The sequence below is a fragment of the Bacillus sp. DJP31 genome (assembly GCF_049310945.1).
GTDB lineage: Bacteria > Bacillota > Bacilli > Bacillales > SA4 > Bacillus_BS.
Map to the genome: position 1 here is coordinate 1 of NZ_JBMERO010000007.1, position 163,420 is coordinate 163,420.

The 163,420-nt window shown below is 37.8% G+C and carries 150 protein-coding genes, 16 tRNA genes, 3 pseudogenes, 1 riboswitch and 2 other annotated features; of the genes and pseudogenes, 124 read left to right on the forward strand and 45 right to left on the reverse strand.

All coding sequences use genetic code 11. The features are described 5' to 3' along the window. The first annotated feature begins 14 nt into the window (after positions 1-14). The 21 genes from ACOI1C_RS08385 to cspD all read left to right on the forward strand — a co-directional run bounded on the left by ACOI1C_RS08385 (position 15) and on the right by cspD (position 10,800). Positions 15-90, forward strand: a tRNA-Ala gene (locus ACOI1C_RS08385). A 93-nt stretch (positions 91-183) separates the two neighbouring features. Next, positions 184-257, forward strand: a tRNA-Met gene (locus ACOI1C_RS08390). A 50-nt stretch (positions 258-307) separates the two neighbouring features. Continuing rightward, positions 308-384: transfer RNA gene (locus ACOI1C_RS08395), tRNA-Ile, on the forward strand. 12 nt (positions 385-396) lie between these two features. Continuing rightward, positions 397-489: transfer RNA gene (locus ACOI1C_RS08400), tRNA-Ser, on the forward strand. Positions 490-561: 72 nt separating this feature from the next. Then, positions 562-638, forward strand: a tRNA-Met gene (locus ACOI1C_RS08405). 6 nt (positions 639-644) lie between these two features. Then, positions 645-720: transfer RNA gene (locus tag ACOI1C_RS08410), tRNA-Asp, on the forward strand. Positions 721-854: 134 nt separating this feature from the next. Next, positions 855-930: transfer RNA gene (locus ACOI1C_RS08415), tRNA-Phe, on the forward strand. Between the two features lie 23 nt (positions 931-953). Continuing rightward, a tRNA-Thr gene (locus ACOI1C_RS08420) sits at positions 954-1,029 on the forward strand. Between the two features lie 10 nt (positions 1,030-1,039). Continuing rightward, positions 1,040-1,123 (forward strand) — tRNA-Tyr (locus ACOI1C_RS08425). A gap of 72 nt (positions 1,124-1,195) precedes the next feature. Next, positions 1,196-1,271: transfer RNA gene (locus ACOI1C_RS08430), tRNA-His, on the forward strand. Positions 1,272-1,298: 27 nt separating this feature from the next. Next, positions 1,299-1,373, forward strand: a tRNA-Gln gene (locus ACOI1C_RS08435). 3 nt (positions 1,374-1,376) lie between these two features. Beyond that, a tRNA-Gly gene (locus ACOI1C_RS08440) sits at positions 1,377-1,447 on the forward strand. A 24-nt stretch (positions 1,448-1,471) separates the two neighbouring features. Further along, a tRNA-Ile gene (locus ACOI1C_RS08445) sits at positions 1,472-1,545 on the forward strand. Positions 1,546-1,678: 133 nt separating this feature from the next. Further along, a tRNA-Asn gene (locus ACOI1C_RS08450) sits at positions 1,679-1,753 on the forward strand. A gap of 5 nt (positions 1,754-1,758) precedes the next feature. Next, positions 1,759-1,849, forward strand: a tRNA-Ser gene (locus tag ACOI1C_RS08455). A 15-nt stretch (positions 1,850-1,864) separates the two neighbouring features. Next, a tRNA-Glu gene (locus ACOI1C_RS08460) sits at positions 1,865-1,936 on the forward strand. 2,230 nt (positions 1,937-4,166) lie between these two features. Beyond that, positions 4,167-5,330, forward strand: coding sequence for a glucose-1-phosphate adenylyltransferase (locus ACOI1C_RS08465; RefSeq protein ID WP_422509867.1), 1,164 nt, complete (start codon positions 4,167-4,169; stop codon positions 5,328-5,330). 13 nt (positions 5,331-5,343) lie between these two features. Beyond that, positions 5,344-6,375 carry a sugar phosphate nucleotidyltransferase gene (locus ACOI1C_RS08470; protein WP_422509869.1) on the forward strand — a complete coding sequence of 344 codons (1,032 nt, stop codon included), beginning with the start codon at positions 5,344-5,346 and terminating at the stop codon, positions 6,373-6,375. Further along, positions 6,372-7,847 (forward strand): glycogen synthase GlgA, encoded by a 1,476-nt coding sequence (gene glgA, locus ACOI1C_RS08475; RefSeq protein ID WP_422509871.1) that lies wholly within the window; start codon positions 6,372-6,374, stop codon positions 7,845-7,847. The genes ACOI1C_RS08470 and glgA overlap by 4 nt, the downstream gene beginning before the upstream one ends. Continuing rightward, positions 7,822-10,224: a glycogen/starch/alpha-glucan phosphorylase gene (locus ACOI1C_RS08480; RefSeq protein ID WP_422509873.1), complete on the forward strand. Its 2,403-nt coding sequence runs from the start codon at positions 7,822-7,824 to the stop codon at positions 10,222-10,224. Before glgA ends, ACOI1C_RS08480 begins: the two co-directional genes overlap by 26 nt. 375 nt (positions 10,225-10,599) lie before the next feature. Continuing rightward, positions 10,600-10,800 (forward strand): cold-shock protein CspD, encoded by a 201-nt coding sequence (cspD, locus tag ACOI1C_RS08485; protein WP_422509875.1) that lies wholly within the window; start codon positions 10,600-10,602, stop codon positions 10,798-10,800. Between the two features lie 56 nt (positions 10,801-10,856). Here cspD and ACOI1C_RS08490 read toward each other — a convergent pair whose 3' ends face one another. Together ACOI1C_RS08490 and ACOI1C_RS08495 are read right to left on the reverse strand one after the other, a co-directional pair. Beyond that, positions 10,857-11,612 (reverse strand): TraR/DksA C4-type zinc finger protein, encoded by a 756-nt coding sequence (locus ACOI1C_RS08490; RefSeq protein ID WP_422509877.1) that lies wholly within the window; start codon positions 11,610-11,612, stop codon positions 10,857-10,859. A gap of 114 nt (positions 11,613-11,726) precedes the next feature. Continuing rightward, entirely contained in the window at positions 11,727-12,662 is a 936-nt protein-coding gene (locus tag ACOI1C_RS08495; protein ID WP_422509879.1) for a 1,4-dihydroxy-2-naphthoate polyprenyltransferase, read from the reverse strand. 261 nt (positions 12,663-12,923) lie between these two features. Between ACOI1C_RS08495 and ACOI1C_RS08500 the strand changes: the two genes are divergently transcribed. The 5 genes from ACOI1C_RS08500 to ACOI1C_RS08520 all read left to right on the forward strand — a co-directional run bounded on the left by ACOI1C_RS08500 (position 12,924) and on the right by ACOI1C_RS08520 (position 19,456). Further along, entirely contained in the window at positions 12,924-14,339 is a 1,416-nt protein-coding gene (locus ACOI1C_RS08500; RefSeq protein WP_422509881.1) for an isochorismate synthase, read from the forward strand. Then, entirely contained in the window at positions 14,332-16,059 is a 1,728-nt protein-coding gene (menD, locus tag ACOI1C_RS08505) for a 2-succinyl-5-enolpyruvyl-6-hydroxy-3-cyclohexene-1-carboxylic-acid synthase (protein WP_422509883.1), read from the forward strand. Before ACOI1C_RS08500 ends, menD begins: the two co-directional genes overlap by 8 nt. A gap of 11 nt (positions 16,060-16,070) precedes the next feature. After that, a complete protein-coding gene (gene menH, locus ACOI1C_RS08510; protein WP_422509884.1) occupies positions 16,071-16,895 on the forward strand; it encodes a 2-succinyl-6-hydroxy-2,4-cyclohexadiene-1-carboxylate synthase in 825 nt (274 codons plus the stop codon). A 4-nt stretch (positions 16,896-16,899) separates the two neighbouring features. After that, on the forward strand, positions 16,900-17,724 hold the full coding sequence (menB, locus tag ACOI1C_RS08515) for a 1,4-dihydroxy-2-naphthoyl-CoA synthase (protein ID WP_422509886.1): 825 nt from the start codon (positions 16,900-16,902) through the stop codon (positions 17,722-17,724). A gap of 244 nt (positions 17,725-17,968) precedes the next feature. Beyond that, positions 17,969-19,456 carry an o-succinylbenzoate--CoA ligase gene (locus ACOI1C_RS08520; RefSeq protein WP_422509888.1) on the forward strand — a complete coding sequence of 496 codons (1,488 nt, stop codon included), beginning with the start codon at positions 17,969-17,971 and terminating at the stop codon, positions 19,454-19,456. Between the two features lie 153 nt (positions 19,457-19,609). Here the strand turns inward: ACOI1C_RS08520 and ACOI1C_RS08525 are convergent. Continuing rightward, positions 19,610-21,036: pseudogene (locus tag ACOI1C_RS08525) on the reverse strand (cytochrome P450). A 445-nt stretch (positions 21,037-21,481) separates the two neighbouring features. On the opposite strand from ACOI1C_RS08525, the gene ACOI1C_RS08530 reads away from it, so the two are divergent. From ACOI1C_RS08530 to ACOI1C_RS08570, 9 genes and pseudogenes are all read left to right on the forward strand, one after another. Continuing rightward, complete coding sequence (locus ACOI1C_RS08530) at positions 21,482-22,414, forward strand: metal ABC transporter solute-binding protein, Zn/Mn family (protein ID WP_422510141.1); 933 nt, start codon at positions 21,482-21,484, stop codon at positions 22,412-22,414. 98 nt (positions 22,415-22,512) lie between these two features. Continuing rightward, positions 22,513-23,238, forward strand: a complete 726-nt coding sequence (locus ACOI1C_RS08535) for a metal ABC transporter ATP-binding protein (RefSeq protein ID WP_422510143.1) — start codon at positions 22,513-22,515, stop codon at positions 23,236-23,238. A gap of 11 nt (positions 23,239-23,249) precedes the next feature. Beyond that, positions 23,250-24,617: a metal ABC transporter permease gene (locus tag ACOI1C_RS08540; protein ID WP_422509890.1), complete on the forward strand. Its 1,368-nt coding sequence runs from the start codon at positions 23,250-23,252 to the stop codon at positions 24,615-24,617. Further along, positions 24,607-25,503: a metal ABC transporter permease gene (locus ACOI1C_RS08545; RefSeq protein ID WP_422509892.1), complete on the forward strand. Its 897-nt coding sequence runs from the start codon at positions 24,607-24,609 to the stop codon at positions 25,501-25,503. Before ACOI1C_RS08540 ends, ACOI1C_RS08545 begins: the two co-directional genes overlap by 11 nt. Positions 25,504-26,248: 745 nt before the next feature. Further along, positions 26,249-26,374 (forward strand): annotated as a pseudogene (locus ACOI1C_RS08550) (metallothiol transferase FosB); the annotation flags it as partial. A gap of 127 nt (positions 26,375-26,501) precedes the next feature. Continuing rightward, positions 26,502-26,774, forward strand: coding sequence for an AbrB/MazE/SpoVT family DNA-binding domain-containing protein (locus ACOI1C_RS08555; protein ID WP_422509894.1), 273 nt, complete (start codon positions 26,502-26,504; stop codon positions 26,772-26,774). A 1-nt stretch (position 26,775) separates the two neighbouring features. After that, the gene (locus tag ACOI1C_RS08560) at positions 26,776-27,201 is read left to right on the forward strand and encodes a PIN domain-containing protein (RefSeq protein ID WP_422509896.1); all 426 of its coding nucleotides are present in this window, start codon (positions 26,776-26,778) and stop codon (positions 27,199-27,201) included. 557 nt (positions 27,202-27,758) lie between these two features. After that, positions 27,759-28,067: a hypothetical protein gene (locus ACOI1C_RS08565; RefSeq protein WP_422509898.1), complete on the forward strand. Its 309-nt coding sequence runs from the start codon at positions 27,759-27,761 to the stop codon at positions 28,065-28,067. Between the two features lie 50 nt (positions 28,068-28,117). Continuing rightward, positions 28,118-29,560, forward strand: a complete 1,443-nt coding sequence (locus ACOI1C_RS08570) for a YcdB/YcdC domain-containing protein (RefSeq protein ID WP_422509900.1) — start codon at positions 28,118-28,120, stop codon at positions 29,558-29,560. A gap of 488 nt (positions 29,561-30,048) precedes the next feature. Here the strand turns inward: ACOI1C_RS08570 and ACOI1C_RS08575 are convergent, their stop codons facing one another. Further along, positions 30,049-30,201 (reverse strand): hypothetical protein, encoded by a 153-nt coding sequence (locus tag ACOI1C_RS08575; RefSeq protein ID WP_422509902.1) that lies wholly within the window; start codon positions 30,199-30,201, stop codon positions 30,049-30,051. A 179-nt stretch (positions 30,202-30,380) separates the two neighbouring features. Between ACOI1C_RS08575 and ACOI1C_RS08580 the strand changes: the two genes are divergently transcribed. Both ACOI1C_RS08580 and ACOI1C_RS08585 read left to right on the forward strand, forming a co-directional pair. After that, positions 30,381-30,671 carry a DUF2325 domain-containing protein gene (locus ACOI1C_RS08580; RefSeq protein ID WP_422509904.1) on the forward strand — a complete coding sequence of 97 codons (291 nt, stop codon included), beginning with the start codon at positions 30,381-30,383 and terminating at the stop codon, positions 30,669-30,671. Between the two features lie 22 nt (positions 30,672-30,693). Further along, positions 30,694-31,296, forward strand: coding sequence for a hypothetical protein (locus ACOI1C_RS08585; protein WP_422509905.1), 603 nt, complete (start codon positions 30,694-30,696; stop codon positions 31,294-31,296). A 22-nt stretch (positions 31,297-31,318) separates the two neighbouring features. Here the strand turns inward: ACOI1C_RS08585 and ACOI1C_RS08590 are convergent, their stop codons facing one another. Beyond that, a complete protein-coding gene (locus ACOI1C_RS08590; protein WP_422509907.1) occupies positions 31,319-32,359 on the reverse strand; it encodes a cytochrome d ubiquinol oxidase subunit II in 1,041 nt (346 codons plus the stop codon). A 20-nt stretch (positions 32,360-32,379) separates the two neighbouring features. Further along, positions 32,380-33,702: a cytochrome ubiquinol oxidase subunit I gene (locus ACOI1C_RS08595; RefSeq protein WP_422510145.1), complete on the reverse strand. Its 1,323-nt coding sequence runs from the start codon at positions 33,700-33,702 to the stop codon at positions 32,380-32,382. A gap of 212 nt (positions 33,703-33,914) precedes the next feature. Between ACOI1C_RS08595 and ACOI1C_RS08600 the strand changes: the two genes are divergently transcribed. After that, a complete protein-coding gene (locus ACOI1C_RS08600; RefSeq protein WP_422509909.1) occupies positions 33,915-34,919 on the forward strand; it encodes a CobW family GTP-binding protein in 1,005 nt (334 codons plus the stop codon). Between the two features lie 89 nt (positions 34,920-35,008). After that, the gene (locus ACOI1C_RS08605) at positions 35,009-35,167 is read left to right on the forward strand and encodes a DUF1540 domain-containing protein (protein WP_422509910.1); all 159 of its coding nucleotides are present in this window, start codon (positions 35,009-35,011) and stop codon (positions 35,165-35,167) included. A 145-nt stretch (positions 35,168-35,312) separates the two neighbouring features. On the opposite strand, the gene ACOI1C_RS08610 is transcribed toward ACOI1C_RS08605, so the two are convergent. Beyond that, entirely contained in the window at positions 35,313-36,362 is a 1,050-nt protein-coding gene (locus ACOI1C_RS08610) for a metal ABC transporter solute-binding protein, Zn/Mn family (protein ID WP_422509912.1), read from the reverse strand. 107 nt (positions 36,363-36,469) lie between these two features. Further along, on the reverse strand, positions 36,470-37,642 hold the full coding sequence (locus ACOI1C_RS08615) for a GTP-binding protein (RefSeq protein ID WP_422509914.1): 1,173 nt from the start codon (positions 37,640-37,642) through the stop codon (positions 36,470-36,472). Positions 37,643-37,793: 151 nt separating this feature from the next. Here ACOI1C_RS08615 and ACOI1C_RS08620 point away from each other — a divergent pair, with 151 nt between their 5' ends. Beyond that, on the forward strand, positions 37,794-38,123 hold the full coding sequence (locus ACOI1C_RS08620; RefSeq protein WP_422509916.1) for an SCP2 sterol-binding domain-containing protein: 330 nt from the start codon (positions 37,794-37,796) through the stop codon (positions 38,121-38,123). 1 nt (position 38,124) lies between these two features. Here the strand turns inward: ACOI1C_RS08620 and yidD are convergent, their stop codons facing one another. Continuing rightward, positions 38,125-38,346 carry a membrane protein insertion efficiency factor YidD gene (gene yidD, locus ACOI1C_RS08625; protein ID WP_422509918.1) on the reverse strand — a complete coding sequence of 74 codons (222 nt, stop codon included), beginning with the start codon at positions 38,344-38,346 and terminating at the stop codon, positions 38,125-38,127. A gap of 109 nt (positions 38,347-38,455) precedes the next feature. Here yidD and ACOI1C_RS08630 point away from each other — a divergent pair, with 109 nt between their 5' ends. After that, positions 38,456-38,929 (forward strand): S-ribosylhomocysteine lyase, encoded by a 474-nt coding sequence (locus ACOI1C_RS08630; RefSeq protein ID WP_422509920.1) that lies wholly within the window; start codon positions 38,456-38,458, stop codon positions 38,927-38,929. 110 nt (positions 38,930-39,039) lie between these two features. On the opposite strand, the gene folE2 is transcribed toward ACOI1C_RS08630, so the two are convergent. Both folE2 and ACOI1C_RS08640 read right to left on the reverse strand, forming a co-directional pair. After that, positions 39,040-39,942: a GTP cyclohydrolase FolE2 gene (gene folE2 / locus ACOI1C_RS08635; protein ID WP_422509922.1), complete on the reverse strand. Its 903-nt coding sequence runs from the start codon at positions 39,940-39,942 to the stop codon at positions 39,040-39,042. Positions 39,943-40,142: 200 nt separating this feature from the next. Further along, positions 40,143-41,321 (reverse strand): FAD-dependent oxidoreductase, encoded by a 1,179-nt coding sequence (locus ACOI1C_RS08640; protein ID WP_422509924.1) that lies wholly within the window; start codon positions 41,319-41,321, stop codon positions 40,143-40,145. Between the two features lie 1,158 nt (positions 41,322-42,479). Between ACOI1C_RS08640 and ACOI1C_RS08645 the strand changes: the two genes are divergently transcribed. The 10 genes from ACOI1C_RS08645 to ACOI1C_RS08690 all read left to right on the forward strand — a co-directional run bounded on the left by ACOI1C_RS08645 (position 42,480) and on the right by ACOI1C_RS08690 (position 50,152). Continuing rightward, on the forward strand, positions 42,480-42,836 hold the full coding sequence (locus tag ACOI1C_RS08645) for a hypothetical protein (RefSeq protein ID WP_422509926.1): 357 nt from the start codon (positions 42,480-42,482) through the stop codon (positions 42,834-42,836). 21 nt (positions 42,837-42,857) lie between these two features. After that, the gene (locus ACOI1C_RS08650) at positions 42,858-43,598 is read left to right on the forward strand and encodes a class I SAM-dependent methyltransferase (protein WP_422509928.1); all 741 of its coding nucleotides are present in this window, start codon (positions 42,858-42,860) and stop codon (positions 43,596-43,598) included. Between the two features lie 254 nt (positions 43,599-43,852). Then, positions 43,853-44,122 (forward strand): 30S ribosomal protein S14, encoded by a 270-nt coding sequence (gene rpsN / locus ACOI1C_RS08655; RefSeq protein ID WP_422509930.1) that lies wholly within the window; start codon positions 43,853-43,855, stop codon positions 44,120-44,122. Between the two features lie 26 nt (positions 44,123-44,148). Further along, entirely contained in the window at positions 44,149-45,147 is a 999-nt protein-coding gene (locus ACOI1C_RS08660; RefSeq protein ID WP_422509932.1) for a CobW family GTP-binding protein, read from the forward strand. After that, positions 45,147-45,401 carry a type B 50S ribosomal protein L31 gene (locus tag ACOI1C_RS08665; protein ID WP_422509934.1) on the forward strand — a complete coding sequence of 85 codons (255 nt, stop codon included), beginning with the start codon at positions 45,147-45,149 and terminating at the stop codon, positions 45,399-45,401. The genes ACOI1C_RS08660 and ACOI1C_RS08665 overlap by 1 nt, the downstream gene beginning before the upstream one ends. A 119-nt stretch (positions 45,402-45,520) precedes the next feature. Continuing rightward, entirely contained in the window at positions 45,521-46,252 is a 732-nt protein-coding gene (locus tag ACOI1C_RS08670; RefSeq protein ID WP_422509936.1) for a metal ABC transporter ATP-binding protein, read from the forward strand. Between the two features lie 15 nt (positions 46,253-46,267). Further along, positions 46,268-47,158, forward strand: coding sequence for a metal ABC transporter permease (locus ACOI1C_RS08675; protein WP_422509938.1), 891 nt, complete (start codon positions 46,268-46,270; stop codon positions 47,156-47,158). Between the two features lie 32 nt (positions 47,159-47,190). Continuing rightward, the gene (locus tag ACOI1C_RS08680) at positions 47,191-47,577 is read left to right on the forward strand and encodes a (2Fe-2S) ferredoxin domain-containing protein (RefSeq protein WP_422509940.1); all 387 of its coding nucleotides are present in this window, start codon (positions 47,191-47,193) and stop codon (positions 47,575-47,577) included. Positions 47,578-47,924: 347 nt separating this feature from the next. Next, the gene (locus ACOI1C_RS08685; RefSeq protein ID WP_422509942.1) at positions 47,925-48,482 is read left to right on the forward strand and encodes a tyrosine-type recombinase/integrase; all 558 of its coding nucleotides are present in this window, start codon (positions 47,925-47,927) and stop codon (positions 48,480-48,482) included. Between the two features lie 179 nt (positions 48,483-48,661). Beyond that, positions 48,662-50,152, forward strand: coding sequence for a potassium/proton antiporter (locus ACOI1C_RS08690; protein WP_422509944.1), 1,491 nt, complete (start codon positions 48,662-48,664; stop codon positions 50,150-50,152). A gap of 257 nt (positions 50,153-50,409) precedes the next feature. Here the strand turns inward: ACOI1C_RS08690 and ACOI1C_RS08695 are convergent, their stop codons facing one another. Beyond that, positions 50,410-50,994 (reverse strand): Uma2 family endonuclease, encoded by a 585-nt coding sequence (locus ACOI1C_RS08695; protein WP_422509946.1) that lies wholly within the window; start codon positions 50,992-50,994, stop codon positions 50,410-50,412. A 180-nt stretch (positions 50,995-51,174) separates the two neighbouring features. On the opposite strand from ACOI1C_RS08695, the gene ACOI1C_RS08700 reads away from it, so the two are divergent. Beyond that, a complete protein-coding gene (locus ACOI1C_RS08700; protein WP_422509948.1) occupies positions 51,175-52,188 on the forward strand; it encodes a permease in 1,014 nt (337 codons plus the stop codon). Positions 52,189-52,201: 13 nt separating this feature from the next. Further along, positions 52,202-53,155, forward strand: a complete 954-nt coding sequence (locus tag ACOI1C_RS08705) for a TIGR03943 family putative permease subunit (RefSeq protein ID WP_422509950.1) — start codon at positions 52,202-52,204, stop codon at positions 53,153-53,155. A gap of 70 nt (positions 53,156-53,225) precedes the next feature. Here the strand turns inward: ACOI1C_RS08705 and ACOI1C_RS08710 are convergent, their stop codons facing one another. From ACOI1C_RS08710 to ytzI, 4 genes are all read right to left on the reverse strand, one after another. After that, positions 53,226-55,568, reverse strand: coding sequence for a putative bifunctional diguanylate cyclase/phosphodiesterase (locus tag ACOI1C_RS08710; protein WP_422509952.1), 2,343 nt, complete (start codon positions 55,566-55,568; stop codon positions 53,226-53,228). A 26-nt stretch (positions 55,569-55,594) separates the two neighbouring features. Next, positions 55,595-56,140, reverse strand: coding sequence for a hypothetical protein (locus tag ACOI1C_RS08715; protein WP_422509954.1), 546 nt, complete (start codon positions 56,138-56,140; stop codon positions 55,595-55,597). A gap of 254 nt (positions 56,141-56,394) precedes the next feature. Then, complete coding sequence (locus ACOI1C_RS08720) at positions 56,395-57,864, reverse strand: amidase family protein (RefSeq protein WP_422509956.1); 1,470 nt, start codon at positions 57,862-57,864, stop codon at positions 56,395-56,397. After that, on the reverse strand, positions 57,851-58,045 hold the full coding sequence (ytzI, locus tag ACOI1C_RS08725) for a YtzI protein (protein ID WP_422509958.1): 195 nt from the start codon (positions 58,043-58,045) through the stop codon (positions 57,851-57,853). Before ytzI ends, ACOI1C_RS08720 begins: the two co-directional genes overlap by 14 nt. 137 nt (positions 58,046-58,182) lie before the next feature. Here ytzI and ACOI1C_RS08730 point away from each other — a divergent pair, with 137 nt between their 5' ends. Both ACOI1C_RS08730 and ltaE read left to right on the forward strand, forming a co-directional pair. Continuing rightward, complete coding sequence (locus ACOI1C_RS08730) at positions 58,183-58,623, forward strand: Dps family protein (protein ID WP_422509960.1); 441 nt, start codon at positions 58,183-58,185, stop codon at positions 58,621-58,623. A gap of 115 nt (positions 58,624-58,738) precedes the next feature. Next, positions 58,739-59,764: a low-specificity L-threonine aldolase gene (gene ltaE / locus ACOI1C_RS08735; protein WP_422510147.1), complete on the forward strand. Its 1,026-nt coding sequence runs from the start codon at positions 58,739-58,741 to the stop codon at positions 59,762-59,764. Between the two features lie 18 nt (positions 59,765-59,782). Here ltaE and ACOI1C_RS08740 read toward each other — a convergent pair whose 3' ends face one another. Next, complete coding sequence (locus ACOI1C_RS08740) at positions 59,783-60,040, reverse strand: DUF6154 family protein (RefSeq protein WP_422509962.1); 258 nt, start codon at positions 60,038-60,040, stop codon at positions 59,783-59,785. A 184-nt stretch (positions 60,041-60,224) separates the two neighbouring features. Here ACOI1C_RS08740 and ACOI1C_RS08745 point away from each other — a divergent pair, with 184 nt between their 5' ends. The 3 genes from ACOI1C_RS08745 to ytkD all read left to right on the forward strand — a co-directional run bounded on the left by ACOI1C_RS08745 (position 60,225) and on the right by ytkD (position 61,861). After that, the gene (locus ACOI1C_RS08745) at positions 60,225-60,626 is read left to right on the forward strand and encodes a phage holin family protein (RefSeq protein WP_422509964.1); all 402 of its coding nucleotides are present in this window, start codon (positions 60,225-60,227) and stop codon (positions 60,624-60,626) included. A 67-nt stretch (positions 60,627-60,693) separates the two neighbouring features. After that, positions 60,694-61,008, forward strand: a complete 315-nt coding sequence (locus ACOI1C_RS08750) for a hydrolase (RefSeq protein WP_422509966.1) — start codon at positions 60,694-60,696, stop codon at positions 61,006-61,008. A 370-nt stretch (positions 61,009-61,378) separates the two neighbouring features. Beyond that, on the forward strand, positions 61,379-61,861 hold the full coding sequence (gene ytkD / locus ACOI1C_RS08755; protein ID WP_422509968.1) for an RNA deprotection pyrophosphohydrolase: 483 nt from the start codon (positions 61,379-61,381) through the stop codon (positions 61,859-61,861). Between the two features lie 56 nt (positions 61,862-61,917). Here the strand turns inward: ytkD and ACOI1C_RS08760 are convergent, their stop codons facing one another. The 3 genes from ACOI1C_RS08760 to ACOI1C_RS08770 are packed head-to-tail and all read right to left on the reverse strand — an operon-like array spanning position 61,918 to position 64,494. Further along, the gene (locus ACOI1C_RS08760) at positions 61,918-62,727 is read right to left on the reverse strand and encodes an ABC transporter permease (RefSeq protein WP_422509970.1); all 810 of its coding nucleotides are present in this window, start codon (positions 62,725-62,727) and stop codon (positions 61,918-61,920) included. Further along, entirely contained in the window at positions 62,711-63,484 is a 774-nt protein-coding gene (locus ACOI1C_RS08765; RefSeq protein WP_422509972.1) for an ABC transporter ATP-binding protein, read from the reverse strand. Before ACOI1C_RS08765 ends, ACOI1C_RS08760 begins: the two co-directional genes overlap by 17 nt. Before the next feature lie 14 nt (positions 63,485-63,498). Next, entirely contained in the window at positions 63,499-64,494 is a 996-nt protein-coding gene (locus ACOI1C_RS08770; protein ID WP_422509974.1) for an ABC transporter substrate-binding protein, read from the reverse strand. A 628-nt stretch (positions 64,495-65,122) separates the two neighbouring features. On the opposite strand from ACOI1C_RS08770, the gene ACOI1C_RS08775 reads away from it, so the two are divergent. Further along, complete coding sequence (locus tag ACOI1C_RS08775; protein ID WP_422509976.1) at positions 65,123-65,905, forward strand: alpha/beta hydrolase family protein; 783 nt, start codon at positions 65,123-65,125, stop codon at positions 65,903-65,905. A 25-nt stretch (positions 65,906-65,930) separates the two neighbouring features. Beyond that, entirely contained in the window at positions 65,931-66,173 is a 243-nt protein-coding gene (locus tag ACOI1C_RS08780; protein ID WP_422509978.1) for a DUF2584 domain-containing protein, read from the forward strand. Positions 66,174-66,313: 140 nt separating this feature from the next. Here the strand turns inward: ACOI1C_RS08780 and pckA are convergent, their stop codons facing one another. Beyond that, the gene (gene pckA, locus ACOI1C_RS08785) at positions 66,314-67,900 is read right to left on the reverse strand and encodes a phosphoenolpyruvate carboxykinase (ATP) (RefSeq protein ID WP_422509980.1); all 1,587 of its coding nucleotides are present in this window, start codon (positions 67,898-67,900) and stop codon (positions 66,314-66,316) included. Between the two features lie 390 nt (positions 67,901-68,290). Further along, a riboswitch (SAM riboswitch) is annotated at positions 68,291-68,400 on the forward strand. Positions 68,401-68,631: 231 nt separating this feature from the next. Between pckA and metK the strand changes: the two genes are divergently transcribed. Continuing rightward, on the forward strand, positions 68,632-69,831 hold the full coding sequence (metK, locus tag ACOI1C_RS08790; RefSeq protein WP_422509982.1) for a methionine adenosyltransferase: 1,200 nt from the start codon (positions 68,632-68,634) through the stop codon (positions 69,829-69,831). 44 nt (positions 69,832-69,875) lie between these two features. Here the strand turns inward: metK and ACOI1C_RS08795 are convergent, their stop codons facing one another. From ACOI1C_RS08795 to ACOI1C_RS08805, 3 genes are all read right to left on the reverse strand, one after another. Further along, positions 69,876-71,030, reverse strand: coding sequence for a glycosyltransferase family 4 protein (locus ACOI1C_RS08795; protein WP_422509984.1), 1,155 nt, complete (start codon positions 71,028-71,030; stop codon positions 69,876-69,878). Between the two features lie 17 nt (positions 71,031-71,047). Next, on the reverse strand, positions 71,048-71,602 hold the full coding sequence (locus tag ACOI1C_RS08800; protein ID WP_422510149.1) for a phosphatase PAP2 family protein: 555 nt from the start codon (positions 71,600-71,602) through the stop codon (positions 71,048-71,050). A 286-nt stretch (positions 71,603-71,888) separates the two neighbouring features. Continuing rightward, a complete protein-coding gene (locus tag ACOI1C_RS08805) occupies positions 71,889-72,401 on the reverse strand; it encodes a gamma carbonic anhydrase family protein (protein ID WP_422509986.1) in 513 nt (170 codons plus the stop codon). A gap of 241 nt (positions 72,402-72,642) precedes the next feature. On the opposite strand from ACOI1C_RS08805, the gene ACOI1C_RS08810 reads away from it, so the two are divergent. Both ACOI1C_RS08810 and ACOI1C_RS08815 read left to right on the forward strand, forming a co-directional pair. After that, entirely contained in the window at positions 72,643-73,443 is an 801-nt protein-coding gene (locus ACOI1C_RS08810; RefSeq protein WP_422509988.1) for an alpha/beta hydrolase, read from the forward strand. 33 nt (positions 73,444-73,476) lie between these two features. Continuing rightward, on the forward strand, positions 73,477-74,571 hold the full coding sequence (locus ACOI1C_RS08815; RefSeq protein ID WP_422509990.1) for a tetraprenyl-beta-curcumene synthase family protein: 1,095 nt from the start codon (positions 73,477-73,479) through the stop codon (positions 74,569-74,571). On the opposite strand, the gene ACOI1C_RS08820 is transcribed toward ACOI1C_RS08815, so the two are convergent. Both ACOI1C_RS08820 and ACOI1C_RS08825 read right to left on the reverse strand, forming a co-directional pair. Further along, a complete protein-coding gene (locus tag ACOI1C_RS08820) occupies positions 74,568-75,137 on the reverse strand; it encodes a class I SAM-dependent methyltransferase (protein WP_422509992.1) in 570 nt (189 codons plus the stop codon). The genes ACOI1C_RS08815 and ACOI1C_RS08820 overlap by 4 nt on opposite strands. Continuing rightward, the gene (locus ACOI1C_RS08825) at positions 75,134-76,096 is read right to left on the reverse strand and encodes a TIGR01212 family radical SAM protein (RefSeq protein ID WP_422509994.1); all 963 of its coding nucleotides are present in this window, start codon (positions 76,094-76,096) and stop codon (positions 75,134-75,136) included. Before ACOI1C_RS08825 ends, ACOI1C_RS08820 begins: the two co-directional genes overlap by 4 nt. A gap of 292 nt (positions 76,097-76,388) precedes the next feature. Here ACOI1C_RS08825 and ACOI1C_RS08830 point away from each other — a divergent pair, with 292 nt between their 5' ends. From ACOI1C_RS08830 to ACOI1C_RS08855, 6 genes are all read left to right on the forward strand, one after another. Continuing rightward, positions 76,389-76,655 (forward strand): YtzC family protein, encoded by a 267-nt coding sequence (locus ACOI1C_RS08830; protein WP_422509996.1) that lies wholly within the window; start codon positions 76,389-76,391, stop codon positions 76,653-76,655. Positions 76,656-76,675: 20 nt separating this feature from the next. After that, positions 76,676-76,828, forward strand: a complete 153-nt coding sequence (locus tag ACOI1C_RS08835; protein ID WP_422509998.1) for a glycogen biosynthesis protein GlgD — start codon at positions 76,676-76,678, stop codon at positions 76,826-76,828. Between the two features lie 408 nt (positions 76,829-77,236). Continuing rightward, positions 77,237-78,427 carry an MDR family MFS transporter gene (locus tag ACOI1C_RS08840; RefSeq protein WP_422510000.1) on the forward strand — a complete coding sequence of 397 codons (1,191 nt, stop codon included), beginning with the start codon at positions 77,237-77,239 and terminating at the stop codon, positions 78,425-78,427. Between the two features lie 83 nt (positions 78,428-78,510). Then, positions 78,511-78,739 (forward strand) — a binding site (T-box leader). An 84-nt stretch (positions 78,740-78,823) separates the two neighbouring features. Beyond that, positions 78,824-81,238, forward strand: coding sequence for a leucine--tRNA ligase (gene leuS / locus ACOI1C_RS08845; RefSeq protein ID WP_422510002.1), 2,415 nt, complete (start codon positions 78,824-78,826; stop codon positions 81,236-81,238). 63 nt (positions 81,239-81,301) lie between these two features. Continuing rightward, positions 81,302-81,661 (forward strand): rhodanese-like domain-containing protein, encoded by a 360-nt coding sequence (locus tag ACOI1C_RS08850; RefSeq protein ID WP_422510004.1) that lies wholly within the window; start codon positions 81,302-81,304, stop codon positions 81,659-81,661. A 91-nt stretch (positions 81,662-81,752) separates the two neighbouring features. Further along, on the forward strand, positions 81,753-82,067 hold the full coding sequence (locus ACOI1C_RS08855; RefSeq protein ID WP_422510006.1) for a hypothetical protein: 315 nt from the start codon (positions 81,753-81,755) through the stop codon (positions 82,065-82,067). 403 nt (positions 82,068-82,470) lie between these two features. Here the strand turns inward: ACOI1C_RS08855 and ACOI1C_RS08860 are convergent, their stop codons facing one another. Then, complete coding sequence (locus ACOI1C_RS08860; RefSeq protein WP_422510008.1) at positions 82,471-83,748, reverse strand: NAD(P)/FAD-dependent oxidoreductase; 1,278 nt, start codon at positions 83,746-83,748, stop codon at positions 82,471-82,473. A gap of 122 nt (positions 83,749-83,870) precedes the next feature. Between ACOI1C_RS08860 and ACOI1C_RS08865 the strand changes: the two genes are divergently transcribed. Together ACOI1C_RS08865 and ACOI1C_RS08870 are read left to right on the forward strand one after the other, a co-directional pair. Further along, positions 83,871-84,251 carry a hypothetical protein gene (locus ACOI1C_RS08865; RefSeq protein ID WP_422510010.1) on the forward strand — a complete coding sequence of 127 codons (381 nt, stop codon included), beginning with the start codon at positions 83,871-83,873 and terminating at the stop codon, positions 84,249-84,251. Between the two features lie 72 nt (positions 84,252-84,323). Beyond that, positions 84,324-85,946 carry a putative polysaccharide biosynthesis protein gene (locus ACOI1C_RS08870; RefSeq protein WP_422510012.1) on the forward strand — a complete coding sequence of 541 codons (1,623 nt, stop codon included), beginning with the start codon at positions 84,324-84,326 and terminating at the stop codon, positions 85,944-85,946. Positions 85,947-85,970: 24 nt separating this feature from the next. On the opposite strand, the gene ACOI1C_RS08875 is transcribed toward ACOI1C_RS08870, so the two are convergent. Then, positions 85,971-86,198, reverse strand: a complete 228-nt coding sequence (locus tag ACOI1C_RS08875) for a hypothetical protein (protein ID WP_422510014.1) — start codon at positions 86,196-86,198, stop codon at positions 85,971-85,973. A 109-nt stretch (positions 86,199-86,307) separates the two neighbouring features. Between ACOI1C_RS08875 and ACOI1C_RS08880 the strand changes: the two genes are divergently transcribed. Beyond that, positions 86,308-87,027 carry a pseudouridine synthase gene (locus ACOI1C_RS08880; RefSeq protein ID WP_422510016.1) on the forward strand — a complete coding sequence of 240 codons (720 nt, stop codon included), beginning with the start codon at positions 86,308-86,310 and terminating at the stop codon, positions 87,025-87,027. 73 nt (positions 87,028-87,100) lie between these two features. Here the strand turns inward: ACOI1C_RS08880 and ACOI1C_RS08885 are convergent, their stop codons facing one another. Next, positions 87,101-87,322 carry a DeoR family transcriptional regulator gene (locus ACOI1C_RS08885; RefSeq protein ID WP_422510018.1) on the reverse strand — a complete coding sequence of 74 codons (222 nt, stop codon included), beginning with the start codon at positions 87,320-87,322 and terminating at the stop codon, positions 87,101-87,103. A gap of 842 nt (positions 87,323-88,164) precedes the next feature. Between ACOI1C_RS08885 and pepV the strand changes: the two genes are divergently transcribed. Together pepV and ACOI1C_RS08895 are read left to right on the forward strand one after the other, a co-directional pair. Continuing rightward, a complete protein-coding gene (pepV, locus tag ACOI1C_RS08890) occupies positions 88,165-89,571 on the forward strand; it encodes a dipeptidase PepV (protein ID WP_422510020.1) in 1,407 nt (468 codons plus the stop codon). A gap of 180 nt (positions 89,572-89,751) precedes the next feature. Beyond that, positions 89,752-90,945, forward strand: a complete 1,194-nt coding sequence (locus ACOI1C_RS08895; RefSeq protein WP_422510022.1) for an MFS transporter — start codon at positions 89,752-89,754, stop codon at positions 90,943-90,945. Between the two features lie 401 nt (positions 90,946-91,346). On the opposite strand, the gene cysK is transcribed toward ACOI1C_RS08895, so the two are convergent. Further along, positions 91,347-92,276 (reverse strand): cysteine synthase A, encoded by a 930-nt coding sequence (gene cysK, locus ACOI1C_RS08900; RefSeq protein WP_422510024.1) that lies wholly within the window; start codon positions 92,274-92,276, stop codon positions 91,347-91,349. 138 nt (positions 92,277-92,414) lie between these two features. On the opposite strand from cysK, the gene thpR reads away from it, so the two are divergent. The 4 genes from thpR (at position 92,415) to ACOI1C_RS08920 (ending at position 97,599) form a co-directional block, all read left to right on the forward strand. Continuing rightward, positions 92,415-92,981 carry an RNA 2',3'-cyclic phosphodiesterase gene (thpR, locus tag ACOI1C_RS08905; RefSeq protein WP_422510026.1) on the forward strand — a complete coding sequence of 189 codons (567 nt, stop codon included), beginning with the start codon at positions 92,415-92,417 and terminating at the stop codon, positions 92,979-92,981. An 86-nt stretch (positions 92,982-93,067) separates the two neighbouring features. After that, positions 93,068-94,045, forward strand: a complete 978-nt coding sequence (locus ACOI1C_RS08910; protein ID WP_422510028.1) for a nuclease-related domain-containing protein — start codon at positions 93,068-93,070, stop codon at positions 94,043-94,045. A 102-nt stretch (positions 94,046-94,147) separates the two neighbouring features. Next, a complete protein-coding gene (pulA, locus tag ACOI1C_RS08915) occupies positions 94,148-96,307 on the forward strand; it encodes a type I pullulanase (RefSeq protein WP_422510030.1) in 2,160 nt (719 codons plus the stop codon). Between the two features lie 509 nt (positions 96,308-96,816). Beyond that, positions 96,817-97,599: a phosphotransferase gene (locus ACOI1C_RS08920; RefSeq protein WP_422510032.1), complete on the forward strand. Its 783-nt coding sequence runs from the start codon at positions 96,817-96,819 to the stop codon at positions 97,597-97,599. On the opposite strand, the gene ACOI1C_RS08925 is transcribed toward ACOI1C_RS08920, so the two are convergent. Continuing rightward, the gene (locus ACOI1C_RS08925) at positions 97,596-97,874 is read right to left on the reverse strand and encodes a YtzH-like family protein (protein WP_422510034.1); all 279 of its coding nucleotides are present in this window, start codon (positions 97,872-97,874) and stop codon (positions 97,596-97,598) included. The two genes, ACOI1C_RS08920 and ACOI1C_RS08925, sit on opposite strands and share 4 nt — an antisense overlap. Before the next feature lie 690 nt (positions 97,875-98,564). Between ACOI1C_RS08925 and trmB the strand changes: the two genes are divergently transcribed. Together trmB and ACOI1C_RS08935 are read left to right on the forward strand one after the other, a co-directional pair. Continuing rightward, on the forward strand, positions 98,565-99,206 hold the full coding sequence (gene trmB, locus ACOI1C_RS08930) for a tRNA (guanosine(46)-N7)-methyltransferase TrmB (protein WP_422510036.1): 642 nt from the start codon (positions 98,565-98,567) through the stop codon (positions 99,204-99,206). 64 nt (positions 99,207-99,270) lie between these two features. Continuing rightward, positions 99,271-100,113: a YtnP family quorum-quenching lactonase gene (locus tag ACOI1C_RS08935; RefSeq protein ID WP_422510038.1), complete on the forward strand. Its 843-nt coding sequence runs from the start codon at positions 99,271-99,273 to the stop codon at positions 100,111-100,113. 21 nt (positions 100,114-100,134) lie between these two features. Here ACOI1C_RS08935 and ACOI1C_RS08940 read toward each other — a convergent pair whose 3' ends face one another. Next, on the reverse strand, positions 100,135-100,449 hold the full coding sequence (locus tag ACOI1C_RS08940) for a PepSY domain-containing protein (protein WP_422510040.1): 315 nt from the start codon (positions 100,447-100,449) through the stop codon (positions 100,135-100,137). A gap of 174 nt (positions 100,450-100,623) precedes the next feature. On the opposite strand from ACOI1C_RS08940, the gene ACOI1C_RS08945 reads away from it, so the two are divergent. From ACOI1C_RS08945 to murC, 11 genes are all read left to right on the forward strand, one after another. Next, entirely contained in the window at positions 100,624-101,697 is a 1,074-nt protein-coding gene (locus ACOI1C_RS08945) for a M42 family metallopeptidase (protein ID WP_422510042.1), read from the forward strand. Between the two features lie 445 nt (positions 101,698-102,142). After that, positions 102,143-102,643 carry a DUF84 family protein gene (locus tag ACOI1C_RS08950; protein WP_422510044.1) on the forward strand — a complete coding sequence of 167 codons (501 nt, stop codon included), beginning with the start codon at positions 102,143-102,145 and terminating at the stop codon, positions 102,641-102,643. Positions 102,644-102,824: 181 nt separating this feature from the next. Continuing rightward, on the forward strand, positions 102,825-103,328 hold the full coding sequence (locus ACOI1C_RS08955; RefSeq protein WP_422510046.1) for a hypothetical protein: 504 nt from the start codon (positions 102,825-102,827) through the stop codon (positions 103,326-103,328). Between the two features lie 106 nt (positions 103,329-103,434). Continuing rightward, on the forward strand, positions 103,435-103,743 hold the full coding sequence (locus ACOI1C_RS08960) for a thioredoxin family protein (RefSeq protein WP_422510048.1): 309 nt from the start codon (positions 103,435-103,437) through the stop codon (positions 103,741-103,743). Between the two features lie 305 nt (positions 103,744-104,048). Beyond that, positions 104,049-104,855, forward strand: a complete 807-nt coding sequence (locus tag ACOI1C_RS08965) for a DUF1444 domain-containing protein (protein WP_422510050.1) — start codon at positions 104,049-104,051, stop codon at positions 104,853-104,855. A 6-nt stretch (positions 104,856-104,861) separates the two neighbouring features. Then, positions 104,862-105,467: a YtpR family tRNA-binding protein gene (gene ytpR / locus ACOI1C_RS08970; protein WP_422510052.1), complete on the forward strand. Its 606-nt coding sequence runs from the start codon at positions 104,862-104,864 to the stop codon at positions 105,465-105,467. Between the two features lie 142 nt (positions 105,468-105,609). After that, positions 105,610-107,943 carry a DNA translocase FtsK gene (locus ACOI1C_RS08975; protein ID WP_422510054.1) on the forward strand — a complete coding sequence of 778 codons (2,334 nt, stop codon included), beginning with the start codon at positions 105,610-105,612 and terminating at the stop codon, positions 107,941-107,943. Between the two features lie 115 nt (positions 107,944-108,058). Beyond that, positions 108,059-109,156, forward strand: a complete 1,098-nt coding sequence (locus tag ACOI1C_RS08980) for a nicotinate phosphoribosyltransferase (protein WP_422510056.1) — start codon at positions 108,059-108,061, stop codon at positions 109,154-109,156. A 140-nt stretch (positions 109,157-109,296) separates the two neighbouring features. Next, on the forward strand, positions 109,297-109,632 hold the full coding sequence (locus ACOI1C_RS08985; protein WP_422510057.1) for a cupin domain-containing protein: 336 nt from the start codon (positions 109,297-109,299) through the stop codon (positions 109,630-109,632). A gap of 173 nt (positions 109,633-109,805) precedes the next feature. Then, on the forward strand, positions 109,806-111,350 hold the full coding sequence (locus tag ACOI1C_RS08990; protein ID WP_422510059.1) for a hypothetical protein: 1,545 nt from the start codon (positions 109,806-109,808) through the stop codon (positions 111,348-111,350). A gap of 326 nt (positions 111,351-111,676) precedes the next feature. Then, positions 111,677-112,975 (forward strand): UDP-N-acetylmuramate--L-alanine ligase, encoded by a 1,299-nt coding sequence (gene murC / locus ACOI1C_RS08995; protein ID WP_422510061.1) that lies wholly within the window; start codon positions 111,677-111,679, stop codon positions 112,973-112,975. Between the two features lie 206 nt (positions 112,976-113,181). On the opposite strand, the gene ACOI1C_RS09000 is transcribed toward murC, so the two are convergent. Beyond that, positions 113,182-114,297, reverse strand: a complete 1,116-nt coding sequence (locus tag ACOI1C_RS09000) for an aminopeptidase (protein WP_422510062.1) — start codon at positions 114,295-114,297, stop codon at positions 113,182-113,184. 256 nt (positions 114,298-114,553) lie between these two features. Between ACOI1C_RS09000 and ACOI1C_RS09005 the strand changes: the two genes are divergently transcribed. From ACOI1C_RS09005 to ytxJ, 3 genes are all read left to right on the forward strand, one after another. Beyond that, positions 114,554-115,021 carry a DUF948 domain-containing protein gene (locus tag ACOI1C_RS09005; RefSeq protein WP_422510064.1) on the forward strand — a complete coding sequence of 156 codons (468 nt, stop codon included), beginning with the start codon at positions 114,554-114,556 and terminating at the stop codon, positions 115,019-115,021. 2 nt (positions 115,022-115,023) lie between these two features. After that, positions 115,024-115,467 carry a YtxH domain-containing protein gene (locus ACOI1C_RS09010; RefSeq protein ID WP_422510065.1) on the forward strand — a complete coding sequence of 148 codons (444 nt, stop codon included), beginning with the start codon at positions 115,024-115,026 and terminating at the stop codon, positions 115,465-115,467. A 79-nt stretch (positions 115,468-115,546) separates the two neighbouring features. Then, the gene (gene ytxJ, locus ACOI1C_RS09015; RefSeq protein WP_422510067.1) at positions 115,547-115,873 is read left to right on the forward strand and encodes a bacillithiol system redox-active protein YtxJ; all 327 of its coding nucleotides are present in this window, start codon (positions 115,547-115,549) and stop codon (positions 115,871-115,873) included. Between the two features lie 391 nt (positions 115,874-116,264). Here ytxJ and ACOI1C_RS09020 read toward each other — a convergent pair whose 3' ends face one another. The 3 genes from ACOI1C_RS09020 to pilM all read right to left on the reverse strand — a co-directional run bounded on the left by ACOI1C_RS09020 (position 116,265) and on the right by pilM (position 120,535). Then, the gene (locus ACOI1C_RS09020; RefSeq protein WP_422510069.1) at positions 116,265-116,729 is read right to left on the reverse strand and encodes a hypothetical protein; all 465 of its coding nucleotides are present in this window, start codon (positions 116,727-116,729) and stop codon (positions 116,265-116,267) included. 47 nt (positions 116,730-116,776) lie between these two features. Further along, positions 116,777-117,226, reverse strand: a complete 450-nt coding sequence (locus ACOI1C_RS09025) for a hypothetical protein (protein WP_422510070.1) — start codon at positions 117,224-117,226, stop codon at positions 116,777-116,779. 1,164 nt (positions 117,227-118,390) lie between these two features. Further along, entirely contained in the window at positions 118,391-120,535 is a 2,145-nt protein-coding gene (gene pilM / locus ACOI1C_RS09030; RefSeq protein ID WP_422510072.1) for a pilus assembly protein PilM, read from the reverse strand. 174 nt (positions 120,536-120,709) lie between these two features. Here pilM and ACOI1C_RS09035 point away from each other — a divergent pair, with 174 nt between their 5' ends. Then, positions 120,710-121,792 carry a bifunctional 3-deoxy-7-phosphoheptulonate synthase/chorismate mutase gene (locus ACOI1C_RS09035; RefSeq protein WP_422510074.1) on the forward strand — a complete coding sequence of 361 codons (1,083 nt, stop codon included), beginning with the start codon at positions 120,710-120,712 and terminating at the stop codon, positions 121,790-121,792. Positions 121,793-122,002: 210 nt separating this feature from the next. Beyond that, entirely contained in the window at positions 122,003-123,004 is a 1,002-nt protein-coding gene (gene ccpA / locus ACOI1C_RS09040) for a catabolite control protein A (RefSeq protein WP_422510151.1), read from the forward strand. Between the two features lie 364 nt (positions 123,005-123,368). Here the strand turns inward: ccpA and ACOI1C_RS09045 are convergent, their stop codons facing one another. The 3 genes from ACOI1C_RS09045 to ACOI1C_RS09055 are packed head-to-tail and all read right to left on the reverse strand — an operon-like array spanning position 123,369 to position 125,834. Beyond that, positions 123,369-124,526 (reverse strand): acetoin utilization protein AcuC, encoded by a 1,158-nt coding sequence (locus ACOI1C_RS09045; RefSeq protein ID WP_422510076.1) that lies wholly within the window; start codon positions 124,524-124,526, stop codon positions 123,369-123,371. Further along, on the reverse strand, positions 124,516-125,148 hold the full coding sequence (locus ACOI1C_RS09050; protein ID WP_422510078.1) for an acetoin utilization AcuB family protein: 633 nt from the start codon (positions 125,146-125,148) through the stop codon (positions 124,516-124,518). The genes ACOI1C_RS09045 and ACOI1C_RS09050 overlap by 11 nt, the downstream gene beginning before the upstream one ends. Positions 125,149-125,201: 53 nt before the next feature. After that, positions 125,202-125,834, reverse strand: a complete 633-nt coding sequence (locus ACOI1C_RS09055) for a GNAT family N-acetyltransferase (protein WP_422510080.1) — start codon at positions 125,832-125,834, stop codon at positions 125,202-125,204. A gap of 182 nt (positions 125,835-126,016) precedes the next feature. Between ACOI1C_RS09055 and acsA the strand changes: the two genes are divergently transcribed. Then, positions 126,017-127,735, forward strand: a complete 1,719-nt coding sequence (acsA, locus tag ACOI1C_RS09060; RefSeq protein ID WP_422510082.1) for an acetate--CoA ligase — start codon at positions 126,017-126,019, stop codon at positions 127,733-127,735. A 400-nt stretch (positions 127,736-128,135) separates the two neighbouring features. Here the strand turns inward: acsA and ACOI1C_RS09065 are convergent, their stop codons facing one another. After that, positions 128,136-128,543 (reverse strand): SET domain-containing protein, encoded by a 408-nt coding sequence (locus ACOI1C_RS09065; protein WP_422510084.1) that lies wholly within the window; start codon positions 128,541-128,543, stop codon positions 128,136-128,138. A gap of 103 nt (positions 128,544-128,646) precedes the next feature. Then, complete coding sequence (locus ACOI1C_RS09070; RefSeq protein ID WP_422510086.1) at positions 128,647-131,550, reverse strand: transglycosylase domain-containing protein; 2,904 nt, start codon at positions 131,548-131,550, stop codon at positions 128,647-128,649. Between the two features lie 176 nt (positions 131,551-131,726). After that, positions 131,727-131,942, forward strand: a binding site (T-box leader). A gap of 54 nt (positions 131,943-131,996) precedes the next feature. On the opposite strand from ACOI1C_RS09070, the gene tyrS reads away from it, so the two are divergent. After that, positions 131,997-133,259, forward strand: coding sequence for a tyrosine--tRNA ligase (gene tyrS / locus ACOI1C_RS09075; RefSeq protein WP_422510088.1), 1,263 nt, complete (start codon positions 131,997-131,999; stop codon positions 133,257-133,259). Positions 133,260-133,367: 108 nt separating this feature from the next. Further along, positions 133,368-133,541, forward strand: a complete 174-nt coding sequence (locus ACOI1C_RS09080; RefSeq protein WP_422510090.1) for an NlpC/P60 family protein — start codon at positions 133,368-133,370, stop codon at positions 133,539-133,541. Positions 133,542-133,864: 323 nt separating this feature from the next. Here ACOI1C_RS09080 and rpsD read toward each other — a convergent pair whose 3' ends face one another. Then, positions 133,865-134,467: a 30S ribosomal protein S4 gene (gene rpsD / locus ACOI1C_RS09085; RefSeq protein ID WP_422510092.1), complete on the reverse strand. Its 603-nt coding sequence runs from the start codon at positions 134,465-134,467 to the stop codon at positions 133,865-133,867. Between the two features lie 414 nt (positions 134,468-134,881). Between rpsD and ACOI1C_RS09090 the strand changes: the two genes are divergently transcribed. Further along, positions 134,882-136,732 (forward strand): diguanylate cyclase domain-containing protein, encoded by a 1,851-nt coding sequence (locus ACOI1C_RS09090; protein ID WP_422510094.1) that lies wholly within the window; start codon positions 134,882-134,884, stop codon positions 136,730-136,732. Between the two features lie 108 nt (positions 136,733-136,840). Continuing rightward, positions 136,841-138,022, forward strand: coding sequence for a methionine gamma-lyase (megL, locus tag ACOI1C_RS09095; protein ID WP_422510096.1), 1,182 nt, complete (start codon positions 136,841-136,843; stop codon positions 138,020-138,022). A gap of 60 nt (positions 138,023-138,082) precedes the next feature. Here megL and ACOI1C_RS09100 read toward each other — a convergent pair whose 3' ends face one another. After that, positions 138,083-138,562: a GAF domain-containing protein gene (locus tag ACOI1C_RS09100; protein ID WP_422510098.1), complete on the reverse strand. Its 480-nt coding sequence runs from the start codon at positions 138,560-138,562 to the stop codon at positions 138,083-138,085. A 149-nt stretch (positions 138,563-138,711) separates the two neighbouring features. Between ACOI1C_RS09100 and refZ the strand changes: the two genes are divergently transcribed. Next, the gene (gene refZ / locus ACOI1C_RS09105) at positions 138,712-139,344 is read left to right on the forward strand and encodes a forespore capture DNA-binding protein RefZ (RefSeq protein ID WP_422510100.1); all 633 of its coding nucleotides are present in this window, start codon (positions 138,712-138,714) and stop codon (positions 139,342-139,344) included. Here the strand turns inward: refZ and hisJ are convergent. Continuing rightward, a complete protein-coding gene (gene hisJ / locus ACOI1C_RS09110) occupies positions 139,341-140,159 on the reverse strand; it encodes a histidinol-phosphatase HisJ (protein WP_422510102.1) in 819 nt (272 codons plus the stop codon). The two genes, refZ and hisJ, sit on opposite strands and share 4 nt — an antisense overlap. Before the next feature lie 250 nt (positions 140,160-140,409). On the opposite strand from hisJ, the gene ezrA reads away from it, so the two are divergent. The 10 genes and pseudogenes from ezrA to ACOI1C_RS09160 all read left to right on the forward strand — a co-directional run bounded on the left by ezrA (position 140,410) and on the right by ACOI1C_RS09160 (position 152,563). Further along, complete coding sequence (gene ezrA / locus ACOI1C_RS09115; RefSeq protein ID WP_422510104.1) at positions 140,410-142,098, forward strand: septation ring formation regulator EzrA; 1,689 nt, start codon at positions 140,410-140,412, stop codon at positions 142,096-142,098. A gap of 247 nt (positions 142,099-142,345) precedes the next feature. Then, positions 142,346-143,488 carry a cysteine desulfurase family protein gene (locus ACOI1C_RS09120; RefSeq protein ID WP_422510106.1) on the forward strand — a complete coding sequence of 381 codons (1,143 nt, stop codon included), beginning with the start codon at positions 142,346-142,348 and terminating at the stop codon, positions 143,486-143,488. Between the two features lie 6 nt (positions 143,489-143,494). Next, a complete protein-coding gene (gene thiI / locus ACOI1C_RS09125; RefSeq protein ID WP_422510108.1) occupies positions 143,495-144,703 on the forward strand; it encodes a tRNA uracil 4-sulfurtransferase ThiI in 1,209 nt (402 codons plus the stop codon). 103 nt (positions 144,704-144,806) lie between these two features. Beyond that, positions 144,807-145,013 (forward strand): small, acid-soluble spore protein, alpha/beta type, encoded by a 207-nt coding sequence (locus tag ACOI1C_RS09130; protein ID WP_422510110.1) that lies wholly within the window; start codon positions 144,807-144,809, stop codon positions 145,011-145,013. Between the two features lie 939 nt (positions 145,014-145,952). Further along, positions 145,953-147,536 (forward strand): annotated as a pseudogene (gene mbcS / locus ACOI1C_RS09135) (acyl-CoA synthetase MbcS). 62 nt (positions 147,537-147,598) lie between these two features. After that, a complete protein-coding gene (locus ACOI1C_RS09140; protein WP_422510112.1) occupies positions 147,599-149,200 on the forward strand; it encodes an amidohydrolase in 1,602 nt (533 codons plus the stop codon). Positions 149,201-149,587: 387 nt separating this feature from the next. After that, positions 149,588-150,073 (forward strand): sigma-70 family RNA polymerase sigma factor, encoded by a 486-nt coding sequence (locus ACOI1C_RS09145; protein WP_422510114.1) that lies wholly within the window; start codon positions 149,588-149,590, stop codon positions 150,071-150,073. Continuing rightward, entirely contained in the window at positions 150,073-150,510 is a 438-nt protein-coding gene (locus tag ACOI1C_RS09150; RefSeq protein ID WP_422510153.1) for a zf-HC2 domain-containing protein, read from the forward strand. The genes ACOI1C_RS09145 and ACOI1C_RS09150 overlap by 1 nt, the downstream gene beginning before the upstream one ends. Beyond that, positions 150,510-151,601, forward strand: a complete 1,092-nt coding sequence (locus ACOI1C_RS09155; protein ID WP_422510116.1) for a hypothetical protein — start codon at positions 150,510-150,512, stop codon at positions 151,599-151,601. The genes ACOI1C_RS09150 and ACOI1C_RS09155 overlap by 1 nt, the downstream gene beginning before the upstream one ends. Beyond that, on the forward strand, positions 151,601-152,563 hold the full coding sequence (locus tag ACOI1C_RS09160) for a LiaF transmembrane domain-containing protein (RefSeq protein ID WP_422510118.1): 963 nt from the start codon (positions 151,601-151,603) through the stop codon (positions 152,561-152,563). The genes ACOI1C_RS09155 and ACOI1C_RS09160 overlap by 1 nt, the downstream gene beginning before the upstream one ends. A 314-nt stretch (positions 152,564-152,877) precedes the next feature. Here ACOI1C_RS09160 and ACOI1C_RS09165 read toward each other — a convergent pair whose 3' ends face one another. Next, positions 152,878-153,678: an NAD kinase gene (locus ACOI1C_RS09165; protein WP_422510120.1), complete on the reverse strand. Its 801-nt coding sequence runs from the start codon at positions 153,676-153,678 to the stop codon at positions 152,878-152,880. Positions 153,679-153,803: 125 nt separating this feature from the next. Between ACOI1C_RS09165 and sppA the strand changes: the two genes are divergently transcribed. The 12 genes from sppA to ACOI1C_RS09225 all read left to right on the forward strand — a co-directional run. Further along, positions 153,804-154,805, forward strand: a complete 1,002-nt coding sequence (sppA, locus tag ACOI1C_RS09170) for a signal peptide peptidase SppA (protein ID WP_422510122.1) — start codon at positions 153,804-153,806, stop codon at positions 154,803-154,805. 12 nt (positions 154,806-154,817) lie between these two features. Further along, positions 154,818-155,306, forward strand: a complete 489-nt coding sequence (locus ACOI1C_RS09175; protein ID WP_422510124.1) for an RDD family protein — start codon at positions 154,818-154,820, stop codon at positions 155,304-155,306. A gap of 91 nt (positions 155,307-155,397) precedes the next feature. Beyond that, positions 155,398-156,087 (forward strand): DUF2953 domain-containing protein, encoded by a 690-nt coding sequence (locus ACOI1C_RS09180; RefSeq protein WP_422510126.1) that lies wholly within the window; start codon positions 155,398-155,400, stop codon positions 156,085-156,087. 15 nt (positions 156,088-156,102) lie between these two features. Beyond that, entirely contained in the window at positions 156,103-156,555 is a 453-nt protein-coding gene (ytfJ, locus tag ACOI1C_RS09185; protein WP_422510128.1) for a GerW family sporulation protein, read from the forward strand. 406 nt (positions 156,556-156,961) lie between these two features. Beyond that, positions 156,962-157,462 carry a thiol peroxidase gene (gene tpx, locus ACOI1C_RS09190; RefSeq protein WP_422510130.1) on the forward strand — a complete coding sequence of 167 codons (501 nt, stop codon included), beginning with the start codon at positions 156,962-156,964 and terminating at the stop codon, positions 157,460-157,462. Positions 157,463-157,542: 80 nt separating this feature from the next. Beyond that, entirely contained in the window at positions 157,543-158,532 is a 990-nt protein-coding gene (locus tag ACOI1C_RS09195) for a class I SAM-dependent methyltransferase (protein ID WP_422510155.1), read from the forward strand. 145 nt (positions 158,533-158,677) lie between these two features. Then, positions 158,678-159,883: an acetate kinase gene (locus tag ACOI1C_RS09200; protein WP_422510132.1), complete on the forward strand. Its 1,206-nt coding sequence runs from the start codon at positions 158,678-158,680 to the stop codon at positions 159,881-159,883. Between the two features lie 138 nt (positions 159,884-160,021). Continuing rightward, positions 160,022-161,035, forward strand: coding sequence for an N-acetylglucosamine-6-phosphate deacetylase (nagA, locus tag ACOI1C_RS09205; RefSeq protein WP_422510134.1), 1,014 nt, complete (start codon positions 160,022-160,024; stop codon positions 161,033-161,035). Positions 161,036-161,106: 71 nt separating this feature from the next. Further along, the gene (locus tag ACOI1C_RS09210) at positions 161,107-162,480 is read left to right on the forward strand and encodes a bifunctional metallophosphatase/5'-nucleotidase (protein ID WP_422510136.1); all 1,374 of its coding nucleotides are present in this window, start codon (positions 161,107-161,109) and stop codon (positions 162,478-162,480) included. Between the two features lie 35 nt (positions 162,481-162,515). Further along, a complete protein-coding gene (locus ACOI1C_RS09215; protein ID WP_422510138.1) occupies positions 162,516-162,809 on the forward strand; it encodes a hypothetical protein in 294 nt (97 codons plus the stop codon). Between the two features lie 12 nt (positions 162,810-162,821). Further along, positions 162,822-163,172 carry a hypothetical protein gene (locus ACOI1C_RS09220; RefSeq protein WP_422510139.1) on the forward strand — a complete coding sequence of 117 codons (351 nt, stop codon included), beginning with the start codon at positions 162,822-162,824 and terminating at the stop codon, positions 163,170-163,172. Positions 163,173-163,255: 83 nt separating this feature from the next. Then, positions 163,256-163,420 (forward strand): zinc ribbon domain-containing protein (locus tag ACOI1C_RS09225; RefSeq protein WP_422510157.1); only part of this gene is annotated, 165 nt, incomplete at its 3' end.

The window sequence follows — 163,420 nt, forward strand, 5'->3', positions numbered from 1 at the left end:
TTATATTACGCAATGGGGCCTTAGCTCAGCTGGGAGAGCGCCTGCCTTGCACGCAGGAGGTCAGCGGTTCGATCCCGCTAGGCTCCACCAATGATTTTTGCGTCAGCAAAATATCTTTCAATTCTCTTTATTAACAAAGTGAAACCTAGGATATTATGCCATAGTGAAATGAGATTCTAATATGGCGGTGTAGCTCAGCTGGCTAGAGCGTACGGTTCATACCCGTGAGGTCGTGGGTTCGACTCCCTCCGCCGCTATATACCTTTACTACTAAATTGCGATTAATTATATTTGCACATTTAGTCTAGGACCTTTAGCTCAGCTGGTTAGAGCAGACGGCTCATAACCGTCCGGTCGTAGGTTCGAGTCCTACAAGGTCCACCATGAATTTTTTTCGGAGGAATACCCAAGTTCGGCTGAAGGGATCGGTCTTGAAAACCGACAGGGGTGTCAAAACCCGCGGGGGTTCGAATCCCTCTTCCTCCTCCATTTTTGATTAAGTGTACTCTTTGTAATTGGAACGATATTTTGTTTGAAGAATATACTTAGTGATATTATTATCGCGGGGTGGAGCAGTCTGGTAGCTCGTCGGGCTCATAACCCGAAGGTCGTAGGTTCAAATCCTGCCCCCGCAACCAAATAATGGTCCCGTGGTGTAGCGGTTAACATGCCTGCCTGTCACGCAGGAGATCGCGGGTTCGATTCCCGTCGGGACCGCCATTTTTTAAAAACTATAAGAAAAGCAAAGGTTTAAGTAAGCAAGTAAGTGAACACCTCAACGTATAATAATACGTTATGATGTGAGTGAGCAAAGCTGACAAATAAATCTGAAGCTTAACACTAGCCATAACTAAGGCTCGGTAGCTCAGTCGGTAGAGCAAAGGACTGAAAATCCTTGTGTCGGCGGTTCGATTCCGTCCCGAGCCACCATTTTTTTTATTTGTAGTTTTTTAGCCGGCTTAGCTCAGTTGGTAGAGCAACTGACTTGTAATCAGTAGGTCGAGGGTTCAAATCCTTTAGCCGGCACCATCAATATTTCGGAGGGGTAGCGAAGTGGCTAAACGCGGCGGACTGTAAATCCGCTCCTTAGGGTTCGGCGGTTCGAATCCGCCCCCCTCCACCAAGGTTTTTCGTGTCAGCAAAAAACTTTCCTTAACATAGTTAAAGTTAGATTAACCTTCCTTATTCAATTATGGCGGTCGTGGCGAAGTGGTTAACGCATCGGATTGTGATTCCGACATTCGGGGGTTCAATTCCCCTCGATCGCCCCATTTCATTTTTATGAAAAATTATAATTTTGGGCTATGGCCAAGCGGTAAGGCAACGGACTTTGACTCCGTCATGCGTTGGTTCGAATCCAGCTAGCCCAGCCATTTGCGGGTGTAGTTTAATGGTAAAACCTCAGCCTTCCAAGCTGATGTCGTGAGTTCGATTCTCATCACCCGCTTTCAACTATGTATTTCCTTTTTTGGGGCCTATAGCTCAGCTGGTTAGAGCGCACGCCTGATAAGCGTGAGGTCGATGGTTCGAGTCCATTTAGGCCCACTTATGATATTATTAACCATATTTTTGTTAATAGAGTAGAATAATAACATCATTAGATTCTGGAAGGAAACCCTAAAGGGAAGACAAGCATTCGTTGGTAGCACAAGGCAAAACGTAAAATATATAATGTCATTCCACCATAGCTCAGCGGTAGAGCATTCGGCTGTTAACCGAAGGGTCGTAGGTTCGAATCCTACTGGTGGAGCCATATATGGGGAAGTACTCAAGTGGCTGAAGAGGCGCCCCTGCTAAGGGTGTAGGTCGTTAACGCGGCGCGAGGGTTCAAATCCCTCCTTCTCCGCCATATATACTCTATTTAGGCCCATTGGTCAAGCGGTTAAGACACCGCCCTTTCACGGCGGTATCACGGGTTCGAATCCCGTATGGGTCATCAAACAGCAAAAAGCACTGCAAAAAATTGCAGTGTTTTTTGCTGTTTAATTTCCTTTTTTAAAACACATTTCTCCTTTTTATTAGGAGATTGATAATATTTCTGAAACGGTAAATTTAGTATTACTGGACTAATGAATAATCCCACCTAATTTTCTAACGAATATTTGTAGAGTTGGTTTCTAATGTATCCTTGCTTAGCTTAAAATGAAAAATTAAAACAACGAGTATTAGTAGTTTTAGTTGTAGTAGACTTGATTGACACTGTGGTGTGCTATCCCCCTCTATCGCATTGTTTATACCTCCTGAGACTTCGTGTCTTGCAAAAACAATCTGATGGTCCACCCTCTGTCCTGAATAGCTCTTATTCGGGACAGCCATCCATCCAAACTGCTACCCTCTGTCCTGAATAGCTCTTATTCGAGACAGACCTCCATCCAAACTGCTACCCTCTGTCCTGAATAGCTCTTATTCGGGACAGCCCCCCATCCAAACTGCCACCCTGTGTCCTGAATAGCTCTTATTTGGGACAGCCCCCCATCCAAACTGCTACCCTCTGTCCTGAATAGCTCTTATTCGGGACAGCCGTCCATCCAAACTGCCACCGTGTGTCCTGAATAGCTCTTATTTGGAACAGCATCCCATCCAAACTGCCACCGCTCTGTCCTGAATAGCTCTTATTTGGGACAGCCCTCCATCCAAACTGCCACCCTCTGTCCTGAATAGCTCTTATTCGGGACAGCCCCCCATCCAAACTGGCACCCCTGTGTCCTGAATAGCTCTTATTTGGGACAGCCCCCCATCCAAACTGCCACCCTAGTGTCCTGAATAGCTCTTATTCGGGACAGCCCCCCATCCAAACTGCTACCCTCTGTCCTGAATAGCTCTTATTTGGGACAGCCCCCCATCCAAACTGCCACCGTGTGTCCTGAATAGCTCTTATTCGGGACAGCCCTCCATCCAAACTGCCACCCTAGTGTCCTGAATAGCTCTTATTCGGGACAGACCCCATCCAAACTGCCACCGTGTGTCCTGAATAGCTCTTATTCGGGACAGCCCTCCATCCAAACTGCTACCCTCTGTCCTGAATAGCTCTTATTTGGGACAGCCCTCCATCCAAACTGCTACCCTCTGTCCTGAATAGCTCTTATTCGGGACAGCCCTCCATCCAAACTGCTACCCTCTGTCCTGAATAGCTCTTATTCGGGACAGCCCCCCATCCAAACTGCTACCCTCTGTCCTGAATAGCTCTTATTCGGGACAGAACCCCATCCAAACTGCTACCCTCTGTCCTGAATAGCTCTTATTTGGGAGAGCCCCCCATCCAAACTGCCACCGTGTGTCCTGAATAGCTCTTATTCGGGACAGCCTTTCATCCAAACTGCCACCCTGTGTCCTGAATAGCTCTTATTCGGGACAGCCCTCCATCCAAACTGCCACCCTGTGTCCTGAATAGCTCTTATTCGGGACAGCCCCCCATCCAAACTGCTACCCTGTGTCCTGAATAGCTCTTATTCGGGACAGCCGTCCATCCAAACTGCTACCTTCTGTCCTGAATAGCTCTTATTCGGGACAGCCTTTCATCCAAACTGCCACCCTAGTGTCCTGAATAGCTCTTATTCGGGACAGACCCCCATCCAAACTGCTACCCTAGTGTCCTGAATAGCTCTTATTCGGGACAGTAATCGCCAATCTCTGTCCTGAATAGCTCTTATTCGGGACAGCATCCCATCTAATCGCCAATCTCTGTCCTGAATAGCTCTTACTTAGGGACAGACCCCCATCCAAACTGCAACCCCTTTGTCCTAAATAGCTCATATTCGGGACAAGCCCCCCATCTAAATCGCCAGCGAATCAGTCTCTCGAATAACTCGTGTTGAGATATCAAGTCAATTTGGTCAACCATCGGTCACCGGGAATTTCCCCATCCATATCCACCCAACATCATACCAACTCCTCTCTCTCTTTCTACATATTTCGTGTTCATTCTTCTTAAAGCGTTAAAATTCTTTGTTGATTGTAATATGCTGTCATACGAAATTGTGTATAAACAAAAAATAGTGCAAGGAATTTGGAATCAAAACTTGAATAGTAAGTTTGAAGGTAATGATACATTTACGCTAATGTTTCTTTCTAAAAATTGCGTCTTTATTCTTTGTGTCATCTATGCATCTCTCTATGCATATTTAATAAAATTACTAGCTTTTAAGTCCGAGAGGGGAGATTTTGAAATGGGTCAAGGAAATTGTGTTGCTATGTTATTAGCTGGAGGTCAAGGAAGTAGATTACTTACACTAACACAGAATTTAGCTAAACCTGCGGTACCTTTTGGAGGGAAATACCGGATTATCGATTTTTCACTAAGTAACTGTACAAATTCAGGAATTGATACAGTAGGTGTCTTAACACAATATATGCCACTTGTACTAAATTCTTATATCGGAATAGGTAGTGCTTGGGACTTGGACCGTAAGCATGGCGGTGTAACTGTTTTGCCACCTTATGTAGAGTCGAATGGGATGAGATGGTACACGGGTACGGCCAGTGCCATTTACCAAAATATGAATTATATTAATCAATTTGAACCTGAGTATGTATTGATATTATCTGGGGATCACATCTATAAGATGGATTATGCAGAAATGCTTTCTTACCATATTGCTAAGGCTGCCGATGTGACGATCTCAGTAATTGAAGTTCCTTGGGATGAAGCAAATAGATTTGGAATTATGAATACAAATGAGCAGATGGAAGTTGTAGAATTTGATGAAAAACCAGATTCACCTAAGAATAATTTAGCATCAATGGGTATTTATATCTTTTCTTACTCTGTTTTAAAAGAGTATTTAGAGATGGACGATCAGAATCCTGAATCTAGTCATGATTTTGGGAAGGACGTCATACCTTTGTTACTTAACGATAAAAAGAAGTTAATGGCTTTTCCATTTAAAGGATATTGGAAAGATGTTGGAACAGTTAAAAGCTTATGGGAAGCAAATATGGATCTATTACAAGAAAAACCGGAGTTAAATCTATATGACCATACATGGCGCATCTATTCAGTTAATCCAAACCAACCGCCACAGTACCTTTCATCTGAAGCAGCTGTCAGTCAATCTTTGATTAATGAGGGTTGTGTTATACATGGAGATATTGAACATTCCGTTTTGTTCCAAGGTGTACGCGTGGGTAAAGGATCAATCATTAAGGATTCCGTGATTATGCCTGATGCAATAATAGGTGAAAATGTCTATATTGAACGTGCAATTGTTCCTTCCGACATTATTATTGAAGATGGTACGATTATTCGCCCTGAGGAAGGTTCAGTTGAAATTATATTAGTGACTGAAGATATGCTTGCTCCTTCTCCAGCAGTTGAAACAGAGTCTAATTAATGGGGGTACAACAATGAAAGATACAATGATGGGCTTAATAGATGCTTCAACCGTTAGTGATTCCTTGCGTTCTCTAACTGTAAAACGTTCACAATCAGCCATTCCGTTTGGTGGGCGTTATCGTCTTATAGATTTTACATTGTCAAATATGGTGAATTCCGGAATGAAAAGTATTGCCATCTTTCCCAAGCATCAGTATCGTTCATTAATGGACCATCTCGGCTCCGGGAAGCAATGGGACTTAAATCGAAAGAGAGATGGTTTATTCATCTTTCCACCAACAGAGAGTGAGGGTATTCAATCAAACGAGTTTGGCTCTTTTTCTCACATGGAGGCAAATATTGATTACTTCTTAAGAAGTACACAAGAGTATGTGGTGATTGCTAATTGCCAAGTCGTTTCGAATATCGACTTTCGAAAGGTGCTTAACCGTCATAAGGAATCAGGAGCAGATATAACATGTGTACGAAAGAATGGTCGACCATTACATATGTATTTGCTGAAAAAGGACTTTTTAATGGAATTATTTAGTCAGCACAAGGAAACTGGTTATACTCAATTCTCAGATGTTCTTTTTGATCATCGATTGATGTATCGTATCCATAGCTATGAATACGAGGGCTATGTGGCCTTTATAGATTCAATTGAATCATACTATTTTCATAGTTTAGAAATGCTGAATCATGATGTATGGCAGCGACTGTTCAGTAAGGAAAGACCTATTTATACAAAGGTAAAGGATGAACCACCAACACGCTATTTGAAAGGGGCTACTGTTAAGAATTCAATTATTGCAAATGGTTGTATCATTGAAGGTCATGTAGAGAATAGTATCCTTTTTCGTGCAGTTAAGGTTGGCAAAGGAACAGTCATTAAGAATAGTATTGTGATGCAAAAGAGTCAAATTCAAGAGGACTGCCTCTTGGATGGAGTGATCCTAGATAAAGATGTTCGTGTTGAATCGGGACTCAAGCTTCATGGCGAATCAAATCGTCCTCTCGTTCTAGAGAAGGGAACTATTCAAGGAGCGCTGATGAACTCGTGAATGTATTGTTTGCCGTATCTGAATGTGTACCGTTTGTCAAAACTGGGGGATTAGCCGATGTTGCTGGTTCCCTTCCGCTTGAGTTACAACTTCTTGGAACAAATGTAGCTGTAGTGATGCCATTGTACGGCTCGATTGAAAAAAAGTACAAGGACAAAATGGAATTTATAACTTCATTTACAACTGAAGTAGGTTGGCGTCAGCAGTATGTGGGAATTAAGCAGATGCAGCTAAATGAGATCACCTATTATTTTATTGATAACGAGTACTACTTTGATAGGGATACCCTTTATGGACATTTTGATGACGGGGAGCGATTTTCTTTTTTTAATAAAGCAGTTCTTGAATCAATTCCACATCTTTCATTCGTACCTGCTCTTATTCATTGTCATGATTGGCATACAGGAATGATTCCATTTCTATTAAAAGTGAAATACCGAAAGAATCATGCTACCTATGAAAATATGAAAACCATTTTCACCATTCATAATCTGCACTTCCAAGGTCTGTTTCCAAGAGAAATCTTACATGAGTTATTAAATGTTGAAGACTACTACTTCACAAAGGATTATGTAGAATTTAATGGAAATGTTAGCTTCATGAAGGCAGCAATTAATTGTGCGGATTTTATAACAACAGTAAGTCCTACGTATTGTCAGGAAATTCAAACATCATATTTTGGTGAAGGCTTAGATGGGCTGCTTCGGGAGCGAAGAGATCAGCTTGTTGGGATTTTAAATGGAATTGATGACACATCCTATAACCCAGGAACAGATCTATATATAACGAATCCATATGATATGGACTCGCTTGAAGGAAAAATAGTTAATAAACTAGAGCTTCAGCAATATTTTGATTTAAATGAAAGCCCGTCCACTCCCTTGATTGTGATGATTACTCGATTGACGAAGCAAAAAGGCTTAGATTTAGTTAAGCATATTTTTCATGACTTAATGAGAGAAGATGTTCAATTTATTGTACTCGGAACTGGTGAGCCTACAATTGAGCATTTTTTTCAGGAGATGTCATACACATATCCTGAAAAGGTAAGGGCTTATATTGGGTTTGATGAGCAGCTTGCACACAAGGTATATGCTGGAGCAGATTTATTTTTAATGCCATCTCAGTTTGAACCATGCGGGTTAGGTCAACTAATTGCAATGAAGTATGGAACTATACCAGTTGTTAGAGAAACGGGTGGACTGAATGACACTGTGCAATCCTATAACGAGGATGAGAAAAGTGGAAATGGTTTTAGCTTCTCTCACTTTAATGCTGATGATATGTTATTTACAATAAAGAGGGCATTGAACTTCTATAACGATCAGAAAGAATGGGCTACCTTAGCAAGTAATGCCATGGGTCAAGATTATAGCTGGAGTCAATCTGCGTTTATATACAATCAACTGTATTCCAAATTAAGCTCACCTGTGAGGAGTGAAATGTTTGTTCTCAAACAAAGACCAGTTTAAGCAAGCGTACTTACAAAAGCTTGAAATGATGTATGGTAAACGTTTTGAGGATACGACAATTAGTGAGCAGTATCATGCTTTAGGCAAATTAGTGAGAGAAACAATTAGTTCTAGATGGATTGAAACAAATGAACTACACCGAACGATGAAACAGAAGCAGGTTTATTATTTGTCCATTGAATTTCTATTAGGACGTTTATTAGGGAACAATCTATTGAACCTAGGTGTTCGCCAATTATGTGAGGAAGCCCTAAATGAGCTTGGTATTCAACTGAATGATATAGAGCAATGTGAGATAGATGCAGGTCTTGGAAATGGAGGGTTAGGTAGGCTTGCTGCATGCTTCCTTGATTCTCTAGCTTCCTTGAACCTACCTGGTCATGGTTATGGAATACGTTATAAGCACGGATTATTTGATCAGAAGATTGTTGATGGATATCAGGTAGAACTGCCAGAGCAGTGGCTTAGACACGGTAATGTATGGGAAGTTAGAAGAGCAGATAGTGCAGTTGCCGTTAATTTTTGGGGAGAGATTGAATCCTATTTAGAAAAAGGTAGGATGAAGTTTAGACATGTTGGCGCAGAGACTATATCTGCTGTACCGTATGACATGCCTGTGATCGGTTATAAGACTAGTACAGTAAATACTCTAAGATTGTGGAATGCAGAGCCTGCACCTTATCCAATCCATCAAGATGCGCTAACTTATAAACGTGAAACGGAAGCGGTATCTGAATTTTTATATCCAGATGATACGAATGATGATGGGAAAATACTTCGCCTAAAGCAGCAGTATTTTTTAGTGGCTGCTAGCTTAAAAAGCATCATTACATCTTACCGAAAGCAGCATGGAAATTTAGTGGACCTTCACCAGCATGTGGCGATCCATATAAATGATACTCATCCCGTTTTAGCCATTCCTGAATTAATGCGTATTTTAGTGGACGAGGAAGAACTCTCTTGGGACGTTGCATGGGCAATTTCAGCTCAAACCATTTCTTATACGAATCATACAACTTTGTCAGAGGCTCTTGAAAAATGGCCAGTGCATATTTTTAAGCCACTTTTGCCAAGAATTTATATGATTGTTCAAGAAATAAATGAGAGGTTTTGTAATCAGCTTTGGGAGCTATATCCTGGTGACTGGGATCGAATTGAAAGAATGGCCATCATTTCACATGGACTGGTTAAGATGGCTCATTTGGCCATTGTTGGTTCACATTCTGTAAATGGTGTGGCTAAAATTCATTCTGAGATTTTAAAGCATCGTGAAATGAAGGACTTCTATGAGGTGTACCCGAGCCGTTTTAATAATAAGACGAATGGTATTACGCATCGTCGCTGGTTATTGAAAGCAAATCCACAACTCTCAGGGCTAGTAACCGAAGCAATTGGAGATAAATGGATTGATTCACCTATTGAGCTTGATCAATTAGAAAGATATGCAAAAGATGCTTCTTTTAAGGAAGAACTACAAAAGGTAAAACAAGCTAGAAAACAAATTTTAGCTAAGAAGATTAAAGAGCGAACGGGTATCATCTTGAATGAAGATTCAATTTTTGATGTCCATGTTAAACGGTTACATGGCTATAAGCGTCAATTGATGAACGCGCTTCACATTATGTATTTATATAATCAAATTAAGGAAGATTCAAGCTTTAAAATTCATCCTAGAACCTTTATATTTGGAGCAAAAGCTTCTCCAGGTTATTTGTTTGCCAAAAAGGTAATTAAACTCATTAACTGTGTTGCTGAAAAGGTAAATAATGACCCAAAGGTAAGTCAATACATGAAAGTTATTTTTATTGAGAACTACCGTGTTTCCTTGGCAGAGGAAATCATTCCTGCCACAGATATTAGTGAACAAATCTCAACAGCCAGTAAGGAAGCTTCAGGTACAGGGAATATGAAGTTTATGATGAATGGTGCTCTTACGATCGGGACACTTGATGGAGCAAACATTGAAATTGGTGAAGAAGTAGGTCCGGATAATATCTTCACATTTGGACTTACTTCTGAGGAAGTTCTTAATTATTACCAAAATGGTGGGTACAGGTCTTTAGACTATTACCATCATAATCAACATATTCAAAAAGTTGTAGAGCAGCTTGTTAATGGATTTTTCGCGAATACAGGTTTTGACTTTGAAATCATCCATGATTCATTGTTAGTACAAAATGATGAGTTTTTTGTACTAAAAGACTTCTCATCTTATATGAAAGCACAAGAACGAGTGGGAATGGACTTTATCAATAAGAATATCTGGTATGAAAAAAGTGTAATTAATATTGCCAAATCCGGAAAATTTTCGAGTGATCGGACTATTCAGGAATACGCGGATGAGATTTGGGGCTTAAATAAAGTGGCTGCTCGATAACCCAAGAAACTGCTCTCGAACTTCGGGGGCAGTTTTCAAATTTTAATAAAACTTTTAACGTAGCTTGGCAATAAGGTTGAAATTGTCGCTCTATTCATCACTAGTTTACTCACCAAAAGTAGCTGTGTCTATGTTGGGTAAGAGGCAGGATCTGTTGACGGTACTTTGGTCTTGTGATATAGTTTAAGTACTACCTGAGCAAGTTTCGAATAGTTATAGAAAGTAAGAATGTCATACCTTCATGAATGTGTGTGGTAAGTATTTTCTTTCAACCACATTTAATGAGGGTTTTTGTTTTTTCTTTTTTTAGTCTTTCCATCTTCTCGGGAGTTAATTTATAGGTACCAAAGTGTGCCAGGTTTAGGAGGCAATATTATGCAAAACGGTAAAGTTAAATGGTTCAATGGTGAAAAAGGTTTCGGTTTTATTGAAGTTGAAGGTGGAGAAGACGTATTCGTACATTTCTCAGCTATTCAAGGAGAAGGCTTTAAGTCTTTAGATGAAGGTCAATCAGTTAGCTTCGAAATCGTCGATGGTAACCGCGGACCACAAGCTGCTAACGTAGTTAAGTTATAATTCATATAAGTAAAAGCAGCCCAGAAATGGGCTGCTTTTTAGCTTGTTAATGTTCATTATTCTTTTTGATGCTTGGTGTAAGGCTCTATTTCACTCGGTGGTAAATCTCCAAAGATGGTCATGGTACCTTCTTCATCTAATATATCTTCATAAGACTTATGCTGGTGATTTGGGTAAACCGTAGCATTTTTCCCCTCGATATCTGTTCCAACGAAATTTTCATAATCCTCAACATAGCCCATCGGGTCATCTGATTCAACATAGGCATCGCTATATCGTTCGACTTCCATATCGATATCAGAAGGTGTTTCTGAGGTACCATAGCGGGCAACCTCTTGCCATGAATCCTCAGCATCAAAGGCTACGCCTTCTGACTCGTCGTACTCGAACCTTCCAAATGCAGGCATTAATACCTTTTCTTCGACAGGTCGATCGTGGGACTCATGTTGATCGGGTGAGTGCTCCTTGCAATAAAGAGCAGTTGGCAATGCGTCAAGACGCTCTTCTTGTATATCTTTTCCACATTCCTTACATTTCCCATATGTGCCTGCTTCTATAGCTTGTAAAGCATCATTAATATCGAAAAGTTCTTTTTCGGTGTGTTCATTTAAGGCAATGTCTTTTTCACGTTCATATAACTCCGTTGCATCGTCTGCAGGGTGGTTATCGTAGCTTGACAACTCTCCAGTGGATTCGTGGAAAGCTCCTTTTTCTAAATCATAGTGACCATGTTCGTCAAATCGGTCTTCAATAGCCTTTTTATCGGCTATGAGTTGATGCTGCAGCTTCTCAAGATGGAGAGCAGAAAGCATTCGGTTCCCTCCTTTTTAGGAAGTTTGTAGGTACTTCAATTTTAGTATGTACTATGTTGAGTAAAACATGGCATAAAATAAAACGAAAAAAACAGCCTACATAAAGTAGACTGTTTAAATGAAGTAAGCGAGCACTAAACCGATTGAAAGCAATAATCCAAAAAGTGTATTCGTTTGGGCAGTTGCCTTCATCGCCGGCATCATCTGAAGTGGAATTGTTTTTCCAATAAATCCTTTAGTTGCTTGAATTGGTTTTGGTATACTCAGCAAGACCAATAACAACCAAGGAGATGCCATGTTTAAAAGGATTAATACGATAATCCATAAATAGGAAACAAAAAACATGAAAGCAAGTACTTGTATCGCCTTTTTACGGCCGACTATTATAGCCAGTGTATTTCTGCCGTTTTCTTTGTCACCGTCTAAATCCCGGATATTGTTAGCAAGTAAAATCGCTCCAACTAAAATTGAAATTGGCATGGAAACGAGTACACTTTCTAAAGTAACGGCATTGGTCTGTACAAAGTACGATAATAAAATAATGATGTTACCCATGAACAATCCGGCGACTACTTCACCAAATGGAGTGTAAGCGATGGGTACAGGACCGCCTGTATAAAAGTAACCAGCTGCCATACAAATTGTGCCAATTACTGCTAACCACCAGCTTGAATGGATACATATATATATTCCAATCAAGGCAGCAATTCCAAATAAAACAAAGGCAAGGTTTAATACCGTTTTAGGTTTAACCCCTTCACGTACAATCGCTCCACCAATCCCAACGGAGCCTTCGTGATCTAAACCTCTTTTAAAATCATAATACTCATTAATCATATTTGTTGCAGCTTGAATAATTAAGCAAGCGAGCAACATCATAATAAACAAGATTACATTTATGTTTGTATATGGTAGTGCTAAGGCTGTTCCAATAAATACAGGGACAAAGGCTGCTGTTAAAGTATGCGGCCTTGTTAAAGTCCACCATACACGCCAATTGTGATGTCTTTTTGGTAAGATGTTTGAACTGTGGTTTACTTCTGGCTGCATAGACGTTTCACCTCTCTACGTTCTATATCACACTTTAGTTTAGGAGAAGTACGTAATTGTGTCAACGATAATGTATAGGAATATTCATCATGATTTTACAACATATGAAACGTTTTCCTTTATGGATAAGGTCAAACAATATACAATAGAATAAAATAGGTGTTATTAAACGTGAACCATTGACAGCATAGGCGCTCAGGTGTATTTTTATATAGTTATTTGAACGATAGACATAGATGATAAAGGTTTAGGGGGATTTGCATGGTAACCATACAACAAAGTTCAATAAAGGATGATATCGTAGATGGAATTAATAAGGCGAAACAACAAGGACAGCCCATTCTTATTAGTTCAACGATTCGTATCGATCCCATTGACCCTATCCTATTCTATACGGCAGGTAAGGAATTATTTTTTGGTGAACGTTTTTTTTGGAAGGAACCACACCAGCATATAACGTATGTCGGATTAGGCGCAGCACAAATTATCGAGACCATGGATTCCAATGAAGGCCGTTTTGATCAAGTGAAGAAAAAGTGGGATTCATTGTTACAATCTTCCATAAGAAACAAAAATAGTAGAAGAACTAAGATCGGTCCGTTATTATTCGGTGGATTTTCCTTTGACCCGACAAAAAAACGAACAGATCTGTGGAGAAGCTTCCCTGAGTCTAAATTCTATTTGCCTAAATATATGCTTACCATTGAAAATGACCAAACTTGGTTTACGATGAATGTCCTCGTAACCTCTTTTGACCTGCCTGAAAAGGTGTACCAGAAGCTTGAAAAGAGAAGAAAAGAACTTTTAGGTAAGGGAAATACTGAGCTAAGTCTTTCCATGCAGCATACCTTTACAGAACAAGAAGTAGAAGTGGACGAGTGGATGAAGTCTGTAGAAACTGTAATTTCTCAAATCAATCAAGGAAAATTTGAAAAAGCCGTGTTAGCTAGAGAGATCAGGCTATATTCAGACGAAGATTTTAATGTAGCATCCATCTTGCTTAACCTCGTGCAAAATCAACCGAGTAGTTATGTATTTGCCATTGAAAGCGATTCGGCTACCTTTATTGGATCTACACCAGAACGATTAATTAAAAAAGAAGAGGATCGGTTATTTTCTACCTGTTTGGCTGGCTCGATTAAAAGAGGGAAAACAGAAAAGGAAGATAAGGATTTAGAACGCACATTGCTAGCCGATTCCAAAAACCTAGAAGAACATCAATTTGTTGTCCAAATGATCACAGAAGAGCTTAGTCAAGTTTGTAGTAGTGTGACTAAACCAATTCGTCCATCCATCTTTAAAGCCAAGAACATTCAGCACTTGTATACACCGATTGTCGGAAAGGCCCATAATGGGCTGCATTTGCTTTCCATTGTGAAACGGCTACACCCTACTCCAGCATTAGGTGGATTTCCTCAAGATAAAGCTATGGTTGCAATTAGAGAGCATGAGTTACTCGATAGAGGTTGGTATGCGGGTCCAATAGGATGGATTGACTCAGAAGGTAATGGAGAATTTGCCGTTGCCATTCGTTCAGGCCTTATTCAGAAAAATGAAGCAGCCCTTTTTGCTGGTTGTGGAATTGTTGGAAAATCAGAGCCAGAAAAGGAATACGAAGAAACACAAATTAAGTTAAAACCCATGCTTACAGCTATTGGAGGCAAGGCATATGAATGATAATTTAGCCCTTACTCACTATTTAGCAAACTTTATTGGGGAGATGGTTCAAGCAGGTGTGGAGGATGTAGTAATCAGTCCTGGTTCAAGGTCGACACCACTGGCTTTGTTAATGGCTGAGCATCCGACCTTAAAGACTTGGATTACTATTGATGAGCGTTCAGCGGCATTTTTTGCTTTAGGAATTGCAAAGGCTTCTTTTAATCCTGTCGCTTTATTATGTACGTCTGGAACGGCTGCCGCTAATTATTATCCGGCCATTGTCGAAGCTACTCACTCTCGCATCCCATTAATCGTACTGACAGCTGACCGTCCCCACGAGCTCCGGGATGTGGGGGCTCCACAAGCCATAAATCAAATTGATCTTTTTGGGAAATATAGCAAGTGGTTCGTTGAGATGGGGATTCCAGAGGATACACCTATTATGCTTAACTACGCGAAAACGGTGGCAAGTAGGGCTGTTTCAACTTCTTTGTCAGCACCTGCTGGGGTCGTACATCTGAACTTCCCATTACGTGAGCCGCTTGTCCCAAACTTTCAAGCAATCAAGTGGGAGACATTTAAAGAAGGAAAAACAGTTTATACGAGCGGAAAACATTCACTACATGAGAGCTTGATACCTATTTTCACTAAGCTTAAAGGTTTTGAAAAAGGAATCATTATTTGTGGGCCACATGATCAGTTTGGATTCCCAGAAGCGGTTGCAGCACTAGCCAAAAAGATTGGATATCCAATTCTAGCTGATCCACTTTCACAGGTAAGAAGTGGTGTCCATTCAAAAGAGATGGTGATTGATTGCTACGATACCATATTAAAAAGCGCGAAAATGTTTGAAAGTTTAAAACCAGATGTGATCATACGCTTTGGAGCAATGCCCGTTTCTAAATTGTTGGGTCAATTGATTTCACAATCCAAAGCCACTTATCATCTAGTTGTTGACGAAGCGGAAGGCTTTAGAGACCCTACACTTTTAGCAACCCATTTTATACATATGAATGAACTTAATTTTTGCATGGAGACCGCTGCCCTTTTTGAGTTTGATCAACCTAGCGAGTATTCTGCTAAATGGAAAAAGGCAAATGAGGTTGTTAAGCCAACATTGCTTTCAAAGCTTACGGATTTTTATTTTGAAGGGGATGTTGTTAGACATTTAGTGCCATTGCTTCAAAATGGAATGAGTTTATTTGTGGGAAATAGCATGCCCATTCGTGATGTAGACTCGTTCTTTTTTGTAAATGAAAAAGGCAATCGAATTTTTGCCAACAGAGGGGCAAATGGTATCGATGGCACAATATCAACTGCACTTGGAGTTAACACGAAAGAAAAAAGGCTTGTCCTACTAGTAGGGGACCTCACTTTCTTTCATGACTTAAATGGTTTACTAGCAAGCAAACTTTATTCTTTGCCTATTACCATTATTATTGTGAATAATAATGGCGGAGGGATTTTTTCTTTCCTTCCACAAGCCCAGGAAGAAAAGCACTTTGAACTTTTATTCGGGACTCCTATTGATTTAGATTACGGAAAAGTAGTGGAGATGTATGGTGGGAGTTTTGCCAGAGTTCAATCATGGGATGAATTTGAAACCGAGGTTACGGGCAGTTTTCAATCAGGGACATTATCGGTGATTGAGGTACCAACAGCCAATCGAAATGATAATGTAGTCCTTCATCGTAAGCTCTGGGAAAAAGCAGTTGAGGCTCTTGATGCTTTATTGTAAAGGGATTGATTATGGACATTGAATTGAATGGTGTCACCTATTCCTATATGATGAGGGGACAAGGCCCTGCTCTAGTGCTCCTCCATGGATTTACTGGCTGTAAAGAAAATTGGGGATTTTTGTTGGAAAAGCTTGCTCATCAGTTTACAGTTATCACTGTGGACCTAATTGGACATGGACAGACAGAGTCACCAGAAAGTCCAGAGCGATATATAGTTGAGCATGCATGTAGAGATTTGAATTCGTTGCTTACGCTACTCGAAATTAACGCTGCTTATTTCCTCGGCTATTCAATGGGAGGTAGAGTGGCACTTGCGTTCGCAGTTCTGTATCCATCTCGAGTAAGATCCCTTATTTTAGAAAGTAGTTCTCCAGGATTACTGTCTGAACGATCAAGACAAGAGAGAGTTGCCGCTGATGAGTTGCTAGCGGTGGAAATTTTGCATGATGGAGTTGGGGCTTTCGTTGACCGATGGGAAAGAATATCCCTGTTTCATTCTCAGAAAAAATTGCCACTCGAAGTTCAAGAAGGAATTCGGACACAGAGGCTTCGAAATTCGCCGATTGGTTTAGCTAACAGCCTTCGAGGAATGGGAACAGGCAGCCAGTTATCCTATTGGAACAAGCTGTCGTCTATTCAAATACCCGTTCTTCTACTTTGTGGTGAACTTGATTCAAAATTTTGTATGATTGCAGAGGATATGGAAAAATGCTTACTGCATTCGACAAAATATCGAGTTTTTGATGCAGGACATGCAATACATGTGGAACAACCTGATTTTTTTGGTAAAATAGTAATGGAGTTTCTTCATAACGTAATCAATAAGGAGGATTAATTTTATGACAGCCGATGTTGAATGGATTGCTGAAAGAAAATACGAAGATATTTTATATGAAACTTTTAATGGTATCGCAAAAATATCAATTAACCGCCCAGAAGTACGAAATGCGTTTCGTCCTAAAACCGTATCGGAGTTAATTGACGCGTTTGCTTTTGCACGCGAGGATTCTAAAATAGGAGTCATTGTGTTAGCGGGTGTTGGTGATGATGCGTTCTGTTCGGGTGGAGATCAGAAGGTTCGTGGACATGGTGGCTATGTTGGAGAAGACCAAATACCTCGTCTAAATGTGTTAGATCTTCAGCGTTTAATTCGTGTGATTCCTAAGCCAGTTATTGCTATGGTATCAGGCTATGCAATTGGTGGCGGACATGTTTTACATATTGTATGTGACTTAACGATCGCAGCAGATAATGCTGTTTTTGGACAAACGGGTCCTACTGTGGGAAGCTTTGATGCTGGATACGGATCTGGCTACTTAGCTCGTATCGTTGGTCATAAGAAGGCAAGAGAGATTTGGTTCCTATGCCGTCAATACAATGCGCAAGAAGCATTAGATATGGGGCTAGTTAACACGGTTGTGCCTCTTGCCAAGCTTGAGGCAGAAACCATTCAATGGTGTAATGAAATGCTTGAGAAGAGCCCAACAGCCCTACGTTTCATTAAAGCTGCTATGAATGCCGATACGGATGGTTTAGCAGGCTTGCAGCAATTTGCAGGAGATGCGACACTTCTTTACTACACAACCGATGAAGCAAAAGAAGGCCGTGACGCATTCAAAGAAAAGCGCAAGCCAGATTTCGGACAGTTCCCTCGTTTTCCATAAGTGTAAGTTAAAAAGTCTGATGGTTTCCATCAGGCTTTTTTATTTAGTACAATGGGAGAAGCGAATATGAGAAAAGTTGGTGTATAACTGGATTAGCTGCTGATCTCCCTACTAACCTTCTGCAACTAATATAGAAACAGTGAATTCTCGTAATTAATCGAATAATTAGCCTAAATAAATCATAGAAACATTGGATTAAAAAGAATAAATCCACGTAGAAAATCGTCGGAGGTACATATTCAGTATGACATTCAATCAAGCTGTGCCGAATTGGTTAATGCAAAGAGCCTATTTAACACCAGAGCGAGTAGCAATAAAGATAAATCAACGAGAAATAACCTTTCAAGAATTACATAATCAAGTTCTTCTAACCGCAGCAAAACTACAAGAACTCGGTGTGAAAAAGGGCTCCAAAATTGGACTGCTATCACACAATAGTGTTGAAATGGTTGAGGTACTTCATGCTTTAAAATATATTGGAGCCATTACAGTCATGTTAAACACAAGACTCACCAAGAGTGAGCTACTCTGGCAGCTAAAGGATGCAGAATCAGAATGTGTTTTTGTAGGTTCAGGGGTAATAGATATCATCAAAGCGGAAGCACCCATACCAGTCGTCTCATTTCAAACCCTATTCAATGCAAATGCTACTTCCAAAAATCTTATTATCCAAGAGGAGTTTCACTTACAAGATCTTGATACCATCATGTATACCTCTGGCACAACGGGTAATCCAAAGGGAGTCGTCCATACGTATGGTAACCATTACTGGAGTGCCATTGGATCTGCACTAAATCTTGGCATACACCAAGATGATTGCTGGCTTGCCTGTGTTCCCTTTTTTCATGTGAGTGGTCTATCCATTTTAATGAAAAGTGTCATTTATGGAATGAAAGTAGTCCTACAAGACCCGTTCGATCCTAAACAAATCAACAAAGCCATAATCGAAGAAAAAGTGACAATCATCTCTGTTGTAGGAATTATGCTTCAGCAAATGATCAGGAAACATGAAGAGATGAAAACACGATATCCAGAAAGTTTACGGTGTGTGTTATTAGGTGGAGGCCCAGCCTCTAAAGAATTGCTAGAAAGAAGTAGGGATCTCTCCATTCCGGTTTATCAAACATATGGCATGACAGAAACAGCCTCACAAATTGTGTCACTATCACCTGAGTACAGCTTGAGCAAGCTTGGGTCAGCGGGGAAGCCTCTTTTTCATTCTCAGGCAAAAATTATTCGCGATGGAAAAGAACAGCCACCTATGGAGGTAGGTGAAATTGTTGTAAAAGGACCTACGGTTACAAGCGGCTATTATAATCAGACGGATGCAACTTCCACTGCGATAAAAAAAGGATGGCTTTCAACAGGAGACATGGGATACCTTGATCAAGAAGGTTTTTTATTTGTGTTGGATCGTCGTAAGGACCTGATTATTTCAGGAGGGGAGAATGTGTACCCTGCAGAAATTGAAGGTGTATTGATATCGCATCCAAAGATTCAGGATGCAGGGGTTATTGGGATAGAGGATGAAAAGTGGGGTCAAGTTCCAGTTGCCTTTATTGTGAGTGAGGATCTTACGACCGAAGAGCTTCAGTCGTTTTGCAGGGAAAAGCTAGCAAAGTACAAAGTGCCCAAGTCCGTGTATTTCCTTGATGAACTACCTCGAAATGCAACGAAAAAACTTCAACGTCATAAGCTATTTGAATTTCTAGGGAAAAGGGAAAGCAACTAATGATGTAGTAGGAAGAACCCGAGACTATTACGAAGAACTTTAAGGTTTGGTATTGTAAAAATATTGTTCGAAGAGTGGATGGACTTCCAATAAATAGAGAAAGAGCTTGTCTTGATCAAGTTATCTCAAAACAGACTCTTTTTATATGCTGCATTAATGTTTATTATTTTTACGTCTAATATTACTTATCACAAACCCACTCTCTGGTAATGAGGGCATCCTTGCCAGATTGTAACTAAAGTCTTGATTGGGTATTTCAAACTCAATGCTGTTTACAAGAAAATCAACACTTGCTTTTATCACCTGCACAGTAATACGTTCACCTGGGCAACGATGACCATGGGCAGGTTCACCACCGCCTTGAGGGATAAAGTCGAATAAATTCTCTTTCCGATCTATAAAGCGATTAGGTTGAAACTTCTCCGGACTTTCCCAAAGGTGTGGGTCATGATTGGTGCCAAATAAGTCTAGGACAACAAGCATCCCTTCTTTAAATTGACAGTTGTTCCAAATAAAATCCTTCCTTGCCCTAGCCCCAATAAATGGAGCCAAAGGATAGTAACGTCTTACCTCCTCCGAAAACCTTTCAAGGGAAGCTGTATCACCCGATTTAAGCTTTGGTGAACAATGAGGATTCTCATGAAGAGCTAGAGCTGAAAATGTAATAAAAAATGAAACGGCGACAATAGATTTTACTATCGAAATGATGTCTCCTGCTGCCATTTGATTACTTAAGTGTTGACCATTTATGTCTTTGTAAGAAGCAACTTTATAAAGAGGGTGTTCAAAAAGTCCGGCAAAAATAGCTTCAAATTTCTTCGTCAGCTCGTCTCTCCGCTCCTCACGTATACAAAACATACGCTCCGGTGCTCAAGACTTCGCTTCCTCGAACTTCTTTGCTCTTTTTGTCCTCCTTTTTGAACAGACTCATAAAGTATGGAATCCTCTTTTACTTTTAATTGACCAGACCTGACCTCTGCAATCATGTTTCTAAGCCAATCCTCAGATCTCTGTCTAGCTCTTCTACCCTTCCAATGTCTTGGTCCAATTGCTCCGAATGAATCAACCATTGAGATAAAATCTTCTGCTCGCTCTTTTACCTCTGACTCTTTTAAGGGCACTCCAGCCCAATCGCATGCAACGCGGCATAACAGTTCTCTAGATTCCTCAAAAAGAATGATCGATTGTTTTTGTTCCCATTGCCTAATGGAGACTTGCCATTGTTCTTTGACCATATCTCCAAGTTGCAAATCGTGTGATGGAGTCATGAATGACATAAACAGTTGCTTACGATCTAAATGAGTTTGACCATCCATTGATTGAATGCTGTCGACTCCTATAAAAGACTTCTGAATCCGTTTGGGTATGGATCCACGTCGCTGAAATTTTTCTGGATCGTAAAATACCTTTGCGGCCTCTTCTCCACTCATACAAATTACTCGTTGTCCAAAGAACCTGGCTTCGAATAGTACAGATTGAAAACGGTCAACTCTGTTTTTAATAAACATGTAGCCCTCTTGCATTAAGTCTAGACTATTATCTAGGCTTTTATCATGGGGAATATCCTTGTTTAAAGCCATAAATATCTTCTCCTTTTGCGACTTATTGTCCAAAACTTCGCTCTAAAGTGATTTGTTCAGTCTAGTATGCAAAGGCTTGGTGATTTTTAGTCGATTTTTCCAACTTAAATTTGTTGAAGAAAAGTCAAAATCTAAACAAGATGTGAATCCTAGAACAATTAATGAAAAGGTTAATTGGAAAGGCATACTGAAATTGGACAAGCGACTGAAATTTGCCGAATAGTTTGTGATTGACAAAAGTTTGTTTAAGGTTTATATTTTTGTAGTAAGGAAACTTTTTGTCGGTCATACACAAACTGTTCGTTCGGTAAAATTATTAAGCACACCAAAGGATTTTTTTGCATAGCTTAGTTGCAGATGTTTGGTTGCTTTTTTTTGAAGAAAAAGTTGCGTTAGGGAAAAACTTATAGCTTGAACAAAAAATGGAGGTGCAGTACAAATGAAAATGAAGAAATCGTTCTTATCTTTGTTCCTTGTTGGTGGATTAGTGGTAGGGGCTATCTCGGGTTGTTCGACAGGAGAAACTACAAACGGTGATTCAGATGTAATTAAAGTAACGACAACAATCGGGCAAATTAAGGATGCAGTAGAAAACGTTGGAGGAGAGTATGTTGAAGTGAATTCTCTAATGGGCCCAGGAGTAGACCCACATCTATATAAAGCTTCTCAAGGAGATATTCAGAAGCTGTCAGATGCTGATATTATTTTCTACAATGGCCTACATCTTGAAGGGAAGATGGGCGAGATATTTGAGAAGATGGATGACGATAAGCCAACCGTTGCTGTAGGTGAAAATGTACCAGAAGAAAATCTACTCACGGATGAAGCGAATCCAGAGTACCATGATCCTCATGTATGGTTTGACATTGATAGCTGGATTTATGCCGTTCAAGCTATAGAAGTGGAGTTATCAGAGCTAGACCCTGAACATAAAGATGAATATAAGAAGAATGCAGAGAGCTATATTGCCGAATTAAAGGAACTAAAAACGTATGCAACAGAACAAATAGCAACGATACCAGAAGAGAGTCGCATTCTCGTAACAGCTCATGATGCATTCCGGTACTTCGGTAAAGCTTATGGAATAGAGGTTAGAGGCTTGCAAGGACTTAGTACAGATTCTGAATACGGACTAAAGGACGTTCAAGACTTAGTCGACCTTCTAGTTGAAAAGGAAATTAAAGCAGTATTTATCGAAACCAGTATTTCTGACAGGTCCATCAATGCCATCGTTGAAGGAGCAGAGAGTAAAGGCCATTCAGTTTCAGTAGGTGGTTCATTATTTAGTGATGCAATGGGTGAAGATGGGACGGAAGAAGGCACTTATCTAGGCATGTATAAGCATAATGTTGACACCATTGTATCGGCTTTGAAATAAAGTAAGAATGTATTTTCAAAATAGAGTGGTTGAAATGATCACTCTATTTTGACTAGTAGAAGGAGGAATGAGGATTGGAACCGATAAAAGTGGAAAATATGACCGTAGCTTATCGTAAAAAACCAGTTCTTCAAGAGGTTAGCTTTACCGTTCCTGAAGGTAAACTCATTGGAATTGTAGGACCAAATGGTGCAGGAAAATCAACTCTTATAAAAGCAATTCTAGGTTTGGTACCCATGGCATCCGGAGAAGTTTCCATTTATGATAAACCATATAAGTCACAACGAAAGCTTGTCGGATATGTTCCACAAAGAGGATCTGTGGATTGGGATTTTCCAACCAATGCTTTGGATGTTGTATTAATGGGAAGGTACGGACATATTGGTTGGTTTAAACGACCAGCAAAAAAGGATATTGAATTCGCCTTAGATTGCCTAGATAAAGTGGGGATGAAGGAGTTTGCTTCTAGACAAATCAGTCAATTGTCTGGTGGACAACAGCAACGTGTATTTTTAGCTAGAGCATTAGCGCAGGATGCAACGGTTTATTTTATGGATGAACCTTTTGTTGGAGTAGATGCAGCAACAGAAAAGGCGATCATTATCCTTTTAAATGAACTAAAAGCACAAGGGAAGACTGTATTGGTTGTTCATCATGACCTCCAGACTGTAAAAGAATACTTTGACTGGGTACTCTTATTAAACATCCGGAAGATCGCGATTGGTCCAACTGAAGAAGTCTTTACCCTTGATAATCTTCAAAAAACATATGGCGGAAGACTTGCTTTTCTCGATCAAGGAAATCTAGTAGTCGAAAATAAATAGGAGTGATGATCATGGTAGATACCTTGATTCGCTTATTGCAGGATAGTAATACTCAATGGGTACTAATGGGAACATTATTACTAGGATTAGCAAGTGGTGTCCTTGGTAGCTTTGCATTATTGAAAAAGCAGAGCTTGATTGGAGATGCCATGGCACACGCTGCCCTTCCAGGAATTTGTCTAGTGTTTTTAATCACGGGTGAGAAGTCCATTCTTGCGTTTATGATAGGTGCTGCAGTTCTAGGACTTCTAGCAAGCTATTTCATTCATAGCATTTCAACCCATTCACGGATAAAGGAAGATACAGCAATAGGATTAGTTCTTTCAGTGTTTTTTGGAGTTGGTATTGTTTTATTAACTTATATTGCTCAGTTGAATAATGGAAATCAAACAGGCTTGGATCATTTTATCTTTGGGCAAGCCGCCTCAATGGTTGGGGACGATGTCAAAATGATGGTGACGATTTCATCCGTATTATTAGTTATTACGTTTCTACTTTTTAAAGAATTAAAGTTATTAACCTTTGATATTCAATTCGCAAAGGGAATTGGGTTGCCTACAGGGTTATTAAACGGATTGCTGATGGTCTTAATTGTTGGAGCAGTCGTGATTGGCTTACAGGCAGTAGGGGTTGTACTCATGTCTGCTATGCTTATTACACCTGCCATTGCAGCTCGATATTGGACGGAACGGCTCGATTATATGGTGATCATTGCAGGTGGAATCGGAGCTCTTTCAGGAGTGTTAGGTACTCTTTTAAGCACGATAGCCAACAGAATGCCAACGGGGCCACTTATTATTGTAGCAGCAACCATCATATTCTTAATCTCGTTAATATTCTCGCCAAAACGCGGGTTACTTACAAAAGTCATTCGCTATTATAGACTTCGTAAGACAACTGAAAGACAACAAGCCCTTCAATTAATCTATCAAGCTTGTGAAAGAAATATAGATAAAAAAGAGTTTACGGGTGTCATTAGCATGGCAGAGCTTTCTCAAAGACAAAAGCTTATGTCTTCAAATAGATTTAAAGCGTTGGTGTATAAATTTGTTAAAGAGAATGTGATGGAAGACATAAATGGCCATTCTATTCGAATGACAAAGACTGGACTAGATGAAGCATATGATATTGTCATGAACAATCGACTTATGGAAGTGTATCTAATGAATGAAATGAGATATGCCCATTTGAATTTAAACAGTGAAGCACCATTATCATTTATTAAGATACCGGAGAAAGAAAAGTCAGAGCTACTTGATCTTTTAAAAGGACTAGGCCGCACACCTTTGTTTTTACCAGCATCTTTAGGTCAAATTAAGAAGGCTACTACTGATCTTCCTAGGACAAAAGAACAAAGGGGGGCTAGTCATGAGCTATGATGCCTGGATTATATTAACGGGTTCTCTTGTAGGAATTTCATGTGGAATGATCGGTTGTTTCCTTATTTTAAGAAGAATGGCCATGCTTGCTGACGCGATTAGCCATACTGTTTTGTTAGGTATTGTTGGTGCCTATATTGTGAGCAATGCCATATCGGGAATTAATATGCTAATTGGTGCTCTGATTGTGGGGTTGCTAACCGCTTATTTTGTTCAACTGCTTGATTCAAGCGGTGTTCAAACAGATGCTGCTATAGGCGTTGTTTTTACTTCCCTGTTTGCAATTGGTGTTATTTTAATATCTGTTTTCGCAGATAGAGTTCATATTGATGCTCAGCATGCTTTAATGGGAGAAATTGCTTTTGTTCCATGGGATTTGATCACCATATTCGGAATAGAAGGTCCTCGGGCAGTCTATTTATTAGGGGCAGTGCTGGTCATTGTCATCATCCTAATTGGACTATTCTATAAAGAAATAAAGGTTTGTTCGTTTGACCCACAAATGGCCGTTGCACTCGGAATTCCGATTATGTTTATTCACTATTTATTAATGGGAATGGTCTCGATCTCAACGGTTGCAGCCTTTGATGCAGTCGGAGCCATACTAGTGGTCGCGATGCTCATAGGTCCAGGCGCTACCGCCTATTTGCTAACCGATCGACTGAGTGTCATGCTCCTCATCAGTGCTATTGTAGGTGTTGTTTCTGCTGTAGCAGGTTATTATGTGGCCGTATTATTGAACGTATCCATTGCTGGATCCATGGCTATGGTGGTCGGGATTATCTTCGCCTTAGTCTTTGTCTTCTCACCAACACATGGGCTGATGTCCAAATGGATTGGGCGGTTTCAGAGTAGGAAAGAGGCTGGAGTGGAACAGGGGTTATAGTAAGCAAGAAAACACTACTCAAGGAAAGAGTGGTGTTTTCTATGTAGTTACTATCCTTTACAAATGTTTTTCTTTAAGAGGGTGTTCAAAAAGTCCGGCAAAAATAGCTTCAAATTTCTTCGTCAGCTCGTCTCTCCGCTCCTCACGTATACAAAACATACGCTCCGGTGCTCAAGACTTCGCTTCCTCGAACTTCTTTGCTCTTTTTGTCCTCCTTTTTGAACAGACTCTTTAAGTGAAATGCTTAGTTTTGCTAGAATGTGTTAAAAGAGCACTGATTTATAGAAAATTCGCCTAAAAAGTAATGGATTACTCATGTGAATATGAATGAATCCAAGCTTATCAGCGATTCTTGAAATATATCGTCGATTACTTTAGATTTATCAGCGATTTTTCAGATATATCGGCGATTATCAGAATATATCAGCCTTGAGGTGTGGCCTCCTCCCAAAATAGATCAAGAATATTTAAAACACTCTTATGAGAAATTTTTCAAGTAAGTCCTTCAATGCTGGTCGTTCATTTCCATCAAGTCCAACAATATGTGTGGCGGTAATCAATGAGTTAAGTACCGCTTCTTCGGTTGCCTCTCCAATGCTACTTATACTCCTGATGTTTCTAAAGAATGGGAATATACTTCTAGTGAAGCGAAAATATATGGATCCGATCTAATAACGTTTTCTACGACTATGTTATCTGCTGCAATAGCTTATTTCATTTTGCAGAAGATGTTTAGAGCTTAAAAAAGGACAAGAAATCTATATATTTTACTAATCCAGATGGGCAATAAATTTGAATTTCATACAGGACCTTACATGACAGATTGGATGATTATAGACATGAAAAAGAACATATGGAGATTTATGATTGAAGATTTACTAGGAAATCATCTTTATAGAAATCTCAAAGGGTGGTGGATGCATTACTTTTGAGTTGGTAGTATTATATAATATAGTAAGGAGAAATATTAAAGTAAGCGAAAAGGGTGTGTATTTGAGATGAAGAAGGGATTATATAGTACTGTTACTGAAAAAGGCCAAGTCACGATTCCATCTAAGATTCGAATGGAATATAACATTAATCCTGGTGATAAATTGACTTATATCACAGATGAAATTGATAATATAAAAATTAAAGTTATTAAACAAACATCAATTGATGAGGTATTTGGGATCTTCAAAGTGGAGAATGTATTACCTTTTGATCAGGAGCGTCTGAAAGCCCAAGAATATATCGCTAAAAGACATATCGATAAACTAAGGGAACAGTAAGATGAACCAACGTATGATGGTAGATGCGAATATCCTGTTGAGAATTGCAACTGGACAGCCGGAGGATATGGCAAATGAAGCAAAAACACTTTTTGTTCATATCGGGAGCCAAGATATAAAATTGATTGTACCAACAATGGTCGCAGCTGAGTGTTGTTGGGTGTTAAAAAGCGTTTATAAGTTTGATCGTTATCATATTAGAGATGGACTAACTAAACTATTTAGTTTACCTTTCATTGAGCTAGAAGATGAAAATGTATTAAAAGCATTGGACGATTATGCTGATCAGAATGTAGACTTTATTGATGCTTATTTAGCAATTTTGTCGAATAATACCCCGATTTTGACATGGAATGTAAAGCATTTTAAACGATTATCCTGCGAATTTTATACCCCTTTGGAAATTCTGGCTTCTAAGAGTGACTAATCCTAAGATTTTTTCAGCTCTAGCTTCAGGTTTTAAATTATACCGAGTTAATGAAGGAATGAAAATATAATATGATAAATCGCTAACAGGAGTTTTACTTTGAAAGAAAGTCCATTCCCTTATGATAAGTCTTTTTCCTCCTCCTGGGAGAATCCAACTTCTATCCATTTTGGTGGATTACTAGGATCAATATTTGTTGTTAATTTGCTCTTTTTTATAATCTATTTAACCGGACTAAGGAAGAGATAGGTTTTCTAATGATTTTATTGAAAGGCTGTTAAAGCTTACCTACAACCTCGTTCCATACCTCTTTATAGTTTTCACATAATTCCTCTTCATCTAAAAGCCCCCATTTAAAGGAATCTAAATGGGGCAATTTGGGTGTTTCGTTGGTCTCGATTTTTCTATTTATGTAAGCATTTTGTAAAAAAACTAAATAGTTTAGAGAATAAGGTGCTAAGCGTCTAAAGAGCGTTATACCACTAGTATTAAATCTAATACTGCTTATTCTTTTAATATTCCAGCCTCTCAATCCAATCCTTCAAAAGGCAGAGTTTTTGATAAAGCTTAATGCTCGCACAGATATTGTTGGGTTATATTACAAGGGTGAACTTAAGGTAACGGATGAGCAAGGAGATCTTTTTGAAATTCCTTCTTCTTATAAACCATTATGGATATCTGATGGGAACGAGATTTTAATAGCGAGGGATAAGCTACTCTTTTTCACTACAAGAAGTATTCTCGATAATTTTGACGGATATGTGTATTCACCGAATGGTTCTCCACCAACGAATAAAGATATAGGGGCAGACATTCTTGAAATGAGAAAAATGGACGACCATTGGTATTTTGTTTCATGCACGTAAATGAAAAATGTTGTGATTAAGGTCTATTAAACTGAGAAAAGGTGAATTGAATGGGTCATTTGAATATGGACGAATTGAGAAAGAAGGCCATACATATTGGAAATGTGACGGAAGAATATGTTGTTGAGATTGAGGACATTACGTCGGAAGAGGGAGTGGCTCTGTTTAGTTGGACGCACAGAGAAGACGAGGAACTGGGTATATGGATTGAGCTTGCTGCAGATGGACGGTTGATTCGTTTAAGTAAAGATATAAATTCTTCTAATCATGGCAGCTCAATTTACCATGAAAAGGAATTAAAAGATAAAGCATTAGATTTTGTTGAAAAACATTATCCGCGTGTAAATGAGATTTTCACATTAGAAGAATGGGGTAATAACGGTCAGGAAACTTACAAACTTGTCTATGTCCAAATAGAACTAGATCTACCACTTCCCCTCACTGGGTTTTCTATTACTATTGCGCTATCCGGTGAGATCACGTATTTCCGTTATGATGGTACAGCTGAGAATATAGATATCCCTGAAAGTATTTTAAGCAAGGAAGAAATTAGGATTGAATGTATAAATGGTCTTGAAATGAAGCTTTTGATTAGTGAAATCAGCAAAAACCTTTACGTTGAAGGTGATGATCAACTACATCTTGTATATGAGCCGACACTTCCTTTTTATTCTTATTCAGTAGATGGAATAAAAGATGAGTTTGAGTACGAGGAAGAAGAGGAGCCTAGAGAATATATAGAAACGATCGTTCGTCCTTCATTTAGGGAACAAAAGACAATCAATGAACTGATAGGCTTTGATGAAAATGAATTTGAACAAATTCGGGAGCTTGACTTAGGCAACGTAACAGGAAGTGTGTGGCGCATCAAAAATAATAAGGTACAAGTTCAAGAGGACAAGACTATAGAAGGTTATTTTAACAAAAGGAATGATAATACCCTTAAAATCCAGCGGGACAATGAAACGGGGAAGATTCTAGGAGTGTTTTCATTTCTTGAAAGAGAAGGAGAGTTGGGGCTCACTAAAGAGGAAAGTAAAGAGGTAGCACTTCAATTGTTATTTATCCTTTATCCCTCTGCAGATTTATACTTCCGCTACGTGGTGATAGAGGAAGAAGATGAAGAAGATACAGAGGAGGAGAGTAAAAACTTCCGCTTCGAATTCCGTATCTTTCATGAAGGGATTGACAACCGACTAGCTTCTGCAAGAGTCAGTGTAAACCGAACGACTGGATTTGTTGATCATTATCTGGCCCCAGATGTAGATCCTGAAGCTCTAAAAAATATCAATACAATTCCAGCCGTTACAGCAGAAGAAGCAAGCAATATCTTCAAAAATGAACTTAGCTTAGAACTTAAGTGGAATAAAGAATACAAAGACAATCAAGAATCCTATTATGCACTGAGCTATGTGATTTCGTTTCCAAAATTGCGAGGAAGAATAGATTTTATCAATGCTCAAACGGGAGAGAAGATTGTAAATAAGTTATAGATTAGTTCTATTCATACTTTCATTATTGGAAGTGATACATTTGAAATACACACCATATACTTAATTAGATGTAAGTTTACTAAGGGAAGTTATACAGAGATGCAGCGGATAAAATTTATGATTAAACAGTCCTAAACGAGCCTTTGTGGTTTAAAATTCTAATCTCTCTAACTTTACTTATTACTTTTGTTTTTAGCAGTTCATCTTTTTCTTCAAATGCTTATTTTTAAAGCAGTTCGAAATTTGATGCTGCAATCTTTTTTTGCGCTTATGGTTTTAAAATGAGAAGGAATGTTAGAATTTCTGCCATCTTATTTACTTCAGCAGTTATATGCATTTTTCTATCCATCTCAGCCATATATTAGCGAAATTAAATCTTCTTAGAAAAAAATCCAGCTTGATAATCAAGCTGGATTTTTTTCATTCAGGAAGTGCTTTGGATACCTAACCGCTTTAATCGTACTTCATTTTTAATTACTCGATTTTTCTCAATAAAACGAAGTAACTCCATCCGCAAACTCATCAAATAAGTAGCCTTCTTGTAATTCAAATAAATCGATATCATTGAATCGATTCTCTGGTGAAAGTTCGTGATGCCATATATTCGCTAGAGAATCTGTGTAGATAGGATTTCTTTCCACTAACTATTCACCTCCCCATATCGCAACCATTTATATATTGTGTTCAACTACTGTGCTAGTTATTTACGAAATGAATAAAAAGAATTCAAAGTGAGAATGATAATATTTATCAATTGTATTGACATAGATAATCATTCTCATTTAAGATAGAATTAATAAGGTTATTAGGAGGAAGTTAGATGATATCGTTAATGGTGGTGGGTGCAGATCATTTAGGTACTATTACTGGAAAGCTTTTAAATACAGGTTTTGGTGAGGTACTTCATATTGATGGAAGAAAAGTAAATTCGGTGAAAAAGGGAATTCCGGAGAGCATTGATATGGTTTTTGTCCTGACTGATTATGTGAACCATAATTTAGCCAAGGTTATTAAACAAAAGGCTAAGGAACAGTCTAAACCTATCTACTTCGTCAAGCGTTCATGGAGTTCGATTTATCCTGTGATCCAAGAATTGAAATTTGGAAGCTAAACTAGAAAATCAGGTGATAAAAATGAACTTTAGCTCCATACATACCTTAAATAAACCGGCACATCTTTCCCTACTTTCTCAAGAAGATCTCTTTATTCAATTATCTATTGATCAAATTATTAAAGGCTATTACTCAGAACCTGTTCACCTCCAAAATAACGTGAAGTTACTTGCGCATATTCATCAATCAACAAGGCGAAAAGTGTTTCTCGAGAGTCCGTCCTTGTTAGCAATCCTAACGAACCATTTACTTTCCTATATAACGAAGGAAGCACAGAATCTTTCTTTTACTATGGCTCCTTCAAAAGCAATCTTTATCCCAGAATTAAAAGGGTTTTTATCTGTTCAATTTGAAGTAGGAGAATGGACAAACGAGACATTTAAGCTCAAAAAATATATTTGGAAAGAAACGAACCTTCAATTACTCGTGGATATAGTCACGATCTATGCTAATAACGCTTATATTTCCATGCCAGAAGCATTTGATGTCTTTGATATGCAAATAGGCAAAAAAATAGACTTTAAACTAGCAGAAGTATCCTCAGCTTTAGCAAGAGTGAAATTAGTGATAAGTCAATCCAAGAATAAAATCTTACAAGGAACTTTTTATAGCTTCCATCTGTAAAAAGAATCATAACCAATGAAGGTTATGATTCTTTCTGCTTTAGATATCTTTTGTCTTTCATAAATAACTTCCAGAAGTAAATAAACCCTGGGATTAAAATAGCAAAGCTAATTATGTAGACGATAAACATTGCCCGAAATGTATTTGGATCGGTAAATGATGATTCAATCGTAACATTCGGATAGACGATATAAGGTAGGTGTGCACGACCATACGCATAGCTTGCCGCTAAGTACTGAAGAATAATGGCCACAACGGCCAGCCGTGGTCTTCCTTTTAATGCTTTACCTTGAGTCGAAGACATAAATAATGCACTATATCCAAGAGCAAATAAGGCAACAGAAGCAATAAGCCAAGGAACGTGCTCAAGAAGGTTGTTATACATCCAAGTCGCTTCAAATTGCATCGTTTGTACAATGAAAAATGCCATTAGTAGTGTGACTGGACCAAGGATAATAGCATCCTTCCGGTAGATATAATACGTTTCCTCCGCGTCAGAAGCATTTGAATAATCAGCAAGAAGAAGTGAAGAAAGAAATAGTGTGCTGCTAACGGCAAACCCAATAAATGCATAGGCATGTGGGCTTGAAAGAAGCTTACCAAGTTGAAGCTGCTCTACACCAGCTATAATTTCTATAAAGCCTCCTTGAGAAATGGGAAGAGTTAAGATGAGTAGCGCCGGTATAAGAAATCCAGATATACCTGAGACATACGAGAGCATTCTCTGATAATCCTTGACTGCATGAGAAAAAACAAGAAAGGCACTTCTTAATGCAAGTAACAATACGATGAAGCTTGCAGGCAATAATAGAACCGTTCCTAGTGAAAAGGCTGCACCTGGAAAAAGAGTAACTAAAGCTACAACGATTAACACGATAAATACGTTTGTAATCTTCCATGAAGGTGATAAATATCTGTTTGCAATATTGGTCGCCTTTGTTTTCTTTTGACGATTAATGTAAAACATGGACCAAAATCCAGCACCAAAATCAATGGTTGCAGCAACTGCATAAATAAAGATAAAGCTCCATAATAGTGTGATAGCAAGCAATACATCAGTCATTAAATCAATCCTTTTCTAAATCATACTTCTAATACATTTGAAATGGGATGACGTTTAAAGTAGCTTCGCAATACTAAAACTGTAGCGATTCCTAAAATGATGTAGACGATGAGAAAAAGAGTAAACAACAACGCTAGGTTGGTGGATCCCGTTACAGCATCTTTTGTCAGCATCATATGATAGATTACCCAAGGTTGCCTGCCTGTACATGCGAAGATCCATCCGAATTCTATGGCTATTATTGAAAGTGGTCCAGCTGTAATAAAGGCCAACATAAAGAGCTTCGGAAAGGTTTTTTTCTTTAATATTTTATTCCAGGCGAATCCTGCAAGGGAGAGCATAATTAAGTATCCACCGATAAACACCATGGAATTGAATAACGTATGAACAAATAGTGGAGGCCAGTATTCTTCTGGAAAATCATTTAATCCGACCACCACAGTGTCAAAGCTATTTCCTGCTAAAAAGCTTAGGGCCCATGGAATTTCTATTCCATATTCGACTTCTCTTGTTTCTCTGTTTGTAAATCCTGCAATGGCTAAAGGGGCATGAGATTGTGTTTCAAATAATCCTTCTGCTGCAGCTAATTTTTCTGGTTGGTACTCATGAAGCTGTTGAGCACCAGTATGCCCATTGATGGCAGTTAAAAATGAGAAGATTCCACCTATGACTAATCCAAGCATTAATCCTTTTTTGTGGTAGCGATAGCTACTTGAGTCTTTAGGAGTGCGAAGCATTTTATAAGCGGCAACAGATGCTATTACAAATGCCCCAGTCATAAAGGCAGATACGGCAACATGACCAGATGTAACAAGAAAGCTTGGGTTCCAAAAAGCTGCCCAAGGATCCACATTCACAATCTCTCCATTTACGATATCAAATCCAGCGGGAGTACCCTCGAATGCATGCACATTCGTAATAAGGACGGCTGACAATGTAGCCCCAAGTGCAACAAAAAACACGCTTAATATTCGCATCCATGGTGATAAACGATCGGCTGCATAAACATAAATCGACATAAATAGAGCCTCTAAAAAGAAGGCAAAAATCTCAATTTGAAAAGGGAGTGCGATGACCTTACCAACAACCTCCATAAAACCAGGCCATAATAAGGCTAGTTGAACACCGGCAATAGTTCCTGTAGGAATGGCAACTCCAAGAAGAACGGCAAAGGCCTTGGTCCATCTATTTGCCATAACTGCATAATCTCGATCTTTTGTTTTTTGAAAAAGCAATTCTGCAAATAGGATCATTAATGGGATCCCCACGCCGAGTGTTGCAAATATAATATGAAAACCCATTGTCATTCCAAATAAGGAGCGGGCTATGACAATATCATCCATGATAAACAATCCCTTCCACCTAAAATGATTACTCCCTTATTGTCCACGAATTACCAAAATGTATGCGAGGAATTTTATGTTTTAGAGAGTTAAAGCACATTGGAACATTGGAGTAATATTTTAATGAGTAGTATAATAAATATAGAAAAGTATAAACAGTAAAACGTAATGATTTTGATTTATATATATACCAATATACGGAGGGATTCATTTTGAATACAAGCACAAAAATTCCTGTCTACGTTCTAAACGGATTTTTAGGTAGTGGAAAAACGACTGTATTAATTAACATACTCTCTTACTGTAAGGAGAAAGAATTAAAAGCTGGAGTCATCTTAAATGAGCTAGGGGAAACAAATGTTGAAGGTCACTTACTCGGAAGTGAGCAAATTGTCGAATTACTCAATGGTTGTATTTGCTGCACCATTCAGGAGGATTTAAAGTCCACGTTGGATGATTTTATAAGGAACCAGAAAGAATCCCCAGTTGATTTACTAATCATAGAAGGAACAGGGGTTGCAAATCCATTGGAGCTTATTGAAGCGCTTACAGATCAAATCTATGTAAATAGCTTTGAACTGCAATCCATAATTGGGATGGTGGATGCTAGTCAGTATTTAGACTATCAAAGTATTTTTACAAGCTCAAAAGAAGTCCGAAAGCTCCTGCAGGATCAAATTCAATATTCGACATTGCTGTTAGTAAATAAAACAGATCTGTTATCAACATCTAAGCTTGAGAAAGTCGAAAAGCAAATTCGAAAATCCATTACCAATGATATTCCTATTATTCATACTGCATTTGCTAAGGTCGATCGTGAAGAACTCTTTAAGAAGCGATTTTTTATGATTGATCAAGGTCATAAGCATTGCGATCATAACCATGAGCACGGAGAAAGTTGTGATCATCATCACCACCATAACCATGCGATGATAAAAGCAATTAAATTAGATCAGCTTCCTGTATTAGACCGGATTTCCCTAGAGAAATGGTATAAAAACTTGCCTAAAGAAATTATTAGGAGCAAGGGAATTGTGCAGTTGGAGGGAACGTCTGGTTTCTTTGACTTCCAATTTGCGTCTAGACGATTAACGCTGACCCAACTAGCTGAAAGTCCGAAAGTGGATCCAAGCATTGTGATTATTGGAGCCGATTTTGATGAAGAAAAAATCATGGACTCCTTTTCAAAAACTTTTTTACAGGTAACTAGAATATAGAATCAAAAAATCAGTGACAATAGGGTCACTGTTTTTTGTATAGGCAATGACGGAATTGTAAATCCTAAAAATAAAGGAGGTGTTTCATAATGGCACTAGATGTATTATGTGAAGTAAACAGCTGTGTACACAATATGCATGGCGAAAAGTGTGGGGCTACCCAAATTTTTGTAGTGAATCACAAAAGCAAAGATGCTGAAAATAGCGCAGAAACTGACTGTAAAACGTTTGAACCAGCAGGTCTGTAAATCTCTCGAAGAGGCAGCCAAGTCCGTGGTTGTCTCTTTCTCTTTTTATTATTGAAAATAATTCTCATTATTATTCACGATTACTAAATTTTTCACATAGTAAAAAGGCATAAGCCCATACAAGTGGGACTTATGCCTTAAAACTTTAGTTCAGAGCAGTTTTTAATGTTTCAAGATTTCGTCTCATAATGCTAAAGTAATCCTCATTCTTTTTAGAGTCTTCTTCTGTGAGCGCTTCAAGATTGTGAAGAGTTAAGGCTTCTGCTTTAATTTCATTCTTAACAATTTCTGCAATTTTTGTTGAAACGTTTTGTTCAAAAATGACATACTGAATGTTATGCTCTTTTGCTGTCTCAATTATTTTCGTTAATTCTTGTTGTGAAGGCTCATTCGTTGGAGATAAGCCAGAAACGCTTATTTGTTTTATGCCATAACGTGATTCCCAATATCCATAGGCTGCATGGGAAACCAAAATTTCCTTGTTCGAAGCTTGATCAATAACTTGTTTAAATTCTCCGTCAAGTTTCTCTAGCTCTAGCTTTAATTCATTAAAATTCTTCTCAAACTCTTCTTTTGCTTCAGGCTTTAATTTTTCTAGCGTATGCAGAATATTTTCAGCCAACTGAGTAGCTAAAATTGGATCTAGCCAAACATGTGGATCGTGATCCCCGTCATTATGCTCGTCTTCACCTGCGTGTTCAGCATGTTCGGCTTCAGTTTCGCCCTCATGCTCGTCTTCACCTGCGTGTTCAGCATGTTCGGCTTCAGTTTCGCCTTCATGTTCGTCTTCACCTGCGTGATCTACCTCTGCGAATTCTATTCCGTCAGCTGCTTTGACAATCATAATATCTTCTTTTTGTAAGACCTCAATGGCAGCATCTACGAAACCTTCAAGACCAGCCCCTGAATAAATGAATGCATCAGATTCAGAGATGTCTACCATAGTTTTGGCCGTTGGTTCAAATGTATGTGCGTCTACACCTGGAGGATAAACACTAATAACCTCAACATGCTCTCCGCCAATTTTTTTTGTGAAGTCTTCTAATGGAAAAATCGTTGTGTATACTTTCAATTTCTCTACTGTAGCTGAACCATTCTCTGTTTTTTCTTGTAACTTCTCTTCCTTAGGAGTACAACCAAAAAGGAAGGAGCTTAATAAAAGAAGAAGTGCAAGTAAAAGGTAATTTGTTTTCATTATTTTATCCCCTCAATCAAAATGATTTCGATTTATAATATCCTCTGTCATTATATCGTAATTATTACGATTTTAAAACCAAAAAAAATTTCACCTTTGAAAACTTCTTAAAATGAAGGTAGTGGATCTTTAATAAGTGTCCAATCTTGAATCATTTCTTCCTTCGTTAAAAGACATGCATTTAATGAGGACTCAATTTCTTCTCGGTCCATATCAATACCAATTAGAACTAACTCCGTCATCCGGTCGCCAAAATCAATGTCCCATCTTTCTAGGAGCTCTGGTTCTTCTTGAATCATTTCTTCTTGTTCATTTTTAGATAGGGCCGCAATCCATTCACCTGCAGGCTGAAACATAATGGAGGTTCCTGCTTGTGATAGTAAAATTGAAGTATTATTTCTCGAGGCGACCCAAATGAAGCCTTTTGCTCTTACAATATCTTCTGGCCAGTCTTCTAACCAATTAAATAGTCTTTCCGGATGGAAAGGAAGTCTTCTTTTGTAGACGAATGAAGTGATACCGTACTCTTGGGTTTCTGGCGTATGTTCTTCATTTAATTCCTTGAGCCAGCCAGCCGCTTGACTTGCCTGTTCAAAATCAAACATTTTTGTATCAAGTATTGAAGATAATTCGATCTGACCAAAAGTAGATTGAATAATATGAGCTTCAGGATTTAGTTTCTTTATGACTGCTTGCAATTCATTCGCAACCTCTAGGGAGATTAGATCTAATTTATTTAGTATAATTACATTGGCAAATTCAATCTGATCAATTAATAAATCAACAACTTCTCTCGTATCATGCTCGTCAGTTCCCTGTTTACGGTCTAGGAGACTTTCACCACTTGCAAAATCATGCCAAAATCTGTTGGCATCGACAACTGTAACCATCGTATCAAGCGTACAGATTTTTGTTAAATCCATCCCTGTCTCCTCGTCAATGTAAGAAAAGGTTTGGGCGACTGGGACAGGCTCACTTATACCGGAAGACTCAATTAGAATATAATCAATATCACCATTTTGAACGAGTTTCTCAACCTCTTTCATTAAATCCTCACGTAATGTACAGCATATACACCCGTTCTGCATTTCAACCAATTTTTCTTCTGTTCTAGAAAAACCACCTTGCTTAACTAGTGCAGCATCTACATTTACTTCACTCATATCATTGACAATGACAGCAACTCTTAAGCCCTCACGGTTATGTAAAACATGATTCAGTAAAGTTGTCTTTCCCGATCCCAGGTAACCACTTAATACAGTAACAGGTATTTTTTCCATTTATTCATCTCTCCTTTTCTTTAATCGTAACAATTACGATTTAACTTTTATTATCATACAAGACTAAAAATAGAATTACAAGAAAAATGTTAAAGGAAAAATCCGCCTGATAGAGAATTAGGAGTGAGTGTATAACATTTAGGAGGAGTTTATGATGACAGTAAAAGCTGAATTATTTGCATTAGTAGAGAAAATGAATTCAACTAATGAACACATTCGGAATGAAAAAGATAGAGTGTTTCAAGTGAATTTAAATGAAACGGAGTCATTACAAATCGTTATTAAAGACGGTCTAGTTGAAGTAGTGGAAGGATCGTCGAATGAAGCAGAGGTGACGTTAATACTTTCGGAGAGTAATTTTTCCAAGCTACTAAAGGATGATTTGAACACAACAATGGCCTTTATGACTGGGGGGGTAAAGGTAGAAGGTAAGGTCGGTTTAGCTTTAAAGCTACAGGAAATTGTGAAGAACTACCAATAGATTATTTTTTTTCTGGAACTGGATCTACTCCGCCAGGATGGAATGGATGACATTTGCAAATTCTTTTAGTCGTTAACCAACCACCTTTAACAATGCCGAACCGACTGATTGCTTCTATTCCGTAATGAGAGCAAGTGGGATAAAAACGGCATGAGGGTGGTTTTAATGGTGACAGGAATCTTTGATAAAATCGTATCATAAGTATAAAAGGTCTTTTAAACATATTCATCCTCCAGTCAAAATGGTAATTCATAGTATTCCAATCAAAATTAGTGTAAAAAGTTTCGTTTCACGTTATGATAAGTATAGAAGATTTTAAAGGAGTGATAAAGATGCCTTCAGTAGAAAGTTTTGATTTAGATCATGATGCAGTCGTTGCACCTTATGTAAGACATTGTGGTGTTCATCATGTAGGTAGCGATGGCGTAGTTAATAAATTTGATATTCGTTTTTGTCAGCCGAACAAACAAGCAATGAAACCCGATGCGATTCATACGTTAGAGCATTTGTTAGCATTCAATATCCGTACCCACTCAGAAAAGTATGACCACTTTGATATTATTGACATTTCTCCAATGGGTTGTCAAACAGGATTTTATCTAGTTGTAAGTGGCGATCCGACTGTTACAGAGATTATCGACCTTATGGAAGATACGTTAAAAGATGCTGTAGAAATCGTTGAAATTCCAGCAGCAAACGAAAAGCAATGTGGTCAAGCAAAGCTACATGACTTAGAGGGTGCTAAGCGTTTAATGAACTTCTGGTTACAGCAAACGAAGGAAGACCTTCATAAAGTTTTTGGATAATTGGGATTGACACCTTGCAAGTGAGCAGGGTGTTTTTTCATGTTTAAACAGAAAGATTCGTCATTCAACAACAAGCCCCTCATCCAAATTAGATAAGGGGTCACACAAAATTATTTCCGAAAAGCTACCGAAGCAATGGCATCGTGTAAGTGAATAGACTCCTCATTTCTACATTCCACCTCAAATGCAGAAAAAAAGTCCAATTCATATAAGTCAGCAGCTACAAGTCTCACCATGTCCTCGACAAATCTCGGGTTCTCATACGCTGACTCCGTGACCATTTTTTCATCAGGGCGTTTTAATACAGGATGAATCATGGCGCTTGCGTTGGATTCAGCCGCATGTAATAAGGCTTCCTTCCAATCTTCTTCTTGAACAAAGCGGTCATCTAACTCTGCTCGCATTTTTATGTATCCACGTTGATTGTGAGCACTATATTCACTTATTTCCTTGGAACAGGGGCATAAGGTGGTAACCGTACATGTCAGTCCAACCTCAGTTTTATAGCCACCTTTAACATCGAATTCAACCTTCATGTAGGCTTCAGAGTGATTTAACCCTGAAATTCCAGATGCCGGACCTTTCCTTTCATAAAACCAAGGAAACGTGACTTCCAACACGGCATTTTCTTGCTCAAGTCTAGTTGCAAGCTCTCGAAGAAAATCATGTAGAGTGCTAATAGATAGGTTAAAGCCTTGATTGTAGTATAGTTGAAGCTGCTCTGTGAAACGGCTCATATTGGTCCCTTTTTGATTAACTGGAATTTTCGATGTGAAAGAAAATGTAGCAATAGTTGTCTGCTCATTTGGTAAAAGGGTAGAGGTCACTTTTACAGGGTGCTTCACATTACTAATTCCTACAGAATTTATTTGAAATAAAAAATCTTTACGCACATTTTGCAGATCCGGCATCCCTTTTTTTTCTGTAGGCTTTGATTTAGCTCCTGGAACAACTGAACCAAATAGTTTATGTCGCTCTTCCTTCGAAGGTAAAATTAGTTTTTCATTGTTCATAAAAGTCCCCTCTCATATGCCAATCTCTCTTCAGCTATAAGGAGTATACAAATGATCCATTGAAACATCAAAAGATATGACTTAATTGATGTGCTAGGTAGTAAAGCCTCCTAATAGGAGGGGTATCGTTTATTCTTAGTAAAAGACTCTATTACTGAAGGAGACGCTAAGAAAACGGTGGAGAAATTTGTTGATAATGACTATAAACTAGAAACAATCGCTTCAGCAGCCTTTCTTGCTCCTGAGATATTTCTCGCAGAAGGTCCAATTTCTAGCTCGGCTAATGCACCAGCCACATATAGATTATTGCTCCACTTTAAGCTTTGGTCCACAATGGGGTACCCGCAAGTTGCACATTTTAACTGCTGACTCTCAATTAATGGTTCAAGCAATGCTTTCCCAGGAAGCGATTGCTCAAAGCCGGTAGTTAGAATAATGGTTCTTGTGTTGAAAGTTTCAGTGGACTCCTTAAAAGAAATACTGATGTCATTGGAACCATAATTAAAATCAGTATGTGCAATGTCTTCATCTACTATCTTTAGTTTGTTATCACGACTGGCTCTAACTAATTTCAAATAAAGCTCTCGTGTAATAGAGCCTTTATTTCTAGCGCCTACTATCATTTGTCTTCTCTGCCCTAGATCATTTGTACTTTTAAATCCATTCATATACTTAGAACCTAGCCATCCAGGATCACTGTCAAAAGCATGTATTTTAAACGGATGTCTTTTTAGTAAGGTTACGTTGCCAGGGAAGATGTCAGCTAAATGAAGGGCCGTGTGAGCAGCAGTAATACCACCACCAACAACGGTTACAGGTGGTTCCACATCATGAAGAGTCGCTAAAGTCCCGTCAAAAATATGAAAAACATGTGAATGTGCTTGTTCATATAGGCTAGATGCCCAATCTGGCCACCTAGGTTGTTCATTTAGGCCAAGTGCAAGAATAACATTAGTACCTTGTATATGATAGGAATGGTTGACTTCTACTTGCCAATGAACAGCTTCCTTGCTTAGCTTCGTTACATACCCCTTGTGCCAACTTTCCATCATCCCGTTAGAATGGATAACACGATCACAATGTTCATTGAAAACGTCCAGAGAAGGGCGTTTATATGGACCGTAAAAGGCAGTGTCCTCGCTTCTTCTATCCCGAACATACCGTTGCAAACTGAAAGGTTCAATATCGATATGATGAATGAACGGAGAACGTAAGAAAGGCATTGCAATTTTTTCTGTACAATTTTTCCAGTTCATTAGTGGTTCATCGTGTGGATCAATAATTAGAAGCTGATCTGATCGAACCTTCTTTGATCCTAATAAATACGAAGCAACAGTTGTCCCTTGTATTCCTCCACCAATAATAACCCATTCAAACATGATGTAGGCCCCCTTGGTTCTATATATATAAAACGAAACCATTTCGTTTTGATAATCATATAGAATCCCTCCACTAATCGCAAGTTAAAAGATATTTTTGACCTGCATAGGAGAGGAAGAATTGGCTGTGATCCCTACAAGAGAATAAATAATCAGCTTTGAGGATGCCGACTCCAGCTAGATTTTTTTTTCTGATGTGTCCCAGTCCAGGGAAGGGATAATGACATACAAATAGTAATGCTGACTTATCAAATGCGTCCTGAAGTAAGCTTTGACGAGTAGTTAAACCTTCTTTAGGTGACATCTCCGCACGAATATGTGAAGAAAGATGCTGTAATGTTGAGGGGGCGTTAAGTATACCTGATGCTTTTAACCAGGCCTACCTGCTATTGGTAGATGTGTTTCTCGGAGCCCTGCATCCACTAGAATATAATGTTTACCAGCTTCAATAAGTAAAAAGTTAAGTGGAGCATTAAACTCAGAGGGGATATGCTGAGTAATTTTCTCAGGAGTATCCGCGAAAATGAAGTCCTTAGGACAGGGAAGACCCCATCGGAAATGACCCTTATTCGGAATCTTCCAAATTAAAAAGTGTGTAGTTCAGAGTCCATAAATCTTCCTTAAGAGTAGTTGTAAAATGTGATGTTTGACATTATAAAAGATAACATGATATGTTATGGTAAATCGGAATGATGTTGATTTGTAATTATGTTTTATCCCATATTCTATTTCAGTTACATATTCTTTATAAGTTTCTTTATTTGAACCAGAATTATCTAGTTAAGAGGTATATATTTTTCATTAACAACTTGCAAGGAGTAGTAATATTTTAAAAATCATAATAGAGGGTGTTCAAAAAGTCCGGCAAAAATAGCTTCAAATTTCTTCGTCAGCTCGTCTCTCCGCTCCTCACGTATACAAAACATACGCTCCGGTGCTCAAGACTTCGCTTCCTCGAACTTCTTTGCTCTTTTTGTCCTCCTTTTTGAACAGACTCTAATAGTTACATTTTGCTAGGTGACATGAATAATGAATGGGCGAATACCTAAAATTAGGGTTCGGCTTTCTAAAATGATTTGAACTTTACTTTTCTTGGAAATGTATATATTATAAATCGTAATTATTATGATTTAGAAATTACAAACTGAGGTGTTGGTTATGAATGAAAAACTAATGGAGATTTTTGCCCGAGAAATTATTGCCTCTCTCCCTAAAGAGAAAAGAAGAATATATCAGTTTATTGAGAGTGAAGAAGATAAATTGGCTCAAAGAAGTAAAACGAAGGATCAGTTCTTAACTCTACTTAAAGAGCATTCTCCCTACAAACTAGCAGCCAATTGTTTCCAAGTAACTATTGGGGAAATCTATAGTTTAATGCATGAGATAGAAAATGAAATAAACAGTAGGTTAGATACTAGAATACAGAAGAAAAAATGGATTGACTATACAGAAATGATGGGAGTACAAAAGGAGGGGAATGCTCCAGAAAAGTTGTTTTTTTTATTTTTATCATAGGTGAATTAGGAGAGGAATTAAATGAAGGCTTGGTATGAGGAACATTTTCAAGAAGATTATCTCAAGATCTATCAGCATAGGCACAATGAGGCAGAAAGCGAATTAAAAGACTTGCTTCAACTATTACCCTTTAAGAGTGGACAATCTGTTCTTGATTTATGCTGTGGGTACGGTAGGCACTCACGATATCTGGCTCAGCGAGGATATAGAGTTACAGGTGTAGATCTTTCAGCCCCACTTCTTCAGGAAGCCATTTGGTTATCTTTAAACGTCCCTATTCAGTATATGAGATGTGATATGAGGAATCTTCCTTTCCATGAAGAGTTTGATCTTGTCATAAACATGTTTACAAGTTTTGGTTATTTTGAAAGTGATAGCGATAATGAAAAAGTAATACAAGGAGTAAGTCATTCTTTAAAAACAGGTGGGTATTTCCTTATTGATTATTTAAACCCCACCTTCATAGAAAACAACTTAATTCCATATTCAAGAGAGAAGCTTGAATCAGCTGAAATACTCCAGTATAGAATGATTAAAGATGGCAAGGTTTATAAAAAAATTGTTGTAAAATCAGAAAAAGGTGAAAATCAATACGAAGAGAAAATTAAATTGTATTCTTTAGAGAGCATGATTTCAATGCTAACTGCACATGGGCTTAATGTAGAAACCATTATTGGTAACTATGACTCTAGTGCTTACCATACACAGCAATCACCAAGAATGATAATTGTGTGTAAGAAAAATAAACAGGAACCGACTTGAACTTCAACTCCAAAGGCACAACTTTATTAGAAGTGATAGAAGATAAAGACAAGTCTATGATCAAAAAATTATACAAAATAGATTCCACAGTAAGTAATGCAAATAGAACAAAATGGTCCCTTTTTAAAAAAACTGAAGAAATATATGTACTACTAAGATTGGAGATAAGGTCTTAAGCCTGAATTTGACTTTCGATTGCTAAATCTTTATATTTAAATCGTAATGATTACGTTTTATTTTGAAAGGAGCTTACAATGGCAAAGAAATCAAAAGTTGCAAAAGAGAGGCAAAGGCGAGCAATGGTGGAGAAATATGCTGAGCTTAGAAGGGAATTAAAGGTGAAGGGAGACTATGTAGCATTAAATAAGCTTCCGAAAGATTCCTCTGCGACTAGGCTTAGGAATCGTTGTGCGGTAACTGGCCGTCCTAGAGGAAATCTGCGTAAGTTCGGTCTATCACGTATTGTCTTTAGAGAGCTCGCACATAAAGGACAAGTACCGGGAGTTAAAAAGGCAAGTTGGTAAACCAAACAAAAAAAGGAGTGTAAGGTGTGAAAATCGTAGACGATCGTATTCCCGTAACCATCCTGACAGGTTTTCTAGGTGCAGGAAAAACAACTTTATTGAACCGTATCTTAACAGAACAGCATGGCTTAAAGATAGCAGTTATTGTCAATGAATTTGGTGAGGTTGGAATTGATAATCAATTAGTTGTACATGCAGATGAAGAAATATTTGAGATGAATAACGGTTGCATTTGTTGCAATGTAAGAGGTGACCTAGTTCGGATTCTCCAAGATCTGTATCAGGCAAAAGAAGAGAACAAAGCTCAATTTGACCAAGTAATTATTGAAACAACTGGACTTGCAGATCCTGCGCCGGTTATTCAGACATTCCTAGTAGACCCTAGTATTGAGAATGAATTTAAAATAGATGCGGTCGTTACAGTAGTGGATGCCTATCATATTTCAAGCCAATTAAAACACAGTCATGAAGCCCAAGAACAAATTGCTTTCGCAGATATTCTTTTACTAAATAAGATGGATCTAATTACACCGGAAGAACTCTTACAAACTCAGCAGCACATTAGAAAATTAAATCCAACAGCAAAAATTCTTCATTCAAAAAACAGCAATGTCAGTATAGAAGATGTACTTGGAGTGTATTCTTTTGACCTTGACCAAAAGCTCGAAATAGAGCCTCAACTTCTTGATGAAGAGAATCATCACCATCATCATGATGATCATGTAAAATCCTTTGTACTGCAGTCTGAATTACCCTTAAATCTTGAGAGACTCAATAAGTGGATGACAACGGTTGTTCAAGAGCTTGGCGAGGATCTTTTCCGTTATAAAGGTATTTTATCTATACGAGATCAAAATGAGAGGGTTATTTTCCAAGGAGTTCATATGCTATTTGGTGCCACAACCGATCGGTCTTGGAGAGAAGACGAAAATCGTAAAAATGAACTTGTATTTATTGGAAGAAATTTAAACAAACAATGGTTTGAAGAGCAATTTCAGCATTGTTTAGAAAAGGAGTTAGCATAATGAGACCAGGAATTCACCCGTTTTATCAAAAGGTCGTATATATGGACACGAATAGTGGATTTAAGTTCCTAAGTGGATCTACAGTAGGATCTAAAGAAACAATCCAATGGGAGGATGGAAATACCTATCCTCTTATTAAGATAGAGGTAAGCTCAGATACACATCCTTTCTACACGGGTAGACAAAAGTTTGCTGACAAAGGCGGTCGAGCAGAACGATTTCTTCAGAAATATAATATGAAGAAAGAAGAGTAACAATTACTTAAAAACTGTTTGATCTTAATCAAGCAGTTTTTAGTTTGTCTTTGCAAGGATGGGGGAGTATTATATATTTAAATCGTAATAATTACGATTTAAAAGGAGGTAAGAGTACAATGATTCAATTTAAAGACGTATCCTTTACATTTGGTGAAGACATCATCTTAGAAAAAGTAAATTTAAACCTAGAAGAGAATAACTTTACAGTTGTCTTAGGTCCAAATGGGGCAGGAAAGTCAACATTTATTAAAATGTTACTTGGATTAGTAAAGCCAACAAGCGGGGTGGTTGAAGTGTTGGGAAGTTCTCCTACTAGTAAGAAATACTCCTCAATTGGATTCGTCTCACAGAAATCTAATTCCTTTAATCACAGCTTTCCCGTCTCAGTCCTAGAGGTTGTTCTAACTGGGAATGCAGGTGTAATTGGATTAGGTAAGAGGATTACTAAAGAATATACCTTAAAAGCAAAGGACGCTCTAAAACAAGTTGGGTTGCATGATTATACAAACCGCACCATTACTGAGTTATCTGGTGGACAGCAGCAAAGAGTGTTTATAGCCAGGGCTTTGATGAATGATCCTAGTCTGTTAGTTTTAGACGAACCAACAGTTGGGATAGATGCTGAGCAGAAAGTATTATTCTATGATTTGTTACATCGCTTACATAAAGAGGGAAAGACCATTCTTTTAGTCACTCATGATCGCGAAGCTGTCATAAAGTTTGCAACACATGTCCTATTTATTAATAAAAGGATTATGTTCTATGGAAGTACAAGAAAATTTTCTCATCTTGATAATGTGAATTTATCTGGACTATATGATTCCAAAGTGGTCCCGGCATATAAGTAAGGAGAGGATAAAAAAATGTTTTCGAGTCTACTTGCGTATGAGTTTATGCAAAATGCGTTTATTACTGGTTTAATGATTGGGGCAATTGCTCCCCTGCTAGGTATGTTTTTAGTGATGAGAAGAATGGCACTCCTTGCAGATGCCTTTTCACACATTACGTTAGCAGGTGTAGCAATTGGGATGTATATTGGAAAAGCTATGCCACAGCTAGCTTATCTTTCACCGATCTATACAGGAGTCATCTTTACAGCCATAGCCTCTTTCTTCTCAGAAAAGCTAAGATCTATCTATCGAGATTTTCAAGACCTTCCTCTACCCATTATTATGTCAGCTGGAGTTGGTATCAGTGTCATTTTTATCTCCTTAGCTGATGGGTTCAATACAGATTTACATGGGTATCTCTTTGGAAGTATCTCTGCTATTTCTCGCTCTGATGTCTTATTTATCATCCTTCTTGCTGTAATCGTTCTTATTGTTATCTTGTCTTTATATAAAGAGCTACTTTTATTATCCTTTGATGAAGAGTATGCAAATGTGACGGGAGTGAAAGCAAAATTCGTTAATAGGCTCTTCATTCTAGTTGTCGCTTTAGTGATTGCTTGTGCAATTCAAATCACAGGCGTTCTTCTAGTTTCCTCGCTAATGGTATTACCTGTGGCAACTGCAATGAGGATAGGTAGGAGCTTTAAACAAACGTGTATTTTTGCTATTGTCTTAGGTGAACTATCCGTAGTTCTAGGTATATTTGTCGCGTATGAACTAAATATGCCTCCAGGCGGTGTTGTAGTAATGATCTCTCTCTTGCAATTAATTGCTGTGAACTTCCTTGGAAAAACAAGATTGTATAGAATTGTACATTCAATTATTCCTAGAAAGATTAGGAGTAGCATAGACCTTAAATCGTAATCATTTTGACTTATAAGAAGGAGTGTTCTGAATTGGCAACTTGGGATTTAAGTAAAACGAAGCATCACATTTTAATTTGTAATGGTAGCAGTTGTATGGAAAATGGTGCCGAGGAGCTAACGCAAGCTATTCGAAATGAAATCCGTGACAGAGAAGCAGAGGAGGTCATACATACAACAAGAACGAGGTGTAATGGAAGATGTCATGATAAATGTGTGGTGATAGCTTATCCAGAAGGTCGCTGGTATAAGGATATGAAGGAAGAAGAGGCATCCTCTTTTATTGGGTATCTGATGGGTTCTGAAAACTTGACAACAAAAGTAAGTCATACTTATGTAGACGGAGTATTTTTAAAAGAGGATGGGATCCAAACAGGTGTTGAAAAAAAGAGGGAGCTTGTTCAAAAGGTGTCAAAATAGATAGCAAATTATTGTATCTAGTGATCGTTAGTTGGACGTTTTTATAGATTAAACGGAGGTACTAGCATTCGATAGTACAATATTATGTTTTACAGTGCCACTGTATCTTGCTTATACAGGATTCACTTTGCTTCTTCAAAAGAGGAGATTAAGAAGGTACTTTATTTAATTTGCCACCTAACTAAACCATATATATGGAGAAGACGGATTCCAATGTTTGGAAGACGTCTTTTTGTTTACAAATTCTTTCAAACTAATAGTAATTTTTTCAGATTTTGAGCATTTAATAAGCTAATGTTACATATTTATAGGTTATAATAAACTTATGTTACATTGGGGTTGGTAAAATGAAAACAGTTGAAGCTATCAAAAATGAACAGCAACTTTTATCTATGAAGACATTCTTAAAAAGTCGATCTTCACGTGACTACTGCTTATTTTTGCTTGGAATAAACACAGGTATTCGAATTTATGATTTGCTGCATCTAAACGTAAAGGATGTTTCGGACGAAACAGGTGAAATTGTCCATTTCTTGCAGCCCTCTATTTACACAGACCTTCCAATATATTTAAATATCCATGTACGAAATGCCTTACACACTTGTGTGAACGATAGCCAACTTCAACAAAGTGATTTCCTTTTTAAATCGAGAAAGTCGAATGAACCAATTACCCGTCAGCAAGCTTATAGAATTATTAATGAGGCAGCTAAACAATCTCGGTTTCATGATCCAGTCGGAACCCATACTCTTCGAAAAACATTTGGCTACCATGCCTACACCAAAGGAATCTCTATCTCACTCATCCAAAAAAGGCTACAGCAGGCCACTTCTAGAGAGACACTTCAATATATAGGGGTTGCAAATAAAGACTCAGTTCCAATCCGTCTTGACGTAAATTTATAATATCAGAAGATATATGGTTTATGCATTTGAATCCGGCTCCAGCGCCCAGCCCCTCGAGGTCAAATAACCTGAAAAAAATAAAAGGGAACATCACCCTTTTATTATTTTTTTAGAACATTTGCTTGTCGGGGCTAGACGGGACACTTGCGCCTTTTGATCTAAAAAGGGGGTTGATAATCATGTTTGCTGAAATTATCCACACGGACAAATTCATTTTACTTACTGCTATTTTATTAATTATGGGAGTATTGACGACAAAGTTCTCAAATCGTTTGGGAGTTCCAGCCCTTGTCCTATTTATGATGGTGGGAATCGTAATGGGGAGCGATGTGTTGGGTTTAATCTACTTTGATAATGCCAATACCGCACAAATGATAGGGGTCTTTGCCCTCATTATCATCTTGTTTGAAGGTGGACTTCAAACAAGATGGAGTACATTACGACCCGTTATTGTACCTTCCCTGTCTTTAGCAACAATAGGTGTTATCGTAACAACGGGAATTGTTGCGATTGCCGCAAAACTCATACTTGATGTTGACTGGAAAGTAGCCCTATTATTTGGTGCCATTGTGGGTTCTACGGATGCTGCTGCTGTTTTCGCCGTATTAAAGGGACAAAATATTAAAGAGAAAATTGGAACTACTTTAGAGGCTGAGTCTGGATCGAACGATCCTATGGCTGTATTCTTGACAGTTGCCATGGTTGAATTAATTACGATTCCAGAGGCAAGTGTATTGAAGTTAATGGGTTCATTCGTCGTACAAATGGGACTAGGTATCGTACTTGGTTTTGTTTTTGGGAAGTTGGCTGTTGCTGCATTGAATCGCATAAATCTCGATTCCAGTGGACTCTATCCAATCTTTGCAATAGCTTTTGCTTTAATTACGTATGGTATCACAGCATTTATTCATGGAAGTGGTCTACTTGCCGTGTATGTGTTGGCGATCGTAATAGGAAATGCAGAAGTAGCCTATAAACATTCAGTTTTCCGTTTTTCCGAGGGCTTTGCGTGGATGATGCAAATTTTGATGTTCGTCATTCTAGGCTTACTTGTTTTCCCGTCTGAGCTCTTTACGTGGGAGATATTTATTAAAGGAATCTTAATCTCTTTAATCCTAATGCTCATAGCAAGACCTATTGCTGTGTTCCTATCCACTATAAAAATGGATTATACAACTAAAGAGAAATTCTTTCTTTCATGGGCAGGATTAAAAGGCGCTGTGCCAATTGTTTTAGCCACTTTCCCAATGTTAGCCAATATTCAAGACAGTCAACAAGTTTTTAATGTTGTCTTTTTCGTTGTACTGACTAGCTGTTTAATACAAGGAGCAACAATTGCCCCTTTAGCTAAAAAGTTTGGATTAACGGGTCCTAAAAAGACCATTCCTATGCATTCTATAGAACTGGTGTCATTAGGAAAGGTTAATACGGAGATGATTGAATATGAAATGGAATCAGACGCTGCAATTCTAGGTAAAAACTTACTAGAAATTCCTTTTCCAAAAGGTTCACTAGTTAATGCGATTATCCGAAATGAGCAATTAATAACACCTACTGGGAACACGATATTAAAGGAAGGTGATTTCCTCTATATCCTCGTCTCGAGGAAAAGAAAGTCTGAATTAAAACAACTTTTACAAGAGAAAAAGATAATAAAAAACAAAGATTAGACCGAGCTTAAAGTCGGATCTGTGTTTATCATTAAGGCTTTTTTCTTAATGATTGTTGTTTTTTATATAGTTTTGTGAAAGTAACCCGTTGATAACAAGTTGATTGGAACGGATATGCGAGACTCCTGCTTAGAGCAGCGGGACAGGTGGGACCCAGCAGGCGCTTTCGCCGAGAATGCTCACCGCCCGCCCCGCATCCTGGAGAGGAAATCAACCACTCTTCTAAATAGCAACAAAGTTTACGAAAACAGACTTCTTTATCTTCGATTAAAGTGTTCCGAAAAACGGACGGCATCTTCAAAAACATCATCAATTGGTAAGTGGATACACGAAATAGTAGAGGAGGTTAATGTATCACCAAAGCTATAGGTTTGGTGTAGCTGATAAATTGAATTTTCGAGGATGTATTGCTCGATGGTGTAATGGTGGGTATCGACAATCCAATACTCTCCTACTTTAAAACGTTCATACACAGTCTTCTTTCGTTGCCGGTCATTTTTGGATGTACTAGGAGAGAGTATTTCAACAATCAGATCTGGGCTACCTTCAATTCGGTTCTTTTTAATAATATCAAGATTCTTGTTTGAGACATAAACGACATCCGGAATAAAACGATTATCTTTATCAAAGTAAACATCAACAGGTGCTACAAGTATTACCCCGCTTGTTTTACATGTCCCTTTTAATAGATATTGAATATCACTGGACACCACTTGATGAATAACAACAGGTGAGGGCTTCATCTCATAACGGACTCCTTCAATAATTTCATCAAAAAAATCATCTTGATCAGACGAATCATAAAGTTGAAAATCTCCTTTTGCAATTTTCTTTTTGGTCACATTTTTTACCTCCTTTTTAATTACACATATTTATAACAAGATCTCACTACGATGACGAATTCAAACTCAATTTTCATCATATTAATTAGAGACAAGCCATATACTAGAACTATATGACAAAAAACTATCGATTTGTAGTATGCTATTATTATGAGAGATTACGAGTAAGGAGTAGGATGAATGAATAACAAAGGATTATCATTAATAAAGGATTTGGTTGGATTTGGGCTCATTGCTTTGTTTTTGTTTCTTTTTTTCTTTATGGATTTCACTGCTTTGGATCCTACCAGCCTACCGATTCCAAAATCATGGCTTAATGTAAATACGATCTTCTTAAGTATTGTTCTTGAGGCTATTCCGTTTATTTTGTTAGGGGTATTTGTTTCAGCTTTAATTCAAACATATGTATCTGAGGAAACGATTCAACGTTTTATACCTAAAAATCCAATTCTGGCATTGTTGCCGGCAGCCTTACTAGGTATCGTTTTTCCCGTTTGTGAGTGTGCAATTGTACCTGTTGTCAGACGTTTAATTAAAAAGGGAATGCCACTTCATATTGGTGTAGTGCTACTTGTTGGAGCACCTATCCTAAACCCTGTCGTGTTTGCCTCTACTTATTATGCGTTCCAATCATCTTTAGAGATTGTTTATGCACGAATGGGACTAGCGTTTCTTTTGTCTATTTTCATCGGATTTGTCATTTATTTACTGTTCCAAAACAGTAATCAACTAAGATGGTCAAAAGAAGAGCTACTTGGTAGACAGACGGAGGAAGTGCCAGTTGTTGTAAAAAACAAATTTAAATCGACTCTATACCATGCAAGCGATGAATTTTTTGAAATGGGTAAATACCTTATTTTCGGTGCGTTTATCGCTAGTCTATTTCAAACGTTTTTAGATCGTGACCTATTATTACAATTAGGTTCAAGTGAGACAACGGCTCCAGCCATTATGATGGCTTTTGCGTTTATTTTGTCTTTATGTTCAGAGGCCGATGCGTTTGTTGCCGCGTCTTTTGGAGGCACGTTTTCGGTGGGTGCCATATTAGCCTTCCTAGTTTATGGTCCAATGCTAGATTTAAAGAATACGATCATGTTGTTTGCTTTCTTTAAATCGAAGTTTGTTCTAGGGTTAATGGCTGTTATTACGGTTTCTGTGTATTGCTTTATCTTACTCTATCAAGCAATTATGTAAAGAGGTGAATCAATTGGGAGAAACACGAGACTATAGCTTCCACATATATATTAGAGGAATTATATTAATAGGCTTTGCCATGCTAGCTTTTAAGCTGGTTCTTACAGGAGATATTTATAATTTTATAGCACCGAAAATGATGCCATTTATTTATTTTGCAACGATTACTTTCCTTCTACTAGGGATTGTACAGATTTGGAGAAGTAGTTCAAAGGATCACGATGAGCTGTATTGTAACTGTGGTGTTGATCACGGAAATACGAGGAACACACTACAGTCAACGGTCATATACTCCATTTTTATTTTACCAGTTGTCACTGGGTTTCTTTTCTCAGAAGTAGTCCTTGATTCTTCTGTAGCGGCAAAACGTGGGTTTACTGGAAATAAAGTAGCGGCAACTAACGAGTCAGCAGAATTTGATGAACAAAAAGTATTAGACTATCTAGATGATCCGGAAGAATACATCTCACAACTCGAACAAACCTATGGTATAGATGGAAGTCTAATCTCAGAAGACACTCCACTCGAGCATCCTGAGGGATTTGAAATCCAAGCTCCGCCAGAAGGTTTCTATGAAAAACTAGAAGCCCAATTACTCGCAGAAGATAAAATTGTCGTGGAGGATGAAACGTACATCCAAACGATGAATATTATTGATTCAAATGTAGATAAGTTTGTTGGGAAAAAAGTAGAAATGATAGGTTTCGTGTTCAGAGAAGAAGATTTCAAAAGCAATCAAATGGTTGTTGCACGATTCGGTCTTTCCTGTTGTGTTGCAGATTCGTCTGTTTACGGAACACTTTCAACAGGTGATATGGTTAAAGATTTGAAGGATGACCAGTGGGTAAGAGTGTCCGGGACATTTGAAAAGGCAGAATACAACGACTGGGAACTCCCTTACTTGCAAATTGAGGAAATCGAGCTGATTGAACAGCCGAAGCATCCTTATATCTATGAGAAGTATTAATTTCTAAAAAAAGTTAAAGAATTCAATGGAAAATTGGAGAAAGAGGGTACATAACTATGTACCCTCTTTCTTAAAGACGAATTAGCTCAGTTTTGTAAACTAGTTTTTCAAAATCTTCAATTGATAAAGGACGGCTGAAAATAAATCCTTGGTAATGCTCACAGCCTATCTCTTTTAGAAACTGTAGTTGAGATTCTGTTTCTACACCTTCAGCTAACACATTTAAATGTAAGGCTTTTGCCATCAATGTGATCAATCTTACAATAGCGGCATCTTTTTCACTCTCCTGAATGGCACTGATAAAGGAGCGATCAATTTTTAGGCAATCTATCGGGAATTGACTAAGGTAGCGGAGAGAAGAATACCCAGTTCCGAAATCGTCCATTGCTATTTTAATACCCATCGATCTTAGAGAAGTTAGCTTTTCAAACACACTCTCAAAATCATCCATAGCAATTCGTTCTGTAATCTCTAGCTCCAGATAGTGCGTATCCACACCTGTTTCCTCAACAATATCAGAAATGATTTGAATGAAATTTGGCTGTTGAAAATCCTTAGAGGATATATTAACTGCTACTTTTACTAGTGGCAACCCTTTTGACTTCCAATAAACTAATTGCTTACATGTGGATTTTATGACCCAACTACTAATTAAATTGATTAGCCCTGTTTCTTCTGCAATTGGGATAAACTGTTGTGGGGAAACAAAGCCTACTAAAGGCTTTTCCCACCTAATTAGAGCTTCTGCTCCAATAATTTCCCCTGTGTCTACAGATACCTGTGGTTGAAGATGGAGTTTGAACTCTTCCTTCTCAATTGCTTTTCTTAAAGAGTTTTCAAGTTCAATTCTAGAATGGTTTTCCATAAAATCATCATAGAAAGCAAAATTATTTTTCCCTTTTTCCTTTACGTAGTACATGGCTGTATCAGCATACATAAGGAGAGATTCAAAATCATTCCCATTGTCTGGATATAACGAAATACCTATACTTGGTGTGACATGTACTTCTATTCCTTCTATTTCAAAGGTTTTCCCCGTTTCAATCAATATTGTTCTAGCAACATCTTCGGTGGAATCTATACCTTTATGTTCAATGAGAATGGAAAATTCATCTCCACCAATTCTAGCAATTGTTACATTCTTACCTAAACTGTGCACGAGTCTTTGGCTTAATTCATTAAGTAACTTATCTCCAAAAGAGTGTCCTAAACTGTCGTTAATATGCTTAAATCTATCAAGATCAATTAACATGATAGCAAGCTTAGAGTCCGGTTTCATAACTCGAATAAATTTAGAGAGCTTTCTTTCAAACATCCTTCTGTTTGGAAGATTCGTAAGCATATCATGATAGGCCATATATTCTAGATTACTTAAGGATTCTTCTAGCTGTTCTGTTCTCTTTTTTACTTTAAGTTCGAGTTGATCATTTAAATTCTTAAATTTATTTACTAGTGTATCATTTTCAATTAAGGTTAAAATTTGCCTGATAACTATTAACATCATACAAATAAAAAAGAAGAAGATAATACTATCCACTTTTTGATTATAAGATTGAAAAATTACAACAATGAATAATAGAGCAAAGCTTGTATAGGTTATACTATGGCGAAAAATAATCGCACTTTTTTTCTGTGATTTATTTTTAGGTTTAAAAGTGGCAGTACCATCATGGTAAACAGCAGAAAGACCTATAAATAATAAAGATAATATCCAAAGTTGCTCACTAAGACCACCAATTAAATAAGACTGACTTACCTTCTGGTAAGAAAAGAGTGTGTCACCAATAATTTGAATAAGTAGACCTAATATTAGGAAAGTAGTTGATTTTCGATTAAAAATAGTGTTTGAAGCAATTAGAATACTTAAGGTTCCAAAAAGTACACCTAAATCCAGAATAGGATATAAGAGCTCTGGAAATATCTTTAGATCGGTGCTCTGAGTAAGAATAGGGTTAATAATAAGCTTCCAATTAAAGGCAGTTGCGACGAGCATAACTATTAAAATATCAAAAAAGATTCTTAGAGTTAATAATTTACTTTTGTGCACATACATAAGTACGACTAATGCGAATAAATAAAAACAATTTTGTCCAATCCACAAGAGGTCAGGAATATTAATATCAGAAATTACTTCTATCTTAAGAATGAACTCATAATAAGACCAGAGTGTAATTGCAGATAAATAACTTAGGCAGCCAAGAGAAAGAAAGAACCAGAAAAACCTGCTAGGACCGTTTGTTCTTTTAAAGCAAGAGAATAACCACCAAAAAGAAACGAGTGTTGCTAGTATATGTAATCCAAAACCGCCAATATAATAAATTTCTTCTATATACTCGTAGGATATACTCCATAAATAATTGACAAATGTAAATGTAAACATAAAGATCAAAGCTGTTTTTTTATTATTTTTCATCGGATGATTCCTTTTTGAGAGTTAGGTTATTTTAATTCAGGAATTTTTAAAAGCCAGCTGTACTTATCTATATTTAAGAAAACCTCTTTCAAGTTTATTAATGTGGGAATAACATCATCACCTTTATAAAAGAAAGGGTCCCCAACAGCAATAATAGGAATCTTATAAACATCTCGAAGTGAAGTAAAGAAAGCTTCTTCAAATAAACCAACACAATAAATGGTCTTATGTTTCATTGCATAGTCACCGATTACTTTAATGATAGTATGTAGATTTTCACTTCTATGTTCTTTTAAGATCGCAGCCTTGTCTACTTCAATAGTTTGTAGCATATTTTCTTTTAAGTAATCTAATTCATGAAATGGATAAACTGTATTTATTTCATTTTCCTCATTTAGAGTATATTCCTTTACTTCAATCGTACCAACGTATACTCCGCTCGAATTACTGATTAAGAAACGTTCTGCAACTCCATCGTAAAAATCTATTTCGTAGCCTTTTTCTTCCCAGCATTCCATCCATATATTATTATAAATGGTCAATTCCTCTGAAGTATTAACCTTTTTGTACATGGTTTCCCCCTAGAATAATATCTAAAAATTTAGTTATAAATAATCTCCTTTCATCGTATGGTGTAACTCAAATAAATACAATGCATTTTTGCAGTTTTAGGCGAATTTAGTCGAAAAAAATTTAGTTTATTGATAGTATCCTAGTTTATCTTACGAATAAATAGAGTTTTTCTACAATAACTAAAAAGGAAGTGCAAAGTCATTGCACTTCCTACAAATTATTCGTTTTCAAAACTTATATAGCCTTTCTTCTATCAATCCATTTTCGGAGGTACTCGTAATCTTGTTTTTTGCTCAAACGCATAAGCAATCTCAATCAAAATGGGTTCATTAAAGGCAGTCCCTGTAAATGTAATCCCTACAGGTCCATTGTCTGATGAGTAACCAGCAGGAACTGTGATGGAAGGATAACCAGCTTTAGCAGGAATCCCAGCTCCAAAGTTATTTGGAAAGACAATAGCATCCAAATCGTTTGTTTCAAGAGCAAAATCGATACCTTGTTCAGTGGACATATATTGATCACTCTCTAGGCTTACTAAATATTTTGCCTCTGTAAGAGTTCCACTCGTTTGATCTGAATCTAGTAGCACCTTTTGACCATATTTCAACGTTAAATCAGCATTTTCGTCATTGAAACGAATGACATCAGTCAAACAATGGATGCCGATACTAGGGTCAATATTTCGTAAATAAGCATTTAAATCAGATTTAAATTCGTAGACGAGTACATTGTAGTCCCATTCCTCTTTAGCTGCTGGGATATCTATCGAATCTATGATTATTGCTCCGTTGTCTCTTAAGACAGCAATCGCTTCTTCCATTCTCGCTTTTTCTTCTTCAGATAAATAATCAAAGTAGCCACCGCGTGCTATCCCAATTCGCTTACCTTTCAATCCATCCTCTAGCAAGAACTCAGTATAATCATATTCAATGATATTTTTGGATGTAGAAGGATCTTCTTCATCTTTTCCAACGATGATATTTAGAAGAATAGCTGCATCCTTTACTGTTCTTGTCATTGGACCAGCCGTGTCTTGGGTATGCGCAATGGGAATAATGCCTGTGCGGCTGACAAGTCCGATTGTTGGTTTTATCCCAACAATTGAATTTCTACTCGCGGGACTTAAAATTGAGCCTGACGTTTCAGTTCCAATGGCAATGGTGGCGAAGTTTGATGCGATCGCTGCACCTGAACCAGAGCTGGATCCACCAACATCAAATTTGCCTGGACCATACGGGTTTAACACCTGACCGCCCCTGGAGCTATATCCTGATGGCATCTTTTCAGCCATGAAGTTTGCCCATTCAGTCATGTTTGTCTTCCCTAATATGATTGCACCAGCTTCACGTAGTTTACCAGCTATAAATGAATCCTGAAACGCGTATGAATCCTTTAGTGCTAATGAGCCTGCACTTGTATGTAATTTGTCACCTGTATCAATATTATCCTTTAATAGAACAGGAATTCCGTGAAGAAGACTTCTAGGGCCACCAAATGCACGCTCTGCATCTAGTGCTTCCGCTATTTGAAGTGCATCAGGATTTACCTCAAGGACTGCATTTACAGAGATACCACTTTTATTGTAGGTAGCAATTCGGTCAAGATATAGTAAAACTAACTCTTTGGCCGAAACCTCTCCATTTTCCATGGCTTCTTGTATTTGATCAATAGTGACTTCTTCTAACCATTCTTCTTTCAGTTTAGCTAGCTTAGGATTTTTCATCGGGACTTTCCTCCACCTGATTTTTATCTTTTATTTTTTGATCCTCTTGTTCTTTTAAATATGGATTCTCCTCTAGCTGATCAACCGTTTGTTTATAGGCGTAGCCTTTGTTAATCGTCAAGATACTTAATAGTAATATGATGATGACCACTATGATTGAAATAATTAGGACTGTATACATACGGTACCCCCTTATTATCTATATTTTAACATGCAATATAACTGAATGGTATGAAAACTCATGTCTGAAAAAAGATGTTTAGACTTGGGGGATATGGGGAATTAAAAGAGTAGAAACGATAGAAATGGAGTGTTTATATGTCTAATCAGCTAGTAACCGTCGTTAACAAGCAAGTAGCTAACTGGAGTGTTCTTTATATGAAGTTACATAACTTCCACTGGTTTGTAAAGGGATCACAATTTTTTACACTTCATGAGAAGTTTGAAGAGCTCTATAACGAGGCAGGACTTCATATTGATGAGCTAGCAGAACGTTTATTAGCCATTGAAGGGAAGCCTGTTGCTACCATGAAAGAAGTGTTAGAAATTGCATCGATAAAAGAAGCAACAGGTCAAGAAGTGGCAAGTCAAATGGTCCAATCGATCGTGGATGACTTTAACACCATCACAATGGAGCTAAAGGATGGAATGAGTTTAGCTGATGAAGTAGGCGATGAAACGACCGGAGATATGCTGCTTGCCATCCATCAAAACTTAGAGAAGCACGTTTGGATGTTTAAGGCCTTCCTTGGAAGATAATTCATTAAATATAACACGCCATTTGGCGTGTTTTGCAATATTTCACAACTTGAAATAATAACCACCGTGATATAATAGTTTAAAAGACTTAGTGTTATGGGGGGACTTCAATATGATTATCGATTTACGAAGTGATACGGTGACAAGACCAACTGAAAAGATGCGTAAAGCAAGCTTCGAGGCTGAGCTTGGTGATGATGTGTACGGAGAAGATCCAACTGTAAACAAGCTTGAGGAAAAAGCTGCTGAAATCCTTGGGAAGGAAGCCTCTCTGTTTGTAACGAGCGGAACACAGGGTAATCAGATTGCTGTACTAACACATTGCCAGTCTGGACAGGAGATTATTTTAGAGGAAGAATCTCATCTTTTTTATTATGAGGGTGCAGCTATTTCAGCATTTGCAGGCGTTCAGCCACGGACGTTAAAAGGGAATAGAGGAGCCATGAATCCGAGTGTTGTTGAGGCGGCGATACGTGGGGAAGATGTCCACCTTCCAGAAACCTCATTGATTTGCCTTGAAAATACCCACAACCGAGCAGGGGGAGCAATTGTCCCTCTTGAAAATATGAGAGACATCTATGAAATAGCTAATAGAAAAGCAATTCCGGTTCATTTGGATGGAGCACGTTTATTTAACGCAGCTGAAGCACTAAATGTTCCGGTTTCAGAATTCACCAAGTACACCACAACAGTTCAAATTTGTTTATCAAAAGGTTTAGGTGCACCTGTTGGTTCCATTCTTGCAGGCAGCGAGGAGTTTATTAAGAAGGCAAAAAAATGGCGTAAACGTCTTGGTGGTGGATTAAGACAAGCAGGTGTGATTGCAGCACCAGGGTATATTGCCATTACTGAAATGGTAGAGCGATTAGCCGAAGATCACGCAAATGCTAAACGATTAGCAGCAGGACTAAAAAATATATCTAACCTAGAAGTAATCAATCAAGTAGACACCAATATCGTTTTAATTGATATTCAAAAGCTAGGCATTACTTCTGCTCATTTTCTTGAACTTTTGAAAAGTGAAGGGATTCTAGTTGTTCCTTTTGGACCAACCATGATTCGCTTTACTACACATTTCGATGTGACTTCTGACCAAATTGATCAAGTTTTAGCCAAGCTATCCAGATTATTTCAAAATTAATATGCTTCTTGCAGGTACTTAATGAATGGTTCTCTTCTCATGGCTTGCTTCCTTCATAGGGAGCAGGCCTTCTTTAGCTAGTTTCCCTTTCAAGCCCTCGATTAAATAAAGCCCCATTAGATCGTATAATTCTTGATCCTCTAGTTCACTTAAAAGATTGAACATATTCTTTCTATTTAGTTGTTCTAATACTGAAAATGCAATGATGTCCACGTCCTCTTCGTCACCCGTAAAATGGTGCTTATACATTTCATACAATTCATCGACAAGCTTCATTTTATCACCTCTTTTTTAGATTCCATTACTTACAATGTACAATTAGCTAGATAATTACCCTTCCGATTTTCCCTTTTTCGAATAGTATATGGTGAAGACTTGTCTAAGATGATGTATTCCAAACTGATATATCAAATGGATTATCTTCCTAAACAAAATCGTGCAAACAAGGGAGGGAGAGGGTATGAAAATTGAAGTTCCACTGACAATCTTTCTGTCAGTGATAGGCTCATTAACTTCATACATGTTTGGAGGCTGGGGATCTTTGCTTTCCATTTTAACATTTATGATTGTTGTTGATTATTTTACAGGAATAATTGTTGCAGGGATAGAAGGAAAAATATCTAGTCGGTTAGGCTTCCGAGGCATTATGAAAAAAATATTTATATTTGTCCTAGTATCGGTTGCCCATATGATAGACCTAGTGTTAGGAGATCAGCATATGATTCGAGACGCCACCATCTGCTTTTACATTATGAACGAATTTGTCTCAATTATTGAAAATGCTGGAAGGTCTGGATTGCCAGTTCCATCTTTTTTAATTAATGCGATTGAATTGTTGAAAACAAAAGCAAATAAGAAGTAAGGTAGAATATTTTGTTTTTCATAAGGAAAAGTTAAAACAAGGTAAGAAATGTAAGGAGCTGAGTAGGTTGAAAAAGACATATTACATTTCTCTTGGTAGTGGAGAGATATCTCAAATTAGCACGGCTTCTCCTTGGAATTACAAAATTGAAGCATCAGATGATGAAATTGTACAGCTGCGTGAATATTTTGATCAGATTTACTCCACAGACTGGCAAGGTTTTATGCGGGCCCACGTTCCATATGTAGAATACCACTGGGACCCAACAAATGACGCATACGATGAAACCATGCAAAAAGTATACGGACTAATCCATGAACTTGGCGATGAAGAAACAAAACAGCATATCACCAAAGAAGGATTATTAAAATTGGGCGAGTAGGTCACATTTGTGACCTTAGTTTTGTTTTAATCAATTTGCTTTGTTTGTATCTATGTACTAAGGTTTTTGTTTGTATCTTCCTTTTAATTTTTTCTTGGTCTTTGGACAGAGGCCTTCCATCGCTGAATATGCTTTAAGAGCCTGTTCAAAAAGGAGGACAAAAAGAGCAAAGAAGTTCAAGGAAGCGAAGTCTTGAGCACCGGAGCGTATGTTTTGTATACGTGAGGAGCGGAAAGACGAGCTGACGAAGAAATTCGAAGCTATTTTTGCCGGACTTTTTGAACATCCTCTTTAAAAGGTTTTAAATGTAGGTTTTAAATCTTTGTTATGTTATCATCGTTACAAATGCAAAAGATGGAGTTAGATAGTTATGCTTACCTTTATAGATCATTATAACAATGAAGTGTTCCTTTCCTTTTTGGATAATCCGTTTTCAGATCACCCTAAGCATGTTTGGGTTATTTGCCGTTTCGAAAATCAGTGGCTATTAACGTCTCATACACGTCGGGGACTTGAGTTTCCCGGAGGTAAGGTCGAAAAAGGTGAGAGCCCCGAGCAAGCGGCCATCCGAGAGGTTAAAGAGGAGACAGGTGGGGACGTTTCTACCATTCAATATATTGGCCAATATAAAGTGTCTGGCCGTGGAAAAACGATTATTAAAAACATTTATTTTGCCGAAATTGGTGCTGTTACGAAGCAACCTACCTACTACGAAACGAATGGTCCTGTGTTACTACCTGTTCTTCCTTTAAAGGTTGCACAAGACTCAAGGTTTAGTTTTATCATGAAGGACGATGTATTGACATATAGTCTTGAACATATCAAAAATCATGTAAAACCAGTCGCGTGGTAACAATGCTGTTTATGAAAGCTCTCACTTGTGAGAGCTTTTTTTGACCAGTTCTAATCCTACTGATGATGACGAATGATTTTCTTCTCTAGCCATTCAATACCTTTGTACATGATTGTTGCAAAAATGGCGACGAGCATTAAGCTTAGAAGAACAAGGGTGAAATTAAACACTTGGAAACCATAAACAATCATATATCCTAACCCCTTAGAGGAGACAAGAAACTCTCCGACAATAACGCCCACCCATGATAAGCCAACATTTACTTTAAGAGTTGAGATAATGGTTGGGAATGAAGCGGGGAAAATAACTTCTCTGAAACATTGAATTCTAGTTGCACCGAAAGTTTTTAGTACTTTTATATAATTGACATCTACTTCTTTAAAAGAGGTATAGATGACAAGTGTAGTAATGACAACGGAAATAATCACACCCATGGCAATAATGGATACAAAGCCAGGTCCAAGAGCAACGATTAAGATAGGACCTAAAGCTACCTTTGGAAGTGCATTAAAGATAACAAGATAAGGATCTACAATTTTTGAAAACATAGGCGACCACCATAAAATTGCTGCAATTACGGTGCCCATGACAGTTCCAAGGATAAATCCCAAGACGGTTTCGAATAAAGTAACGGATGTATGTCCAATTAAACTACCATCTGCTAGTTTAGAAAGAAATAAATCAAAGATTTTGGTTGGGCTACTAAATAACAAAGGATCAATCCAGTGTAGTTGACTGGATAGCTCCCACAACCCGAAAAACAGGATAAAGATAAGTAGTTGGTAGAAGCGGACCCACCTTTTCTCCTTGTTTAATGTCATTAAATACTGTTGATGTAAGAGGGATACATTACCTTCGGGTTTCAAGGGAGTCCAACTCCTTCCATATTGATTGGAATAATAAAGAATAAGCAGGGTGTTGCCTCGCATCAAAAGGCGATAGTTCACGTAGCTCCTGAGGCACCAGAAATGTCGTTGCAATTCTTCCAGGATTTGCTGCTAACAGGAAAATTCGATCACTCATCGCGATGGCTTCTCCGATATCATGTGTAACGAGAAGGGCTGTTTTATTAAATCCTTTTAATGTTGAAGAAACAAGGTTTTCTAGTCTTAGCTTCGTTTGATAGTCTAGTGCAGAAAAGGGCTCATCGAGCAATAGTATTTTAGGATCGGTCATTAAGGTTCGGATTAGTGCCACTCGTTGCCTCATTCCACCTGAAAGCTGATTAGGATATAGCTTTGCAACATCTTCTAAATCCATTTCCTTTAATAATTTTAAAGCTGTTTTCCTAATTTCATCAGAGAGCGTTCGAGTAATTGAAGGACCGAGTAATATGTTCTCTTCTATTGTTTTCCAAGGGAAGAGATAGTCTTGCTGAAGCATATAGCCTATTGTAGGATCAGTTTTTATCACCTTTTTTCCATCAATAATGACTTCTCCTTCAGAAGGTTGAATGAGACCTGCAATAATAGAGAGCAGGGTTGATTTGCCGCATCCACTTGGGCCAAGAAAGGAGACAAACTCCCCTTCCTCAACTGAAAGTGTAATATTTTCAATAGCTGTGGTCATCGATTTTTTTGTGAAATAGGTGTGATGAACCTGGTTGATCGTTAAAACATTCATGTTCCTCATCTCCTTTATTCTGAGATGATACTCTCCGCGATCTCAGTATTGACTAAGACGTTATGATCTACCTCTGTAGGAAGTTCTCCTGCTTCACTCATAATATCCTGTAGGTTATTCCATTCTTCTTCGTCTAAAATGGGATCTGTCGCATAAGAGCCTTGTTCCTTGTAGCGATCGATAACTGTCTCGATTAAGTTACTATCTGTATCCTCAAAGAAAGGTGCAATAGATTGGGCTATTTCTTTTGAAGAATGAGTCTCTACCCATTGTTGAGCTTTGTAAATCGCTCTTGTAAACTTTTCAACGACTTCTTTATTATCCTTTAGATAACTTTCTTTTGTCATAAAGGTTGTATAAGGTACATGACCTGATTCCTTCCCAAAGGAAGCAACAATGTGCCCTTTTCCTTCTTGTTCAAAAATACTGGCTGTTGGTTCAAACAACTGAACAAACTCTCCTGTACCTGAAGCATAAGCACTCGCGATATTTGCAAAATCGATGTTTTGAATAAGGTTTAAATCAGCTTGTGGGTCAATGCCATGCTTCTTTAAAACAAATTCACCAACCATTTGAGGCATGCCGCCTTTTCGTTGTCCTAGAAACGTGCTACCCTTTACTTGATCCCATGTGAAATTATCAATCTTTTCACGAGAAACTAAAAAGGTTCCATCTGTTTGAGTTAATTGAGCAAAATTGATAGCTGGATCACTTGAACCTTGTGCATATACATAGATTGACGTTTCTGAACCAACTAAGGCAATATCAATACCGTCTGAAAGCAAGGCAGTCATTGTTTTATCGCCACCAAATGTCCCTTGGAGGACAACTTCTAATCCTTCTTCTTCAAAAAAACCTTCAGACATGGCGACATACTGAGGAGCAAAAAAAATGGAGTGAGTGACTTCGCCGACCCGGACCTTTTGGACGCCACTTTGACCACAACCACTTACTAAAAGAAGGAACAGAACAGATAATAGAATGGCTATACCAATCTTATAGAAACGCATAGAAAAGACCTCCCTAAGAGTTAAATGTTAAGTAATTACTTACAATAGGATATGATGGTGAAAAAAATGTGTGAATGCCTATAGGGAAATCAATTTGGGTGGGCATACATAGGGGGTAGTTGGGTGGGGAGTGGGGAGAAGCATATTCGGGGAAGCAGGCCTCGGCACGAGACCAAGATAAAACCAAAACAAAACCAACCAAAAACCAAAACAAAACCAACCAAAAACTATAATTAAAACCCTATAATATTAATGCTCTTTTCTAAAATTTTTTCTTAGGTGGCTAAACTAACACAATAATTAGTTATTCACCTTTTAGGCTATTTTCTAAAAGAATGTTGTTTTTGTCATAGGTTTAAATAAGACAAACCCTTGATAAGAAAGTTGATTGGAACGGATATGCGATGACTCCTGCAGCCACGGCGGGACAGGTGAGACTTACGCATAGCGCCAAAGCGCTGAGGAGGCTCACCCGCCCGCCAAGCTAAAAAGCAAGCATCCTGGAGAGGAAATCAACCACTATGTGTATAACAATAAAGTTTGAGTAAACAGTTATTTTCTATCATTAACCTATGTATTGCGTTGTGTTAACCGTTTAAAAGAATGCTTAGATAACTGGAGGAATCTTATGGAAGATGGTACTTTGATTGAGATGCAGCGTTTTCCTTCACCAAGTCCGAGGATAGCTTTATATATTGTCACGTATTGGTGTCAGGGGTTAAAGATAAAGGGTTTGCTTGCTGAGCCTAAGGAGGAAGGGAGGTATGATGGGTTTCTTTATTTGAGGGGTGGTATTAAGAATGTAGGTAAGGTCCGTGTCGGAAGGATTGTTCAATTTGCTTCTGAGGGCTTTGTTGTCATGGCACCATTTTACCGAGGAAATCAAGGTGGGGAGGGCAATGAGGATTTTGCTGGAGAAGACCGATATGATGCAATTGCTTCGTTAGCTCTTCTAAGAAAGCATGATAAGGTTGATCAAAGTCGCATTCATGTGTTTGGTTTTTCTAGAGGAGGTGTGATGGCTTTAATCACTGGGATAAAAGACTCGAAAATAAGGTCGATTGTTTCCTGGGGCGGGGTATCTGATATGACTTTGACGTATGATGAGCGATTAGATTTGAGAAAAATGATGAAAAGAGTGATAGGTGGAACACCGACTAAAGTACCGGAGCAGTATAAAAGGAGAACGCCTTTATTCTACTTAGAAAATGTACAAGCTCCTGTCTTACTTATACATGGTGAAAAGGATCAGAATGTTTCCATTGAGCATTCCTATCGATTAGAAAAACGACTAAAGGAGTTAAGAATACCTGTTGAGTCCTGGTATTTTAAAGAGTATACACATTATTTCCCACCAGCAATTAACCGGAAAATTGTGCAGGATTTGACCAGTTGGATGAAGAAACAATAAAAACAAACTATTGGAGGTAAGAAAAATGGGAATGCCCCTAGAGTTAAATACAATGATTGTGACAAAAGGTTTGGAAAAGAGAGTAGAGGAAAATATGTTTACTCTTGAAAAGGAGGGATATCGCTTATATCCACTTGATATTCCACTAGAAGTAAAAAAGCAAAAGGACTCTGACACAAATGGCATTGCTATTATTAAGAAAGTAGTTATGATGAGTCAGAAAACGATAATTACATATGAATTGATTTCGCTTAATTCGACAAATTAATTTTTAAGGAAGATTTTTTTGAATTCCTTTTACAACAATAGGATCTTACCGTTTGACGGGGATTAAATCAAAAAGCCTGCATCAATGATTACTTAGTAATCTACGATACAGGCTTTTTGATTTAATCGTTATTGGTTTTGTTATTTTGTTGGTCCACCAAGTGAAACAATATCTTCATTGACATTTGAGAATTTTTTAAAGTTTTCTATAAACTTAGCTGCTAATTCAGTTGCTTTCATATGGTAAGCTTCTTTATCAGTCCAAGTTTGCTCAGGCTGTAGTACTTCATCAGGAACACCAGGAACGTGTAAAGGGACTTCAAGTCCAAAGGTCCCATCTTTAGCTGTTTCGACGTTGCTTAATTCTCCCTCTAAGGCAGCTTGAACCATGGCACGAGTGTAGCTAAGCTTCATTCGGCTTCCAACTCCATATTCTCCGCCAGTCCAACCTGTGTTAACGAGAAATACTTGTACATAATGCTCATCGATTTTCTTGCCAAGCATTTCAGCATAGACCGTTGCAGGAAGAGGTAAGAATGGTGATCCAAAGCAAGTGGAGAATGTTGCTTGTGGAGACGTGATTCCTCTTTCTGTACCTGCTAGTTTACTTGTATAACCACTTAAGAAGTGATACATTGCTTGCTCTTTCGTAAGTTTGCTGATTGGAGGAAGTACACCAAATGCATCTGCTGTTAAGAAGATGATTGTGTTCGGATTTCCAGCAATACTAGGTTCAATAATGTTGTCGATTGCCTGAATCGGATAGGCAGCACGAGTATTTTCAGTTAATGAAGTATCATCAAAATTTGGAGCTCTAGTTTGGTCGTCAATCATAACATTTTCGAGAACACTACCAAAGCGGATCGCATCAAAAATTTGAGGTTCCTTTTCTCGAGTTAAATTGATGCACTTCGCATAGCATCCACCTTCGATGTTAAATATACCAGAATTAGACCAGCCGTGCTCATCATCGCCAATAAGGCGTCTGTTTGCATCAGCAGATAATGTTGTTTTTCCTGTTCCAGATAAACCAAAAAATAAAGCAACATCACCTTCAGCACCAACATTAGCAGAACAATGCATAGGTAAAATGTTTGATTCTGGCAGTAAATAGTTCATAATAGAGAAAACAGATTTCTTAATTTCTCCTGCATATTCGGTACCACCAATTAAAACGATCTTTTGTTCAAATGATATAATGATAAATGTTTCCGATTTAGTTCCATCAACATTTGGATCCGCTTTGAAATTTGGAGCTGAAATGACGGTGAATCCTGACTCATGTGCTGCTAAATCCTTTTGAGTTGGACGAATAAATAGCTGATGGGCAAATAGATTATGCCAAGCATATTCATTGATAACTTGTATGGGTAGGCGATGCTTTTCATCAGCACCAGCAAATCCTTTAAAAACGAATAGCTCGTTTTTTTCCATTAAGTACGTTAATACCTTTTTATATAGGCGATTGAAAGCTTCTTCTGAAATCGGTTGGTTGACAGTGCCCCAAGCAATCTTATCTTTAATTGAAGCTTCTTCTACAATAAATTTGTCTTTAGGAGAGCGCCCTGTATATTTTCCCGTCGTTGCACGAACAGCTCCAGTAGATGTAAGCTCTCCCTCGTTTCTTGAGAGTACCTTTTCCACTAACTGTGAAACAGATAAGTTTGTATAAATGTTTTGTCCGCTTAATAAACCATTTAAGTTGATTGAAGTATCAACAGAATTCATTTTCATAACCTGCCTTTTACGATTTTTTTCTATTAATCTAACAATAATCGAAATTAAATGATTACTTCTTCAATTAGTATAACATATTTAAAGCAATAGTCTATACTAATCTATATTTTTGTGCTCATTATAGTTTTAATATCCCCTTTTACTGCAGGTTACAGTAATCAATGTTTATTCTAGCTGAATTTAAGCTTAAACCCACACTGATTTAACCAAGTTTCATAAAATGGAAATGAGATTAAAAAATGGGATCTTCATAACAGCAGCCCATATATTTTATAAATCTAAATGAACAAATATAGTTGTGTGAAATTATTCGAGTAACCTCTTCTCTTTTTGTTGACATCTTTCGACCTCATACGTTATGATATGAGCCGAACGGATACTCTCTTATCCCGAGTCGGTGAAGGGAACAGGCCCAATGAAACCCAGCAACCATCATTTTATGATAAGGTGCTAACCTGTTGCAAGGCGCAAGTAGCCTTGAACGATAAGAGCAAAGGCGAATGAACGTATACCCTTTCCTCTAATATAAGGAAGGTTTTTTTTATGTTCATTTTAGTAAAGCCTAATCATTGAGCTAAATCGTAAAAAAAGAACTCCTTAATAAAATTATGTTTTATTAAGAATAATAAGAGAATGAGTACCGTATCTGACAAGATTTCAGAGATAAGAAAAGATTCACGTAGACCTTATTTCTGAAGTTAACAATGGGAGGAACAAATTAGATGTCAAAAAATCGCCGTTTATTTACGTCTGAGTCTGTAACAGAAGGGCATCCAGACAAAATTTGTGATCAGATTTCAGATTCAATTCTTGATGCAATTCTTGCAAAGGATCCAAATGCTCGTGTTGCATGTGAAACATCGGTTACAACAGGATTAGTATTAGTTGCGGGTGAAATTACTACATCTACTTATGTAGATATTCCGAAAATTGTTCGTGGAACGATTAGAGATATTGGTTATACACGTGCAAAATACGGATTTGATGCTGAAACGTGTGCAGTGCTTACATCTATCGATGAGCAGTCAGCAGATATCGCAATGGGAGTTGACCAAGCATTAGAATCACGTGAAGGTCAAATGTCAGATGAACAAATTGATTCAATTGGTGCTGGTGACCAAGGTCTTATGTTTGGATATGCTTGTAACGAAACGAAAGAATTAATGCCATTACCGATTTCTTTAGCTCATAAATTGGCTCGTCGTTTAACAGAAGTTCGTAAAGAGGATATTCTACCTTACCTTCGCCCTGATGGAAAGACACAAGTAACTGTAGAATACGATGAAAACAATATTCCAGTTCGTATTGATACGATCGTTATCTCAACACAGCATCATCCAGAAATTTCGAACGAGCAAATTAGTCGAAACCTAAAAGAACATGTGATCAATACAGTTGTACCGAAAGAATTAATTGATGAGGATACAAAGTACTTCATTAATCCAACAGGTCGTTTCGTTATTGGTGGTCCTCAAGGGGATGCTGGATTAACAGGTCGTAAAATCATTGTTGATACGTATGGTGGATATGCACGTCACGGTGGCGGAGCATTTTCAGGTAAGGATCCAACAAAAGTTGACCGTTCAGCGGCATATGCTGCTCGTTATGTAGCTAAAAACATCGTGGCAGCAGGACTAGCTGACAAGGCAGAAGTGCAATTGGCTTATGCAATTGGGGTAGCGCAGCCTGTTTCCATCTCGGTTGATACATTTGGCACGGGTACTGTTTCTGAGGATCTTCTAGTAGATTTAATCCGAAGTAATTTTGACCTACGCCCAGCGGGAATCATCAATATGTTAAACCTTCGTCGTCCCATTTATAAGCAAACAGCTGCTTATGGTCACTTCGGTCGTACAGATATTGATTTACCATGGGAACGTACTGACAAAGCTTCAGATTTGAAAGCTCAAGCAGCACAATAATAAGTAAAAGGCTATCACCTTGAATGAGGTGATAGCCTTTTTAATTAAATAATTTTTGCGTATTTGGTTTCTTTAGATTCATGAATGGCCATTTCATATTCGTCTAGAAGATTATTGAAAATTGCACTCCAGGTTTGAGTCATGGAGTAGACTCTCGCTTCCGTACTCATATGAGTCCTTTTTTCATTATTTTCAAGTAGGTCCACGATCGCTTCTACAAATGATTCAACCTTTTTCGGCTCACAGAGAATGCCCGTTTTTCCTTGCCTAATAATGTTTTTTACCCCACCTGAATTTGCACCTACAACTGGAGTTCCACATGCAAGTGCCTCTAACACTACGTTTCCGAAGGTTTCCGTTGGTGATGGAAAAACAAACAAATCAGAAGCTGCATATACCTCAGATAATTCTTTTCCGTTTAGATAGCCTGTGAAGGTTACGTTACTTGGTGTTTCTCTTTGCATATCTAGCTTAGATGGACCGTCACCAACTACAAGCCAGCGAACATTTTTTTGAAGATTTGGAGGCAAGGCTTTCATTGTTTCTAGAAGTGTTTGAACATCTTTTTCGGGAGCAAGTCTTCCAACATAGGATAATACATACTTTTCTTTGATTTTATATTTTTCTCTCACCTTTGTAGAATGTTCATTTGGTTTATAAAGGGCAGAGTCTACACCACGACTCCAAATATGGAGATCTGTAAATCCGTGACGCTTTAATTGTTCTTTCGTCTCTTGTGAAGGGACAAAGGTTTTAAGAAAAGATCGGTGAAACCATCTCATGTATTTCCAAAGTATAGGCGATAAAAATTGAAGGTCGTAATACTCCAAGTACTGATCAAAATCAGTATGATAAGAGCCTACTAGCGGAATGTTTAGTTTTTTTGCATAATGAATTCCACAAAGTCCCACATTAAAGGGCGTAGCTACATGAATGATATCAGGTTGAAACTGTTGTAGCTGACTTTTTACGTGAAGCATATTTGGTAAGGCTAATCGACATTCAGGATATAGAAAAAAAGGCAGGCTCGTAAACCGATGAATATGGGTAGAAAATAATTCTTCGTCTTTTGTACAATCTGGAGCAAACACCTTGTATTCAATCTCTTGCTGTTCTAAATAATCCGTGAAGCGTTTAAGCGTTCTTGCTACTCCATTTACTTGTGGTGCAAACGTATCTGTAAAGATCGCAATCTTCACCCTAACCCCTCCAAAATTTAAAGGATAGTTAATCCAGTAAACAACTGTTGTAAAAAAGCAAGAGAAGTAATTCCAGTGATGGTGCCCAATATGCTACCAGCCATGACATCAGATGGGTAATGAAGCCCAAGATACATTCTGGATATTCCAATACTAAAGGCTAACGGCAATAGGACAATACCTAGCAATGGCATCCAAAAAATATATGGGATAACTACAGAGAAGATAGCCGTAGTATGTCCTGATGGAAAGGAGTGATCTTTTAAAGGATTGACTGTAACATTCGCTTGTTCTAATGCTAAATAAGGTCTTCGTCTTGGATAAAACTTCTTCACAAGTGCTACTGGAATATGACTTAGGAGTAGAGAAAGTGCACTAGCAAGTCCAACATATCTATTTGTAGTAGGCGATAAAATAATAAGAATTAGGACAGACAGAATAGTAAAGGTTGCACCACCTAAGTGGGTGATTGAGCGGAAATAGAAGTTAAGGGCCTTTCGATCAAAATGACGGTTCACACTTCGGAAGATATGACATTCAAAATCATATAAATTTGCTATTATTTTTGTCATCATTCACCTAGCCCCTTTTGTAAACTAATTATGTCTGTTCTAATCTTTTAGAGAATTGAAGAAAGAACCAATCGTGCGTTATGATTAATTTGAAACATTGTTAGCCATACTACTTGGCCTAACTTAACTAAGTTTTTTTGAATAGTAAACTCTATACTTCCATTTTAAGGTGTAAATATTTAGGGAATACTAAGGAAATGTAAAAGTAATGAGAAATTATATAATTTTTTTTTACAATATTTTTAAGAATATTGTAAAAATAGAACAATAGGATGAAAAATCATCCTTATTCTTGAATGGATTTGTAGTACTGACCTTTTTCAACATATTCTCTTCTAATTCGTTCCATATCTAAAATATCCTCTTTATTTAGTTCACGAATTACTTTTGCCGGTCTTCCATATGCCATGCAGTTTGGGGGAATGATTTTACCTGGTGGGACAAGACTTCCAGCCCCAATAAAGGAACCTTCGCCGATTTCTGCTCCATCTAGTATGATAGAGCCCATCCCAATTAGTGCACCTTTGCGAATGGTTGAACTGTGCAGCAATACTTGATGACCTACAGTAACATCATCTTCAAGGATAAGGTGCTTGTTTGGACTTTGGTGTAGAACACAATTGTCTTGAACATTGACTCGATTACCGATAACAGTTGGCGACACGTCTCCTCTGATAACCGTGTTGAACCAGATGCTACTATATTCACCAATCTTTACATCGCCAGTAATCGTGACATAGTCAGCAATAAATGCAGTTTCCGAAATGGTCGGTACTATATGTTTATAAGGTAATATCATTTTTTATTTCCCCTTTTTACAGTATTTAGTGATATTGTAACAAAATATAGAACACTCTGTTAAGTATGGTTTTTTTCTACATTCAGTTCTTTCCATTTTAAACAAGTAGATCATAAGTAAAAATAACTTTACATGGGTAAAACAAATGAACAGACCATTCATTATTAATTAAAAGTTGTTTCAGTACAATGAATACTTGTGTATTTCAAAGATATGATTTTAAATAGCGAGGAGTGATAGTATGTGGAGATGGGAAGCGGAGAATGCAAAGGCTGTAATAATAATGGTTCATGGGGCATCAGAGCACCACGGTCGTTATAAATGGTTAATTGAAATGTGGAGAACTGAGGGCTACCATGTTCTGATGGGGGACTTACCAGGCCAAGGTACAACTTCACGAAGACATCGAGGTCATATTGATCATTTTGACCAGTACGTCGAAACAGTTGAAGGTTGGTATAAGGAAGCTCTTACTTATGGATTACCAATTGTTCTACTAGGACATAGTATGGGCGGATTAACCGTCATTCGTTGTATGCAGGAAAAACATTTTCAAGTGAAGTGCGTGATCCTATCTTCCCCTTGCTTAGGAGTTTGTGAGATAACGGCACCTTCTCCCTTTTTGAATGCTGCATCAGTAGTGTTAAACAAAATAATCCCTACATTTAGAATGAATACAAATTTAACACCATCTATGGCAACGAGAAATAAAGAGGTCATTGAACTAGATAGTAATGATTCCTTATATGTAACTAAGGTGTCGATTAGATGGTATCGTGAACTTATTCATGCAACACAATTGGCCTTAACCTATGTCAAGAAGACTCCAGATGTTCCTATTTTATTTATGCAGGGTGGAGACGACCAGATTGTGAACAAGGGGAAAGGTAAAGCGTGGTTTGATCAATTGCCCTCAACAGACAAGACATATAAAGAATGGCACGGTTTATTTCATGAAATATTTAACGAGCCAGAGCGTGACCTTGTATTTGACTATACAAAGAGATTTGTTGAAACTCAGCTCGCGGTGAATGTACAATAGAGGCATTAAGGAAAAAGGAGTCGATTTATAAAAATGTTACCAACTCATCCTTTAAGCTTAATGTCAAAGGTTTACCGAGATGTTTTACCACTTGTTCATAACGAACTATCTTATTGGAGAAATAGGGCAAACGGAATTCCCAACGCAGAATTACGAAATCAAGCCCTATCAAGTATTAACGAAAAGGCCTTCCATTGTGAGGGTGGAGGTGTAATAGCCTTATTGTCTTATCAGCATTTGGAGTCATGTATTAAGTTCATCATAGCCTATCAAACAATCAGTGATTATCTGGACAATTTATGTGATCGGAGTACTTCTCTCAATCCACTGGACTTTGAAGCGTTACATGAATCCATGCCACATGCACTTACCATAGGAGAAGGGCAAAATTATAATTATTACAGGTACCGTGAAGACCAAGATGATGGTGGCTACTTAAGGGATCTCGTGGTGACATGCCAAAGTGTGTTAACAAAGGTCCCACATTATTCATTGATTAAGACTGAAATAATCGAGTTGGCCAATTATTATTGTTCTTTACAGGTACATAAGCATGTTGTGGTGGAAGAGCGTGTGAGCCGACTGGAAAAATGGTTTCAAGGTGTGGATAAGAGCCTCCCAGAGATGAAATGGTATGAGTTTTCTGCATGTTCAGGATCTACATTAGGTATTTTTGTTTTAGTCTCCCATGCATTTGGGGATAATCTAGAAAAGTCAGATGTAACCAAAATAAGAAATGGGTATTTTCCATATGTGCAGGGTTTACATATTCTACTTGATTATTTAATTGACCAAGAAGAGGATATAGCAGGAGGAGATCTAAACTTTTGTAGCTATTATCCAAATGAAGAGACCTTAGTAGAACGACTTTTTCATTTTTTAGATGAAGCAGATGAACAAATAAAAGGAATTCCAAATGAGAAATTTCATCGTTTACTTAACCGCGGATTGCTCGGAGTATATATGTCTGACAGTAAAGTGAATGAGCAGAGTCAAGTTAGGAGATTAGCTAGACAATTGATAAAAAAAGGCGGACCTATCAGCTACTTCTTTTATCTAAACGGAAGAGCCTATCGGAAGTGGAAACAATTCAATGAAAAGAACCCGTTAAGTAGAGCTTCGTCTTAGCGGTTTCTTTTTTCGATGGCCAGTATAAAGGGTGGATTGTTTTTTTGATTTATGAATTGATACTTTAAAACATGAGCATATGTTTGATCAATCTGTTCTACATAATCGAGAAGCTTATCTCGTTCTGTCATACCTTCAGGATGGCCATGGTAAATGACTAGAATAAGGATTCCTTCAGGTTTTAGTAGTGATAAAATTTGTTTAACCGCAGAAATTGTTGTGTCTGAAGTTGTTACAATCGCTTTGTTGCCACCAGGTAGGTACCCAAGGTTAAAAATAGCGCCTGAAAGACTTTTCTCTTCGATATAATCCTTTACATGTTCATGACCTTTTAAAAAAAGGGTAACGCGGTCCTGCAAACCTTTACCCTCTAGTAATTTTGAAGTGTTTATGATTGCTTGTTCTTGAATGTCAAAACCATAAACATGTCCATTTTTTCCAACTAGATCGGCTAGGTGAACGGTGTCATGCCCATTACCAACGGTTGCATCAATGGCAATATCCCCTGGCTGAATGGCTCTTGCTAAAAGTGACCTTGCAAATGGGAGAATTCGATCAAGATTCATCGTGAGAAGACTTCCTTTTGAAAGTGCATGCCTTGATAGCTATTCCGTCTTACGAGCTCTGCTTCAATCGCGTTCAAGACTTTCCACTTATTTAAGCTCCACATTGGGCCAATCATTAAATCAGACGGACCGTCCCCTGTAATTCGATGAACAATCATTTCTGAGGGGATAACTTCTAATTGATCACATACAAGGTTTATATAATCATCAAATGATAAAAAGTCGAGTAGACCTTTTTCATATTGTTTAACCATGGGTGTTCCTTTTAGTAGGTGCAACAGGTGAATCTTAATACCTTGTACATCAAGCTTGGCAACTTCTCTCGCCGTTTCCATCATCATTTCAGGTGTCTCAAGAGGTAGACCATTAATAATATGAGAGCAAATACGGATATTATGTTTTCGAAGCTTGTTCACACCATCTTTATAGCATTGATAGTCATGAGCACGGTTAATAAGAAGGGCTGTTCGTTCATGGACGGTTTGTAAACCAAGCTCAACCCATAGATAGGTTCTTTCATTTAATTCAGCTAAATACTCAACGACATCGTCTGGCAGACAATCCGGTCTCGTTGCAATCGATAAGCCAATCACACCTTCTTGCTTAATAATCACTTCGAATTTCTCTCTTAGTTCCTTAACTGGGGCATGCGTATTGGTGAAAGCCTGAAAATACCCTAAGTACTTTCCATCCTTCCATTTTAGATGCATTTTTGTTTTAATTTCGTGAAACTGCTGTTCGATGGTTTCTGCTCGGTTTCCTGCAAAATCACCTGAACCAGCTGCACTGCAAAATGTACAACCTCCGTGTGCAACCGTCCCATCACGATTTGGACAATCAAATCCGCCATCCAATGCAACTTTGAACACCTTGTGTCCGAACGTTTGACGCAGATGATAATTCCACGAATGATACCTCTTCTGGTCATCGGAATACGGAAAAGGATTGATTTGATTCATATGAGTACATCCCCTTACTAGTGAAGAGTTAACGTTTTTTTGATAATTAGAATTTTAGCATGTAAAAGTGAAGAAACCAATATATTTGGGTGGTCTTGATTTCCAGTAAACCGCACAAAATCATCGATTTGGCTTACATAGCCTTTTTTCGGCTAAAATTTTTTGCGAAATACGAGCTCGAGTGGGAAAAATCTCCTTATCAAACTGGTTATAGTTGTAACGAGTTTGTATAAACTAAGCAGGATGAAGCTTTTTCATCGACCCGCGCGAACTGGTGAAGGAGGAATACTGCATGGCAACACGACAATCTGTTGAAGAATATTTGCAAATGGCAGAAGATACAATAACCTACGCGGAAGAACAGTTTACCGTGGCGAAGAAGCAGGAACACTATAACCAGACTGAATATACAAAAGCCCAGCAACAGCTAGAAACAGCCGTTATTGAATTAGGTATACTAGCTCAAAGTGGAAACCCACAGCAAAAGCTGCAAATTGATCGAATGAGACTTCAAATAGAACGTATCCAAAATGAAATGATCATCTACCCACATCATTAAGCTGGAGGTAATTTGCGGATATGAAAAAGCGATCTAAACAAAATAATCCTGAGCAAAAGACAAAGAATGGAAGTAACAATCAAGACCTTGAAGCGGGGAAAGACTTCGATCCTGTGAAGGAAGTAAAAAAGAAGAATGCGAAGCGGGCGCAGCCTGACATTTCGAGAAAATAATAATCGGATCCCCTCTCTTCTAGGAGAGGGGATATTTGGTGTGTGGGGAAAATTCGCTCGTAAATTTTGATATTCGATCATATATTCTCATATTCGCACTTATATCATGAAATTCGCTCAGAAAACAATCACAGGAAGTATTCTCCGCAAATTATTTCTCTCTTGATGCGAACAATGATAAACCAAGGGAATTACTATCGAAAATAAATTTTAATGTGAAAACCACCCAATAGGGTGGTTTTCACATTCCGTTAAATTGCTGGCTGGACCCCTTATATAACTAGCTCCTTTAGAAACTTCGATCTTAACCTGAGCCCCTAGATCCTCCCTCCATTTTCCTTATTGCCGCATCTCCCAAAAAGGAATACAATAAACGTTGGATTAAGAAGAATTCGGGGAGGGTGTATCATGCCCAAAAAGCTGTGGCTATTACTGATTGGAATGGTTATTAATGTAACGGGATCTTCGTTTTTATGGCCACTGAATGCTATTTATATTCATGATGTGTTGGGAAAATCACTTACGATGGCTGGGATTGTTTTAATGTTAAACTCAGCATCTGGTGTGGTTGGGAATTTAATTGGTGGTTATTTGTTTGATAAATTTGGTGGATATCGATCAATTCTCATTGGAGTTAGCACGACGATGATTGCAGGGATAGGGCTTGTTTGGAATCACGACTGGCCTTTTTATGTTATTTTTCTAATATTGCTTGGATTCGGATCAGGTTTGGTGTTTCCATCTATGTACGCGATGGCGGGTTCGGTTTGGCCAGAGGGTGGGCGAAAGCCGTTCAACGCAATGTATGTGGCCCAAAATATAGGGGTAGCAGCTGGAGCGGCACTTGGAGGCTTCGTAGCAGCCTATTCGTTCCCACTAACTTTTTTGGCAAATGCTCTAATGTCAGCTGGTTTCTTTGTTTTGGCCTTACTTACGTATCAAAAAATCCACGGTGATCGAATGCAACAATCCAGTATTTTAGAACAACCGAAAACGATAAAAAATAAAACTAAATATACAGCACTACTTGTGTTATGTAGTGGGTACATGCTTTGTTGGATGGCCTATGTTCAATGGCAATCTAATATTGCAGCACATACACAATCTTTAAATATCTCGCTAAATGAATACAGTATGCTTTGGGCAATTAACGGTGCCTTGATTGTATTAGCACAGCCATTAGTTTCGACCATTGTTCGCTTTGTGGCAAAAACGGTAAAAACACAAATTATTGTAGGTTTACTTATCTTTATCGTATCCTTTTTCGTCGTATCAAATGCGACGCAATTCACAGGCTTTTGTGTAGCGATGATTATTTTAACCATTGGGGAAATGTTCGTTTGGCCTGCGGTTCCAACTATTGCAAATGAGCTGGCACCTAAAGGTCGAGAAGGCTTCTATCAGGGCGTTGTGAACAGTGCGGCAACTGGAGGAAGAATGCTTGGACCAGTGGTTGGTGGAATCATGGTCGATGTTTATAATATTCAAGCGTTATTTGCGCTTTTAGTTGGTCTTCTTGTTATTTCCATCTTTACAACAATGTTTTATGATCGCGGGTTGAAAAAAGAAAAAGAACAAAGCACTGCTTTAGCCGTTTAAAATCAGTAAATTGAGAAATACTTTAAATAAAGGCTTGAAGTTTGGAAGGTTTTTCTTTACAATACATTACAAACCTAATAACGAAATAAACAGAGCAAAGGAATAGTAGTGATAGAAATCGGTCCTAGAGAATTGACGGCTGGTGCAAGTCAATCCAAGACTATCATGAACTCACCTTTAAGTTTCAATTGTGAACGGTTCAAATGAACCCAGTAATCGTTGACGTTCATCCGCGTTAAGGAGTCAAGTGAATGCATATTGCATTAATTTGGGTGGTACCGCGGGAATTAATTAACTAATCTCGTCCCTTTTTCAGGGACGGGATTTTTTGCGTTCTTAGGTCCAATCAATTTTGGAACAAACACCAAACGGTGAAGATATAAAGGAGGATTTTCAATGTCATTCAGCCATCAACAAATCGAAAAAAAGTGGCAACATTATTGGGAAAATAATCAAACCTTTAAAACAAAAGAAGAAGTAGGAAACCCGAAGTTTTTTGCATTAGATATGTTTCCGTTTCCTTCAGGAGCGGGTCTACATGTTGGACATCCAGAGGGCTATACAGCTACAGACATTGTTTCTCGTATGAAGAGAATGCAAGGGTATAATGTTTTACACCCAATGGGCTGGGATGCATTTGGTTTGCCTGCTGAGCAATATGCGCTTGATACCGGGAATGATCCTGCTGAATTTACAGAGCAAAATATTAATACATTTCGTCGCCAAATAAAAGAATTAGGTTTTTCTTATGATTGGGATCGTGAAGTGAATACAACAGATCCGTTTTATTATAAGTGGACACAATGGATTTTCTTAAAACTTTATGAAAAAGGTTTAGCGTATATTGATGAAATACCGGTTAACTGGTGCCCAGCACTTGGAACGGTTCTCTCTAATGAAGAAGTAATTGATGGGAAAAGTGAGCGTGGAGGTCACCCAGTCGAGCGTCGTCCAATGAAGCAGTGGATGCTAAAAATCACAGCTTACGCAGACCGTCTAATTGACGACTTGGATGAACTAGATTGGCCTGAAAGTTTAAAGGAAATGCAAAGAAATTGGATTGGTCGTTCAGAAGGGGCAAATGTTACATTTGAAATTGAAGGTCAAAAAGAGAACTTTACAGTATTCACGACACGTCCCGATACACTTTTCGGTGCAACATACGCTGTTCTTGCTCCAGAGCATTCCTTTGTTGAAAAAATAACAACTGATGAGCAAAAAGAAGCTGTTTCTGCTTACATTGAAAAGGTAAGAACAAAGAGTGACTTAGAGCGCACAGAGCTTTCAAAGGAAAAGTCAGGAGTGTTTACAGGGGCCTATGCCATCAATCCAATTAATGGTGAGAAAATGCCAATTTGGATCGCTGATTATGTTCTTGTCAGCTATGGAACGGGTGCCATTATGGCTGTACCTGCTCATGATGAACGAGATTATGAATTTGCTCAAAAATTCGATTTATCAATTATAGAAGTTGTTGCTGGTGGAGATATCACAAAAGAAGCCTATACAGGTGATGGCGAGCATGTTAATTCCGATTTTCTAAATGGTTTAAATAAAGAGGATGGTATCCATCAAACAATAAAGTGGCTTGAGGAAAACAACAAAGGGGAAAAGAAAATTTCCTTCCGTCTTCGCGATTGGTTGTTTAGTCGTCAGCGTTACTGGGGTGAACCGATTCCAATTATTCATTGGGAAGACGGAACAATGACTGCCGTTCCTGAAGGAGAATTGCCGTTACTATTGCCAAAAGCGAAGGACATCCGACCTTCTGGGACAGGAGAGTCACCTTTAGCTGCCATTGAGGATTGGGTTAATATTGTTGATCCTATGACGGGTAAGAAAGGGAGACGAGAAACGAATACAATGCCCAACTGGGCAGGAAGCTGCTGGTATTACCTTCGTTATATCGATCCACACAATGATGAACAGCTAGCAGACCCTGAAAAGCTAAAAGAATGGCTACCAGTGGACATTTATATTGGTGGTGCGGAGCATGCGGTGCTTCACTTACTTTATGCTCGATTCTGGCACAAATTCTTGTACGATATCGGAATTGTCCCAACGAAGGAACCGTTCCAAAAGCTATTTAACCAAGGAATGATTCTTGGAGAAAACAATGAAAAGATGAGTAAATCAAAGGGGAATGTTGTGAATCCTGATGATATCGTAGCCAGTCATGGTGCGGATACTCTTCGTCTATATGAAATGTTCATGGGACCACTTGAGGCATCCATTGCTTGGTCAGAAAACGGACTTGATGGATCTCGTCGTTTCTTAGATCGTGTCTGGAGATTGTTTGTCGAGGAGAATGGTGAGCTTAGTCCCAAGTTTACAAATGAGGGTGGTAAGGGCTTAGAAAAGATCTATCACCAAACGGTTAAGAAGGTAACGGAGGATTACGAGGGACTTCGTTTTAACACAGCGATTTCGCAAATGATGGTATTTATTAATGAAGCTTACAAAGCAACCGAGCTTCCTAAAGAATACATGGTAGGCTTTGTGAAGCTTCTTTCACCAATTGCTCCACACGTCACTGAAGAACTTTGGGAAAAGCTTGGTTACACAGATACTCTTTCATACGCAGAGTGGCCAACCTTTGACGAATCTAAATTAATCGAAGACGAAGTGGAAATTGTTGTCCAAGTTAATGGAAAGTTGAAAGCAAAGCTTCTTGTTCCAACAGGTGCAACAAAAGAGGAAATGGAAGAGATTGCGCTTGCAGATGTATTGGTCAAGGAACAATTAGAAGGTAAAACAATCAGGAAAATTGTTGTAGTACCTGGAAAGCTAGTGAATGTTGTAGCAAATTAATGAAGAGAGGCAGACATCAGACATCTGCCTCTTTCTTGATTTTCAATATGAAAGAGCAGTAGAATGGATGATAGAAGAAAGAATGTATGGGAGGGTGTTGTAACAATGGAACAAGAAATCAAAATCATCACTACAGCTGAATTACAGGGAAAATTAGCAAAGAATGAAAATTTAGAGCTAATTGATGTTCGTGAACACGAGGAAGTGATAAACGGAATTGTACCCGGGGCCAAACATATTCCAATGGGAGAAATACCATCTAGAATGGAAGAACTCAACCAAGATAAGGAATACATTTTTATTTGCCGTTCCGGTAGAAGAAGTGAAAATGTCTGCCATTATTTACAGGAGCAAGGTTATAAATGCGTCAACATGGTTGGCGGTATGCTTGAGTGGGAAGGCGACACAGAACTACCTTCCTAAGTTAGAATTTTATCCTTATAGAGTCTGTTCAAAAAGGAGGACAAAAAGAGCAAAGAAGTTCGAGGAAGCGAAGTCTTGAGCACCGGAGCGTATGTTTTGTATACGTGAGGAGCGGAGAGACGAGCTGACGAAGAAATTTGAAGCTATTTTTGCCGGACTTTTTGAACACCCTCTTATACAAACATATCTAAAAGACAGTAATTGGGTAATTCATCCACAGCTGTCTTTTTTTAAATTAAAACGAATTATTCGAATAAAAGAGCCTGTTCAAAAAGGAGGACAAAAAGAGCAAAGAAGTTCAAGGAAGCGAAGTCTTGAGCTACCTGCGCGTATGTTTTGTATACGTGAGGAGCGGAAAAGACGAACTGACGAAGAAATTCGAAGCTATTTTTGCCGGACTTTTTGAACATCCTCTAAAAGCTAATTTTATAGGCGATGTCTATTGTTGATGATTGACTTTTCCAGTAACTCTTTTTGAACACACTCTTATAAGGTGCAACCTATTTATTTTAGTATTAGCACGAAAAATAAAGAAACAACTATTTCAACAAATTTCCCAATAACTTCTTATAACAATTCTAAAGTGTTAAGATTAATTTTTAAGGGAATAGGAGAAGTGGAACTACAAAGAAAATAGATATGACTAAGCAATAGAGATTTAGATCATCCAAAAAAACTCGCCATAATGGACGAGTTTTTTGTTTAATATACCATCTGTTATAGAATATAGTGTTTCATTTCAACCCGAAATTGTCAGAAGTACCTTAGACCTAATCCATCAGTTGAATGGAAAAGGGGCAAAAATTCTTTTAATAATTTTTCTCCGCCATCGCATTCTTCCCAGCTGTCATTCCAGCTAATCGGCCTGTAACAAGTGCCGCTGTAATGTTATATCCACCAGTATAGCCATGAATATCAAGGATTTCCCCACAGAAGTAGAGTCCATTAACCAATTTCGAGGACATTTCCTTAGGATTGATTTCTTTAACGGAAATGCCTCCACCTGTAACAAACGCTTTTTCTATGGATAATGTACCATCGACAAAGAAGGACAACTGTTTACAACTTTTTACAAAGGATCTTAGTTTGTCGTGTGGAATATGATGAAACGTTACTTGTTCATCTAATTCATTTTGCTGTAAAAGAAATAATAAATAACGTTCTGGTACGAGTCCTTTTAAGACATTTTTCAACGCCTTGTTTGGATCTTCCTTAAGTAGATTCACAACCTCTTGGAATAAAGACTCCTCAGATTGGTTTGGTACAGCGTCAATTCTCATTTCAATTCTTCTCGTGTTTGCCTTTTTCTGTTCCTTCACTACATATTGACTACAACGCAGAACAGCGGGGCCGGAAATGCCAAAGTGGGTGAAAATCATGTCCATTTTATGAGTTTTGACAGTTTTACCCTTAGGATTAATGACACTTAGTGCTACATCTCTGAGCGACAAACCTTGTAAGGTTTTTTCCATGATAAATGGTTCAGTAGAGGTCAGCGGGACCTCGGTTGGATAAAGGTCTGTTACTGTGTGACCCGCTTTTTCCACCCAAGCGTACCCATCACCAGTTGACCCTGTATGTGGAACTGATTTTCCACCGACAGCAATGACGACATGTTGGCACTCTAGAACCTGTCCATTCATTAGCTTCACTGCCTTTGTTTCTCCTTCTTGGAAATCTATCGTGTCTACAGAAGTATTCGTCCAAATGGTTACCTTTAGCTTTTCTAATTGTCCAAGTAAGGCATCGACAACAGATTGTGCTTTATCTGTTACCGGAAACATCCGACCATGATCTTCCTCTTTTAGCTGTATACCTAATCCTTCAAAAAAACGGATAATATCTTCATTGTTAAAAATGGAAAAAGCACTAAATAGAAAACGTCCGTTTCCGGGAATATGTTTTATAATTTCATCAACTGGTAAACGATTTGTTACATTACAACGTCCCCCACCTGAAATGGCTAGCTTTCTACCTAGTTTATTTCCTTTGTCAAGGAGTAAAACCTTGCTACTTGTTTCACCTGCGGCTATGGCAGCCATTAAACCAGAAGGCCCCCCACCAATGACGATTACATCAAAATTCATACAAAATCCCCCACATATTTTCACTATAGAAAGGATAGCATGTTTAGATAAAAAAGAAAAATAAGACTCCAACTTGGCTAACAGCCATTTATTCTCTATTATAAAGGTTGGAGTGTGATTATATGAGTCAATACATGCCAACGATAAATGAGGGTTTTTATCCTCTTGATGCGGGATGGACAGAAGACCAAGACGAATCCATTTTAATTCTTTGCGTGCCTGAATTACAAGATATCGTACAAGAGAAAATCGAAAGCTATGATTATACTTGGCTATTCGAATCATCCATTGATGCGTATATTTTTTGCTTTCGATTAGAAAACAAAGAGTTTGCTCTTGTTTTTCAATTTAAGCATGCAGGTAAACTGTTGCTTGAGCCTGATGCATACGAGACCTTTTCAATGGCAATCACGTCAACAAACTTTCAAAGTATGACAGAGAACACTCCTTATTTACTACTTCCTCATATTAGCTTAAACCGCCAGCCAGTTGCTGGGTGGTAGTGATTAACTCACATTTATAAAGATTCTATGGTAAAATAACTTCATTCGTTTTATAAGTTTTGGAGGATCAGTATGTCAAACTCAAATTTATTAAGAGGGACATTTATATTAACACTAGGTACATATATATCGAGAGTTTTAGGGATGATCTATGTTTTTCCGTTTTTTGCATTAGTCGGTGAGCAAGGCTCAGCTTTATATGGATACGGTTATATTCCATATACAATCTTTCTGAGCATATCTACTATTGGTGTGCCCATGGCTGTTTCAAAATTCGTTTCAAAATATAATGCCTTAGGTGATTACCAAACAAGCAGAAGGTTATTTGGTTTAGGTATGAAACTTATGCTAGTAACGGGATTAATCTCATTCACCTTGCTTTATCTTCTAGCTCCAGTTCTTGCAAATATTATCCTTGATGGAAAAGATTTATTAAATAGCGTAGAAGATGTGACAAATGTTATTAGAATGGTTAGTTTTGCCTTGTTAGTTGTTCCTGCAATGAGTATTATCAGAGGATTTTTCCAAGGAAATCAATCTATGGAACCCACAGCCATTTCCCAGGTTGTGGAACAGTTAGTGCGAATCATCTTTCTATTAGGCTCTGTTTATATCATATTAAAAGTGACAAAAGGAGAACTATCAGTTGCAGTTGGTTATGCAACATTTGCGGCCTTTATCGGTGCTTTAGGTGGATTAGCTGTAATGGCGTGGTTTTGGAAAAAGCGTAGAGAAGGTTTAAATCAATTACTTGAAAAAAGTCTAGTTCAAAATGAATTTTCCTCAAAAGAAATGATCAAAGAACTCCTGACATACGCCGGTCCATTCGTATTGGTTGGTTTAGCCATTCCCATTCACCAACTTGTCGACACACTAACATTTAATAAAGCAATGATGTCTATTGGGAATACTAAGAAAGAATCGGAATTTGTTCTTTCTATGATTCAATTTACGATTCCAAAACTCATCATGATCCCAGTCTCCTTAGCAACAGCATTTGGATTAACCTTAGTCCCAGCTATTACTATGGCTTTCACTGATCGTAATCGATCCCTATTACACACTCAGATCAATCAGTCATTTCAAGTGGTCTTCTTTTTAACGCTTCCGGCTGTAATTGGAATTGCTGTATTGAGTGATGAACTTTATGCAATGTTTTATAAAGTTGATTCGCAGGGAAGTTATCTACTTGCATGGTATGCACCAGTTGCGATCCTTTTTGCTTTGTTTACGATTACGGCAGCCATTTTACAAGGCATTCATAAGCAAAAGCTAGCTGTGATAAGTCTTTGTTTTGGACTTCTCTTAAAGATAGTTTTAAATGTTCCTCTTATTACATGGTTTGAAGGTTTAGGCTCCATTCTTGCTACAGGAATAGGCTTCTTAGGTGCCGTCATGTATAGCTTGGCGATGATTAAACGTCATGCTAAATTTTCTTATAAGATTTTTATGAAAAGGTCAGTTTTAATGTTAATATTCTCCATAATGATGATGATTGGTATTCTGATAGCATTATGGGCTCTGTCACCACTAATCGTATACTCGGATGGACGCTGGCAAGCAGTTACCTTATCTTTAGTAGGCGTTATCATGGGTGCAGGTATTTATTTATACTTAAGCTATCGTTCTGGCTTAGCAGGTAGATTATTAGGTACTAGGTTCTCTGTTTTAAAAAGAGAAAAGGCGAATGGATAAATCCATCGCCTCTTATTGTCTAATTTAGTAGTTTTGATCTTGACCAATACCTAATCTGCGTTCAATACGGTCAACACGACGGTCCAGACGATCTACTTTGTTATTTAATCTTTGAACTTGGCGCTCTAAGCGATCTAAACGTTGATTCGTATTCCCGCCGCCTCCACCTGGGTAACCTGGAAACCCTGGGAAGAAATAGCCTTCCGGTTGTTGTCTTTGGTCGAATGAATTCATCGGATACATTTGATACATAATGACCTCTCCTTTGGTTTATTATACGAATACAACAGTCTATGGCACAGGGGCGAATGTGGAGAGAGGCATTCGCCTATTATCATGAAAATAGTTAGGTGGACATAAAATGCGTATTGATAAGATGCTCGCAAATATGGGATTTGGTACCCGTAAGGAAGTAAAACTGTTATTAAAAAAAGGGCTTGTTCGTGTTAATGAAGAAATAGTGAAAGAAGCTAAATCAAATGTTAACCCTGAACAACAGCTTGTTACTGTAAACGGAGAGCAAGTGGAGTATAAGGAATTTATTTATTTAATGATGAATAAACCACAGGGCGTTATTTCGGCTACCGAAGACAAGTACGATCAAACGGTTATTGATTTACTTCAGAAGGAAGACTCGATATTTGATCCATTTCCGGTAGGACGATTGGACAAGGATACAGAAGGATTATTGCTCATTACAAACGACGGCCAGCTAGCTCATCAGCTACTTTCACCAAAGAAGCATGTGCCAAAAACGTATTTTGCACATATTAATGATGTTGTGACGGATGATGACATCGAAGCCTTTGCCCGAGGGGTAGAACTTGACGACGGGTATATGACGAAGCCTGGAATTTTGACCATTGTTGAGTCAGGTCCCACTTCAAAAATTGAACTTATTATTACTGAGGGTAAATATCATCAAGTGAAACGAATGTTTGAAGCGGTAGGGAAGAAGGTAATTTATTTACAGCGAATTAAAATGGGGCCATTACCGCTAGATGAGACATTAGAGCTTGGAGAGTATCGAGAGCTATCTGAAGAAGAAGTTGAAGAGTTAAGAGAAGGTAATACTTTATAAAATAGAAAAAAAGGAGGGACTTTAGTCCTTCCTTTAAATATGTATGTTCCATTTTTGTATACCCTAGGGTGTTTTACGAAGTCAACTTCACTTTCTTAGCAGTGATTGTCCATTTACCGCGGCTTGGGCTTGCGACCAAATTGTTATATTCTAGCACATTTAGATCCCTTTGTATGGTGCGTTGGGTTATTCCAAACTCATCGACGAGCTGATCTGTCGTCACCGTACCTCTTTCACTAATATACATATAAACTGATTTGATTCGATTAAGCATGCGGGAAGTTGAAGGCTTCAAAAAACCACTCCTTAATGTTTTTTGTATTAAGTGTTACAACAAACATGTCAGACACGTGCAATCCCTAAACCTATTTTACACCAACAAAAAGGTATTAACCTACTTTCGGCAGTTAATTTACATAATTTTTACAATAGTTTTATACTACACTACATTTTTTTCCTTTTTGAAGTAATATATGAATTCCATGTAAGTGCATATGACTAATTCTACAAATTTCGATGGTTTTCCTGCTATATTTTTGTAATACTGTTGCTTACTAGATAGGATTTTAGTTTAAATCTAATTGACTCAGTATTTCCTACTTTATTTGGTAACTTTATAACTCGTAATTATTAAATTTTAAGATTATCCGTTTAACTCAGAACGAAATTCTCCGACACCAATTGTTTTTAAGAAAAGGTCAAGTCTGTGTCTATTTGGGATTTTCTATAGAAAATCTGTTTTCGAAAAACTTTGTTGCTTTTTAGAATAGGGGTTGATTGTAACGAGAGGATGCATCATTCCCCGGGGTGGGCGGTGAGCTTCCTCGGCCGAGAGAACGCCTTGCGTTGAGTCTCACCTGTCCCACTGCTCTAAGCAGGTGCCCTAGCACCAACTGTTCCAATCAACTCATTTATTTAAGGGTTGCTTGACCACTTTTTAGAGAAAGAGCTTAAAGAAAAACACCAACACGACTACTTATTCTGAGCTAGTGGGATAATCAGTTTAAATTTTTATACCAAGTCCATCACATTTATATTTCAATTTTTGTTATGCTATGTTTATAACTTTAAAGTGTTAATTAGTTTTCTTATCAATACATATGAAAAAATTCGTTTTGAATTGGAGATGGTTAAAAAATGAAACAAATCAACTGGATAGAAGAAGTAATGAAGAGAAAAGATGACCTCTTATCGGATACACAGTCATTTTTACAAATTGAGAGTGTGTTAGATGAAAATACAAAGGATACTCATGCTCCTTTTGGAAAAGGCATTCAAGAGGCTTTAGAATTTTTACTAGAACAGGGTTCACGAGATGGATTTACGGTTAAAAATGTGGATGGATATGCAGGTCACATTGAGTATGGAGTTGGCTCGGAACTTGTAGGCGTTTTGTGTCATATCGATGTCGTACCAGCCGGTGATGGATGGACAAGTACTCCCTTTTCAGCAGAAATACGTGATGGAAAGATTTTTGCAAGAGGGGCTTTAGATGACAAAGGTCCAACGATGGCCGCCTATTATGCTATGAAAATTGTAAGGGACCTTGGGTTAAAAACTAACAAACGTTTACGCATGATCATTGGAACTGACGAGGAGAGCAATTGGGGCTGTGTGGAGCATTATTTTAAGCATGAAGAAATGCCTGGTATGGGGTTTGCTCCTGATGCAGACTTTCCGATTATTTATGCGGAAAAGGGAATATGTGATGTTACATTAAAGCAGGAGATTTCTGCAGAAGAAAGTGACACAGAATACAGACTCCTTTCATTTTCGTCAGGTAGACGATTTAACATGGTTCCCGATCTGGCTGAAGCAAACATAGAGGGCAGTGTTTCTAGAATGACATCATTGTTTGAAGATTTTTTAAGTAAGAATAAGCTCACAGGCAGCTTTTCGATTGAAGGAAATACGGTTTGGTTAAAGGTGAACGGAATCTCTGCACATGGAATGGAGCCTAGAAACGGTGTTAATGCAGGAACAAAGCTAGTAGAGTTTTTGCAAGGGTTTGAGTTTGATAACAATGCGGTTAAATTTTTGAAGTTTGCTTCTACATATTTAGTTGAGGATTCTAGAGGTGAATCTTTAGAGATTGCAAACTCTGATGACATTACCGGTGATTTGACCATGAATGTAGGAATACTAGCCTATCAGGTAGAAAACGGTGGTACATTCGGATTAAATATTCGCTATCCTGTTACACACCAGATTGAGACGAGCATTGACATGATCAAGACTAAATCAAACGAATTTGGATTCACTATAGGGACAATCTCGGATTCTAAGCCACATCATGTAGATAAAGAGCATGATTTAGTCAAAACGCTTCAGCGTGTTTATACAGAACAAACAGGTGAAGAGGCAACACTATTATCCATTGGTGGTGGAACCTATGCACGATCCCTGAAGGCTGGAGTGGCATTTGGACCTCTATTCCCAGGAAGACCAGACATTGCTCATCAAAAGGATGAATATATCGAAATAGATGATTTAGTGAAGGCAACAGCTATCTATGCACAGGCAATATATGAATTGATAAAGTAATTGAGTTCTGTTTTATAGCTGAAATAGTAATAATCCCGCCATTGCCTGACTGGTGGGATTTTTGTAATATAGGCCAGTTCTCAACTGATGCTAATGTATGAACAGTTAAAATCCTGCGGAAACAATCTGAACAAACTATGTCTTCATACAAAGAACAAGAATAGAGAGAGGGATTTATCTTTGCAAAGTAAACAACATGACTATACGAAGTGGAATTTCTGTACGTTTTATTTTCTAATTTTTTATGGAATCGGATCCTTATATCCACTATTAACGGTTTATTTAGATAAGGACATTGGATTAACTGGCTCACAGATTGGGACAATTATGTCCATAAGTCCGGTTGTCATGATAATTGTTCAACCACTTTGGGGGATACTCAGTGATTGGACTGGGAAGCCAAAGCTGCTATTGACCATTGCCATCGTTTTAACTAGTTTGATGGCATTTCTTTTTTCGTTGTCAGGTGCTTACATCACTTTATTTATCGTGGCGAGCTTAATTGCGGTGGCTCAAAGTGCAATTACCCCACTCTCAGACAGTATTGCATTAAACTATGTTCATAAGGTAAAGGGAAATTATGGGTCCCTACGACTTTGGGGGGCAATAGGCTTTGCCATTGCTGTAATCGTAGCGGGTAGATTAGCAGAATATTTCGGGCTATCCATTATCTTTTACCTGTTTGCTTTCGTTCTACTTCTCTCTACTTTTTTTGCGTGGAGGTTACCCCAAGAAAGTCAGTCGGTTCGGACAAACATCTTTACTGGAATTTCAGCCTTAGGAAAGAGACCCAGGTTTCTCTTGTTTTTGATGACTACCTTTCTCGTATTTGGTCCCGTCTACGCTAATAACTTCTATTTCGGTTTGTTTATCATTGATATTGGCGGGACATTAACAGGTGTTGGAATTGCGTTTTTATTGGCTGCTGGGAGTGAAGCACCTTTTATGCAGTTTGCACTTCGTATAATCCAGAAGCTTGGTATGTTGAAGGTGCTACTAATGGCAGCTCTTATTTCAGCTATTCGGTGGATCTTTTATTACTTTGAACCTTCACTATACCTTGTGTATGCGACGACGATTGCTCAAGGCTTTTCAGTTGGTCTGTTCATACCCGCAGCTCTTCAATATGTAAAAGATATCTCTCCGAAAGAAGTCCATGTTACTGCGATTTCCATCTACTCTGCAGTAGGAAATGGATTAGGAAGTTGGTTTTGCACATATGTTGGGGGACTTATTCTTCAGTGGTACTCCATTCAAGAGGTGTATTTATTTTATGGATTACTAACTAGCCTAGGAATGGTCACGTTATTAATCGTTGCAAGAATTGATTATATTAAAAGAAAACCCTTCTTCAATGCACAAGAAACTTCATAATAAAAAAATCCTTTCAGACAAAAGACCACTGAAAAAGTAGTGATTCTCGAAAAACAAATTATTTTAGGGAGTCTATGTTGATTGGAACGGATATGCGAGACTCGTGGAGCGACCGAGCCTAGGTCGTAACATATAACGGGTGGGATTCCCGTCGAGAAAGAACTAGCCATCTCGTAGCGAGTCTTGGAGGGCAAGTGGTAACACTTGGTTTTAAGCGTAGACAGCGTGGTAATGGGCCATAAGCCACAGGTGAGACTCAAGGATTAGGCCCCAGCCGAGGAGGCTCACCGCCAACCCTGGGGAATGGTGCATCCTGCAGCGGAAATCAACAGGTAGATTTAATATACATACTTTTTAAAAAAAGTGTCTTTTTCAGTGACCTCTCACACAAGGAGCTACTTTTAAAAATCAAACAAGTCACTTGATAAATATCGTTCTCCAGTATCACAAGCAATACAAACAATCACGTCGTCTGATGTCAATCGTTTCGCCACCTCAATTGCTGCAAAACAAGCTGCGCCAGAGGATGGACCAACTAATATCCCTTCTTCTCTTGCAAGTCTTCTTACAGTTTCATAGGCTTGGTCATCTTCAATTTTAATAATCTCGTTATAGACATCTTGATTTAGAATGCTTGGTATAAATCCTGGGCTTGTACCAACTAGCTTATGCTTTCCAGGTTTTCCTCCTGATAAAACAGGTGACCCTGCAGGTTCCACGACATGAATGGATATATTGGGATACTGTTCCTTTAATACTTCTCCAGTTCCTGTTATGGTTCCCCCTGTACCAGAGGTGGCCACAAAGGCTGAAAGTGGTTTTCCAATCTGTTTCATTGCTTCTATAATTTCAAGTGCAGTTGTTTGCCTATGGGCATCAGGGTTTGCTTCGTTATCAAATTGCATAGGGAGGTAGCTGTTTTCAATACTGGCAGCCAGTTCTTTAGCTTTCGCAATAGCTCCAGGCATTTTTTCCTCGCCAGGAGTCAGGACGACCTCTGCCCCATAAGCTTTCAGAAGGTTAATTCTTTCTTTTGTCATGGTATCTGGCATGACCAGGATCGATTTATAGCCCCTGGCTGCGGCATTCATAGCAAGCCCAATTCCTGTGTTCCCACTTGTCGGCTCAATAATGGTAGAACCCTTGTTTAATAATCCCTTTTTTTCAGCTTGGATAATCATATTAAAGGCTGCACGATCCTTAACACTTTTGCTTGGATTAAACATTTCTAGCTTTAAATATATACTTGCAACGTTCTTTGGAGTAAGCTTTTGAAGTTTGACTAGCGGTGTTTCTCCAATAAGTTCACTAATGTTGTTTACAACCTTCATTTTGGTCCACCTCCTTAGTTTCTCTCATGCTACCACATTCGGTTTCGACAATCGAATCATTTACCATCACTATTTCAAGTAAGTTTGGTAAAATATACAATAATAAGAACATTATGCTCTTAAAAGGTGGTAGAGAGTTTGAACGAGACACATTATTTTCTAGCTGTACCCATACCACAAGAAATCAAGCTGCTTTACTTTGAATGGATAGAGTTAGTGAAAGAAAAGCTTCCATTTAAAACGTGGGTTCATCCTGATGATTATCATCTAACACTAGCGTTTTTAGGTGATGCATCTTTTCCAAAGATACAAGATGTAAAAAACGAGATGAAACGTATAGTGAAGGAGCATGACTCGTTTCGTTTACAAGTATCGGGTTTAGGCACCTTTGGAAGTTCTGAAAGTCCAAGAATATTTTGGAGTGGTGTGGAAAGACAACCACTTCTTGAAAAGCTACAGAGAGATGTTTTTCAAGCCTGTCAAAATGTTGGGTTTGATCTTGAGACGAGACCGTTTCATCCACATATGACGTTGGCTAGACGATGGATAGCAGAATCACCCTTTCCCTTCAACGAGTTACCTGAGCTAATTCATCCGAAACAAGAACTACTTTCGTTTAAAGTGAACCACGTTGTTCTTTATCAAACTCATTTAGACCGGTCGCCAAAGTACCTGCCCTTATCCATATTCTCTCTTGAAAAGTAAAGGGAAGGGATACAGGAAACTAAAATAGATGATCATTAAGTAGTGATCACATTTACTATTACAGCAAAAAAGGAGTGTGACAAATAGTGGCACAGCTTATTAAATTGCTCGACTTTGTCTCTAGATACGAAATGAATATGTATCGATATCCGACTCAGTACATACGTTTAAAGAAGCAGCATTGGAATAAGCTCAAGAAACTTTGGGAAGAAGGATTATTAGAGGTTGCTGAGGGGAGCAATGAGCCACTGATCCCTGAAAAGAAACAACGATTTCATACGCTTAGAAATATGATGAAACAAAAAGGATCGGATCTTGAGGGAGAAGAAATAAATGAGGATCAAGCCCAGCCATTCCCGTTTGAAAAAAATAGTGAAGATGATATGGACGACAATGGTCTGCCACTAGACTATAAATTCACGGATGTACCTAAAGACGAAGAAGAGTTAAAGCTCCGTTTTCTGAATCAATTAATTGAATTTCAGATCAGTTGGGCGAGCTCAACCATAAGAGACAAATCCTATGTGGATCGTGAATTATATAATGATGACCAGTTAAAGTATTATCTTCAAAGATTCCCGGATAATTATCTCGTTTTATATAAACCTGTATTCTTTATTCAAAAGGCACCTATTGAGCTTGAGGTGATCATGATTAGTCCGACTGAGACCTGGTGTATTACTTTACTCGAAGGAAAAGAGGATAGCGTTTTTTATGGAACAAAAGAACGATTTTGGACCGAGAAGCATATGAATGATGAAAAAAAGATATTAAGTCCTTTATTAGCAGCCAATCGAATGGAAAAAATTGTTCGAAATATATATCAGAATCATTCCATTGAATTACCCATTAGAAGAGTAGTGTTAAACCGAACTGGTTACATCGATTACCCGTATGTACCAGTTGATATAGAACTCATTGATAAACGAAACTATGATGCTTGGTTTTCTTCGCTTAGAAGGCCGTCATCACCAATTAAGCATGTTCAGTTAAAAGCAGCCAAGGTTTTGTTACAGCATTGTCAAACAACCTATGTAAAGCGTCCAGAATGGGACCGAGTATAAAAAGTGCGAGTCTTACTATAAAAGAATACAAAAGGGAATGGTGTTTCTTTCAAAAGTAGCTAGGTAACTTGAGCAATTCTTTAGGATGTGGAGGGATGAAAGGTGTGGAACGAAAGTCAAAGGGAATTTGAGGCTTATATAGATGAAATGGATCTTATCACCATTTTGTTACCGAAGCATCGTTCATGGGAAACCCTCCAAGCTTTTTTACTGATCGATCATAATGGACACAGCCAGCCATTACATACCATTTTATATGAGGAACATGTCCATTTCTATAAATATCAGTGTAAAACGAAAAACCTACTTAAAATAGAATGGAAAGCCTTTGTCCAGGTAGGAACTATACAAACTGATTTGCAAGTTGGAGCTGTCATTAGAACCAAAGAGTTTGATGAGCATTATGCCTATTATGGTGATGACTTAGGAGCTACTTATAGCCCTTATCAAACCCTTTTTAAAGTATGGGCACCTTCTGCAAAAGAGGTGAAATTAAAACTACAGAAGCAAGGTCAAAAAGACGTCACCCAATTGCAAATGCACCAGAAACCAAAAGGGATTTGGGAATTAGCTGTTGAGGGTGAATGTGAGGGCTCTTCGTTTACGTATTTAGTTTGTGTGAACGGAGTGTGGAGAGAAGCAGTAGACCCTTATACAAAAGCGGTCTCGATCAATGGTAAGCAAGGTTTTGTCGTTAATCAGGATAAACTCCAACCACATACAAAAGTACTATTACCAAAGCTAGGTCAACCAACTGATGCAATCATTTATGAGACACATATCCGTGATTTCACCATTCAACCTGACAGTGGTGTACAACACAAAGGAAAGTATAGAGGTTTTACGGAGAGTACCCAAAGTACTGGTATTGATTATTTGGTAGACTTAGGAATAACTCATATTGAATTACTACCTGTCAATGATTTCGGTGGCATTAACGAAGAAAATCCTCTTGAGAAATATAATTGGGGGTACAACCCTCTTCATTTTTTCGCTCCAGAAGGTAGTTACTGTTCTAATCCGAAAGACCCCTATAACAGAATAATTGAACTACAAAATATGATTAGAGACATTCACACAAAAGGATTAAAGGTGATCCTAGATGTGGTATTCAACCATGTTTATATTAAAGAAGAATCATCATTTGAGAAAATTGTTCCTGGGTACTATTTTAGATACAATTCGAACGGAATGCCTTCGAATGGAACAGGAGTAGGAAACGACCTAGCTACTGAGCGTGTAATGGTAAGGAAACTCATCGTTGAGTGTGTCTTATATTGGATTCATCTTTTTCAAGTAGATGGATTCCGTTTTGATTTAATGGGAATTTTAGATGTAGCCACCATGAATGAGATCCGAAGAAAAATAGATGAAGTGGATGATTCCATCTTAATGCTCGGGGAAGGCTGGGAGTTAAATACACCCTTACCAACCGATCAAAAAGCGACAACTAGAAATTCAGAAAAAATGCCTCGAATAGCTCATTTTAATGACAGATTTCGGGATCTTGTAAAAGGAAGTACGTTTAACCTTTATGATCGAGGATATACCCTTGGAAGTACAAACCGAATGGAAGAGGTCAAACATGTAGTAGCAGGCAGTGTCTCACATGAACACGGGAGAAAGGCGTCTTTCATAGCTCCTAGTTTATCAATCAATTATGTGGAGTCTCACGATAATCATACATTTTGGGATAAAGTTAACCAAAGTAATGGATTTGAGGATGAGCAGACCTTGAAAAGTCGACAACGGTTGGCTACGTGTATGGTTCTTCTTTCACAAGGAATCCCGTTTTTGCATAGTGGACAAGAATTTTATCGAACAAAACAAGGTATTGGAAATAGCTATAATTCTCCAGATGAAATTAACTGGCTTGACTGGTCTCTAAAAAATAAATTCGATAAAGATGTACAGTATATTAGAGGATTGATTCAACTTCGAAAGTCACATGGTGCTTTCCGATTTACGACTACTGAACTTATAAGAAAGCATGTTGGTTTCCTCTCCAGTCATGAAGGGGTCATAGCATATAATTTGAGTAATGTTGAGGAGTTTGGCCCATGGAACCAAGTGTTAATCTTATTTAATAACAATAACCAAGAAGCACATATTGATTTAAATGAAAAAAATAGTTGGAATGTATTAGCCGACCATCAACAGGCTTCTGCTCAGTCCTTATATCGTCTCGTGACAAAGAAATTGATTATTCAACCCATTAGTTGTCTTGTAGTTGCAAAGGGAAAAATATCATCATCTACTTGACGTCATTTCCCTTTTGGATATAAAATTTAAAAAGATAGCATCAATTGCTATCTTTTTTATTTAGTAAAATGAATGAATTTCATAATTCTGATCCCCACGGGCTCAAGGGTTTTAGAACCTTAAAAAAGAGTACCTCCTCAAATGTCGAAATGGTCATTTTCGTAATCTTTGTTAATCTTGGCACTATGTTGATTGGATCGGAAGGTGCTAGACTCCTTGCTAAGAGTAGTGGGACAGGTGAGATCTAGGCTTTTTCACGGTAGTGAAAATAGTCTTCCATTCCTTGCGCAAAGGAGGCTCACCGCCCACTCCGCGGAAAGGGAGCATCCTGGAGAGGAAATCAACAGGCAAACTCAGCAGGAATATTTTTGAAAAATAGTCACTCTCAATATAAGGAAACTAGCTGTGATTTGAAAAAAGCAGTTATGATTATGAAATTGACTCACAATCAAAAAAATATAATTCATTAAACAACTTATGACAGACAAAGCAAATTGAAGGTGAATGGTTTGGAACATATACTAGGTAAAGAGTGGGAAATAACTCCCGCAGGTGGCGCAACAGGAGAGGCATATTTTGCACAATATGATAATAAAAAATTATTCTTAAAAAGGAATTCCTCACCCTTTATAGCTGTATTATCAGCAGAAGGAATTGTTCCAAAGCTTGTATGGACAAAAAGGCTTGAAAACGGGGATGTCATTACGGCACAGCTTTGGCTGGATGGAAGAGAGCTAAAATCAACGGATATGAAAGGCGAGAAAATAGCCAAGTTGTTAAGCAAAATCCACTCCTCAAAAGAGTTATTGGACATGCTGATGAGATTGGGAAAAGCCCCTCTTATGCCAGAGGAGCTGTTGTTCGAGATGGAGAAATCCCATTATTTCAATCAATCTAGTGAGCAAGACCAGCTCATCTTTGATTCATTACAAGTATTACGACGAACCCTAGATATCATAGAATGTCAGGAATATGTCGTTTGTCATTGTGATATAAACCATAATAATTGGCTCTTCTCGCATGAGGAGCAGTTATACCTCATTGATTGGGACGGGGCTATGGTGGCTGATCCAGCAATAGATATTGGCATGCTGCTCTATTCTTATATACCCGAACCTGAGTGGGGTGACTGGCTGGCCCATTACGGAATTGATTTAAGCGATAACTTAGAAAATCGAATGAAGTGGTATGTAATTTATCAGACCTTACTCTCAATCCAGTGGTTTGATGAGAAACAATTGTTGGATCAAAAGCACTATGCAAAACGATATTTGACTACCTTAATTCGTTAAGATAGCTGATGAATATCCTCAATCCAGCCTGATAGATTTTGTTGATGGCTTAGAATATGCTCATCTAGATGCTGTGTGTATTTTCCACTTTGACTATATTCATACACATCCATTAAAGTATTTTTAGCTTCTGAACTAATATTTTCGTTTGCAAGAAGGGATTTTACAAGCCTTTCGAGCTGTTCACATTCTGCGACTGTTCCGCAACAGTCCGTTTGTTGATTTGATAAAATATCCATCAATACACTAAGTTGATTGTGAAAATCTAACGGCATACATGAACACTTCCCTTTAAAATAGATTCTAGTTTATGGTTTGTTGTTCGTAGCATTTTATACTTAATTAATACGGACCATCTCACTAAGTAAAGTGTTAACCAAATTTTTTTGATGAATAAAAAAGTGTAGTTATTCTCAAATAGTAGAGAATAACTACACTTTTTTTGTTAGTAATTGTTTCATTTAGTAATAATTAAGGTTTGAATAACTTTTAAGGATCACTTAATTATTTTAGGCTGTGAAGTATTAGGAATTAATTTTTTCAAAAGTTATTAGGCAATTCATGCAGGAGAATTCAACTCTAAGATAAAGAGATTTAGACAGTGTAAGTGTCTTGTTTCAATATAGTAACAAGAACCATATTTAAGCATTCATCTTTCACCATTGGATCAACCACTTACATATCTTACAGCACTGTTTTTCTATGTAAGATATTTAGTTTTCATTGGATCATCATTCCATTTATTTTAATTATTGGAAATAGATTACTAGACTAATATACAACAATACTTTGAAAAATTGTATTGGGAAAATAGCATCCAAAAAGGTCTTCTAATTCATTAGCACTAATTCCTTTAACCAGAACCAATACTATCTATAATTGTAAAATTACTCATACAAGTTGCAAAAACACTTGTTTTCATGCTATCGTTTAGTTCGTATATTTGTAGAAGAGGAAGTGTGAAGATGCGTCTGCGTCACAAGCCTTGGGCGAAGGATAAGCTTGCTGAATATTCAAGTGTTGTTATTCCGAACCCATCTGACTATAAAGGAAAATGGCATGAAATTTTTGATAATAATCATCCGATTCATATAGAAGTTGGTACTGGAAAAGGACAGTTTATAACGGGGATGGCGAAATTGTACCCTGAAGTAAATTATATTGGTATAGAATTGCAAGTGAGTGTTATTGTCGGGGCATTGGACCGAATTATTGAGGATTCACTTCCAAATTGCAAACTCTTAAACGTAAATGCAGAGGAGCTATCCACTTTTTTTGAAAATGGTGAAGTGGACCGAGTTTATTTAAATTTCTCTGACCCTTGGCCAAAAAATAAACATTTAAAGAGAAGACTAACCTATAAGCACTTTTTAGATATTTATAAGAATATCTTGGTGAAAAATGGAGAAATTCATTTTAAGACGGATAATCAGGGTTTATTTGAGTACTCATTAACTAGTTTTTCCGAATATGGGCTTTTATTAAAGTATGTTAGCTTAGACCTGCATAACAGTGAGTTTGAAGGCAATATTATGACTGAATATGAAGAGAAGTTTTCGAGTATCGGGAACCGTATTTACCGTTCAGAAGTTCAATTTCAATTATAAATCCTGCAACTAGCAGGATTTTTTGTTTTAATAAAGAAGTAGAGATATGGTAGGAGGGATTAGGATGGAAACATTACGGCTCGGAAAGTTGACCTTAACATGGCTAAACGGTGGTGTTACTCATCTTGACGGAGGAGCGATGTTTGGAGTAGTACCAAAGCTTCTATGGTCAAAAAAATATCCAGTGAGTGAGAACAATTTGATCGAATTACGAACAGATCCAATCTTAATTCAAGACGGAGAAAGAAACATTTTGATTGAATCAGGTATTGGATTTAATAAGATGACAGATAAAATGAAACGAATTTATGGGGTAACAGAAGAATCCACTGTAGAAGTATCGCTTAAAAAACTAGGACTTAGTACAGAGGATATTGATCTTGTATTAATGACCCATTTACACTTTGATCATGCGTGTGGGCTCACTAAATGGAGCGGTGGAGAATTAGTTCCTGCATTTGAAAACGCTACCATCATAGCTTCTCAAACAGAATGGGATGAAATGAGACAGCCTAATATTCGTTCGAAAAATACGTATTGGAAAGAAAATTGGGTGAATATTGAACAAAAGATAGAGACTTTCACTAAAGAGATTCAAATAACGGAAGAAATCAAGATGATTCATACGGGTGGACATAGTGACGGACATTCTATTATCACAATTCAAAGTCAAGGGGAAAAGCTTATTCACCTGGCAGATTTGCTACCAACACATGCCCATCAAAATGTATTGTGGGTGATGGCCTATGATGATTATCCGATGAAATCTATCCAAGAGAAACAGCATTGGATTGCAGAAGCAATTGAGGAGAATGCATGGTTCACGTTTTATCATGATTCCATATACCGTGCTATAAAATGGGATGGGACAGGTAAATTAACTGATGCTGTTGATCGAAAGAAATAACGCCCTACGAATGGTAGGGCGTTACATTGTGGATTCATTAATATCTAGGATCGTTCCGTTTTCTGCATTAACAAGAAACTCAAATTGTTCCGTTTTGTTTGCAGCTGTGCGTGAAATTCCGCCTCTATATACACGATAGGTAATGCTGTTACGAACAAATGTCTCAGGCTCCATATGTATCCATGAGCCATCAATGGCACCCTGCTTTTTCATTTCTTGCTTGACTATTTTCAAGGCATACTCGGATGATATATTGGATGATGGCAAAAGTTTATTCACGATGTACGTACCAGTAATCCCGACAACGATGCCTAATAGGAATTTACGTAAGCCCATTTTGTCTCTCCTCCAATTGGCTATTACATCTTACTATACTATACACAGTATATATCAATTTATGCTTTTAATGAAGATTTGAAAGTTTGACTGGAAAGCAAACTATTTATTCTGTAAAATGGAAACAGAAGTATTTAGGTTTTCGAAATGTTTTTACATAAGGGGGATAAGTAAATGAATCATGAAACATTGCAGATGTTCAAAACTTTAACAGAGCTACCTGGTGCACCTGGAAATGAGCATGCAGTTCGCCAATTTATGCGGACAGAACTTGAGAAATATTCAGATGAGGTTGTGCAGGATCGCCTCGGTGGAATCTTTGGGGTGAAACGTGGACTTGAAACTGGCCCAACTGTAATGGTTGCTGGTCACATGGATGAAGTAGGATTTATGGTTACTTCTATTACTGAAAATGGTATGATCAGGTTCCAAACTCTTGGTGGTTGGTGGAGCCAAGTGCTACTCGCACAAAGAGTTCAAGTTATAACAGATCGCGGTCCAATTGTAGGCGTTATTGGTTCGATCCCCCCACATCTATTAGAAGAATCCCAACGATCAAAGCCAATGGATATGAAAAATATGCTTATCGACATCGGTGCTGATAACAAAGAGGATGCATTAGAAATTGGAATTAAACCAGGACAACAAATTGTTCCGATTTGTCCTTTCACACCAATGGCTAATCCTAAGAAAGTCTTAGCTAAAGCATGGGATAACCGTTATGGCTGTGGGCTATCTATAGAATTGCTAAAAGAATTAAAGGATGAGAAGCTGCCAAATATTCTCTACTCAGGTGCAACGGTACAAGAGGAAGTTGGTTTACGTGGGGCCCAAACTGCAGCAAATATGATTAAACCTGATATCTTCTTTGCAATGGATGCTAGTCCTGCTAACGACATGTCTGGCGATAAGCAAGCGTTTGGTCAGCTTGGAAAAGGAGCACTCCTTCGAATTTACGATCGCTCCATGATTACTCACCGTGGCATGAGAGAGTTCTTATTAGACACAGCTGAATCAAACAATATCCCGTACCAATACTTTATCTCCCAAGGTGGAACAGACGCAGGACGTGTTCACACTTCAAATGAAGGTGTTCCATCAGCGGTTATTGGAATTTGCTCCCGCTATATCCACACACATGCATCAATCGTTCATGTTGATGACTATGCTGCAGCGAAGGAACTGATTGTAAAATTAGTGAAATCTACTGACCAGGCAACGGTAGATTCAATTCGTCAAAACGGTTAAGTAGAGGTAGAGAAGCGATTTTCGCTTCTCTTTTTTAAGGGGAATTAGAAAACTGGATGAATATGCATGTTATCGTTAATTCGATCCTATTTTATGGATAAATATGGATTAAAGCTGATGAATCTCGATAATCGCTGATAAAACCAAATAATAGCCGATAAAACCAGATTATCGTCGATATATCAAAATAATCGCTGATAAAATTGTGAAATCACGGTAATTAGTCTTATAAAAGACTATCTGTACTCTGTCTATACCATTCGTAAATAGAGAAACTGACTCTTTATTAGAAAAGTCACATGAATTCAGGTTAAAACTTGGTTTTTCAAATTGAAAAAAAGAACTTTTTAGGTCTTACAGAGATTTTGCAGACTTCATATAAGTTATGAGGAAATAAAATTGGAAATGGACCAAATTGGCCCTTTTTTAGGAGTAGAGAAATTGAATGATTATCACTATAGGCTCAAAGAATTTTGCTAAGATAAAAGCTGTTAGAAGTGTTTTTGAAAAAGCAGAAATAATCAGTATTTCCGTACCATCTGACGTTTCAGAACAGCCTTTTTCAGATGATGAGACAATGAAGGGTGCAGTAAACAGAGCAAATAATGCAATGAAGGCAGGAAACTCGGACATTGGTATCGGCTTAGAAGGTGGCGTTGTCGAAATGTCTTCAGGAATGTATCTTTGCAATTGGGGCGCACTCGTTGATCAGAGTGGTTTTTCGGCAGTTGCTGGTGGAGCTAGGCTTAGGCTTCCGGATGAAATTGCAGACGCACTTCGAAAAGGTAACGAGCTAGGTCCGGTTATGGACGAATATGCGAAAATAAAAAATGTTAGGCAGCTTGAAGGGGCAGTTGGAATTTTTACAAACGGAAGAGTAAATCGAAAAGAAATGTTTGAGCATGTAGTAAAGCTACTTTCAGGGCAATATGAATTTTATAAGTAACTCTTTGGAATGATCGCACTCTAGTTCTTTAGAAGGATCTCTACATTTTTATTTCAAAGATAGAACTAGGTCTACTAACGGACCTATTTACAATTTTTTTGCCTATTTTCTGCTTTATGGCTTGTCACATGTTTTTTATTAAGGTTATTATAGAAGAGTGTAGGACTGAAGGAGGATTGACATGAAAGATAGTAAACTTTTATATATACTTTTTACATTGCTACTTTTAGTAGGATGTTCATCAATAGAAGATGTAGTAACTGAGACGAAAGACACTGTGAGCAAGGCTTTTGACGCAGGGTCAAAAGGAATAAATGTAGATAAAGGGAGTTTCTCTTTCTATCTGCCTGATTCGATGGAAGAAAAGAAAAATCAGGATAAGCAAGAGAATAATATAATATTAACTGAGGGGAAGCAAGCATACATACTGTTTATAAACCCACTTGAGAAAAAGGATAGTAGGGTTGTATATGAATCCACTTTAGCTGATCAAGACTATTTGCTAAACGAAACGTTTGAAAAGGACGATCAATTTGGATTCGTGCAAGTTTTAGAAGTAGACGATAAATCTTTTGAAGTAACAGTTGGTGTGGGTGGAGTAAAACTGACGACTGTAACGAAGAAAAACAATGTGGTCAAGACTTCAGAGAAAATGATGCAAATTGCGAACTCAGTCAGGAAGTAGCCCTAGTCTAACTAGGGTTTCTTTTTTTAGTAGTAAATTTTTGTAATGAACTTCGATGACCTTTATAATAATAGAAAGTCAAAGTGAAAACTTAGGAGGTCTACACATGAAAAAGTTAGAATCGATTGAACAATATAAAGAAATTATTAACGGAAAAACGGTGTTACTTTTTTCAGCGGATTGGTGCCCTGATTGTCGAGTGATTGAACCGATTTTACCTGAAATAGAAGATTCCTATTCAGCGTTTACTTTTTATTATGTGGATCGTGATCAATTCATTGACCTTTGTATTGAATTAGATGTATTTGGTATTCCTAGCTTTATCGCCTATAACGCAGGAAAAGAATTAGATCGTTTTGTCAGTAAAGATCGTAAAACAAAGGAAGAAATAGAGAGTTTTTTAAATAAATTATAAGGGTCTTCCTTATAGAAAGGCTTCTGTCGTAAACTTTGTTGCTATTTAACTAATAAGATGTGTGATTGATTTCCACTCCAGGATGCACCATTCCCCGGGGAGGGCGGTGAGCCTCCTTAAGCCCAAAGGAATAGAAGGCTATTTTCACTACCGTGAAAAAGCCTAGGTCTCACCTGTCTCGCTGCTCTTAGCAAGGAGCCCGAGCATATCCGTTCCAATCAACTTATATATCAACGGGTTGCTTTTACAAACTATCTAAAAACAACAATATTTTAGAAAAGAGCCTATAGAAAAGAGTGTTTGAAATGAAGATGACGAGTACAAAAATGAAGAACCTGCTACAAGAAAGATTGAATAATCCAGACTGGACTTTTCAATATGATTTAAAACAAGATACGCTAAGAATCATCGACATAAAGGTAAGCAAGGGCGTAACTGTATCAATCCCAGGAATTGTAAATAAGTGGGAAGAGCATAAGGAAGCAGCACTTGATGAAGTGATTTATTACATAGAAGAGTCGTTACTAGCTTTAAAAAGGGACGACCAACTTTTGGGTAAGGAAAAAGAAATATTTCCTGTTATTCGATCTACTTCCTTTCCGACTAAAACGCAGGAAGGAAAGAAGCTTCTTACCACAGATCACACGGCAGAGACTCGGATCTACTATGCTATTGACCTTGGAAGTACATATAAATTACTAGATGAAGATATGATGAGTGAACAAGGTTGGAGAAAAGAGCAGATTATGCAAATTGCTACATTTAATGTGAGGTCTCTTCCTGAAAAAGTTAAGCAGGATACTGTAGCGGGTAATATTTTCTACTTCTTTAATTCAAATGACGGATATGATGCGAGCCGGATTTTAAATGAATCCTTACTAAATAAGTATGAGAAACAAATAGAAGGAACGATGGCTATTGCTCTTCCTCATCAAGACGTTCTGATTATTGCAGATATTAGAAACGAGACAGGCTATGATATTTTATCCGAAATGAATATGAGCTTTTTCACAAATGGATTAGTTCCGATAACTGCTTTGTCTTTCTTGTATAACGAGGGAGAATTAGAGCCCATCTTTATCCTTGGAAAAAATAAACCGAAAAGAGGTTAGTTTAATATGAACCTATTTTATAATGTTGAAGGCATAGGAGATACATTTCTAGTAACTATAAAAGATGCTGACCGAGAAAATAAGACGTTCGAACGAAAAGGCGATGTAGCCCGTATTATAAATAAAGAAACGAGTGAAACCATCGGGTATAACATTTTCAATGCCTCAACTTACATGAAGATTGAGGAAGTTGGCATGGTAACGTTGACGAGAGAACTTGTAGAGACCATCCAAGAAATCTTAACGAAGAATGATTTCAATGAAGAACTAATTGTTGACTTCTCACCGAAGTTTGTAATTGGTTTAGTGACCGAGAAAGAAAAACACCCTAATGCCGATAAACTCAATGTTTGTAAGGTGGATGTTGGAAACGAAGTCCTCCAAATAGTCTGTGGTGCTCCAAACGTGGACGCAGGTCAAAAGGTTGTAGTAGCCAAAGTAGGAGCAGTTATGCCAAGTGGACTACACATTAAAGATGCAGAACTAAGAGGAGTAGCCTCATCTGGTATGATTTGCTCCGCTCGTGAACTCGATCTACCAGATGCTCCACAGGAAAAAGGGATCCTTGTTTTAGGGGATGAATATGAGGTTGGACAAGGATTTTCAAAATAAATAGAACCAAAGCCACTAGTTCTAGCGCTAGTGGTTTTTTATTTGACTATGCCTTTCGTATCGTTCTTCGATTTTCTTCCCCCAAACCCCTCATTTACTGATAGAATAAAGAATAGAAATTTGATTTTGAAAGAGTGGTTACATGATTAAGAATGTGAAGAAAATTTATAAGTATTTAGTTGGAGATGCTCCAACTGAAGTAGAAAAAAGAGGGCAATTGAAGGGGAAAGTGAACCAAGCTAATACATTCGGAGCTATCCATAAAGAAGAGAACCGTATGAATGCCCGTGTTTCCTATCAATACCCAAAAGCTAATTTTAGATTCCCTTTAATTTCGGATGATGAAGTTGAGAAGCAGATAATAAGAAAGCAACCAAGAAGAAAAGAAGAACCGATGAAAAAGGAAGTTCAAGTACATACATCCAAAAAAGTGGAGCCAAGTAAACCTAAACAGTCTTTTAAAGCTACAGAGGTTCCCTCTCCAATACACGGATATAATCAACGGAAAACAGAGCAAGAAATTATTGAGTTTGAGATAACGTCTTCATTTACGATAACTCCTGTAAAAGACTTGCATGCTGAAATAGTGACCAATGAACCAGATAATCAGAAGGTTCAAGATGACTTAAGTGATTATTACCATGTTATAAAAGATCATTCCGATGAGAATTTATATGAAAACGAATCTGTTAAAGAAGAAATAATAGAAGTAGCATTAACTGAAGAAGAAGTATACAGGGACACGACCAACTATGCTGAGGTTAAAGACGAACTGATTATTGAAGAAGAAATTCGTATTTCAGACGTTGAGGAATCATTTATTGATGTGGAAAGTCATATTTTTGAAGATGAAATTTCATTCATTGATGTAGAAGAAACAGAACCACAAAACAATTTAGAACTTCTTGTTGCAGATCAAATACCGGATCAAGAAGAAAGAAGAAATTCAACAAGAAAACACGTTCCCTTTAATGTCATCATGTTAAAACAGGATCGAGAAAAGCTAAAAGAAAAGAAAGTAGAGATCGTCAAACATTCATCTAGTTATCAATTTCCGCCACTGCACTTCTTAACGGTACCAAAGCATGATGTTACGACCGATAACAAATGGTTAGCTGAACAAAGAGAATTGTTAGATGTTACACTTAAGAACTTTAATGTGAAAGCTAATGTTGTCAATGTTACACAGGGACCTTCTGTCACTCGATTTGAGGTACACCCAGAGCCAGGTGTGAAGGTGAATAAGATCACCAATCTATCCGATGATATTAAGCTTTCACTTTCAGCAAGAGATATTAGAATCGAGGCACCCATTCCTGGTAAGAACACAATTGGTATTGAAGTGCCTAACAAGATTAGTAAGCCTGTTCTATTAAGTGAGATTATTAATAGTCAAGCATTTAGAGCTAATCCGTCTCCTTTAACTGTCGCGCTAGGTTTAGACATTTCGGGAAATCCTATTGTGACAGACTTAAAAAAGATGCCACATGGTCTAATTGCAGGAGCCACAGGATCTGGGAAGAGTGTGTGTATTAATTCAATGCTTGTAAGCTTGCTTTATAAAGCTTCTCCACATGAAGTCAAGCTTTTACTTATCGATCCGAAGATGGTAGAGCTAGCACCTTATAATCATATTCCACATTTAGTCTGTCCTGTCATTACGGATGTAAAGGCAGCGACGGCAGCGCTAAAATGGGCAGTTGATGAAATGGAGCGAAGATATGAACGACTTGCTCATGCAGGTGCGCGCGATATTAATCGGTATAATGAGCTAGTGCGAGAGCATAACGAGCCATCAGGCGAAATGCCATTTCTAGTCATTATCATTGACGAGCTAGCTGACTTAATGATGGTTGCTCCAGGTGAAGTAGAAGAATATATCTGTCGAATTGCTCAAAAAGCACGTGCATGTGGAATTCATTTATTATTAGCGACACAGCGTCCATCGGTTGATGTTATAACAGGATTAATTAAGGCAAACGTTCCAACTAGAATTGCTTTCTCTGTATCTTCTCAAATTGATTCACGGACAATCGTTGATTCAAGTGGGGCTGAAAAACTTCTCGGTAAAGGTGACATGCTGTTCCTCGAAAATGGTTCTTCAAAACCAGTCCGACTACAAGGGAATTTTGTTTCGGATGGAGAGATTGAAGCAGCAGTTGAGTTTGTGAAAGCACAGCAAAAGCCAGAATATTTATTTGAACAACAAGAACTAATTTCAAAGTCTGCTTTCATTCAAGAGGAAGACGACCTATTTGTTGAAGCATGTGAATTTGTAATTGATCACGGCGGTGCCTCGTCATCTAGTCTGCAACGAAGATTTAGAATTGGGTATAATCGTGCTGCACGACTCATTGAAATGATGGAGGATCAAGGAATTGTTTCACAGCAAAAAGGAAGCAAGCCGCGTGATGTGCTAGTTACGGAAGAGCAACTTCTAGAGATACAGGACACGAAATCGATGCCTACCTATTAAATTTGAGTAATTTCTTCTATTTCGTTAAAATATAACTAAAAACAGAGTGGGATTTTCGGGTACTTACGTAGGCAATTGTTTAGACTATGGTCTAAAGGTGAATAGGGGTCTTAAGATGAAAGAGATAGAATTAAAGCTACAAGGAAAGATCAAGCGGCTGACAAACCGGACATTTAAATTTGATGATCGAATTAAGGACGGCTGGTTTTCAGCTGTTTATTTTCTTAAAACGAAAGAGATTGTAAAAAAATATAAGCCTGATAATATAGTGACCATGCAGTTTTTTCAAAAGCAACATGGCGTTATCTGTGGGACAGATGAGGTTATCGCCTTGATTAAATCGTTCTCAGACAATCCTGAGGAACTAGAGATTTATTCCTTAAAGGATGGCGACAAAATTAGTCCATTTGAAACGGTACTTACCATTAAGGGACCTTACCAAAACTTTGGGTATTTAGAAGGTCTGATTGACGGAATTTTAGCAAGACGCACCTCCGTTTCTACCAACGTTTATAACGTCATGAAGGCTGCAGCCATTAGTGGAATTCAAAAGCCCATTGTCTTTATGGGAGACCGTGATGACCATTTCACTCAACAAGCGGGTGATGGATATGCGGCATACATTGGAGGTTCACAAGCACAGGCCACACATGCCATGAATGAATGGTGGGGTAAAAAAGGTATGGGAACAATGCCTCATGCCCTAATTCAATTGTTTAATGGAGATCTTGTAGCAGCAGCAAAGGCGTACCATGAAATGTTTCCTGAAGACGAGCTAATTGTTTTAGTTGATTACAATAATGATGTGATAACAGATGCACTTAAGGTAGCAAATGAATTTGAAAAAAAGTTAAAAGCAGTCCGAATAGATACTTCTAGAACGATGATTGACCAATACTTTGTTAGGAATCCTGAAGTTCTTGGCACATTCGATCCTAGAGGAGTCAACCCACCTTTAATTTTTGCTTTAAGGAATGCACTTGATCAAGAAGGCTTTGGACATGTAAAGATTGTGGCTAGCGGTGGATTCAATGAAGAGCGTATACAAGAATTCGAAGAACAGCAGGTTCCTGTTGATATGTATGGTGTCGGAAGTAGCCTACTCCGAATCACTATGGGCTTTACTGGAGACAATGTTGAATTAAATGATGAGTCCGAAGCTAAGGCAGGGCGTCGTTTAAGACCTAATCCAAGATTAGAACAAGTGGATTGAAAGTTTAATAATAGTGAATTAGAAATTTAAATATTATGGTAAAAATTACCTATTTTCCGTAATAATCGTTTACATTTTACGCCCATCCACTTATACTACTAATTGTAAGGAAAATTCAGAAAAAAGTGAAGGTTTTTGAAATGAGTAAGTTTAATTCACAATCTCAAAATGTATTGGAATTGATTAAGGGATTAAAGCTTGAACATGAAGAAAAACACATTACTTTAAATTCGGAAGATATGACTGCAGCTGTCTATCCATATGATTTTTATTCTGAACCAACTTTCCATCGACATAATTGTGATCAAATTTTTTTCGTCCTCGAAGGAGAAGGTGTTTTTATTCTAAAGGATGATGAAGGAACAGTTGAAGAATTTGATGTTAAATTAGGATCACACTTTGTAGTACCAAAGGATGTATGGCACGGAATGTACTGTAGAAATGAGACAAGAGCAGTGACCCTACAGGGTGAATAGTAGAACTATAACAACAGAAAAAATAGGGGCATAGATACATAGGTATAGAATTTTCTTTATATACCTTACCTTATAGATAGAAAAACGCTGAGTTTTCCCAGCTTTTTTTCTTCTTGTAGAGCGGAATTTTAATTTATTTTATGTTTACCCATTGATAAGTGAGGTGATTGTTGATGAAAAAAATTAAAGTATTAGCATTTCTCATTGCTTTTTGCCTATTCTTGATTGGGATCTCACTATATCATAATCTCCAGCTTGAGAAATCCTTACCTAGCAACGGATGGAGTAGATCGATAACATTTCCTGAATCTGTCGGAATGAGTCCTTCTTTTACATACCAGGATGGTAATGAATATCACATTTATAACCACGACAAAGAGAAAATCATACATTTTATTGTAGATGATAAACTTGAAATTAAAAACATAATAAAAATACCTATTCAACTTCCTGCATTAGCACCCTTTTGGGCAAAAGGAGAACAGATCATTTTTTATCGAAATAGTGAGATTATATATTTTGATGGTGAAAAAGAGAAACTACTATTTAAAGATGTTGAAGGAATGGCTGCAAACGAGAAAAATATTGTTTATTGGGATAATGACGAGTTATTTTCAATTGACTTAAAAACGTTAAAGAATACCTCATTAGGCAAAAGTAATTATAAAATAGATAACGTAATATTGAATAACGAGACATCTTCTTTCTTGGTCACATCAGATCGAGCATCAATTAACTTAAGAGTTACAATATTTCAAAAAATAAACGGATCCTATCAACCAACAGAAGTAGCTACAATTTCAGAGGCGGGAGTTGAAGAGGTAACTGGGTTTAGTTTTATAGAGAAAAACGATGAACTAAGTATAATGTATACCACTTTCAGTACAGCACAGCATAAACTAAATTATCGGGCATACTTCACTAAAGTCTCAATGGTTAATGACGTTGTAAAGGCTAATTTTGAAGAGATGCTATTTTATGATGAAAAATCAAATGAAAGATTAAGAAAACCTAGATTTGTTGTCATGTTCTTGAAAGAAAACAAGCCAACTATCCTATTTTCTTCTGAAGGTTTTACAATTGGAAAACGGAGAGCTATAAATATTTACGAATCTGTTCAGAAAGATGAAAAATGGATAGCAAACCGAAGAGACACTGGTGCAGGTGTGTCTGTCCAACCAGTCTACCTTCACGATGGTGCCATTCTTTGGCTAGATTATTCCGCAAAGATTTACACGCTTAAAGGAGCTTCAACAAATCCAGAAACTATTGAAAAAAGCAGGATGGTTACTTCCGATGATTGGATTAATTCATTGTCCTATAGCCTTTCAGGGATCTTTACAGGTTTACTACTACTATTCATAGGGTTATTATGGATAATAGTTCCTGCGATTTTTTTACTTATTGTTAGCTTTATAAATAGTGAACTAATAGAAAAAGGGACCAAATGGGTTGAATGGACGAGTATCGGTTTATATGTTGGAACCCAATTATTGTTTAGTCAGAGAGTGTTTAATCAATCAGTATATTCTTTTGCACCAGATTATTTGACCTTTCCAGGTAGCTTTATTATAATTCCATTGATTTTAGCTTTGATTGCCTATTATTTTACTAGAATGAGTTATAATGAAGAATGGGGAATGCTCCGTAAAATATTTAATTTTATTGGGCTGGACATATTGTTCTTGCTACTTTTAGTAGGACCTTATACCTTATAACTCGACTTTGAAAGTTTTAGTTAGAATTTAAATATATTATTTAGAAAGGGTACCAATAAGATGGTTACCCTTTTTTCAATATCTTCCTCATTTTTTGAAAATCTGAATTACCTCTAGAGCTTATTACTTTTAATGAATGTGCAATTAATTTAAATTTTTGCTACTTTTAGGGTGGATGTTTTAAACGAAAAATAATGATATAATATGGATGTATTTTTTACATACGACCATGACACGGATAATGGACAATCTCATAAACTAGATGTTCGTCATATACTGTCTTACAGTTATACCGCTCTCATTGATTCAATATTGGAGGTTCTTATATGACAGTTTACCACTTTGTAGGAATTAAAGGGTCTGGAATGAGTCCTTTAGCACAAATTCTTCATGATATGAATTACCAGGTGCAAGGTTCGGACATTGAGAAATATTTTTTTACACAAGCAGCATTAGAAGAGCGTGAAATTCAAATCCTACCGTTTAACCGTGAAAATATACAACCACCTATGACCGTGATTGCAGGAAATGCGTTTCCCGATACACATGAAGAAATAGTTGAAGCTAGTAGGAAAGAGATTCCAGTCATACGATATCATAAGTTCCTCGGGGAATTCATGAAAAAATTCACAAGTGTGGCCGTTACCGGAGCACATGGTAAGACGTCTACAACTGGTTTACTAGCCCACGTTATATCTGGTTCTTTTCCAACATCCTATTTAATTGGAGATGGAACGGGAAAAGGAGCATTAAATAGTGAATATTTCGTGTTTGAAGCATGTGAATATCGCAGACACTTTTTATCGTATTATCCTGACTATGCCATCATGACGAACATTGACTTTGATCATCCTGATTATTATGAAGATATAGATGATGTATTTGAGGCCTTTCAGCAAAAAGCCTTACAGGTTCAAAAAGGAATTATTGCTTGTGGGGATGACGAGTATTTACAAAAGATCCAAGCTAAAGTTCCAGTGATGTTTTATGGATTTGGAGAGCACAATGATTTTCAAGCTAGAAACGTTGTGAAATCAACCTCGGGCACATCGTTTGATGTGTTTGTTCGTAACACGTACTATGCATCCTTTGAAATTCCTACCTATGGTGACCACAATGTCCTAAATTCATTAGCTGTCATTGCACTATGTCACTACGAAAACATACCAGCAGAGGTCATTTCTGATCAATTGAAGACCCACAAAGGTGTGAAACGTCGTTTTACCGAGAAAACGATTGGGAATCAGACATTAATTGACGATTATGCACATCATCCGACCGAAATAAAAGTAACATTAGAGGCAGCACATCAAAAATACCCAACACGAGAGATTATTGCTATCTTCCAGCCTCACACCTTTTCTAGAACACAAACATTTTTACAAGAATTTGCTGATAGTTTAAAGCTCGCAGATAAAGTATATCTGTGTGATATCTTTGGTTCTGCAAGAGAAGAACAAGGTGAGTTAACTATTGGGCATCTTCAGGAAAAGATTGAAAATTCCAGTATTATTTCAGAGGATCATGTAGAAATTCTGAGTCAACATAAAAATGCGGTTCTCATATTTATGGGAGCAGGAGATATTCAAAAATTCCAAAATGCGTATGAAAATATACAGGTTTAATAAAAGGCTTACAATCCGTGGATTGTAAGCCTTTTTAAAAAGATAAGAAAGTATAAGTATTTTCAAACAGGGTCTATGTCTAGCTCCAGCGCCTAGCCCCCCCGAGGTCAAATAACCTGAAGTAAATAAAAATGGAAGATCACCCTTTTTTGCTTCTGGTTATTTGCTATGCCTGGTCAAAACAAGTCGCTTGCGCTTTCCCTTACTTATTTTAAATTCTCAGGATTCAACACTTCTAACTCAGGAATGACAAATCGCCCATCCTTACGAATTAATACGTCATCAAAGTAGATTTCTCCCCCGCCATATTCAGGGCGTTGGATGTTCACCATATCCCAGTGAATGTTTGAGTTGTTGCCATTCCAAGCCTCATCATATGCTTGACCAGGTGTAAAGTGAAAACTTCCATCGATTTTTTCGTCGAATAAAATATCTTGCATTGGTTGTAGGATATACGGATTTACTCCGATTGCAAATTCCCCGATATAACGAGCTCCCTCGTCTGTGTCGAAAATTTTATTGATACGCTCAGTATCATTTGCTGTCGCTTCAACAATCTTCCCATCCTTAAATGTAAGCTTTACATTTTCAAACGTAAACCCGTTGTATGGTGAAGGTGTGTTATAAGTAATAACCCCGTTCACTGAGTCTCTAACAGGTGCTGAAAAAACTTCTCCGTCTGGAATATTAAGTTCCCCCGCACATTTAATTGCAGGGATATCCTTTATGGAGAAAGATAGGTCAGTTCCAGGTCCTGTGATACGAACTTTGTCTGTCTTGTTCATAATCGTAACAAGACTATCCATTGCCTCGCTCATTTTTCCATAATCTAAATTACACACGTCAAAGTAGAAATCCTCAAACGCTTCTGTACTCATTTTAGCAAGCTGTGCCATGGATTCAGTTGGGTATCTGAGCACGACCCATTTAGTTTTAGGAACACGGATATCACGATGCACTTTTTGTCCGATCGTTCGGCCATGTATAGCCACTTGGTCACTTGGTACATCCGATTGTTCAGAAATATTGTCCCCAGCACGAAGTCCAATATAAGCATCCATTTCACTCATAACATTGGCTTCGAATTTAGCAATCATCTCATATTGCTCTTCTTTTGCACCAATTAATAGTGCACGGTCTACGGTTTGATCTTTGATTGAAACAAATGGATAACCGCCAGCCGCGTAAGCTTCTTTTACTAATGCGGTTACGAGCTCTTTTTGTAATCCGAAGTTCTCAATTAGTACCTTTTCACCTTTTTGTAGCTTACATGAATAGTTAATTAAATTTTTCGCAAGTGTATCAATTCTAGGATCTTTCATTTTATCTCTCCTCTATGTAAAACTTTCCTACAATCATATTGTAACCGATTTCTTTTGAAAATGCTTTTAAGACAATCGGAAAGATATTTATGAAAAAAATGACATTCGAGCAGGAATATGTTATTAGTAATAGAAGGGATATAGGTAGTCGATTCTATCTTCAAACATATTGAGATTAGATGTTTCAATTATATTTTCGATGGGTAAAGATAGAATAGACAAGACAACTAGTTACAAAGTAGGAGGTAACCTTTACGTGTGGATTAATTTGCTTTATGTTAGTGCGTTAATAATTGCAATTGCTTTTTTTATTTTAGTGATTTATGTTTCCAAGACGTTGACCTCACTTCAGGGAACAATAACCCAGATGTCAGGTACTGTTTCTGATCTCGAAAAACAAATGAGAGGAATCACGACTGAGACAACTGAACTTCTATCAAGAACTAATAAGCTAGCAGATGATATTCAGCAAAAGTCAGAATCCTTGAATACAGTTGTGCTTGCTGTTAAAGAAATAGGGGAAACGGTTCAACGATTTAATACATCAATTAGAAATGTATCACAGGCTATTACTCACAAGGCTGAATTAAATACTGAAAAAGTAACACAGGCCTTGCAATGGGGCAATGCAGCCATGGATGTATGGGATAAATGGAAGCAGAAAAGGAATCAAAAAACGGGTCAAAATACGACAATACTAAAAAGGGAAAATGAGGGAGGATGAAGATGATGGCAAAAAATAAAAACGGATCAGGTTTCTTTTCAGGAGCTCTTATTGGAGGATTAATCGGGGCACTAGTTGCTCTATTCTTAGCACCTAAAACAGGAAGTGAATTAAGAAATGACTTGAACGAGAAAGCAACGGCTGCAAAGAATAGATCAACAGAGCTTAAAAATACTGCTGTTGAAAAAGGTATTGTGCTAGCAGAGTATGCTAAAGAAAAATCAGCTGCCCTTTCTCAAGTGGTGCAAGAACAGTCTTCACACTTAGTAGATAAGGTCAAGCAATCTTCAGACCAAAATGATGAGGAAACGAATCGTGTACAAGAAGATACACTGGAGTTAGCAAAAGAAGGAAATGATGAAGTCGAAGGACTTTTAGTGGATGCTGTAAAGACAAATGAAGTGGTTCAAGAGGAGATTAAGGAAGAGGTAGGATTCAAAAAGTAAATCATAATTGGTATTCTTCCAAAAGGTGAAGTGTCATGACTGCTTCTCCTTATTTATTCAAAATCTTGGAGGCCAAATAATGAAAATTCGGGTATCGAGAATTGAGGACTTTAATCAAGTTGTCAAAACAATGAGCGAATTCTTACTTATCAAACATAGCTTATCTTGCCCTATTAGCACTTCGGCTTTTGAAGAATATGAAAAATTTGTTGAGGAAAGTCCGGAGACTCCAACGTATTATTTATTTGTGCAAGACGATCGTCCACTTTCGAACTATGTGGCAGAAACCTATTCGATCAAGCATGAATCTCCACAAGCCTTATTGTTTAGAGGTGGTCAAGTCGTCTGGAATGCATCACATTGGAATATAACGTATCGTTCACTTTCAGCTGCATATATTAAATAACAATTCTAACCCTAATATACATTCTATTATAGCGATTATATTTTAGAATGTTTCATAAAAACAGCTCCCATTTCAAAAAAAGAAATAGGAGCTGTTTTCTATAAACTGTAACCAAAATCACTTTACTTACTTTGTTATATTTACGTAAGCTTGCATTGAATTATAATTATAACCATGTACTATTACGTAGTAATTTCCTTTATTTAGTACTTTGAAGAAATTAATGAGTATACCTCATCTCCACCGTCATCATCACTTGCAATAAGATTAAAGTCATGATCATATAATTTAAGATAAGTGTCAGCTGATGTCGTCCCATATTTTAAAGTTTTTATATTGTAGTATGCTGCAGAATCAACAGTTAATCTATAAACTTGATAGTCTCCTGTACCTAGGTAACCAGTACTATAACTGTTTCCTGTATAAGCTTCAATATATTCTTGCTTGTATCTAAACATAGAATTGTAGTCTTTGTATCCCAGTAATATGGTTCCGCTGTCATGAAACCCTTACCATTAGCTGGTATTCCAGTAGATGGACCATAATTGTTAAAAAGTACTTCTGCTTCTATGGCTTCATTTGCATCAATATTAAGGTTAGATAATGCAGCAGAATTCCACTTGAAGTTAACAGAAACCTCTCTTGTGGTAGATATGGAAGTATTACTAAGCATTTTTGTTTTAGCAGTAGTATAATACGGTAACCAGCTATAAACACTATCAGAACCATTAAAACGATATGCTTGTTTTAAACGATCTTGACCATCACCACATTTAGGATTCGTTGCAGTTGGATTACATTGCCCTGAATTATAATTACCACCACCAACAGCTGCAGCAGTTATAACTTTTTCCAACTCTTTTTTCTCCTGCTCTTCGAATTCTTCTTTTGTTAATGAAGATTCTACAACTGGCTCAACAGTATACTCTTGTTGAAGATTCTCTTTTCTTTCCTTATTGGCCTTCTCTTTTTACTCCTTAAGTACATTAAGTAATTCTTGTCTTTCCTTTTTATTAACTTTTTTAACTTGAGATCTTTTTTCTTAGACTTCAGCTCATTTTCATATCTATCAATTTTCTCTTTTTCGTCTTCAAAGATAAATAATTCTATAGTTAAAGTTTCAATAGAGAAAGCTGTATTGTGTTGCTGGTTAAGTTCCTCAACTCGGTTGACTATTTCATTTTCAAAACTAGAAATAAATTCCTGTGTTTGAAGTTTTTCTGGATTTAAGAATCCGAAACTAACTTGATTATTATTTGAGTCTTGATATGTACCTCGTACCTCAGTTAACAATACATCATGAGATAAGAGCTCTGAAAACTCTATAAATCTCAAACCACTATCAATAGACACGTATAATTTTTTTCCTTTATACTATTATTTCTTTAGCAGTTTGGATAAATAATGGTGGGAAGAGTGTTCCTTATGTATAAAATATTTGCCTATTATCTCTTCAAGAGGTGTTGAAAGTGTATCCTCTAAATAGGAAATTAGGTAGACACCGCCAATTCGCTGATATCCAGATGCGGGCTAAAGGAGGGACAGTTCCCGAGAAAAGTACTATTATGGCCGAAGTCTTTTCATGTTACTGCCATAGATAGCCCTTGTGATTTGCCGATTTATCCAAGGATGTATCGAGCTAGTAAACATGACTCCGTCCTGTTTGTTAGTACATTTCATGATCTACAGCATTGGTACAAAAATTGGAAGATTGGTGAATGTATACTAGATTCAGCCCTTTGACGCCACTCCCATCTATGAAATGTTAGATCAATGATGTCTCTGCCATCATTGATCTAACTTCAAGGCGGTCAAAACAATTTCACCATAAAGAAATGGAATTTAGTTTTAATAGATCATCTGTCCCACTGGGCGCCAGATGATCCATTGGGGGTTTAATCAGAAAACTTATCGTAGGAAATGTAGTTGTCTAGCTGTAGTTGGTAAATGGGAGTGTCCAAATCTGAGTTCTGATTCTACATATGTTCGAACTTTTTTACAGTGACTAAGGATAGCCGTCGTCTAATTACACGAGTGATACGTGAGAGTAAGGAATGGTACAAGCGTTATACTTTACGAACTGGAGTCGAGCGTTGTATCAAATGTCAAAGTTGTTATCGTTTAAAGGATTCAAGGGTCGTAGTTCTAGACATTGGAATATTTGAAGTTATATCATCGGCATGTGTAAAGCATTATGATGAGTGGATTAAAGTAGTAGAGAAACTAAACTTTTCAAGCTTTAACCTAATTATTAAATCACCACTATCATAATAAAATACAATTTTTAAAAAAACATCATGTGCTACTTTTATGATAGTAACTTTGAAAATTCCAATTGTCTCTCAAGAATCCAGCTTTCATCCCCCCATAAGACTCAGATTTAGCTATTTAATTTCCGAGTTTCTATATAAAGATAATAGAACAAGCCAAATTTGATGCCATGGATACAAACAAAGTCATAGTGAAGTGGAGAAAAAGGAAAAAACCCACTATATGAAGTAGGTTTTTTCGGTACTTTTAACGGTCAAACACTACATCTAATTTATCACCCGTAACTAGCGGCTCATGGAAGGTAACTGCTTCTTCGTTTCGCAGCAACTTAAACCCTTTGATCCCAGTTGTTGGAATGGTTAAATCAATAAATCTAAACAAATCCTGAAAGATAAATGGTTCCACTTTTTTCTCGATCGTTTGAAGAGAATCCCCATGCTCAATTTTCATAGACTCTTGTAAGGTTTCACCGTTCCTAACAAATTCCACGTGACTTCGGGTCAAAAGTATTTTTTCCCTTCTGAAAAAGATAGGGATAGAATCATGTAGTGAAATTTGTAGATGAATAGCCAACTCCTGCACTGTTGGGTTATTAGGGTCTATAGTCGTAATTTGGTCTCCATTTTCAAAGGAGGAGCTAACTTGTACCTCAGCTCCGTTCTTTAAAATTCTACCACTACAATGAGAAAGTGAAATGGATCTCCCATTTAATTGAAACTGAAATGGTTTTATCACTTGTAAAAGCTTCTCTCGTTTAACCTCAAGTAGTAATTGTTCAATGGTTTCAGGAAAATGATAGGTAATACAGTCATGATCCAATAAAACTTCTTCACCTGAAACCACTGAATTATTTCTTAATATAGTGGCTCTTACTTCTAAGTCTGTCCCGTTTATAGTCACGTTCTTTACAGGTGCTTCATCCAGCAATTCATTTATTTTTACGATCGGTGGAAGCCCGTCTGTTCCTTTTTCTACAAACACTCGATCCCCATTATGAACCACCTCATCAAGCGTACACGGTTCTCCGTTCTTTAAAAGCTTTGGAGTGAGTCCATGGTTCCCTGGTAACGTATAGTCCTGGTCGTTTACCTTAATCATAATCGCCAAACCAGGTCTACCATATAATTTATTTAATTTAATACCAGAAGCGAGCAAGGAATCTCCGACAGTTAGTTGCTTCATATCAAATAATCGAATAGGTCTCTCGTTTACATAGACCGTTAAATATTGAACGGGACTTCGATTAGCGGCAATGGCTATTCCAATCGGAGTTACAAGCTCAGGCCCTTTTTGAAAATGCTCGGGCAGCTGTAGGTTTTGGATCGCATCAATCCCTCTAATGGCCACTCGATTTTCAGGGAGCTCTAACATATTTGCAATTCGTTTTGGGAGCTCAGGAGTTAAACTCCCACCCCCAACTAACATAACAGCTTTAGGTGGCTTTTTGTTAAGTCGAAGGATCTCTTGACAGATAGAATTGGCAAGTAGATTAATACTGTCTGAAATTTGATGGATAACTGTTTCTTTGGAAATTTTACTTTCAAAACCAAGAATGTCTTGAATGGTGATTGATTCCTGTGTATGTAAATCTCTTTTGGCTATTTCAGCAAGAGGAAAGTCTAGTAAGTATTCATCACTTATCGCCTCTGTGATCTCATCACCAGCTACAGGAACCATTCCATAAGCGACAACTGTCCCTTCATCGGTAATGGCAATATCAGAGGTCCCTGCCCCAATATCAACAAGTGCGACGTTTAATCGTCTCATAGAAGGAGGGATGAGGACATTGATTGCTGCAATTGGCTCTAGAGTCAAGGCCTCCATTTCTAGCCCTGAACGCTGAAGAGCTGCAAGTAAGGATTCAACAACAAGTCTAGGCAAAAAAGTTGCGATAATCTCTACAGAGGCCTGTCCGCCTTGCTGATCCATTAAATTCCCTATTTCTTCACCGTCTAGTTGGTAATGCATAACCGAATAACCGACACAATAATAGTGATGACTATGTTCTTCATCATGTTTAGTCGCAAGAGCAAATTGTGCTTGTTGGACAGCACTCAATTCTAAGTGAAGAATATCCTCCTTAAAGATCATCGGTTTTTGTTTAATATCTATTGTAACCTTTGCCTTTTCGGTCTTTAATGCACGGCCAGCTGCTGCTACACAAACTTTTTGTAAGGTCCCATGCTTTGCTTCAAGCTGAGTTTTTATTTCAGTGATTACTTTGGATACTAAAAGAACATCATGAATTTGTCCATCAACCATTGAACGTTCTGAATGTTCAATGGAAAGAATATCAATAACTTGATACATACCATCCACTACTTTAATTATGAGTCCAACAACAGACCTCGTCCCAATATCGAGTGCGAAGATTGTAGATTGATCTTGCATGATGCTTCACCTTCTTTATCAAAAATGCACAATATGCTTTATCACTTAAAAGCGTTTAACTACTGAAGTAAAAAATCGTGACATCCAATTTTATATCGTTTATAATAAACACTAATTACTAGAAATGTACCATACTTTAAAGATTTGTTAAACAAATAGAGAGGAATGAGAGAGATGAGTAATGCCGAGCTAGGAACATTGAGATCACAGTTGGATGATGTAAATGTAAAGCTATTATCCCTTTTAAATGAGCGTGCCCAAATTGTAAAAGATATTGGTAAAGTAAAAGAAACCCAGGGTGTAAACCGCTTTGATCCTGTTCGTGAGAGATATATGCTTGACATGATTGCCAAACAAAATGAAGGTCCTTTCGAAACGTCTACGTTACAACACTTATTTAAGGAAATTTTTAAGGCAGGTCTTGAGCTTCAAGAGAATGATCACAGTAAAGCACTATTAGTTTCTAGAAAGAAAAAGCCTGAAAATACAATCGTTAACGTTAAAGGTGAATTAATAGGAGACGGAAATGCTCACTTTATTTTCGGTCCTTGTGCTGTTGAGAGTTACGAGCAAACAGCTAAAGTAGCAGAGGCTGTGAAGAGTCGCGGCTTAAAGCTACTAAGAGGTGGAGCATTTAAACCTAGGACCTCTCCATATGATTTCCAAGGTCTAGGTATAGAGGGCTTGAAAATTTTAAAGAGGGTTGCGACAGAGTATGACTTAGCTGTCATTAGTGAAATTACGAATCCTAATGATATTGAAGAGGCACTAGATTATATTGATGTTATTCAAATTGGTGCACGTAATATGCAAAACTTTGAATTACTAAAAGCCGTTGGATCTGTTAATAAGCCTGTGCTTCTAAAAAGAGGAATAGCAGCAACTATTGAAGAGTTTATTAATGCAGCAGAATATATTATCTCAAAAGGTAACGGTCAAATTATCCTTTGTGAACGAGGAATTCGAACGTATGAGAGAGCGACCCGTAATACACTTGATATCTCTGCGGTTCCTATTTTAAAGCAAGAAACGCACTTACCTGTTTTCGTTGATGTAACTCACTCAACGGGTAGACGTGACTTATTACTTCCTGCTGCCAAAGCAGCTCTCGCTATCGGTGCAGATGGAGTTATGGCAGAGGTACATCCAGACCCGGCAGTTGCTCTATCGGATTCTGCTCAGCAAATGGACATTGATCAGTTTAACCATTTCTTAAATGAGTTGCAGGCTTTTCATGGAGTAAAAACAAAAGCATAGTAAAAAAACCTTCCACATATATCCGAGTGGAAGGTTTTTTGTAGTTGCTGCTACTATTTTGTGAATTGTATAGGGAAAACTTAGTAAAAAGTATGTAAATGCGTTGCGGATGCTTGACCAGTATCGTATCATTAAAAACATACAAAACTCTACATATTAAGGTTTTAACTGACATATAAAAGGGGAATTTGTTCTAAAGAAGGAGGAAGCATCTTGACCATTACGATATATGATGTCGCAAGAGAGGCAAACGTTTCCATGGCTACAGTGTCACGAGTAGTGAACGGAAATCCAAATGTTAAACCGTCAACTAGAAAAAAGGTTTCAGAAGCCATTGATCGATTAGGATATCGTCCAAATGCTGTTGCACGAGGACTTGCCAGTAAAAAAACAACAACAGTTGGTGTGATTATCCCTGATATCGCGAGTATCTTTTTTGCAGAATTAGCTCGTGGGATTGATGATATAGCCACAATGTACAAATACAACATTATCTTAAGTAATTCTGATCAAAACAAAGAAAAGGAATTTCATTTACTCAACACGATGCTTGGTAAACAAGTAGATGGAATTGTTTTTATGGGTGGCAATATTACAGAAGCACATGTTGAGGAATTTAAAAAATCCCCGGTTCCTATCGTGTTAGCTGCAACAATAGAAAGAAGTCAACAAATACCAACAGTCAATATTGATTATAAACAGGCAGCATTTGACGCAGTAATTGGATTACTTGAAAAAGGTCATACGGAAGTGGCCTTCGTGTCTGGACCTCTTCATGATTTAATCAATCTAGAGGAAAAGCTAGAGGGGTATCGTAAGGCGCTGACAAGTAAGGGAATTGAATATTGCGAAGAGTTTGTAGTAGAAGGTGATTATTCTTATGATTCTGGCATAGAGGCTTATGAAAAATTGAGTGAATTACCTAAACTTCCTTCTGCCGTGTTTGTTGCGACAGATGAAATGGCGCTTGGTGTCATTCATGGTGCACAGGATGCAGGGAAGTCTATCCCTAACGACCTAGAGATCATCGGATTTGATAATACACGACTCGCAACGATGGTTCGCCCTCAGCTAACGACTGTTGTTCAACCAATGTATGATATTGGAGCGGTGGCAATGAGATTATTGACAAAATTAATGAATAAAGAAAAGGTAGAGGATCATATTGTGGTCTTGCCACATCGGATTGAGTATCGGAATTCTACTAAATAGTGTAAAAAGGCTCTTAATCGTAAGATTAGGAGCCTTTATTTAGGTTGTTCTATCCTGAAATCGGCGTTTTCACTGAAGAATGAAAGAAAAGTATTGTATAATATCCATTTATAGGTAATTACTTCTATTGTATAAGTGATTATTGAAATATATCGGCGATTATCTGATTATATCAGCGATTATTGAAATATATCGGCGATTATCTGATTATATCAGCGATTACCTGTATATATCCAATATATCCAAATAACATGCTAAAAACTTCACCCTCCTTTTTGTGAACGAAACTAATCTACTATGTTGAAAAAGAAAAAGACCTTCAATTTGAAGATCCTTGCCTACTTGTTCAATACTATTTAGAGCGTTAATCTGATTTTATCGGATTCAATGCCTTTTTTACAGTTAGCCTGTTTTTCTCCGTAATTTCTGCTCTTCTCGGAATCGGTTCGACTAAATCTGGAGCGTCAAACCAAGTACTAGGTAGTGGAGTTGATGCTTTCTCTTGCCATGCTTGCTTCCATTGCTCCGGTATCTCCTCAGAATATACTCTTGACTGCTCAATCATTTCAAGCCATACCATTCCCCATGCACGTGGCACCACTCGCCATAAGTCATAGCCACCACCACCTACTGCAATCCATCTCCCTTTACAATATTGATGAGCAATCTTGTGAGCAAGTCTCGGAATAGATTCATAGATCTTCATTGAACAGGATAAATGAGTCAGAGGATCAAGGTGGTGGGCATCAGCACCGTTCTGGGTAATAATAATATCTGGCTTGAAAAACTCAGCAATTTCGACCAAAGCCTTTTCATAGGCATGTAAAAAAGAATCATCCTCGGTGAACGCATCAAGCGGGACGTTAAATGCATAGCCATACCCTTCACCATAACCTCTTTCATACACACTGCCTGTCCCAGGGAACAAATACCTACCCGTTTCATGAATTGATAGAGTGCAGACAGTGGGATCATCATAAAACGCATATTGTACTCCGTCCCCATGGTGGGCATCTGTATCAACATATAAAACCTTTAGCTGATACTTCTTTTGCATATATTTAATAGCTACTGCGATATCATTGTATACGCAAAAACCAGATGCTTTACCCCTAAAACCGTGGTGTAAGCCACCACCTAAATGAAGGGCATGCTCAAATTGGCCTGACATGACTGCGTCAACAGCAGCTAAAGTACCTCCCACAAGACGGGCACTTGCTACATGCATGTTTGGGAAAATAGGTGTATCTTCAGTCCCAATCCCATAAGATGCTGATTTTTCAGGAGCTAGAATGCCGTTACTTGCATCCTTTAAAGCTTGAATGTAATCTACATCGTGAAAAAGAGCGAGCTCTTCATCAGTCGCAATTCTTGATTCTTTCATTCGAGAAGAAGGAAGCATATTGACTGATTGAAGGAGTTCCTTTGTAAGAGTAACTCGCACTTGATTAAAAGGATGATTCTCGTTGAACTTATACTCTTGGACATCGTCTGAGTAAATAAAAACAGCCTCATTCTTCATTGATAGCACCTGGTACCCTTGGCCAAAGGACATCATATTTCTTTGTTTTAAGATCGTGTATTAAAGGTAGGGGATTCATAGTCTGGACACGGAACACGAGTGTTTTATGAGATTCATCCTTTGAAGGGTAGACTAATACACTTAAAATATTTACACTCCGTTCTTTAATAACTGAAGCTACCTCTGATAGCATTCCAGCTATATTTGGGACACGAATCTCGATTTGTGAACCAGGCTGATGGGCACCGGTTAATTGAACAAACGTATGTAGCATATCTGTTTCAGTGATAATTCCGACTAATCTTTCGCCGTCCACGATTGGGAGACAGCCGATCTTATGCTCATAGAAAATAGCAGAAGCTTCTTCTACAAAATCTAAAGGATGGCCTGTAATGACATTTTTGTTCATTACATCCTGTATTACGGTTCTATTTTCATCACCACTAGCTAAAAAATGATTATAGATATCTGAGCGAGTAACGAGTCCGATTACCAATTGGTTCATGTCTACAACTGGTAAATGTCGTATCCCATTCTCATACATGAGCAATTTTGCTCGCCCCAACGAATCAGTAGGAGATAAAGTGATGACATTCTTTTTCATAATTTCTTCAATCACCATTTAGAGTTCCCTCCTTAAAAAAACTACTATTTACAGTAAGAACCTTCATTCAACTAATACATAAAACGATGTCGGAATCTCAGTCGGTCGAACTGCTGAATTGAATCACTGCTGACTCTATCCCCAATCCGAACCATCAAGCAATTGGCAGGATGAGAGCTGATTTCTGGATCATCAGTTGCAAACCATATCAGTCCACCGGCATTCATCATTTTTTCCATGACTTTTCGATATTCCCATACATTTAATCCTGTACCTTTTAAGTCCCAGTGCCAGTAATATTCTGTTGTAATGACTAAATAATCATTCATAGCATCATCCATCATCGACACTTTAAGTAGGTTTTTACCAACAGCCATTCCTCTGTATTTAGGGATTACTTCAATGGCTCCTAGTTCAATTAAGTCTTTCATATTGCCTTCTGACCAACGTTCTAATGGGTCAGGATATACATATGTAACATACCCAACTATGGTATGACGGTCTCTAGCCACAATGATTCTTCCCTCTGGCAAACCAGCTATTCCAATCAGTGCTTTATGCTGCTGCTCGGGTAAGCGAAATGAGGTCAAGTCTGGATGGAATTCATAGGATGTTATATTTTCAACGGAAATAGGTCCTTCTATAATTAAATGACCATGTCGTGTTTTTAGTTCCATTGCGTTGTATGTTTTTTTATGAAACATCTCACCACCGCCAATTTCTATAATCTATCTTCCATTATACATGAAAATAAAATATATGAAGCGTTTACATCTTTAAAAAAAGTTAATTCTAAGAGTTAGGTGAAATTTTTTAAAAATTGAGAAAAACGCCAGTTTATACTATAATAAACCTATAAAGAGATACATAAAGGGGGACAAGGGAAATGAAAACGGAAGCGCTTCCTGTAATCAAGGGGAATCACAATCTAGAAGACTACGATGAGGCATGTAAACAGTTCACCTGGGAAGAGTCAGAAAAGCATTTTACTTGGAACACTACTGGCAGAGTGAATATGGCGTATGAAGCAATCGATCGCCACGTGCTTACTTCTAGGAAAAATAAGGTTGCCTTATACTATAAAGACTCTTCTCGCTATGAAAAATATACGTATAAAGAAATGATGGAATGGTCAAATAAGGCAGGAAACGTTTTAAGACAAGCGGCTGATGTAGAAAAGGGAGACAGGGTGTTTGTTTTCATGCCACGTTCACCTGAACTGTATTTCACCGTGTTAGGGGCTATTAAGATAGGGGCTGTTGTAGGCCCATTGTTTGAAGCGTTTATGGAGTCGGCGGTAAAGGATCGTCTTCTTGATAGTGAAGCGAAAGTCATAGTGACAACACCGCAGCTTCTAGATCGTATTCCAATAGATGACTTACCAGCCCTAAAACATGTAGTGCTAGTCGGAGAAAACATAGGTGAACAAGGAAAATTCATAGATTTCAACACTCACTTAAAAAAGGCTAGTAAACATTTAGAAATAGAGTGGCTGACGAGAACAGACGGACTTATTTTGCATTACACGTCTGGTTCTACGGGTAAGCCAAAGGGTGTTTTACATGTTCAGAATGCAATGATTCAACATTATCAAACAGCAAAATGGGTCCTAGATTTAAAAGAGGAAGATATTTATTGGTGTACAGCAGACCCAGGCTGGGTAACGGGTACAGCCTATGGGATATTTGGTCCTTGGCTTGTAGGAGCATCCAACGTAGTAGTTGGTGGGCGCTTCAGTCCAGAAGCTTGGTACGAAACAATAGAGAATTTCGGTGTTACCGTTTGGTATAGTGCACCAACTGCGTTCCGTATGCTCATGGGGGCAGGCGACGAGATTGTTAGAGGCTATGATTTACGCTCTTTACGTCATATTCTAAGTGTTGGAGAACCACTGAATCCTGAGGTTATACGTTGGGGAATGAAGGTGTTTCAACATAGAATTCATGATACGTGGTGGATGACAGAAACGGGCGCTCAGTTAATTTGTAACTATCCTAGTATGCAAATTAAACCCGGTTCCATGGGAAAACCATTACCGGGGATAAAAGCAGCAATTGTAGATGACCAAGGAAATGAATTGCCACCTAATCGTATGGGGAACTTGGCTATTAAAAAGGGCTGGCCATCCATGATGCAATCAATTTGGAATAACCAAGAGAAGTTTGAATCCTATTTCATGGCTGGCGATTGGTATGTATCTGGTGATTCTGCCTATATGGATGAGGAAGGATATTTTTGGTTCCAGGGGCGTGTTGATGATGTAATCATGACATCTGGGGAACGTGTTGGGCCATTTGAAGTGGAAAGCAAGCTACTCGAGCATCCTGCGATAGCAGAAGCTGGGGTCATTGGAAAGCCGGATCCTGTTCGTGGAGAAATCATCAAGGCATTTGTTGCCTTAAGACAAGGGTACGAAGCAACAGACGAACTAAAAGAAGAAATTCGTTTATTTGTTAAGAAAGGTCTTGCTGCCCACGCTGCACCTAGAGAAATTGAATTTAAAGAAAAGCTACCTAAAACTCGTAGTGGGAAAATTATGAGGAGAGTATTAAAAGCCTGGGAATTAAATTTACCCACTGGTGATTTATCAACCATGGAAGACTAGGAACCCCCCCGATACTCATTTTATAAAGGGTTATGTTTTGAGGTGCATTTGTTCAATTTAGGGAAGGAATGCAATCTATATATTTAAACAAAAAACTCGTCATTTGTGCTCCATTTGGCGAGTTTTTTAATTTTTTTTGAGGGTAAACGCATCTTATTTTTTTATAAGAAAACCTTAATACTTTAAAAAAAATCATTGGTTAAAGGTATCTGTAGCATCTAAGGTTACCGTTCCGCGGCTATTTTTGCAGTTGACGGTTATCATATTGGAGTTTAGGTTACAACAAAATGACGTGTGCCCATTCGTACGTTATTTCTATTATCATTTTATTACTTTACCACCTATAAAGAAACCCCGATACTTATTAGTATCGGGGTTTCTGCTTACTTTTTTGAGCCTATTACTTCGAGGTATCTTTTTTCTTCATCATTTCGTCCTTATTAAACCAAAGTGGCTCTTGGTCATCCTCTTCTCCATTATAGTTAATAAGGATCTCGTCACCTGCTTTGATGTCGGTGTAAGCAAAGAAATTAAACGTGTGTTTCTCAAAGCTAATATCATATGTGCAGTTTGGTTGATAAGAGTGGTTAAAAAGCATTCCATACCCTAAGACAATCGCAGAGTGGTTAATTCCATACTCATAAACGTAATCATCAAGTACCGTTTTCTCAATCCACTTATGCTGGCTATTAGGGTAAGGAATAACGGGCGCTTCGTGTAGAAGTTCACCCTTCTTGATATCACATGTTGCGAAAACCCCTCTATTGAATTCTCCATTCGTTAGTGTAGAAGTTTTTATTTCAATCATATTCGTCACCTACTTGTTTTCTCTTTTTTTAGATTATCCTATAAAGCATTTTAACACAAAAAACCTATGACAGTATGTGTCATAGGTTTTTTGAAAAAGATTATTAATTTCCGTCGTTATTCTTTCCACCAGAAGGAGGGTTCACTGGAGGTTCACCAGGAAGCTCTGGTTCTCCAGGTAGTTCTGGCTCTGCAGGTGGTGGAGGCGGTGCTACAGGCTTTTCCTTCAACCATTCGCCCATTAACACCTGCTTGGAAGCAGCAGATTCTCTACCAGCTATGTCAACAGCCGTTACATAATAGGCAGCTATTGAAGAATTGACAGGGAATCCACCATTCTTTATTAGTTGGTCGAGTGTAATACTACCCACTTTTATAAATTTATCTGAAAAATTCTCTGCGCGATAAACTCTATATCCAATAATATCGTTGTGTGGATGTTTTGCCCATGTGAGTTTGGATGATATTCCAACCTTGTCAACAGGTGTTGGAGTAGACCCATTATCTTGGATGGTATTTTCTTCTTCTGGCACAACAACATTCTTCCAGTTTGCACCTTCTGGAATCAATTCCATTAGATCCTTAACACTTGTTAAATTATTTTCTTCAAGGAAAGATTTTTTGATCATAACTCCGTCTTGGGTAAATTCTTCTGGTGAAGAATCAAGAGCACGGTATACCTTTTCACCAATCACGATAAATTTACCTTTTTCTAAAGTGTCATCTACTTTTCTAGGTACGAATTTTGCGTTAAAGATATCTGTTTCTACCAATCCAGCCTCTGAACATAATTCAGAAGGAAGTAAGCCGGAAATCGTACAATACGATCTTCGAACAATTCCACCTGGCATCTTGAAGGTATCTTGTGACTTGATCAATTCAGGTCTAATTTCATTCGTTGCATTCATTAATTGAGCCCATAACATCTGGTTTCTTTGTGAATAAGAATAGCCCTTATATTTTGACTCTAGAGGTTTTGGTGTATCATAACCTAACCACAAACCAAACGTTACATTTGGGTTGGATGCCACAAACCAGGCATCGAGATATAATTGAGATGTCCCGGTTTTACCAGCCCAATCCGCTGAGAAATTCAACCTGGAATTGAGACCAGCAGCCGTCCCCTTATTAATAACATCCCTCATCATATCAATTGTTAAATAGGCAGTTTGTGGTGAAAATACTTCTACTTCAGAGCTTTTGTGCTCAAAAATCGTTTCGCCATCCTTAGTTACAATCTTTTCAATCAAGTAAGCATCAACAAACTTACCATCATTTGCAAGTGTTGCATATGCATTTGTATTTTCCTCAACTGTAACACCGTTTGTCATACCACCTAGTGCCATGGATTCAGTACTGAAATCAACCTCAGCTAATGAGGTAAAACCCATTTTCTCTAAATAAGTAGCAGGTCTCTGGTTGATAATCTTCATATAAGTAAGAACAGCAGGGACGTTATGCGATTTCGCTAGAGATTCTCTTACAGATACGAACCCATAATGTTTGTTACTAAAGTTGTTCGGGCTATAAGGTTCACCACCGGATTGGATAGTGAATTCCACATCAGCTAACATGCTACCTGGTTGAGATAAACCAAGCTCCATGGCAGGTGCATATACCAGCAAAGGCTTCATTGTAGAACCATTTTGACGAACAGCTTCACTACTTAGAGCATGGTTCGTTTGCTCCCTCTTATGATCACGTCCACCGACAAAACTAATAATTCTACCGGTTTTATTTTCTAAAAGAACAGCACCAACCTCGACTGGTTCCATTACTTTCTCCATCTCACCAGTTTCTAAGTTCTTCTTTTCCTCTGGTTTGTCGCTACCATAGTACTCATATTCATTTTTAATTTTCTGATGTATATCATAAATATCTTTATCAATGGTTGAATAAATTTTATAGCCATTTTGTCTTAGATTGGAATCCGCAATGGTTAAGTAGGAATTTTTTAACTCAGCATCATTATCTAAGTCTTCTTTTTCATAGCCATCCTTCAAAGCCAGTTGATTGGCAATGATTTCAGTTGCTCGTTTCTCAATTTCAGCAGTTAACCAAGGATAATTCTCAACTGGAGAAGGCTTTGAGGGCGCAAAGCTTCCTTCTAGGTCAAATGCTAGCGCATCATCGTATTGCTTCTGATCTATTTTCTTGGCACCTAGCATTCTACTTAATACGGTTTTCATTCGCTCAAAACCGGGCTCAAGATTGTTTTTCACTTCTCCCATTTGAGTGAAAGGAGTGTATCCAAAGGGACTTTGAGGAAGACCAGCAATAAAGGCAGCTTGAGCTAGGTTTAAATCAATTGCTGCGACATTAAAGATTCCCTCTGCGGCAGTTTTTACACCTGCAATGTTATCTCCTGAACTATTTCTTCCAAAAGTAGCAACATTTAAATAGGTTTCAATGATTTCATCTTTTTCAAAAAATTGCTCAAGTCGCATAGCTAGGAGGATTTCTTTTGCTTTACGATCAAAAGAAACTTCACTAGAGAGGATTTGGTTTTTTATGAGCTGCTGTGTTAGTGTACTTCCCCCCGTTTGAGACTGTGAATTTGTAACCTCTTGTAAAAGGGCACGAATGATCGCTTTTGGGACGACTCCATCATGCTCATAGAAGTATTGATCCTCTGTCGCAATGACCGCGTCGATTAGAAATGGAGATATATCCTTCAGTTCAATTTCATCACGGTATATGTCTGACCTAGGCTCTCCCAAATAAACATTGTTTGCAAAATAGAGCTCTGAGGTTTCCTCATAGTTGTAGATATCTTTTTTCATACTCTCATAACTTCTAATTGGTTCTTCTTTGACGAGAGAAGCAAAGTAACCTGCACCAACACCTCCAGCAAAGAACGTACCGAGTAAACCTATCACTAAAAAGACTAAAAATAAATTCCATATGACTTTGTAAGAAATCGAAAATACCTTTGTAGTTTTCTTGCTAAAAACTGCATCTTTAAAGGTTTGTAAGTATTCCCTTATCATAGATTTATTAATTTTCATAACACTCCCCCTAAAATCAATTACTATTATATCACATACTAATTAGACTTTTATAGGATAAGGTATACATATTATAGGAAAATTCAGCTTTTTTACTAGTATTCTGACAATGGTATGATTTGACACCATCTCCTTATCTATGGTATTAAAGGTATAAGAGTTTTTTAATCAAATATTTGAAAGCATTGATAGGAATTAGTAGTGCGTTATTCCCTGTTTTAGAGAGCTGATGGTTGGTGAAAATCAGTACAAAATAACACGTGAATTACCTCCTTGAGCATCTTCTGGCGAAAATTATAGTAGCAGAAGACGGTAAAACCGTTAATTTGTCTGAGTGGGGAGTACTTATACTTTCAACAAGGGTGGCACCGCGATTACAACTCGTCCCTTTTTTAGGGATGGGTTATTTTTATTTTTAATAAGTATAAAAAGGAGCTGTTCGTCAAATGGAACTTTTAAAGGATTTGGAATTTCGTGGTTTACTTCATTCAATAACAGACCGTGAAGGACTTGAAAAAGTATTGTCAGAAGAAAGTATTAAGTTATACTGTGGATTTGATCCAACTGCGGATAGTCTTCATATCGGGAATCTATTATTAATAGTGACTTTACGAAGATTTCAACTTGCAGGCCACTTTCCTGTTGCTCTTGTTGGGGGTGCTACTGGATTAATTGGTGACCCAAGTGGAAGAACAAATGAGAGAACCTTAAATTCAAGTGATGTAGTTGTACAATTTTCAGAAAAGATTCGTTTGCAATTATCTCGATTTCTTGATTTTGAGCATTCTGTCAATCCAGCAATTATGGCAAATAACTATGATTGGATTGGGAAATTGGATGTCATTTCTTTCCTGCGAGATGTTGGGAAAAGTTTTGGCTTAAATTATATGTTGGCTAAAGATTCGGTTCAATCTCGTCTTGATGCTGGTATCTCGTTTACCGAGTTTAGCTACATGATCTTACAATCATACGATTTTCTAAAGCTATATGAAGATCAAGGTGTACGTCTTCAAATAGGTGGAAGTGATCAATGGGGAAATATCACTGCAGGACTAGAATTGATACGGAAATCTGTGGAGGATTCGAAAGCATTTGGGTTGACTAATCCTCTTGTTACAAAAGCTGATGGGACAAAGTTTGGTAAAACAGCAACCGGTACGATCTGGTTAGACCCGGAAAAGTTATCTCCATATGAATTTTACCAATTCTGGATTAATAGCGATGATCGTGATGTAATGAACTTTATCAAGTACTTTACTTTCCTTTCAAAGGAAGAAATCGAAACCATTGAAGATGTTATGCAAGAAGCCCCGGAAAAAAGAACAGCACAGAAAACGCTTGCTGAACAAGTAACAACGTTTGTTCATGGTGAAGAAGCCTTAAAACAAGCGATTCGAATCTCCGAAGCGTTATTCAGTGGAAACATCACAGATTTAACAGGTGAGGAAATTAAACAAGGGTTTAAAGATGTGCCTTCTCATGAACTGAAAAAAGAAGAAGAACCATTACTAGTGGATCTACTTGTAGAGAGCAAAATATCACCTTCTAAACGCCAAGCACGTGAAGATATTACAAACGGTGCGATATATATTAATGGTGAAAGAATTCAGGAACTAAACTATGTCCTTGTTCAGAAAGACCGAATTGAAAATGAATTTGCTGTCATTCGACGCGGGAAGAAGAAGTATTTCCTAGTTAGATTTGTATAAAAAGCAAAGCCGATTGCACCTACTACAGGGTGGCCATCGGCTTTTTTTATTAACTAAATAAGAAATCAAACAAGACACTTGTACAATCAAATGTAACTGAAATGGCATATGCTTGTTAATCGAATAATTTCGACAGGACTCCAATACTTAGGGACACCTTATGTCTTTCATGCTCCTCCATATCGGACCGACGTGTTTGATTGCAGCTCATTTATGCAATATATTTTTGGAGTTCACGGTATTTTGCTACCTAGAAACTCGCGTCAGCCATTTGAAGTGTGAATTCCCATTGCTTATAAACAGATCCAGAGTGGAGATTTGCTATTCTTTTTGACAAAACGATGGAATAATAAAATGGGCAAATCTAAAATTGGACATGTAGGTATATATATATTGGTTATGGACAAATGCAAATGCTGCACACTTATCTTGAGGGTAAAAAAGTTACAGTCTCAAAGCTAGATGGTCATTTGGAGATGGTTTTTTGGTGCCAAAAGGGTTTGGTGAATTCAGAAGAACCGAATTTATCATTGGGCTTAAGGAGGAAGTTAAAAGTAAAACGTAAAACAAAAAACCCTCTTAAAAATTCAGAGGGTCTATACCTATTAACGAGAATAGAATTCTACGATTAGTGATTCGTTGATTTCAGCTGCTAGCTCAGAACGCTCAGGAAGACGAGTAAAAGTTCCTTCAAGCTTATCTGCATCAAAAGTAAGATATTCAGGAACGAAGTTGTTCACTGACAATGATTCTTCAACTGCAGTTAGCTTAAGTGACTTTTCACGTAGTGCAATTGTTTGACCAGGTCTAACACGGTATGAAGGGATATCAACACGTGAACCATCAACAGTGATGTGACCATGGTTAACTAACTGACGAGAACCACGACGAGTACGAGCAAAACCTAAACGGTAAACTAGGTTATCAAGACGTGATTCTAAAAGAATCATGAAGTTTTCACCATGGATACCAGTGATTTTACCAGCAACATCAAATGTACGACGGAACTGACGCTCATTGATTCCGAACATGTGACGAAGCTTTTGTTTTTCTTGAAGCTGTAAACCATATTCAGATATTTTTTTACGTTGGTTTGGACCATGTTGTCCAGGAACGTAAGGACGCTTTTCTAATTCTTTTCCAGTGCCGCTTAAAGAGACACCAAGACGACGAGATAATTTCCAACTTGGACCTGTATAACGTGACATTAATAATTCCTCCTGCAATGTTTTTATTTAGCATAAAATAAAAACCAGTTGTAGATCGTTCATTCATGAATATTTTATTGTTCTAAATATCCTCGCTCCCGCAGCAGGGAGTTACTCGATACACCACATACTAAAAGGTGACATAAGAGAACATTGTCTCAACTTTTACCCTAGCATGGGAATAAAATGCTTCATCAATCTGCCTACATAGGCTGCGGTATTTTACACAAGTGCAATTATAACCTTTTTCTATTCATTGTGTCAATAATACAATTAGAGTAAATAGTTGAATACTATTCGTTATTAAGTTGTTTCCTATTTAGTAAACTTTTAATGCTACCTGATGGGTTTCTTAATAGTATATAATATAATTGAATGTGTATAAGAGAAACTGAGGAATCTGTGGGTGATAGAATGGGAAACAACAAACTATTTGCACAACAATTAAAAGCCGATATGTTTGACCTTCTTATAAGTGGACAAGCTTCCACGAGTCAAGAATTTCTAAACCTTTTTATAGAAGAAGTCCGTTATCATTTCTCTGCTGAAATGGTCACACTCTTCAAACTCGACAATTTCAACCACTCTTTTACACCAGAAGTTTCAACCAACCAACATATAGTAACGAATGCAGAAAATCACGTCATTACTAAAGCAGACTTACTAAATGGGTTTCTTAAAGAAGGAAACTCATCTATTAACAGATTGTATAAACATAATACGGTGTATGTACCTCTAAAAACAAATGAAAGTACGGAGAGACTTTTAGTACTGCTTTTTTCAATTGAAGATGGTGGTCCACCTGAAGAAAACTGGGTTGACATTGCTACAATTTTTTCGAACTTTGTTTCATTGTTTAATCAACTAAAGCAAACTTCTGAGATAAATATACGTCACGAACAATTATATCAAATAACATCAAAATTTCATTCTTCCATGAACATGGATCATGTTTTGAAGGAAGTCATCCAAGCATTAAGGGAAGTTTATCCCGATTTCACATATTGTCTACTTTTATCCCATGATAATAACAATCTAGATGATCTACCTATAAAGGAAATTCAATATGAGGACCCAAATCTACCTGCAACTCAGGCATATGTAACAGGAGAAATGCAGGTAGATGTTTCTAAAAAGGACAAAACATCGACCTTATACGTTCCATTAAAAGGAAAACAAGGGATATATGGTGTGTTGCAAGTGATCCCACCTACTCCCTTCCTACTATCGAAAAAGGAGATTTCCTTTATAACATTGCTCGCAGCAACTGCTGGAAGTGCGCTTGAAAATGCGAACCTGTATCAGCAGTCCAAGCGTATAATTGAAAATCTTCAGCTCATCAATGAAACATCACATCAGTTGAACTCCAACCTTCGATTAGCAGAAGCAATGAATTTCATGTCGATGCAGATTATGCAATCCTTTAAGGCTGAAGAGGTCGGATTTATTCTGTTAGAGAATGATGCTACGAAGAAGGTATTGCCAGGCAGTACAAACTTTTTTCTATCAGATAAATCAAGTGAGCTTTTGCAATATGTACTTCGAAAAATAGAAATAGAGAAGGATCCGGTCTTCATCGGTGAACTTAAGCTAGATTGGTCAAAAAATGAAACAGAATACCGTTCTCTAATGGCTGTCCCTATGGTTCAAAGTGGAAATTTACGTGGAGTAGCGATCGTCGTTCATAAAGAAGCCTATTTTTTTACATTTGAAACGTTTAAGCTCCTTCAAGCCTTAATCCATCATTCAACTTTAGCACTTACAAACTCAATGCTTCGTGAAGAGTTAGAGCAACTAGTGATTACGGACCATTTAACAAAGCTTCACTCTAGAGCTTATCTAAACGAGAAAATTAATAAATCAATGGCTTCTGATGCGTTTGGGACTTTCATCTTAGTTGACCTTGATAACTTTAAAAAAATAAATGATACATTTGGTCATCAGGTGGGCGATGATGTACTAAAACAAGTAGCCGCTATTATCCGGGACAATATTCGAGAGTTTGACATTGGTGCAAGATGGGGCGGAGAAGAACTCGCTATTTATTTACCACGAGTCGACTTATCCGCAGGCATAGCTGTTGCTGAGCGTCTCGTTCAAAGGGTAGAACAATCAACGAAACCGAAAGTGACGATTTCTTGCGGTGTTGGACATTGGGAAAAGGGACTAGAAGATAGTCCAATTACACTGTTTAAACGAGCGGATGAAGCTCTTTATCATGCCAAAGGAACAGGGAAAAACAAAGTATGTGTTCAACATTACTAGCCAATTTAGTAAGAAGCATCCAAAGGGTGCTTTTTCTATAAACTTCAAAGAGAGCGTTTTCAAAAGAGAAAATAGTACATATTCTGTTAAGGGGGAGGCTGAAACATTATGGAGAAAGATAGAAAATTTCAAACGAAGGCTATTCATGGCACCTACAAGGCTGAAGACTTTTTAGGGAGCTTAACACCACCTTTATTTCAAACCTCAACATATGTTTTTGAGACAGCACAGCAAGGTGAGAACCGGTTTAATGGTAGTGAAGAAGGAATGATTTATTCAAGACTCGGAAATCCAACTGTTCAACTATTAGAAGAGAGAATAGCCATGCTTGAAGGTGGGGAGCAAGGATTAGCATTTGGTTCAGGAATGGCTGCAGTGTCTGCGGTTTTGTTACATTATGTAAAAGCAGGCAGCCACATTCTTTGTTCCAAAGGAATTTATGGTTGCACGTTCGGATTATTAAATTGGCTTGAGGAAAAGTTTAATGTTACGTTTGAATTATCTGATATGAGTTCAAAAGAGGAAATACAAGAAAAGATTACAGAGAAAACAGCTTGTATATTTTTGGAGACTCCAATCAATCCAACGATGGAGATCATTGATTTAAAGACAGTGGTGAAAGCTGCAAAAAAATTCAATGTACCTGTAATTGTTGATAATACATTTTGCTCACCTTATCTACAAAGACCACTAGAATCTGGTTGTGATATTGTTTTGCACAGTGCGACCAAATATATTGGTGGACATGGAGATGTTGTAGGAGGATTAGTTGTTGGAAAAAAAGAGGTTATAAACGATATCGGTATGCATGTTCGAAAGGATATTGGAGCTATTATGTCTCCGTTTGATGCTTGGCTCTTAATGAGAGGGCTTAAAACATTACCGATTAGAATGGAACAGCATTGTAAGAACGCTGCGAAGATAGCTGGCAAACTTCAGAAGCACCCAAAGATAGATCAAGTGATCTATCCAAGTTTATTTACAGGGAAGCAAGCAAAGATTGTACAAAGTCAGATGGACAAACCAGGTGGAGTGATTTCATTTACCATTCCAGGTGGAAAAGCCGATGCACAAACCTTATTAAATCATTTAACTTTGATTAAAGTGGCTGTAAGTCTAGGTGATGCAGAAACATTGATTCAACACCCTGCTACAATGACCCATTCAATTGTTCCAGAAGCAGAACGATTAAAGATGGGAATAACAGATAATTTAATTCGGTTATCTGTTGGACTCGAAGCTTGGCAGGACATTTGGGAGGATTTGGAGCAGGCATTGGATAAACTTTAAATTTTGTCAAAAAAGGAGTCGAATATCTCGACTCCTTTTTAGATTCATCCGCAATAGCTTTTAAATAAACTGTAATACCACTTTAACGAAACGCTCAATATATTCTTGATCGATTTCATCAAAGCGATCTTTTATTGGACTATCAATATCAAGTACACCAATAACTTCATCATTTTTTAGTAGTGGAACTACAATTTCAGATTGTGATGCAGCATCACAGGCGATGTGGCCAGGGAAGGCGTGCACATCTGCAATACGCTGTGTGATCTTCGTAGCTGCTGCAGTTCCGCATACACCTCTTCCAAACGGTATTCTCACACAGGCAGGGAGTCCTTGAAACGGTCCAAGTACTAACTCGTTACCATCAGTCATATAAAAGCCAACCCAGTTAACCTCTGACAAAAATTGATTTAGCAAGGCAGATGCATTGGCTAAATTTGCGACTACATTTTTCTCATCCTCTAGCAATGCTTGAAGCTGTTTTAATAAAAGCTCATAATTTTTCTCTTTTGACTCATTGTAATGTTCGACCTTAAACATGGTAATCCCCCTTTATACAACATTAAATTAGTATCATAATAGCAAATTACGTTGAAATATGCACGAAATTGTCGTCCGAAACATAAAGGAATCTATCATTGGAAACCGAACTGTGTATAGTAAGACTAGTAAACCTTGGAGTGATTTTAATGGATTCATCCCCGTCAAAAGAAAGAGTGATTCAGGCTTCCATCTCTTTGTTCAATGCAAAGGGCTTTGATGGAACATCCATTCGTGATATTGCAACATTAGCTAACGTCAATGTAGCCATCGTTTCTTATTATTTTAAGAATAAAAAAGGCTTGATGGAGTACCTACTTTCTGATTTCCTTAATCAGTATATAAAAGTAATGGAAGATGTGCTTCATCTTTCAATTTCAGCCAGCGTTACCTTACATGAAATGACAAGAGCACTGCTTGAATTCCAGACTGAAAAAAGGGATCTTGCTCGGTTTGTTTATCGGGAAATGACATTAGATAATGTTCTTATTCGAGAAGTTATGACTACGTACTTAGCCAAGGAAAAATTTTATCTCAATCAGTTATTTGAACGTGGTGTAAGATCAAAAGAATTCAGAAAGATGTCTATCCCTGCAGTGATTACGCAGTTTAAAGGAATGTTAAGTATGCCATTTTTACAGCCACAATATCTGACAGAGGTTTTACACGTAATTCCTTATGAGGACTACTTTATTAAACAATATAAAAAAGAAATAGAAAATTGGATTAACCACACGATCTGCCGATTACCTACTCAGCAACTGCAAGCAGCCTTGTTCTAAGTGGTCGGTGAGCTTAACGTAACGCCAGGGTATAATGCAACAAGTCCCTGACCTAAATCCTTTGCTTGATGTGCATCTGAACCGTATACAAGCTTAAGGTTAAGTTTTATGGCTTCCCTAATCACCCATCTAGGCGGGTACGGCTCAAGGCAAAGAGGCTTATTCATTCCTGCCCCATTATAATCTAATTGAAGATTATACTTTTTCATTTCATGTAATATATTCAAAACCTCCTGTTCATAGCTATCCTGAACAGGATATTTTTTTTGGAATTTATGTACGAGAGTTATATGTCCCATTCTTTTGGGTTTATATGCCCCAAGATCTGAGGTAATAGACTGTAAAACAGTTTGATAATAGGCACTGTAGACAGATTCAATCCCACCGAATGTGGCAATCATTTCATTAAAAACTTGTGGGCTGTAGTCCAAACAGTAATAATCAGTATCCTTTTTCAGAAAATGAACAGAAAGAATACTGTCGTCAATATACGGTCCATACTCAGTTAAAAAAGAAGAAATCTCCGGCTCGTAGCCCTCAATATAGTCAACCTCGAGTCCTCTGTTAATCTTTATGCTCGAGCGATAAACTTCTTGCAGCTTTGTTATCGTTTCAAAATACTCATGAAGCACGTCTAAACGCATAGCACTATCTTTAGACGGTGTCGAATCGTCAAACGATAATGGTAGAGGTGCATGTTCTGTAAACGTGATTTCTTTGAAGCCAAGGGCAACCGCTCTGGTAATATATTTTTCAAAAGAATCTGTTGTCCCGTGTGGACAAAAGGGTGTATGAATATGTCCGTCAGCAATCAAAAGTAGATCCCTCACATTCTATCTGGAAAAAATTTTAAAAAATTGGTCAAAAATTGTCGTTTACATGGTATCATAAAATCATTGTAATTACTTGTATATCATACTTGAAGAATATAAATGTTCTATCTTTTTTTTGCTAACCAGAATTTTTTGCATTAATTCTGAAAGCATTTGAGAAAAATGAAGCAATGAGCCAAGTTTTTCTAATCCATTAAGAGATGGTGAACGTAGCAGAGGAAAGGGGCTTATTATGGATTTCATCATCATTTTACTACTAATACTAGTTATTTTCATCGCGTATGGAATGACTATAAGGAAAAAAATATATAAAGAAGTCGATCGTTTGGAAGCCTGGAAGATTGATATAATGAATCGACCTGTTACGGATGAAATGGCTATGGTTAAAAGCCTCAATATGGTAGGTCAAACAGAAGAACTGTTTGAGAAATGGCGTAACAAGTGGGATGAAATTGTCACCACAGACCTACCGGATGTGGAAGAAATATTATTTGACATTGAAGATTATGCTGACAAATACCGAATGAGAAAAGCCAAGCTACTAGCAAAGGATTTACACGATCACTTGCAAAAAATAGAAGACTCGATCCAAACCATTCTAAGTGAACTTCAAGAATTAGTTGGAAGTGAAGAACAGAACCGAGTTGGGATTGAAGAATTGAAACAGTTATACCGAGATGTAAAGCGATCGCTTTTAGCACATAGCAACTCGTTTGGAAAAGCAGAAGCAACAATGGAGAAAATTCTTGACCACACAATGGTCAGATTTAAAGACTTTGATGAAACAATGAGCAATGGAAATGTACTAGCAGCAAAAGGCATTGTTCTTTCTATAAAAGAGAAATTAGAGAATATGCAACAGCTTATTGAGGACTTGCCAACACTCCTAAAGGAATGTCAATTTACCATTCCAAACCAACTTAGCGAGCTTTTGCAAGGTATAAATGAAATGAAAGACCAAGGCTTTGTCTTATCACATCTTCAAATTGAGAAGGAAATAAGTCTCATTCATGATCAGCTTGCAACCTATCTTAACCAAATTGAAGAGGCTGAAATCAATTCAGCTAAGTCAGGTTTAGTGGAGCTTCAAGCTAAGATTGAAAGCTTTTATGATCAATTAGAAAATGAGGTACTTTCAAAGAATTTTGTTAATCAAGAGGTACACCCGATTCATGGTTCTCTTGACTACCTGTATGATGAAATCAAAGAAACTAAAAGCGAAACAGAACAAGTACAACTAAGCTACCAGCTATCAGATCAAGATATTGAAATACAAAAAAATATAGAGACCCAAATTAATCAATTATTGAAGCGATTTACAAATGTTAAATCGTCAGTGGAAGAGCAGGATGTTGCGTATTCAATCATAAAAAATGAGCTCGAAGATATTAAGCATCAAATAGAGGCAATTAAGGATTCCCATCAGGAGTTTTCTGGGGTGCTACAAACATTGAGAAAAGATGAGTTATATGTAAAAGCTCAGCTTAATGAAATGCGTAAAATGCTGCTTGAGTCTAAACGACTCGTTCAAAAAAGCAATCTACCTGGCTTACCAGAAAGTTACTTAGTTGATATTACAGAGTGCAATCAGCAGGTCATCAAGATTGCTGAAAAACTGGAAGAAAAACCACTTCATATTCCGGTACTGACTGTCATGCTTAATAGGGCACTTGAAGATGTAAAGAATCTGTCAATCACTACTGAAGAAATGCTAGAGCAGGCGTACCTAGTCGAACAAGTCATCCAATATGGAAATCGCTATCGTGGAAGATCCCTTCATATGTCTGAAAAACTAACTGAGGCTGAGCTAGCTTTCCGTCATTTCGAATACTCACGTGCATTAGAAGAAGCGGCAACAGCACTAGAGAAAGTTGAGCCAGGAGCATTGAAAAAAATTCACTATTTGATCGAGACAAAATAATGTTAAAAGGCTGCTTGAGACGATCTCGGGCAGCCTTTAGTGTTTGTAAATGATAGAAGGAAATTGAAAAGAAAGATACAGACTGTTTATGTTTGAATGGTTTACTGAAGCATCAGGACCAATGGGCAAAAGTTGAAGAACTCTTCCACAGTAGTATGAATTTTAAATAATGAAGATTCCTTTTGCAACTAGAGAGATTATGATAAGATTATAAATTGCCAACAGTCCTAAAAAGGGGGATTATGCTTTGATTTATTTTGACAACAGCGCTACAACAAAGCCATATCCAGAAGTCATAGAGGCATTTACTAAGGTTGCTACTCTTTATTTTGGCAATCCTTCATCCGTTCATAAACTTGGAAGTGAAGCTGAACGATTGATTTACCAGTCTCGCGAGTATATTGGTAAGCTGTTATCCGTTCACCCGAGTGAGATTGTGTTTACTTCTGGTGGTACTGAAGGGAATAATTTGGCAATAAAAGGTACAGCATTACGATATAGAAATAGAGGTAAACATATAATTGCTACATCTATCGAGCATGCATCCATTCAAGAAGGACTTAAACAGCTTGAAAAGCATGGGTATGAGGTCACCTACTTGCCTGTAAATGAAGCAGGTGTAATTACAATCCAACAAGTAAAAGATGCTATAAGGATCGATACAATTCTTGTGACGGTGATTCATGTGAACAATGAGGTCGGCACCATACAGCCGATTTTTGAAATCGGTCAATTATTAAACCGATATCCTCAAATTTTTTTCCATGTTGATGATGTTCAGGGGATTGGAAAAGTACCCCTTCAAATAAAAGAATCAAACATTGATTTACTTACTGTGTCAGGGCATAAATTTCACGGACTTAAAGGAACAGGGTTCATGTATGTGAGAAAAGGAATCGAATTAGAGCCGCTTTTCACAGGAGGATCCCAGGAAAATGAGCTGAGGGCTGGCACTGAAAATGTCCCGGGCATTGTTTCGATGACAAAGGCACTTAGGATGACACTTGAGGAGGGTGAGGAGAAAATACTTCACTTAACTAAATTAAAGAACCATTTATATAAGCTCTTAGATGAAATGAGTTTTGCCAAAATAAATACACCTAGTGAAGGAACAGCTCCACATATCTTGAACTTTTCTATTCCAGGTGCGAAACCGGAAACGATTGTGCACGCACTCGAGAAGTATGAAATATATGTTTCAACAAAGTCGGCGTGTTCTTCAAAACAAGTTAGTGCAAGTCGAATCTTACTAGAAATGGGTAAACCAGAAAGAATTGCTTCAAGTGCAATTCGAGTCAGTCTATCTGCTGAAAATACACTGGTTGAAATCGAGAAATTTTATCATGCAATGAATGAAATCGTAGAACAAAATATTGTGATAATGAGGTAGTGGACCATGCAATACGACAGAATACTAATTCGTTACGGTGAAATTACAACAAAAGGTAAAAATCTGAACAAATTTATTAATGCGTTAAAAGAAAATATCCAGCTTAAGCTTAAAAATTATTCAAATATTACTTTTGAAAAGAACAGAGATCGAATGTTTATTAATCTAAATGGTGAGAATCATCTTGAGATCATGGATCATTTAGAAACTATATTTGGAATTTCTTCTTTCAGCCTTGCTTTAAAAACTGAAACGGAGCTAGAAGAAATCAAAAAAGGAGCATGGTTTGCATTTAATGAGGCTAGTGGTGGAGTTAAGACCTTCAAAGTGAATGTAAGGCGCTCTTATAAACAATTTCCTCTCGATACGCAAGAACTCAATCATGAAATTGGCGGTTATATTTTAAGGAATTCAGAGCATATAACGGTCAATGTACGAAATCCAGATATTGAAGTAAGGGTCGAGGTTCGAGAGGATGGAACTCACATTTCTTCACATACACGAAAAGGAGCAGGAGGCATGCCTGTCGGCTCTAGTGGAAAAGTTCTATTGCTACTATCAGGTGGTATTGATAGTCCTGTTGCCGGTTATTTGATGATGAAAAGAGGAGTCGCCATTGATGCGATTCATTTCCATAGTCCACCCTATACAAATGAGCGTGCTAAACAAAAGGTGTTAGACCTCGCAGCCCAATTATCTTCATATTGTAAGAAAATAAATGTTCACATTGTACCCTTTACAGAAATTCAGACAGCCATTCATAAAGGAATTCCAAGTGATTATTCGATGACAGTCATGCGTAGGATGATGCTTCGAATTGCTGAGGGAGTCGCTGAGAAAAATAATATCCTTGCATTAGCAACTGGAGAAAGTTTAGGGCAGGTGGCAAGTCAAACACTGCACAGCATGAATGCGATTAATGAGGTAACTAATTTGCCAGTTATCAGACCTGTTGTGACTATGGACAAGCTTGAAATTGTCGAGATAGCCCAGAAGATAGATACGTATGATATCTCCATTCGACCGTTTGATGATTGCTGTACAATATTTGCTTCTGCTTCCCCGGCGACAAAGCCAAGACGAGAAAAAGCCAATCGTTTTGAGAGTTATCACGAATTTACACCACTGATTGAGGAAGCTGTAAAAAATACTGAAGTGATACAAATTAGAGGTCAGATCTCAAATTTAGATACTGTTTTTGAGGACTTGTTTTAATCAAATTTGGCCAATAATAATAAAATACTAACAATTACCAGTCTTTAGTTTGAATTATGCCATGTGTTTTAACACACTCTATAATCACAAGGAGGTGATACACATGGCACAAAACAATAGCTCAAACCAACTTCTAGTACCTGGAGTTCAACAAGCTCTAGACCAAATGAAGTATGAGATCGCTAACGAATTTGGTGTTAACCTTGGAGCAGATACAACAGCACGCGCTAACGGATCTGTTGGAGGAGAAATCACTAAGCGTTTAGTCCAAATGGCTGAACAACAACTTGGTGGAGGATACCAACAATAACAATTATATAAAATGGCTACAAGGACGGGGAATCCCCCGTCCTTTTGTTTTTTACTTAGAATTTCATTGTATTGAAGTTTAACATGTGTCATAGTCCTTTTAGAAAAAGAATAATTATAGCCAGTATGAGTAGTCCTATAATAATTGGTGGACCTACACCAGAACTAAAAACGATATAGATAGTAATGTTCCGTAAAGCATTCACAATAATATATATAAGTAATGTAATACACAATAGAAAAATAAGGGCAGAATTCTTATGATTACTCAATGGAACCAGCTCCTTTAGAAGCTTTATTAACAAGTAGTTTTCGTAAATATTGTTGCTGTTTACCCAAAAGAGGAGTGGTTGATTGCAGTGGAGAGGGCACTGAAAAAAGTCCGCTTTTTAAAAAGTATGTGTTAACTATACCTGTTGATTTCCACTCCAGGATGCACCATTCCCCGGGGCGGGTGGTGAGCCTCCTCGGCTTGCGCCTTGTGCGGGGTCTCACCTGTCCCGCTAAACCTGCAGGAGTCTCGCATATCCGTTCCAATCAACTTATTTTTCAAAGGGTTGCTCAAGTCACCTATTTAAAAACACAATCTTTTAGAAAAGGACCTTTAACAATGTTGAAACTAATTAAAGTTACTGGTGCATTCCCATTACAATTGCACCCATTTATAAAACACTATGTAAACCATATCTTGTAATATTCTTGAAATGGCAATAAATCCTTTAAAGGAAGTTTCCGATTTTCTAGGCTTCTTTGAAAAAAATATTTAAACTTACTTTTTATTGACATACTTCATAAATAAATCTTCCTTCATTTTGACTACATTGAAACTACCTCAAACTAAATGAAAACCACAAATTTTCCCAAAATTATCCTAAAATATTATTCTTAATTTTCGTATAATTTGCTATACTTGAATAAGTAAATAGAGGAGGTCATTTTCATGGACAAGAAAGAACTACTAGCACCCTTAAAATACAACATTGTACAAGAGGTAGAGAAATTTGCTCAGGATCACTCGAGAATTGCACTTAAATGGGAAGATGAACTAGGAAGTAAAAGGGAAATTACATATTATGAGTTAATCTGTCGTGTAAACCAAATTGGAAATGCTTTACTTACGAAAGGACTACAAAAAGGGCAAAAGGTTCTCATTATTGTTCCGAGAGTAATTGAAGCTTATCAAGTTTATTTATCAGCATTAAAAGTTGGCTTAGTCGTCATCCCAAGCTCTGAGATGTTAAGAAAAAAAGATATAGAATATCGATTGCATCACGGTGAAGTTGAAGCAGTCATTTGCTTTCATGAATTTATAGAGCAATTTGAGGATATTGATACATCACCGATCCATATGTTTTCAGTTGGAGAGCATATTGCAGGTTGGCTTCCTTTAGACAGCCTTGCAGATCTTGAAAGCAAAATACTTGGAGTAGCAGAAACAAGAAATGATGACATGGCGTTTCTATCCTATACTTAAGGAACAACTGGAAACCCAAAAGGGGTCGTCCATACACATGGATGGGGCTTTGCTCATCTTCGGACCACAGCATCAAGCTGGCTCGATATAAAAGAGGGCGATTCTGTTTGGGCAACTGCAGGTCCTGGATGGCAGAAATGGATTTGGAATCCGTTCTTAGCCACTCTTGGTTCTGGTGGAACAGGATTCGTTTATTATGGAAAATATGAACCCGAGAAGTATCTAAGCTTGCTCCAGAAGTATTCAATTAATGTGCTTTGCTGCACGCCAACCGAATACAGATTAATGGCAAAGGTAGATGGACTCGATCGATATTCTTTACCACATTTACATAGTGCGGTGTCAGCAGGGGAGCCGTTAAATCGAGAAGTGATCGATACATTCCGAAAATATTTTAACGTCGATGTTAGAGATGGGTATGGTCAAACTGAAAACACATTACTCGTAGGTGTATTGAAGGGAATGGAAATGAAACCGGGTTCGATGGGAAAACCAACCCCTGGCAACTACGTCGAGATTATTGATGAAAATGGAGTACCAGTTAAGCCGGGTGCTGTAGGTGATATTGCGGTACATGTGGAGACACCAGCTTTGTTCAAAAATTACTATAAGGACCCAGAAAGAACAGCGAAGCAATTCAGAGGAGATTACTATTTAACAGGTGACAAAGCAAGACTTGATGAGGATGGCTACTTTTGGTTTGAAGGAAGAGGTGATGATATTATCATTAGTTCTGGTTATACGATCGGACCGTTTGAGGTTGAGGATGCCCTAGTTAAGCATCCGTTTGTTAAGGAGTGTGCCGTGGTTGCAAGCCCAGATGAAATTAGAGGAACGATTGTGAAAGCATTTGTTGTATTGAAAGAAAACGTTGATATGGCGGATAGCTCTTTAATCCCACTTTTACAAGAACACGTCAAGCAATTAACAGCACCCTATAAATATCCTAGAAAAATTGAGTTTGTAGAAGAGCTGCCAAAAACGACTTCAGGGAAAATTAGAAGAATTGAACTGCGTCAATCAGAAAATCAACACAATTCAAGTGTGTGATTTTTTTAAAAGTAGCCTGGGGGCTGCTTTTTTGAGTCGGAAAAATAGAATGGAGAATGATTATGGGGGATCTTTGGTATGGTGGAACAATTTACACCTTGAAAACAAAGACCGATCAGGTAGAAGCTGTTTTTATAGAAGGAAATAAAATTATTGCAATGGGTACAAAAGAAGAGCTACTTCAAAAATATGAACCAAATGTATGGATTGATTTACAAGGCGCAGTGATGTTTCCGGGTTTTGTAGATAGTCACTTACACTTGATAGGTCATGGGGAGAAGCTCACGCGTTTAGATTTTTCCAAAATGACTTCTTCTAAGGAAATCATAGAAGCCTTGGAAAGGAAAGCTGCTATTACTTCAAAGGGTGAATGGATTATTGCAGAAGGCTGGAATGAGAATTTACTATCCGACCGAAAAATCTTCCATAGAACAGAATTAGATGAAGTAGCTCCTTTTCATCCTCTCATCCTACACAGAATGTGCAGACATGCGTTTATTGCAAACAGCCTGGCCCTGTCAAGAGCAGGCATAACAAAGGATACCCCAAATCCTCCGGGTGGAGTAATTGTTAAGGATGCGGATGGAGAGCCTACTGGCTACTTATTAGATCAGGCACAGGAGCTTGTGAAAAATGTTATTCCTGATGTTTCGGGGGATTATTTAGAGACCGCTCTTCGTCACTCGATAAAAGATTGCCATCGATTAGGATTAGTTGGGGGACATAGTGAAGATCTAAACTATTATGGTGGCTTTGATAGAACATATGATACTTTCTTGAAGGTAGTGAACCAGGAAGGCTTAAGGTTTAAAGCAAATCTGCTCGTTCATCATGAAGTAGTAGGAGATATGATAGACCGAGGAATTTCGTTTGGTGATGTAAATGGTGATATTGAAATTGGAGCGATGAAAATATTTGCAGACGGTGCGCTTGGTGGTCGAACCGCTTTATTAAGTCAGCCGTACAATGATTCTCAAGACACGTCCGGTGTGGCAATCTATGAGCTTTCTGAGTTGAAAGAGCTTGTGAAAAAAGCTAGACAATACGGGATGCCTGTTGCTATTCATGCGATTGGTGACTTAGCCTTTGAATATTCACTTGAGGCAATAGAAGATTACCCACCCGCACCCTGTCAACGAGATCGATTGATTCATGCACAAATTTTGAGAAGAGATTTAATCGACCGAGTAAAAAAGCTACCGATTGTCTTAGATTTACAACCTCGCTTTGTAGCCACTGATTTTCCATGGGTAATTGAGCGAATTGGTACTGACAGAATGGAATACTGTTATGCTTGGAAGACGTTATTAGAAGAAGGTATTCGGTGTTCTGGTGGATCAGATGCTCCGATTGAACCTGTTGATCCGTTGCTTGGAATACATGCAGCTGTTGCGAGAAGACATCCTGAAGAAAGTGAACATATTTCCTATTCCCCCGAGCAAAGGCTAACTTCATATGAAGCGGTGAAGCTATTTACGAGTGGAAGCGCGTATGCGATCAATCATGAGGGTGATCGTGGACTCATTGAAGTTGGATTTGATGCCGATTTCACTGTGTTGGATCGTGATATTTTGACGTGTGCGACGGATGCTATTCTTCATACACAAGTCAAGATGACGGTTGTGAATGGTGAGATTGTATATGAGAAAGCGAGTGGAGAATGATCCGTGGATCATTCTCTTTTTTTTATAAGATAAGAAAGTATAAGTTTTTTCAAACAGGGTCTATGTCTAGCTCCAGCTCCTAGACCCTCGAGGTCAAATAGCCTGAAGCAAATAAAAGGGAAGATCACCTTTTTGTTCTCTTTCCTCACATTTCCTAAGATATAATGAACAAGTATATATACATGTAAAATTCTAGTGAATATTGTGTCCGAAAGGTATGAATGCAAGGATACAGATTTCAACTTTCAGATATAATTTTGAAAAAGTGTAGGGGATTGAAGGCTTAGTTTCGTCTAATATAGTAGATAGAGAGAAAGGGGGGGGAGCACGATTCAAGATGATATATTAGTAGAGAAGGTAAAGGCTTTCGATGAGCATGCATTTCGTTTGCTCGTTGAGAGATATCAACATGCATTGTTTAAGGCAATCTATCCCATTCTCAGGGACGAGAAAGATGCGGAGGATGCAACGCAGGAAGCGTTTCTGAAAATCTATTACGCTCTCCCCCAATACAACTCACAAGGGTTAAAGACCTGGATGACCCGGATTGCCATTAATCATGCAATTGATATGAAACGAAAGAAACAACGGCAAAGAGAAACTGTACTTGAGCCAAGTGAATTTTTAACAATTTCTAAGTCAGATGAAAATATTGCCATGCCACTCCTGCTTAGGGAACAGAGAGAATTGGTTCGAAATCGACTAGATGAATTGCCTCTCAATTATCGAGATGTTATATTTTCGTATTACATAACCGAAAAAAGCTATAAGCAAATTGCCGATGAACAAGGGGTTGAAGTTAAAACGGTTGAAACAAAGCTATACAGAGCAAGAGGCTGGATGAAGAGGCATTGGAAGGAGGCTGATTTTTGATGAGACATTTCAACAACGAAGAGTGGTCATCTTATATAAAGGATGAGTTATTGGAACCAGAGCGGGAAGAACTTGAAGATCACCTGTTTTCATGTGACCAATGTTTAGATCATTATATGAAAATGATAGATACACTATCAGACCAATTACCAAAAAAAGAGGATAGTAGGTTTACAGAAGCACTTATGAAAAAGCTACTTCAAAAAAAGAAACGTAGAAAGACTTTTTACCAGCATCCGTTATTTCATTACGGGGTGGCTGCTGTCATTACATTTACGCTTATGACAACAGGGATTTTCCAAAGCATTACAGGTATAGTTGCAACAGTCGAAGCATCTCCAATTTTGAATCCGGAGCAAACAGTATCAAATAGCTTAATGGAAAAGGCTTTTTCACTCTTTCAACCAATAGAAGAAATACAAAAGGAGGTAAGATAATGAATAAAAACCCATTACTCGCGTTGTTTCTCTCATTTATTCCGGGTGTTGGACACTTTTACGTAAATCGAAAAATAAGAGGCTTCATTTATGGAGCAGGAGCACTCTTACCTATAATGTTTGGCTCTTTCGTAGCCGTAGTTGGTTATTATAATTCTTTTCCAATTTTTCTGGGTATTTTAATTGCACTTGCAGTTACCGCTATTAGCGTATTTGATATGATACTTTATTTGATAAAAAATCCAGTTTCTGTCAAACCAGTTATACCTCAATCCCTTGACGTTCAACCCGTAACTGGTTCAGAAGAGAGCGAACGATTTCATACCATTCTCCTGTCTTTTATCCCAGGATTAGGTCATTTCCAGCTAGGTTTAATGAATAGGGGGTTAACATTCTTAATCGGATTTTTCGGCTTAGGGATGATGGTCTTGTTTATCACCGCTTTTACTGGCAGAAGTGAATTCGTGGTTTTCCTTGGAATTCTTCCAATCCTTTGGATTTATAACATGTTCGATTCCATTCAACAGATAAGCAAGAAACAAAGAGGCGAAGAGTTAGTAGACCGAACGATTCTAGAGGATTTTGAAGAAACGCGGCGTGAACAAGGTAGGAAGAGCAAGACATTAGCAACTGTTCTATCAATCTTCCCAGGTGCTGGACACATGTACTTAGGCTTGCAAAAACGTGGTCTGCAGCTAATGGCAGCCTTCCTGTTTGGAATCTATATCTTAGATATTCTCAGACTCTCATTGTTTTTATTTTTAATCCCCATTATTTGGTGCTATAGCTTTTTCGATGCCTTACAAAAGGTTTCCAAGCATGGAGAAGAAGAGTTAGAGGATGTTCCTGTTATCTCGTATCTTCTCAATCACCAGAAATGGATTGGGATTGGTTTGTTTACTCTAGGACTCTATTATATGTTTGATAATATAATGATTCCTGCCTTAGCACCTGTGTTTGAAATGGATTTTGGTATTGATATTCAAAACCTTTACTATACCTACTTCCAAGGGAGCATTATTTGTATCTTGTTAATTGGTGGCGGCTTAAAGCTGATGATCGGAAGTAAAAGCAGAAAGGAGACTGTATGATGAGAAAATGGCGAGTTGGTACTGTATCTATGGGCTTGTCCCTTGTCTTACTTGGGGTTCTCTTGTTTGTATCTCAAATGAAGGGAACACAAATGGTTGAACCACTACTCGTTTGGTGGCCACTCATTCTTGTTGTATTAGGGCTAGAAATTATCGTATTCCTTTTTTTATCAAAGCAAGAAAATCCGATAGTGAAATATGATTTTTTCAGCATTTTATTTGTTGGTGTATTAGGGACCATCGGGATTGGATTAACGATTCTTACCTCATCAGGTCTACTAACAGAATTGCAAACCTTTGTACAAGCTGAGGATCAATCAATCAATCTCCCTGAAATAGAGGAAGAGCTTGCTGCAACAATTAAACGTATTGTCTTAGAAACAGGTAGTCAAAATGTAAATATTGAGGGATCACCTGAGAATAAATTGCATATCTTTGGTACGTATCGAGCAACAGTCGGTCCCAAGACCGAGCCTCCTATCAAGGAAAGAGATGATTACTCATTAACAAAAGTAGTTGGAAATACATTGTATGTAACGATAAAAGATCCTTCTAGCCATTCGGGTGCGTTCTCAACCTATATGACTTTAGAACCCACCATTGTGGTCCCAGATAGCATCCAATTGGAGGTGCGCGGAGAGCAAAACACAATAGCCTTGTACCCAGGCTCTTTAGCTAATCATTGGAATGTCGAAGATGCCGGCTATGTGACAGTTGGCCTTAGCAAAAAGAATAACGTATTACTTTCAGCCATATCAAACAATAACTTGCAAGATGGTAATGTGAACTGGGATTCAATTGAAACAGCAGATAAAGGTGGAATAAATGAAAACAATGAAAAAGGTGAGGCAGATTTACAAAATAATCACTATAAAGGGACGTTAAAACTAGGTGATGGAACGTACCAGCTAAATATTTTTAACAGTGATCTCATTTCTGTAAATTTATTTGAAGAAATGTAAGTAGGAAAATATAGAGGTACACTATGTTTTTAAGTAAGCACTGCTATATTCGTGAAATTAAAAGTGCAAAGTTATGAAAGAAATACATAACCTTGCACTTTTCTTTTGTCAAAAGAGCACTTGATTTAGTACTGTTCTCTTGTGAGCTTCACCTTCCTACTTTAGAGCATATATTTTAAAAGACGAGCATATATTCTGAGAAACGAGCATGAATTTTAAAATCCGAGCATATAATCAAAAATTCGCGCATATAAATCAAATTCGATGCATATCCTCGTGTCAGGCTCCAATCCAACTCATCTTTTACATGCATTTCACAAAAATGTCCGTTTTACTTTCTCCCAGAAGGAGTTATCTTTTAATTTAACAGTCTTAATTCGTTTATCTGTAAGATTTATCACAATGGAATCTACATGACTGACGCCCAATGCTTCGTTATCCATCCCAATCGTTGGGTAGTCATTGCCATCTTGAGTGATTTTTAAAGTAAGAGTTCTTGCTCCACTTAAGATAAAGGAAGAACCTAATGTACGATATCGATTGTTATTTAAGGATGCAAGCTCGCTCACCTGCAAGCAAGGGAGCATCGGATCAACGACGGCACCGCTTACAGATTTATTGTAGCCGGTGCTTCCAGTTGGAGTCGCTACAATAATACCGTCGCCTCTGAAGGTTTCAAAATGGAGATCGTCAATAAATATGTCCATAACAAAGGTCTTAATGATTCCAGAACGGATGGATAATTCGTTCAAACAATAAAACGTGCTTGTATCATCAATGGTTGCTGAAAGAACAGGATATCTTCTTACTTCAATTTGCTTGGTTGTCATGGCTTCAATCATTTTTTCTTGATCATCAATATGGAAATCACAATACAAACTCAAGGATGAATGTGTGGAAATCCCTGCGTATAAGCAATCCTCACGAAAACCAGTTTTCCGAACAGCCTGCAAGAACGTTCCATCTCCTCCAATACTTACAATGATATTGGCCTCTATTTGGTCTTCAACAACTGTGAAATGGTAATCGTGGGCAAGCTGTCCAAGCCTTACAACGTGTTGAACTAATGCTGGCTCTTTTTTATAGAAAAAATAAATATTTCTTCGATCTGACATGTAAATACCTCCATTTTTATGTAAAACAATAGAAAATTTTACTAAACTATTATATGGTTATAATGTATCAAATATATAAACAATATGAAAACTAGTTAAATTTTGTGGGTAGGAGGATGATTATATTGAATACGAAACGGTGGGTAGCACTTGGAATAGCAGTGGGGTTATTTATATTTTCAACGATCTTTAATTTTGCAACATCCCTGGCATTTGGCAATTTTTCATCATTATCAGAGGATTTGTTTGCTGTAGAAGAAGGATTCATTGAAACTGAATTAGAAAAAGGGAATGGTGTGGACAAAGTTGTCGTTCTGAATGTAGATGGAGCCATTATGGATACAGGTACTTCCATTTTTCGAACAGGCGGGTATAATCACCGTGACTTCTTAAAAATGCTGGATCAAGCAGGTGAAGATAAGAGTGTGAAAGGAATTCTGATTCGGGTCAACTCACCAGGTGGTGGAGTGGTCGAAAGTGCTGAAATCCATAGTAGAATTACCGATTTAAAAGAAAGAACAAAGAAACCAGTATACATATCGATGGGAAGTATGGCTGCATCGGGCGGTTATTATATCGCTGCACCAGCCGATAAAATCTACGCAAGTGCTGAAACCTTGACAGGTTCACTAGGCGTTATTTTTCAAAGCTTGAATTACAGTGGTCTGGCTGAGAAATACGGTGTTAAGTATGAGACGATTAAGAGTGGTCCATATAAAGATATCATGAGTCCAACCCGAGAAATGACTGCTGAAGAACGCGAAATCCTTCAGACGATGATCGATAATTCCTACGATGGATTCGTAAAGGTCATTTCGGAAGGAAGAGATATCCCGGATAGCAGTGTTCGAAAAATCGCAGATGGTCGAATTTATGACGGAAGACAAGCACTGGATTTAGGTTTAATAGATGAATTTGGTTACTGGGAAGATGCAATTGAGGGGATGAAAAAGGATCATAAGTTAGGTAATGTATCCGTCATCCAATATGAATCAGGCTATGGTTTGTCATCCTTTTTATCCATGAGTTCGCAAAAGTTGTTCTCTAACGACTTAGAATTGCTTGGACTGACAAAATTATTAAGCCAACCCAATGCTCCTAGACCCATGTATATGTACCAGGAATAGGGGGGAATAAGAATGGATTCAACTCTTCAATCGACAATTGGTTTCAGTGAAATTGAAAAAAGGAATAGTGAACGAAAGGTTTACTATGCTGGCTTTTGGATTAGATTTTGGGCTTATTTGCTAGACTTACTCGTTATTTTTAGTATAAATCAGATATTGGTTTATCCGGCATTCCGATTTTTAGATTTCTCAGTGGCAAAAGGGCATATGTTTACACCAATCGCACTATTAACTGCGTTGACGATGTATGTTTATTTTGTTCTCATGACGAAATTCTTTCGCCAAACAATAGGGAAAATGGTGTTTGGACTCAAGGTTGTGGATCTTACGAGTGATTCACTTAGCTGGTCGACAGTTATATTTAGAGAAGTTATCGGTAAATTCATTTCCAAGACGATTCTTTTGGTTGGGTTTCTAGTTGTGGCATTCACTCCTCGGAATCAAGGAGTTCATGACTTGTTTGCTGATACTAGCGTTATTTTGGAACGATATAGCGAATAATGAATATAGTAGCCTAGCCTATCCATTTTACTTGGATAGGTTTATTTATTTTTGAGGTGGGTGATACTGATAAGCGAGTGAGGTGAACGTATTGATCTGGCTTTATATTGTTTTAGGAATTATTTCTTTCTTAACCATTATCCTTTTTTCAAAGCTTCATATAAAAATAGTGTATTCACATGCGAAAGATGATGACCAGCTTACCATTCGGGTTCGGTTATGGTTTATTCGTTATACATTTAATGTACCGCTAATCAAGATTGATAAAGATACAAATAGTATTGTGGTCAGTCATGAGGAGCATGCCGGGAAAGATCAAGCTGGAGCTGAAACGAAATCAAAAAGGTTCACTCCAACAGAAATTTTGAACAATATGAAGGACTTTAATGAGTTGGTTTTGCATGTCGTTCATTTACATGCTATCGGTAAAAAGTTTTTAAAGAGAGTCACCATACATAAATTAGAGTGGCATACAGCTTTTGGATTAGGTGATGCGGCACTAACTGGGGTGTTTATAGGAGTAGCATGGTCCATAAAAGGCGGTATTCTCGGTGTTCTAAGTCAATATATGAGACTTAAAACAACTCCCGTACTAACGATTACACCTTACTTTCAACACCTACTTTCACATACGAAACTATCATGTATGATTTCTTTTCGAATCGGGAATGCTATTCTAGCAGGATTGAGAATCGTGAAGTTTTGGAAGGGAGGACGTCCTTCGTTTAAGGGCGGACCTTCTTTTCTCAAGCCAAAAGATAATGGGAAATCTATTGTCTAAAAGGAGGAAATCTACATGTCAGATCATCCAATACAAGGTCTCATGGCAACCGCAATGGAGAGCCTAAAGCAAATGATTGATGTAAACACAATCATCGGGGACCCAGTGGAAACCCCAGACGGAAGTGTGATCTTAACTGTTTCAAAGGTAGGATTTGGATTCGCAGCTGGAGGTAGTGAATTTTCAGTTGAAGGTGGCACCAAACAAGGCGGCGGACAAGAAGGACAGTCTGGAAAGCTACCATTTGGTGGAGGTAGCGGGGGCGGAGTTTCAATTACTCCAATCGCTTTCCTAATTGTGAATGCATCAGGTGTGAAAATGCTTCATCTGGATGAAAGCACTCATCTATATGAAAAGATTCTAGAAGTCGCACCACAAGCTTTTGAAAAAATTCAGCAGATGTTTAATAAAAATGATCAAAACCAACAGCAAGGTCAACATCAGAAGAAGGATAATATCGATTTCTAAGTTAACCATTTTGGTTAACTTTTTTTGTTTTTGACTAGCTTCATAAAACCAGGAAAAAGAAACAGAATGCCTGATTTGGCTCATAGACAACAGGAATACGCATAGAAGTTAAGTTTCGGTGCATAGAAAGCGAAAGTAGCCGCACAAGGACATTAAATAGAAGCATAAGATGCTGGATTCGGTGCAAAGAAGACACGAATACGCATAGAACTTCAAATTTAGTAAATAGAAAGTCAAACAAGCAGCATAGGAACAAGAAATACACGTAGAAAATACAAATTTGGAGATAGTACTCCATTCCCCAGTCTGAAGGCTTCCCCAAATTCATTTACAGCATCAAATTTGCAATTGCCCCTTGTTATGGGTAGAATGAGAATGAATTTTAACTTAGCTAGGGGGAATTGAATTGGCATCTATTACATTTAAGGGTAATCCAGTAACTTTATTAGGTAACGAAGTAAATGTTGGTGAAACAGCACCTGAATTTAAAGTGCTAGCTAACGACATGTCCGCAGTCAGTCTTTCTGATTCAAAGGATTCTGTTCGATTAATCAGTGTTGTCCCTTCTATTGACACAGGTGTTTGTGATGCGCAAACTCGCAAATTCAACGAAGCAGCATCAGGCCTAGATAATGTAAAGATTTTAACAGTGAGTGTGGATCTTCCATTTGCACAAAAGCGTTGGTGCGGATCGAACGGAATTGAAAACGTTCAAACACTTTCTGATCATCGTGACCTTTCATTTGGAGAAGCATTCGGTGTACATATTCAAGAGCTTCGTTTATTAGCAAGAGCAGTATTTGTCGTAGATAGCCAAGATCAAGTTACATATGTAGAATATGTAAGTGAAGCAACCGATCATCCTAACTACGAAGCAGCCATTGAAGCGGCTAAAGCTGCAAGGTAATTCCAACTCTAATGTGATGCCTCGAATTTCGGGGCTTTTTTTAATTAGAAAAAAACTAAAAATAAGGAGGAATCAAGGTGATTCTCTCAAATACAGAAAAATGGTTCAATGTAGTGGACCAAAGTGCAAATTTGCTTCAATCAGAGCTACAGGTTTCTTACCTAGAAGCTGTTACCCTTACTGGTGATAATCTATTTGAAGGAGCCATCCTACAGGAAGAGGTTCTTCATAATGAGATTCTTTGTAAACGATTAAAAAATGAATACGATTCAATCAACCTAGATGTTCTTTCAAATGAAGAGATTCGTAAGGGATTCCAATTAGCCATTTTAAAAGGAATGAAAGAAGCAACACAGGCCCATCATCAAATGACTCCAGATGCCGTAGCACTGTTTATTAGCTATTTGGTAGACAAGATGACAAAAGGCTTAAACGAACTGACCATCTTAGATCCAGCCATCGGGACAGCCAACCTACTGACCGCAGTAATCAACCACTTACCAGGAAAGCAAATCAATAGCTATGGTGTAGAAGTAGATGACCTTTTAGTAAAGCTTGGTTATATTAATGCTAATCTGCAGAAACAGCATATTGAATTTTTCAATCGGGATGCACTTCAAGATTTATTTATTGATCCTGTCGATTTAGTTGTGTGTGATCTTCCAGTCGGCTATTATCCAAATGATGAGGTTTCCGAAAAATTTCAACTAAAGTCGGAAGAAGGGCATTCACTGGCCCATCATCTGTTTATCGAACAAAGCTTTCACTATACAAAACCTGGCGGTAAGTTACTTTTTGTTATTCCAAACAATTTGTTTGAAAGCAAAGAGTCTCCGAAGTTACATAGTTTTCTAAAAGAACATGGCGTTATTCATGGATTATTGCAGCTGCCTCTTTCCATGTTTAAAAATGATAAGCATGCGAAAAGTATATTTTTGGTGCAAAAAAAAGGTCCAGATGTCAAAATGCCAAAGCAGGCATTACTTGCAGAGCTACCTTCTTTCTCAAACAAGAAAACCATGCAAGGCATGATACAGCGAATTGACAACTGGTTCTTAACAGAGTTTTAGGAAATAACGATCGCCTTTTTTACTCTCAATTAATGGGTGACTAAATTAAGCCACTATGGAAAAACCTATAAGAGAACCTACACGTTTTGATACATAGTCAAATTTTAAAAAGTGAACTTAAAGAATGAAGGGGCGAAACCATCCTATGTCAAAAATAATTGCAATAAATGCTGGGAGCTCTTCCCTTAAGTTTCAGCTTTTTGAAATGCCAAGTGAAGAAGTCCTGACAAAAGGACTTGTTGAACGGATTGGACTTTCAGAAGGTGTCTTTACCATTACTGCACATGGTGAAAAAGTGAAAGAAGTTACGGATATCCCAGATCATGCTGTTGCCGTCAAGCTTCTTTTGGCAAAGCTAACAGAACTAAAAATCATTTCTAGCCTGGATGAGATCGAAGGAATTGGCCACAGGGTTGTACATGGTGGGGAAAAATTCACGGGCAGTGTGTTTATTACCGATGAAGTATTAAAGGATATTGATAAGTTGTCAGAGCTAGCGCCACTTCATAATCCAGCCAATATTACAGGTATTCAAGCATTTCGGGACGTTTTACCAAATGTGCCTGCAGTGGCGGTTTTTGATACAGCCTTCCATCAAACCATGCCTGAGAAATCGTTTTTATATAGCTTGCCGTATGAATATTACGAGAAATATGGAATTAGAAAATATGGATTCCATGGTACCTCTCACAAATACGTATCTGTCCGTGCGGCAGAGCTACTAAACAGACCGGTAGAACAACTAAGACTCATCTCCTGTCATCTTGGAAACGGGGCTAGTATTGCGGCAATCGAAGGTGGCAATTCAATTGATACCTCAATGGGCTTCACACCACTCGCAGGAGTGGCCATGGGTACCAGGTCAGGTAATATTGACCCTGCTCTCATTCCTTTTATTATGGAAAAGACGAATAAAACAGCAGACGAAGTACTCCAAGTTCTCAATAACAAGAGTGGAATGCTAGCTGTATCAGGATTCTCCAGTGATCTCCGCGATATTGAGCAGGCTGCTGAAAAAGGAAATGTAAGAGCCGAGCTTGCCCTTGAGGTGTTCGCAAGTCGAATCCACAAATATATCGGATCCTATGCAGCCAGAATGTCCGGAGTGGACGCTATCATTTTCACAGCTGGTATCGGTGAAAATAGCGACGTTATTCGTGCAAGAGTCTTAAGAGGATTAGAATTCATGGGCGTCTATTGGGACCCAACCCTAAACAAGGTTCGTGGGGAAGAAGCTTTTATCAACTACCCTCATTCTCCCGTAAAAGTGATCGTGATTCCAACGAATGAAGAAGTTATGATTGCAAGGGATGTAGTTAAATTGTGTCAAAATAATGTTAATAGCAAATAACATAGTTAATCGAGTGTGAAACCATATTGGTTTTGCACTCGTTTTTTTCGAAGTTTTGCTTTTTTGCAGGATTTGTAAAGTAATCAAGAGAATCTATCATGATTGTGGGTTAATCCATTTAAAAAATAGGTGGTCAATATGGCAAATACAAATGATCAAATAAAAGCTGTTATACAGGCAATCGAATATATGAAGATCCATTTAACTAAAGAAATTACTTCAGAAGAGTTAGCATTTATGGTTGGGTATAGCCCTTATCACTTTTCGAGAGTTTTTAAAGAGGTAACTTGTGTCTCACCACGCCATTATTTATCCGCTTTACGTATAGAGGCGGGAAAGGAAATACTGGTAAATTCTTCTTCATCTACACTAAAGACGTTGTTATTAATTGGATTTAGGAGTTTGGGAACTTTCAGCTCTAAATTTAAACAATCTGTTGGTTTATCACCAAAACAATTTCAGATGAGTGCTAACGATTTACATCAGTTTATAAATCAATATGAAAACCAAGAAAAGCCTGTACAAAATTTAAGAGAAACAAATGTAGTGGCATCGATCGGTCACTCAGATGCTAGCTATGAAGAAGCAGTTAAAAGTTTTCAAGCTGGATTTTCCCATGCTACACATTTATTTAATGGAATGAGAGGAATGCATCATCGTGAACCTGGAGTAGTAGGATCAGTTTTGTTACATGATGAAGTAATAGCGGAGATCATTGCAGATGGCATTCACGTTCGACCTGAAATGATTCAATTAACCTATAAGTTAAAAGGGAAAGATGGCATTATTCTAGTAACGGATGCTATGAGAGCAAAATGTTTAGGAGAAGGAAGCTTTGACTTGGGTGGTCAAAATGTAACAGTAAAAAATGAAATGGCTACTTTATCAGATGGTACATTAGCGGGAAGTATCTTGAAAATGAAAGATGCTGCTAAAAATATGATGAACTACACCGGATGTGATCTAAAAGAATTGATTTGTATGACCTCTGTAAATGCCGCTAAGCTATTAAAAATAGATGACCGTAAAGGGAGTCTTACAATAGGAAAAGATGCTGATATCCTTGTCCTTAGCGATACCCTAGAAGTTTACATGACGATTTGTAGAGGTACCGTCGCTTTTCAACTTGATGAGGCGCCTGTTTTTTTTTAGCAGGAGAATACGGAAAAGTTTCGAATGTAGTATTATATGTAGGATAATAAGCATAATCACTGGAGGACATAATGAAACTTAAAATCATACATACCAATGATCTTCATAGTAATTTTGAGAACTTCTCAAAAGCAGCTTCGTTAATTAAGGAAAATAAAGATGAGAACACAATTTTGTTGGATGCAGGGGATTTTGCTGACTTTAAAAGTATTGAACTTCAAGGAACTAAGGGAATCGCAGCGATTGAATTATTGGAGTCTGTTGGTTATGATGCCTTAACGATTGGCAATAATGAAATGTTTAACGGGGTTGATACACTTGAGCACATGGCTAGCAATAGTTCCTTTCCTTTTATTAGCAACAACCTCCTTAAGAAGGATAAAACGAATATCAATGGGGTTGTCGCTAGTACAATTATAGAAAAAAATGGCCTTCGAATTTTGATTACTGGCTCTTCTCCTGATATGGGTGATTTCTGTGAGGGGCTGGGCATTCATATCACCTCCTATAAAGAGGCCATTTCTTCAGAAATAAACAGCAATCAAGGAAACTATGACATATGTATTCTTCTAAGTCACATCGGCACGGTTGCAGATGAAGAACTTTCAATAGAAATAGACGGACTTGATATCATCATTTCTGCACATGACCATAAGCTTTATCCTGAAGCGAAAGTAGTGAATGGAACGATTATGAACAGTGCAGGAAATTATGGTGAGCATATTGGAATCTTGGAGCTGGAAGTAACGGATGGAAAGATAGATTTGCTGCATTCTACTACCCTTTCAACAAAAGATTCGGAAATAGATAATGAGATTCTTTCTATTTTAAGAACAAATAAAGAAAAAGCCGTTGAAGTCTTAAGTCGTCCTCTTTACAATCTTCAACAACCACTTTGGCATGATGTAATCGAGGAAAACCCGATCACTAACTTAATTGCCGATGGTTTAATGGATATGCTGAACTGTGATATAGGATTAATCAACAGCGGGATTGTCAATTCAGGAGCTTTCACCTACCTTTCTAATAAAAAATTGATTGAAATATGTCCTTCACCGTTGAATCCTACCTCCTTTGAAATACAAGGAAAACACATCAAAACGGCACTAGAACAATCACTTGATCCACAAATTTGCCTAGCTGATGGTAGAGGTTCAGGATTTAGAGGGAAATTTATTGGAAGGTTGCATGTTTCAGGAGTCATTATTATACATGATGGAAGTAGAGTTATAGAAATAGTGATTGGAGAAAAACCATTAGAAGACGAAAAGTGGTATACAGTGGCAAGCTCTGACTATTTACAACGTGGTTCGGGTTACCAATCCCTTGCGAATAATAGAAACGAAAGGTATCTTGCAGAAGAAATCCGTGATGTAATCAGACTTTATGCAAATGACCCTGTTTTTATTGAGCAGGCTTTAAGCAACAGATGGAGAAGAGAGTAAGTAAATGCGTTGTAAGTAAAAAGGAGTGAGAAGTCATGATCATCGATATCTTGTTTAGTGTTATGTACATTCTAGGTGCCTATTATCTAATCATTTATCGATTGAATTTAAAGAAGGCAGCTGATCTATCTATGGGTGCACTTTACCCTAAAAAAGAAGAAGAGTTCAGTAGCATTCTATTACCCATTGGTTGGAAGGAGATGGAACCTCTCACAAAGGAGAAGAAGTCTTATCAGTTTGTGAAATGGGGAACTCCGCTTGCTCTTGGCTTGTTAACGGTTTTAGTGGTGATTGTCCTTTCAACCGATTGGTTAGGATCTTCTTATTAAAGTTGTGCTTATTTGTTCTTTGTTATCATTAGTGCAGTTAGGCATCTTGGTAATCTGTATATTTTACCAGAGGGAATCATACTTCATGGAAAGTACTATAACTCTAATCAAATTAATTGTTATGAAACAGAAAAAATTCACAGAGGTCATGAGCTATATGGACTTCACGATCGTGCGAACAACAACGCTTATAAGCTGACACTAAAAGTAAAAAAGAAATTTTTCCAACCAAATTACGTTGTGATAGAAAACCTTATTTATCTTGAACAGATCATCCTTCTGCTTGATAAACAGGGGATTCAGGGTATTCAAAAACCGGAACCAATTCATTCTTCAATCACGAACTTCACACATAAATCTTAAATGATTTAAATTTGTGACAATGAAACCTATTCTTCACTCTATCCGTATAAAATAGATAGAAATTTACAGGAGGAGTGAGAGGAATGAATGAAAAAGGTTGTATTAAATGTGGGAGCAGAAATGCTGGAACCAAAGACGTAGCTATGACTGGAACCGGCTTATCAAAGATGTTTGATATTCAAAACAACAGTTTCACTGTCGTATTTTGCAAGAGCTGTGGGTATTCCGAATTTTATAACAAAAATTCA

Excerpts from the sequence above, each read along its gene's own strand:
- ACOI1C_RS08465 (WP_422509867.1), top strand. The coding sequence starts at position 4,167 with ATGGGTCAAGGAAATTGTGTTGCTATGTTATTAGCTGGAGGTCAAGGA.
- ACOI1C_RS08470 (WP_422509869.1), top strand. The coding sequence starts at position 5,344 with ATGAAAGATACAATGATGGGCTTAATAGATGCTTCAACCGTTAGTGAT.
- cspD (WP_422509875.1), top strand. The coding sequence starts at position 10,600 with ATGCAAAACGGTAAAGTTAAATGGTTCAATGGTGAAAAAGGTTTCGGT.
- ACOI1C_RS08490 (WP_422509877.1), bottom strand. The coding sequence starts at position 11,612 with ATGCTTTCTGCTCTCCATCTTGAGAAGCTGCAGCATCAACTCATAGCC.
- ACOI1C_RS08495 (WP_422509879.1), bottom strand. The coding sequence starts at position 12,662 with ATGCAGCCAGAAGTAAACCACAGTTCAAACATCTTACCAAAAAGACAT.
- ACOI1C_RS08500 (WP_422509881.1), top strand. The coding sequence starts at position 12,924 with ATGGTAACCATACAACAAAGTTCAATAAAGGATGATATCGTAGATGGA.
- menD (WP_422509883.1), top strand. The coding sequence starts at position 14,332 with ATGAATGATAATTTAGCCCTTACTCACTATTTAGCAAACTTTATTGGG.
- menH (WP_422509884.1), top strand. The coding sequence starts at position 16,071 with ATGGACATTGAATTGAATGGTGTCACCTATTCCTATATGATGAGGGGA.
- menB (WP_422509886.1), top strand. The coding sequence starts at position 16,900 with ATGACAGCCGATGTTGAATGGATTGCTGAAAGAAAATACGAAGATATT.
- ACOI1C_RS08520 (WP_422509888.1), top strand. The coding sequence starts at position 17,969 with ATGACATTCAATCAAGCTGTGCCGAATTGGTTAATGCAAAGAGCCTAT.
- ACOI1C_RS08530 (WP_422510141.1), top strand. The coding sequence starts at position 21,482 with ATGAAGAAATCGTTCTTATCTTTGTTCCTTGTTGGTGGATTAGTGGTA.
- ACOI1C_RS08535 (WP_422510143.1), top strand. The coding sequence starts at position 22,513 with ATGACCGTAGCTTATCGTAAAAAACCAGTTCTTCAAGAGGTTAGCTTT.
- ACOI1C_RS08540 (WP_422509890.1), top strand. The coding sequence starts at position 23,250 with ATGGTAGATACCTTGATTCGCTTATTGCAGGATAGTAATACTCAATGG.
- ACOI1C_RS08545 (WP_422509892.1), top strand. The coding sequence starts at position 24,607 with ATGAGCTATGATGCCTGGATTATATTAACGGGTTCTCTTGTAGGAATT.
- ACOI1C_RS08555 (WP_422509894.1), top strand. The coding sequence starts at position 26,502 with ATGAAGAAGGGATTATATAGTACTGTTACTGAAAAAGGCCAAGTCACG.
- ACOI1C_RS08560 (WP_422509896.1), top strand. The coding sequence starts at position 26,776 with ATGAACCAACGTATGATGGTAGATGCGAATATCCTGTTGAGAATTGCA.
- ACOI1C_RS08570 (WP_422509900.1), top strand. The coding sequence starts at position 28,118 with ATGGGTCATTTGAATATGGACGAATTGAGAAAGAAGGCCATACATATT.
- ACOI1C_RS08580 (WP_422509904.1), top strand. The coding sequence starts at position 30,381 with ATGATATCGTTAATGGTGGTGGGTGCAGATCATTTAGGTACTATTACT.
- ACOI1C_RS08585 (WP_422509905.1), top strand. The coding sequence starts at position 30,694 with ATGAACTTTAGCTCCATACATACCTTAAATAAACCGGCACATCTTTCC.
- ACOI1C_RS08590 (WP_422509907.1), bottom strand. The coding sequence starts at position 32,359 with ATGACTGATGTATTGCTTGCTATCACACTATTATGGAGCTTTATCTTT.
- ACOI1C_RS08595 (WP_422510145.1), bottom strand. The coding sequence starts at position 33,702 with ATGGATGATATTGTCATAGCCCGCTCCTTATTTGGAATGACAATGGGT.
- ACOI1C_RS08605 (WP_422509910.1), top strand. The coding sequence starts at position 35,009 with ATGGCACTAGATGTATTATGTGAAGTAAACAGCTGTGTACACAATATG.
- ACOI1C_RS08610 (WP_422509912.1), bottom strand. The coding sequence starts at position 36,362 with ATGAAAACAAATTACCTTTTACTTGCACTTCTTCTTTTATTAAGCTCC.
- ACOI1C_RS08615 (WP_422509914.1), bottom strand. The coding sequence starts at position 37,642 with ATGGAAAAAATACCTGTTACTGTATTAAGTGGTTACCTGGGATCGGGA.
- ACOI1C_RS08620 (WP_422509916.1), top strand. The coding sequence starts at position 37,794 with ATGATGACAGTAAAAGCTGAATTATTTGCATTAGTAGAGAAAATGAAT.
- yidD (WP_422509918.1), bottom strand. The coding sequence starts at position 38,346 with ATGTTTAAAAGACCTTTTATACTTATGATACGATTTTATCAAAGATTC.
- ACOI1C_RS08630 (WP_422509920.1), top strand. The coding sequence starts at position 38,456 with ATGCCTTCAGTAGAAAGTTTTGATTTAGATCATGATGCAGTCGTTGCA.
- folE2 (WP_422509922.1), bottom strand. The coding sequence starts at position 39,942 with ATGAACAATGAAAAACTAATTTTACCTTCGAAGGAAGAGCGACATAAA.
- ACOI1C_RS08640 (WP_422509924.1), bottom strand. The coding sequence starts at position 41,321 with ATGTTTGAATGGGTTATTATTGGTGGAGGAATACAAGGGACAACTGTT.
- ACOI1C_RS08645 (WP_422509926.1), top strand. The coding sequence starts at position 42,480 with ATGAATGAAAAACTAATGGAGATTTTTGCCCGAGAAATTATTGCCTCT.
- ACOI1C_RS08650 (WP_422509928.1), top strand. The coding sequence starts at position 42,858 with ATGAAGGCTTGGTATGAGGAACATTTTCAAGAAGATTATCTCAAGATC.
- rpsN (WP_422509930.1), top strand. The coding sequence starts at position 43,853 with ATGGCAAAGAAATCAAAAGTTGCAAAAGAGAGGCAAAGGCGAGCAATG.
- ACOI1C_RS08665 (WP_422509934.1), top strand. The coding sequence starts at position 45,147 with ATGAGACCAGGAATTCACCCGTTTTATCAAAAGGTCGTATATATGGAC.
- ACOI1C_RS08670 (WP_422509936.1), top strand. The coding sequence starts at position 45,521 with ATGATTCAATTTAAAGACGTATCCTTTACATTTGGTGAAGACATCATC.
- ACOI1C_RS08675 (WP_422509938.1), top strand. The coding sequence starts at position 46,268 with ATGTTTTCGAGTCTACTTGCGTATGAGTTTATGCAAAATGCGTTTATT.
- ACOI1C_RS08685 (WP_422509942.1), top strand. The coding sequence starts at position 47,925 with ATGAAAACAGTTGAAGCTATCAAAAATGAACAGCAACTTTTATCTATG.
- ACOI1C_RS08690 (WP_422509944.1), top strand. The coding sequence starts at position 48,662 with ATGTTTGCTGAAATTATCCACACGGACAAATTCATTTTACTTACTGCT.
- ACOI1C_RS08700 (WP_422509948.1), top strand. The coding sequence starts at position 51,175 with ATGAATAACAAAGGATTATCATTAATAAAGGATTTGGTTGGATTTGGG.
- ACOI1C_RS08710 (WP_422509952.1), bottom strand. The coding sequence starts at position 55,568 with ATGAAAAATAATAAAAAAACAGCTTTGATCTTTATGTTTACATTTACA.
- ACOI1C_RS08715 (WP_422509954.1), bottom strand. The coding sequence starts at position 56,140 with ATGTACAAAAAGGTTAATACTTCAGAGGAATTGACCATTTATAATAAT.
- ACOI1C_RS08720 (WP_422509956.1), bottom strand. The coding sequence starts at position 57,864 with ATGAAAAATCCTAAGCTAGCTAAACTGAAAGAAGAATGGTTAGAAGAA.
- ytzI (WP_422509958.1), bottom strand. The coding sequence starts at position 58,045 with ATGTATACAGTCCTAATTATTTCAATCATAGTGGTCATCATCATATTA.
- ACOI1C_RS08730 (WP_422509960.1), top strand. The coding sequence starts at position 58,183 with ATGTCTAATCAGCTAGTAACCGTCGTTAACAAGCAAGTAGCTAACTGG.
- ACOI1C_RS08740 (WP_422509962.1), bottom strand. The coding sequence starts at position 60,040 with ATGAAGCTTGTCGATGAATTGTATGAAATGTATAAGCACCATTTTACG.
- ACOI1C_RS08745 (WP_422509964.1), top strand. The coding sequence starts at position 60,225 with ATGAAAATTGAAGTTCCACTGACAATCTTTCTGTCAGTGATAGGCTCA.
- ytkD (WP_422509968.1), top strand. The coding sequence starts at position 61,379 with ATGCTTACCTTTATAGATCATTATAACAATGAAGTGTTCCTTTCCTTT.
- ACOI1C_RS08765 (WP_422509972.1), bottom strand. The coding sequence starts at position 63,484 with ATGAATGTTTTAACGATCAACCAGGTTCATCACACCTATTTCACAAAA.
- ACOI1C_RS08770 (WP_422509974.1), bottom strand. The coding sequence starts at position 64,494 with ATGCGTTTCTATAAGATTGGTATAGCCATTCTATTATCTGTTCTGTTC.
- ACOI1C_RS08775 (WP_422509976.1), top strand. The coding sequence starts at position 65,123 with ATGGAAGATGGTACTTTGATTGAGATGCAGCGTTTTCCTTCACCAAGT.
- ACOI1C_RS08780 (WP_422509978.1), top strand. The coding sequence starts at position 65,931 with ATGGGAATGCCCCTAGAGTTAAATACAATGATTGTGACAAAAGGTTTG.
- pckA (WP_422509980.1), bottom strand. The coding sequence starts at position 67,900 with ATGAATTCTGTTGATACTTCAATCAACTTAAATGGTTTATTAAGCGGA.
- metK (WP_422509982.1), top strand. The coding sequence starts at position 68,632 with ATGTCAAAAAATCGCCGTTTATTTACGTCTGAGTCTGTAACAGAAGGG.
- ACOI1C_RS08800 (WP_422510149.1), bottom strand. The coding sequence starts at position 71,602 with ATGACAAAAATAATAGCAAATTTATATGATTTTGAATGTCATATCTTC.
- ACOI1C_RS08805 (WP_422509986.1), bottom strand. The coding sequence starts at position 72,401 with ATGATATTACCTTATAAACATATAGTACCGACCATTTCGGAAACTGCA.
- ACOI1C_RS08810 (WP_422509988.1), top strand. The coding sequence starts at position 72,643 with ATGTGGAGATGGGAAGCGGAGAATGCAAAGGCTGTAATAATAATGGTT.
- ACOI1C_RS08815 (WP_422509990.1), top strand. The coding sequence starts at position 73,477 with ATGTTACCAACTCATCCTTTAAGCTTAATGTCAAAGGTTTACCGAGAT.
- ACOI1C_RS08820 (WP_422509992.1), bottom strand. The coding sequence starts at position 75,137 with ATGAATCTTGATCGAATTCTCCCATTTGCAAGGTCACTTTTAGCAAGA.
- ACOI1C_RS08825 (WP_422509994.1), bottom strand. The coding sequence starts at position 76,096 with ATGAATCAAATCAATCCTTTTCCGTATTCCGATGACCAGAAGAGGTAT.
- ACOI1C_RS08830 (WP_422509996.1), top strand. The coding sequence starts at position 76,389 with ATGGCAACACGACAATCTGTTGAAGAATATTTGCAAATGGCAGAAGAT.
- ACOI1C_RS08835 (WP_422509998.1), top strand. The coding sequence starts at position 76,676 with ATGAAAAAGCGATCTAAACAAAATAATCCTGAGCAAAAGACAAAGAAT.
- ACOI1C_RS08840 (WP_422510000.1), top strand. The coding sequence starts at position 77,237 with ATGCCCAAAAAGCTGTGGCTATTACTGATTGGAATGGTTATTAATGTA.
- leuS (WP_422510002.1), top strand. The coding sequence starts at position 78,824 with ATGTCATTCAGCCATCAACAAATCGAAAAAAAGTGGCAACATTATTGG.
- ACOI1C_RS08850 (WP_422510004.1), top strand. The coding sequence starts at position 81,302 with ATGGATGATAGAAGAAAGAATGTATGGGAGGGTGTTGTAACAATGGAA.
- ACOI1C_RS08855 (WP_422510006.1), top strand. The coding sequence starts at position 81,753 with ATGTTTTGTATACGTGAGGAGCGGAGAGACGAGCTGACGAAGAAATTT.
- ACOI1C_RS08860 (WP_422510008.1), bottom strand. The coding sequence starts at position 83,748 with ATGAATTTTGATGTAATCGTCATTGGTGGGGGGCCTTCTGGTTTAATG.
- ACOI1C_RS08865 (WP_422510010.1), top strand. The coding sequence starts at position 83,871 with ATGAGTCAATACATGCCAACGATAAATGAGGGTTTTTATCCTCTTGAT.
- ACOI1C_RS08870 (WP_422510012.1), top strand. The coding sequence starts at position 84,324 with ATGTCAAACTCAAATTTATTAAGAGGGACATTTATATTAACACTAGGT.
- ACOI1C_RS08875 (WP_422510014.1), bottom strand. The coding sequence starts at position 86,198 with ATGTATCAAATGTATCCGATGAATTCATTCGACCAAAGACAACAACCG.
- ACOI1C_RS08880 (WP_422510016.1), top strand. The coding sequence starts at position 86,308 with ATGCGTATTGATAAGATGCTCGCAAATATGGGATTTGGTACCCGTAAG.
- pepV (WP_422510020.1), top strand. The coding sequence starts at position 88,165 with ATGAAACAAATCAACTGGATAGAAGAAGTAATGAAGAGAAAAGATGAC.
- cysK (WP_422510024.1), bottom strand. The coding sequence starts at position 92,276 with ATGAAGGTTGTAAACAACATTAGTGAACTTATTGGAGAAACACCGCTA.
- ACOI1C_RS08925 (WP_422510034.1), bottom strand. The coding sequence starts at position 97,874 with ATGCCGTTAGATTTTCACAATCAACTTAGTGTATTGATGGATATTTTA.
- trmB (WP_422510036.1), top strand. The coding sequence starts at position 98,565 with ATGCGTCTGCGTCACAAGCCTTGGGCGAAGGATAAGCTTGCTGAATAT.
- ACOI1C_RS08935 (WP_422510038.1), top strand. The coding sequence starts at position 99,271 with ATGGAAACATTACGGCTCGGAAAGTTGACCTTAACATGGCTAAACGGT.
- ACOI1C_RS08940 (WP_422510040.1), bottom strand. The coding sequence starts at position 100,449 with ATGGGCTTACGTAAATTCCTATTAGGCATCGTTGTCGGGATTACTGGT.
- ACOI1C_RS08945 (WP_422510042.1), top strand. The coding sequence starts at position 100,624 with ATGAATCATGAAACATTGCAGATGTTCAAAACTTTAACAGAGCTACCT.
- ACOI1C_RS08950 (WP_422510044.1), top strand. The coding sequence starts at position 102,143 with ATGATTATCACTATAGGCTCAAAGAATTTTGCTAAGATAAAAGCTGTT.
- ACOI1C_RS08955 (WP_422510046.1), top strand. The coding sequence starts at position 102,825 with ATGAAAGATAGTAAACTTTTATATATACTTTTTACATTGCTACTTTTA.
- ACOI1C_RS08960 (WP_422510048.1), top strand. The coding sequence starts at position 103,435 with ATGAAAAAGTTAGAATCGATTGAACAATATAAAGAAATTATTAACGGA.
- ACOI1C_RS08965 (WP_422510050.1), top strand. The coding sequence starts at position 104,049 with ATGAAGATGACGAGTACAAAAATGAAGAACCTGCTACAAGAAAGATTG.
- ytpR (WP_422510052.1), top strand. The coding sequence starts at position 104,862 with ATGAACCTATTTTATAATGTTGAAGGCATAGGAGATACATTTCTAGTA.
- ACOI1C_RS08975 (WP_422510054.1), top strand. The coding sequence starts at position 105,610 with ATGATTAAGAATGTGAAGAAAATTTATAAGTATTTAGTTGGAGATGCT.
- ACOI1C_RS08980 (WP_422510056.1), top strand. The coding sequence starts at position 108,059 with ATGAAAGAGATAGAATTAAAGCTACAAGGAAAGATCAAGCGGCTGACA.
- ACOI1C_RS08985 (WP_422510057.1), top strand. The coding sequence starts at position 109,297 with ATGAGTAAGTTTAATTCACAATCTCAAAATGTATTGGAATTGATTAAG.
- ACOI1C_RS08990 (WP_422510059.1), top strand. The coding sequence starts at position 109,806 with ATGAAAAAAATTAAAGTATTAGCATTTCTCATTGCTTTTTGCCTATTC.
- murC (WP_422510061.1), top strand. The coding sequence starts at position 111,677 with ATGACAGTTTACCACTTTGTAGGAATTAAAGGGTCTGGAATGAGTCCT.
- ACOI1C_RS09000 (WP_422510062.1), bottom strand. The coding sequence starts at position 114,297 with ATGAAAGATCCTAGAATTGATACACTTGCGAAAAATTTAATTAACTAT.
- ACOI1C_RS09010 (WP_422510065.1), top strand. The coding sequence starts at position 115,024 with ATGATGGCAAAAAATAAAAACGGATCAGGTTTCTTTTCAGGAGCTCTT.
- ytxJ (WP_422510067.1), top strand. The coding sequence starts at position 115,547 with ATGAAAATTCGGGTATCGAGAATTGAGGACTTTAATCAAGTTGTCAAA.
- pilM (WP_422510072.1), bottom strand. The coding sequence starts at position 120,535 with ATGCAAGATCAATCTACAATCTTCGCACTCGATATTGGGACGAGGTCT.
- ACOI1C_RS09035 (WP_422510074.1), top strand. The coding sequence starts at position 120,710 with ATGAGTAATGCCGAGCTAGGAACATTGAGATCACAGTTGGATGATGTA.
- ACOI1C_RS09045 (WP_422510076.1), bottom strand. The coding sequence starts at position 124,526 with ATGAAGAATGAGGCTGTTTTTATTTACTCAGACGATGTCCAAGAGTAT.
- ACOI1C_RS09050 (WP_422510078.1), bottom strand. The coding sequence starts at position 125,148 with ATGGTGATTGAAGAAATTATGAAAAAGAATGTCATCACTTTATCTCCT.
- ACOI1C_RS09055 (WP_422510080.1), bottom strand. The coding sequence starts at position 125,834 with ATGTTTCATAAAAAAACATACAACGCAATGGAACTAAAAACACGACAT.
- acsA (WP_422510082.1), top strand. The coding sequence starts at position 126,017 with ATGAAAACGGAAGCGCTTCCTGTAATCAAGGGGAATCACAATCTAGAA.
- ACOI1C_RS09065 (WP_422510084.1), bottom strand. The coding sequence starts at position 128,543 with ATGATTGAAATAAAAACTTCTACACTAACGAATGGAGAATTCAATAGA.
- ACOI1C_RS09070 (WP_422510086.1), bottom strand. The coding sequence starts at position 131,550 with ATGAAAATTAATAAATCTATGATAAGGGAATACTTACAAACCTTTAAA.
- tyrS (WP_422510088.1), top strand. The coding sequence starts at position 131,997 with ATGGAACTTTTAAAGGATTTGGAATTTCGTGGTTTACTTCATTCAATA.
- ACOI1C_RS09080 (WP_422510090.1), top strand. The coding sequence starts at position 133,368 with ATGCTTGTTAATCGAATAATTTCGACAGGACTCCAATACTTAGGGACA.
- rpsD (WP_422510092.1), bottom strand. The coding sequence starts at position 134,467 with ATGTCACGTTATACAGGTCCAAGTTGGAAATTATCTCGTCGTCTTGGT.
- ACOI1C_RS09090 (WP_422510094.1), top strand. The coding sequence starts at position 134,882 with ATGGGAAACAACAAACTATTTGCACAACAATTAAAAGCCGATATGTTT.
- megL (WP_422510096.1), top strand. The coding sequence starts at position 136,841 with ATGGAGAAAGATAGAAAATTTCAAACGAAGGCTATTCATGGCACCTAC.
- ACOI1C_RS09100 (WP_422510098.1), bottom strand. The coding sequence starts at position 138,562 with ATGTTTAAGGTCGAACATTACAATGAGTCAAAAGAGAAAAATTATGAG.
- refZ (WP_422510100.1), top strand. The coding sequence starts at position 138,712 with ATGGATTCATCCCCGTCAAAAGAAAGAGTGATTCAGGCTTCCATCTCT.
- ezrA (WP_422510104.1), top strand. The coding sequence starts at position 140,410 with ATGGATTTCATCATCATTTTACTACTAATACTAGTTATTTTCATCGCG.
- thiI (WP_422510108.1), top strand. The coding sequence starts at position 143,495 with ATGCAATACGACAGAATACTAATTCGTTACGGTGAAATTACAACAAAA.
- ACOI1C_RS09130 (WP_422510110.1), top strand. The coding sequence starts at position 144,807 with ATGGCACAAAACAATAGCTCAAACCAACTTCTAGTACCTGGAGTTCAA.
- ACOI1C_RS09140 (WP_422510112.1), top strand. The coding sequence starts at position 147,599 with ATGGGGGATCTTTGGTATGGTGGAACAATTTACACCTTGAAAACAAAG.
- ACOI1C_RS09150 (WP_422510153.1), top strand. The coding sequence starts at position 150,073 with ATGAGACATTTCAACAACGAAGAGTGGTCATCTTATATAAAGGATGAG.
- ACOI1C_RS09155 (WP_422510116.1), top strand. The coding sequence starts at position 150,510 with ATGAATAAAAACCCATTACTCGCGTTGTTTCTCTCATTTATTCCGGGT.
- ACOI1C_RS09160 (WP_422510118.1), top strand. The coding sequence starts at position 151,601 with ATGAGAAAATGGCGAGTTGGTACTGTATCTATGGGCTTGTCCCTTGTC.
- ACOI1C_RS09165 (WP_422510120.1), bottom strand. The coding sequence starts at position 153,678 with ATGTCAGATCGAAGAAATATTTATTTTTTCTATAAAAAAGAGCCAGCA.
- ACOI1C_RS09175 (WP_422510124.1), top strand. The coding sequence starts at position 154,818 with ATGGATTCAACTCTTCAATCGACAATTGGTTTCAGTGAAATTGAAAAA.
- ytfJ (WP_422510128.1), top strand. The coding sequence starts at position 156,103 with ATGTCAGATCATCCAATACAAGGTCTCATGGCAACCGCAATGGAGAGC.
- ACOI1C_RS09200 (WP_422510132.1), top strand. The coding sequence starts at position 158,678 with ATGTCAAAAATAATTGCAATAAATGCTGGGAGCTCTTCCCTTAAGTTT.
- nagA (WP_422510134.1), top strand. The coding sequence starts at position 160,022 with ATGGCAAATACAAATGATCAAATAAAAGCTGTTATACAGGCAATCGAA.
- ACOI1C_RS09210 (WP_422510136.1), top strand. The coding sequence starts at position 161,107 with ATGAAACTTAAAATCATACATACCAATGATCTTCATAGTAATTTTGAG.
- ACOI1C_RS09215 (WP_422510138.1), top strand. The coding sequence starts at position 162,516 with ATGATCATCGATATCTTGTTTAGTGTTATGTACATTCTAGGTGCCTAT.